175 protein-coding genes, 1 tRNA gene and 4 pseudogenes (1 of these 180 running past the window's edge) are annotated in these 204305 nt (G+C 61.8%); 84 read left to right on the top strand and 96 right to left on the bottom strand.

Features of this window, described 5'->3' with window-relative positions; translation table 11 throughout:
- From ligA to BFN10_RS21790, 4 genes are all read right to left on the bottom strand, one after another.
- On the bottom strand, positions 1-766 hold the 5' end (the start) of the coding sequence (gene ligA, locus BFN10_RS21775) for an NAD-dependent DNA ligase LigA (RefSeq protein WP_071491385.1). It extends 1592 nt beyond the left edge of the window; the window shows 766 of its 2358 coding nt (coding positions 1-766); its start codon is at positions 764-766; its stop codon lies beyond the left edge, outside the window.
- Positions 767-853: 87 nt separating this feature from the next.
- Positions 854-1717: a cell division protein ZipA gene (gene zipA, locus BFN10_RS21780; protein WP_071491386.1), complete on the bottom strand. Its 864-nt coding sequence runs from the start codon at positions 1715-1717 to the stop codon at positions 854-856.
- A gap of 259 nt (positions 1718-1976) precedes the next feature.
- Entirely contained in the window at positions 1977-5465 is a 3489-nt protein-coding gene (gene smc / locus BFN10_RS21785) for a chromosome segregation protein SMC (RefSeq protein ID WP_071491387.1), read from the bottom strand.
- Positions 5466-5467: 2 nt separating this feature from the next.
- The gene (locus BFN10_RS21790; protein ID WP_071491388.1) at positions 5468-6127 is read right to left on the bottom strand and encodes a GntR family transcriptional regulator; all 660 of its coding nucleotides are present in this window, start codon (positions 6125-6127) and stop codon (positions 5468-5470) included.
- A 280-nt stretch (positions 6128-6407) separates the two neighbouring features.
- Between BFN10_RS21790 and xdhA the strand changes: the two genes are divergently transcribed.
- The 4 genes from xdhA (at position 6408) to guaD (ending at position 12522) form a co-directional block, all read left to right on the top strand.
- Entirely contained in the window at positions 6408-7856 is a 1449-nt protein-coding gene (gene xdhA / locus BFN10_RS21795) for a xanthine dehydrogenase small subunit (protein ID WP_071491389.1), read from the top strand.
- Entirely contained in the window at positions 7849-10248 is a 2400-nt protein-coding gene (gene xdhB / locus BFN10_RS21800) for a xanthine dehydrogenase molybdopterin binding subunit (protein WP_071491390.1), read from the top strand. The genes xdhA and xdhB overlap by 8 nt, the downstream gene beginning before the upstream one ends.
- 117 nt (positions 10249-10365) lie before the next feature.
- Positions 10366-11205 (top strand): xanthine dehydrogenase accessory protein XdhC, encoded by an 840-nt coding sequence (gene xdhC / locus BFN10_RS21805; protein ID WP_071491391.1) that lies wholly within the window; start codon positions 10366-10368, stop codon positions 11203-11205.
- Between the two features lie 12 nt (positions 11206-11217).
- Entirely contained in the window at positions 11218-12522 is a 1305-nt protein-coding gene (gene guaD / locus BFN10_RS21810; RefSeq protein ID WP_071491392.1) for a guanine deaminase, read from the top strand.
- Positions 12523-12586: 64 nt separating this feature from the next.
- Here the strand turns inward: guaD and BFN10_RS21815 are convergent, their stop codons facing one another.
- Positions 12587-13351 (bottom strand): GntR family transcriptional regulator, encoded by a 765-nt coding sequence (locus BFN10_RS21815; protein WP_015885332.1) that lies wholly within the window; start codon positions 13349-13351, stop codon positions 12587-12589.
- A 214-nt stretch (positions 13352-13565) separates the two neighbouring features.
- Between BFN10_RS21815 and BFN10_RS21820 the strand changes: the two genes are divergently transcribed.
- Entirely contained in the window at positions 13566-14756 is a 1191-nt protein-coding gene (locus BFN10_RS21820) for a benzoate/H(+) symporter BenE family transporter (protein ID WP_058427362.1), read from the top strand.
- Between the two features lie 36 nt (positions 14757-14792).
- On the opposite strand, the gene BFN10_RS21825 is transcribed toward BFN10_RS21820, so the two are convergent.
- On the bottom strand, positions 14793-15137 hold the full coding sequence (locus BFN10_RS21825; RefSeq protein WP_010208515.1) for a YggL family protein: 345 nt from the start codon (positions 15135-15137) through the stop codon (positions 14793-14795).
- 238 nt (positions 15138-15375) lie between these two features.
- Between BFN10_RS21825 and dacB the strand changes: the two genes are divergently transcribed.
- Entirely contained in the window at positions 15376-16836 is a 1461-nt protein-coding gene (gene dacB / locus BFN10_RS21830; protein WP_071491393.1) for a D-alanyl-D-alanine carboxypeptidase/D-alanyl-D-alanine endopeptidase, read from the top strand.
- A gap of 64 nt (positions 16837-16900) precedes the next feature.
- Here the strand turns inward: dacB and BFN10_RS21835 are convergent, their stop codons facing one another.
- Both BFN10_RS21835 and rlmKL read right to left on the bottom strand, forming a co-directional pair.
- Complete coding sequence (locus BFN10_RS21835; protein WP_071491394.1) at positions 16901-19297, bottom strand: sensor domain-containing diguanylate cyclase; 2397 nt, start codon at positions 19295-19297, stop codon at positions 16901-16903.
- A 142-nt stretch (positions 19298-19439) separates the two neighbouring features.
- Entirely contained in the window at positions 19440-21704 is a 2265-nt protein-coding gene (gene rlmKL, locus BFN10_RS21840) for a bifunctional 23S rRNA (guanine(2069)-N(7))-methyltransferase RlmK/23S rRNA (guanine(2445)-N(2))-methyltransferase RlmL (RefSeq protein WP_071491395.1), read from the bottom strand.
- Positions 21705-22236: 532 nt separating this feature from the next.
- On the opposite strand from rlmKL, the gene rmf reads away from it, so the two are divergent.
- On the top strand, positions 22237-22452 hold the full coding sequence (gene rmf, locus BFN10_RS29005) for a ribosome modulation factor (protein ID WP_002553055.1): 216 nt from the start codon (positions 22237-22239) through the stop codon (positions 22450-22452).
- 123 nt (positions 22453-22575) lie between these two features.
- Here rmf and BFN10_RS21845 read toward each other — a convergent pair whose 3' ends face one another.
- The 5 genes from BFN10_RS21845 to sctC form a co-directional block, all read right to left on the bottom strand.
- Positions 22576-23601 carry a quinone-dependent dihydroorotate dehydrogenase gene (locus BFN10_RS21845; RefSeq protein WP_071491396.1) on the bottom strand — a complete coding sequence of 342 codons (1026 nt, stop codon included), beginning with the start codon at positions 23599-23601 and terminating at the stop codon, positions 22576-22578.
- Between the two features lie 86 nt (positions 23602-23687).
- Positions 23688-24149 (bottom strand): transglycosylase SLT domain-containing protein, encoded by a 462-nt coding sequence (locus tag BFN10_RS21850; protein WP_130898135.1) that lies wholly within the window; start codon positions 24147-24149, stop codon positions 23688-23690.
- Positions 24142-24546 (bottom strand): winged helix-turn-helix domain-containing protein, encoded by a 405-nt coding sequence (locus BFN10_RS21855; RefSeq protein ID WP_071491397.1) that lies wholly within the window; start codon positions 24544-24546, stop codon positions 24142-24144. Before BFN10_RS21855 ends, BFN10_RS21850 begins: the two co-directional genes overlap by 8 nt.
- 156 nt (positions 24547-24702) lie before the next feature.
- Positions 24703-24927, bottom strand: coding sequence for a FliM/FliN family flagellar motor switch protein (locus BFN10_RS21860; RefSeq protein WP_071491398.1), 225 nt, complete (start codon positions 24925-24927; stop codon positions 24703-24705).
- Positions 24928-24943: 16 nt separating this feature from the next.
- Positions 24944-26371: a type III secretion system outer membrane ring subunit SctC gene (gene sctC, locus BFN10_RS21865; protein WP_071491399.1), complete on the bottom strand. Its 1428-nt coding sequence runs from the start codon at positions 26369-26371 to the stop codon at positions 24944-24946.
- 273 nt (positions 26372-26644) lie between these two features.
- Between sctC and BFN10_RS21870 the strand changes: the two genes are divergently transcribed.
- The 5 genes from BFN10_RS21870 to cobA all read left to right on the top strand — a co-directional run bounded on the left by BFN10_RS21870 (position 26645) and on the right by cobA (position 32269).
- The gene (locus tag BFN10_RS21870; protein ID WP_071491400.1) at positions 26645-27871 is read left to right on the top strand and encodes a CmpA/NrtA family ABC transporter substrate-binding protein; all 1227 of its coding nucleotides are present in this window, start codon (positions 26645-26647) and stop codon (positions 27869-27871) included.
- A 13-nt stretch (positions 27872-27884) separates the two neighbouring features.
- Positions 27885-28460 (top strand): ANTAR domain-containing response regulator, encoded by a 576-nt coding sequence (locus BFN10_RS21875; protein WP_071491401.1) that lies wholly within the window; start codon positions 27885-27887, stop codon positions 28458-28460.
- 157 nt (positions 28461-28617) lie between these two features.
- Positions 28618-29829, top strand: coding sequence for a nitrate/nitrite transporter (locus BFN10_RS21880; protein ID WP_071491402.1), 1212 nt, complete (start codon positions 28618-28620; stop codon positions 29827-29829).
- Positions 29829-31499: a bifunctional protein-serine/threonine kinase/phosphatase gene (locus tag BFN10_RS21885; RefSeq protein ID WP_071491403.1), complete on the top strand. Its 1671-nt coding sequence runs from the start codon at positions 29829-29831 to the stop codon at positions 31497-31499. Before BFN10_RS21880 ends, BFN10_RS21885 begins: the two co-directional genes overlap by 1 nt.
- 26 nt (positions 31500-31525) lie before the next feature.
- Positions 31526-32269: a uroporphyrinogen-III C-methyltransferase gene (cobA, locus tag BFN10_RS21890; protein WP_071491404.1), complete on the top strand. Its 744-nt coding sequence runs from the start codon at positions 31526-31528 to the stop codon at positions 32267-32269.
- 60 nt (positions 32270-32329) lie between these two features.
- On the opposite strand, the gene BFN10_RS21895 is transcribed toward cobA, so the two are convergent.
- The 8 genes from BFN10_RS21895 to ppsA form a co-directional block, all read right to left on the bottom strand.
- On the bottom strand, positions 32330-33310 hold the full coding sequence (locus BFN10_RS21895) for an OmpA family protein (protein WP_071491405.1): 981 nt from the start codon (positions 33308-33310) through the stop codon (positions 32330-32332).
- A gap of 107 nt (positions 33311-33417) precedes the next feature.
- A complete protein-coding gene (gene sigX / locus BFN10_RS21900) occupies positions 33418-34008 on the bottom strand; it encodes an RNA polymerase sigma factor SigX (RefSeq protein ID WP_010208495.1) in 591 nt (196 codons plus the stop codon).
- An 87-nt stretch (positions 34009-34095) separates the two neighbouring features.
- The gene (locus BFN10_RS21905) at positions 34096-34920 is read right to left on the bottom strand and encodes a mechanosensitive ion channel family protein (protein WP_071491406.1); all 825 of its coding nucleotides are present in this window, start codon (positions 34918-34920) and stop codon (positions 34096-34098) included.
- Positions 34921-34922: 2 nt separating this feature from the next.
- Entirely contained in the window at positions 34923-35168 is a 246-nt protein-coding gene (locus tag BFN10_RS21910) for a hypothetical protein (RefSeq protein WP_003230316.1), read from the bottom strand.
- An 86-nt stretch (positions 35169-35254) separates the two neighbouring features.
- Positions 35255-36250, bottom strand: a complete 996-nt coding sequence (locus tag BFN10_RS21915) for a zinc transporter ZntB (protein ID WP_071491407.1) — start codon at positions 36248-36250, stop codon at positions 35255-35257.
- Between the two features lie 24 nt (positions 36251-36274).
- Positions 36275-36766, bottom strand: coding sequence for a ribonuclease E activity regulator RraA (gene rraA / locus BFN10_RS21920; RefSeq protein ID WP_058427377.1), 492 nt, complete (start codon positions 36764-36766; stop codon positions 36275-36277).
- 189 nt (positions 36767-36955) lie between these two features.
- A complete protein-coding gene (locus BFN10_RS21925) occupies positions 36956-37945 on the bottom strand; it encodes an alpha/beta fold hydrolase (RefSeq protein WP_071491408.1) in 990 nt (329 codons plus the stop codon).
- Positions 37946-38051: 106 nt separating this feature from the next.
- Entirely contained in the window at positions 38052-40427 is a 2376-nt protein-coding gene (gene ppsA / locus BFN10_RS21930; protein ID WP_071491409.1) for a phosphoenolpyruvate synthase, read from the bottom strand.
- A 178-nt stretch (positions 40428-40605) separates the two neighbouring features.
- Here ppsA and ppsR point away from each other — a divergent pair, with 178 nt between their 5' ends.
- Positions 40606-41424: a posphoenolpyruvate synthetase regulatory kinase/phosphorylase PpsR gene (gene ppsR / locus BFN10_RS21935; RefSeq protein ID WP_003193298.1), complete on the top strand. Its 819-nt coding sequence runs from the start codon at positions 40606-40608 to the stop codon at positions 41422-41424.
- Positions 41425-41477: 53 nt separating this feature from the next.
- On the opposite strand, the gene BFN10_RS21940 is transcribed toward ppsR, so the two are convergent.
- A complete protein-coding gene (locus BFN10_RS21940) occupies positions 41478-42902 on the bottom strand; it encodes an aminotransferase-like domain-containing protein (protein WP_071491410.1) in 1425 nt (474 codons plus the stop codon).
- Positions 42903-43062: 160 nt separating this feature from the next.
- On the opposite strand from BFN10_RS21940, the gene BFN10_RS21945 reads away from it, so the two are divergent.
- From BFN10_RS21945 to BFN10_RS21965, 5 genes are read left to right on the top strand one after another with little or no spacing between them, the layout of a single operon-like run.
- Complete coding sequence (locus BFN10_RS21945) at positions 43063-43956, top strand: DMT family transporter (RefSeq protein WP_162276406.1); 894 nt, start codon at positions 43063-43065, stop codon at positions 43954-43956.
- A 26-nt stretch (positions 43957-43982) separates the two neighbouring features.
- A complete protein-coding gene (moeB, locus tag BFN10_RS21950; RefSeq protein ID WP_071491412.1) occupies positions 43983-45845 on the top strand; it encodes a molybdopterin-synthase adenylyltransferase MoeB in 1863 nt (620 codons plus the stop codon).
- A 15-nt stretch (positions 45846-45860) separates the two neighbouring features.
- Positions 45861-46775, top strand: coding sequence for a PLP-dependent cysteine synthase family protein (locus BFN10_RS21955; protein ID WP_071491545.1), 915 nt, complete (start codon positions 45861-45863; stop codon positions 46773-46775).
- A 37-nt stretch (positions 46776-46812) separates the two neighbouring features.
- Positions 46813-47805, top strand: coding sequence for a serine O-acetyltransferase (locus tag BFN10_RS21960; RefSeq protein ID WP_071491413.1), 993 nt, complete (start codon positions 46813-46815; stop codon positions 47803-47805).
- Positions 47806-47807: 2 nt separating this feature from the next.
- A complete protein-coding gene (locus BFN10_RS21965) occupies positions 47808-48536 on the top strand; it encodes an alanyl-tRNA editing protein (protein WP_071491414.1) in 729 nt (242 codons plus the stop codon).
- Between the two features lie 68 nt (positions 48537-48604).
- Here BFN10_RS21965 and prpD read toward each other — a convergent pair whose 3' ends face one another.
- From prpD to BFN10_RS21995, 6 genes are all read right to left on the bottom strand, one after another.
- The gene (gene prpD / locus BFN10_RS21970; RefSeq protein WP_071491415.1) at positions 48605-50089 is read right to left on the bottom strand and encodes a 2-methylcitrate dehydratase; all 1485 of its coding nucleotides are present in this window, start codon (positions 50087-50089) and stop codon (positions 48605-48607) included.
- A gap of 141 nt (positions 50090-50230) precedes the next feature.
- On the bottom strand, positions 50231-51421 hold the full coding sequence (gene prpF / locus BFN10_RS21975; RefSeq protein WP_071491416.1) for a 2-methylaconitate cis-trans isomerase PrpF: 1191 nt from the start codon (positions 51419-51421) through the stop codon (positions 50231-50233).
- Between the two features lie 9 nt (positions 51422-51430).
- Entirely contained in the window at positions 51431-54025 is a 2595-nt protein-coding gene (acnD, locus tag BFN10_RS21980; protein WP_071491417.1) for a Fe/S-dependent 2-methylisocitrate dehydratase AcnD, read from the bottom strand.
- 198 nt (positions 54026-54223) lie between these two features.
- Entirely contained in the window at positions 54224-55351 is a 1128-nt protein-coding gene (gene prpC / locus BFN10_RS21985) for a bifunctional 2-methylcitrate synthase/citrate synthase (RefSeq protein ID WP_071491418.1), read from the bottom strand.
- Between the two features lie 41 nt (positions 55352-55392).
- Positions 55393-56286 (bottom strand): methylisocitrate lyase, encoded by an 894-nt coding sequence (prpB, locus tag BFN10_RS21990; RefSeq protein ID WP_021491517.1) that lies wholly within the window; start codon positions 56284-56286, stop codon positions 55393-55395.
- Positions 56286-56996, bottom strand: coding sequence for a GntR family transcriptional regulator (locus BFN10_RS21995; RefSeq protein ID WP_058427390.1), 711 nt, complete (start codon positions 56994-56996; stop codon positions 56286-56288). The genes prpB and BFN10_RS21995 overlap by 1 nt, the downstream gene beginning before the upstream one ends.
- 270 nt (positions 56997-57266) lie before the next feature.
- Here BFN10_RS21995 and rloA point away from each other — a divergent pair, with 270 nt between their 5' ends.
- The 4 genes from rloA (at position 57267) to pabB (ending at position 61770) form a co-directional block, all read left to right on the top strand.
- Positions 57267-57803, top strand: a complete 537-nt coding sequence (gene rloA / locus BFN10_RS22000) for a retropepsin-like aspartic peptidase RloA (RefSeq protein WP_058427391.1) — start codon at positions 57267-57269, stop codon at positions 57801-57803.
- Between the two features lie 5 nt (positions 57804-57808).
- Positions 57809-59341, top strand: a complete 1533-nt coding sequence (rloB, locus tag BFN10_RS22005) for an osmotic stress tolerance membrane protein RloB (RefSeq protein ID WP_071491419.1) — start codon at positions 57809-57811, stop codon at positions 59339-59341.
- Positions 59341-60327 carry an alpha-L-glutamate ligase-like protein gene (locus tag BFN10_RS22010; RefSeq protein WP_071491420.1) on the top strand — a complete coding sequence of 329 codons (987 nt, stop codon included), beginning with the start codon at positions 59341-59343 and terminating at the stop codon, positions 60325-60327. Before rloB ends, BFN10_RS22010 begins: the two co-directional genes overlap by 1 nt.
- Positions 60328-60426: 99 nt before the next feature.
- Positions 60427-61770 (top strand): aminodeoxychorismate synthase component I, encoded by a 1344-nt coding sequence (gene pabB / locus BFN10_RS22015; RefSeq protein WP_071491421.1) that lies wholly within the window; start codon positions 60427-60429, stop codon positions 61768-61770.
- A gap of 123 nt (positions 61771-61893) precedes the next feature.
- On the opposite strand, the gene thrH is transcribed toward pabB, so the two are convergent.
- Positions 61894-62511 (bottom strand): bifunctional phosphoserine phosphatase/homoserine phosphotransferase ThrH, encoded by a 618-nt coding sequence (thrH, locus tag BFN10_RS22020; protein ID WP_071491422.1) that lies wholly within the window; start codon positions 62509-62511, stop codon positions 61894-61896.
- 152 nt (positions 62512-62663) lie between these two features.
- On the opposite strand from thrH, the gene BFN10_RS22025 reads away from it, so the two are divergent.
- The 3 genes from BFN10_RS22025 to BFN10_RS22035 all read left to right on the top strand — a co-directional run bounded on the left by BFN10_RS22025 (position 62664) and on the right by BFN10_RS22035 (position 66122).
- On the top strand, positions 62664-63398 hold the full coding sequence (locus BFN10_RS22025) for a phosphoadenylyl-sulfate reductase (protein ID WP_071491423.1): 735 nt from the start codon (positions 62664-62666) through the stop codon (positions 63396-63398).
- Positions 63399-63865: 467 nt separating this feature from the next.
- Positions 63866-65392, top strand: a complete 1527-nt coding sequence (locus tag BFN10_RS22030; RefSeq protein WP_071491424.1) for an NCS1 family nucleobase:cation symporter-1 — start codon at positions 63866-63868, stop codon at positions 65390-65392.
- A 13-nt stretch (positions 65393-65405) separates the two neighbouring features.
- Positions 65406-66122, top strand: a complete 717-nt coding sequence (locus BFN10_RS22035; RefSeq protein ID WP_071491425.1) for an aspartate/glutamate racemase family protein — start codon at positions 65406-65408, stop codon at positions 66120-66122.
- Here the strand turns inward: BFN10_RS22035 and BFN10_RS22040 are convergent.
- Positions 66103-67032 (bottom strand): LysR family transcriptional regulator, encoded by a 930-nt coding sequence (locus BFN10_RS22040; RefSeq protein WP_071491426.1) that lies wholly within the window; start codon positions 67030-67032, stop codon positions 66103-66105. The two genes, BFN10_RS22035 and BFN10_RS22040, sit on opposite strands and share 20 nt — an antisense overlap.
- 125 nt (positions 67033-67157) lie before the next feature.
- Between BFN10_RS22040 and BFN10_RS22045 the strand changes: the two genes are divergently transcribed.
- Positions 67158-67904, top strand: a complete 747-nt coding sequence (locus tag BFN10_RS22045) for a 3-oxoacyl-ACP reductase family protein (RefSeq protein ID WP_071491546.1) — start codon at positions 67158-67160, stop codon at positions 67902-67904.
- Between the two features lie 85 nt (positions 67905-67989).
- Here the strand turns inward: BFN10_RS22045 and BFN10_RS22050 are convergent, their stop codons facing one another.
- Positions 67990-68679, bottom strand: a complete 690-nt coding sequence (locus tag BFN10_RS22050) for an HAD-IA family hydrolase (protein ID WP_071491427.1) — start codon at positions 68677-68679, stop codon at positions 67990-67992.
- Between the two features lie 257 nt (positions 68680-68936).
- Between BFN10_RS22050 and BFN10_RS29010 the strand changes: the two are divergent.
- Both BFN10_RS29010 and BFN10_RS22055 read left to right on the top strand, forming a co-directional pair.
- A pseudogene (locus tag BFN10_RS29010) lies at positions 68937-69188 on the top strand (type II toxin-antitoxin system RelE family toxin); the annotation flags it as partial.
- Positions 69142-69498, top strand: coding sequence for a helix-turn-helix domain-containing protein (locus tag BFN10_RS22055; protein ID WP_071491428.1), 357 nt, complete (start codon positions 69142-69144; stop codon positions 69496-69498). The pseudogene BFN10_RS29010 and the gene BFN10_RS22055, both read left to right, overlap by 47 nt.
- A 125-nt stretch (positions 69499-69623) precedes the next feature.
- On the opposite strand, the gene BFN10_RS22060 is transcribed toward BFN10_RS22055, so the two are convergent.
- Positions 69624-70592, bottom strand: a complete 969-nt coding sequence (locus BFN10_RS22060) for an NAD(P)H-binding protein (RefSeq protein WP_071491429.1) — start codon at positions 70590-70592, stop codon at positions 69624-69626.
- A gap of 93 nt (positions 70593-70685) precedes the next feature.
- Here BFN10_RS22060 and BFN10_RS22065 point away from each other — a divergent pair, with 93 nt between their 5' ends.
- The 3 genes from BFN10_RS22065 to BFN10_RS22075 all read left to right on the top strand — a co-directional run bounded on the left by BFN10_RS22065 (position 70686) and on the right by BFN10_RS22075 (position 73845).
- Positions 70686-71570, top strand: coding sequence for a LysR family transcriptional regulator (locus BFN10_RS22065; RefSeq protein WP_071491430.1), 885 nt, complete (start codon positions 70686-70688; stop codon positions 71568-71570).
- Positions 71571-71624: 54 nt separating this feature from the next.
- Complete coding sequence (locus BFN10_RS22070; RefSeq protein ID WP_071491431.1) at positions 71625-72203, top strand: DUF4337 domain-containing protein; 579 nt, start codon at positions 71625-71627, stop codon at positions 72201-72203.
- A 145-nt stretch (positions 72204-72348) separates the two neighbouring features.
- Positions 72349-73845: a trypsin-like serine peptidase gene (locus tag BFN10_RS22075; RefSeq protein WP_071491432.1), complete on the top strand. Its 1497-nt coding sequence runs from the start codon at positions 72349-72351 to the stop codon at positions 73843-73845.
- Between the two features lie 162 nt (positions 73846-74007).
- Here the strand turns inward: BFN10_RS22075 and BFN10_RS22080 are convergent.
- Positions 74008-74097: transfer RNA gene (locus BFN10_RS22080), tRNA-Ser, on the bottom strand.
- A 320-nt stretch (positions 74098-74417) separates the two neighbouring features.
- Here BFN10_RS22080 and BFN10_RS22085 point away from each other — a divergent pair.
- The 3 genes from BFN10_RS22085 to BFN10_RS22095 all read left to right on the top strand — a co-directional run bounded on the left by BFN10_RS22085 (position 74418) and on the right by BFN10_RS22095 (position 77149).
- Positions 74418-75110 (top strand): crotonase/enoyl-CoA hydratase family protein, encoded by a 693-nt coding sequence (locus tag BFN10_RS22085; protein WP_071491433.1) that lies wholly within the window; start codon positions 74418-74420, stop codon positions 75108-75110.
- A gap of 212 nt (positions 75111-75322) precedes the next feature.
- Positions 75323-76045: a lysophospholipid acyltransferase family protein gene (locus tag BFN10_RS22090; RefSeq protein WP_071491434.1), complete on the top strand. Its 723-nt coding sequence runs from the start codon at positions 75323-75325 to the stop codon at positions 76043-76045.
- 132 nt (positions 76046-76177) lie between these two features.
- Positions 76178-77149, top strand: coding sequence for a magnesium and cobalt transport protein CorA (locus BFN10_RS22095; protein ID WP_071491435.1), 972 nt, complete (start codon positions 76178-76180; stop codon positions 77147-77149).
- On the opposite strand, the gene BFN10_RS22100 is transcribed toward BFN10_RS22095, so the two are convergent.
- The 3 genes from BFN10_RS22100 to BFN10_RS22110 all read right to left on the bottom strand — a co-directional run bounded on the left by BFN10_RS22100 (position 77146) and on the right by BFN10_RS22110 (position 81312).
- Complete coding sequence (locus BFN10_RS22100; RefSeq protein WP_071491436.1) at positions 77146-77859, bottom strand: amidotransferase; 714 nt, start codon at positions 77857-77859, stop codon at positions 77146-77148. The genes BFN10_RS22095 and BFN10_RS22100 overlap by 4 nt on opposite strands.
- An 84-nt stretch (positions 77860-77943) precedes the next feature.
- Complete coding sequence (locus BFN10_RS22105; protein ID WP_071491437.1) at positions 77944-80091, bottom strand: 3-hydroxyacyl-CoA dehydrogenase NAD-binding domain-containing protein; 2148 nt, start codon at positions 80089-80091, stop codon at positions 77944-77946.
- Between the two features lie 15 nt (positions 80092-80106).
- Positions 80107-81312 (bottom strand): acetyl-CoA C-acetyltransferase, encoded by a 1206-nt coding sequence (locus tag BFN10_RS22110; RefSeq protein ID WP_071491438.1) that lies wholly within the window; start codon positions 81310-81312, stop codon positions 80107-80109.
- A 645-nt stretch (positions 81313-81957) separates the two neighbouring features.
- Between BFN10_RS22110 and BFN10_RS22115 the strand changes: the two genes are divergently transcribed.
- A complete protein-coding gene (locus BFN10_RS22115) occupies positions 81958-82764 on the top strand; it encodes a c-type cytochrome (protein WP_071491439.1) in 807 nt (268 codons plus the stop codon).
- Positions 82765-82809: 45 nt separating this feature from the next.
- Here the strand turns inward: BFN10_RS22115 and BFN10_RS22120 are convergent, their stop codons facing one another.
- From BFN10_RS22120 to BFN10_RS22185, 14 genes are all read right to left on the bottom strand, one after another.
- Positions 82810-83613, bottom strand: a complete 804-nt coding sequence (locus BFN10_RS22120; RefSeq protein WP_071491440.1) for a transglutaminase family protein — start codon at positions 83611-83613, stop codon at positions 82810-82812.
- Entirely contained in the window at positions 83610-84560 is a 951-nt protein-coding gene (locus BFN10_RS22125) for an alpha-E domain-containing protein (protein WP_071491441.1), read from the bottom strand. The genes BFN10_RS22120 and BFN10_RS22125 overlap by 4 nt, the downstream gene beginning before the upstream one ends.
- 4 nt (positions 84561-84564) lie before the next feature.
- The gene (locus BFN10_RS22130; RefSeq protein ID WP_071491442.1) at positions 84565-85974 is read right to left on the bottom strand and encodes a circularly permuted type 2 ATP-grasp protein; all 1410 of its coding nucleotides are present in this window, start codon (positions 85972-85974) and stop codon (positions 84565-84567) included.
- Positions 85975-86377: 403 nt separating this feature from the next.
- Positions 86378-86719, bottom strand: coding sequence for a ribonuclease E inhibitor RraB (locus tag BFN10_RS22135; protein ID WP_058427416.1), 342 nt, complete (start codon positions 86717-86719; stop codon positions 86378-86380).
- Between the two features lie 212 nt (positions 86720-86931).
- Complete coding sequence (locus BFN10_RS22140; protein WP_071491443.1) at positions 86932-87168, bottom strand: hypothetical protein; 237 nt, start codon at positions 87166-87168, stop codon at positions 86932-86934.
- A 103-nt stretch (positions 87169-87271) separates the two neighbouring features.
- Positions 87272-87877: an START domain-containing protein gene (locus BFN10_RS22145; RefSeq protein WP_071491444.1), complete on the bottom strand. Its 606-nt coding sequence runs from the start codon at positions 87875-87877 to the stop codon at positions 87272-87274.
- 41 nt (positions 87878-87918) lie between these two features.
- The gene (locus BFN10_RS22150) at positions 87919-88173 is read right to left on the bottom strand and encodes a YkgJ family cysteine cluster protein (RefSeq protein ID WP_071491547.1); all 255 of its coding nucleotides are present in this window, start codon (positions 88171-88173) and stop codon (positions 87919-87921) included.
- A 162-nt stretch (positions 88174-88335) separates the two neighbouring features.
- Positions 88336-88821 carry a hypothetical protein gene (locus BFN10_RS22155; protein WP_058427420.1) on the bottom strand — a complete coding sequence of 162 codons (486 nt, stop codon included), beginning with the start codon at positions 88819-88821 and terminating at the stop codon, positions 88336-88338.
- A gap of 104 nt (positions 88822-88925) precedes the next feature.
- Entirely contained in the window at positions 88926-90365 is a 1440-nt protein-coding gene (locus tag BFN10_RS22160; protein WP_071491445.1) for an aminotransferase-like domain-containing protein, read from the bottom strand.
- A 189-nt stretch (positions 90366-90554) separates the two neighbouring features.
- Positions 90555-91370: an OmpA family protein gene (locus tag BFN10_RS22165; RefSeq protein WP_071491446.1), complete on the bottom strand. Its 816-nt coding sequence runs from the start codon at positions 91368-91370 to the stop codon at positions 90555-90557.
- A complete protein-coding gene (locus BFN10_RS22170) occupies positions 91367-91729 on the bottom strand; it encodes a DUF4398 domain-containing protein (RefSeq protein ID WP_058427423.1) in 363 nt (120 codons plus the stop codon). The genes BFN10_RS22165 and BFN10_RS22170 overlap by 4 nt, the downstream gene beginning before the upstream one ends.
- 9 nt (positions 91730-91738) lie before the next feature.
- Positions 91739-92554 carry a substrate-binding periplasmic protein gene (locus BFN10_RS22175; protein ID WP_071491447.1) on the bottom strand — a complete coding sequence of 272 codons (816 nt, stop codon included), beginning with the start codon at positions 92552-92554 and terminating at the stop codon, positions 91739-91741.
- A 73-nt stretch (positions 92555-92627) separates the two neighbouring features.
- Entirely contained in the window at positions 92628-93557 is a 930-nt protein-coding gene (locus tag BFN10_RS22180) for an electron transfer flavoprotein subunit alpha/FixB family protein (protein WP_071491448.1), read from the bottom strand.
- A 2-nt stretch (positions 93558-93559) separates the two neighbouring features.
- Positions 93560-94309 (bottom strand): electron transfer flavoprotein subunit beta/FixA family protein, encoded by a 750-nt coding sequence (locus BFN10_RS22185; protein WP_071491449.1) that lies wholly within the window; start codon positions 94307-94309, stop codon positions 93560-93562.
- 505 nt (positions 94310-94814) lie between these two features.
- Here BFN10_RS22185 and BFN10_RS22190 point away from each other — a divergent pair.
- Positions 94815-96479, top strand: a complete 1665-nt coding sequence (locus BFN10_RS22190) for an electron transfer flavoprotein-ubiquinone oxidoreductase (protein WP_071491450.1) — start codon at positions 94815-94817, stop codon at positions 96477-96479.
- A 42-nt stretch (positions 96480-96521) separates the two neighbouring features.
- Here the strand turns inward: BFN10_RS22190 and BFN10_RS22195 are convergent, their stop codons facing one another.
- Positions 96522-97415, bottom strand: coding sequence for an AraC family transcriptional regulator (locus tag BFN10_RS22195; RefSeq protein ID WP_071491451.1), 894 nt, complete (start codon positions 97413-97415; stop codon positions 96522-96524).
- A gap of 181 nt (positions 97416-97596) precedes the next feature.
- On the opposite strand from BFN10_RS22195, the gene BFN10_RS22200 reads away from it, so the two are divergent.
- On the top strand, positions 97597-98649 hold the full coding sequence (locus BFN10_RS22200; RefSeq protein ID WP_071491452.1) for an NAD(P)-dependent alcohol dehydrogenase: 1053 nt from the start codon (positions 97597-97599) through the stop codon (positions 98647-98649).
- Here the strand turns inward: BFN10_RS22200 and BFN10_RS22205 are convergent, their stop codons facing one another.
- The 8 genes from BFN10_RS22205 to BFN10_RS22240 form a co-directional block, all read right to left on the bottom strand.
- Entirely contained in the window at positions 98650-99453 is an 804-nt protein-coding gene (locus tag BFN10_RS22205) for an IclR family transcriptional regulator (protein WP_071491453.1), read from the bottom strand. It abuts the gene before it with no gap.
- A 183-nt stretch (positions 99454-99636) separates the two neighbouring features.
- Positions 99637-100602: an L-arabinose ABC transporter permease AraH gene (gene araH / locus BFN10_RS22210; protein WP_028617559.1), complete on the bottom strand. Its 966-nt coding sequence runs from the start codon at positions 100600-100602 to the stop codon at positions 99637-99639.
- A 17-nt stretch (positions 100603-100619) separates the two neighbouring features.
- A complete protein-coding gene (gene araG, locus BFN10_RS22215) occupies positions 100620-102119 on the bottom strand; it encodes an L-arabinose ABC transporter ATP-binding protein AraG (RefSeq protein ID WP_071491454.1) in 1500 nt (499 codons plus the stop codon).
- Positions 102116-103117 (bottom strand): substrate-binding domain-containing protein, encoded by a 1002-nt coding sequence (locus tag BFN10_RS22220; protein WP_071491455.1) that lies wholly within the window; start codon positions 103115-103117, stop codon positions 102116-102118. The genes araG and BFN10_RS22220 overlap by 4 nt, the downstream gene beginning before the upstream one ends.
- Positions 103118-103153: 36 nt before the next feature.
- Positions 103154-104017: an SMP-30/gluconolactonase/LRE family protein gene (locus BFN10_RS22225; RefSeq protein ID WP_071491456.1), complete on the bottom strand. Its 864-nt coding sequence runs from the start codon at positions 104015-104017 to the stop codon at positions 103154-103156.
- 36 nt (positions 104018-104053) lie between these two features.
- A complete protein-coding gene (locus BFN10_RS22230) occupies positions 104054-105634 on the bottom strand; it encodes an aldehyde dehydrogenase (NADP(+)) (RefSeq protein ID WP_071491457.1) in 1581 nt (526 codons plus the stop codon).
- An 11-nt stretch (positions 105635-105645) separates the two neighbouring features.
- Positions 105646-106635, bottom strand: a complete 990-nt coding sequence (araD1, locus tag BFN10_RS22235) for an AraD1 family protein (protein ID WP_071491458.1) — start codon at positions 106633-106635, stop codon at positions 105646-105648.
- Between the two features lie 15 nt (positions 106636-106650).
- On the bottom strand, positions 106651-107973 hold the full coding sequence (locus tag BFN10_RS22240; protein WP_071491459.1) for an MFS transporter: 1323 nt from the start codon (positions 107971-107973) through the stop codon (positions 106651-106653).
- Positions 107974-108166: 193 nt separating this feature from the next.
- On the opposite strand from BFN10_RS22240, the gene BFN10_RS22245 reads away from it, so the two are divergent.
- Both BFN10_RS22245 and BFN10_RS22250 read left to right on the top strand, forming a co-directional pair.
- Positions 108167-109903, top strand: coding sequence for an IlvD/Edd family dehydratase (locus BFN10_RS22245; RefSeq protein ID WP_071491460.1), 1737 nt, complete (start codon positions 108167-108169; stop codon positions 109901-109903).
- A gap of 48 nt (positions 109904-109951) precedes the next feature.
- The gene (locus BFN10_RS22250; protein ID WP_071491461.1) at positions 109952-110674 is read left to right on the top strand and encodes a FadR/GntR family transcriptional regulator; all 723 of its coding nucleotides are present in this window, start codon (positions 109952-109954) and stop codon (positions 110672-110674) included.
- Positions 110675-110744: 70 nt separating this feature from the next.
- Here the strand turns inward: BFN10_RS22250 and BFN10_RS22255 are convergent, their stop codons facing one another.
- Positions 110745-112862, bottom strand: coding sequence for a TonB-dependent siderophore receptor (locus tag BFN10_RS22255; protein ID WP_071491462.1), 2118 nt, complete (start codon positions 112860-112862; stop codon positions 110745-110747).
- Positions 112863-113053: 191 nt separating this feature from the next.
- On the bottom strand, positions 113054-114145 hold the full coding sequence (locus BFN10_RS22260; RefSeq protein WP_071491463.1) for an NADH:flavin oxidoreductase/NADH oxidase: 1092 nt from the start codon (positions 114143-114145) through the stop codon (positions 113054-113056).
- 92 nt (positions 114146-114237) lie between these two features.
- Between BFN10_RS22260 and BFN10_RS22265 the strand changes: the two genes are divergently transcribed.
- Positions 114238-114537, top strand: coding sequence for an ArsR/SmtB family transcription factor (locus tag BFN10_RS22265; RefSeq protein ID WP_071491548.1), 300 nt, complete (start codon positions 114238-114240; stop codon positions 114535-114537).
- A 16-nt stretch (positions 114538-114553) separates the two neighbouring features.
- On the opposite strand, the gene BFN10_RS22270 is transcribed toward BFN10_RS22265, so the two are convergent.
- Complete coding sequence (locus BFN10_RS22270; RefSeq protein ID WP_071491464.1) at positions 114554-115579, bottom strand: GGDEF domain-containing protein; 1026 nt, start codon at positions 115577-115579, stop codon at positions 114554-114556.
- Positions 115580-115605: 26 nt separating this feature from the next.
- On the bottom strand, positions 115606-116469 hold the full coding sequence (locus tag BFN10_RS22275; protein WP_071491465.1) for a hypothetical protein: 864 nt from the start codon (positions 116467-116469) through the stop codon (positions 115606-115608).
- Between the two features lie 448 nt (positions 116470-116917).
- On the opposite strand from BFN10_RS22275, the gene BFN10_RS22280 reads away from it, so the two are divergent.
- The 3 genes and pseudogenes from BFN10_RS22280 to BFN10_RS30210 form a co-directional block, all read left to right on the top strand.
- Complete coding sequence (locus BFN10_RS22280) at positions 116918-117808, top strand: bestrophin family protein (RefSeq protein ID WP_071491466.1); 891 nt, start codon at positions 116918-116920, stop codon at positions 117806-117808.
- Positions 117809-117952: 144 nt separating this feature from the next.
- A pseudogene (locus tag BFN10_RS30205) lies at positions 117953-119032 on the top strand (HAMP domain-containing protein); the annotation flags it as partial.
- Between the two features lie 321 nt (positions 119033-119353).
- A pseudogene (locus BFN10_RS30210) lies at positions 119354-119896 on the top strand (methyl-accepting chemotaxis protein); the annotation flags it as partial.
- 43 nt (positions 119897-119939) lie between these two features.
- Here BFN10_RS30210 and BFN10_RS22290 read toward each other — a convergent pair.
- Positions 119940-121310, bottom strand: coding sequence for an APC family permease (locus tag BFN10_RS22290; RefSeq protein WP_071491468.1), 1371 nt, complete (start codon positions 121308-121310; stop codon positions 119940-119942).
- Between the two features lie 139 nt (positions 121311-121449).
- Here BFN10_RS22290 and BFN10_RS22295 point away from each other — a divergent pair, with 139 nt between their 5' ends.
- Together BFN10_RS22295 and BFN10_RS22300 are read left to right on the top strand one after the other, a co-directional pair.
- Positions 121450-122208 carry a helix-turn-helix transcriptional regulator gene (locus BFN10_RS22295; RefSeq protein ID WP_071491469.1) on the top strand — a complete coding sequence of 253 codons (759 nt, stop codon included), beginning with the start codon at positions 121450-121452 and terminating at the stop codon, positions 122206-122208.
- An 80-nt stretch (positions 122209-122288) separates the two neighbouring features.
- A complete protein-coding gene (locus BFN10_RS22300; RefSeq protein WP_071491470.1) occupies positions 122289-123179 on the top strand; it encodes a proline iminopeptidase-family hydrolase in 891 nt (296 codons plus the stop codon).
- A 37-nt stretch (positions 123180-123216) separates the two neighbouring features.
- On the opposite strand, the gene BFN10_RS22305 is transcribed toward BFN10_RS22300, so the two are convergent.
- Positions 123217-124437, bottom strand: a complete 1221-nt coding sequence (locus BFN10_RS22305; RefSeq protein WP_083351571.1) for an MFS transporter — start codon at positions 124435-124437, stop codon at positions 123217-123219.
- Complete coding sequence (locus BFN10_RS22310; protein ID WP_071491471.1) at positions 124434-125108, bottom strand: RraA family protein; 675 nt, start codon at positions 125106-125108, stop codon at positions 124434-124436. The genes BFN10_RS22305 and BFN10_RS22310 overlap by 4 nt, the downstream gene beginning before the upstream one ends.
- A 275-nt stretch (positions 125109-125383) precedes the next feature.
- Here BFN10_RS22310 and BFN10_RS22315 point away from each other — a divergent pair, with 275 nt between their 5' ends.
- From BFN10_RS22315 to BFN10_RS22335, 5 genes are all read left to right on the top strand, one after another.
- Positions 125384-126352 carry a hydroxyacid dehydrogenase gene (locus tag BFN10_RS22315; protein ID WP_071491472.1) on the top strand — a complete coding sequence of 323 codons (969 nt, stop codon included), beginning with the start codon at positions 125384-125386 and terminating at the stop codon, positions 126350-126352.
- A gap of 65 nt (positions 126353-126417) precedes the next feature.
- Positions 126418-127746: an MFS transporter gene (locus BFN10_RS22320; RefSeq protein ID WP_071491473.1), complete on the top strand. Its 1329-nt coding sequence runs from the start codon at positions 126418-126420 to the stop codon at positions 127744-127746.
- A gap of 116 nt (positions 127747-127862) precedes the next feature.
- Positions 127863-128603, top strand: a complete 741-nt coding sequence (locus tag BFN10_RS22325) for an IclR family transcriptional regulator (protein ID WP_071491474.1) — start codon at positions 127863-127865, stop codon at positions 128601-128603.
- Between the two features lie 166 nt (positions 128604-128769).
- The gene (locus BFN10_RS22330; RefSeq protein WP_071491475.1) at positions 128770-131178 is read left to right on the top strand and encodes a glucose/quinate/shikimate family membrane-bound PQQ-dependent dehydrogenase; all 2409 of its coding nucleotides are present in this window, start codon (positions 128770-128772) and stop codon (positions 131176-131178) included.
- Positions 131179-131235: 57 nt separating this feature from the next.
- Entirely contained in the window at positions 131236-132501 is a 1266-nt protein-coding gene (locus BFN10_RS22335) for a carbohydrate porin (RefSeq protein ID WP_071491476.1), read from the top strand.
- Positions 132502-132507: 6 nt separating this feature from the next.
- Here BFN10_RS22335 and rpiB read toward each other — a convergent pair whose 3' ends face one another.
- Positions 132508-132990: a ribose 5-phosphate isomerase B gene (gene rpiB, locus BFN10_RS22340; RefSeq protein WP_071491477.1), complete on the bottom strand. Its 483-nt coding sequence runs from the start codon at positions 132988-132990 to the stop codon at positions 132508-132510.
- A gap of 256 nt (positions 132991-133246) precedes the next feature.
- Between rpiB and BFN10_RS22345 the strand changes: the two genes are divergently transcribed.
- Genes BFN10_RS22345 through dhaL form a run of 5 tightly spaced genes read left to right on the top strand, consistent with a single transcriptional unit; the run spans position 133247 to position 138170 of the window.
- Positions 133247-134734, top strand: coding sequence for a sugar ABC transporter ATP-binding protein (locus BFN10_RS22345; protein WP_071491478.1), 1488 nt, complete (start codon positions 133247-133249; stop codon positions 134732-134734).
- Positions 134731-135708: an ABC transporter permease gene (locus BFN10_RS22350; RefSeq protein WP_071491479.1), complete on the top strand. Its 978-nt coding sequence runs from the start codon at positions 134731-134733 to the stop codon at positions 135706-135708. The genes BFN10_RS22345 and BFN10_RS22350 overlap by 4 nt, the downstream gene beginning before the upstream one ends.
- 14 nt (positions 135709-135722) lie before the next feature.
- Positions 135723-136481 carry an SDR family oxidoreductase gene (locus BFN10_RS22355; RefSeq protein WP_071491480.1) on the top strand — a complete coding sequence of 253 codons (759 nt, stop codon included), beginning with the start codon at positions 135723-135725 and terminating at the stop codon, positions 136479-136481.
- A gap of 36 nt (positions 136482-136517) precedes the next feature.
- Positions 136518-137519, top strand: a complete 1002-nt coding sequence (locus tag BFN10_RS22360; RefSeq protein WP_071491481.1) for a dihydroxyacetone kinase subunit DhaK — start codon at positions 136518-136520, stop codon at positions 137517-137519.
- Between the two features lie 3 nt (positions 137520-137522).
- A complete protein-coding gene (gene dhaL / locus BFN10_RS22365; RefSeq protein WP_071491482.1) occupies positions 137523-138170 on the top strand; it encodes a dihydroxyacetone kinase subunit DhaL in 648 nt (215 codons plus the stop codon).
- A 121-nt stretch (positions 138171-138291) separates the two neighbouring features.
- On the opposite strand, the gene BFN10_RS22370 is transcribed toward dhaL, so the two are convergent.
- Together BFN10_RS22370 and BFN10_RS22375 are read right to left on the bottom strand one after the other, a co-directional pair.
- A complete protein-coding gene (locus BFN10_RS22370; RefSeq protein ID WP_071491483.1) occupies positions 138292-139269 on the bottom strand; it encodes a sugar-binding transcriptional regulator in 978 nt (325 codons plus the stop codon).
- A gap of 88 nt (positions 139270-139357) precedes the next feature.
- A complete protein-coding gene (locus BFN10_RS22375; RefSeq protein WP_071491484.1) occupies positions 139358-140530 on the bottom strand; it encodes a XylR family transcriptional regulator in 1173 nt (390 codons plus the stop codon).
- A gap of 139 nt (positions 140531-140669) precedes the next feature.
- Here BFN10_RS22375 and xylA point away from each other — a divergent pair, with 139 nt between their 5' ends.
- From xylA to BFN10_RS22395, 4 genes are all read left to right on the top strand, one after another.
- Positions 140670-141986 carry a xylose isomerase gene (gene xylA / locus BFN10_RS22380; protein ID WP_071491485.1) on the top strand — a complete coding sequence of 439 codons (1317 nt, stop codon included), beginning with the start codon at positions 140670-140672 and terminating at the stop codon, positions 141984-141986.
- Positions 141987-142243: 257 nt separating this feature from the next.
- On the top strand, positions 142244-143236 hold the full coding sequence (xylF, locus tag BFN10_RS22385; protein ID WP_071491486.1) for a D-xylose ABC transporter substrate-binding protein: 993 nt from the start codon (positions 142244-142246) through the stop codon (positions 143234-143236).
- A 5-nt stretch (positions 143237-143241) separates the two neighbouring features.
- Positions 143242-144789 (top strand): D-xylose ABC transporter ATP-binding protein, encoded by a 1548-nt coding sequence (xylG, locus tag BFN10_RS22390; protein WP_071491487.1) that lies wholly within the window; start codon positions 143242-143244, stop codon positions 144787-144789.
- Entirely contained in the window at positions 144790-145926 is a 1137-nt protein-coding gene (locus BFN10_RS22395) for a sugar ABC transporter permease (RefSeq protein WP_071491488.1), read from the top strand.
- Positions 145927-146021: 95 nt separating this feature from the next.
- Here the strand turns inward: BFN10_RS22395 and BFN10_RS22400 are convergent, their stop codons facing one another.
- The 6 genes from BFN10_RS22400 to BFN10_RS22420 all read right to left on the bottom strand — a co-directional run bounded on the left by BFN10_RS22400 (position 146022) and on the right by BFN10_RS22420 (position 152266).
- Positions 146022-146615, bottom strand: a complete 594-nt coding sequence (locus BFN10_RS22400; protein ID WP_071491489.1) for a LysE family translocator — start codon at positions 146613-146615, stop codon at positions 146022-146024.
- Positions 146616-146783, bottom strand: a complete 168-nt coding sequence (locus BFN10_RS30215) for a rubredoxin (protein ID WP_081049337.1) — start codon at positions 146781-146783, stop codon at positions 146616-146618.
- A gap of 18 nt (positions 146784-146801) precedes the next feature.
- The gene (locus BFN10_RS22405; RefSeq protein WP_231999492.1) at positions 146802-147563 is read right to left on the bottom strand and encodes an iron-containing redox enzyme family protein; all 762 of its coding nucleotides are present in this window, start codon (positions 147561-147563) and stop codon (positions 146802-146804) included.
- 519 nt (positions 147564-148082) lie between these two features.
- A complete protein-coding gene (locus BFN10_RS22410) occupies positions 148083-149333 on the bottom strand; it encodes a glycoside hydrolase family 68 protein (protein ID WP_071491491.1) in 1251 nt (416 codons plus the stop codon).
- Between the two features lie 251 nt (positions 149334-149584).
- Positions 149585-150523 (bottom strand): pectate lyase family protein, encoded by a 939-nt coding sequence (locus tag BFN10_RS22415; protein ID WP_071491492.1) that lies wholly within the window; start codon positions 150521-150523, stop codon positions 149585-149587.
- A gap of 243 nt (positions 150524-150766) precedes the next feature.
- Positions 150767-152266 (bottom strand): CoA-acylating methylmalonate-semialdehyde dehydrogenase, encoded by a 1500-nt coding sequence (locus BFN10_RS22420; RefSeq protein ID WP_071491493.1) that lies wholly within the window; start codon positions 152264-152266, stop codon positions 150767-150769.
- 109 nt (positions 152267-152375) lie between these two features.
- On the opposite strand from BFN10_RS22420, the gene BFN10_RS22425 reads away from it, so the two are divergent.
- From BFN10_RS22425 to BFN10_RS22440, 4 genes are all read left to right on the top strand, one after another.
- Positions 152376-153314, top strand: coding sequence for a LysR family transcriptional regulator (locus BFN10_RS22425; RefSeq protein ID WP_071491494.1), 939 nt, complete (start codon positions 152376-152378; stop codon positions 153312-153314).
- Between the two features lie 68 nt (positions 153315-153382).
- On the top strand, positions 153383-154327 hold the full coding sequence (locus BFN10_RS22430; RefSeq protein WP_071491495.1) for an ornithine cyclodeaminase family protein: 945 nt from the start codon (positions 153383-153385) through the stop codon (positions 154325-154327).
- Complete coding sequence (locus BFN10_RS22435; RefSeq protein ID WP_071491496.1) at positions 154324-155457, top strand: NAD(P)/FAD-dependent oxidoreductase; 1134 nt, start codon at positions 154324-154326, stop codon at positions 155455-155457. Before BFN10_RS22430 ends, BFN10_RS22435 begins: the two co-directional genes overlap by 4 nt.
- Positions 155457-156083, top strand: a complete 627-nt coding sequence (locus BFN10_RS22440; RefSeq protein ID WP_071491497.1) for a helix-turn-helix transcriptional regulator — start codon at positions 155457-155459, stop codon at positions 156081-156083. The genes BFN10_RS22435 and BFN10_RS22440 overlap by 1 nt, the downstream gene beginning before the upstream one ends.
- A 115-nt stretch (positions 156084-156198) precedes the next feature.
- Here the strand turns inward: BFN10_RS22440 and BFN10_RS22445 are convergent, their stop codons facing one another.
- The gene (locus tag BFN10_RS22445) at positions 156199-156975 is read right to left on the bottom strand and encodes an ABC transporter substrate-binding protein (protein ID WP_071491498.1); all 777 of its coding nucleotides are present in this window, start codon (positions 156973-156975) and stop codon (positions 156199-156201) included.
- Between the two features lie 262 nt (positions 156976-157237).
- Here BFN10_RS22445 and BFN10_RS22450 point away from each other — a divergent pair, with 262 nt between their 5' ends.
- Complete coding sequence (locus BFN10_RS22450; RefSeq protein ID WP_071491499.1) at positions 157238-158938, top strand: AMP-binding protein; 1701 nt, start codon at positions 157238-157240, stop codon at positions 158936-158938.
- 132 nt (positions 158939-159070) lie between these two features.
- On the opposite strand, the gene BFN10_RS22455 is transcribed toward BFN10_RS22450, so the two are convergent.
- The gene (locus BFN10_RS22455) at positions 159071-161236 is read right to left on the bottom strand and encodes a TonB-dependent receptor (protein WP_071491500.1); all 2166 of its coding nucleotides are present in this window, start codon (positions 161234-161236) and stop codon (positions 159071-159073) included.
- 108 nt (positions 161237-161344) lie between these two features.
- Here BFN10_RS22455 and BFN10_RS22460 point away from each other — a divergent pair, with 108 nt between their 5' ends.
- The 10 genes from BFN10_RS22460 to BFN10_RS22505 all read left to right on the top strand — a co-directional run bounded on the left by BFN10_RS22460 (position 161345) and on the right by BFN10_RS22505 (position 173887).
- A complete protein-coding gene (locus BFN10_RS22460) occupies positions 161345-162517 on the top strand; it encodes an MFS transporter (protein WP_071491501.1) in 1173 nt (390 codons plus the stop codon).
- A 36-nt stretch (positions 162518-162553) separates the two neighbouring features.
- Positions 162554-163069 (top strand): sigma-70 family RNA polymerase sigma factor, encoded by a 516-nt coding sequence (locus BFN10_RS22465; protein WP_071491502.1) that lies wholly within the window; start codon positions 162554-162556, stop codon positions 163067-163069.
- Positions 163070-164038 (top strand): FecR domain-containing protein, encoded by a 969-nt coding sequence (locus BFN10_RS22470; RefSeq protein ID WP_071491503.1) that lies wholly within the window; start codon positions 163070-163072, stop codon positions 164036-164038.
- Positions 164039-164139: 101 nt separating this feature from the next.
- Complete coding sequence (locus BFN10_RS22475) at positions 164140-166494, top strand: TonB-dependent receptor (protein ID WP_071491504.1); 2355 nt, start codon at positions 164140-164142, stop codon at positions 166492-166494.
- Between the two features lie 20 nt (positions 166495-166514).
- On the top strand, positions 166515-167648 hold the full coding sequence (locus tag BFN10_RS22480; protein ID WP_071491505.1) for an ABC transporter substrate-binding protein: 1134 nt from the start codon (positions 166515-166517) through the stop codon (positions 167646-167648).
- Positions 167645-168673: a FecCD family ABC transporter permease gene (locus BFN10_RS22485; protein ID WP_071491506.1), complete on the top strand. Its 1029-nt coding sequence runs from the start codon at positions 167645-167647 to the stop codon at positions 168671-168673. The genes BFN10_RS22480 and BFN10_RS22485 overlap by 4 nt, the downstream gene beginning before the upstream one ends.
- Positions 168667-169440, top strand: coding sequence for an ABC transporter ATP-binding protein (locus tag BFN10_RS22490; protein WP_071491507.1), 774 nt, complete (start codon positions 168667-168669; stop codon positions 169438-169440). The genes BFN10_RS22485 and BFN10_RS22490 overlap by 7 nt, the downstream gene beginning before the upstream one ends.
- Positions 169441-169852: 412 nt before the next feature.
- Positions 169853-170308, top strand: a complete 456-nt coding sequence (locus BFN10_RS22495; RefSeq protein WP_071491508.1) for a (2Fe-2S)-binding protein — start codon at positions 169853-169855, stop codon at positions 170306-170308.
- A complete protein-coding gene (locus tag BFN10_RS22500) occupies positions 170308-172527 on the top strand; it encodes a xanthine dehydrogenase family protein molybdopterin-binding subunit (protein ID WP_071491509.1) in 2220 nt (739 codons plus the stop codon). The genes BFN10_RS22495 and BFN10_RS22500 overlap by 1 nt, the downstream gene beginning before the upstream one ends.
- A gap of 16 nt (positions 172528-172543) precedes the next feature.
- Entirely contained in the window at positions 172544-173887 is a 1344-nt protein-coding gene (locus BFN10_RS22505; protein WP_071491510.1) for a c-type cytochrome, read from the top strand.
- 2 nt (positions 173888-173889) lie between these two features.
- Here the strand turns inward: BFN10_RS22505 and gbdR are convergent, their stop codons facing one another.
- Together gbdR and gabP are read right to left on the bottom strand one after the other, a co-directional pair.
- Complete coding sequence (gene gbdR, locus BFN10_RS22510; protein ID WP_071491511.1) at positions 173890-174966, bottom strand: choline metabolism transcriptional regulator GbdR; 1077 nt, start codon at positions 174964-174966, stop codon at positions 173890-173892.
- Positions 174963-176372: a GABA permease gene (gabP, locus tag BFN10_RS22515; RefSeq protein ID WP_071491512.1), complete on the bottom strand. Its 1410-nt coding sequence runs from the start codon at positions 176370-176372 to the stop codon at positions 174963-174965. Before gabP ends, gbdR begins: the two co-directional genes overlap by 4 nt.
- A 459-nt stretch (positions 176373-176831) precedes the next feature.
- Here gabP and BFN10_RS22520 point away from each other — a divergent pair, with 459 nt between their 5' ends.
- The 7 genes from BFN10_RS22520 (at position 176832) to BFN10_RS22550 (ending at position 184065) form a co-directional block, all read left to right on the top strand.
- Complete coding sequence (locus BFN10_RS22520; RefSeq protein ID WP_071491513.1) at positions 176832-177275, top strand: GNAT family N-acetyltransferase; 444 nt, start codon at positions 176832-176834, stop codon at positions 177273-177275.
- A gap of 110 nt (positions 177276-177385) precedes the next feature.
- Positions 177386-178489 (top strand): serine hydrolase domain-containing protein, encoded by a 1104-nt coding sequence (locus BFN10_RS22525; protein WP_071491514.1) that lies wholly within the window; start codon positions 177386-177388, stop codon positions 178487-178489.
- Between the two features lie 126 nt (positions 178490-178615).
- The gene (gene flgG / locus BFN10_RS22530) at positions 178616-179401 is read left to right on the top strand and encodes a flagellar basal-body rod protein FlgG (protein ID WP_071491515.1); all 786 of its coding nucleotides are present in this window, start codon (positions 178616-178618) and stop codon (positions 179399-179401) included.
- A 63-nt stretch (positions 179402-179464) separates the two neighbouring features.
- Positions 179465-180214, top strand: a complete 750-nt coding sequence (locus tag BFN10_RS22535) for a response regulator (protein ID WP_071491516.1) — start codon at positions 179465-179467, stop codon at positions 180212-180214.
- Positions 180211-181272, top strand: coding sequence for an ATP-binding protein (locus tag BFN10_RS22540; RefSeq protein WP_071491517.1), 1062 nt, complete (start codon positions 180211-180213; stop codon positions 181270-181272). Before BFN10_RS22535 ends, BFN10_RS22540 begins: the two co-directional genes overlap by 4 nt.
- Before the next feature lie 221 nt (positions 181273-181493).
- Complete coding sequence (locus BFN10_RS22545) at positions 181494-181796, top strand: hypothetical protein (RefSeq protein ID WP_071491518.1); 303 nt, start codon at positions 181494-181496, stop codon at positions 181794-181796.
- A 232-nt stretch (positions 181797-182028) separates the two neighbouring features.
- Positions 182029-184065: an NADH:flavin oxidoreductase gene (locus BFN10_RS22550; protein ID WP_071491519.1), complete on the top strand. Its 2037-nt coding sequence runs from the start codon at positions 182029-182031 to the stop codon at positions 184063-184065.
- On the opposite strand, the gene BFN10_RS22555 is transcribed toward BFN10_RS22550, so the two are convergent.
- Positions 184062-184733: a TetR/AcrR family transcriptional regulator gene (locus tag BFN10_RS22555; protein ID WP_071491520.1), complete on the bottom strand. Its 672-nt coding sequence runs from the start codon at positions 184731-184733 to the stop codon at positions 184062-184064. The genes BFN10_RS22550 and BFN10_RS22555 overlap by 4 nt on opposite strands.
- Before the next feature lie 139 nt (positions 184734-184872).
- Here BFN10_RS22555 and BFN10_RS22560 point away from each other — a divergent pair, with 139 nt between their 5' ends.
- Positions 184873-185649 carry a hypothetical protein gene (locus BFN10_RS22560; protein WP_173668604.1) on the top strand — a complete coding sequence of 259 codons (777 nt, stop codon included), beginning with the start codon at positions 184873-184875 and terminating at the stop codon, positions 185647-185649.
- Between the two features lie 68 nt (positions 185650-185717).
- Here BFN10_RS22560 and BFN10_RS22565 read toward each other — a convergent pair whose 3' ends face one another.
- From BFN10_RS22565 to BFN10_RS22580, 4 genes are read right to left on the bottom strand one after another with little or no spacing between them, the layout of a single operon-like run.
- The gene (locus BFN10_RS22565; protein ID WP_071491522.1) at positions 185718-186566 is read right to left on the bottom strand and encodes an alpha/beta fold hydrolase; all 849 of its coding nucleotides are present in this window, start codon (positions 186564-186566) and stop codon (positions 185718-185720) included.
- 12 nt (positions 186567-186578) lie between these two features.
- Entirely contained in the window at positions 186579-187871 is a 1293-nt protein-coding gene (locus tag BFN10_RS22570) for an NAD(P)/FAD-dependent oxidoreductase (protein WP_071491523.1), read from the bottom strand.
- Between the two features lie 43 nt (positions 187872-187914).
- The gene (locus BFN10_RS22575; protein ID WP_071491524.1) at positions 187915-188337 is read right to left on the bottom strand and encodes a RidA family protein; all 423 of its coding nucleotides are present in this window, start codon (positions 188335-188337) and stop codon (positions 187915-187917) included.
- 34 nt (positions 188338-188371) lie between these two features.
- Positions 188372-189511, bottom strand: coding sequence for an ornithine cyclodeaminase family protein (locus tag BFN10_RS22580; protein ID WP_071491525.1), 1140 nt, complete (start codon positions 189509-189511; stop codon positions 188372-188374).
- 187 nt (positions 189512-189698) lie between these two features.
- Here BFN10_RS22580 and BFN10_RS22585 point away from each other — a divergent pair, with 187 nt between their 5' ends.
- Positions 189699-190514: a helix-turn-helix domain-containing protein gene (locus BFN10_RS22585; protein ID WP_071491526.1), complete on the top strand. Its 816-nt coding sequence runs from the start codon at positions 189699-189701 to the stop codon at positions 190512-190514.
- Between the two features lie 11 nt (positions 190515-190525).
- Here BFN10_RS22585 and BFN10_RS22590 read toward each other — a convergent pair whose 3' ends face one another.
- The 9 genes from BFN10_RS22590 to BFN10_RS22630 form a co-directional block, all read right to left on the bottom strand.
- Positions 190526-191467, bottom strand: coding sequence for a helix-turn-helix domain-containing protein (locus tag BFN10_RS22590; protein ID WP_071491527.1), 942 nt, complete (start codon positions 191465-191467; stop codon positions 190526-190528).
- Between the two features lie 74 nt (positions 191468-191541).
- The gene (locus tag BFN10_RS22595; protein WP_071491528.1) at positions 191542-192321 is read right to left on the bottom strand and encodes a 2-keto-4-pentenoate hydratase; all 780 of its coding nucleotides are present in this window, start codon (positions 192319-192321) and stop codon (positions 191542-191544) included.
- Positions 192318-193925, bottom strand: a complete 1608-nt coding sequence (locus BFN10_RS22600; RefSeq protein ID WP_071491529.1) for a bifunctional 3-(3-hydroxy-phenyl)propionate/3-hydroxycinnamic acid hydroxylase — start codon at positions 193923-193925, stop codon at positions 192318-192320. The genes BFN10_RS22595 and BFN10_RS22600 overlap by 4 nt, the downstream gene beginning before the upstream one ends.
- A 62-nt stretch (positions 193926-193987) precedes the next feature.
- Positions 193988-194590 carry an amino acid synthesis family protein gene (locus BFN10_RS22605; protein ID WP_071491530.1) on the bottom strand — a complete coding sequence of 201 codons (603 nt, stop codon included), beginning with the start codon at positions 194588-194590 and terminating at the stop codon, positions 193988-193990.
- Between the two features lie 10 nt (positions 194591-194600).
- Entirely contained in the window at positions 194601-195059 is a 459-nt protein-coding gene (locus BFN10_RS22610) for a VOC family protein (protein ID WP_071491531.1), read from the bottom strand.
- Between the two features lie 11 nt (positions 195060-195070).
- Positions 195071-196111, bottom strand: a complete 1041-nt coding sequence (locus tag BFN10_RS22615; protein ID WP_071491532.1) for a beta propeller repeat protein — start codon at positions 196109-196111, stop codon at positions 195071-195073.
- 12 nt (positions 196112-196123) lie between these two features.
- Positions 196124-196918, bottom strand: a complete 795-nt coding sequence (locus BFN10_RS22620) for an SDR family NAD(P)-dependent oxidoreductase (RefSeq protein WP_071491533.1) — start codon at positions 196916-196918, stop codon at positions 196124-196126.
- A gap of 27 nt (positions 196919-196945) precedes the next feature.
- A complete protein-coding gene (locus BFN10_RS22625; protein ID WP_071491534.1) occupies positions 196946-198436 on the bottom strand; it encodes an aldehyde dehydrogenase family protein in 1491 nt (496 codons plus the stop codon).
- An 11-nt stretch (positions 198437-198447) separates the two neighbouring features.
- Positions 198448-199989, bottom strand: coding sequence for an acetolactate synthase large subunit (locus BFN10_RS22630; protein ID WP_071491535.1), 1542 nt, complete (start codon positions 199987-199989; stop codon positions 198448-198450).
- Positions 199990-200201: 212 nt separating this feature from the next.
- On the opposite strand from BFN10_RS22630, the gene BFN10_RS22635 reads away from it, so the two are divergent.
- Positions 200202-200960 (top strand): IclR family transcriptional regulator, encoded by a 759-nt coding sequence (locus BFN10_RS22635; protein WP_071491536.1) that lies wholly within the window; start codon positions 200202-200204, stop codon positions 200958-200960.
- Positions 200961-200987: 27 nt separating this feature from the next.
- Here BFN10_RS22635 and BFN10_RS22640 read toward each other — a convergent pair whose 3' ends face one another.
- The 3 genes and pseudogenes from BFN10_RS22640 to BFN10_RS22650 form a co-directional block, all read right to left on the bottom strand.
- Complete coding sequence (locus BFN10_RS22640; protein ID WP_173668603.1) at positions 200988-202301, bottom strand: alginate export family protein; 1314 nt, start codon at positions 202299-202301, stop codon at positions 200988-200990.
- A 3-nt stretch (positions 202302-202304) separates the two neighbouring features.
- Positions 202305-203729, bottom strand: coding sequence for an aldehyde dehydrogenase family protein (locus tag BFN10_RS22645; protein ID WP_071491537.1), 1425 nt, complete (start codon positions 203727-203729; stop codon positions 202305-202307).
- A 78-nt stretch (positions 203730-203807) separates the two neighbouring features.
- A pseudogene (locus BFN10_RS22650) lies at positions 203808-204305 on the bottom strand (amino acid permease); the annotation flags it as partial.

The following is a 204305-nucleotide window of genomic DNA, read 5'->3' on the forward strand; positions in this document are numbered from 1 at the left end:
GCATGCCCCACTTCTTCAACTGTTGCAGGTTGCCGATGTGGGTATCACTGATGTCGGTGGTCACGCCGTAGCAGCAGAACTCCAGCGGGCGGCTGGCGGTGATCTTCGAGTCCAACTGACGCAGGCTGCCGGCGGCGGCGTTGCGCGGGTTGGCGAAGGTCTTGCCGCCGACTTCCAGTTGCGCGGCGTTGAGTCGCTCGAAACCGGCCTTGGACATGAACACTTCACCGCGCACTTCCAGGGTTGCCGGCCAGCCGCTGCCGTGCAGTTTCAGCGGGATATTGCGCACGGTGCGCACGTTGACGCTGATGTCCTCGCCGGTGGTGCCGTCGCCCCGGGTGGCGCCGCGAACCAGCTCGCCATCCTGGTACAGCAGGCTGACCGCCAAGCCGTCCAGCTTCGGTTCGCAGCTGTATTCCACCGCTGCGCCACTGCCGAGCAGGTCGCCCACCGGCAGGTCGAGGCCTTCGGTGACCCGGCGATCAAACTCGAGCATGGTGGTTTCATCGAACGCGTTGCCCAGGCTGAGCATCGGGATCTCATGCTTGACCTGGGTGAACGCCGACAGCGCCGCACTGCCGACTCGCTGCGTCGGTGAATCCCGCGTGACCAGTTCCGGGTGCTCGGCCTCCAGGGCCTTGAGCTCGTGGAACAAGCGGTCGTACTCGGCGTCCGGAATGCTCGGCTCGTCGAGGACATGGTAGCGGTAGTTGTGCTGATCCAGTTCAGCGCGCAGTTCGAGGATGCGGGTGTGGGCGGCGGTCATGGGTGTTCTCTCATAAAGCAAAAGAGCAGCCGAAGCTGCTCAATATGTTAGTGCACGGATTCTACAGGCAACGCTTAAGATCGGACCTCAGCGCTTCTGTGTCAGGGCGCGACGCTCGAACTCGACGATGCGCTGGCGGTAGTGCTCGATGGTCTGGGCGGTCAGCACGCTGCGCTGGTCGTCCTTGAGCTCGCCATTGAGTTCCTGGGACAGCTTGCGGGCCGCGGCCACCATCACGTCGAACGCCTGTTTCGGGTGACGCGGGCCTGGCAGGCCGAGGAAGAAGCTCACGGCCGGGGTGCTGAACAGGTCGATATCGTCCAGGTCGAAGGTGCCCGGCTTGACCGCATTGGCCATGGAGAACAGCACTTCGCCGTTGCCGGCCATGCTTTCGTGACGGTGGAAGATATCCATCTCGCCAAACCGCAGGCCGCTTTCGAGGATGTTCTGCAACAGGGCCGGGCCTTTGAAGCCAGCAGCGTCGCGGCAGATCACGCTGATCACCAGCACTTCTTCGGCGGCCGGCTGGTCGTTCACGGATTGGCGCGGCGCGTTCTTGCCGGCGTTCTCGTCTGGGAAATCATCATCGCGGCTGCTGAAGCTCGGGCCGTCATTGACGTCCAGGTCCAGGTCGGCCTGGCGCGGTTCCGCGACCACCGGAGCGGTGCGCTTGCCACGCTTGGGCGACGGCTCGCGGGCTTCACGCACCGGCGCGCTCATCGACGGCAAGTCGTGCTCGTCCAATTGCGGTTCTTTATGGGTGTCCAGCACACGGGGCGGCCCCAGCAGCTCGGCGCTGCCGTCGTCGTCAGGCAAGTTGGACAGGTTGCGGTCCAGACGGAATTTGAGCTTGCCCTTGCCACCGCGCATCCGGCGCCAGCCATCAAAAAGAATACCGGCAATGACAATAATGCCGATGACGATCAGCCACTCGCGCAGACCGATTTCCATGTAATCCCGTGCCTCTAATAAAAAATGCTGAAAAATAAGGGGTTTAGCAACGTGCAAACCGCTTTAAAACGTGGCGCCAACTCTATGTTCTGACTGACGTTTTGCCCACGCATACGAAAATTTGACATTAAACTAGCACGACCAAAGATAACTTTACACCGTCTGTCAAAATGCCTTGAACAAATATGTCCATTTGCCACTTTCGCCAGGCCGTTAAAGCCTCTTACCGCACGCTACAAAAATTCTTTGCCGGCATGGGTCAAGACTCCACCATTGCCATCGCTTCTTCGACATCCACCGCCACCAAACGCGAACAGCCCGGTTCGTGCATCGTGACCCCCATCAACTGATCCGCCATTTCCATGGCGATCTTGTTGTGGGTGATATAGATGAACTGCACGGTCTGGGACATCTCTTTCACCAACCGCGCGTAGCGTCCAACGTTAGCGTCATCCAGCGGCGCGTCAACTTCGTCGAGCATGCAGAACGGCGCCGGGTTCAACTTGAAGATGGCAAATACCAGGGCCAATGCGGTCAGGGCTTTCTCGCCGCCGGACAACAAATGGATGGTGCTGTTCTTCTTGCCCGGAGGCCGCGCCATGATCGTCACCCCTGTATCGAGTAGATCTTCGCCCGTCAGTTCCAAGTAAGCGCTGCCACCGCCGAAAACTTTTGGGAATAACGCCTGTAAACCGCCATTAATCTGATCAAAGGTATCCTTGAAACGGTTACGGGTTTCCTTGTCGATCTTGCGAATCACGTTTTCCAGGGTGTCCAGGGCTTCCACCAGATCGGCGTCCTGGGCATCCAGATAACGTTTACGTTCGGATTGCTGCTGGTACTCGTCGATGGCCGCCAGGTTGATCGCGCCCAGGCGCTGGATACGTGCGGCAATGCGCTCCAGTTCTTCTTCGGCTTCTTTCTCGTTGGCCTGGGCGGTCAGGGTGTTGAGTACGCCGTGCAGGTCGTAGCCGTCCTCCAGCAATTGGTCTTGCAGGGTCTTGCGGCGCACGGTCAGGGCTTGCCACTCCATGCGCTGCTGTTCGAGCTGGCCACGGATCAGTTGGGATTGCTGCTCGGCCTGGGTCCGGCGCTTTTCGGCGTCGCGCAGTTCGCGGTCGGCGTCTTCGAGGGCGATCTGCGCGGTCTTGAGCTCTTCGTCGACGGTCATGCGCTTGTCGAGCAACTCTTCGAGCTTCAGGCGCAGCTCTTCCAGTGGGGCTTCGCCCTCCTCCAGGTTGAGGCTCAGTTGCTCGCGCTTTTCCGTCAGGCGTTCGGACTGCATCTCCAGGCGCTCAAGGGCCTGGGCGGTGGACGCGTGCTGGGCCTTGAGCGACCCCAGGCGCACGGCCAACTGGTGGGCGTGGTCCTTGTGCTGGCGCGCCTCCTGGCGCACACGGTCGAGGCGTTCGCGCAGGCTGTCGCGCTGGGCCAGCAACAGTTCGCGCTGCTCGGTGTCGAGGGCCATGCTGTCGAGGGCTTCCTGCAACTGCAGGCGCGCTTCGCCGATCTGTTCGTGTTCCAGGGCGCGCTGCTCGCCCATTTCCGCGACTTCTTCGTCGAGGCGGGTGCGGCGCAGGGTCAGTTGCTCGACCTTGGCCTTGCTCGCGGAGAGCTGGGCCTTGAGTTCGCCTTGCTGGCGCGCTTCGTCCTGCAACAGGCGGCGCAGGTGCTCGCGGCCGGTCTCCTGCTGGCGCTGGGTGGCACGCAGGGTTTGCAGTTCGGTTTCCAGGCTTTCCAGGGTGGCTTCGCGCTCTTCGCGCTCGGCGATCAGGTTGACGATTTCCTGGCCACGGGCCAACACGCCGCTTTCCGCTTCACTGGCGCGGCGCACGCGCAGGAAGTGGCGGCCGACCCAATAGCCGTCACGGCTGATCAGGCTTTCGCCGGCGCCCAACTGACCGCGCTGGGCCAGGGCCTGCTCCAGGGAATCCACCGGCTTGACCTGGCCCAGCCACGGCGACAGATCAATCGCCGCTTCAACTTTATCCAGCAAACTGCCCGGCACCCGCGTGCCATCGGCGGCAGGGCTGAGCAAACGCAGGTCGCCCTGGGCAAAACCGGCCAGGTCGAAGCCGCCAAAGTCATCCACCAACACCGCTTGCAGGTCGGCACCCAGGACGGTTTCCACCGCCAGTTCCCAACCGGCTTCTACCTTCAAACCTTCGGCCAAGCGCGGGCGTTCGGCCAGATGTTGATCACGCAGCCACTCGGCGGTGCCGGTGCCCGGGTCCAATGCAGCCTGCTGCAACGCTTCAAGGGAGGCGAGCCGGCCATTGAGCCGCTGCAAATCACCCTGGGCCTGTTGCTGTGCCTGGGTCGCCTGCTGCAACTGCTGACGCAATTGCTCCAGGCGCTCCACTTGTTGTTCTTCGCTGGCTTCCAGCTCTTCCAGCGTCATTTCGCTTTCGGCCAGTTGCTCGCTCAGTTCCATGATCGCCGCGTCTTCCGGGTCGGCGGACAGCAACGCGCGCTCTTCCTGCATGCGGCGCTGGCGCTCGGCCAGGCGCTCCATGCTGGTTTCCAGTTGCTGGATGCGTGACTGCTGCACTTCGGCCTGACGCCGGGGTTCGGCAGACTTCAGGTTGAAGGTGTCCCACTGCTCCTGCCAGCCGTGCATGGTGGCTTCGGCTTCTTCCAGGGCGGCGGCGGCTTCTTCGGCGGCGGCGCTGGTGACTTCCTGCTCGGGGGTGAGCATGTCCAGCTCTTCGCCCAGGGTCAGCAGCAAGGTACGGTCGTGGCCCAGGTGGGATTCGGTCTCCAGGCGCGCGCGCTCGGCTTCCTTGAGGTCATCCTGCAACTGGCGCAGGCGCTGCTGGCCGTGCTGGATGCTCTGCTCGACGCGGGCGATATCGCCACCGACCGAATAGAAGCGGCCCTGCACCAGATTGAAGCGCTCGGACAGGTCATGGTGACCGTCACGCAGGCGTTCGATACTGGCGTCGGCATTGCGCTGCTCGGCCACCAGGGCTTCAAAGCTGATTTCCTGGGTGCCGATGATCGCTTCGCGCTGGCCCACCTGGTCGTTCAGCGCCTGCCAGCGCAGGGCCGACAGTTGTGCCTTGAGCTGGCGCTCCTCGCCCTTGTATTCCTGATACTTCTCGGCGGCCTGGGCCTGGCGGTGCAGGCGCTCCAACTGGCGCTCCAGCTCTTCGCGCAGGTCGGTCAGGCGGGCGAGGTTCTCGTGGGTGCGGCGGATACGGTTTTCGGTCTCGCGGCGGCGCTCTTTGTACTTGGAAATGCCAGCCGCTTCTTCGATGAAGTTACGCAGGTCTTCGGGCTTGGCTTCGATCAGCTTGGAGATCATGCCCTGCTCGATGATCGAGTAGCTGCGTGGGCCCAGGCCGGTGCCGAGGAAAATATCGGTGATGTCGCGACGGCGACACTTGGTACCGTTGAGGAAGTAGCTGTTCTGGCTGTCGCGGGTCACTTTGCGGCGAATGGAGATCTCCGCGTAGGCTGCGTACTCGCCGATCAGGGTGCCGTCGGAGTTGTCGAACACCAGTTCGATGCTGGCCTGACTCACCGGCTTGCGGCTGGTGGAGCCGTTGAAGATGACGTCGGTCATCGACTCGCCGCGCAGATTCTTGGCCGAGCTCTCGCCCATCACCCAGCGGACGGCGTCGATGATGTTCGACTTGCCGCAACCATTGGGCCCGACCACCGCCGCCATGTTACTGGGGAAGTTCACCGTGGTCGGGTCGACGAAGGATTTGAACCCCGCCAGTTTGATGCACTTGAGCCGCACGTTTAGGCGTCCACCAACGCAGCAATGACCAGCGAGCAACTGCGCTCGCCGTAGGCCGAGAGCACTTGGCGGATCTGCGGCAAGTCACGGGCAAGTACGGCGGCGAGCAGTTGCTCGAACAACGCCAGGTATTCGCTCATGGACGCCTTGCGCTGATCCAGGGCCAGGTAATAGGCGCGGTTCATCGCCGGCTGCAGGTTCTCGACGGTTTCCTGCAAGTACGGGTTATTGGCGAAGGGGTACGCGGCGCGCATCACGTTGAAGCTTTCTTCAACGAAAGCGCGGATGTCCTCGCGCTCGTAACTGGTCACCAGGCGCTGCTGGATCTGCAGGAACGGCGCCATGTCGGCCTGCACCTGCCAGCCCTGGGCGACCGCATTGCCGAGCAGGATGTACAGCTCGCCCATCAAGGTGCACAGGCTCTGCACCTTGTGCGCGGTCAACTCGGTGACATGGGCGCCACGGCGCGGCAGGATCGCGATCAGGTGGCGGCGTTCGAGGATCAGCAAGGCTTCGCGCACGGAACCACGGCTGACATTGAGCGCCAGCGTGACCTTCTGTTCCTGGATCCGCTCCCCAGGCTTGAGATCGCCGCGAATGATGCGTTCGGCGAGGTGGTGAGCAATTTGCTCGGCGAGACTGTCCGGCGCCTTGAACGTCATGTTTTCCCTTCAAAATCTTCTATCGGTACAAGCGCGGCAGTGTAGCGCATTGGCTGGCTGATGGCGCTACGCCCACCGTGGCGAATTTGGCACGGAATAAGCAACGATGAATAGCCATAAGCCCCCAAAAACGCCGGTTTCAGAAGACTGAACCATAATTGAAAGTGTTGCGATCGCAATTTCTTGACCTTCTGGTCAGAAAATCGTTGACCGAAAAGTCAGAGATGACTAGATTCGGCGCAAAGCGGTTAACAACAATAATGAGTCTGCGAGGCCTTCCGTGATCCAGTTTTTACTTAACCAGGAACTCCGTAGCGAGCACGCCCTGGACCCCAACCTGACCGTGCTCAACTATTTACGCGAGCATTTGGGCAAATCCGGTACCAAGGAAGGCTGCGCCAGCGGCGATTGCGGCGCGTGCACGGTGGTGGTCGGCGAGTTGCACACCGACGATCAAGGCGCCGAGCGGATCCGTTATCGCAGCCTCAACTCCTGCCTGACCTTTGTCTCGTCGCTGCACGGCAAGCAACTGATCAGCGTCGAAGACCTCAAGCACCAGGGCCAACTGCACAGCGTGCAACAGGCGATGGTCGAGTGCCACGGTTCGCAATGCGGCTTTTGCACCCCCGGTTTCGTGATGTCGCTGTTCGCCCTGCAAAAGAACAGTGATGCGCCCGACAGCCAGAAAGCCCATGAAGCCCTGGCCGGCAACCTGTGCCGCTGCACCGGCTACCGCCCGATCCTCGCCGCAGCCGAACAGGCCTGCTGCAACAAGCCCCAGGATCAGTTCGACAGCCGTGAGGCGCAGACCATCGCCCGCCTCAAAGCCATTGCGCCGACCCAGACCGGTGAACTCAACAGCGGCGACAAACGCTGCCTGGTGCCGCTCACCGTCGCCGACCTGGCCGACCTCTACGACGCCTACCCGCAGGCCCGCCTGCTGGCCGGTGGCACCGACCTGGCGCTGGAAGTGACCCAGTTCCATCGCACCTTGCCGGTGATGATCTACGTCGGCAACATTGAAGAAATGAAGCGCATCGACGACTTCGACGACCGTCTGGAAATCGGCGCTGCCACCGCCCTCTCCGACTGCTACACCGCGCTGCACCACGAATACCCGGACTTCGGCGACCTGCTGCACCGCTTCGCCTCCCTGCAGATCCGCAACCAGGGCACCCTCGGCGGCAATATCGGCAATGCGTCGCCGATCGGTGATTCGCCGCCACTGCTGATCGCCCTCGGCGCGCAGATTGTGCTGTGCAAAGGCGCGACACGCCGCACCCTGGCACTCGAGGACTACTTCATCGATTACCGCGTCACTGCCCGCCAGGACAGCGAGTTCATCGAGAAGATCATCGTGCCCAAGGGCCACACGCTGTTCCGCGCCTACAAGGTCTCCAAGCGCCTGGACGACGATATTTCCGCCGTCTGCGCCGCGTTCAACCTCAAGCTCGACAACGGCGTGATCCGCGAGGCCCGCGTGGCGTTCGGCGGCATGGCCGCCACGCCCAAGCGCGCCAAAAGCTGCGAGGCCGTATTGGTCGGCGCCACCTGGAACGGCGCTACCGTGGAGAAAGCCTGCGCCGCCCTGGCCCAGGACTTCACCCCGCTGTCGGACTTCCGCGCCAGCAAGGAATACCGCCTGCTCAGCGCACAGAACCTGCTGCGCAAGTACTTCATTGAGCTGCAAACACCGCACATCGAGACTCGGGTGACCGCTTATGTCTAACCATCACGCCGTCGTTAAAACCCAGGCCGAACTCGCCGAACTGTTTGCCCAGGACCTTACTTCCGGGGTCGGCCGCAGCGTCAAGCATGACAGCGCCGCCAAGCACGTATCCGGCGAAGCGCAGTACATCGATGACCGCCTGGAATTCCCCAACCAGTTGCACCTGTATGCGCGCATGTCCGACCGCGCCCACGCCCGCATCATCAGCATCGATACGGCCCCCTGTTACGCCATTGACGGCGTGCGCATTGTCATCACCCATGAGGACGTGCCGGGCCTTAAAGACATCGGCCCATTGATGCCCGGCGACCCCTTGCTGGCGATCGATACGGTGCAGTTCGTCGGCCAAGTGGTGCTGGCCGTTGCTGCACGTGACCTGGAAACCGCACGCAAGGCCGCCATGGCGGCGGTAATCGAGTACGAAGACCTTGAACCGGTGCTGGATGTGGTCGAGGCGTTCCGTAAAAAACATTTCGTACTCGACAGTCACACCCACCAGCGCGGCGATTCGACCGGCGCACTGGCCACTGCGAAAAACCGCATCCAGGGCACCCTGCACATCGGCGGCCAGGAACACTTTTACCTGGAAACCCAGATCTCTTCGGTGATGCCCACCGAAGACGGCGGCATGATCGTCTACTGCTCCACGCAGAACCCCACCGAAGTGCAGAAACTGGTGGCCGAAGTGCTGGACGTGTCGATGAACAAGATCGTGGTGGACATGCGCCGCATGGGCGGTGGTTTCGGCGGCAAGGAAACCCAGGCGGCGAGCCCGGCGTGCCTGTGCGCGGTGGTCGCACGCCTGACCGGCCAGCCGACCAAGATGCGCCTGCCGCGTGTCGAAGACATGCTGATGACCGGCAAGCGCCACCCCTTCTATATCGAATACGACGTCGGCTTCGACGACAGCGGTCGCCTGCACGGGATCAACCTGGAACTGGCGGGCAACTGCGGCTGTTCGCCGGACCTGTCCAACTCGATTGTCGACCGCGCCATGTTCCACGCCGACAACGCGTATTACCTGGGCGACGCCACCGTCAACGGGCACCGCTGCAAGACCAATACCGCGTCCAACACCGCGTATCGCGGCTTCGGCGGCCCGCAAGGCATGGTGGCCATCGAGGAAGTGATGGACGCCATCGCTCGCCACCTGGCGCTGGACCCTCTGGCGGTGCGCAAGGCCAATTACTACGGCAAGACCGAGCGCAACGTCACCCACTACTACCAGACCGTCGAGCACAACATGCTCGACGAGATGACCGCCGAACTGGAAGCCAGCAGCCAATACGCCGAGCGCCGCGAAGCGATTCGCCTGTACAACGCCCACAGCCCGATCCTGAAAAAAGGCCTGGCGCTGACCCCGGTGAAATTCGGTATCTCGTTTACCGCGAGTTTCCTCAACCAGGCCGGTGCGCTGATCCATATCTACACCGACGGCAGCATCCACCTGAACCACGGCGGCACCGAAATGGGCCAGGGCTTGAACACCAAGGTCGCACAGGTGGTGGCCGAGGTGTTCCAGGTGGACATCGACCGCGTACAGATCACCGCCACCAACACCGACAAGGTGCCCAACACCTCACCGACCGCCGCCTCCAGTGGTGCCGACCTGAATGGCAAGGCCGCACAGAACGCCGCCGAAACCATCAAGCAGCGCTTGGTGGAATTCGCCGCACGCAAGTACGACGTGAGCGAAGCGGACGTGGAGTTCCACAACGGCCATGTGCGCGTGCGCGAGCAGATCCTGACGTTTGAGGCGTTGATCCAGCAGGCGTATTTCGCCCAGGTGTCGCTGTCGAGCACGGGCTTCTACAAGACCCCGAAAATCTTCTACGACCGCAGCCAGTCACGGGGTCGGCCGTTCTACTACTACGCGTTCGGCGCCGCGTGCTGCGAAGTGATCGTCGACACCCTGACCGGCGAATACAAGATGCTACGCACCGACATCCTCCATGACGTGGGCGCCTCGCTGAACCCGGCCATCGACATCGGTCAGGTCGAGGGCGGCTTCATCCAAGGCATGGGCTGGCTGACCATGGAAGAGCTGGTGTGGAACGACAAGGGCAAGCTGATGACCAATGGCCCGGCCAGCTACAAGATCCCGGCCGTGGCCGACATGCCGCTGGACCTGCGGGTGAAGCTGGTGGAAAACCGCAAGAACCCCGAAGACACGGTGTTCCACTCCAAGGCCGTGGGCGAGCCGCCGTTCATGCTCGGGATTGCTTCGTGGTGCGCGATCAAGGATGCCGTGGCGAGCCTGGCTGACTATCGCCATCAGCCCAGGATCGATGCACCGGCCACGCCGGAGCGGGTGTTGTGGGGGTGTGAGCAGATGCGGCAGTTGACTGCGGCGAAGGTGGTTGAGGCGGATACCGAGATGGCTTCGCTTTAGACCGAGGCGCTGCCATCGGGGGCAAGCCCCCTCCCACACTTTGATCTGTGAATACCTTCAAATGTGGGAGGGGGCTTGCCCCCGATAGCGGCCTGACAGACACCACAAGAGGTGACCATGAATAACTGGATCAGCGCCCTCGCCGACCTGCAAAACCAAGGTGAACCCTGCGTGCTGGTGACCATCATCGAAGAGCTCGGCTCCACGCCGCGCAATGCCGGTTCGAAGATGGTCATCAGCGCCGCCCAGACCTTCGACACCATCGGTGGCGGGCACTTGGAATTCAAGGCGATGCAGATCGCCCGCGACATGCTCGTGCGCGGCCAGCAGAACACCCATCTGGAACGCTTCAGCCTCGGCGCGAGCCTGGGCCAGTGCTGCGGCGGCGTGACCGTATTGCTGTTTGAGCCCATGGGCCAGGTGCAGGCGCAGATTGCGGTGTTTGGCGCCGGCCATGTCGGCCGGGCGCTGGTGCCGTTGCTGGCCAGCCTGCCGTGTCGGGTGCGCTGGATCGATTCCCGTGACCAGGAGTTTCCAGCACATATCCCCCAGGGCGTGCGTAAAATCGTCAGCGAAGAGCCGGTCGACGAAATTGCCGATCTGCCGGTGGGCAGTTATTGCATCGTCATGACCCACAACCACGCGCTGGACCTGGAACTCACCGCCGCCCTGCTCAAGCGCAACGACTTTGCCTACTTCGGCCTGATCGGCTCGAAGACCAAGCGCGTCAAGTTCGAACATCGCCTGCGGGATCGCGGCTTCGACGCCGCGCAACTGCAACGCATGCGCTGCCCCATGGGCCTCACCGAGGTGAAGGGCAAGTTGCCGGTGGAGATCGCCATCTCCATCGCCGGCGAAATCATCGCCACCTATAACGCCAATTTCGGCCAGCACACCGCCAGCGCCGAACCCATTGCCAAACTGCTGCCGGCCTCGCGTCGCAGCCAAGCCATTTGAAATGAGATCACCATGCCTTTGACTCGCAAAGCCTACCGTGCCGCCCTGCTGCACAGCCTCGCCGACCCCGCTGAAGTGGGCATCGACGCCTCCTACGAGTACTTCGAAGACGGCCTGCTGGTGATCGAAAACGGTCAAATCAGCGCCATCGGCCATGCCAGCGATTTACTGCCGACCTTGCCCGCCGACATCGACATCACCCATTACCAGGACGCGTTGATCACCCCGGGCCTGATCGACACCCACATCCACCTGCCGCAGACCGGCATGGTCGGCGCCTATGGCGAGCAGTTGCTCGACTGGCTCAACACCTACACTTTCCCGTGCGAAAGCCAGTTCGCCGATAAGGCTCACGCCGAGGAAGTCGCGGACATCTTCATCAAGGAACTGCTGCGCAACGGCACCACCACCGCGCTGGTGTTCGGCAGTGTGCATCCGCAATCGGTGAATGCATTCTTTGAAGCGGCAGAAAAACTCGACCTGCGCATGATCGCCGGCAAGGTGATGATGGACCGCAACGCGCCGGACTACCTGACCGACACCGCCGAATCCGGCTACCAGGAAAGCAAGGCGCTGATCGAGCGCTGGCACGGCAAGGGCCGCCTGCATTATGCGGTGACGCCACGCTTTGCCCCGACCAGTACGCCGGAGCAACTGGCACTGGCCGGGCAACTGCTGGGGGAATACCCGGACCTGTACATGCAGACCCACATCAGCGAGAACAAGCAGGAAGTCGAGTGGGTGAAGGAGCTGTTCCCGGAGCGCAGTGGCTATCTGGATGTCTACGACCACTACAAGTTGCTGGGCGAGCGCTCGGTGTTTGCCCATGGCGTGCACCTGTGTGATGACGAGTGCGCGCGGCTGGCAGAGGCCGGTTCAGCAGTCGCATTTTGCCCGACCTCGAACTTCTTCCTCGGCAGCGGTTTGTTCAACCTGCCGATGGCCGAGAAGCACAAGCTGAATGTGGGCCTGGGCACCGATGTGGGGGGCGGCACCAGTTTCTCGCTGCTGCAAACCCTGAACGAAGCCTACAAAGTCATGCAGTTGCAGGGCGCACGCTTGAGCCCGTTCAAGTCGCTGTACCTGGCGACCCTGGGCGGTGCGCGGGCGCTGCGGCTGGAAGACAAGATCGGCACGCTGCAACCGGGCACCGATGCGGACTTCCTGGTGCTGGACTACAACGCCACGCCACTGCTGAGCTATCGCCTGAAGCAGGCGAAGAACATTGCCGAGACGTTGTTTGTATTGATGACACTGGGGGATGATCGGACGGTGTTGCAGACTTATGCGGCGGGGCAATTGGTGCACCAGCGCTAATCCCATAAACACCCCAAAACAAATGTGGGAGGGGGCTTGCCCACTCCCACATTGTTGGTCGTATTTACAACTTTATGGACGAACGCCCCGGCTTCTTGGTCTGCAATAAATGCGAAAACACCGCATGCAGATCATCCGACGCGCTCTCTTCATCGAGGTTGAGCTTGCTGTCGATGTGATCCATGTGATGCATCATCAAGTTCACTGCCAACGCCGCATCCCGTGCCTCGATTGCGTCGATCAGCTGGGTGTGTTCATCGTAGGAACAGTGCGAGCGGTTGCCGCTTTCGTACTGCGCGATGATCAATGAAGTCTGGGACACCAGGCTGCGCTGGAAGCTGATCAGCGGCGCGTTCTTCGCCGCTTCGGCCAGCTTGAGGTGGAACTCGCCGGAGAGACGGATACCGGCGCCGCGATCGCCACGGGAGAAGCTGTCGCGTTCGTCATTGACCATCTGGCGCAGTTCGGCCAGTTGCTCGGCCGTGGCGTGTTGCACCGCCAACTCAGTGATCGCCCGCTCCACCAGACGCCGCGCGAGGAACACCTGGCGTGCCTCCTCGACGCTTGGGCTGGCCACTACCGCACCGCGATTGGGCCGCAGCAGCACCACGCCTTCATGGGCCAGGCGCGACAACGCGCGGCGAATGATGGTGCGGCTGACGCCGAAGATTTCGCCCAGTGCCTCTTCGCTCAACTTGGTACCGGGTGCCAGGCGTTGTTCGAGGATCGCCTCGAAGATATGCGCGTAGACGATATCGTCCTGGGTTCCGCTGCGACCGGCCTTGCCGGCACGCGGTTGTTTCTTGAGAGGTTGCAACTGTTCGTTCATGGGCACTCGGGTTTGGAGAACGGCGGCGAATTAACGGTAATACGGCAACAGCGTGTCGCTGGCAAGTATCACCTAAAAACAGGGCACATTGTACACAACCCAATGCGCCAACACACTGTACGGCTGTTTGCGGCGTCGGCTGTATTGCAATGGGTCGCTGCGTTTGAGTTTAGGCTTGAATCCGCAACTTCCCTGGTAAAAGGAACACCTGTCCATGACCGATGCCGCCCAAGCGCCTCTGCGCCCGCTGGCCGACACTTCACCCTCGGCCGTCGTCGCCGGCTTCATCGCCATGATGACCGGCTACACCAGCTCCCTGGTCCTGATGTTCCAGGCCGGGCAAGCCGCCGGTTTGACCACGGCGCAGATTTCTTCATGGATCTGGGCGATCTCCATCGGCATGGCAGTGTGCAGCATCGGCCTGTCCCTGCGCTATCGCACCCCCATCACCATTGCCTGGTCGACGCCAGGTGCCGCGCTGCTGATCACCAGCCTGGGCGGTGTGAGCTACGGCGAAGCCATCGGCGCGTACATCACCTGCGCGGTGCTGGTGACGATCTGCGGCTTGACCGGCAGCTTTGAAAAACTGGTCAAGCGTATCCCGGCGTCATTGGCGGCGGCCCTGCTGGCGGGCATCCTGTTCAAGATCGGCAGCGAGATCTTCGTCGCCGCGCAGCATCGCACCGGGCTGGTGCTGGGAATGTTCTTCACCTACCTGGTGATCAAGCGCCTGTCGCCGCGTTATGCGGTGCTGGCCGCGCTGCTGATCGGCACCGCGCTGTCGGGGTTGATGGGGCTGCTGGACTTCAGCGGTTTCCACCTGGAAGTGGCGACGCCGGTATGGACCACGCCGCACTTTTCGCTGGCGGCGACCATCAGCATCGGCATCCCATTGTTCGTGGTGGCGATGACCTCGCAGAACATGCCCGGCATCGCCGTGCTGCGGGCCGACGGCTACAACGTGCCGGCCTCGCCGCTGATCACCGCCACCGGGCTGGCATCTCTGGTGTTGTCGCCGTTCGGCTCCCACGGCATCAACCTGGCCGCCATCAGCGCAGCGATCTGCACCGGGCCCCATGCCCATGAAGACCGCAACAAGCGCTATACCGCAGCCGTGTGGTGCGGGGTGTTCTACGGGATTGCCGGGGTATTCGGCGCGACCTTGGCGGCGCTGTTCGCAGCCTTGCCCAAGGAACTGGTGCTGTCGATCGCGGCGCTGGCGCTGTTTGGCTCGATCATCAATGGCCTGAGCATCGCCATGAATGAGCCGAAGGAACGTGAAGCGGCGCTGATCACCTTCATGGTCACGGCGTCTGGCCTGACGCTGTTTTCCATCGGGTCGGCGTTCTGGGGGATTGTGGCGGGGGTGTTGACGCTGCTGATTCTGAATTGGCGCAAGGCATAAAAAAACGGCGACCCTGGGGTCGCCGTTTTTTCAGTATCACTTAGCCGCGTTGATCGGCTTTTCCGGATACCACACGTCCAGCAGCGGGCTGACTTCAGCCTTGGTCAGCTCGGAACGGGTTTTCAGCCAGGCTTCAACGGCAGCACGTTGCTCTTCGGAGACCGAGCCACGCTTCTGCAGGCAAACCAGACCGTAGTCGTCGCCGCCGACGTAGCCCAGACCATTGGCTTCCATGGCTTCTTTGATGAATGCTTCGAGGAAAGCGTCGATAGCTTCTTCACTCAGGCCTTCTTTGAAGTCCAGGTTCAGTTCGAAACCCAGCTCTTGAAATTCATCAACGCACAGTTTTTTGCGCAGACGCTGGGAACGGTTAGTCGCCATTGGAACAATCCTCATAAGTAATAACGGGCGGCACTTTAGCAGTTTAAGGCGGCGATTGCCCGACTCTCTGGGACAGGCGGCACAATGCCTGTAAAAAAAACGCCTAATACCAGCTATGGTTCAGCTACAAGTGGCTCCACCTTGGGGCATAATGCCGACACTTTCATGACCATTGAGGGATTTTTCTTACTTACCCCTCGCCTTTTTCACCCTCCTCAGCAGTAGGGTTTTACTTCTTATGATCAAATCGTTGCGTTCCGTTCTGTTTGCCGGTTTTATTCTGCCACTGGCCTTTTCCGTCTCCGCTGCCCCCGTCAACAATACCCTGCCGCCCAATGTTCAACAGGCGTTGGCCAAAGCCAAACTGCAAAACACTGCGCTGTCGTTGGTGATGATCCCACTGAACGGCCCGGGCACGCCCACCGTGTTCAACGCCGACGTGTCGGTGAACCCGGCCTCCACCATGAAGCTGGTCACCACTTACGCGGCCCTGGAAATGCTCGGCCCCAACCACCAGTGGAAAACCGAGTTCTACACCGATGGCACCCTCAGCGGTGGCGTGTTGCACGGCAACCTGTACCTCAAGGGCGGCGGCGACCCCAAGCTGAACATGGAAAAACTCTGGCTGCTGATGCGCGACCTGCGCGCCAACGGCGTGCAGCAAGTCACTGGGGACCTGGTGCTGGACCGCAGCTTCTTCAACCAGCCGCTGTTGCCGGAATTCAACGACGACGGCAACGACGAGAACAAGCCCTTCCTGGTCAAGCCGGACGCGCTGCTGGTCAACCTCAAGGCCCTGCGCTTCGTGACCCGCAATGATTCGGGCCGGGTACTGGTATCGGTCGAGCCGCCGATTGCCAGCATCCGTATCGACAACCAGGTCAAGGTGTCCAACGCCAAGCAGTGCACCGGCGACGTACGCTATAACCCGGTCACCGCCGCCGACGGCAGCGTGACGGTAACGGTCAGCGGCCAATTGGCCGATGGCTGCAGCTCGCAGACCTACCTGTCGCTGCTGGACCACGCCACCTACACCGCCGGCGCCGTCCGGGCGATCTGGAAGGAACTGGGCGGCACCATCCAGGGCCGTGACATCCAGGCGCCGGTGCCCAAGGATGCCAAGGTATTGGCCCGGGCCTTTTCGCCGGACCTGGCGGAAATCATCCGCGACATCAACAAATACAGTAACAACACCATGGCCCAGCAGTTGTTCCTGAGCCTGGGCGCGCAGTTCCGCAACGACGCCGATGGCGACGATGCCAAGGCTGCGCAACGCGTGGTGCGCCAGTGGCTGGCGAAGAAAGGCATCACCGCGCCGCACCTGGTGATGGAGAACGGCTCAGGCCTGTCCCGCGCCGAACGGGTCAGCGCCCGCGAGATGGCGGCCATGCTGCAAGCCGCGTGGAAAAGCCCCTACGCTGCCGAGTACATCAGTTCGATGCCGATTGCCGGCACCGACGGCACCATGCGCAAACGCCTGAAGACCACCGCCATGCGCGGCGAAGCCCACGTCAAGACCGGCACCCTGAACACCGTGCGCGCCATCGCCGGGTTCAGCCGCGACAACAACGGCAATACCTGGGCTGTGGTGGCTATCCTCAACGACCCGAAGCCATGGGGTGCTTCGTCGGTGTTGGATCAGGTGTTGCTCGACCTGTACCGTCAGCCGAAGGTGGCTGCGGCAGCACCGGCCCTCTGAAACATACTGGGGTGAACAGGCTTGTCCGCTCACCCCAGAAGCCCGCTCACCACGACAGGGCCAGTCAGCAAACCGACTGCGCTTCCACCCGATCCCTGCCTGCCTGCTTGGCCACGTACACGGCCGAGTCAGCGCGCAGCAGCAGCCCATCGATACCTTCGTCCACCCGCCAACTGGCCACGCCGAAGCTCGCGGTGACAATACCGACCGGCTCCATCGGCACGCTGCGCAACGACGCCCACAACTCCATCGCCAGGCTGTAGGCCTGAGCACCATCGGTGTGCGGGCACAGCACCATGAACTCCTCGCCACCCAGGCGGCAGAACACATCGGTGCGGCGCAGGCGCTGGCTGATGCGTTTGCACAACTCCTGCAATACCCCATCGCCGACGGCATGCCCATGCTGGTCGTTGATGCGCTTGAAGTGATCGATATCGAGCATGATCACCGACAAGGCCCCCGAGGTGCGGTTGAGCCTGACCATCTCGGCCTTGAGGCGGTCCTGGAAATAGCGGCGGTTGTGGATCCCGGTCAGGGAGTCGGTGATGGAGAGTGCACGCAGCTCTTCTTCCACCCGCTTCAGATCGGAAATATCCGACACGTAGCCATGCCACAGCGTCCCTCCTCCGGGTAACTCTTCCGGCGTCGCTTCGCCGCGAATCCAGCGCAGTCCGCGTTGCGGCAACAGCACCCGGTACTCCTCCCGCCAATGGCTCAACTGCAACGCCGACAAGCGGATCGATGCGCGTACCCGCTCCGCATCCAGCGGGTGGATGCGCTCGAAGACCTTCTTCGCATCCTGCTGCAGCACGCCGGTCTCGATTTCATAGATATCGCGCATGCCGTCGCTGGCGTAGATGAATTTCCAGTTGTCTTGAGGCTCCAGGGTGAACTGGAAGATGCCGCCGGGCACATGGGCGCTGAGTTTCTTGAGCAGCCGATCCCTGGCCGCCAATGCCTCGTAGGCGCGCTTTTGTTCGGTAATGTCCAGGTAAATCGCCAGGTGACCGATCCACAAACCATGGTCGTCCAGCAACACGGTGGCCAGCATGTTCACCGTCAGTTGGCTGCGATCCTCACGAACCAGGGTCCACTCGCGGGCTTGGTGCAGGTTGTCGGGACTTTCCACCAGCATCGCCTGGCTTGCCGGGATGCGTTTGCCCAAGGCTACACTGAGGCTGGCGGAACGCGCTTCCAGTTCCGACGCCAGGTGCAGGCTTTCCAGGGTGTGCGTGCCCACCACCTGCTCGGCCTTGAACCCCAGCATCTGCTCGGCACCGGCATTGAAGGTATTGATGACACCGCGCAGGTCGGTGGCAATGATCGCGACCTGCGTCGCAGCATTCAGCACACTGCGCAATTGGCCGTGGGCGCCGCGTAATTCCTGCTCGCGCAGACGCAACTGCGCCGTGCGCTGCTCCACCAGTTTCAACGCGCGCTGGCGTTGGCTGACCAGCACATAGAGCAACGCGCTGAGCAACAGGCTGAGCAGGCCGCCCATGGTCAGGATCGTGCTCAGCGAGGAGTGGTTGGCCTGGTCGAACACCTGGCTCGGACGCAGTGTGAGGGCATACACATGGTCACCCAGCGTGAGGCGGCGCGCCCCGACCAGATCACTGCTGGCCACGGCATTGCCGGACTCGAAAAGCACGCGCTTTTGCACGTCGGAGGTGTCGACGATCTGCATCACCAGGTTGTCGCGGTCCGGCTTGGGCAAACCGTCGGCCACCAGTTGGCGCATGCTGATCACCGCCATGACATAGCCGTAGGGCTCATTCTGGGATTGGTCGGAGGTGGGCAAATGACTGACCGGCGCGACCAATAAAACCCCGGTGGCATAGTCCGGTTCCACACCCACCAGTTGCATGGGCTGGGACACCGCCAGCTTGCCGGTGTTTTGCGCACGCTCAAGCACCGAACGCCTCAGGGGCTGGGCCAGCAGGTCAAAGCCGAGGGGTGCCCCCAACAGGCTTTGAGTCTGGCTGTACAGTACCGGTACGTATTCATCGCGCTCGGGCGCAGGGGCCAACTCACCCGTGGAATTCAACTCACAGATCACGAAAGGTGTGCCGCGCTGCGCGGACACGGCTTTTTCAAACTGACCGCGCTGTTCGCGATACACCCGGGGCGCCCAGGAGTAAGCGCGCGCGCGCAGCAACAAGGGCTGGGCAAAACCGTCAAACTCTTCGCGGGACACGTCATCGGAGTTGACGAAGAAACGCCGCAAGCTGTTCAGGCGTTGTTCCTGGTCGTCGAAGCGTTCCTGCAGGCGGCTGTAGCGTTCGTTGACCAACAACTGAAAGCGTTGGCGCACCTGCTGCTGATAGAGGTCGGCGGCCGCCCAGGCCACAACAGCCGTCAAGGCAAACCCTGCCAGCAACACCACCAATGCCACCAGCCAAGCCGACGCCTGCTCACTGATAAAGCCTAGGATTTTCGGGCGTACGGCTTGCAACGGCATAGGCAACACTCACAGCGCCAGCGTGCGGGGGGTGTCACTTTGGCTTGGCCTTAAGTTATAGCCACCGGCCTTGAATTTGACCAGCGTAAAAAAGCCGCAAACCCGGAATAATCCAGGCTTACGGCCTGATTGACAGCCGTGTTCAGCGCGCGGTGATTTTCCACGCCCGGTGGATCTTCGCATTGCGTGCGAAATCCGGGTCGATGGTCTTGTCGCTGATTTCCTCGACCGCGTAGCGTTCGCTCAGGTTGTCCTCCAGTGCGAACTTGCGGAAGTTGTTCGAGAAGTACAGCACGCCGCCCGGCGCCAGGCGCGCCATGGCCAGGTCGAGCAACTGCACGTGGTCGCGCTGCACGTCGAAGATACCTTCCATGCGCTTGGAGTTGGAGAAGGTCGGCGGGTCAATGAAGATCAGGTCGAACTCATCGCGGCTGGCCTCCAGCCAGGCCATCACGTCACCCTGCTCCAGACGGTTCTTGTCGGAGAAGCCGTTGAGGGACAAGTTGCGGCGTGCCCAGTCCAGGTAGGTCTTGGACAGGTCGACGCTGGTGGTGCTGCGCGCGCCGCCCTTGGCCGCATGCACACTGGCGGTGGCGGTGTAGCAATACAGATTGAGGAAACGCTTGCCGGCCGCCTCTTTCTGGATGCGCAGGCGCATCGGGCGGTGGTCGAGGAACAGGCCGGTGTCCAGGTAGTCGGTGAGGTTGACCAGCAGCTTTACGCCGCCTTCGCTGACTTCGGTGAACTTGCCCTGGGCGCTCTGGCGCTCGTACTGCTTGGTACCGCTCTGACGCTCACGGCGCTTGACCACCACGCGGCTCTTGTCGATGTTCAGCGCCTGGGGAATGGCCGCCAGCGCATCGAACATACGCGCGGAGGCTTTTTCCGGGTCAATGGACTTGGGCGCCGCGTATTCCTGTACATGCACCCAATCGTGATACAGGTCGATGGCCATGGAGTATTCCGGCATGTCGGCATCGTACACGCGGTAGCAATCCACGCCTTCGCGTTTGGCCCACTTGCCTAGCAGCTTGAGGTTCTTTTGCAGGCGGTTGGCAAACATCTGCCCGCCTTCGCTCAGGCGCGCCTGCTCGACCACCGGGGCCGGAGCAGGTTTGATCGGGTTGCCGTTCTTGTTGTACTGGCGCTCTTGCGGCTCGGCCGGGGCCTGATCGTAGGCAGCTTGCTCACGCTCGGCCTGGCGCTGTTCCGGGGTACGACGCTCGCCGGTGACGAACTGGTCCGGGTTGACCTTGATCAGCAGCAACTTGCACGGCAACGCGCCGTTCCAGAACGAATACTGCTTGTGGCTACGGATGCCCATGCGCTTGCCCAGGTCCGGCGCGCCGGTGAACACTGCGGCTTCCCAGCCCATGCACGCCTGGCGCAGACGCTCGCCGAGGTTCTGGTAGAGGTACAACAGGCTGGCTTCGTCACCCAGGCGCTCGCCGTACGGCGGGTTGCAGATGACCAGGCCTTTCTGGTTCTGGTCCGGGCGCGGTTCGAAGGTGCCGACTTCGCCCTGGTACACCTTGATCCAGTGGCTCAGGCCGGCCCGCTCGATGTTATTGCGCGCAGGCTGGATCAAGCGCGGATCGGCTTCGTAGCCACGGATCCACAGCGGCGGCTTGTTCATGCCGATGGCGGCGCGTTCAGCGGCTTCGGCGTGCAGCTTCTTCCACAGCGCCGGGACATGACCGAGCCAGGTGGTGAAACCCCACAGCTCGCGGTTCAGGTTGGGGGCCATGTCGGCAGCGATCATTGCGCCTTCCACCAGGAAGGTGCCCACGCCGCACATCGGGTCACTCAGCGCGCCGCCTTCAGCGGCGATGCGCGGCCAGCCGGCACGGATCAGGATCGCGGCCGCCAGGTTTTCCTTCAACGGTGCCGCCCCCTGCTGCAAGCGATAACCGCGCTGGTGCAGGCTGTGGCCGGACAGGTCGAGGGACAGGATCGCTTCGCCACGGTCCAGGCGCAGGTGGATGCGCAGGTCCGGGTTGATCTTGTCGATGGACGGGCGCTCGCCAGTCGGGGTGCGCAGCTTGTCGACAATCGCATCCTTGACCTTCAGCGCGCCGAAGTGGGTGTTGTCGATGCCCGAACCGTGGCCGCTGAATTCAACCGCCAGGCTGCCATCCGGCACCATGTGGTCGGCCCACTCGATATCCAGCACGCCGTGGTAGAGGTCTTCGGCGTCCTTCATCGGGAAGCGCTTGAGCACCAGCAGCACGCGGTTGGCCAGGCGCGACCAGAGGCACAGGCGGTAGGCGGTTTCCATATCGGCCATGCCGCGCACAGCCGAGGTGTGCTCGCGGGCGTCCTCAAGGCCAAGCCCGACGGCTTCCTCGATCAGCAGGCCTTCGAGGCCCTTGGGGCAGGTGAGGAAGAGTTCAAAACGGTCCGACATGGGGCATTCCAGGCTTTTCAGCAATAAATGAACGGGCGACGCATCGCCGGTTCGGTTTTCAATCAAGCACTTTTCTTGAAGAGTGCTCGCGTGGCACGAATGTGCCGTCCCACCCCGGCTGCCGGGCCTTTGGGCCTGTAATGACGGGGCAGAGAAACAATTGGCTGTAACAAAAAGAAATATTCCGACCCTTCGTCGAATAATAACTGACTGCAACGGGCGGACATTCTCACTAAAGGATTAAACCCATCCTCTATGCAGGGTGCATCATAGCTGGCTTTGCCCGATAAAAGGGGCGAAAAACCATCCCAGCTTATCGCTATAGCATCGTTATCGTTACGTGCTTATGACAAAACGATCATTGAATCCATGTGACCTATTGGTTAGAACTCAACACAGGTTGGCGCCGTAACGACGCCGACACATCGGCTCGCCACGCCGGCAGCGAGCCCACCAACGGCAGAAAAACTCTGCCCGGTCTCGGACGAGGCCGAAGGATATCAAGACAGTCAACAAGTGAGGGAAACACCCTATGAGAAGACTTAAGCGTGATCCGTTGGAAAGAGCATTTTTACGCGGATATCAATACGGCGTTCATGGCAAATCCCGTGAGCTTTGCCCATTTACTCTACCGTCGGTACGCCAAGCCTGGATCAACGGCTGGCGAGAAGGACGCGGCGACAACTGGGACGGTATGACTGGCACTGCGGGAATCCACAGACTCAACGAACTTCACGCCGTCGGCTAATCAAGGGCAATTAATTCCGACACCACCTCTGGATTTATAACGACTTACCATGCACGCCCCATCCGGGCGGCGGGCTTCGGCCCAGGGGGCTCCTTTTCAGGAGCCCTTTTTAATGGATGGCTTTCAGGCTTTTGGCAATGCCGCGATGGCATCTACCGACTGGCGAATCAGCGCCGGGCCTTTGTAGATGAAGCCGGAATACAACTGCACCAGGCTTGCGCCCGCGGCAATCTTCTCGGCCGCATGCTTGCCTTCGGTAATACCGCCGACGGCGATGATCGGCAAGCGCCCGGCCAACTCCGCAGCCAGCACCTTGACGATATGGGTGCTCTTGTCACGCACCGGCGCCCCCGACAGGCCGCCCGCTTCGTCGCCATGTGCCAGGCCTTCGACGCCTACGCGGCTGAGGGTGGTGTTGGTCGCGATGACTGCGTCCATCCCCGAGTCCACCAGGGCCTGGGCCACCAGCACGGTTTCTTCGTCGCTCATGTCCGGCGCGATCTTGATCGCCAGCGGCACGCGCTTGCCATGACGCACGGCCAGGTCTTCCTGGCGCTGGCGCAAGGCTTCGAGCAGTTGCTTGAGGGAGTCGCCGAACTGCAGGCTGCGCAGGCCCGGGGTATTGGGCGAGCTGACGTTGACCGTGACATAGCTGGCGTGGGCGTAGACCTTGTCCAGGCAGATCAGGTAATCATCCACCGCACGCTCGACCGGCGTATCGAAGTTCTTGCCGATATTGATGCCCAGGATGCCCTTGTACTTCGCCGCCTGAACCCGCGACAGCAGGTGATCAACGCCCAGGTTGTTGAAACCCATGCGATTGATGATCGCCTCGGCTTCCGGCAGGCGGAAGATACGTGGCTTGGGGTTACCCGGCTGTGGACGTGGCGTCACGGTGCCGATTTCAACGAAACCGAAACCCAGCTGTGCAAAACCATCGATGGCCGCACCGTTCTTATCCAGGCCAGCCGCCAGGCCGACCGGGTTGGGGAAGTCGAGCCCCATCACCGAGACCGGCATTTTTGCCGGTGCCTTGCATACCAGGCCATTGAGCCCCAGGCGGCCACCGGCACCGATCAGGTCCAGGGACAGATCGTGGGAGGTTTCCGGGGAGAGTTTGAACAACAGCTGGCGGGCCAGGGTATACATGGGCGGGCTAGACTCGGATGGCGGCGAAAGGTGGCGGCGATTATAGCCGGGGTCACGGGTTGCGCGCGAGGCGCGAACCTCAATCGTCAGTAGCGGTGCGCTACCAACTGCTCGTAATACGCCCAGATTTTCTGGGCATATTGCATGCGCAACGCCTCACGCGCAGGCCCGGAACCCGGGCCTGCGTTGTAGGAGCCTACCGCCGTCCAGTTGTAGCCAAAGCGCTGGATGAACTCGGCGAGAATCGAAGCCCCTACCTCCACCGACAGGCAAGGCTCATTGAGCAACCGCTCCTCGGTAATACCTCGCTCGAGCAGGCGCGGCAAATGGCTGCTGTTGATCTGCATCAGGCCGATGTCCCGAGTGCCATTACGGTTCGTATCGTTTATCGCGTGCGCACGAAAGCCCGACTCCACCGCAGCGATCGCCTGCAGCAATTCGGGCTCGATGTCGTAGCGGCTGGCCGCCTCCTCCCAGCAATAGGCCAGCGCCTGATTGCCGGTCATCATGACACCCAACACCAAGCCCTTGCTCCAGAACCTAGCCACGGCCTGCCACTCCATTGCGGGTATGGCCGCATGCCGAGCACACATGGTCCATACGGCCAGACGCGGGGCCCTTGATCGTCACCGGGCAAATGAAACGGTACCCCCGACCGTAAATCGTCTTGATAAACCCCTTGTCGGTGCCAAGGTACTTGCGCAGTGAATAAATGCAGCGTGTCAGCGACTCTTCGGCAACTTCCCCCTGCGGCCAGGCCAGCTCCAGCAAGCGATCCTTGGTCATCAACACGCCACCGGACATCAGCAACAACCGCAACACCAGCCCTTCCTTGGGCGGCAACTGAAGATCTGCGTCCTCACCGGTCAGGCGACCATCTTCGTGCAGGGTCCAACGCGCAAAAACCAGGGAAGTCGTCGTCCCTCCATCATCCATGACAGCCATGATTACCTCGGCATCCGACTACTGACATTGAAGTCCTCATTTGCATTACGGGTTCAAGTGCCCCTGCCACGACTATAAAAACCTGCCTCAAGGCTCACGTTAGGAAAAAGCGCAGACATCGCGCATTATTTTGGAACCACGCTGTAAGACGTTTCGCTACCCATCACCTTCAGGTAGCCACGCGTGGTAAACCTCGTGCAACTCAACCCCCAACCGGTCTTCCAACTGCACCAACTCACCCAAGGCCAGTAATTGCCCGTTAACCCGAACCTCCACGCAATGGATTATCTCTGGCATCAAAGGCAACACCTTCCCGGGCGCAAACTTTGCCAGGCGCCGGCGGCTGATCAGTTGTTCCTGAAGAAGAATTTCCAGATGCATCGGGCTGACACCTTGCTCACGGTGAGACATCGCGCTCAGGCCGTACAAACGCACGTTGAACACGCTCGTATTGCGCTGCCGTCAAAGGCGGCGGCCCTGCCCCCCCACCCGACCCCAGCGTCTCAAGGCCCACGGCCCTGGCCTGAATCACAAACAGACGCACTTGATCCGGGCGAGTAGTCGCCCGCCGCTCTGCCTCTCGTTGAAACGCGCCCAGCCACAGACGCCTGCCCTGGGGCACACGCACCACACTGTTGACCCCCACCTGCCCCACCGCGGTATTTTTTTCACGCCGCCCCTTCTCACTTATCTGGCGCCCCTCCTCAATCTCAAGGCGCATTTCGATCTGGTTAGCTTCTGAAAAACGCGGCAGTACGCTGACCTGAGTGCCATAGCGCACAGGTTTCCAGTCAGTTCGGTCGTTTCCGGAGGGCGGTAGATAAAACGTATGGCTATCCTGAAACACCGCCGGGACGTTCTCCTGAGTGAGAATCACGGGCAGTGCCACCACCTTCGCCCGTCGACGACGCTCCAATGCACCGATCCTGGCCATCACGCGATTGTCATCCTGAGGCGCAAGGATTCGCGTGGTCGACATCCGGGCGTCTTCATCCCTGCCCAGGCCCAGTTTTTCCAGCTCGTCACGCTCAACATCCACCAGCCATAACGACACTTCGATCGATCGCTTGGGTATGTCGAGTTCCGCCACCAGTTTCTGGATGAAGGTCACCTGGGCCGGCTTGCCCTTGATCAGCAGGCTGTTGCTGTCCGGGTAGGCGATCACACCAAGGCTCTTGTCGGCCAGCAACCCCTTGTGCCCGCTGGCCAGCAGGGTCTCGATCATCGACGCCATTCCCGGCACGGTAACCGGGTTGTCGCGCGCGCCGTACTGACGGTCCGCCACATCGGTGTTAAGCACCTGAACCACACCAAAGGCCTGCGCGCCCACACGCAAGTCGGCTCTTTGCCGATCCATCAATTGGGCCAGGCGCATCACCTGGTCGACGTAGTTAGGTGGGCCGGACACATAAAATGTGCGTGCCCCACTTTCACGCAGGGGATGGCGTGACTCATCAAGGCCCGAGCGGCGCATGAGGCCACGCAACTTGTCGACCGTAATATGCCGCAAGGTCACCGCAGAGCTCTTTGCCTCGTCAGCATCGTAGATATGCAGCGCTTGCCCGTCGCTGTACCAGATCAACCCCTGCTCTTGCGCAAGCGCCTCCAACGCCTGTTGCGGCGCATCGAAATCCAGTGCGGTGCTGAGACGTTTGCGCGCCACCGCCTGGCTGACAACGATGGGCACCCCCAGCGGCTCAGACAGCGCAGTGAACACGGTATACAGGCTTTCATCCCGAACCTGGTGAAGCTCGGCCCAAGCCAGCGCACTTCCCAACCACAGGCCGGCAAACCACAGCCAACGGTAAAACCGGAGACGGAGCATCGTTACAAGGGATTCGGCGTGCACCGTGAGGGTTCCTGGGCAGTCTGGCGGTGAGAGAGCGGCCATACTGAAAGCCCGTCCGGTTTCAATCTTGATGGAAAGCTGACGGCCAGCCGCGCCTCACTGCCCGTGGCATGTGCCTTGCTATGAACTCTGCATGAGAGCACGCGCCAACGGCGGAGCGCGCTACGGACAAAGGCGTCGTTACCCGCATTGGCTTACATCGCCATCTGAGGGAACGACGCTTTTTTTTGAAAGAAAAGGTAGGTGTTGATGAACGATTCGGTCGGCAACAGCCCGATGAACGACCCGCTGGCCTGGGTCAACGGCAGTGATGCCCCGGAAAAGAGCAGCCTTGACCTGGGTTTCATGGCCCTGAGCGACTGCGCCTCGATGGTCGTAGCGGCCACCCAGGGCTTCGCTCAACCCTACGGCCTGACCCTGAACCTCAAGCGCCAATCGTCCTGGGCCAACCTGCGCGACAAACTGGTCAGCGGCGAACTGGACGCCGCTCACAGCCTGTACGGGCTGATCTATGCCGTGCACCTGGGCATCGGCGGAGTCGCGCCCACCGACATGGCCGTGCTGATGGGGCTCAACCAGAACGGCCAGAGCATCAACCTGTCCCACGGCTTGCAGCAACAAGGGGTGATCACTCCTGAGGCGCTTGACCGCCACGTGCACCAAAGCCGAACAAAACTGACCTTCGCGCAGACCTTTCCCACAGGTACTCACGCCATGTGGCTGTATTACTGGCTGGCGAGCCAAGGTATTCACCCCTTGCAGGATGTGGACAGCGTGTTGGTCCCGCCACCGCAAATGGTTGCCCACCTGCAAGCCGGACGCATCGACGGGTTTTGTGTCGGCGAGCCCTGGTGCGCCAGCGCAGTCAAGCAAAACCAGGGGTTTACCTTGGCGACAAGCCAAGCGATCTGGCCGGATCACCCGGAAAAGGTCCTCGGTTGCACCCGGACGTTCGTCGACCAGTACCCCAATACTGCGCGCGTGCTGGTGATGGCGATCCTGGAGGCCAGCCGGTTTATCGAAGAAAGCACCGAAAACCGCCGTTCCACCGCGCAATTGCTCAGTGGTCGCGAGTACCTCGACACCCCGCTCGACTGCATCGAACCGCGCCTGCTGGGCGCCTATGACGATGGCCTGGGCAACCAGTGGCAGGATCCCCACGCCCTGCGTTTCTTCGCCGGTGGCGAGGTGAACCTGCCTTACCTCTCCGACGGCATGTGGTTCATGACCCAGTTCCGGCGTTGGGGCCTGTTGCGCGAGGACCCCGACTACCTGGGCGTTGCCCGCCAGGTGCAGCAACTGGCGTTGTATCGCCAGGCGGCAGGTGCGCTGGGGATCCCGGTAAAGGCCCAGGACATGCGCAGCAGCCAACTGATCGACGGCAAAATCTGGGACGGTTCCAACCCAACCGAATACGCCCGCAGCTTCCGCCTGCATGCCCTGGCCAATGATTCCAACCGCCAGGCCTGGCGCTGACAGGAGAATCTCCATGCTGCGAATCCTGTTGATCAATGACACCCCGCGTAAGGTCGGCCGCCTCAGGTCGGCGCTGATCGAGGCCGGTTTTGATGTCATCGATGAGTCCGGCCTGACCATCGACCTGCCCGCACGCGTCGAAACGGTGCGCCCGGACGTGATCCTGATCGATACCGAGTCACCGGGTCGTGATGTGATGGAGCAGGTGGTATTGGTCAGCCGAGACCAACCCCGGCCCATCGTGATGTTTACCGACGAACATGACCCGAACGTAATGCGCCAGGCGATCAAGTCCGGCGTCAGCGCCTACATCGTCGAAGGCATCCAGGCCCAGCGCCTGCAGCCGATCCTCGATGTGGCCATGGCGCGCTTCGAAAGCGACCAGGCCTTGCGCGCCCAGCTCCAGGCGCGCGACCAGCAATTGGCCGAGCGCAAGCGCATCGAGCTGGCCAAGGGCATGCTGATGAAAATGAAGGCCTGCAACGAAGAAGAGGCCTACACCCTGATGCGTCGCCAGGCCATGAGCCGCCAGCAGAAACTGATCCAGGTGGCGGAGCAGATTATCGCCATGAGCGAGCTGCTCGGCTGATTTGGCTCAGCTCTTGCTAAGTATTCCGCACAGGTAGCCAACGGCGGTTGCCCCTCCACGACAAAGACGTCGCACACCCGGTTTGCCCTCGCGAACCCGGTGGCGGCGTTTTTTCGTTTTGGCCTTCTTACAAGACTCCCAACCGTTGAGGTGCGTGATGAAATCAAGCTTCTGGAAATCCGGGCACACCCCGACCCTGTTTGCCGCGTTCCTGTATTTCGACCTGAGCTTCATGGTCTGGTACCTGCTAGGCCCACTGGCGGTACAGATTGCCGCCGACCTGCACCTGACCACCCAACAACGCGGGCTGGTGGTGGCGACACCGATCCTGGCGGGCGCGGTGCTGCGCTTCCTGATGGGCATGCTGGCGGACAAGCTGTCGCCCAAGACCGCCGGGCTGATCGGCCAGGTGATTGTGATCTGTGCCCTGTTCGGCGCCTGGAAACTGGGCATCCATAGCTACGAACAAGCGCTGCTGCTGGGACTGTTCCTCGGTATGGCCGGTGCATCCTTTGCTGTCGCGTTGCCGCTGGCCTCCCAATGGTACCCGGCCGAACACCAGGGCAAGGCCATGGGCATCGCCGGTGCGGGCAATTCAGGCACGGTGTTCGCCGCGTTGCTGGCGCCTGTGTTGGCGGCCGCGTTTGGCTGGAGCAACGTGTTCGGCTTCGCTCTGATTCCGCTGGTGCTGACGCTGATCGTGTTTGCCTGGCTGGCGCGCAATGCCCCTGAACGGCCAAAAGCCAAATCCATGGCCGACTACTTAAAGGCCCTGGGCGACCGTGACAGCTGGTGGTTCATGTTTTTCTACAGCGTGACCTTCGGCGGCTTTATCGGCCTGGCGAGCGCCCTGCCCGGTTACTTCAACGACCAGTACGGCCTGAGCCCGGTGACCGCGGGGTACTACACCGCCGCCTGCGTGTTCGGCGGCAGCCTGATGCGCCCACTGGGCGGTGCGCTGGCGGACCGCTTCGGCGGGATTCGTACGTTGCTGGGCATGTACAGCGTGGCAGCAATCTGCATCGCGGCGGTGGGTTTCAACCTGCCAAGCTCTTATGCGGCGCTGGCCCTGTTCGTCTGCACCATGCTTGGCCTGGGCGCCGGTAACGGTGCGGTGTTCCAACTGGTGCCGCAGCGTTTCCGCCGTGAGATCGGCGTGATGACCGGCCTGATCGGCATGGCCGGCGGCATTGGCGGTTTCGCCCTGGCAGCTGGCATGGGCGCGATCAAGCAAAGCACCGGCAGCTATCAGATGGCGCTGTGGCTGTTCGCGAGCCTGGGCGTATTGGCCTGGTTCGGCCTGCATGGCGTTAAACGTCGCTGGAGAACCACCTGGGGCTCGGCCGCCGTGACGGCTGCACGGGTCTGATGAGCCTGCAACTGAGCATCGCTCAGGCCAGTACCATCGGCCCTCGGGCGCAAAACCAGGACGCACTGCGGGTGGTGACACCCGTGGCCGAACTGGCGGCGAGCAAAGGCTACTTGTGCGCCATCGCCGATGGAGTGAGTCAGTGCGCCGACGGCGGCCTGGCCGCGCGCTCGACCTTGCAGGCGCTGGCCCTGGATTACTACGCCACGCCGCAGACCTGGAGCGTGGCCCAGGCCCTGGAACGCTTGCTGTCGGCCCAGAATCGCTGGCTGCAGGCCAATGGCGGTGGCCAGCCGTTGCTGACCACCCTGAGCGCCCTGGTGTTTCGCGGCCAGCGCTTCACCCTCGCGCATGTCGGCGATTGCCGGGCGTATCGCTGGTTGGATGGCGAATTGCAGCGCCTCAGTGAGGATCACGTATGGGAGCAGCCGGGCATGCAGCATGTGCTCAAGCGTGCCCTCGGCCTGGATCAACACCTGGTAGTGGATTTTCTCGACGGCCAGTTGCGCGAAGGCGAATGTTTCCTGCTGCTCAGTGACGGCGTGTGGGCAACCCTGGGTGATCACAGCATCCGTTCGATTCTGCGCGAGCAAACCGACCTGGATCTGGCGGTCAACACCCTGGTGAACGCCGCGCACCTGGCGGGTAGCCAGGACAATGCCAGCGCCCTGCTCGTGCGTATCGACACCCTCGGCGCGGCGACCCTCGGCGACGCCCTGGTGCAGTTGCAGCAATGGCCGCTGCCACCGCCGTTGAAAGCCGGGCAACACTTTGAAGGCTGGCAGGTGCAAAGCGTATTGGCGCAGAGCCGACAGTCGTTACTGTACCGGGTGCGGGATGCCCAGCAGCAACCCTGGCTTCTGAAAACCCTGCCGCTGAGCCGCGATGATGACAGCGATGCCGGCCAGGCCTTGCTCGCGGAAGAATGGTTTCTACGACGCGTCGCCGGCCGGGCGTTTCCTGAAGTCCATGCCGCCAGCGGACGCCAGCATCTGTACTACGTGATGCGGGACTACCCCGGCCAGACCCTGGCCGAACTGTTCCAGCAGCACGGCCCATTGCCCCTGGCGCAATGGCAGTCGATCGCCGAGCGCTTGCTGCGGGCGGTGGGCATGTTGCACCGGCGGCAGATCCTGCACCGCGATATCAAGCCGGAAAACCTGCTGCTGGGGGATGACGGCGAACTGCGTGTATTGGATTTCGGCCTGGCGTACTGCCCGGGCCTGTCGGAAGACCGCGTCCATGCATTGCCTGGCACACCAAGCTTTATCGCGCCCGAGGCGTTCAACGGCGACCGGCCTACGGCCCAACAGGATTTATACAGTGTCGGTGTCAGCCTGTATTACCTGCTGACCGGGCACTACCCCTACGGTGAAATCGAAGCCTTCCAACGGCCCCGGTTCAACCAGCCCTTCAGCGCCAGCCGCTACCGCCCCGATCTGCCGGATTGGCTACCCCTCAGCCTGGACCGGGCAGTGGCGGCCCAACCTGCGCATCGTTACGAAACCGCCGAAGAATGGTTGCGTGTGCTGGAACAGGCGGACCGGCAGGAACTGAGCATTCGCCCCAAGCCTTTGCTGGAGCGTGAACCCTTGAAGGTCTGGCGCACTCTGGGACTGCTGTCGATGTTGATCAATCTAGTGCTGTTGTACTCACTCTTTCACCGCTGACGTCATCCCTGGACGAGGAAAAATCCATGAACGCAAAAGTCTGGTTGGTGGGCGCGGGTCCCGGTGACCCGGAACTGTTGACCCTCAAGGCCGTACGCGCCCTGCGTGAGGCGCATGTGGTGCTGATCGATGACCTGGTCAACCCGGCGGTACTGGAACACTGCGTTGAAGCACGGGTGATCACCGTGGGTAAACGCGGTGGCTGTCGCTCGACACCGCAGGACTTTATCCATCGCCTGATGCTGCGCTATGCGCGCCAGGGCAAATGCGTGGTGCGGCTCAAGGGCGGCGACCCGTGCATTTTCGGGCGTGGCGGTGAGGAAGCCATGTGGCTGCGTGAACGGGGCGTCGAGGTGGAGTTGGTCAACGGGATCACGGCGGGCCTGGCGGGCGCGACAAATTGCGCGGTTCCGCTGACGCTGCGCGGGGTGAGCCGTGGCGTGACCCTGGTGACGGCGCATACCCAGGACGACAGCCGCCTGAATTGGCGGGCCCTGGCCGAGGGCGGGACGACCTTGGTGGTGTACATGGGCGTGGCAAAGCTTGAGGAGATTCGCCAGCAATTGCTGGACGGCGGGATGGCGGCGGATATGCCGGTGGCGATGATCGAAAACGCATCGCTGCCCCAGCAACGGGAATGCCGCAGTGAGTTGTCACGCATGTATGCAGATGCGCAGGCATTTGCCTTGAAGAGCCCGGCCATCCTGGTGATTGGCCATGTGGCAGCCCCTGGGCAAGTCGCTTGCCTTACACAAGCCGCCAGCGCCTGAAGCAAATTCCAGGCGAAAAAAAGCCCGGCCTGAGCCGGGCTTTTTTCTACCACTCAGTAATTACTGAGCTGTAGCTTCTACCGACGCTTCTACACGACGGTTGATGGCACGACCAGCTTCAGTTGCGTTGTCAGCAACTGGGCGGGATTCACCGTAACCTACTGCGGTGATACGGCTAGGAGCAACGCCGTCTTTAACCAGGACTTGCTTAACAGCGTCAGCACGACGCTGGGACAGCTTCTGGTTGTAAGCGTCTGGACCTACGGAGTCAGTGTGACCAGCAACTTCTACGTTGGTAGCTGGGTACTGAGCCATGAAGTCGGCCAGGTTTTTCACGTCGCCGTAGCTGTTAGGCTTAACAACCGACTTGTCGAAGTCGAACTTGACGTCCAGCTCAACACGAACAACCTGAGCAACTGGAGCTTCTGGCTCTGGAGTTGGCTCTGGAGCTGGTGCTGGGGTAGGAGCTGGAGCAACTGCGCCAGCGTTACCGCCGAAGTTTACGCCCAGGCCGACCAGTGCGGAGTAGTCCCACTTGCCGTTGTCCAGACCGTAGTCAGCTTCAACACCGGCACGTGCGTACAGGTTGTTGGTGAAGTAGTACTTCACGCCAGTACCAACGGTAGCGAAAGTAGTCTGGTCGCGACCGCTGTGGCCGTCAGCCTGAACGTTGGTACGGCTCTGGTGACCGAAACCGCCTTCTACGTATGGACGCAGGCTGTCTACGCCAGCTTGACCGAAGTGATACTGGGCAACCAGGCTGCCGGTATCGCCTTTGATCTTCTGGTTACCAGTACCGTCGTTCGAACGGGTGTGGTTGGTCTTGTCGTAGGACAGGTTCAAGGACAGGTCGTCGGTCAGGAAGTAACCGATGCGAGCGCCAGGATTGAAGCCGTCTTCGATGTGCTTGACGCTATCGTTGTACTGCTTCTTGTAGAACAGCTCGCCTTCAACTGCGCCTTGGCCTTGTGCCAGAACGCCGAAAGAAGTAGCGGCAATAAGAGAACCAATGGCCAAGCCCAAGGTGTTTTTCAGTTTCATCCGTTAAATCCCCATCTGGTGATTGTAAAGCAGTCCCACAAACCGGGGGACAACTCGGCGACAAGTCTAACAGAACTTGCCTACACGTAAGAGATATTTGCCACGCACTAAGTTTCAGTCTCGCCCGCAAATTTCTCACGTAATTTATCAAGAGCACGCTTGTAACGCATTTTTGTAGCACTCAAACCCATGTGCATGATGTCAGCGATTTCCTGAAACTCCAGCTCTGCGACAAATCGTAGCACCAGAATTTCCCGGTCAATCGGGTTCACATACACCAACCAGCGATCAAGTCCGCCCTTCTCCTCGGGTGCCGGCGCCTTCTCTTCAGACGCCTCCTCAAGGGGGTCAAGACTCAAGGCGTCCATCAAGCGACGCTTTCGCCGTTCCTTCCGATACTGCGTGATGCACTCGTTGTACGTGATGCTGTACAGCCATGTCTTGAACTTCGATTTGCCTTCGAAGTTCTTCAGGCCGTACAACACCTTGAGCATCACTTCCTGACAGACATCATCCGCATCTCTATCGTTCCCCAAATACCTTGAACAAACGTTGAACAAAGTGCGTTGATATCTGCGCATCAATTCTTCGTACGCGCGAGTGACGTGAAACAGCTCCGTGTGCGAACGCGCGACCAGCTCCTCATCAGAGAGCTCACGGGGGTCATAGCGCGTGGACAGCGTTTGGGCTTTATTCAAAACAAGTCGTGCCGACAGTCAGGTCAATGTCCGCCACAGCCCGATCACCCAGGCTCGCGGCGGCGTACATTAGCAGGGTTTGCCGGGTTAGCGGCTATTGACCTGCTGCTCCAGGAGAATCCGGTTGGACAGCGACACCAGGTCGCCGTCATCGGTCAGCACCGTCGTCTTGACCGTGCCGATCTCCTCGATTTGCCCTTCAACCTCGCCCACACGCACCTGTTGGCCCACCTGGTACAACTCACGCACATAGATTCCCGCAAGAATCTGACCGGCAATTTCCCGGCTTCCCAAGCCCATGGCCAGCGCAACGGCCAGACCAACGGTAATCAAAACGATCACAATCACGTGGTTGAGCAGGTCAGTCTTGACCTCCAACTGGCTGATCGCGACCGAAATACTGATGATAATCACCAAGCCCTGGGCAATCCGCCCCAGGCCAGCAGCATAGTCCAAACCCACGCCTTCGGCGGCGCCGCGCACCAGCCCATTGGCCAGTTGCGCCAGCAAAACACCTACCAGCAGCACCAGCGCGCCGCCGAAAACCTTCGGCAAGTACAGCGCCAGCATGTCGAGCGTAGCTGAAACTCGCTCAAGTCCAAGGGATTGAGCCGCAGAAACCAGGAAAATCAGCAAAACAAACCAATAAACGATCTTGCCGATCAATGTCGAGATCGGTACCTGCAGCCCGGCACGCCCCAACAGTTTGGTCAGACCGGTGCCTGCCATCAGGCGGTCGAGGCCCAGTTTCGCGAGCAGTTTGGACAGCAGGGTGTCGAGCAGCTTGGCCACGACAAAGCCCAGCAACACCAGCACCAGGGCACCAAACAGGTTGGGAATGAAATTCGCCACCTTGGTCCACAATGCGGTCATCGCGGTGACTAGGCTCTGGGTCCAGAGATCAAGTTCCATATTCAATCAGCCTTATCAGCAGTGCGAGCAAGAGGTTTACCACGGGAAACCGGTGAGACATGGGCCGAACCGTTGTTCAGGGCCATCATCAACGCCGGCACCCAGCGCCCGAGCAGACCGAACAGATCACCCGCGCCCACCTGACGGTTGGCGGTTTTCAGCACGCGGCCCAGGCAGGCATCGTCGTCGCGGTTGGACGGCGAGGCATTGAGCATGTCACGCAAAGACTGTTCGAACGGATCGTGCATAAGGACCTCTCGCAAGTGATTTAAAAGACGAGGGTAAATTTCTTGGGGTCACATAGGACCCTTCCTACGTTCAGGTCATATTCAGGTCAAACCCAGCGCAATCGTCGAAAAAGCCACCATTGTCCAAGCGCCACCGAGACCATCAACAGGCACGCAATCATGAATCCATAGGGGCTGGCAGAGAACGGAATCCCACCCACATTGATACCCAGCAGGCCGGTGAGAAAACTCATCGGCAGGAAGATTCCGGTGATGATCCCGAAGCGGTACATGGTGCGGTTCATGCGCACGCTCAAACGCCGGTCTTCGGCCTCCAGCACAAGCCCCACGCGCTCTCGGGTCAATTCAAGCTCTTCCAGATAACGGGTGAGGCTGTTGTTCAATTCGTTCCAATAGTCGGCATCGTCGTCACAGAACCACGGCAGTTTGATGCGCGTGAGCTGGGCGAAAATATCCCGCTGCGGCGCGAGGAATCGCTTCAGCCCGGCTGCCCGTCGACGGATCTGCAGGACGCTGCCATGTTCCGGGGTATACCGTTCGTCGGTATCGAGTTTTTCTTCCTCTACGTCGACGATTTCAGACAGGTCACTGACCAGATCCTGCACTTTATTAGTCAGGTACTGAGCCATATAAAGGATGAGTTCAGAGGCCGTCTTCGGTCCCTTGCCATCCGCCAGCTGCACCAGCAACTCATCCGTGGCGCGCAACGGACGCAACCGCAGGGAAATCACACGGTTGGCCGCGGCGAAAATCCGCACCGAAACCATGTCCTCCGGTTCGGCACCGGGGTTGAGGTTGACCCCACGCAAGAACAGCAGCAATTGCGAGTCCGGCAACGGCAACAGGCGCGGGCGGGTGTTCTCCTCCAGCAAGAGGTCACAGGCGAACTCGCTCAAGCCACTGGATTTGCGCAGCCAGGTCTGGGTCTGTGGATGACTGCGATCCCAATGCAGCCACAGGCTTTCCTGGGACTGCAGTTGCAAGTCGTCGAGCTCTGTCCGGGCAATCGAACGCGCACCGCCTTTACCGTCCAGCACCAGGGCATGCACCAGCCCCCATTGCGCGTTTTCTTCCTCGAACATCCTCACCCCGTCGCTTACAGCAGTTTATTCAGGCATTTTCAGTGGGCTGGGCGACACAATCACGCCGTTATTGTCGGCGTAGATGTACTCACCCGGGCGGAACGTCACGCCTGCAAAGGTGACCACCACGTTCAGATCGCCAATACCACGCTTGTCGGTCTTCATCGGGTGACTGGCCAGGGCCTGCACGCCAAGGTCGGTCTGGGCGATGACATCCACATCACGAATGCAGCCGTAGATCACCAGCCCTTCCCAGCCGTTTTTGGCAGCCTTTTCGGCGATCATGTCGCCCAGCAGCGCACGGCGCAGGGATCCTCCACCGTCGACCACCAGCACCTTGCCAGCACCAGGCTGGTCGGCTTGTTCCTTGACCAGGGAGTTATCTTCGAAGCATTTGATGGTGACAATCTCACCGCCGAAGGAGTCTCGGCCGCCGAAGTTGCTGAACATCGGTTCGAGCACCTGCACCAGCTCCGGGTAGGCGTCGCACAGGTCAGGGGTCACATAATGGTTCATTGAACAATTCCTTTCCGTCAAAGAGGTGTCTTTCGAAAGAAGCGCCAGCCCAAGCAGGTGCGAAACATCCCATCCACTTCGTCGCAACGCAATAGCCACTGCGCGACTGAATATGACCAGAAGCGTTTAATGCGTCATATCTTAGCCGCAACCACACACGAGTGAAACGCCCTTGGCAGAGCCCTGCCCTCAAACAGTGGCCAACACCTCGGGCTGCACGCCGAACAATGGGGCGAGCGGGTCCTTCAGCCATTGCGCCACCAGTGGCCACACTTCAGCCTGTGCGGCTTTGCTGACGAGCATTTCAACGTGCCCGAAATCCTCGGTAAACCCTTGCTGACGGCCGAGGCACAAGTATTGACGGTGCTCGGAACCGACCTGCTCGAACAGCTTGCGACAGGCCCAGTCGGGGTCCTGACGATCGCCGGCAGCACTGACCGACAGTAACGGCACATCGACCTCCGCCAGGCCTTTCCACCAGTCGTTCTTGCCTTCGCCAAAGCGGCCAAACAGGCCATTCCAGCGCATGGCTTCGATCATCACGCCTGCCGGCTCGTCCTCCGGGCCACGCTTGAGGCGCGAGCCGGAGACTTCGCCGAAGCGTTTCAAGAGCAAGCGCCCCGTCCATTCCACCGGTGGCAGCTTCAACGGCCAGTGGGTGCGGCTGACCTGGCAGCCAAACAATGCCACCGAAGCCACGGCTGGCGCGCCAAGGTGCCGCCCGCCAAGCGCCGCCGCCAGACTGGTGCCACCCAGGGAATGACCGATCCAGTGAGGAACCTGCCCGCTTTGCTCGCGCACGAACGCGCCAATGGCCGGCAAGTCGTAGCGCGCATAGTCAGCGACGCGGTTGCGTGCGTAGTCATGATTGCGCTTGGACAAACCATGACCACGCATTTCCGGGATCCACACATCAAATCCCTGGCGTGCCAGGTAAGCGCCCAGGCCGATGCCTTTGGGCGAATACCAGAAGCGGCGATTGGAAAAACTGCCATGCAATAAAATAACCGCAATGCCCCGGTTTTCCGGGACATCGGCCAGGCCCAAACGGGTAACTGCCAGCTCGACGGTGCCGTCGGGGCTGTTACCGGGCTTGAGGCGGTATACGTCTTCACTCAGGTCGCCACGACGCTCAGCGCTGATCAGGGCGACGGGAAACAGGTTGCTGCTGCTTTGCATAATGCTCTTGCACAAAAAAGGGCGGCGTCCGGAAGGAGTTCCGCCCTGCACAGATAAGAATGCCGGTCACCCTCATCGGGTGACCGGCACTTTTGACATGACGATCTTAGGCGGACGCCTGGCCTTCCGCCAGGAAGAACCAGGTTTCCAACACGGAATCGGGGTTCAACGAGACGCTTTCGATGCCCTGTTCCATCAGCCATTTGGCCAGGTCAGGGTGGTCGGAAGGACCTTGGCCGCAGATGCCGATGTACTTGCCAGCCTTGTTACAGGCCTGGATGGCGTTGGCCAGCAGCTTCTTGACCGCAGGATTTCGCTCGTCGAACAGATGGGCGATGATTCCGGAGTCGCGGTCCAGGCCCAGGGTCAGCTGGGTCAGGTCGTTGGAACCGATGGAGAAACCGTCGAAGAACTCGAGGAACTCTTCGGCCAGGATGGCGTTGGACGGCAATTCGCACATCATGATCACGCGCAGGCCGTTTTCGCCACGGGACAGGCCGTTTTCTGCCAGCAGGTCGACCACTTGGCTCGCTTCGCCCAAGGTGCGCACGAACGGCACCATGATCTCGACGTTGGTCAGGCCCATTTCGTTGCGCACGCGCTTGAGGGCGCGGCATTCGAGCTCGAAGCAGTCACGGAACGCTTCGCTGATATAACGCGAGGCGCCACGGAAGCCCAGCATCGGGTTTTCTTCTTCCGGTTCGTAGAGCTTGCCGCCGATCAGGTTGGCGTATTCGTTGGACTTGAAGTCCGACAGGCGCACGATGACCTTTTTCGGGTAGAACGCCGCCGCCAGGGTGCTGATGCCTTCCACCAGCTTCTCGACGTAGAAGCCCACAGGGTCGTTGTAGCCGGCGATGCGCTTGTCGACGCTTTCCTTGATCTCCAGCGGCAGGCCGTCGTAGTTCAACAGGGCCTTGGGGTGCACGCCGATCATACGGTTGATGATGAACTCCAGGCGGGCCAGGCCCACACCGGCGTTCGGCAACTGTGCGAAGTCGAAGGCACGGTCCGGGTTGCCGACGTTCATCATGATCTTGAACGGCAGGTCGGGCATGGCGTCGATGGAGTTCTGCTTGATGTCGAAGCCCAGTTCACCTTCGAAGATGAAGCCGGTATCGCCTTCGGCGCAGGACACGGTCACGCCCTGGCCGTCTTTGAGCAGCTGGGTGGCGTTGCCACAACCGACTACCGCAGGAATCCCCAGCTCACGGGCGATGATCGCCGCGTGGCAGGTACGCCCGCCACGGTTGGTGACGATGGCGCTGGCGCGCTTCATTACCGGTTCCCAGTCCGGGTCGGTCATGTCGGAGACCAGTACATCGCCTGGCTGGACTTTGTCCATTTCGGACACGTCCTTGATGATCCGCACCTTGCCGGCGCCGATGCGTTGGCCGATGGCACGGCCTTCCACCAGCACGGTGCCGGTTTCTTTGAGCAGGTAGCGTTCCATGACATTGGCCGAGGTGCGGCTTTTCACGGTTTCCGGACGGGCCTGCACGATGTACAGCTTGCCGTCGTCACCGTCCTTGGCCCACTCGATGTCCATCGGGCACTTGTAGTGCTTTTCGATGATCATCGCTTGTTTGGCCAGCTCGCTGACTTCAGCGTCGGTCAGGCAGAAACGCGCCCGTTCGGCCTTGTCGACTTCAACGGTTTTCACGGAACGACCGGCCTTGGCCTCGTCGCCGTAGATCATCTTGATGGCCTTGCTGCCCAGGTTACGGCGCAGGATGGCCGGGCGACCCGCTTCGAGGGTGCCCTTGTGTACGTAGAATTCGTCGGGGTTGACCGCGCCCTGTACGACGGTTTCACCCAGGCCGTAGGCGCCGGTGATGAACACCACATCACGGAAGCCCGATTCGGTATCGAGGGTGAACATTACGCCGGCGGTGCCGGTTTCCGAACGCACCATGCGCTGTACACCGGCAGACAAGGCCACCAGCTTGTGGTCGAAACCCTGGTGAACACGGTAGGAAATGGCGCGATCGTTGAACAGCGAGGCGAACACTTCCTTGGCGGCGCGGATGACGTTTTCCACGCCGCGGATGTTCAGGAAGGTCTCTTGCTGGCCGGCGAAGGAAGCGTCTGGCAAGTCTTCGGCGGTAGCCGAGGAACGCACGGCGACAGCCATGTCCGGGTTGCCGGCTGAGAGGGTGGCGAAGGCGGTACGGATCTCTTCGTTGAGCTTCTCGGGGAACTCGGCTTCCATGATCCATTGGCGGATCTGGGCACCGGTCTTGGCCAGGGCGTTGACGTCATCGACATCCAGGGCGTCCAGCGCGGCGTGGATCTGAGCGTTGAGGCCGCTCAGTTCGAGGAAATCGCGGTAAGCCTGGGCCGTGGTGGCGAAACCACCGGGCACCGACACGCCAGCGCCTGCAAGATTACTGATCATCTCGCCGAGGGATGCGTTCTTGCCCCCTACGTGCTCTACATCATGGACGCCGAGCTTATCGAGGGAAACTACGTACTCTACCAAGGTGATCTCTCCACTTTCTGTGTTGGAAAAGCTCAGGACGCCGGCTGCTCAATAGGAGCTGTCGCCCGCGCTTGTGGCCTGGACCTGGAAAATAAGTGAGAATGCGGCCCACCGCGGGACGGCAAAATCGCGCCTATCATATCCAAGATTCGCCATCAGCTTAAGGCCCAGGGCTCAAATGAAACGATCTGCTTTCTTTATCTCCGACGGCACCGGCATCACAGCCGAAACACTGGGCCAGAGCCTGCTCGCGCAGTTCGAAAACATTACCTTCGCCAAATTCACGCGGCCGTACATCGACAGCGTGGATAAAGCGCGGGCCATGGTACAACAAATCAATCTGGCGGCTGAAAAAGACGGTTTTCGGCCGATCATTTTCGACACCATCGTCAATCAAGACATCCGTGAGATTCTCGCAACGTCGAATGGTTTCATGATCGATATTTTCTCGACCTTCCTGGCGCCATTGGAGCAGGAGTTGAGCGAACACTCCTCGTATTCGGTCGGAAAGTCCCATTCCATTGGGCATAACTCCAACTACATGGAGCGTATCGAGGCGGTGAACTTCGCCCTCGACAACGACGACGGCGCCCGTACCCATTACTACGACAAGGCTGACCTGATCCTGGTGGGCGTGTCGCGCTGCGGCAAAACGCCCACCTGTCTGTACATGGCCATGCAATTCGGCATCCGTGCGGCCAACTACCCGCTGACTGAAGACGACATGGAGCACCTGACGCTCCCGGCGGCCCTGCGCGCGCATTCGCACAAGCTGTTCGGGCTGACCATCGACCCGGACCGGCTGACGGCGATCCGCAATGAGCGCAAGCCCAACAGTCGCTATTCGAGCTATGCCCAGTGTGAGTTCGAAGTGCGCGAGGTAGAAAATCTGTTCCGTCGCGAGAATATTGCGCACATCAATTCCACGCATTTCTCGGTGGAAGAGATTTCGGCGAAGATTCTGGTGGAGAAAGGCGTGGAGCGGCGCTTCAAATAACGCCTTGAGACGCTGTTGCACCGTGGCGAGCGGGCTCGCCACAACAAACCCTGCTACAACTGGAAGCGTCCCCCGCCCTGCCCCAGCGCCGTGGCCAGCGCATCAAACCCCGCCCGCAATAACTGATCATCCCCAGACGTATTGCAGATACTCGCCCGGATAAACTGCGGCACCGCCGTCTGCCCTACGGCAAACGCCTCGGCGGTGGCGATCAGGTAATTGTTCTGCTTGAGCTCGGCCTCGATCTCCGACGCCCGCCACGGCTCCGGCACTTCTATCCAGAAGTGCGGACTGTTGAGGTGAGTGCGGTACTCCAGGCCCGTCAGCAGGTCGCGGACCAGGGCCTTGCGGCGGCTGATCTCGTTGATCTGCTGGCGCAGCAGGTATTCCGCCGTGCCGTTCTCGATCCACTGGGTCGCCAGCTCGAGGGTGACGGGGGTAGCCATCCAGCAGGTCGAACGCAGGGCCGCCGAAATACGGCTGACCAGCGCGGGCGGCGCATGCACATAGCCCACACGCAGCCCGGCGGATACCGCCTTGCTCAGGCTGCTGATCAGAATCGTACGCTCAGGGGCGAAATGGCTGAGGGGCGGCGGCCGATCCTCCACCAGTACGCCGTGGGCTTCGTCCTCAAGAATCAGCAGATTGTGTTCGCGACAGACTTTGACCAACGCTTCGCGACGCGCCACCGAGAGCACAGCGGTGGTGGGGTTCTGGATGGTCGGCGTGCAGTACAGCGCTGAAATCCGGTGATTACGACAGACTTCGTCCAGCGCGCTCGGCAGCACACCTTCCTCGTCCATCTCCAGCCCGATCAAGCGAATACCGAGCATGCGGGCGGCAGTGATCAGGCCGGGGTATGTGAGTTGCTCAGTCACGACGGTATCGCCGGCCCGTAACAGCGCCATCATCGAGCAGAGCAAGCCATGCTGGCCGCCGTTGACGCAGATCACCTGCTCGGGGATCGGATGAAAATCGCGCTGCACCAGCCATTGCGCCCCCGCTTCACGGTAGCGCGGCAAGCCGGCATCCGGTGTGTAGGCACTGATGTCCTGGAGGAACTTGGCGTTGGTCGACAGGGTTTGGAAGCTCTGGGCCAGGAAGACTGTCTCCTGCCCCGGGATATGCATATTCCGGCTCATGTCGAAGTATTGGCGCGGTTCTTCACTGAAGTTGCGAAAGCCTTCATCGCGCTGGCGCTCCATCCCACGCTTGCGCACGAACGTGCCGTCACCGACCCGCGCCACCACCAGCCCCAGGCGTTCCAGTTCGCCATAGGCGCGGCTGATGGTGCCGATCGTGACGCCAAGATTGTCGGAAAGCACCCGGTGGGGCGGCAGTTTTCTTCCTGGCTCAATCAAGCCTTCAAGGATGCCCCGTTCCATGACATCGGACAGGCGCTTGTACTTCACGCCCTGACCGTTGGACAACCCCTCACGCATAATTGACACCATGTCAATATTTGTTTTGACAGCCATCTTTCGCCCTAATAGTGTGCTTTTACGGGTTCAATCGCCGAATTTTACAACTCATTACAAGCTCAATATAGAGTTCAATTCCGGCTCAGGGAAGCAATAAACGATGCCAATGTCCGCCGTTCTCGAAAACACCGCCAAGACCAAAACCCAAAAACAGTGGCTGGCCGGGCTGATCACCAGTGTGATGTTCCTGATCGTATGCCTGAGCTGGGGCACCACCTGGCTGGGCATCAAGATTGCCGTGGAGAGCGTGCCGCCGCTCACCTCCGCCGGCCTGCGCTTCCTCATCGCCTTCCCGCTGTTCCTGTGCTTTGCCATGGTGCGCCGCGAGCCGGTCCTGTTTCCCCGCGAGAGCCGCTGGTTCTTCGTGTTCGTGACCCTGTCCTACTTCAGCGTGCCCTACTACCTGCTCAACTACGGCGAGATGCATGTTTCGTCCGGCCTTACCGCACTGCTGTTCAGTTGCATGCCGGTGTTCATCCTGATTTTCTCCGCGCTGTTCCTGCGCGAACGCATCTACTTTTCCCAGGTGGTCGGCATCGGTATCGGCTTCGGCAGCCTCTACATGATCATCAAGAGCCAGGGCCTGCACCTGGACCACGCCGAGTTCTTCGGGGTGCTGGCGATTCTGACCGCCGCGATCATGCATGCCTTGTGCTACGTCATCACCAAGCAGAAAGGCAGCGCCATCAGCGTAATCACCTACAACACGCTGCCCATCGGTATTGCCGGGCTGATGCTGTTCGTCGCCGGGCTGTGGTTTGAAGCGCCGACCTTCGAAGCCATCACCCTGCGGTCATGGGGTGCGCTGTTCTACCTGGGACTGGTGGCCTCGGTGGGTGGGTTCATCGTGTACTTCATGCTGCTCAAGCGCTTGAGCCCGATCATCCTGTCGTTCGTGTTCATCATCTTCCCGGTGTTCGCGGTGATCATCGGCGCCTGGTACGAAGGCGTGTCGATTTCCCGCGACCTGATGCTGTACTCGGCCATCCTGCTGGCCGGCTTTGCGATCACCAAGCTGCCGGTTGAAAAACTCCTGGCCAAGAAAAATTGACCCTCCTACCACCATGCGAGAGAAACATGGACGTCCTCCGCCCCGAAGCCCTGGAACAGATCTACGCCCACGCCAGCCGCAGCTACCCCGAGGAGTGCTGTGGTTTTGTCTTCGCCGACGGCAGCGTGTACCTGGGCAGCAATATCCAGAACGAGTTGCACAGCAAGAACCCCGAGATGTACCCGCGCAGCGCCGCCAATGGCTACACCTTCTCGGTGGCCGACACCCTGCTGCTGAGCAAGGCGTTTCGCAGCAACAACCCAGTGGTGGTGATCTACCACTCCCACCCGGATGTCGGCGCCTATTTCAGCGACGAAGACGAGGACAAGGCGCTGTTCATGGGCGAACCGATCTACCCCGTCAGCTACCTGGTGGTGGACGTTCGCCAGGGCCAGTCCCTGGGTTCCAAGCTGTTTGCCTGGGATGGCAAACATTTCGCCCTTCAACCTTTCAACGACCTGCACACGGAGTTGTCCATGAACGCTGTCTCTTTCCCCGACATTCTGGTTCGCGTGGCCAAGCTGCCGGAATCGACCCTCGAGGGCGCCGGAACGACATTGCGCGAAGTCATTGAAAACCTCTGCACCAGCCACCCGCAGTTGCGTGCGCACCTGTTCCACGAGAAGAACAACCAGCTCAAGGAACACTTTCTGTTTACCGCCGAGGAAGAACTGGTCGGCGCCGACGATCCGCTTCCGGAAAAAGCCCGGATCGAAGTACTGCTCGCCACCTCGGGTGGTATGGATGTCGATGCCCTTAGCAATGAAGAAGTGCAACGCTACGTGCGCCATATCACCCTGCCCGGCGTCGGCCGCGAAGGCCAGTTGAACCTCAAGAAAGCCAAGGTGCTGATCATCGGCACCGGTGGCCTTGGCTCACCGATCAGCCTGTACCTGGCAGCAGCCGGCGTCGGCACCCTGGGGCTGGTGGACTTCGATGTGGTGGAAAGCAGCAACCTGCAACGCCAGATCGTGCATGGCAACAGCACCCTCGGCATGCCCAAGGTCGAGTCCGCCAAGCAACGTCTGCAAGACCTCAACCGCCATATCCAGATCAACGCCCACGACACCGCCCTGAACGCCGATAACGCCCTGGAACTGGTGGGCGCCTATGACCTGGTGATCGACGGCACCGACAATTTCGACACCCGCTACCTGGTCAACGACGCCTGCGTGCAGTTGGGCAAGCCTTTGGTATACGGCGCCATCTACCGTTTCGACGGGCAGATCAGCGTACTCAACTATAAAGGTGGCCCCTGCTACCGCTGCCTGTTCCCCAGCGCGCCGCCCGCCGAACTGGCGCCCAATTGCAGCGCCGGTGGCGTGATCGGCGTGTTGCCCGGTGTGGTCGGGATGATCCAGGCCACCGAGGCCATCAAGCTGTTGATCGGCATCGGTGAACCGCTGTCCGGCCGCTTGCTGCGCTTCGATGCGCTGGCAATGAAGTTCAGCGAGATCCGCTTCAAGCGGCGGGCCGACTGCCCGTGCTGCTCCGAACTGCGCCATAGCGAAAGCGTGGCGCCGGCTGTCTGTGCGGACGCTGTGCCCAGCCAGCCGTCCCTGGCCGAAGAGCGCTACATAAAGCCCCGTGTACTCAAGCAATTGCTCGAACACCCGCGCAGCGTCGATGTGTTGCTGGACGTGCGTGATGCCAGCGAACTGGAGGTGTGCAAATTGCCAGGTGTGGTGCATATCCCCCTGGCCGAACTGGACAATCAGCTCGACCGCCTCAGTCGGGACAATACCCACTACCTGATCTGCTACGCCGGCACCCGCGCCGAGCAAGCCGCCAGCACCTTGCTGGCGGCGGGTTTCGCCAATACCAAAGTCCTTCAGGGCGGCATGAAGCATTGGGTTCGCGACGTCGAACCTGACATGCCCTTGTATTGAGCCGAGGACTGAATGATGTTGCACAACTCCATTCTCGAGGTCATCGGCCAAACGCCGATCGTGCGCCTGGCGCAGTTCTCTGAAGACCTCGGCATCGAGGTCTATGCCAAGCTCGAATCCCTCAACCCGGGCGGCAGCCACAAGGCGCGCATCGCCCTGGGCATGATCCTCGACGCCGAACGCCGGGGCGTGCTGATCCGTGACTCCGGGCAAACCATCATCGAGCCCAGCGGCGGCAATACCGGTATCGGCCTGGTCATGGCCGGCAATGTGCTGGGCTACAAGGTCGTGCTGGTGATCCCCGACAACTACAGCCCCGAAAAACAGAAGCTGCTGCGCCTGTACGGGGCCAAGGTGGTGCTGTCGGACAGCCGCCTGGGCAACAACTCCCATGGCGAAAAGTGCATGGAGCTGCAGTTGGAAAACCCCAGCTACGTGATGCTCAATCAGCAGCGCAACGGCGCCAACCCGCAGACCCATCGCGACACCACCGCACCGGAAATCCTGCGTGCGTTCGGCGAGCGTCGCGCTGACTACTTTGTCAGCGGGATCGGCACAGGCGGGCATATCACAGGCATCGGCGAAACCCTCAAAGCCGCCTGGCCGGGGCTGCGTGTCATGGGGGTGGAACCGGAAGAATGCGACCTGCTGAAAAACCAGCATGCGCCGCACCATATCCAGGGCCTGTCGATCGGCCTGATCCCGAGCATCCTCAACCTGGACGTGATCGACGGCATGCTCAAGGTCTCGCGCCAGGACTGCATCGACATGATGAAACGCATCATGCGCACCGACGCCATCAGCCTGGGCTTGTCCTCGGCCGCCAACATGGTGGCTGTCGCCCAACTCGCCCCGGAACTGCCACCCGAAACGGTGGTGCTGACCATGGTCTACGACAATGCCGACAGCTACCTGCCCAGTTTCGAATAAGCGCTCTTCCAACCAATCAGACTAAGGGGGTGCCTCAATGGGTGGCTTTATCGACATGCAACAGTTGCACGATGAGTTGCTGACTCACCTCATCAAGACCCTCACGCCGGCGCAGATGAAACAGCTGGAGCCGCATCTGGCGCCGCTGGTCCAGAATGCCGCCCAGGCGGTGGCCGAGGATTTGATCGCCTACGCCTACCGCGACCCGGCATCACGCGGGCGCGGTGAGCTGATCCTGGAGTCCTACGCGTCGTTCAAGGCGGTGCTGTATTACCGACTGGCGCACCTGGTGTGGCATTTCCCCGACCAGACCAACGGCGTCTTCTCCCGTATCGCCCTCAAGCTGAGCAACCAGGGCAAGGTGCTTTCCGGCGCCGAGATCCACCCGGCGGCGCGTATCGGTCGGCGCTTCGTACTGGACCACGGCTACGGCACCGTGATCGGTGAAACCTGCGAGATCGGCAACGACTGCTACATCCTCTGCGGCGTGACCCTGGGCGCCCGCGGCATCGCCAACAACCCCGACGGCAAGCGCCATCCACGCCTGGGTAATAACGTCGAGGTCGGTTCCGGCGCCCGCGTGCTCGGCTATGTGTTGATCGGCGACAACGTGTTTATCAGCCCCTCCTGCGTGATCACCCAGGACGTGCCCGCCGGCACCAAGGTGAAGGTGGTGAACCAGATCCAACTGCAAAAAAACGACGAGTCGGACCACAGTAATTACCTCGGCGCCTTCGCCCTGGATGAGCGTCTGCACGTGGTCGGCGAGATCAATACCAGCCACAAGGTCACAGTGCTGGACGCCGACTTCCATCCCTTGCCCGGGCTGATGCTGGAGCCTACGGTGAAGGAACGTCACCACCTGCAATTTCGCCTGCATCGCATCGAATCGGGCAACCACCTGCCACGCCTGCCGCTGAACCTGAAGGTCTGCGGCCCGGAATTTGAAATCACCCTGCTTTCCCCGCCTGGCTTGAGTGCGATGGTGCGCTCCCTGTTGCAAGCCAGCCCATTGATCGTCGGAGGTTGAACATGTCCGTGCACACCATGGAAACCCTGGCGCTGTTCGACAGCGCACCCTACCAGAACGCCTTCAGCGCCCGAGTGATTGCCGTCAGCGAACACGGCGTCGCCCTGGAGCACACGTTGTTCTACCCCACCGGGGGCGGGCAGCCAGGCGACACGGGGCACCTCACCCTGGCGGACGGTACGCGGGTCGAAGTGACCGGCACAGTGCGCGACCCGGTGCAGCGCTCGATCATCTGGCACCAGGTGGAACACTGCCCCGAACAATTGACCGCCGGGGTGCAGGTGGACGCTGGCCTCGACTGGGACCGGCGCTACCAGCACATGAAGATGCACACCTGCCTGCACCTGTTGTGCTCGATCATCGACGCGCCGGTCACAGGATGCAGCATCAGTGCAGACAAAGGCCGCCTGGACTTCGACCTGCCGGAAATGACCCTCGACAAAGACAGCATCACCCGCGACCTCAACGCGCTGATCGAGCAGGCCCACCCGGTGAAAACCCTGTCGATGCCAGCCACCGAGTACGCCACCCTGCTGCAGATCACCCGCACCCAGGCGGTGGCGCCACCGGTGGTCCAGGGGGCGGTGCGGGTGATTGAAATCGCCGGTATCGATATCCAACCGTGCGGCGGCACCCATGTGCTCAACACCGAAGAAATCGGCCGGGTGTTCTGCGAGAAGATCGAGAAAAAGAGCAAACACAACCGCAGAGTCATACTGCGATTCGAGTGAACACGGTCAACTGTGGGAGGCCCCCTCCCACATTCATTGGATTTGCACCGGTGAATACGCGGTGTCTGCTAGATCACGAACAGATCCACAAACCGGTTTACCGGTGTCGCCTCTAGCCGCGCCTGATCCTTGCACAGCGCAAAAATCTCGGCACTGCGCTGCGCGGTAAACCGTGTGGCAAGGTTGGCCTTGAATTTGTCCTCCAGCAACGGGATGCCCTCCACCCGGCGCCGGCGATGGCCGATCGGGTACTCCACCGCCACCTGCTCGGTGCTGCTGCCGTCCTTGAAGAACACCTGCACCGCGTTGGCGATGGAACGCTTGTCCGCCTCCAGGTATTCGCGGCTATAGCGCGGATCCTCGACGATGACCATTTTATCCCGCAGCTCATCGATGATCGGATGGGCGGCGTGGAATTCGTCTTCGTACTGCTCAGCCAGCAGATTGCCGAACGCCAGCGGCACGGCGGTCATGTATTGCAGGCAGTGGTCACGGTCAGCGGCGTTGGCCAGTTGCCCGACCTTGGAGATGATGCGAATCGCCGACTCATGGGTGGTGATCACGATACGCTCGATTTCCTGCAGGCGATCCTTGACCAACGGATGCAAGGTCACCGCCGCTTCGCAGGCCGTTTGCGCATGGAACTCGGCGGGGAAGCTGATCTTGAACAGCACGTTTTCCATCACATAGGTGCCGTAGGGCTGGGACAGGCTGAACCCGCGCTTGTCCTGCGGCTTGAGCGCCAGGTCCTTGTTGGTGTGGCTGAACAGTACGTCATAGAACCCCCACTGCGGCGCGCTCAACACGCCAGGGATGCCCATCTCGCCGCGCATCGCGATATCCGCCAGACGCACGCCCCGGCTGGAGGCATCTCCCGCCGCCCAGGATTTGCGCGAACCGGCATTCGGTGCATGCCGATACGTGCGCAATGCCTGCCCATCGACAAACGCGTGGGACAGGGCCGCCAGCAGCTGTTCACGGTTGGCCCCCATCAGTTTGGCCGTCACCGCCGTTGAAGCGACTTTCACCAACAGCACATGGTCGAGGCCGACGCGGTTGAACGAGTTTTCCAGGGCAATCACGCCCTGGATTTCGTGGGCCATGATCATTGCTTCCAGCACCGCGCGCAGGGTCAGCGGTGCCTCACCGTTGGCGATGCGCTTTTGCGACAAGTGGTCGGCCACAGCGAGGATGCCGCCGAGGTTATCCGAGGGGTGCCCCCACTCGGCGGCGAGCCAGGTGTCGTTGTAGTCGAGCCAACGTACGATGCAGCCGATGTCCCACGCCGCCTTGACCGGATCCAGCCGGAACGAAGTGCCCGGTACACGAGCGCCAAACGGCACCACCGTGCCCTCGACCATCGGCCCCAGGTGCTTGGTGCACTCCGGGAAACGCAGGGCCAGCAGGCCGCAACCCAAGGTGTCCATCAGGCAGTTGCGGGCGGTGTCCAATGCATCCTGAGAGTCGATCCGGTAAGTGAGGACATAATCGGCGATGTCCTGCAGGACCTGGTCGTAGTCGGGACGGTTGTTCTGGTCGACGTTGGCGCTCATGGCAGTACTCCTAAAAGGTTGGGTTAGTCCTCAGGATCACGGTTGATCGCTCCATCGCAGGTCTGGCCGCCTGCTTGGGGGTATGAAGATCCAATGTGGGAGGGGGCTTGCCCCCTCCCACATTGGGGACAGTGTGGGTTGTTAGAAAGCGTCGCCGGGCACGCGTACGAAACCTTCCATCAGCACTCGGGCGCTGCGGCTCATGATGGCTTTCTTCACCACCCACTCGCCGTTCACCTGGGTGGCCTCTGCGCCGACGCGCAAGGTGCCGGACGGGTGCCCGAAGCGCACGGCATTGCGCTCCACACCACCGGCCGCGAGGTTGACCAGGGTGCCAGAAATCGCCGCCGCCGTGCCGATCGCCACCGCCGCCGTGCCCATCATCGCGTGGTGCAATTTGCCCATGGACAGCGCACGCACCAGCAGGTCCACATCACCCGCCTTGATCGCCTTGCCACTGGACGCCACGTAGTCGGCCGGCTTGGCCACAAACGCCACCTTCGGCGTGTGTTGGCGTTGGGCGGCTTCGTCCAGGTGCTGGATCAGGCCCATGCGCAACGCGCCATAAGCCCGCACGGTCTCGAACATTGCCAGGGCTTTCGGGTCGCTGTTGATCGCGCCTTGCAGCTCGGTGCCGGTGTAGCCGAGGTCTTGGGCGTTGATGAAGATGGTCGGGATACCGGCGTTGATCAGCGTCGCCTTGAAGGTGCCGACGCCAGGCACTTCCAGGTCGTCCACCAGGTTGCCGGTGGGGAACATCGAACCACCGCCGCCCTCTTCTTCCGCCGCCGGGTCCATGAACTCCAACTGCACTTCGGCGGCCGGAAAGGTCACGCCATCCAGTTCGAAGTCACCAGTTTCCTGCACCGCGCCGTCAGTGATCGGCACGTGGGCAATGATGGTCTTGCCGATGTTGGCTTGCCAGATACGCACCACAGCCACGCCGTTGTGGGGCAGGCGTGCCGGATCGACCAGGCCGGCGCTGATGGCAAAGGAACCGACCGCCGCCGACAGGTTGCCGCAGTTGCCGCTCCAATCAACGAAGGGTTTGTCGATGGAGACCTGGCCGAACAGGTAATCCACGTCGTGATCGGCGCGGGTGCTTTTGGCCAGGATCACGGTCTTGCTGGTGCTCGAGGTGGCGCCGCCCATGCCGTCGATTTGCTTGTCGTAGGGGTCGGGGCTGCCGATCACCCGCAATAGCAAGGCATCGCGTGCGGCGCCCGGCACCTGCGCCGATTCGGGCAGGTCTGTGAGGCTGAAAAACACGCCCTTGCTGGTGCCGCCACGCATGTAGGTGGCGGGGATCTTGATTTGCGCTACGTGTGCCATGGTGTCCCCTCAGGCCGTCGCCGCCGATTCCAGGAAGTCCTGGGCAAAGCGTTGCAACACGCCGCCCGCCTCGTAGATCGACACTTCTTCGGCGGTGTCGAGGCGGCAGGTCACCGGCACCTCGACACGTTCGCCATTCTTGCGGTTGATCACCAGGGTCAACTGCGCCCGCGGAGTACGCGCGCCGACCACATCATAGGTCTCGCTGCCATCGATCTTCAGGGTGTGGCGGTCGGTGCCCGGCAGGAACTCCAGCGGCAACACGCCCATGCCCACCAGGTTGGTGCGGTGGATGCGCTCGAAACCTTCGGCGGCAATCGCCTCCACACCGGCCAGCCGCACGCCCTTGGCCGCCCAGTCGCGAGACGAGCCCTGGCCGTAGTCCGCGCCGGCAATGATGATCAGCGGTTGCTTGCGCTCCATGTACGTTTCGATGGCCTCCCACATCCGCGTGACCTGGCCTTCCGGCTCGATGCGCGCCAGGGAACCCTGCTTGACCTTGCCGTTTTCCACCACCATTTCGTTGAACAGTTTCGGGTTGGCGAAGGTGGCGCGCTGCGCGGTCAAGTGATCGCCCCGGTGCGTCGCGTAGGAGTTGAAGTCGACTTCCGGCAGGCCCATTTTCGCCAGGTATTCGCCGGCGGCGCTGTCGAGCATGATCGCGTTGGAGGGCGACAAGTGGTCGGTGGTGATGTTGTCCGGCAGCACCGCCAGCGGGCGCATGCCCTTGAGCGGACGGGCACCGGCCAGCGCGCCTTCCCAGTAAGGTGGGCGGCGGATATAGGTGCTTTGCGGACGCCATTCGTACAGCGGCGCGACTTTCGGGCCAGTGTCCTCGTGGATGGCGAACATCGGGATGTAGACCTGGCGGAACTGCTCCGGCTTGACCGAGGCCTTGACCACTGCGTCGATCTCTTCGTCGCTCGGCCAAATATCTTGCAGGCGGATTTCCTTGCCATTCGCGTCGAGGCCAAGCACGTCTTTCTCGATGTCGAAGCGGATGGTGCCGGCAATCGCATACGCGACCACCAGCGGCGGCGACGCGAGAAACGCTTGCTTGGCGTAGGGGTGAATACGCCCGTCGAAGTTACGGTTGCCCGAGAGCACGGCGGTGGCGTACAGGTCGCGGTCGATGATTTCCTGCTGGATCACCGGATCGAGTGCGCCGGACATGCCGTTGCAGGTGGTGCAGGCAAACGCCACCACACCGAAGCCGAGTTTTTCCAGCTCATGGCCCAGGCCGGCTTCTTCCAGGTACATCGCCACGGTTTTCGAGCCGGGTGCCAGGGACGATTTGACCCACGGCTTGCGGGTCAGCCCAAGCTTGTTGGCGTTGCGCGCCAGCAGGCCGGCGGCGATCACGTTGCGCGGGTTGCTGGTGTTGGTGCAACTGGTGATGGCGGCGATGATCACTGCGCCGTCAGGCATTTGGCCTGGCACTTCGTCCCACTGGCCGGAAATACCCTTGGACGCCAGATCGCTGGTGGCAACGCGAGCATGGGGGTTGCTCGGGCCGGCCATGTTGCGCACGACGCTGGACAGATCGAAGGTCAGCCCTCGCTCGTACTGCGCGCCCTTGAGGTCATCGGCCCACAGGCCGGTGTGGCGAGCGTACTGCTCCACCAGCGTGACTTGTTCGTCTTCGCGGCCGGTGAGCTTCAGGTAGGCGATGGTCTGTTGGTCGATGTAGAACATCGCCGCAGTCGCGCCGTATTCCGGGGCCATGTTGGAGATGGTTGCACGGTCGCCAAGCGTGAGTGCCGAAGCACCTTCGCCGAAGAACTCCAGCCAGGCGCCAACCACTTTCTGTTTACGCAGGAACTCGGTCAGCGCCAGCACCATGTCGGTGGCGGTGATGCCCGGTTGCAGCTTGCCGGTCAATTCGACGCCGACGCTTTCCGGCAGGCGCATCCACGAGGCGCGACCGAGCATCACGCTCTCGGCTTCCAGGCCGCCGACACCGATGGCGATCACGCCCAGGGCATCCACGTGCGGGGTGTGGCTGTCGGTGCCGACGCAGGTATCGGGGAAGGCCACGCCGTCGCGCACCTGGATCACCGGGGACATTTTCTCCAGGTTGATCTGGTGCATGATGCCGTTGCCGGGCGGGATTACATCGACGTTCTTGAAGGCCTTCTTGGTCCACTCGATGAAGTGGAAACGGTCTTCGTTGCGACGGTCTTCGATGGCGCGGTTTTTTTCGAACGCGTCCGGGTCAAAACCACCGGCTTCGACGGCCAGGGAGTGGTCGACGATCAGTTGGGTCGGCACTACCGGGTTGACCTGGGCCGGGTCACCGCCTTGCAGGGCGATGGCGTCACGCAGGCCGGCGAGGTCGACCAGAGCGGTCTGGCCGAGGATGTCGTGGCACACCACGCGCGCCGGGAACCATGGGAAGTCGAGGTCGCGCTTGCGTTCGATCAGTTGGCTCAAGGAAGCATTGAGGGTGGCTGGGTCGCAGCGGCGCACCAGGTTTTCCGCAAGGACGCGGGAGGTGTAAGGCAAGGTGGCGTAGGCGCCAGGGGTGATTGCCTCGACAGCCGCACGGGCGTCGAAGAAATCCAGGCGGCTGCCGGGAAGCGGTTTGCGGAATTCAGTGTTCATCGTCAGGACTCGGTCACGGTGATAACAAAGGGAGGACCTGCACCGATCCAGAATTGAAATGCGGTCACAATGTGGGAGGGGGCTTGCCCCGATAGCGGTGGGTCAGTGCCCGCTGCATCAACTGACAGACAGCAATCGGGGGCAAGCCCCCTCCCACATTTGATCCGCTTAACAATTCGGGATCGTCGGCATTCCCATTCAGCGACGTTCGATTGGCACGAACTTGCGCTGCTCGACGCCGGTGTATTCGGCGCTTGGACGGATGATGCGGTTGTTGGCGCGCTGTTCGAACACATGCGCCGCCCAGCCCGTCAGGCGCGAGCACACGAAGATCGGGGTGAACAGCTTGGTCGGGATGCCCATGAAGTGGTACGCCGAGGCATGGTAGAAGTCAGCGTTGGGGAACAGCTTCTTCTGTTCCCACATGGTCTTGTCGATGGCTTCGGAGACCGGGAACAGCACCTTGTCGCCCACCTCGTCCGCAAGTTTTTTCGACCAGCCCTTGATCACTTCATTACGCGGGTCGCTGTCTTTGTAGATCGCGTGGCCAAAGCCCATGATCTTGTCCTTGCGCGCCAGCATGCAGAGGGTGCCTTCGACCGCCTCTTCAGCGGACGAGAAACGCTCGATCATTTCCATCGCCGCTTCGTTGGCGCCGCCGTGCAGCGGGCCGCGCAGCGAGCCGATGGCGGCGGTGACGCAGGAATACAGGTCGGACAGGGTCGAGGCACACACCCGGGCGGTGAACGTCGAGGCGTTGAATTCGTGTTCCGCGTAGAGGATCAGCGACACGTTCATCACCTTGACGTACAACTCGCTGGGCTTCTTGCCGTGCAGCAGGTGCAGGAAGTGGCCGCCGATGCTCGGCTCGTCGGTCACGCAGTCGATGCGCTTGCCGTCGTGGCTGAAGCGATACCAGTAGCACATGATTGCCGGGAACGCGGCGAGCAGGCGGTCGGTAACGTCGCGCTGCACGCTGAAGTCTTTTTCCGGCTCGATATTGCCCAGGAACGAGCAACCGGTGCGCATCACGTCCATCGGGTGTGCGTCGGCGGGGATACGCTCCAACACTTCCTTCAGCGCTTGCGGCAGGTCGCGCAGCTTGCCCAGCCTGGCGCTGTAGGCGGCCAGCTCGGTCTTGGTCGGCAACTCGCCGTACAGCAGCAGGTAGGCGACTTCTTCAAATTGCGCATCGGCGGCCAGTTCGCGCACGTCGTAGCCGCGATAGGTCAGGCCGGCACCCGCCTGGCCCACGGTGGACAGTGCGGTCTGCCCAGCCACCTGGCCACGCAGGCCGGCACCACTCAATACTTTTGCTTCAGCCATGTCTGTTCTCCAATCTTGAATTTATTTGGGAGTGCGCCGGGTTATTTTTTCGCGGCAAACAGCGCGTCGAGCTTCTGCTCGAAGGTGTGGTAGTCGATGCGATCGTAAAGCTCCATGCGGGTCTGCATGGTGTCGATCACGTTCTGTTGGGTACCGTCGCGACGGATCGCGGTGTAGACATTCTCGGCGGCCTTGTTCATGGCGCGGAAGGCCGAGAGCGGGTACAGCACGATGGAAACATCGGCAGATTTCAACTGTTCGGTGGTGTACAGCGGCGTGGCGCCGAACTCGGTGATGTTGGCCAGGATCGGCGCTTTCACGCGGGAGGCGAACAGTTTGTACATCTCCAGCTCGGTGATGGCTTCCGGGAACACCATGTCGGCGCCGGCCTCGATGCAGGCGGCGGCACGTTCCAGCGCGGACTCCAGGCCTTCGACCGCCAGCGCATCGGTACGCGCCATGATCACGAAGCTGTCATCGGTGCGCGCATCCACGGCGGCCTTGATACGGTCGACCATTTCCTGCTGGGACACGATTTCCTTGTTCGGGCGATGACCGCAACGCTTGGCGCCGACCTGATCTTCGATATGGATGGCGGCCGCGCCGAACTTGATCATCGACTTGACGGTGCGCGCCACATTGAATGCCGAGGAGCCGAAGCCGGTGTCCACGTCCACCAGCAGCGGCAGGTCGCACACGTCGGTGATGCGGCGTACGTCGGTCAGCACATCATCCAGGCCGGTGATGCCCAGGTCCGGCACACCGAGGGAGCCAGCCGCCACCCCGCCACCCGACAGGTAGATCGCCTTGAACCCGGCGCGCTTGGCCAGCAGTGCGTGGTTGGCGTTGATCGCACCGACCACCTGCAGCGGGTGTTCACTGGCGACCGCGTCACGGAAACGCTGGCCGGGAGTCGTCTTGTTATTGGAACTCATCATTCACCTCGTGATGGGGGAGTGCCGTCCGGGAAGTGACGGGCAATGTTGCGTTTGGATGCGCCGATATGCCGGCGCATCAACAGTTCGGCCAGTTCACCGTCGCGATCGGCAATCGCGTCGAGAATGCGGTGGTGCTCGGCAAAGGCCTGGCGCGGACGATTGGGGGTGGCGGAAAACTGGATGCGGTACATACGCACCAATTGGTACAGCTCGCCGCAGAGCATCTGGGTCAGGGTGCGGTTGCCGGCGCCCTGGATGATCCGGTAATGGAAGTCGAAGTCGCCCTCCTGCTGGTAATAGCCCAGGCCGGCCTGGAAGGCTTCGTCGCGCTCGTGGGTGTGCAGCACTTGGCGCAATTCTTCGATTTCCGCGTCGGTCATGCGCTCGGCGGCCAGGCGACAAGCCATGCCTTCGAGGGATTCGCGGATTTCATAGAGTTCGATCAGTTCGTCGTGGCTCAACGACACCACCCGCGCGCCGACGTGAGGCACGCGCACCAGCAGGCGCTGGCCTTCCAGACGGTGGATCGCCTCACGCAGCGGGCCACGGCTGATGCCGTAGGTGCGCGCCAGCTCCGGCTCGGAGATCTTGCTGCCCGGGGCGATCTCGCCCTTGACGATGGCGGCCTGGATACGCCGGAAGACGTTCTCGGACATGGTCTGTGAATCGTCTTGCGCCACCACTGGGGATTCCAGCTGATCCAGCATATTGTCGACACCTTTTAAAGCTATGCCGCAAAAACTAGCCAATCAGCCCAGGATAGTCAAAGAATAAATACACATTGTCGACAATCGTCTAATAACCAGGGTTGCACCCTATCAGGGCATGGCCGCCTGCCAGCGCTGGCGCCAAAAAAGCATCATGTTAGAATGCCCGGCACTTTTGCCTGACATCATTGGATGAAACGGCGTACGAGGGAGTTTGCGCAGCAATGCCAGTCGCCTTGAATTGAACATCGCACTGCCGCCTCGGGATCTATGAGACTCAAACCCTTCCTTCTATTGATGTGCCTGTTGACCGCACCCAGCCTCGGCGCTGCCGCCGAGAAGACCGTGTATGGCCTCAACGAATACGCCCAGTTGGCCGGTATCGACCTGGAAGTCGCCGCCAAACTGGATACCGGTGCCAAGACCGCCTCGCTCAGTGCCCGTGATATCAAGCGCTTCAAGCGCAACGGCGAATCCTGGGTGCGCTTCTACCTGGCCATCGACACCGCCCATTCCCATCCCATCGAGCGTCCCCTGGCCCGCGTCAGCAAGATCAAGCGCCGCGCCGGTGACTACGACCCCGATGAGGACAAGAACTACACCGCCCGTCCGGTGATTGCCCTGGATATCTGCATGGGCACTGCTTTACGCAGCATCGAAGTGAACTTGACTGACCGCAGCGCATTCCAATACCCGCTGCTGATCGGCTCCGAAGCGCTGAAACGCTTTGATGCGCTGGTCGACCCCAGTCTTAAATACGCAGCAGGCAAACCCGCCTGCGCCGCCGACGCTCATACCGCCGAGTAAACCGAATGCGCTCTCTGACCCTGCACCTGAAGATCCTGATCACCATCCTGGTGGTTTTGGGTATTTCGGTCACCGCTTATCAGATCTTCGTGCTGGGGATCCCCGTCACCGAGGACGCCACCGACGACTTGTGGAACATCGACGCCAAGGTCGAGTTCGTCGCCAACCCGAAAGACCCGGTGAAGATCCAGATGTTCGTGCCGCCCCTGAGCCGCGACTTCGTCAGCCTCAACGAAAGCTTCATCTCGAATAACTACGGGGTGAGCGTCAACCGCATCGACGGCAACCGCAAGGTCACCTGGTCGGCGCGCCGCGCCAAGGGTAACCAGACCCTGTACTACCGCCTGGTGCTGACCAAGCGCTACAGCGGCGAGAAGGTCAAGGTCAAAGGCCCCACCTTCCGCGACAGCATCGCCGTGGAAGGCCCGGAAAAGATTGCCGCCGAAGCCCTGCTGGCGCCTATCCGCCAGCACTCGGCCGACGTCGAGACGTTTATCACCGAAGCGATCAAACGCACCAACAACCTCAACGACGACAATGTGAAACTGCTGCTGGCGGGCGACCCTTCGACGCCACACAAGGCCAAGATCGTCGAGCTGCTGCTGTCCATCGCCCACGTGCCGGTGGAAAAGGTCCACACCATCCGCCTGGTCGCCGACCAGCCGCAAACCCCGGAACTGTGGTTGCGCAGCTTCAACGGCAATGACTGGTTGTACTTCAACCCGGAAACCGGCGAACAGGGCCTGCCCGCCGACCGCCTGCTGTGGTGGACCGGTGATGAAAACCTGATCACCGTCGAGGGCGGCAAGAAGGCCATGGTGACCTTCAGTCTGAACAACAGCGAGATGAACGCGATTCGCCTGGCCAAGCTGACCGACGAGAACACCGACGCCAACTTCCTCGAATACTCGCTGTACGGCCTGCCGCTGCAAACCCAGCAGACCTTCATGATCATGGTGATGATCCCGATTGGCGTGCTGGTGATCCTTATCCTGCGCAACCTGATCGGCCTGCAGACACTCGGCACGTTCACCCCGGTGCTGATCGCCCTGGCGTTCCGCGAGACGCAGCTGGGCTTCGGGATTGTGCTGTTTACGATTATCACGGCGCTGGGGCTGTCCCTCAGGTCGTACCTGGAACACCTGAAATTGCAGATGCTGCCAAGGTTGTCGGTGGTGCTGACCTTCGTAGTAGTGCTGATTGCGGCCATCAGCCTGTTCAGCCATAAGCTGGGGCTGGAGCGCGGGTTGTCGGTGGCGCTGTTCCCCATGGTGATCCTGACCATGACCATCGAACGCCTGTCCATCACCTGGGAGGAACGCGGCGCCAACCATGCGCTGAAAGTGGCGATTGGTACGCTGTTCGCGGCGTCCCTGGCGCACCTGATCATGAGCGTGCCGGAGCTGATCTACTTCGTGTTCACCTTCCCGGCGATCCTGCTGATCCTGGTGGGGTTCATGCTGGCTATGGGGCGTTATCGCGGTTACCGCCTGACCGAGCTGGTGCGTTTCAAGGCGTTCTTGAAGGCTGACCGGTAATGTTCGGTTTCTGGAAGACCTGGAAAGCCCTGGAAGCGCGCGGGATCATGGGCATCAACCGGCGTAACGCCGACTACGTGCTCAAGTACAACAAGCGCAGCCTGTACCCGATCGTGGATGACAAGATCATCACCAAGGAGCGCGCGCTGGCGGCCGGCATCCATGTACCGGAAATGTACGGGGTGATCAGCACCGAGAAAGAAATCGACAAGCTCGACGAGATCATCGGCGGGCGCAGCGACTTCGTGATCAAGCCGGCCCAGGGCGCCGGCGGGGACGGCATCCTGGTGGTCGCCGACCGCTTTGAAGGGCGCTATCGCACGGTGTCGGGCAAGATCATCAGCCATGAAGAGATCGAGCATCAGATTTCCAGCATCCTCACTGGCCTGTATTCCCTGGGCGGCCACCGTGATCGTGCGTTGATCGAATACCGTGTGGTGCCCGACCAGATCTTCAAGAGCATCAGCTATGAAGGCGTGCCGGACATTCGCATCATCGTGCTGATGGGCTACCCGGTGATGGCGATGCTGCGCTTGCCGACCCGCCAGTCGGGCGGCAAGGCCAACCTGCACCAGGGTGCAATTGGCGTCGGCGTGGACCTCGCCACCGGCCTGACCCTGCGCGGCACCTGGCTGAACAACATCATTACCAAACACCCCGACACCACCAATGCGGTGGATGGCGTGCAGCTGCCCAACTGGGACGGTTTCATGAAGCTCGCCGCCGGCTGCTATGAGCTGTGCGGGCTGGGCTATATCGGCGTGGACATGGTGCTGGACCAGGAAAAAGGCCCGTTGATCCTGGAACTGAATGCGCGGCCTGGGCTGAATATCCAGATTGCCAATGACTGCGGCCTGACCCTGCGCACCCATGCGGTGGAAGCACGGTTGGAAGCGCTGAACGCCGCTGGCGTGACAGAAACCCCGGAAGAACGGGTGAAGTTCGTGCAGGAAATGTTTGGACATATTCCCCCCGTCGAAGGCTGATCAGGTCTTCAATCTGTCTATCCCCGACATCCCCCCTAGGAGCAAATCCTACGGGGGACTACAATCCCCTCCCCCGCGCCAATGGCTGATCCACCCCGCATGTTGACCTGCTCCGTACACCCGCTGCCCTACCGGGCCAACCCCGCCGAGTATTTCGCGGCGATTCGCCATGCGCCTGGCGCAGTGCTGCTGGACAGCGGCCGACCGGCAGCCGAGCGCGGACGGTATGACCTGTTGAGCGCGTGGCCACAAACGACATTGACGGTATCGCACGACGAAAGCGGCAGTGATTTCCTGCAACGCTTGCGTGCAAATCTTACGCAGTTGGGCGAGGCGGATCTGCCTGCTGGTTATGAGCTGCCGTTTGCCGGTGGGTTGATCGGTTACCTGAGCTATGACTTTGGCCGACACCTGGAGCACATGCCGCACCTCGCCGTGGATGACCTGCACCTGCCGGATGCGCGCTTCGGGCTGTATGCCTGGGCATTGATCAGTGATCATCAGGCGCAGACCAGCCAGCTCGTGTTTCATCCGACACTGGCCGATAGCGAGCAGCAACGCTTGATCGCTCTGTTCGGCCAGCCGGTCGCCGACAGCGCGGCAATCTTCAAGTTGAACGGTCCCATGGCGCCGGACCTCACCGCCGAGGCCTACCGCCAGGCTATCGTGCGCATCCAAGATTACATCCAGGCCGGCGACTGCTACCAAGTGAACTTTGCCCAGCGTTTCCGGGCCCCGTGCATCGGCGATCCATGGGTCGCTTACTGCGCCCTGCGCGAAGCCTGCCCGACGCCGTTCTCCGGGTTCCAGAGCCTGCCGGACGACGGCGCGGTGCTGAGCCTGTCGCCAGAGCGTTTCGTGCACATCAGCAAACGCCAGGTCGAAACCCGCCCCATCAAAGGCACCCGCCCACGCGGCCTGACGCCTGAGGAAGACGCCGCCAACGCCGCCGAACTGCTGGCCAGCCCCAAGGACCGCGCCGAAAACCTGATGATTGTCGACCTGCTGCGCAACGACCTGGGGCGCACCTGCCGCACCGGCTCGGTCAGCGTGCCGGAGCTGTTCAGCCTGGAAAGCTACCCCAACGTGCACCACCTGGTGAGCAGCGTCATCGGCGAGCTGGCCGACGGCAAGGACGCGCTCGACCTGATCGCCGGCAGCTTCCCCGGCGGCTCCATCACCGGCGCGCCGAAGATCCGTGCGATGCAGATCATCGACGAGCTGGAGCCGACTCGCCGTGGGTTGTACTGCGGCTCGCTGGTGTACCTGGATGTGCGCGGCGAGATGGACAGTTCCATCGCCATTCGCAGTTTGCTGGTGAAGGATGGCCAGGTTTGTTGCTGGGGCGGCGGCGGGATTGTCGCGGACTCGGAATGGGAGGCGGAGTACCAGGAGTCGCTGACGAAGGTGCGGGTGTTGTTGGAGACACTGGACGGTTTGTAGTGACTGGGCTGGCCTCTTCGCGGGCAAGCCCGCTCCCACATTTGACTGCATTCTCATGATGGAACTCGGTCAAGTGTGGGAGCTGGCTTGCCTGCGAAGAGGCCATCAGCCGCGCTGAAAGCCTTACAGGCTCAACGACCGATTCGAGGCCTTGATGAATTCCTTCTTCAAATCCTCAAAGGTATGCACCGCCGAGAATTGCGGGAATTCGCGAATCACGTTTTCCGGCGCGTGAAACAGAATCCCACGGTCGGCTTCGCCCAGCATGGTGGTGTCGTTGTAGGAGTCGCCGGCGGCGATCACGCGGTAGTAGAGGGTCTTGAAGGCCAATACCGACTGGCGCTTCGGATCTTTCTGGCGCAGTTGGTAACCGACCACGCGATCGCTCTCGTCGGTGATCAGGCGGTGGCACAGCAGGGTCGGGAAACCCAGCTGACGCATCAGCGGCTGGGAGAATTCGTAGAAGGTGTCGGACAGGATCACCACCTGGAAGCGCTCGCGCAGCCAGTTGACGAACTCGACGGCGCCATCCAGCGGTTTGAGGGTGGCGATCACTGCCTGGATGTCGGCGAGCTTGAGCCCGTGCTCGTCGAGGATGCGCAGGCGCTGCTTCATCAGAACGTCGTAGTCGGGAATGTCCCGGGTGGTGGCGCGCAGGGATTCAATACCGGTTTTTTCGGCGAAGGCGATCCAGATTTCCGGAACCAGTACCCCTTCCAGGTCGAGACAGGCAATTTCCACAAGACACTCCCTTATAGATGTTGTTGGTTGAGCGAGCAAAAGGACTGCCGAACTCTAGCGATTCATGCTCGCCGCCGCAACGCAGGGCGGATTTTGATACCATCGCTCCCCTATAGAGCGCTCAGCGCCACTGACCTGTAGGAACCGTCCTGATGAACCAAGCCTTCGACGTCGCTGAACTCGCCGCGACTTATGCCAACAAATCCGCCCAGGACATTCTCAAGCTGGCCTTCAACCAGTTCGGTGATGACCTGTGGATTTCCTTCAGCGGCGCCGAGGACGTGGTGCTGGTAGACATGGCCTGGAAGCTGAACAAGAACGTCAAGGTGTTCAGCCTCGACACCGGGCGCTTGCACCCGGAGACCTATCGGTTCATTGAGCAGGTGCGCGAGTTCTACAAGATCGATATCGAGTTGATCTCGCCGGACCAGAGCAAGCTGGAACCCTTCGTCAAAGAGAAAGGCCTGTTCAGCTTCTATAAGGACGGCCACGGCGAATGCTGCGGCGTACGCAAGATCGAACCGCTGCGCCGTAAACTCGCCGGCGTCACTGCCTGGGCCACCGGCCAGCGCCGCGACCAGAGCCCCGGCACCCGCAGCCAGGTAGCGGCGCTGGAAATCGACACGGCCTTCTCTACCCCGGAACGCACCCTGTACAAGTTCAACCCGCTGGCGCAGATGACCAGTGAGGAAGTCTGGGGTTACATCCGCATGCTGGAGCTGCCTTACAACAGCCTGCATGAGCGCGGCTTTATCAGCATCGGCTGCGAGCCCTGCACCCGCCCGGTGTTGCCGAACCAGCATGAGCGCGAAGGTCGCTGGTGGTGGGAGGAAGCCACGCAGAAGGAATGCGGGTTGCATGCGGGCAATATCATCAGCAAGGCCTGAAGTTGCGCTGTAAAAAATGTGGAAGGGGGCTTGCCCCCGATAGCGGTGGGTCAGCCAGGTCAATAGTGACTGACACTCCGCAATCGGGGGCAAGCCCCCTCCCACATTTGAGTTATGTTAGCCACTGAACGTGTACACACATATGTAACCATCGGTGCCATTTATGTGTGCAATCCATCTTGTTTCGCACCATTACGTAACACCTCTCCCCTCCTGCCTTTTGTCTTTACAAATAGCCCGGTTCCTACCAAAAAATAAATAACTGTTCAAACGGTCAATTTATATCGCTTTAAATTCAGCTAGTTATTCAATAAACCTATAAAAACGAAATTACCCCAGGTTTTCATAGATCAAAAACTGGCACGCAAGTGGCTTAAGGCAAAACAAGCTTTGTATACAATAAATACAAAACCTACATACACTTTGCCATCTGCGGCCTGGCTGCCGATGTGCTGGAGCCTGCCGGAATGCGTACAAGCCTCTCGAATAATATCGCACTGGATCTGCCCTCCTCCCTGAAGCCCGAAGCCATCGAGCCCGGCCCTCTGGTGCTGAGCCCACGCCTGCACAACAAGGACCTGGCGCCCACCAAGGTTGAAGGCCGGCGCTGGGGTCGCTATAGCATCTTTGCGCTGTGGACCAATGACGTACACAACATCGCCAACTACTCGTTTGCCATTGGCTTGTATGCACTGGGCCTGGGCGGCTGGCAGATTCTGTTGTCTCTCGGCATCGGTGCCGCGCTGGTGTACTTCTTCATGAACTTGTCGGGCTATATGGGGCAAAAGACCGGTGTGCCGTTTCCAGTGATCAGCCGTATCAGCTTCGGCATTCATGGCGCGCAGATTCCGGCGTTGATCCGCGCGGTGATTGCGATTGCCTGGTTCGGTATCCAGACCTACCTGGCCTCGGTGGTTTTCCGCGTGTTGCTGACGGCGATTCATCCAGGCTTTGCCGAATACGACCACAATTCGATCCTGGGCCTGTCGTCCCTCGGCTGGGTGTGTTTCGTGGCAATCTGGCTGGTGCAATTGGTGATCCTGGCCTACGGCATGGAAATGGTACGCCGCTACGAAGGCTTCGCCGGGCCGGTGATTTTACTCACCGTGGCGTCGTTGGCCGGTTGGATGTATTTCCAGACCGGCGGGATCATCGCCTGGTCGATCCGCGAGCCGCTGAGCGGCGGCGAGATGTGGCGCAATATCTTTGCCGGCGGCGCGCTGTGGCTGGCTATCTACGGCACGCTGATCCTCAATTTCTGTGACTTCGCCCGCTCCTCGCCGTGCCGCAAGACCATTCAGGTGGGTAATTTCTGGGGCCTGCCAGTGAATATCCTGGTGTTTGCCGCGATCACCGTGCTGCTGTGCGGCGGGCAATTCCAGCTCAATGGCCGAGTGATCGAAAGCCCGACCGAGATCATCGCGGCCATCCCGAATACCTTCTTCCTGGTGCTGGGCTGCCTGGCGTTCCTGATCGTCACCGTGGCGGTGAACATCATGGCCAACTTTGTCGCGCCGGCCTTTGTGCTGAGCAACCTGGCGCCCAAGTACCTGAACTTCCGCCGCGCCGGGTTGATCAGCGCCACCGTGGCGGTGCTGATCCTGCCGTGGAACCTCTACAACAGCCCCCTGGTGATCGTGTACTTCCTGTCCGGCCTGGGCGCGCTGTTGGGGCCACTGTATGGGGTGATCATGGTCGATTACTGGTTGATCCGTAAAAGCCAGGTGGACGTGCCGCAGTTGTACAGCGAAGACCCGCGCGGCGTTTATTACTACAGCCGTGGAGTCAATTTGCGTGCGGTGGCAGCGTTTATTCCTGCGGCGGTGATCGCCATTCTCCTGGCCTTGTTACCGGGTTTTGCCAACGTGTCACCGTTTTCCTGGATGTTTGGCGCCGGTATTGCAGGGCTGTTGTACTTGCTGATCGCCAAGCGCCAGCCGTTCTACGCCGATGTCAGCGGCGAAAGCATTGCCGTCGATAACGTCAGTCATTAATCAAGGACCTTCCATGCGTATCCTCGTGGTCAACGTCAACACCACCGAATCCATCACTGAAACCATCGCCCAGCAGGCGCGCGCCGTGGCTGCGCCGGGCACCGAGATTGTCGGGCTCACGCCGTACTTCGGCGCCGAATCGGTGGAGGGCAACTTTGAAAGCTATCTGGCGGCCATCGCGGTGATGGACCGGGTGATGGCCTATGACCAGCCGTTTGATGCAGTGATCCAGGCCGGGTACGGCGAGCATGGTCGTGAAGGTTTGCAGGAATTGCTCAACGTGCCGGTGGTGGACATCACCGAAGCCGCCGCCAGCACGGCGATGTTCCTGGGTCACGCCTACTCGGTAGTGACGACCCTGGACCGCACGGTGCCGCTGATCGAAGACCGCCTGAAACTGGCCGGCCTGTACCAGCGCTGCGCCTCGGTGCGCGCCAGTGGCATGGCGGTGCTGGAGTTGGAAGAAAACCCGCTGGCAGCGATGGAGGCCATCGTGCGCCAGGCGGAACTGGCCATCAGCGAAGACAAGGCCGAGGTGATCTGCCTGGGCTGTGGCGGCATGGCCGGGCTGGATGAGCAGATTCGCCAGCGCACCGGTGTGCCGGTGGTGGATGGGGTGACAGCGGCGGTGACCATTGCCGAGTCGCTGGTGCGGCTGGGGTTGTCGACGTCGAAGATCAGGACTTACGCAACGCCAAGGGCGAAAAAAGTCATCGGTTGGCCGCGCTGAAGCGTTGGTTCAACTGCTGCTCGGCGAATTGCTCGATGATGAAATCCACAAACGCGCGGGTCTTGCCGGGCAGCAGTTTGTGTTCGGCGTAGTAGATGGAGATGTTGCCGTCGTCGACGTACCAGTCGGGCAGCACCCGCACCACCGCACCGCTGTCCAGGAATGGCACGGCCATAGGCATGCTCACCAAGGCGACGCCCAGGCCTTGGGCGCTGGCGCAGCAGGCGGCTTCGGAATCGCTCATGGTCATGCTCGGTCTAAGCACCAGCGGGCGGTGTTCACGCTCGGTACTGGTCAATTGCCAGGAGCGCACGCGTCCGGTCTGCGGTGAACGGATGAGAATCCCGTGGCAATGCGCCAGGTCTTCGGGCGCCCGCACCGGGGGACGCTGCGCCAGGTAGTCCGGTGACGCCACCAGCACGCGATGGGCCGGGGTCAACTTGCGCGCCACCACCCCCTGGGGCAGCTCGAAGCCACCACCGATGGCAGCATCGAAACCCTGGCCGATCAAGTCGACCTGGCGGTTATCGAAATGCCAGTCCGGGCTGATGTCCGGGAAGCGGCGCATGAACACGCCCAATAGCGGCACCACGTAGCGATTGCCAAACACCGTACCCATGCTCACTTTCAACGTGCCCACCGGCCGCCCTTCAGCGCTGGCCAGGTTGGCCACGGCGTTCTGGATGGTGGTAAGGCTGCCGCTGACCTCTTCGAGGAACAGCTTGCCGGCTTCAGTGAGGGTGAGGCGCCGAGTGCTGCGCTGGAACAGGCGTACGCCCAAACGCGCTTCGAGCTTGGCGACACTTTTGCCCACCGCCGCCGGTGTCAGGCTCAGGTGCCGCGCCGCTTCGGCAAAGCTGCCACCTTCGGCGCTGCGCACGAAACATTCGATACTGCCAAAGCTTTCCATATCGACCACTCTAAACTTTTTGTTTACACAGACTATAGCAATCCTGGTCTACCGGGAGGGGCTGGCGAGGTCGATACTCGGTTCCAACAACAAGGCATCCCGCCTTGAACAGCTTGGAGATCGACATGACCACACAAAACCTCAGCGGCAAAGTCGCCTTGATTCAAGGCGGTTCTCGCGGCATCGGCGCCGCCATCGTCAAACGTCTTGCCGCACAGGGCGCAGCCGTTGCCTTTACCTACGTCAGCTCGGCCGCCAAGGCCGAAGAACTGCAGAACAGCGTGATCAGCGAAGGCGGCAAAGCCCTGGCGATCCATGCCGACAGCGCCAGTGCCGATGCGATACGCAATGCGGTCAACGCCACCGTCGAAGCCTTTGGGCGCCTGGATATCCTGGTGAACAACGCCGGCGTACTGGCCATCGCGCCGCTGGAGGATTTCAAGCTGGAAGACTTTGACCAGACCCTGGCGATCAACGTGCGCAGCGTGTTTATCGCAACCCAGGAAGCGGCCAGGCATATGGGTGAAGGCGGCCGCGTGATCAATATCGGCAGTACCAACGCCGAACGCATGCCGTTTGGTGGCGGTGGCCCATATGCGATGAGCAAGGCAGCGCTGGTGGGCTTGACCAAGGGCCTGGCGCGGGATCTGGGGCCACGGGGGATCACCATCAACAACGTACAACCTGGGCCGGTGGACACCGATATGAACCCGGCTAACAGTGATTTTGCCGAGAGTTTGATTGGGTTGATGGCGGTGGGGCGGTATGGGCATGTGGAGGAGATTGCCAGTTTTGTGGCTTACCTCGCAGGACCGGAAGCGGGCTATATCACCGGTGCAAGCTTGACCATCGATGGAGGCTTCAGCGCCTAGGGCTTCCTGAACACTGCCAATCAAATGTGGGAGGGGGCAAGTCGAATCGTCGCACCGCCCCTCCCACATTTTCAACCGCGATCAATCAGGTTCGAGGTGGCAGGCCGTAGGCCGCCAGGTCAAAGTCCGCGAGCTTGCGGATGATCTGGTCGGCGTGGTGGTACTTGCTGTCGGCCATGGCTTCATCCGGCACAGCGATGGCGGTCATATGGGCAGCTTTGGCAGCAGTGACGCCGAAGGGTGAGTCTTCGAACACCAGGCAATCCTCGGGCGCAACGCCCAGGCGGCGGGCGGCGGTGAGGAAGATGTCTGGCGCGGGTTTGGCGGCGCCCACTTCCGGGTCGTCAGCGGTGACGATGGTGTCGAACAGGCCAAACCATTCGCGGTGCAGGGTGGTCTTGTGACCAAACGAATTGCGCGACGAACTGGTGCCCACGGCAATCGGGATATTGTGCGCCTTCAAGTGCCGCACCAAGGCTTCGGCGCCGGGCATGCCCAAGGCCTTGGGGAAACGCTCGCTCATCAGCGGTTCGCGGATCTCCAGGAATTGAGCCGGTGTGATCGGCAGGTCCAGCGCCTTCACCACGTAGTCCGCCAGGTCCTGGGCACCACGCCCGATGATGTGCTGCTTGATGCCCCAATCGTAGATGCGACCGTAGCGTTCGGCGATGATTTGCGTGACTTCTGTGTAGATGCCTTCCGTGTCCAGCAACAACCCGTCCATATCGAAAATCACGGCCTTGATCGGACCGACTGCGGTACGCGGTGCATTCATCACGACAACCCAAGGGAAAGACTAAAAGGATTCAGCACAATAGCGGTGCGGGTCCCATGCAGGCAACCGCCATGACTTTGTATCGATTCGATTCCCGAGTTGATGGCCCTTCATATCAGTGCCTCATAACTGGCAACAGCTATACCGGTCGGTGTGTGCGGCGACCGTCTACGGTTTGTGAGGGCAGCGCGAACCGCCACTGGCCGGCGTCTGAAAATATCGCTTGATAACCTTATAAAAGACTTATTAATCTTCCAATGAACTCCATCCACTGGACTAGAAAATCCGTAAAGCAACTGCTTCGGTTGCATACGTATCATCAGCAACAGGTACGCGATGCGGTGTCAGCGCTTGAGCGCATGCCCGAGGCAGCCAACGTCAAGGCATTGGTCAATTACCCCCATGGTTATCGCTTGCGCGTGGGTAATTACCGAGTCCTTTTCGATTGGGATCGCGATATCCATGTGGTCAGCATTGAAGAGGTCAAGAAGCGTGACGAGCGAACCTACTGCCGTACAGATCATCCACAATACGGAGGGCAAGCCAGCCTTTGTGGTGATTCCCTATGAACATTATCTGGCCCGGCAGAACGATCCAAATCTGATTCCCCATGCGGTGGTAAGCCGCCTGGTGGATGGGGCAACCCCTATCCGTGCATGGCGCGAACACCTGAACCTGACCCAGGAAGAGGTTGCCAAACGCCTGGGCATTTCCCAATCCGCATTTGCCCAACAAGAGTCGGTGAACAAACCTCGCCGTGCAACGCGGGAAAAAATTGCCAAGGCCTTCGGCATCAACGCCAGTCAACTGGAGCTATAAAGCGTAACTCTGGAAAATCCGCGCCCTCAGCCCACCCATTGCAGCCCTTGCTCAAGGCTTCCACCTGGATCCGCGCATGGGCCAGTGCCGTAGAGGGCGTGCCACAGGCCACTTTGAGCCAAACTTCACACTGCCCGACGCAGGCAACCCATGCCGGCCAGGGTCGTCTCCACCGCTTCATCCAGCGGCGTGCAAGGTTCAGCGCCCAGTACCGCAACCAGCTGCGTGTTATCGAGCAGTACAGGGGTTTGCCACAGGTAACGCATCTCCAGCATTTCACGGAAGGTGGCGACAAAGGGCGAAGCTATTTTCAGCAGCCACCAGGGGAACATCCTGACGACCGGCTGTTGCCCCGTCCTACGCAGCACCACGCGCTGGATCGCCCGGCTCAGCTGTGTGCCATCCGTGTCCACCTGCCCCGCCATATGAAAACGCGCGAACGCCTGCAGGGTTTCACGGCGCTCCAGCAGTTCAACCATCGTACGCGCCACATCGGGCAGGTACGCCCATTGATGGGCAACACCTGGCGCCCCCGGATAATTGATGCTGCGCACAATGTTGCCAGGTTTGACCAAGCCCTGGGAAAACCAGCTGTTGGCCGCCTGCGCGCCGAAAAAGTCACCGGCGCGCACGATCAGCACCCTCGCCCCGTTGCCTGAAGCTTCGTATAAACGCTGCTCCAGTTGCACACGGATCGCGCCCTTGCGGGTTTGCGGGTGTTGAGGGGAGTCTTCGTGCAGTACGGGAAACGCGTCCGGCCCAAAGTTGTAGACGGTACCGGGCAACACAATGGTGGCGCCTTCCGCAACGGCCGCCGCGATGGTGTTGTCGATCATCGGCAGCACCCGCTCGGCCCAGTGCCGATAGCCCGGCGGGTTGACCGCGTGCACGATCACTTCACAGCCTCGGGCTGCAGCAAGTACGTCATCGCGGTTGAGTGCATCACCCTCAAGCCAGTCAAATGCGGCGTTCTGGCCACGGGCCTTGTCGGCATCACGGGTCAACGCGCGCACCTGCCAACCCGCCGCCAGCAGCTGCCGTGCAACTTCGCCACCAATGCCACCGGTTGCACCCAACACCAATACTTTGTTCATCACACTCTCCCACAGGGGTTGATGGGGACATTTTCTGCGTGCCGGCGCTATAGAGGAATTGTCGAAGATCGCCAAGGCGCTATACATTTATGCATGGCAACGAATATTGGTTGGGAGCTTTACCGGTCGTTCCTCGGCGTATTCCGAGAAGGATCGTTGTCGGGAGCCGCACGGCAACTCGGCATTACACAGCCCACGGTCGGCCGGCACATTGCCGCGCTGGAAACGGCGCTGGGCGTGGTGCTGTTTACCCGTTCACCGAGCGGCTTGTTGCCCACGGCGGTAGCCCGGACCCTGCGCGCCCACGCCGAAACCATGGAACGCACAGCGGCGGCACTTGAGCGTGCAGCGTCTGCCCAGGGTGATGAAGTGCGCGGCGTGGTGCGCGTGTCCGCCAGCGAAGTGATCGGCGTGGAAGTGCTGCCGCCGATCCTCACGCAAGTGCGCCAGGCACACCCGCACCTCAAGGTCGAACTGGTGCTGACCAACCGCCTGAGCGACCTGTTGCAACTGGAAGCCGACATCGCCGTGCGCATGGTCCGCCCCAGCCAGGAGCAACTGCTGGCGCGACGCATCGGCTTGATCGAAGTCGGCCTGCATGCCCGCGACGATTACCTGCAGCAACACGGCACGCCCCTGTTGATGCAGGACCTGGCCGGCCACTCAGTGATCGGTTTCGACCAGGAAAACGCATTTATCCGCAGCCTGGCCATCAAGGGCTTCGAGCGTAGCGCCTTCGCCCTCAGCAGCGACAGCGACCTGGCACAGTTGGCACTGATCCGCGCCGGTGCCGGTATCGGCGGCTGCCAGGTCCAACTGGCCAAGCGCGATCCCTGCCTGCGCCGGGTCCTGCCAGAAGGCTTTGCACTCAAGCTGGACACCTGGGTGACCATGCACGAAGACCTGCGCAACAGCCCGCGCTGCCGCGTGATGTTCGACGCCCTGGTGGAAGGTTTGCAGCGTTACGTACAGGATTGAGACAGCTTCACTGGTGAAGAATCAGACTCCCTCAGTCCCTTCACAGACGCCCCCATGTCCGAAGCCTTCGAAGTCCCCAGCCCCCACGAAAAACACATCGAACACACCACCGAACATGCCCACGGCCGTGGTGACACCTTCGCCAGCCGCATCGCCGTGATGACCGCCCTCATGGCCACCCTCGGCGCCATGCTCAGCTACCAGGCCGGCTCCACCGAAAGCGAAGCGGCAATGGACAAGAACAACGCCGCCATCTTCAAGACCGAAGCCGCCAACCAGTGGAACTACTACCAGGCCAAATCCAGCCGGCAAAACCTGGCAGAACTGGCCACCCACATTCCCGGCGTGGACGCGGTGCATTACAAGGAAGAGATAGAGCGCTACAGAAGCCAGAAGGAAGACGTGCGCAAACAGGCCGAAAAGCTTGAGGCCACGTCAAAGCAATGGGATGAAAAGTCGGAACAGGCGCTGCACCAGCACCATCGCTGGGCCCAGGCGATGACCGCGATTCAGATCGCGATTTCATTGGCGGCGATCACCTTGCTGACCAGGCGGGAATGGTTGAAGCGCCTGTCGTATACAGCGGCGGGTGTCGCGGTGGTGCTGGGCAGCCTGGCGTGGCTGCATATCTGAGACGATGCAGTCAAAAGGTGGTGACGCCATGATCACTGGGATCAGCACCTTCTCTCAAGGGCTCACGCAATAGTCCTGTATGGCGTTTGCCATGGCCTGATTGGGTAGTTTCAGCCAATCAATGACTTCCTTGTCGGGCCCCCTTATGTCACGTACTCACAGCGCTTGCGTTTTCCTGTATCTCCTGTTGCTCAGCATCGTCTGGCCCAGCCACGCCAGAGACCTGGCCGAAGGACTTACCGAACAGTCACCGTCCATGGCACTTGAGAATAAACACCACCGTTACCCGCAATGGACCGGCATCGGTTCACTGAAAAACGCCTTAGGCCAGACCTGCAATGCCGTTCTGCTTGACACTCATGATCGCCGGGGCAAGGCCACCGGCCCGGCTTATGTGCTGACCAGCGGGCACTGCGTGTTCTTCAGCTACGGTACGGCGCTCCTGCGCCGGGCGTTCACCGCCGATGTCACCTTCAATTACTTTCATGACACACCTGAACGGCATGTCACCTACGCCGTCAAAACAGCACATTGGAGCAGCATGGCGGGCACCGATTTAGCCGTGCTCGAACTGGATACGTCACTGGCCGCGCTGGTGGCCAGCGGGATCATGCCACTCAGGCTGGCATCTCAACGTCACACGTCGGATCGAGAAGTGATCAATGTGGGTGCGCCGACCGGGTTCCTGAAAAAGGGACTACGCATGAGCGCCTGCGTGGAGTCGACGATCAACAGTTTTGCCGAACAACCCGGTGTGTTCCCCAACGCCTTGCGCAACCGCTGCAACGGTCTGCGCCCAGGCAGCTCCGGCAGTCCGATGCTGGACCGGAATACCAATGAAATCACCAGTATCATCAGCAAGGTCGCGTCCGCCATTCAGAAGGACATTCTCAATAGCTGTCAGAACAACTCGGTGTGTGAAGCCGCCAAATTCAACTACAGCTATCCTGCCAACCACTTGTACTACTGCTTTGTAGACGGTGTGTTCCGTAATGACACCCCGACCTGCCAGCTCAAGGCCGTTGAAATCACGCTGGACGAACCATGGAACCTGAAGCCGTATGTGCATTTACAACGTGATGCCGCCGGCCAAATAATCCGTCCAACCTGGAACCTGAGATTCTCGATGCAGGAACCGTTCTACCGATTCAAGGCCGTAAATGACATCAACGATTGCGCACGCACCCACGGCTACCAAGTCGCCGCCGCCTCTGACGAGGCGTACATCAACCAGTCCATCGGCCCAGTGCTGGGGCCGCATGTGCTGTGCATACTCGGTGTGCAAAAGGCCGAGCAACCGCTGACCGAAGCACTCCTGCGCAATGTATTCACCCATTCGGTCTTCCTGACCAACCCCGCACCGGCACCGCAGATCAAGCACCGCTATCACATCGCCTGGGAAAACCAGCACAGCGGTTTTAGCCAGCATTACTACTACAGCGTGCATTCGGCGAGCAGGACCACCTGTGGCGATATTGACGATGAACGCTACACCCTGGCCATGGATGGCATTTTCCTGGAAATAGCAGAGCTGCCGGTCACCTTATGCAGCTATGCACGCAACAGTGTTGGGCAACCGTCAGCCATTCGCACAGACGTGATCGAAAGCGCAACGGTTCGTTCGCAGCGTCATGCCAGGTGAGGCAGCAAGCCCTTTTCAGCAACTTTTGATGAAATTCGGGTATGAGAATAGGCAATGCCCAAAAGGCACCACTCGACCGGGGCACAGATGGGGGTAGGCTGCGAAATCGCGGGCAAAAAAAATCCCGCTGAGCGTCTAACTCGCGGGATTTCTTCAAGAATGTGGCGGTGAAGGAGAGATTCGAACTCTCGATACAATTTCTTGTATACACACTTTCCAGGCGTGCTCCTTAAGCCACTCGGACACTTCACCGTATCTCGTCAAACCAGTTCAGTCTGTCGAGGCGCGCTAATGTAGTCGAAAGCCTTTCTGATGGCAAAGGTTTTTTTCAGAATATTCATGCGCTTAGCCGGTTATGCCGCTCACCGCCCGGCAAGGGGCGTTGATTGTGCCATTCTCAGGCATTGGCGGTAGGTGTCTGGGGTGGCGATTGTGCCCTGCCCCAGGCATTCCAATGCGCTGTGCAGGGGAAAACCCTGACTGGCCAGTCAGTCACAGCGCTTTACCGGGGCGGGCGTGGTGGGTAACGTCTGCTGCATTCTTCTATAACAAGTCCTACAAGGAACCGCGTCATGAGTGAGTTGATTGCCTACCACCTCGAAGACGGTATCGCGACCCTGACCTTGAGCAACGGCAAGGTGAATGCCATTTCTCCGGCGGTGGTCAGTGCGTTTAATGAAGCGCTGGACCAGGCGGAGAAGGACCGGGCGGTGGTGGTGATCACCGGTACGCCGGGGATTTTGTCGGGTGGTTATGATTTGAAGGTGATGACCGCCGGCCCTAAAGAGGCGATCAGCCTGGTGACGTCCGGTTCGACGTTGGCGCGTCGCCTGTTGTCGCACCCGTTCCCGGTGATTGTGGCGTGCCCTGGCCATGCGGTGGCCAAGGGTGCCTTCCTGCTGTTGTCGGCGGATTATCGGATTGGCGTGGAAGGCCCGTTCAGCATTGGCCTGAACGAGGTGGCGATTGGCATGACCATGCACCACGCCGGTATCGAGTTGGCGCGGGATCGCCTGCGCAAGTCGGCGTTCCATCGTTCGGTGATCAATGCCGAGATGTTTGACCCGCAGGGCGCGTTGCAAGCGGGCTTCCTCGACAAGGTGGTGGCACCGGAAGAGCTGCACGCGGCGGCGCTGGAAGCGGCGCGTCAGTTGAAGAAGCTCAACATGAACGCCCACAAGCACACCAAGTTGAAAGTCCGTAAAGAACTGTTGGAAGCCTTGGACGACGCCATCATCCAGGACCAGGGGCATATCCTGAGTTAATCCCTACGCCTGATACACCGAAGCCCGACCTTGCGTCGGGCTTTTTCTTACAACCAATTCCGAATCATCTTCAGCCGCTCTAGCTTGCCTGTATCGACAGATGTTGAAACATGCGCTTAAACATCGGCTATCTCCTACCTCTACCGGGATAATTGCCGAATACAGTGCACAACCGTACACTGCGCCAACTTTTGTCCCGGTAGGCCGTGTCGATGCTTTTCCTGTTGCGTATGTTGTTGATGAGCCTGCACTTTATGCTTGCCGGCGTGCTCGGCGTGCTGGTTGGTGTGTGCCGGCCGTTCAACCCGGACAACAGTCGCCTGTGCGCACGCCTGTACGCGGTGCCGGCCATGTGGATCCTGCGGCTCAACGTGAAGGCCGATGTGGACTCACTGCGCAACAAGCCCGGCACCTGCGTGATCATCGCCAACCACCAGTCCAACTATGACCTGTTTGTGTTCGGCACCGTGGTGCCCCACCGCACGGTGTGCATCGCCAAGAAAAGCTTGAAGTGGGTGCCGCTGTTCGGCCAGTTGTTCTGGCTGGCGGGCAATGTGTTGATTGACCGGGGCAATGCGCACAAGGCACGCCGCGCGATGCTCACCACCACCCACACGTTGCAGCATGAAGACACCTCGATCTGGGTGTTCCCGGAAGGCACGCGCAACCTGGGCAAAGGATTGCTGCCGTTCAAGAAAGGTGCGTTCCATATGGCGATTGCGGCGGGTGTGCCGATTGTGCAGGTGTGTGTCAGCAATTACGTCACGCAGATGCAGCTCAATCGCTGGAACAGTGGGGATGTGCTCATACGGTCGCTGCCGCCAATTCCTACCGTTGGCCTGACCTCGGATGACATCCCGGCGTTGATGCAGGCGTGTCATGCGCAGATGCAAGCCTGTATTGACGAGATGGACCGCGAGTTGCGGGCAGCCTGAACACCGCTTGGAGGCGCTTCGCCCCCCAGCGCGAGCAAGCTCGCACACTACAAAAAGCTCGACGCAACGACGGAACGCCATTCAGGCTAAGCTGCCCAACACTTGTCCTCCCAATAAGAAGCGATCAGCACCATGGGTAGAGTTGTTGCGGCCGCCGTCTACAGCGCCGGTAAGAAAGTCACGGATATCACTCTCGATGAAGGCGCGGCCTGGGCCGCCAAACCCGATCACTTTGTATGGATAGGCCTGGAAGAACCCGACGCCCAGGAGTTGGCCAACCTGCAACGCCAGTTCAACCTGCATGAACTGGCCATCGAAGACGCCCTGGAAAAACACAGCCGCCCCAAGCTGGAAACCTTTGGCGATGCGCTGTTTATCGTCACCTACTCGCCGGTGCGCGAGAACGGCAAGCTGGAGTTTATCGAGACGCATATCTTTGCCGGCAACGGCTACATCATCACCGCGCGCAATGGGCACTCGGCGTCCTACGGCTTTGTGCGCCAGCGTTGTGAGGCGCGGCCGCTTTTGCTGGAGCATGGGGAAGATTTCGTACTGTATGCGCTGCTGGATTTCGTCACCGAAAACTACCAGCCGGTGAGCGAAGCGATCCATGCCGAGATCGATGAGCTGGAGCGCAACGTGTTGTGCAGTTCGCTGAGCGAGCGGGATATCCAGAAGATCCACGGCCTGCGCCGCGACGTGTTGCGACTCAAGCGTTATGTGGCGCCGATGGTGGAGATCAGCCAGGAGCTGCAGAAGCTCAGCTTCCCGTTCATCGACAAGAACATGCGCCCGTATTTCCGTGACGTGCAGATTCACGTGACGCGGCAGATGGAAGACCTGACCACCCTGCGCGATATCGCCAGCCAGACAATCGAAATCGGTGTGTTATTGGAGGCTTCGCGCCAGAGCGTGGTGCAGCGCAAGTTTGCCGCATGGGCGGCGATCCTGGCGTTCCCCACCGCAGTGGCGGGGATTTACGGGATGAACTTCCAGAACATGCCCGAGCTGCAATGGCACTACGGCTACTTTGCGGTACTCGGGTTTATTGCGACGGGTTGCACGGCATTGTGGGCCAGTTTCAAACGGTCGGGTTGGCTTTAGGATTTGTGCGCCACAAACCGCATCATCCATTCCGCCACGGTTGCACCGTGGTGGTCGCGCTCGAGGCTGGCCACGCCGTTCGTATAGACTTTTTCGCCCAGGGTTGTCTGGAGAATCTCCAGCAACTCGCGAGAATAATCATGGACAAATTCCGGGTGGCCCTGGAAACACAGCACCTGGTCACCGATGTGGTACGCCGCGAACGGGCAAAAAGCGCTGGAGGCGATGACCGTGGCATTCTCCGGCAACGTGGTGACCTGGTCCTGATGGCTGATCAATAGGGTCAATTCCGGTACTTCAGGGCTCATCCACGGGGCCTTGGCATCCAGTTGGTAGTCGTGAATGCCCATGCCCCAGCCCTGGCCGGCGCGCTCGGTCTTGCCGCCCAGCAACAGTGCCAGCAACTGATGACCGAAGCAGATGCCGAGCAGCTTGTCGCCACGCTCGTAACGGTCGAGCAGGTAGGTCTTGAGGGTCTGGATCCATGGGTCAGTGCCGAAGGAGTCGGCCTTGCTGCCGGTGACCAGGTACGCGTCGAAGACTTCGTCGTCCGAGGGGTATTCACCGTTCACCACGTTGTACACCACGAACTCGGCGGGAATCGGCTGCTTGGCGAACAGGCGCTTGAACATCTGCCCGTACCCTTGGTATTGATCGATCAAGCCTGGACGCAGGATATCGGTTTCCAGGATACAGACGCGTAGCGACATAAAAAATACCTGACACGGTGATGGGAATATTGCACACCCCCAGAGCCTGCCTTGAAATACCCCTTCAAGGCAAGCCCCCCAGCTTCACCGGAACACTTCACCCTGCGCCGCTTTCTCCAGCAACAGCGCCGGCGGCGTGAAACGTTCGCCATACTGCTGCGCCAGATAGCGGGCGCGGGCAACAAAGTCGTTCAAGCCGTATTGGTTGATGAACTGCAGCGCGCCACCGCTCCAGGCCGCGAAACCAATGCCGAAAACAGACCCCACGTTCGCGTCCGCCGTGGACATCAACACCCCCTCCTCCACACAGCGCACCGTCTCGATGGCCTGGATAAACAGCAGGCGGTCGCGTACATCCTGCGCAGAGATGCGTTGGTCGGGTCGCTCAAAGCGGCTTTTCAACTCTGGCCACAGGTACTTTTGCCCGCCGCTGGGGTACTCATAGAAACCGCCTCCCGCCGCCTTGCCCAGCCGCTTGTATTCATTGACCAACAGATCGATCACCGCCGTCGCCGGGTGCGCAGGCAGCGCCTTGCCCTCCGCCTGCAAGTCCTTGGCCGTCTGCTGCCGGATATGGCTCATCAGGCTGAGGGACACTTCGTCAGACACCGCCAACGGCCCCACCGGCATGCCGGCCTTGCGCGCTTCGGTCTCGATCATCGGCGCGGCCACGCCCTCACCGAGCATGGCAATGCCTTCGTTAGTAAAGGTGCCGAACACCCGTGAAGTGAAGAAGCCACGGCTGTCATTGACCACGATCGGGGTTTTCTTGATTTGCAGGACGAAATCGAAACCCCGGGCCAGGGTTTCGTCGCTGGTGCGTGCGCCCTTGATGATTTCCACCAGCGGCATCTTGTCCACCGGGCTGAAGAAGTGCAGGCCAATGAACCTGGCCTGATCCGGCACCGCCGTGGCCAGGCCGCTGATGGGCAAGGTGGAGGTGTTGGAGGCGATTACGGCCTCGGCGCCGACCACGCTTTGCGCAGCGGCCGAGACCCTGGCCTTGAGTTCGCGGTCTTCGAACACCGCCTCGATGATCAGGTCACAGCCTGCCAGGTCAGTATCAGAGGCCGTAGGAAGAATCCGCGCCAAAATGGTTTCCCGCTGCTCGGCGGTCAATTGCCCACGGCTGACCTTCTTGTCCAGCAGCACCGCCGAATGCACCTTGCCCTTCTCGGCGGCCGCCAGGTTGATGTCCTTGAGCACCACCTCGATGCCTGCACTGGCGCTGACATAGGCAATACCCGCCCCCATCATCCCCGCACCGAGCACGCCGACTTTACGCGTGATATACGCCGCAAACCCTTGCGGCCTCGAGCTGCCGGCGTTGATCTCGTTAAGCTGGAACCAGAAGGTGCCGATCATGTTTTTTGCCACCTGCCCCGTCACCAACTCGGTGAAGTAACGGGTTTCGATCAGGTGCGCGGTGTCGAAGTCTACCTGGGCGCCCTCGACGGCCGCACAGAGAATTTTCTCCGGGGCGGGGAAACAGCCGTTGGTTTTACTGCGCAAAATCGACGGCGCTATTGCCAGCATCTGTGCAACTTTTGGGTTCGAAGGGGTGCCGCCTGGAATCTGGTAGGCCTTGTTGTCCCACGGTTGCCTGGCGTCCGGATTGGCCAGAATCCAGGCGCGGGACTTGGCCAGCAACTCATCGCCATCCGCCGCCAGTTCGTTGATCAAGCCGGCTTGCAGCGCCTGTTGCGGCCGCACTTTCTTGCCTTCGAGCAAATACGGCAAGGCCTTTTCCAGCCCCAGCGTACGCACCATGCGCACCACCCCGCCGCCCCCCGGCAGCAGGCCCAGGGTGACTTCCGGCAAGCCCAACTGCACCGACTTGTCGTCCAGCGCGACGCGGTAATGGCATGCCAGGCAAATCTCCCAGCCGCCCCCGAGTGCCGCACCGTTGATGGCGGCCACCACGGGCTTACCGAGGGTTTCCAGGCGCCGCAGTTGCGCTTTCAACACCCGCACACCGTCATAGAAATCCTTGGCGTGGGCCTTGTCGACCTTGATCAGTTCATTGAGATCGCCACCGGCAAAAAACGTTTTCTTCGCCGAGGTGATGACGACGCCGGCGATGCTGTCCCTTTCCGTCTCCAGGCGTTCGACCGTGGCCGCCATGGCCGCGCGGTATACGCCGTTCATGGTGTTGGCGCTTTGGCCGGGCATGTCGAGGGTCAGCACCACGATGCCGTCCTGGCCTTTTTCGTAACGAATGGCTTGGGTCATGACAAATTCCTTGGCTCAGAGGCGTTCGATAATGGTGGCGATGCCCATGCCACCGCCAACACACAGGGTGGCCAGGCCATAGCGCTGCTGGCGTACTTCGAGTTCGTCGAGCAGGGTGCCGAGGATCGCGCAGCCGGTCGCTCCCAACGGGTGCCCCATGGCAATCGAGCCGCCGTTGACGTTCACACGTGCGGCGTCGATGCCCATGTCCTTGATGAACTTGAGCACCACCGAGGCAAACGCTTCGTTGACCTCGAACAGGTCGATGTCTTCGACGCGCAGGCCGGCCTTGGCCAGGGCCTTGCGCGTGGCGGGCGCAGGACCGGTGAGCATGATGGTCGGATCGGTACTGGTGACCGCCGTGGCAACGATACGTGCCCTGGGTTGCAGGCCCAGTTCACGCCCCTTGGCTTCGGAGCCGATCAACATCAGCGCCGCCCCGTCGACGATGCCGGAACTGTTGCCGGGGGTGTGTACGTGATGGATGCGCTCTACATGGCTGTAGACCCGCAACGCGGTGGCATCGAAGCCCATCTGCCCCATCATTTCGAAACTCGGCTTGAGCTTGCCGAGGCCTTCAAGGGTGGAGTCGCCGCGAATGAATTCGTCATGGTCCAGCAGCACGATGCCGTTCTGGTCCTGAACCGCGATCAGCGACTTGTTGAAGGCACCGTCTGCACGCGCCCTCGCCGCTTTCTGCTGCGAATGCAGGGCAAAGGCGTCGACGTCCTCGCGGGTGAAACCTTCCAGGGTGGCGATCAGGTCCGCGCCAATGCCCTGTGGGGTGAAGTGACTGTGCATATTGGTCTGCGGGTCGAGCACCCAGGCGCCGCCGTCACTGCCCATGGGCACGCGGGACATGGACTCGACACCGCCGACCACCACCAGGTCCTCGAAGCCGGAGCGGACTTTCATCGCCCCCAGGTTCACCGCCTCCAGGCCCGACGCGCAGAAGCGGTTGACCTGCACGCCGGCGACGCTGATGTCCCAGTCCGCCACCAGCGCCGCGGTCTTGGCGATGTCGGCGCCCTGGTCGCCTACCGGGGTCACGCAGCCGAGCACGATGTCGTCCACTTGATGAGTGTCGAGGTCACTGCGTCGGGCCAGCGCGGTGAGCAGGCCGGCCACCAGGTTCACCGGCTTGACGCTGTGCAAGGCACCGTCCGGCTTGCCTTTGCCACGTGGGGTGCGTATTGCATCAAAGATCAACGCTTGGGTCATGACGTCCTCGAACCAGTGTGCATGTGTGCCCTACCTTAGGCCCGATTGACACGGTTTCAATGACGGATGCGCTCATTGCTTTTGACCCCCTCGCTCGGACGAACGGTAGGTACCTAAGGTAATCCCCTGATTAATCGTTTTAGCTGTCTAGCCAAGGCATTGGCGCCAAGATGGCGATATGCCTCATGCCTTTTTAAGCAGAAATGCTGATTAGCTGATACGAAATGAGTCTAAGCCGCGAAGAACAAGGCCTCTAAGGTTGAATCAGTAGGAAGTTGCTGCCGGGTTTTGCTGGAGCAACTGTAAGAAAAGCGACACGTCATCTCGCCATACTGAAATAAAACCGGCACGCATTTGACGCTCAGGAATAACAACAAAAGGCAGTCAGCCATGTTCAAACATTCGAAAGTACGTCAGGCGGGACTCATTCTGTTCGCCACCACACTGATTCTGATCTTGCCCAATTTAACCAAGGTTATTGGGTGACACCTCCACGCCCACATGCCGTGCATTCACAGCACCGGGTCTGCAGTTTTTGGCAGCGCCTGCAAGGACATTGCGCATAGCGGTCCTGCAGGGGCTGTCTTTTTGCGTGCAGATTTGCGGTATCGTGAGCAGCATCGCCACTCGACACCGGGCCCTTTCTTGAAAGCCATCCTTGCCCTCCTCGCCTTGCTCATCAGCCTCCCCACTGCGGCGGCCCAATTGACCATCGAACTCGACCACTCCCGCAAGACCTGGCAGACCGCCGACTTGCTCAAGCACCCGCAAGCGCAGACGGTGCAGATCGCCGATGACGTCTCCTACAAGCGCAGCATGAGTTATCGCGCAGTGCCGCTGGCCGTACTCCTACCTGGCTTGAAACCCGAGAGCCACGTGCAAGCGGTGGCCCTGGATGGGTTCGCCGCCGAACTCACCGCCGCGCCGTTGCTGGAACACCAGGGTGCACGCGCCTGGCTGGCGGTGGAGGATCCTGCTCAACCATGGCCGGCGCTGGCAGATGGCAAACCCGGTGCAGGGCCGTTCTACTTGGTGTGGACCAACCCGCAAGCCGGGGCTATCAGCCCTGAGCAGTGGCCATTCCAGATTTCCGCGATCAAGCAGTTGACGACAGTGGCGGAGCGTTTTCCGGCGTTGTTGCCGGATCCGAAGCTGGCGGCCTACGACCCGATCAACCAGGGTTTTGCCCTGTTCCAGAAAAATTGCCTGGCATGCCACCGCCTCAATGGCGCCGGAGACGCCCAGGTGGGACCGGACCTGAATATCCCCTACAACCCCACCGAGTATTTTGGCGGTGATTTCCTCAAGCGCTATATCCGCGACCCACAGAGTTTGCGGCATTGGCCGCAGGCGAAGATGCCGGCGTTCGCGGCCAGCGTGTTGCCGGACGGTGAGCTGGATCTGTTGGTGGGGTATTTGAAGCATATGGCCGGACGTAAACAGCAACCTTAAACATCCGGTTGTGAACGCCACGACACCCCGCTCGCCGCGACCCTATCATTGCTGCTGGACGGAAATCACCGGCGTCGGCGCCACGAACACCTTGGCATGCATCTGCTCATGCCCACCGCCCCGGCGCATGCCGCGCACCGGGCAAGCATCGAGGTAATCCAGCCCCACCGCCAGCTTCAAATGCCGCTCCGGGCGGGCCAGTTGGTTGGTCACGTCAAAACTGTACCAGGCGTCATCCAGCCAGGCTTCGGCCCAGGCGTGGCTGGCCAGGTGCGTGCTGTCCTCGGTGTATAAATACCCCGACACATACCGCGCAGGAATGCCCAGGCTACGCGCACAGGCCAGGAACGCGTGGGTGTGGTCCTGGCACACGCCCGCCCGGCTGGCGAAGGCCTGGGCGGCGCAGGTGTCGACTTCGGTCGCGCCAGGTGTGTAGGCCATCGCCTGGTTCAGCGCGTGCATCAAGTCGATCAACGCCGTGCGGTCGCGCCGTTGATGGCAGTGCTGTTCGGCAAAACCACGCAAGGCGTCATCAGGTTCGGTCAGGCGGGTGCACCGCAGGAACGGGAACGCCGATTGGCTCTCGTGCTCGGCCTCACGCAGCTCGTCAATATCCACCTGGCCACGCGCGCCAATGATGATGGCGTCGTGGGGCTCATCCAGGGTCAACACATGCAGGATGTTGCCGAACGGGTCCACCTGGGCACGCACCGGGCGCGGCAGGTCGAGTTGCCAACTGAGCACGTGCTGGCGCTCGCTGTCATGGGGCGTGAGGCGAAGGTACTGGATGCTGGCGCGCACCTGGTCTTCATAATGGTAGGTGGTTTCGTGGCTGATGGAGAGTCTCATGCCGCCTCCAGGTAGGAACTGTAGATGGCGTCGCCCAACTGGCGGACCAAAGGGATAAAGTCGGTCAGCCAGGCGTGCAGGCCTTCCTCAAGGATTTCATCGATGGCGGTAAAGCGCAGGCGCGCATCCATCTCGGCAGCCAGGCGCTGGGCCGGGCGGCCGTTGATGCCGGGCAGGCTGGCGAGGATCTGGTCGATCTCTTCACTGCAGGCACGCAACGAGCGTGGCACATCGGCGCGCAACAGCAGCAACTCGGCGACTTGCCGCGCGCCAGGCGCATCGCGATAAATCTCGGTGTAGGCCTCGAACGACGACAAGGCGCGCAGCAAGGCACTCCATTGATAGTAGGCGTGGGCCGTGCCATCGGTGACAGGCTCGGCGCGGTCACCGGCCATTTCATAGCGGGCGTCCAACAGGCGCAGCGTGTTGTCGGCGCGCTCGATAAAAGTGCCCAGGCGGATAAACCGGAAGGCGTCGTTGCGCATGATGGTGCCGTAGGTGGCGCCACGGAACAGATGGGAGCGTTCCTTGACCCACTCACAGAACCGGCTCATGCCATAACGGCTGAGGCCCTGCTGGGCGATATCGCGAATATCCAGCCAGGTGGCGTTGATGTTTTCCCACATATCCGCGGTAATTCGCCCACGCACGGCATGGGCGCTGGCCCGCGCTGCACCGAGACAACTGTAGATGCTGGCCGGGTTGGCCGCGTCCAGCGCAAAAAAGTGCAACAGGCGTTCGGCGTGCAACTGGCCGTGACGCTCGTGGTAATCCTCCAGGGTGCCGGTAATCAACAACGGCATGGCCAGTTCATGCAGGCCATCGCCGCGCCCATCCTGGGGCATGAGTGACAGCGAGTAGCTGACGTCGAGCATGCGTGCGAGGTTTTCGGCACGCTCCAGGTAGCGCGACATCCAGTACAGATCCGAGGCAGTTCTACTCAACATGGCATCATTCCTCGACCACCCAAGTGTCTTTAGTGCCGCCGCCCTGGGACGAGTTGACCACCAGCGAGCCTTCGCGCAAGGCCACGCGGGTCAGGCCACCGGGGACTACACGGGTCTCCTTGCCGGACAACACAAATGGGCGCAGGTCGATATGGCGCGGCGCAATGCCGTTTTCGACAAAGGTCGGGCAGGTGGATAAACACAGGGTCGGCTGGGCGATATAGGCGTGGGGCTTGGCCTTGATACGCGCACGGAAGGCTTCGATTTCCGCTGCCGTGGACGCCGGGCCTACCAGCATGCCGTAGCCGCCGGAGCCCTGGGTTTCCTTCACCACCAGGTCCGGCAGGTTGGCGAGCACGTGGGACAGTTCGTCGGGCTTACGGCACTGGAAGGTCGGAACATTCTTCAGGATCGGTTCTTCATCCAGGTAAAAACGGATCATCTCGGTGACGAAGGGGTACACCGACTTGTCATCCGCCACCCCGGTGCCGATGGCATTGGCCAGCACCACATTCCCGCAGCGATAAGCCGCGAGCAGGCCGGGCACGCCGAGCATGGAGTCCGGGTTGAAGGCCAGGGGGTCGAGAAACGCATCGTCGAGGCGACGGTAGATCACATCCACGGCCTTTGGCCCATCGGTCGTGCGCATGAAGACGCGATCATCACGCACGAACAGGTCGGCGCCTTCCACCAGTTCCACCCCCATCTCACGGGCGAGAAAGGCATGCTCAAAGAACGCGCTGTTAAAGCGACCCGGCGTCAATACCACCACGCTGGGGTTATCCAGGGGGCTTGAGCTTTTCAGGGTGTCGAGCAACAGGTTGGGGTAGTGATCGATAGGCGCGATGCGCTGGGCAGCGAACAGTTCGGGGAACAGGCGCATCATCATCTTGCGGTCTTCGAGCATATAGCTGACGCCGCTGGGCGTACGCAGGTTGTCTTCGAGCACGTAGTACGTACCGTCTCCATCGCGTACGAGGTCGACGCCGGAAATGTGGGAATACAGGTCGCGGTGCAGGTCCAGGCCCTGCATTGCCAGCTGGTATTGCTCGTTGGCCAGCACCTGTTCGGCAGGAATGATCCCGGCCTTGATGATGCGTTGCTCGTGATACAGGTCGGCGAGAAACATGTTCAGCGCCTTGACCCGCTGGATGCAGCCGCGCTCTACAATCCGCCATTCGCTGGCGGGAATGCTGCGCGGGATGGTGTCGAAGGGAATCAGGCGCTCGGTGCCCTGCTCGTCCCCGTAGAGGGTGAAGGTGATCCCGGCGCGGTGAAACAGCAAATCGGCTTCGCGCCGGCGCTGGGCCAGCAGTTCAGGCGGGGTTTCGGCCAGCCAGCGGGCGAACTCGCGGTAATGCGGTCGGACCTGGCCTGCCCCATCGTACATTTCATCGTAATAAGTGCGGATCATGCCGAACTCCTTGTCACCCGGGCGAAAGAACCGTCGCAAGGCCCGTGCCAGCGGCATAAACACTTAGAAATCAGTGAGTTGAATTAACCACGCAATCTGCTCGCACCGTCCTGGTGCGCAGAATGCCCGGTGCACTGCCCGACGCTTCATCGCAATGCGGGCTTTGACTATCAACAGCATAGTCAGAGTTGATTTCACTGCCCGGCGCAGGCTGCGGATAATCGGCCCCATCTGCTGAACTGCCTTCAGCGCTCCGCTCTTCCCTTTAAGCCACCCTCATGGGTGGCCTTTTTTTTGGTGCATAAAAATAGCGCGCAAGTTCCGAGTAATTTTCCCACCTCACAAACAAAATCGGCCGACCCAAAGGTCAGCCGATACGCTGCGTTTCTCATACTTCAAGCCGCTACATGGGTAACCCACGCACCTCCTGCTTCACGCCCCATCCTTCGATGATCCCACCCAGCGGCTCGACCACCGCCCCGAAGTCTTGCTCGAAGTCTCCTATGCCGTCGTAGGTCGCAAACATGACTTTGCTCAGTTCCAGGTACCAGGCGCCATCGTCGCGCGCACTCACCTGGGCATTCAGGGATTCCCCGCGAAACTCACCCGCAGCCCTGCGCGCCCGTTCCTCATCCGGGAAAATGGCGTAGAACTCGATGGGGTGAAAACGCGAAAAGTCGAAGCCGCCTTCTTTCATGCGGCGCAGAACGTTGGTGCTGATGTCTTCTTGATAGGCTGTGCTCATGAAAAGTGCTCCTCGAATTGATGGATAGACTTTCCGTGCTTCCCGAAGCCCACGCCGCAATGGCGTGGGGACTACGGCAACAACATCACCGCTGGAAAACAAGCATGTAGCTGACAAGACCAGAACTAGCGATTCATTCGCTGATCTCGTTTGCAGAGTAGCGCGAAGCTATCACCTCCACCAGAGGCGCTTGGATGGCTTACAGGGAATGTTCAGGCGGCGGGAGAGATGTCGAGGATCTGGATACTGTTCTGGTCTTTGAGGATCTTGACCGTCGGCTCGGGCTTGCGGCCCTCCAGGTCATTGAGGTCCAGTTCGGCGGCGACGGGCACCAGCTTGTTGCGAATCATGCGCGCAGCGTCTTCGAGGCTGGGCTTGTGTTCGCAGGTGAACTGCTCCACGGACTGCACGCCGTGATCATCAACGAAGGTAATTTGCCACGTTTGCATCGGTGCCTCCTCGATAAAACCCATGTGTGGGCTTACACGTATCTGGACCTTGAGCGCTGGACAAACGTTCCACTCAAGGCCGGAGGCACCGGATCAACTGCAGTTATTTTTCTGCGTGTTGTTTCAAGGCTTTCAAGGTGTTGAACGGGGCGTCCACCACAAACTTGTTGGCCAACCACGAGGGCACGCTGCCGCCAGGCTCGGTGTGCACCTGGTAGGTGACTTCGGTCAGGTTGTCGCCTTTGGGCACCAGTTTCCAGAAGCCGTCGACCTGGGCGACGCGCACGTAGCCTTTTTCTTCAGGCTTGTAGGTGGGGACACCTTCAAGTTTACGAGTCAACGTGCCATCGGCGGCCTTGGTCGTGGTGATATGCAGGTAAGAGTCACGATCCGTCACAGGGAACGGCGCTTTGAATTGGGTGTAGGTCCAGCTCTCGTCGCCCTTCTTGTCGACCAGTTTCTGGGACTTGCATTCGTGGATCCAGGCGCACGCACCGGCAACGTCTTCCTGCAGCGCGACAATCTTGGCCACCGGCGCCTTGATCGTGGTGACCCCGCGATACGCCTTGTACTTGGAGCCGGCAATTTCGCTCAGGGACACCTTGATACCGTCTTCGTCCTTGGCGACTTGCCAATCCTCAGCCTGGGCAGTGGCAGCAAACAACACTGTAAAACCGCACAACACAGCCATTCGTTTCAGCGAACCCATTGTTGTATTCCTTATTGTTGAAGTTCCGATAGTAAAGCCCATCAAGCCGCCGTCATCTGCTCCCACCAGCCGATCAAGCGGATCGCATCAGCCTGGTCGGTGCCGCAGACCTCGAGATCTGCCTTGAAATCACTGCACACCGCCGGTCGCTCCGGCTGGCCGAACAGCAGGCATAGTTGTTCGACCGACAGGTGCAAGCAGCGTTCGCCGGCGGGCTTGCCTTGTGGCATGCCCGGTAATGGCGAACTGATGGAGGGGGCGATGCAGCAAGCGCCACAGCCTTCACGGCAATTCATGACCAGCAAGTCCTCGACGACTCAATGTGGATGGCGGGGCTAGAGTACGCCCTAAAACAGCCGTTTTAAAATGGGTTAACAGGGGTTTTTCGCAGAAAACAAAAGTGACTGACCAGTCTGCGACAGATGGTCGAGGGCACGCGTCACGTTTGCGGGAAAAGTTTACTGCTTGAACTCGAACTCCAGCGCGGCGCCTTCCACTTCGCGTCGTTCTTCGTTGCGCAGTTGCAGCTTCATTTCGTTGCTGAGCAGACGGCCGTTGATCTGGAAGGCGCTGTTGTCGGCGGGCTTCTCACCGAACATCGGCGGCAGCAAGGGCACACTTTTGGGTTTGGGCATGGTGCCGATAGGCTGCAAGTGCCTGACCATATCCGACGGCAAGGACAGGTCCAACTGTGCCGGTGGCAATTGTGTCTGCGTCACCTCGCGAGATGCCTTGGACTTGCTGGCTGCACGTTTTTTGGCGGCGGCGGTGGGTTTCTTCACCGCTGGCGCTTTTTTTACGGGAGCCGGTTTTTTCGCGGGGGTCTTCTGCTCGTTACTGGCGGCTGGCTTGGTTTCGCTCACAGGGGCTGCCGCCAGCACTGTGCCGACGTTGCACAGGCTTAACAGGCCAATTACCAGAACAGCGCGAAAAATACAGGTCATATCGCCTACAGCATTAACGGCAGAGGGCCATATGCTCGCTTGTTGTGCGCGGCATGACAAGCACGGTGATCAGCGCGCTATAGGATTTGTCCCCTTTCCGAGCGTCACAGTCCTGCTGCCGTTTCCTGGCATAACTGGCTGGCCAGCATCCCCAACGTCATCAGCGCCCGCTCTGCCTCGCGGTTCCACGGGGTGCCGCAGTTGAGGCGAATGCAGTGATTGAACTGCTCCGTATTACTGAAGATCAGCCCAGGCGCAATACTGATGCCCTGTTGCAGTGCGCGCACGTGCAGTTCCTGGGTATTGACCCTTCCAGGCAAACTGACCCACAGGATGAAGCCGCCCGTCGGACGGGTCATCTGAGTGCCTTCCGGGAAATACTGCTGCACGGCCAGTTGAAAGGCGCTGAGGTTCTTGCGGTACTCCTGGCGGATGTAACGCAGATGCCGGTCGTAGCCGCCATTTTCCAGGTAAGCCGCAACGCCCATCTGCGTGACACTGCACGCGGAGTGGGTGCTGAACATCTGCAGGCGCTGGATCTCCTGCTGATACTTGCCGGCGATCATCCAGCCAATGCGCACACCGGGGGACAGCGTCTTGGAAAAGCTCGAGCAATAGATGACCCGATCCAGGCGGTCATAGGCTTTCAGCGCCTTGGTGCGGCCCAGTTCGAACATCAGCTCGCCGTAGATATCGTCCTCGACAATCTGGATGTTGAAGTCCGAGGCCAGGCGCAGTAACTGTTTCTGCCGTTCCTCGGGCATCGTGCCGCCCAGCGGGTTGCTCAGGCGCGTGGTCAGCACCAGGGCCTTGATCGACCATTGGTTGGCCGCCAGCTGCAGGGCCTCCAGGCTCATGCCGGTGGACGGGTCGCTGGGAATCTCGATGACCTTGAGGCCCAACAGATCGGCCAGTTGCAGCAACCCGTAATAGGTCGGCGATTCAGCGGCTATCAGGTCGCCTGGCCGCGTCAGCACCCGCAGGGACATCTGCAACGCGTCGACACAACCGTGGGTGATCACCACTTCGGACGGGTCCACCACCACACCCGCATCGCGCATGCGGATCGCCACTTGGCGGCGCAGCGGTTCGAAACCGGGGCTGAACATGTAGCTGAACGCCCGTGGGCTCTGGAAGCGCGTGACCTTGGCCAGTTGCTGGTGCAGGGCGCGTACAGGCAGGTAGTCCACGCTCGGCACCGCGGCGCCCAACGGAAACACTCCCTCGCGACGCGACTCGCCCAATACCTGTTGAATGATGCTGCTGCGGGTGACCAACCCAGGGCGCTCGACCCGTGCAATATCCGGCGTCGGCGCCGTGAGTGCTGGCGTCTGGTGCACGTAATAGCCGGACTGTGGCCGCGCCCGGATCAGCCCCTGGTCTTCCAGGTTGGCATAGGCCTGCAACACCGTCGCGTGGCTGACGTTCAACTGCGAACTCATCTTGCGCACCGACGGCACGCGCTCGCCCGGTTGATAGACACCGCGCCGGATATCCTCAGCCAGCTGCTGGGCGATACGTTGGTAAAGCAACAGATTGGTCATGACGCAGCACTCGATTTCACGGGTATTTTATTTTTGTGTGAAACATACCGGCACAGTTTAGAAGTGTACGGGGACAGTTGCCACAATAGTCGAGCGCGCGTTGTAGTGACAGTAAAACTGTGAAGGTGCACACCAAAAAAATGTGGGAGGGGGCAAGCCCCTCCCACACTTTTGATTTGTGCCTGGCGCCTAACGGGCGGCGCCGAGTTGGCCTTTTTCGTCGGAGAAAACGATTTCAACGCGACGGTTCTGTGCCCTGCCCCGCTCGGAGGCATTGGCCTCCACCGGGTACTGGTCGCCATACCCTTCCACCTGGATGCGTTTTTCGTCGATGCCCAGGTCGACCAGCACATCAGCCACCGACTGCGCGCGGTCGCGGGACAGCTTGAGGTTTTCCTGCTCGCCGCCGGTGTTATCGGCGTAGCCCTCGATACGCACCACACGCTTGGGGTTCAGTTGCAAGAACTGCACGATCTTGAGCACTGTACGGTTGGCCGAGTTCTTCAGCTCGGCGTCACCGGTGTCGAACAGCACATCGCCCAGGGTCATCACCAGGCCACGATCGGTCTGGGTGGTGGTCAGGCTGGCGATCTGTTCTTCAAGCCATTTGCCCTGCTGCTGTACGCTGCTCAGCTTGCTTTCGCGCAAGGCCAGTTGCAGGCGCTGGCGCTCCAGTTCGAGCTTGGCGCCGCGCTCCTGGTTGAGCGCCTGTTCGGTGTGTTCGCGGGCAATGGCGCTATAGCGCTGGCTCAAATAGGCGTAATGCACCACGTCGGCACCGCTGCCCCAGTAGCTGGACAAGCGGTCGGCACGGGCCAGGGACTCACCGGCGCGGATCACGTCCTTGGGCGCAAAGCGCAACACATTGGCGTCTTCCTTGACCTTCTGGAAATCATTCCCGGCCTGTTGCAGGGCCTGTTCGCTGTCGGGATGGCTGGCACAACCGCCCAATACAGCAGTGCCCAACAGCAGCGCACAGCTCAAACCACGGATCATCGGACTCATTGGGCTTCCCCCAACTGCAGTTGCTTGCGCAGGCGAGTGATGCGGGTGTTGAGCACGTTCAACTGCTCCTGGCTCTTGCGGGTCAACACTTTGGCTTCTGCCAGCCGCGCGTCCAACTCGGCTTGCTCAAAGCGCATGCGTGCATTTTTGTAGGACTGGTCAGCCATGCTCGACTTGGCCCGGGCGAATTTCTCTTCGGCCAGTTTCAGTTCGGGCGATTCATCGGGGTTGGCGCCAACGGCGCTGGCTTGCTCCAGGGCTTGCTGGGTGAGGCGAATTTGTTCATTCGGCGCAGGATCAGCTGCACATCCCGCCAGAGCGACAACGGCGAGGGCCGCGAAAAGAGGTCGAAGAGTCACTGAAAATCCCTACTTTGTTGGGGTGCCGACGGGTTGTTGCAATTGCGCTTTCCAACGTTCCAGATTGCGCTGCAACGCGGCTTCCGTCACACCAGACCCGGGCAATTCTGTCATCTTTTTGGCGAGCTGTCCGCGCAACCACGGATCGTTGCAGGCCGAGTTGTGGGAAATCGCCAGGTACAGGCCCGGCTGATCGACGGGCACGTCGCGGGCGATCAGGTCGTTGCTCATGCCCAGGGTCTGCGCCATCGCCATGCCGGAATAGCGTCCCGCGAGGACATAGTCGACCTCTCCCAGCAGCAGCTTCTGGAACGCCGGTGTCAGGGACGCCAGGCGTTGCAGGCTCAATTGCTGGCCGGCGAAGGTCTCGAAGGCGGCACTCAAGCGCGCACGTTCCGACACCGCGCCTTTGTGCCCGTGCAGGTCGGCCGCCGTGGTGTAGACCAGCGCTGAATCCTTGCGTGTCCACACCAGATAGTCGAGCTGCACCAGGGCCGGGTGGATGTAGTCGAGGGTTTCCAGCTCGCCCAGGTTCAGCGGCGCATCGGCGAGGATATCCATGCGCCCGCTGCGCACCTCATCCAGGGCCAGCGAGCGTTTGCCGCCATAGAGCAGGTCGATTTTCAACCCGAGGTCCTTGCCCACCTGTTGCAGCACGTCGGCGGTGGCGCCGATCAGGTGCGTGGGGTCTTGCGGGTCACGCCAGAGCAAGGGCGGCGCGTCCGGGCTGCCGGTGATCACCAGGCGGTCGCATTTGCCGGCGGCCAGCGCCAGGCTCGGCAGCAGTGTGAGGCCCAGCAGTACAGCCCAGGGGCGCAATTCCATGGCGTGTGTCTCCAGCAAGTCAAAAAAAAGCCCGGTCACTAGGACCGGGCTCTTTATAAGTGAAGCGACTGGATTAGACCAGCTTCTCCAACTCAGGGACGGCTTCGAACAAGTCCGCCACCAGGCCGTAATCAGCCACTTGGAAGATCGGTGCTTCTTCGTCCTTGTTGATCGCAACGATCACTTTGGAGTCCTTCATACCGGCCAAGTGCTGGATCGCGCCAGAGATACCGACGGCGATGTACAGCTGTGGCGCAACGATCTTGCCGGTCTGGCCGACCTGCATGTCGTTGGGTACGAAACCTGCGTCGACGGCCGCCCGGGAAGCGCCGACCGAAGCGCCCAGCTTGTCGGCCAGGGCGTACAGGTGCTTGAAGTTGTCACCGTTCTGCATGCCACGGCCGCCGGAAACGACGATCTTGGCAGCGGTCAGCTCAGGACGGTCCGACTTGGCCAGCTCTTCGCCTACAAAGCTGGAGGTGCCAGCGTCGTGGGCAGCGGCGACGGCTTCAACGGCAGCCGAACCACCTTCAGCGGCAACCGGGTCGAAACCGGTGGCACGCACGGTGATGACTTTGACCGAAGCGTTGGACTGTACGGTAGCGATAGCGTTACCGGCATAGATCGGGCGCTTGAAGGTGTCTGCGCTTTCGACCGAGATGATCTCGGAGATCTGGTCAACGTCCAGTTGCGCGGCAACGCGTGGCAGGATGTTTTTGCCGTTGGAGGTGGCGGCAGCCAGGATGTGGCTGTAGCCAGCGCCAAGCTCTGCAACCAGAGGTGCAACGTTTTCCGGCAGTTGGTGAGCGTAGGCCGCGTTGTCGGCGACCAGTACTTTGCTCACGCCAGCGACTTTCGCAGCGGCTTCAGCCACCGCGCCAGCGCCCTGGCCTGCAACCAATACGTGGATGTCACCACCGATTTTCGCAGCGGCAGCCACGGTGTTCAGGGTGGCCGGGGCCAGCACTTTGTTGTCGTGTTCTGCGATTACCAAGATAGTCATGGTTAGATTACCTTCGCTTCGTTTTTCAGTTTCTCGACCAGTTCAGCCACCGACTTGACCTTGATGCCCGCGCTGCGTGCAGCCGGTGCTTCAACTTTGACGGTCTTGTTGGTGGAGGCGGTGGAAACGCCCAAAGCTTCCGGAGTCAGCGACTCAAGCGGCTTCTTCTTGGCTTTCATGATGTTTGGCAGGGACGCGTAGCGCGGCTCGTTCAAACGCAGGTCGGTGGTGACGATGGCCGGCAGTTTCAAAGAAACGGTCTGCGCGCCGCCGTCGATTTCACGGGTGACAGCCACGCTGTCGCCGCTTACTTCGACTTTGGAGGCGAAGGTGCCCTGGCCGTAACCGGTCAGCGCAGCCAGCATCTGGCCAGTCTGGTTGTTGTCGCTGTCGATGGCCTGTTTGCCGAGGATAACCAGCTGAGGCTGTTCCTTGTCGACAACGGCTTTGAGCAGCTTGGCCACGGCGAGGGAGGTCAGCTCTTCAGCGGACTCGACCAGGATGGCGCGGTCGGCGCCCAGCGCCAGGGCGGTACGCAGCTGCTCTTGAGCAGTGGCAGGACCGATGGAAACCACGACGATTTCAGTCGCCACGCCTTTCTCTTTCAGGCGTACGGCTTCTTCCACGGCGATTTCGCAGAACGGGTTCATCGACATCTTGACGTTAGCGAGGTCGACGCCGGAATTGTCCGCCTTGACGCGAACTTTCACGTTGTAATCGACAACGCGTTTGACAGCTACAAGAACCTTCATGGATTCCTCGTTACTCTCCGGTGAAAAGAAAGTCGCCTAGGCGAACCTGGCGGTTGATGCTCATCGGCACACAAGGGCACCTCCAAAAACGCAGGCGGCGACCTTGCTCACGGGAAATGATGACCGTTCGTCGGGGGTGACTGAGAGGTCATTCTTTATCGCAGCGTGTAAACTGCGCGCCAATGGTTGGCACGCGTCACCTGTCTTGCTTTTGGACGTGCTCTTGAAACCTGCTGTCTGCCTACGGTAAGCGCAAAACCGACCGTATATTGACCGGAACGCCTATTCTGGTCAATACGGCAAAATAGCCAGTCATAAGCCGCACCACTGTGATTTATCTGGCCTGCGGGCAATTCAAACAAACGTTTGTATTGGACGCTGCCAGTGGTGTAGATATAATGCGCCACCTAGAGAGAAAGGTGGGTCTTGCCGTTGCCGCAAGACAACACCGAACCTCGACCCATTAGAAAAAAAAGCCTGTTGAGCCTTGAGTAGGAGATAGCCTGTGGAACGCGAATACATGGAATTCGACGTGGTCATCGTCGGCGCTGGCCCGGCGGGACTGTCTGCCGCCTGCCGACTGAAGCAGAAGGCCGCCGAAGCCGGTAAGGAAATCAGCGTCTGCGTGGTCGAGAAAGGCTCCGAAGTCGGCGCGCATATCCTCTCCGGTGCCGTGTTCGAACCCCGCGCCCTGAACGAACTGTTCCCGGACTGGAAAGCACTCGGTGCGCCGCTCAACACTCCGGTGGTGCGCGATGACATCTATGTACTGCGCAGCCCCGAAGCCTCCACCAAGGTCCCTGACTTCTTTGTGCCCAAGACCATGCACAACGAAGGCAACTACATCATTTCCCTGGGCAACCTGTGCCGCTGGCTGGCCCAGCAGGCCGAGAACCTGGGCGTGGAAGTCTACCCAGGCTTCGCCGCCCAGGAAGCGCTGTTCGACGAAAACGGCGTGGTGCGCGGCATCATCACCGGTGACCTCGGCGTCGACCGCGAGGGCAACCCAAAGGAAGGCGTCTACACCCCAGGCATGGAGCTGCGTGGCAAGTACACGCTGTTCGCCGAAGGTTGCCGTGGCCACATCGGCAAACAACTGATCCAGCGCTTCAACCTGGACAGCGACGCCGACGCGCAGCACTACGGCATCGGCCTCAAGGAAATCTGGGAAATCGACCCGGCCAGGCACCAGCCTGGCCTGGTGGTGCACACCGCCGGCTGGCCGCTGGACATCATGAGCGCCGAGAACACCGGCGGCTCGTTCCTCTACCACCTGGAAAACAACCAGGTGGTGGTCGGCCTGATCGTCGACCTGTCCTACAGCAACACCTTCCTGTCGCCGTTCGATGAGTTTCAGCGCCTCAAGCACCACCCGGTGCTGGCCCAGTACCTCGAAGGCGGCAAGCGCATCAGCTACGGCGCCCGTGCCATCTGCAAAGGCGGCCTGAACTCGCTGCCGAAGATGGTCTTCAAGGGCGGCGCGCTGATCGGTTGCGACCTCGGCACCCTGAACTTCGCCAAGATCAAGGGCAGCCACACCGCGATGAAGTCCGGCATGCTTGCCGCCGACGCCGTGGCCGACCGCCTGTTTGCCGAATCCGAAGGCGGTGATGAATTGACCGCTTACGTCGACAGCTTCAAGTCCAGCTGGCTCTACGAAGAACTGTTCGCCAGCCGCAACTTCGGCCCGGCGATGCACAAGTTCGGCCCGATCATCGGTGCCGGTTTCAACTGGTTCGACCAGAACATCCTGGGCGGCAAGATGCCGTTCACCCTGCACGACACCAAGCCGGACTACGCCTGCCTCAAGCTGGCCAAGGACAGCAAGAAGATCGACTACCCGAAACCCGACGGCAAGCTGAGCTTCGACAAGCTGAGCTCGGTGTTCATCTCCGGTACCAACCATGAAGAAGAACAGCCGTGCCACTTGAAGCTGAAAGACGCGAGCATCCCGATCGGCACCAACCTGCCGCTCTACGATGAACCGGCGCAGCGCTACTGCCCGGCCGGCGTGTATGAAGTGATCACCCAGGAAGACGGCGAGAAGCGCTTCCAGATCAACGCCCAGAACTGCGTGCACTGCAAGACCTGTGACATCAAGGACCCTTCGCAGAACATCACCTGGGTTACGCCGGAAGGCGCGGGTGGGCCGACTTACCCGAATATGTAAGCTCGCGGCTCGAACAAAAAGGCTCCCAAATGGGAGCCTTTTTTATGCTGCGCGCTCTTCGCCGGGATTACGCAGGAAATAGCGTTTATATTCCCGACTGAACTGCGACGTACTCTGATACCCCACGCTATGCGCCGCCTGCGCCACGCCCATGCCGTCCACCAGCAGCAACTGCTGGGCCTTGAGCAGACGCAAACGCTTCAGGTACTGCACCGGCGACAACAACGTGCAGCGCTTGAAGTGCTCATGAAAGGTCGACGCACTCATGTGCGCATACCCCGCCAGCGTCTCGATATTCAGCGGCTCGGCGTAATGGGCATGCAGGTGATTCAACGACGTGGCGATGCGCGAAAACTGCCCCTGCTGTTCCACCAGCGCCCGCAACACATCCGCCTGCGGACCTCGTAAAGCGGTGAACAACACTTCCCGGACCCGCGCCGGCCCCATGATCCGGCTTTCCAGCGGATCGTGCAGACACTCCAATAGCCGTTCGACGGCACCGCGCATCGCATCATCGAGCATCACCGAACTCATCGACTCCAGCGTCTGCGCCGTGGGCGGCGGCCCGGCCTGAATGCCCATGGCCATCACCAATTCGCCCAAGACCACGCGGTCAATGCCCACCGTGACGCCATACAACGGCGCATCGGAACCCATGGCAAACGTCTCGCACTCAAAGGGCACCGGCATGGCCTGGATCAGGTAGTGCCCGGCGCCATACTCCAGCGTGCGCGGCCCCAGGTAGGCGACTTTGCTGCCTTGGGCCACGAACATCAGGCTTGGCTCATAAATCTGCGGCCCGCGTGCCACGTCACAACTGGCGCGCAGCACTTGCACACCGGGCAGGTGGGTCGGGGAGAAACCGTCGCAGGGCGTAAGCCCCTCAATCAAGGCAACCAAGGTGGCGTTGGCATCGAGATGGCGGGTCAACAACATGGCAAAAAACTTCGCGAATAAGGGATGAGAACATCATCGCAGGTCTGGCGGCCAACGGATCCAAACCAGGGGCACTCCCGGACGAATAGGCATGAGACTCGGAGCATTTGCCATGTTCGCTCCCAGGGTCGGCGCGCAGAATGCGCCACCTCTACAGTCCAGGCTTTTGCGAGGTTTCCCCATGTACACCGCCATCGGTTATGCCGCCCAGTCGGCCACCACTCCCCTCGCCCCCATGTCCTTCCAGCGCCGCAGCCCGCGCGCCGATGACGTGGCCATCGAGATCCTCTACTGCGGCGTCTGCCACTCCGACATCCACCAGGCTCGCAACGAATGGGGCATCGCCGTATACCCGCTGATGCCGGGCCACGAGATTGTCGGCAAGGTCACTGCCGTTGGTGCCAATGTCACCGCGCACCAAGTCGGCGACCTGGTCGGCGTCGGCTGCATGGTCGACTCGTGCCGTCACTGCGACGCCTGCAAATCGGACCTTGAGCAATACTGCCTCGAAGGCCCGACCATGACCTACGCCACCCCGGACCGCGTAGACGGCAGCAACACCATGGGTGGTTACTCGGACAGCATCGTGGTCAGCGAACACTTCGTGGTGAAGATCCCGGCCAAGCTCGACCTGGCCAGCGCGGCACCGATCCTGTGCGCCGGCATCACCACTTACTCGCCGCTCAAGCACTACGGCGTGAAGGCCGGCGATAAGGTCGGCGTGCTGGGCATGGGTGGCCTGGGCCATATGGGCATCAAATTCGCCAAGGCGATGGGCGCGGAAGTGACGTTGTTCACCCGCTCGGCAAGCAAGGCTGAGGAAGGTCGTCGCCAGGGTGCCGACCATGTGATCGTGTCCACCGATACCGAGCAGATGAACGCCGCCGCCGGCAGTTTCGACTTCCTGCTGGACACCATCCCGGTGCAGCACGACCTGAACCCCTACCTCGACGTGCTGCGCTTTGACGGCGTGCATATCCTGGTGGGCCTGATCGAACCGGTCGACCCGCCCGTCAACGCCGCCAAGCTGGTGCTGGGCCGTAAAGTGCTGGCCGGTTCCTTGATCGGTGGCATTGCCGAAACCCAGGAAGTCCTGGATTTCTGCGCCGAGCACAACATCACCTGTGATATCGAAATGCTCGACATCCGCCATATCAACGAAGCCTACGGCCGCATGATCGCCGGCGATGTGAAGTACCGCTTTGTCATCGACATGGCGACCTTGAAGGCCTGATCAGGCCTTCGCGCCCAACTCCGCCGACAGCCGGGCTGCGACCTGTTTGACCACGGGGATCAGCTCGGCCATCTTCTCCAGCGGCATGTAGGGCACGGTACTGGCGATGCTGATGCCGGCGACGATGCGCCGGCTGGCATCGCGCACCGGTGCTGCTACGCAGCGGATCGACGGTTCGTTGTCTTCCAGGTCGAACGCATACCCACCCACCACGTATTCACGCATGCGCTGCTCGAACTGCGCCCAGGATTGTTCCGGGTGCTGCGGCCATTGCAGGCTTTTCCCACCCGCCGGCAGGCTGACGTCGTACAGGCGCTGCCACTCCTCCACCGTGTCATCCAGCAGCAATGCCTTGCCGATCCCGGTCCGCGCCAGCGGCATGCGGTGGCCGACCCGCGAGCGCATTTCCGGGCCATTGCGGCCGGGGTTTTTGTGCAGATAGAGCACATCGTCGTATTCACGGATGGCCAGGTGGATGGTGTCACCGGTCAGCGCCGACAGCTCATCCAGATACGGAATGGCCAGGGTCACCAGTGGCAGCTCTTCGCGCGCCTGGAACCCCAGTTCGATCAACTTCGGCCCCAACAGGTAACCCACTTGCGGCACCACGCGCAGGTAACGCTCCTCCACCAGGCAACTGGCCAGGCGGTGGGTGGTGCTGCGAGTGGTGCCGATGCGCTTGGCGATCTCTTTCAGATCCCGCGCACCCGCCGCCACGGCCTGCACCACGCCCAGGCCGCGCAGCAGGGTCTGGGTGCCAGTGGGGGCGGTATCTTTGACGGGGATGTGGGCGTTTTCCTGCATATCGGGCCTATTAGTGTGAAAGCGGGGGCATTATGGCAAATACCGACCCTCAATACAGTGGCGATCCAAATGTGGGAGGGGGCTTGCCCCCGATGGCGGCACATCAGAAAAACAGGTATCCACTGACCCACCGCTATCGGGGGCAAGCCCCCTCCCACATTCGAATCTTCATAGGGCTAGGGATCAGCGTTGCTTCATGCGGTCGATGATGACCGCCAGCAACAGGATCGAACCACGGATGACGTACTGGTAGAAGGTATCGATGTTCTTCAGGTTCATCGCATTCTCGATGATCGCCAAAATCAACACCCCGGCAATCACATGACGGATCATGCCGATGCCGCCACTCAACGACACCCCGCCCAATACACACGCCGAGATCACGGTCAGCTCGAACCCCTGCCCAATCATCGGCTGGCCCGAGGTCATGCGCGAGGCGAGAATCACCCCGGCCAGGGCGCCGATCAAGCCATGCACGGCAAAGATGATGATCTTGGTGCGATCGACGTTCACCCCGGCCAGCAACGCCGCTTCCTGGTTACCACCGATGGCCATGGTGTTGCGCCCGTAGGTGGTGTAGTTGAGCAGCCAGCCGAAAAACACAAAGCACAGCACGGTGATGATGATCGGCACCGGCACGCCCATCAACTGGCCGTTGCCGAACACGAAGAAACCCTCATCCATCACCCCCACCGCTTTGCCGTTGGAGAAGATATAGGCCAGGCCGCGTACGATCTGCATGGTCGCCAACGTCGCGATCAATGCATTGATGCGCAGCTTGGCGATGACGATGCCGTTGATCAGCCCCACCACCAGGCCCATGGCCAACGCTGCCGACACACCGAGCACCACGCTGTCAGTGTCGCGGATCACGATGCCCGCGACCACGCCGGCACACGCAATCACCGAGCCCACCGACAAGTCGAAATGCCCGGAGGCCAGGCAGAACAACATGGTGCACGCGGCAATGCCCACGGTGGAAATCGCCAGGCCCAGCCCGCGCATGTTCAGCGGTGAAAGGAAGTTATCGATAAACAACGCGCTGAGCACAAAGATGCTCAACGCGGCGAGTAGCATCACCCAGTCATCGAGGAATTTGCGCTGGTTGAAACCCGGCCAGAAGCCCTTTGCAGTTTTTACCTCGGACATCATTCACCTCGAATTCTTCAAGCCCGCGAACGCGGGAGAGCCAGTTGCAACAGCCGTGCTTCATCCGCCTGGTCGCGGGTGAGTTCGCCGGTCAGGGCGCCTTCGCTCATCACAAGGATACGGTCGGAAATCCCCATCACTTCCATCAGGTCGCTGGACACCACAATCACCGCAATGCCGCTGGCCGCCAGGTTATGGATAATCTGGTAGATCTCCGACTTGGCGCCGATATCGATGCCTCGCGTTGGCTCATCCAGCAGCAGCACTTTCATCGGCATCGACAGCCATCGGCCAAGAATGGCCTTCTGCTGATTGCCACCGGACAGGTACATGATTTTCTGTTCGGCGTTCGGCGTCTTGACCTTCATGCTTTTGATTTGCCGGTCGGCGTTGGCCTTTTCCCAACCGTCGCGCAGCAGCCAGCCGAACGCAGAGTGGGCGCCACGCGCACTGATATTGATGTTCTCGGCAACGCTGGACAGCGGGATGATGCCTTCCTTCTTGCGGTCCTCCGGGCACAGCAGCACGCCGGCGGCGATGGCATCGCGGGGTGAATGCAGCTGCAGTGGTTGCCCGCAGAGCTCCAGGCGTCCTGCGGCGCTGCGGGTCAAACCACTCAGCAGCCGAAACAGCTCCGTGCGCCCTGCCCCGACCAAGCCGAACAGGCCGAGAATCTCGCCCTTGTGTACCTGAAGGCTGACCGGCTCACGCAGGCCCGGGCCAAGCAAGCCCTCGACCTTCAGCGCCACCTCGCCCTGTTCACGCGGGCGGTAGTCGTAAATGTCCTGGATATCGCGACCCACCATGCACGTCACCAGTTGGTCGTGGGTCAGCGCGCTCATGTCCTCGAAGGTGCGCACGTAGCGGCCGTCCTTGAACACCGTGACGGCGTTGCAGATGCGGAACACTTCTTCCATGCGGTGGGACACATAGAGCACCACTTTGCCCTCATCGCGCAGGCGCGTGATGATCGCCATCAGGCGGTCGATCTCCCGCGCCGACAGGCTGCTGGTCGGTTCGTCAAAGGCAATCACATGGGCGCCACGGGACAGCGCCTTGGCGATTTCCACCAGTTGACGCTGGCCAAGGGACAAGCGCCCGAGTTTCTCGGCCGGGTCGATTTCATCCGCCAGCCCCTTGAGGCACGCGAGGGCCTGCTTGCGCAGGAGCCCCCGGTTGACCACGCCGAAACGCGACGGCAAGTGGCCAAGGAACAGGTTCTCGGCCACCGTCATTTCCGGCACCAGATGCAGTTCCTGGTGGATCACCGCCACGCCGCTGGCAATGCTGTCGGCGGCGCATTTGAAGGCCATGGTCTGCGCGCCGATGTGCAGCGAGCCGCTGTTGGGAATGTAGGCGCCGCCGAGGATCTTCAACAGCGTCGACTTGCCCGCACCGTTCTCGCCCATCAGGGCGTGCACCTGCCCGGGGTGGGCGGTAAAGCTGATGCCATCCAGCGCCTTGACCCCGGGAAAGGTCTTGCCGATGCCGTCAAAGCGCAGGGCCGCAGCGGTCATTGCCACAACCCGATCTTGGTCAGCTCTTCCTTGAAGTTGGCGCGGGTGATCAGCGTCACTTCGTCCATCGCCGTGTATTTCGCAGGCTCGGTGCCTTTAGTGACCCAATCGAACATCATCTTCGCAGTGTTGTAGCCCTCGATATGCGGGCTGGGCAGCATGGAGCCAAAGAAGCCGCTTTCAGGCTTTTTCAGTTCGCCAATGGCGTCGGTGCCATTGATGCCGATACCGATCACATTGGCGGCCTTGAAGCCGGCGCTTTCGGTGGCGCGTACGCCGCCCAGCACGGTGTTGTCGTTCATGCCGCCGATGATCAGGTTTTTCGCGCCGCTGGGCAGCTTGACCAGCGCCGAGTTGGTGGCGTCCATGCTGCCGGGTACGTCGAGAGTCTTGGCGGCGGTGAACAGGATGTGGTCCTTGGGCATGCCGGCTTCTTCCAGGGATTTGACCGAGCCGTCGGTGCGTTTCTTGCCGGTGTCGAGTTCGTTGAAGGTGTTGATCACCGCGTAGGTGTCCTTCCAGTCCCAGCCGCGTTTTTTCGCTTCGGCCGCCATCGCGGCGCCCTGCTTCTGGCCCACTTCAAAGGCCGCCATGCCCAGGTAAGGCACGTCCTCCATGAAGTTGCCCTTGGCGTCGACAAAGCGGTCATCCACGGCAATGACTTTCAAACCGTTGGCCTTGGCCTTGGCCACGATGGCCGGGCCGAGGGACACGTCCGGCGGGCAGATCACAAAGCCCTTGGCACCATTGGCGGCCAGGCTGTCGATGGCCGACAGGGTCTTCTCGCCATCGGGCACGGCGATCTTGATCACGGTGAAGCCATGCTCCTTGCCGGCTTTCTCGGCGAAGGCCCATTCGGTCTGGAACCACGGCTCCTCGGCCTGCTTGACCAGGAAGCCGATCTTCACTTCTTCAGCGGCCAGCAACAGCCCGCTCAAGCTCATGGCCGAGACCGCCACAGCGGCGCAGCACAGGGAACGCAAACCACGACGATTCATACGGGTGACTCCTTGTTGTTGTTTTTAAAGGGGGACTTATCCGGCAAAGCGATGACAGGGTTTTCCAGGCACATCGACCTCGATGGCCAATACCGCGCCATCCAAGGGGTGTTCCAACGGGCTGGCCGCGCTGGTGATGTACAGGGTGGTGAGGTTCGGGCCACCGAACACGCAACTGGTGGGGCGGCTGACGGGCAGCTCGATGATGCGGTCGACGGTGCCGTCGGGCGTGAGGCGCAGCAGGCAACTGCCATCCCAGCGGGCGTTCCAGATGTAGCCTTGTACATCCATGGCCGAACCGTCCGGCCCGCCACGTTCGTGGGGACCGAACCACGCCTGCGCGGATTCGAGTTGGCCGTCTGGCTGGATAGCGTGGCAGTACAGCGTGCCGTCCAGGCTGTCGCCGAAATGCACCTGCCGACCGTCATCACTCCACAGCAAGGTGTTGGGAATGCCCAGGCCGCTGAGCAACGGTGTGACCTGCGCATCGGCATCGATACGAAACAGGCCGCCGGAGCGTCGCGTGATGGGCAGGTCTTCACCCTGCTCGCCAATATTGTTCTGCATGGTGCCCAGCCACAGCCGGCCCTGGGCATCGCAGCGTGCTTCATTGCCACGGTTGCCGGGTTGCGGGTCGGCCACGCACAGCAGGGTCAGGGCCTCGGTGGCCAGGTCGAGGCGGTACACGCCGCTGCTCAGGGTCACCAGGGCATCGCCGCCCTCACACGGGATGAACGCCGAGACATGCTCGGGCAACTGCCACACCCGCAACTGCCCGCCCATCAGGCGCAGTGCCTGTTTGCCGGCAATATTCACCCAGTACAGTGCCTGGGTGGGCGCGTCCCAGAACGGTCCCTCGCCCAATTGCGCACGGTGCGGGGTAACGGCGATACACGACATGATGCCTCCTGGATTGTTGTTGTTCTCAGGTGTGCGTTACAGCGGTTCGCGAGATGGTGTGCCATCCACCAGCCGCTGGATGCGCAACGGATTGGCGTTTTTCAACGCGTCGGGCAGCAGGCTATCAGGGTAATTCTGGAAGCACACGGGGCGCAGGAAACGCTCGATGGCCAAGGTGCCGACCGAGGTGCCACGGGCATCCGAGGTGGCCGGGTACGGTCCGCCATGCACCATCGAATCGCAGACTTCCACGCCGGTCGGGTAGCCGTTGAGCAGGATGCGCCCGACTTTCTGCTCCAGCAGCGGCGTGAGTTCGGCGAACTGTTGCAGGTCGGCGGGCTCGCCAATGATCGTCGCCGTAAGTTGACCGTGCAGACCGTGCAAGGCGGCGTTGAGTTGGGCCTGGTCGGCGACTTCGACGAACACGGTGGTGGGGCCGAAGACTTCTTCCTGCAGCACTTCATCGCCGTCGACCAACAGGCTCGCATCGGCCTTGAACAGCTGTGGTTGCGCCTGATTGCCGGCCTGCTGGTTGCCCGCCAGGTGCTGGATGCCCGGGTGCGCCAGGAGTTTTTCCAGGCCTTTGCCGTAGCTGCCCAGGGTGCCGGCGTTGAGCATGGTCTGGGCCGGTTGCTCGCCGATCAGTTGCGCGACTTGCTGGGTGAACGCGGTGAATGCAGGCGACGCGACACCGATGACCAGGCCAGGGTTGGTACAGAACTGGCCGCAGCCTTGTACCACCGAGGCGGTCAGGTCACGCGCGACGCTGTCGGCGCGCACGGTCAGGGCCTGGGGCAATACGATCACCGGGTTGATGCTCGACATCTCGGCAAACACCGGGATCGGCTGCGGGCGCGCCGCCGCCATGTCGCACAAGGCACGCCCGCCCTTGAGCGAGCCGGTAAAGCCCACCGCCTGGATCGCCGGGTGCTTGACCAGCGCCTCACCCACGCCACCGCCGAAGATCATGTTGAACACACCGGCCGGCATCTCGGTGGCCTCGGCCGCGCGGATGATCGCATCGGCCACGCGTTCGGCGGTCGCCATATGCCCGCTGTGGGCCTTGAACACTACTGGGCAGCCTGCCGCCAAAGCAGCCGCTGTATCACCGCCCGCCGTAGAAAATGCGAGGGGGAAGTTGCTCGCGCCAAACACCGCGACCGGCCCCAGGCCGATGCGGTATTGACGCAGGTCCGGGCGTGGCAGCGGTTGGCGGTCGGGCAGTGCCTTGTCGATGCGCGCACCGTAGAAATCGCCGCGACGCAGCACCGTGGCGAACAGGCGCATCTGGCCGCTGGTACGCCCGCGCTCGCCCTTGATGCGTGCAGCCGGCAGCGCGGTTTCGCGACAGACCAGTTCGACAAAATCATCCCCCAACGCGTCCAGCTCATCGGCCACCGCATCCAGGAACTGTGCACGGCGCGATGCGCTCAAGGCGCGGTACGCAGGGTAGGCCTGCGCGGCAGCCTTGGCGGCGGCGTCGACTTCCTGCGGCGTGGCCTGGAAAAAGGCCTGGGGCAAGGCTTCGCCGGTGGTGGCATCGACGCTGTGCAAGGTCACGCTGCCGTTGGCGCTGCGCTGGCCGCCGATGTAGTTGTGGCCGAGAAACTGAGTCATGGGGTTCTCCATTAAAGGGTGATGACATTGCCGGGTTCGAACGCCGCAGCGCTGCTGCCGACACGGTTGACCAGCGGCGCACCGAACTCGGCCTGGCTGATCTCGAATACATCGCCGACCTGGGTCCGTATACCGTCGGCGAATGACAGCGTGGCGGTGCCGAAGAAGTGGATGTGCACATCGCCGGGCTTGAGGAACTGTTGGTATTTGAAGTGGTGGTACTCAAGGTTCTCCAGGCTGTGGCACATATTGGCCTCGCCGCTGAGGAACTCGTTCTGCCAGATCACTTCGCCGTTGCGCAGAATGCGGCTGGTGCCCGCCAGGTGCTGGGGCAACTCGCCCACGCGCAACTCCGGGCCGTAGCTGCAACTGCGCAGTTTGGAATGGGCCAGGTACAGGTAGTTCTTGCGCTCCATGATGTGGTCGGAGAATTCGTTGCCCACCGCAAAACCGACGCGATAGGGCTTGCTGTCCGGGCCGATCACATACAGACCACCGATCTCCGGCTCTTCACCGGCATCCTCGGCAAACGGTGGCACCGGGAAGGCTGCGCCGGGGCGCACCACGATGCTGCCGTCGCCCTTGTAGAACCACTCGGGTTGCACACCCGCCTGGCCAGCCGGTGGACGGCCGCCCTCCACGCCCCATTTGAAGATGCGCATGGTGTCGGTCAATGCGCTGTCGTCGCCGGCCTGGTGCATCTTGTCCCGCGCCGAGGCACTGCCCAGGTGAGTCAGGCCGGTGCCGCTGATCAGCATATGGGCCGGGTCCGGGTGGTCCAGCGGCGGCAGAATTTTCAAGTCGGCCAGCAGCGCGGCGTAGTCATAGCTGTCGCCCAGGCCCAGGCTGTCCACGTGTTGCGCCAGGCCTACGCCGGCGTCGATGGCAGCCAGGGCCAATTCGCGCACGCTGCGGGCTGTCTGTACTTCGCGCACCTTGGTGGCGTCGACCACGCCGACACGGCGGTCTCCGTTACGCAACTCGAACTGAACTAAACGCATGACTGTTCTCCTGGATTAAGGTCGGGTGGCGCCACGGGCACTGGCGGCAAATTGGTCGGCAGGCAGGACGTGCCTGCGCTCGAGCAGGCGGTAGACCACAACGGTCAGGACCAGCCCGAACAGCATCACCCCGGACAAGAAGTACAGGCCCGAAGCGAGGTTGCCGGTGTATTCCTTGAGCGCGCCGATCACGAACGGGCCGATATAGCCGCCGAGGTTGCCCACCGAGTTGATCAACGCAATGCCCGCCGCCGCACTGGCGCCCGCGAAGAAGCGCCCGGGCAAGGTCCAGAACACTGCCGTGCAGGAGAACATCGCGAATGCCGCCAGGCACAGCGCCGCCATTTGCAGCACCGGCACACTGAGCGCGGCACTGAAGAACAGGCCAATGGCGCCCAGCACGTAGAGCACCGCAAGGTGGCCGTAGCGGTCGTTCAAACGGTCGGAACTGCGCGGGATGATCAGCAGGCCGATGATGCCGAAGAGATACGGCACCGCAGAGATAAAGCCGGTGACCAGATCAGTGCCGCCGAACTGCTTGATCAGGGTCGGCAGCCACAGGCCCAGGCCGTAGATGCTCAGGGTCACCGGCAGGTAGAACAGCGCCAGCAGCAACACGCGTTGGTCTTTCAAGGCATGCAGCGGGTTGCCGTGACGGGTCTGGCCGTAGGTTTGCAGGTCTTTGGCGAGTTCGCCGGTGAGCCAGGCCTTTTCGTCGTCGCTCATCCAACTGACCTGTTCAGGGCCATCTGGCAGGAAGCGCAGCACCGGCCAGGTCAGCAGGATCGCCGGGGTGCCAATCACGATGAACAGCCATTGCCAGCCGTGCAGGCCAAGGATGCCGTCCATGCCCAGCAAACCGCCGGACACCGGACCGGTGATCATCATCGCGATGGGTTGCGACAGGATGAACAGCCCGAGGATCTTGCCGCGATGGCGCACCGGGAACCACTGGGTAATGTAGTAGAGAACGCCGGGAAAGAACCCCGCCTCCGCCGCGCCGAGCAGAAAGCGCATCACATAGAAGCTGTGCGGGCCCTGCACAAAGGCCATGCCGATGGTGATGGCGCCCCAGGTGATCATGATCCGCGCAAACCAGCGGCGTGCGCCAAAGCGGTCGAGCATCAGGTTGCTGGGGATCTCGAACAGGAAGTAGCCAATGAAGAACAACCCCGCACCCAGGCCATAGGCAGCATCGCCAATGCCGACGTCGGCGCCCATGTGCAACTTGGCGAAGCCCACGGCGGAACGGTCCACGTAGGCGATCAGGTACAGCAGGATCAGGAAGGGAATCAGTTTCAGCGTGATGCGCCGAATAAGCCGCAGTTCCTGGCTCATGGGGGTCGATCTCCGATTGTTGTTTTTATAGAAGCTCGGGGGACGCCTCTCGCGAAAATCCGCCAGGGTCATACCTCAGTTGAGATCGACTATATAGTAGGACTATTTACAAAACAACTCTTCCAAAGCAGCGTTTTTGCGCTTATGTTTAAGCACGCATAGAACATATAGTCATACAATAAGAGAATCGATCATGCCTGATAAAAAGCCCGGCCTCCGCTCCGCCCAGTGGTTCGGTACCGCCGACAAGAACGGCTTCATGTACCGCAGCTGGATGAAGAACCAGGGCATTGCCGACCATCAGTTCCATGGCAAGCCGATCATCGGCATCTGCAACACCTGGTCGGAGCTGACCCCGTGCAATGCACATTTCCGTCAGATCGCCGAGCACGTCAAACGCGGCGTGATCGAGGCCGGTGGCTTCCCGGTGGAGTTCCCGGTGTTCTCCAATGGCGAGTCGAACCTGCGTCCCACCGCCATGCTCACCCGCAACCTGGCGAGCATGGACGTGGAAGAGGCGATTCGCGGCAACCCGATTGACGGCGTGGTGTTGCTGACCGGCTGCGACAAGACCACCCCGGCCCTGCTGATGGGCGCCGCCAGTTGCGACGTGCCGGCCATCGTGGTCACCGGCGGGCCGATGCTCAACGGTAAGCACAAAGGCCAGGACATTGGCTCGGGCACCGTGGTGTGGCAGCTCAGCGAACAAGTGAAAGCCGGCACCATCACCCTGGATGATTTCCTTGCAGCCGAAGGCGGCATGTCGCGCTCGGCGGGCACCTGCAACACCATGGGCACCGCGTCGACCATGGCCTGCATGGCCGAGGCACTCGGCACTTCCCTGCCCCATAACGCGGCGATTCCGGCGGTGGATGCGCGGCGTTATGTGCTGGCGCATATGTCGGGCATGCGTGCCGTGGAGATGGTGCGCGAAGACTTGAAGCTGTCGAAGATCCTCACCAAAGAGGCGTTTGAAAACGCGATCCGTGTGAACGCGGCCATCGGCGGCTCGACCAATGCGGTGATCCACCTCAAGGCCATCGCCGGGCGCATCGGCGTAGAACTCGACCTGGACGACTGGACCCGCATGGGCCGTGGCATGCCGACCATCGTCGACCTGCAACCTTCGGGGCGCTTCCTGATGGAAGAGTTCTACTACGCCGGCGGCCTGCCCGCCGTGCTGCGCCGCCTGGGTGAAGCCAACCTGATCCCGCACCCGAATGCCCTGACCGTCAACGGCAAGTCCCTGGGCGAGAACACCAAGGACTCGCCGATCTACGGCCAGGACGAGGTGATCCGCACCCTCGACAACCCGATCCGCGCCGACGGCGGCATCTGCGTGCTGCGCGGCAACCTGGCGCCGCTGGGCGCGGTGCTCAAGCCCTCCGCCGCCAGCCCGGAACTGATGCAGCACCGTGGCCGTGCGGTGGTGTTCGAAAACTTCGACATGTACAAGGCGCGCATCAATGACCCGGAGCTGGACGTGGACGCCAACTCGATCCTGGTCATGAAAAACTGCGGCCCCAAGGGCTACCCGGGCATGGCCGAGGTCGGCAACATGGGCCTGCCGGCCAAGCTGCTGGCCCAGGGCGTGACCGATATGGTGCGAATTTCCGATGCACGCATGAGCGGCACGGCGTACGGCACAGTGGTGTTGCACGTGGCGCCGGAAGCCGCTGCCGGCGGACCATTGGCCACGGTCAAGGAAGGCGACTGGATCGAACTGGACTGCGCCAACGGCCGCCTGCACCTGGACATCCCCGACGCAGAGCTGGCGGCACGCATGGCAGACCTGGCGCCTCCGCAGAACCTCATCGTCGGCGGCTACCGCCAGCTGTACATCGACCATGTGCTGCAGGCCGACCAGGGCTGCGACTTTGACTTCCTGGTGGGTTGCCGTGGGGCGGAAGTCCCACGGCATTCCCACTAATTGGGATGCTATGATGCCGCGTCTTTAAGCCAGAGCCTCCCCGTCGTCATGGATCACCAGCCGCCCAAGCCGCGCAAGAGCCAGCATGCCCAGATCGTTCAGGACTTGGGCATGCACATCGTTTCCGGCCGCTTCAAGCCCGAAGAACGGCTGCCCATGGAGGCCACGCTCTGCGAGGAGTACCAGGTCAGCCGCTCGGTGTTGCGCGAAGCCACGCGGGTGCTCAGCGCCAAGGGCCTGGTGTATTCCAAGCCACGGGTGGGCGCGGTGGTGCGGCCGCGATTGAAGTGGCACCTGCTCGACCCGGACGTGTTGTCCTGGTTGATGCAGTCCACGCCCCACAGTGAGTTCTTCAACACCCTGGCCGGTGTGCGACGCATCCTCGAGCCGGAGATCGCCGCCATGGCCGCGACCACGGCTACCGATGAAGACATCGCCACCATCGAAAAAGCCTACCTGGGCATGGAAACCGCGCAGACCCACGAACAGCTATTGCAGGCCGACCTGGACTTCCACCGCGCCATCGCCGATGCCACCCGCAACGACCTGCTCGCCTACATGTGCAACATGCTGTCGCTGCCGTTGCGCGAGTCGATCAACATCACCAACCGCCGCCCGGACATCCAGGGCCTGAGCCTGCCCCGGCACAAGGCGATCCTCACCGCGATCCAGAACCGCGACGCCCTTGGCGCCCGGCATGCATCGCTGGTGCAGCTGGATGACACGCGGGTGGCTTTGGATACGGTGATGAACCTGCTTACGCCGCTCTGACTTCAAGGGGTACACAGAACCAAATGTGGGAGGGGGCTTGCCCTCTCCCACATTGAAACTGTGCTAGGCATTAGAGGGTGTAGGCGATGCCCACCTGCACCGTGCGTGGCGCGCCTGGGTAGGCGTAGAAGTTGCCGAACGCGCCCTCCTCGAAATCACGGTTGAACAGGTTCTTCACATCCAGGTTCAGGCGCACCTTGTCGTTGACCTTGTAGTAGCCCAGCAGGTCGACCACGGTGTAGGCGTCCATCGAGAAGGCGGTGTTGGAGGTCTGGCCGGCACGTTCATCGACGTATTTGGCGCCCGCGCCCAGCCCGAGCCCCTTGAGGCGGCCGTCCTGGAACTCGTAGACATTGAGCAGGCTGAAGCTGTTGCGCGGGATGTTGGCCAGGGGTGAGCCGACGCGGATGGTGTTGTCTTTGGTGACTTCGGCGTCGACGTAGGCGTAGCCGCCGATCACGCGCCATTCAGGGGTGAGGTTGCCGGCGACGTTGAGGTCGAAGCCGCGGCTGCGCACCTGGCCAGCGGCGACCTTGTAGTTGGCGTCTTCAGGGTCGGTGGTCAACACGTTCTTCTTGTCGATCTGGTAGATCGCTGCGTCCACACTCAACTGACGGTCCAGCCCTTCCCACTTGATCCCCATTTCATAGGACTTGCCCTTTTCCGGCTCGAAACCGGCACCGTCACGACTGGCGCCGGTGTTCGGCTTGAAGGACCGCGCGGCGTCGGCGTAGACCGCCAGGGTGTCGGTCAGGTCATAGGTCACACCGACACGGGGCGTGACCGCGTTGTCGCTGGCCTCCCAGCTTTGCCCGCCCTTCACATAGGTCTCGTACTGGTGCTCGAAGCGTTCGAAGCGCGCACCCGCCAGCACCTTCAAGCGTTCGGTGAGGGCCACCTGGTCCTGAACGAACGCGGCATAGGTCTTGAGGTTTTCCTTGTCATGGGTCGGCGTGCTGGTGAGCGCAGGGCGCGGCTTGCCGTAGACCGGGTTGAAGATATCGCTGGTGTAGGCGGCGGACGAACGCTGGATGATCGACTTGTAGTCGTAATCCTCAAACTCGACGCCGGTCAGCAACGTGTGATCAAAACCACCCGTGGAAAAATGCCCGGTGAGGTTGAGCTGGGTGTCTTTGTCGGTCCATTCCAGCTTGCGGTAGTTGAAGTTGCGGTTGAGCGTGTGGCCATCGGCAGCCAGGCTGTTGGCCTCGATGGCGTTGCCCTGCAAGGTGCCGTCCAACCATTGGAAACCACCGCCCAGGGTCCAGTTGTCATTGAGCAGGTGCTCGAAACGCAACTGGGCCATGCTGTTGTCGTTGTGCAACTTGCCGACGTCTTTATCGCCCCAGAAGGTGTCGCGCGAAGGCGTGCCTTTCTGATTGGCAAAGCGTGTCAGCCCGCGGTCCAGCGGGTGGTTGTTGCGCATGAAGTCGCCTTCGAAGATCACCTTGGTGTCGTCGCTGGCCTGCCAGGTGAGCACCGGGGTGACGCCGTAGCGCTCGGTCTCCACATGGTCGCGGAAGGTGTCGCCGCCCTCGCCCACCACGTTCAGGCGATAGGCCAGGCGGCCCTCCTCGTCCAACGGGCCGGAGGCATCCAGGGTGCCGCGCTTCATGCCCTGGTCATTCAATTGGCTGCCGAGAGTGACCGTGCGTTCGGCCAACGGTTGCTTGGTCACCACGTTGAAGGTGCCGCCGGGATCGCCACGGCCATAGAGCATGGTCGCCGGGCCGCGCAGCACTTCCAGGCGTTCGATGGTATTGGCGTCCGGCATGTTCGGGTAGCCACGGTTGATCGGGAAACCGTTGCGGTAGAACTCGCCGGTGGTAAAGCCGCGCACGGTGAAGGTGGTGAGGCCCTGCCCGCCGAAGTTGTTGGCGCGGCCGACACCGCCAGCGTAATCCAGGGCGTCTTGCAGGCGGGTGGCGCCGATGTCTTCGACCACCGCCCTGGACACCACGCTGATGGACTGCGGGGTTTCATGGATCGAGGTGTCGGTGCGCGTCGCACTGGCTGAACGTGTGGCGTGGTAGCCCTGCACCGGCCCTTGGGCGGTCTCGTAGTCCGCCTCGCCGGTGACATTGGTCGCTTGCAACTCAAGGCTGGCTTTCTCGGTAGCAGCAACCTCTGCCCAGGTGAACGGGGAAAACGCCTGAAGCACGCAGAGGGAAATCAGGGTACGACGCATGGGTGTGGAACCTAGTGAATGAGCCAGATGGGACGGCAAACCTGCCAAGAATTCGCGAGGGATGGTATATCAAGTCATTCGCGTTTGACATCTATTCTCATTCGCTATTTTTTGCGCATCGACTGTGTATCAGCGCTGACACAGGCGAAAAAAAGCCACTCAATCGAGTGGCTCATCGTTGACGCGTGACCTCAGCGATAACGTTCCAACCAATGCGCGTAAGGCGCAGGCAAGGTCCACGAGGACTTCTCGACCCCCAGTTCCTTGGCCGCGAAGTACGCCCAATGCGGGTCGGCCAGATGCGCACGCCCTACCGACACCAGGTCCAGGTGCCCGGCCTGCAACGCGCCTTCGGCCAGTTGCGGGGTGCCGAAGCCCCAGGCCGAAGTCACCGGGATACCGGCTTCGCGACGCACGCGCTCGGCGATCGGCCCCATGAACGCAGGCCCCCACGGGATGTGGGTGTCGGGGATGGTGAAACCGACGCTGACGCTCAGCAGGTCCAGGCCACCGGCCTTGAAACGGCGGGCCAGTTCGATGGACTCGGTGAGGGTCTGCTCGTCGCGACCGTCGTACTCGATCACACCGAAACGTGCGGTGAGCGGCAGGTTTTCCGGCCAGACTTCGCGCACGGCAGCCAGGGTTTCCAGGAGGAAACGGCTGCGGTTGTCGAAGCTGCCGCCGTAGGCGTCGGTGCGCTGGTTGGAGTGCTCGGAGAAGAAGCTCTGGCCCAGGTAGCCGTGGGCGAAATGCAGCTCGATCCATTCAAAACCGGCGTCGCGGGCACGGCGGGCGGCGTCGACGAAGTCCTGGCGCACCCGGGCGATGTCGTCCAGGGTCATGGCGCGAGGCACCTGTGGCAGGTTGGCACCGAAGGCGATGGCCGAGGGTGCGATGGTTTCCCAACGGCGGGCGTCGGAGGCGGCGATATGGTCGTCCCCTTCCCACGGACGGTTGGCGCTGGCCTTGCGGCCGGCGTGGCCAATCTGGATGCCCGGCACGGAACCGGCGGCCTTGATCGCCTGGACCATCGGCACGAACGCCTCGGCATGCGCATCACTCCAAAGCCCCGCGCAGCCTGGGGTGATACGACCTTCCGGCGCGACGGCAGTGGCTTCGACCACCACCAGGCCGGCACCGCCACGGGCCATGCTGGCCAGGTGCACGAGGTGCCAATCGTTGACGATGCCATCATCGGCCATGTACTGGCACATCGGCGGGATAGCGATGCGATTGCGCAGGGTGACATCTTTTAGTTGGAACGGTTCGAACAATGCGGCCATGGGGCAACTCCAGTGAGCAGGTGGTTGATTCGATAGTTCGATGGTAATCGAACTATGGTATTCAACGATAGCCCCCTGTTATGATTCATTTCATGCGAGCCTTCAAACACCCTCCCCTGCAAGACCTCACCCTTGAGCGCGTGCTATACGCCCTGAGTGATCCGGTGCGCCTGGAAATCGTGCGCTGCCTGGCCGGCGTGCCAGAGGCTACCTGCGGCGAACTGGACGGTGGGCGACCGAAGTCGAGCATGTCCCATCACTTTCGGGTGTTGCGCGATGCCGGGTTGGTGCAGACCCGCAGCGTGGGCACCACTCATCTGAATGCGTTGCGTGCGGACGATCTTGAAGGCCGCTTTCCCGGCTTGCTTGCGAGCATTCTGGCCCAGCACTAAGGCCCATCTGTCCGTTTCATCTGGAAGCGGTCACTGGCTCGCCATCCAGATACACGCAGTCCTTGCCATTGTGCTTGGCGGCATACAGGTTGCGGTCGGCGCATTTGAGTACCACTGACATATCGGCACCCACCGAGAAATGCGTCATACCCGCGCTGCACGTGTAGTGATGGGGCGGCGGGACACTGCCACGGATCGCTTGCAGCAGCCGCACGGCAAAATCAGTGGCCGCCCCAGGGTCATCTCCCACCAGCAACACGCCGAACTCCTCTCCCCCGATCCTGCCGAAGCTGTCGCTGCCCGGCGTGGCTTTCAGGCAGTGCGCCATCGCACAGAGAATCTTGTCACCGACATCATGGCCAAACTGGTCATTTTTCAACTTGAAGCTATCAATATCCAACATCATGAAATAGCCGCACTGCCCCTCGGCGATCACCTTGGCGAAACGTTCGATAAAGGCCCTGCGGTTAAGGATGGAGGTCAAGTAATCCGTTTCTGCCAGCTCCCGGAACTCACTCTCGACCAGCAACACAGAGCGCAGGTTCTTCACGTAGGAATAATTCAGGATAAAGCCGATCGACACCGACGCCAGGCAGAACATCACCAGGTAAACCTCAACCCCGACGTAGATCGACATATGAACAGCTGGCCACAGCATCGACCAGATCAATGCAGCGCCTATCAAGAAATCCTGGACTGCGATAAAGAGCAAGGCACTGCTCAGCACCAGAATCACCGCCAGCGGTAGAGCAAATACCTGCAACGCCTGATCGGTCTGCATCACCAACGCAAAGCCGCCGGCCAACACCGCCATATAGACCACACCGAACGCCCGCCAGGCCAGGAAATTGGTCAACCGCCGGTGAAATCGACACAAAGCTGTCAAACACACGGTAATGAGCACGGTGTACCACCCGAACTCCAGCACCGGATCCACCAAGAGCACCCACCACCAGGCAATCAGGCCTATCCATTCCGCCTGGGCAACAGCGGGCGACAATAACCTCTGCATCCTTGGCCTGAGCTTTAAGTCAGCCGGCATCTCAACACTCCCTGCGCATAAGTTGCCTATATTTTGCTGGCTTGGCCCAATTCGATACTTTGCAGGGTGATTGCAAATGAATACGCCATGAAACGGCGCACCAACTTTACAAAGGGCGGCAATACTTCCAACTGCGTCTTGGAATGCACTTTAAAGCAACCTTTTTCAACACCCTCCTGAACCAGACGAATCACATGGGTCTTGGACACTGAAAGTCGCGTCGCCAGTGAAAGATAAGAAGACGTCCTGAAACTTGCGCCCTGACAGTCCAAGGAACAGGCATCGTTATAAATCGCCAACATCAGCATATGTCCGGCATCGCGGTTAACCAGCCAGTCACATTCCGGCAGCAATACATCGATGGTCAGCTTATTTGAAAGAAGGGTGGCAAAACCTTTGAAATAAAGTGCCAGGAAGGCTCGGTCGTCCAACTCACTCATCCGCTGGACCTGCGCTTCACTGGGGCACATTGGTCCCAGCGGCTGCACCACGGAATTGAGCATCGACCTGACTTCATGGCAGGCCTGGGCCGATGGGCTGAACACTCGGAAACGGCTGTCGTCAGGGTGGCCGGCGACCTTCATGAACCCCAGTGCCCGGAACAGCAGGAAGATCGACTCCAGGCTGTTCCTGGAACAGAAGCCGCGAGCCACGCAGAACGCTTTCACGTCGGACAACAATGGCGCGGGCTTGGAGAAATATTCACTCAGCAGCGTGAAAGACACCATCAAACGGTTGAACTTCAGCGCTGTCTTGTAGAAAAACGGTCGTTTTGAATAGGGACCCAGCAGAATGGCGTAGTGCGCGCGAATACTGCATTCAAATTCCCCGTGACGTTCCAACACCTGCGCGGAATGATCCAACGCCCACTTCAACGAACTGACGCACATGAGAAAGAGCCCTGATCAACCTACTGGAATTCACTGATCGATGGCGCAGCACTTCTGCAACCAGGTCTCACAACAACTCACGTCGTAAACACCACCAGTGATGGCGTTTTGCCTCGAGCGCAATGTATCGCGATTAACCCGACAGACATCATCGCTACCAAAATTGTTCCAAAACGTATTGGCGTCCCTAAAACAACCCACTCATACACACCCATGACAGCTGCGGTGCTTCGCTGCCTTTAAATATATCCAAGCGTTGTGATGAAACTGTTCAATCGACCTGTTCGCCGATGCCATTGAATCCTGGCGGCACTGGAAGAACTGCGACGACTCTCACGGGAACCGGTGAGCGCCACTTAAACGATTCAGGCCCTGGGGCGAACCTTTCACCGCGACCCGCGTCCGAGCTAAGGCACCGTTGCCTGCCACTCACCGCGAGGTCCCCCGTTTGAAAGCCGCCATCCTCAAAAAGTACCGCCTGATCATCAAGACCATGGGCTACGTTGGCTGGGCGCTGTTCTGGCTGCTGCTGTGGGACGTCGCCGTCACCGTGGACTTCATGTTGTTTCTCACCTACAAGATCAATCTGCCGCTGATGCCCCTGACCCTGCTGGGTTCGGCGCTGGTGGTGCTGATCAGTTTCCGTAACAGCAGCGCCTACAACCGCTGGTGGGAAGCCCGCACACTGTGGGGCGCGATGGTCAACAACTCGCGCAGTTTTGCGCGCCAGGTGCTGACCCTGCTGGACGACCCCGACGACGAAGTGAACCCGGTCAAGGCCACCCTGCTGCGTCGTCATGTGGCCTATGTGAATTGCCTGGCCGCGCACCTCAAGGGCCAGCCTTGCCCCGAAGAAGTCCGCGCGTTTATCCCTGGTGACGAGTTTGCGCGCAACGGCGCCACCAACAACTTTGCCAACGATATCCTCACCGGCTCGGCGGCGTTGCTGGCCCGCGAGTACAAGGCCGGTCACCTCGACAGCATCCGTCTGGCGCGGCTGGAGTCGACCCTGGTGGACCTGTCCAACGCCCAGGGCGGCATGGAGCGGATCGCCAACACCCCGCTGCCCTACCCTTACGTGTATTTCCCGCGGCTGTTTATCTCGCTGTTCTGCCTGATCGTGCCGGTGGGCCTGGTGGAGTCCCTGGGTTGGTTCACCCCGCTGGCCTCGACGGTGGTGGGGTTCATGCTGCTGGCCATCGAGCGCATCGGCACCGACCTGCAAAGCCCGTTCAACTCCAGCGAACACCAGATCCAGATGGACACCATCTGCGAAACCATCGAAAAAAACCTGCAGTCGATGCAGCGTGATGCGCTGGGTGGCGAGCGCATCGGTTAAACCCTCCCTCAGCCCTCAAGTGCGTGCCCGCGCAGTCGATATACAGAGGGTACGCATGGGCCACACCCCTTAAAAACAACACATGCGACGCTCGACGCTACTGTTTTCTCCTTGCCAAAATTATAAATACCCGCGGGTGAAGTCATGAATATCAAGCAAAAGCTGACCTGGGCGTTTGCCGCCATCGCGTGCGTCCCGGTTATTTTGGTCGCTGTATTGGTTGTACTGAATCTGCGCGAGGGGGCCCAGGCCAATTTCCTCGACAGCAGCGGCCGCGAGATCCGCCAGATCGACAATGGCATGAAGCAGTTCTTCGACGGCATCAGCCAGAACGTCGAGTATGTGGCCAAGGACCCGCGCGTTGTCGCGGCCAAGGACCTCAAGAGCTACGCCGGCGCCGATGCCGCGCAAATCCCCCTCACTCCCACCAACACAGCGCTGCTGGAGATTTTCGACCAGTTCGCCAAGAGCCATCCGAGCACCGCCTACCTGTCCCTGGGCCTCGCCGACGGCGGTTACGCCAGCTGGCCCGACGACACCAAGCTGAACAACTACGACCCGCGCGTACGCCCCTGGTACCAGGCCGCCATCGCCGCGCCGGGTAAAACCGTGCGCACCGGGGCCTACTATTGGGCGCCGGACGACGTGACGCTGATCGGCACCGTGCACACCGTCACCGACGCCGCCGGTAAGATCCTCGGCGTGGTTGGCCTGGACGTGTCGCTCAAGCAGCTCACCGAGTTGGTGCGCAACATCAAGCTCGGCGACAGCGGCTACCTGATGCTAGTGGAAGGCAACGGCAACGTGCTGGTAGACCCCAGCGACGCCAAGCACAATTTCAAGCCCCTGGCCGATCTGGGCCCCAACTACGCCGAGCTGGCCAAGCGCGGCGACGGTGTGAGCCAGATCGATATCGATGGCGTGGCCTACATGGCCAACATGGTCAGCTCCAAAGACCTGGGCTGGCGCTTTATCGGCCTGATCAAACGCGACGAAGTAATGGCCGGCGCGACCCGCCTCACCTGGTTGATCGCGGCGATTGCCGCCGCGCTGGCCGTGGTCTTCGCGATTGTCGGCGCCAGTTTCGCCAGCGTGATCGTACGTCCGATTCGCGGCGTGGCCGACGGCCTGCAAGAGATCGCCGAAGGTGAAGGCGACCTGACCCGCCAGCTCAAGGTGCAGGGCAAGGACGAAACCGCCAGCCTGGCTGGCTGGTTCAACCAGTTCCTGAGCATGATCGCCCAGTTGGTACAGCGCATCGGCAACGCCTCGTCCGACCTGCAAACCGCCGCCGCCGACACCAGCGAAGTCGCGCACAACATGAACCAGGCCGCCGGTCGCCAGCGTGAAGCGGTGGAACTGGTCAGCACCGCGTTCAACGAGATGGTGGCCACCGCCAACGAAGTCGCGCGCTCCTGCAGTGCCGCCGCCACCAGTGCCGACGAAGGCTACCGCGATGTGCACGACGGCCAGCAGCACATCGGCGAAGCCACCGGCAGCGTGCTTCAGCTCAGCGAAGACCTGCAACGCTCGACCCAGACCATGCAGCAGTTGGAGCAGGACAGCAAAAACATCAACACCATCCTCGACACCATCCGCTCGATTGCCGAACAGACCAACCTGCTGGCGCTCAACGCGGCCATCGAGGCCGCCCGTGCCGGTGACCAGGGCCGTGGCTTTGCGGTGGTCGCCGACGAAGTCCGCGCCCTCGCCCGTCGCACCGCCGACTCCACCGGCGAGATCGACAGCCTGCTCGGCAACCTCGCCCGTCGCACCCAGGAAGTGACCCAGCAGATGCAAGGCAGCCTGCTGGTGTCCCACACCAGCGTGGAGCGCATCCAGCAGGCCCGCGACAGCTTCGACAAGATCCGTGGCTCGGTGGACTCGATCCGCGACCAGAACACCCAGATCGCCACCGCCGCCGAAGAACAGCACCAGGTGGCCGAAGAGATCAACCGGCACATCGCGCAGATCCATGCCGATGCGCAACTGGTCGAGGGGTTTGCCCATTCGGCGCAGACCGGGTCGGGTCGGCTGACGGATATTTCGGGGCAGCTCAAAGGGTTGGTGGGACGCTTCAAGTTCTGATTTATCCTCCGCAGGGGCCGGCTTGCCGGCTCCACAGGATCGGTCACCCCACCTGAAGCTCCGTGGAGCGCCCGGTGGCCTTGAAGAACACCAACACGACAATCCCCAGCGCAAGCCAGCACGTGCCGCCGACCTTGGCATAGATATCAGAATTGACCAGCACATAGCTGATGATCACAAAGCCGATCAATGGCACCAGCCCATGCACCAACCGACGACCGGCGCCGCGGTAGTGCCAGGCCACGGCGACATGAAGCAGCAGGAACGCACTCAGCGCACCAAAGTTGCACATCGACGCCAGCAGGTTGATCTGCCCCACGAAGAACAAGCCCAGCACCAGGCTCAAGCCCGCGACCAACAAGGTGGCGCGCTGCGGCACGCCGGTGACCGGGTGCACCTGGCTGAGAAACTGCGGCAGTTGGCGATCGCGGGCCATGGCAAACAGCAGGCGCGAGGTGGCGGCCTGGGCCACCAGGGAATTGGCGATGGCGGCGCCGATGGCCACGGCCAGGGCGATCACCACTTGCAACCACGGGCCTGCCACCAGGCGGCCGATTTCGTAGAACGCGTTGTTCGACGCATCGGCATCCGGGTACTGCACCAGGTTGGGCTGCAACAGCGCGGCCAACCAGGTTTGCACCATGAACAATGCCGCTACCAGGGTCAGTGCCCACAAGGTCGCACGCCCCACCGCCCGGCTACCGCCACGGGTCTCCTCCGACAGCGTGGAGATCGCATCGAAGCCCAGGAACGACAGGACCGCCACCGACAATGCGCTGAAGATCAGCGGCAGGGAAAACTCAGCCGGGTTGTACAGTGGCTTCAGGGTCCAACTGGCACCATTCACGCCGTTGCTGATCGCGATACTGGCCAGCACCACAAACACCACCAGCACCACCAGCTGCCCATAAAGGAACAAGCGATTGGCGCGCGCAGTGGTCTGGATACCGCGCAGGTTCACCAGAGTGTTCAGTACCACGAAAAACACGATCCACAATGGCTGAGGCACCGAGGGGATCACATTGGCCATGGCATTGGCACCGATCACATACAGCAACGTCGGCACCAGCAGATAATCGAGCAGGATCGCCCAGCCCGCAAGAAACCCCAGCTGGCTGTTCAGCCCACGCCCCACATAGGCATACACCGAACCGGCGACCGGAAACGCATGGGACATCTGCTGGTAGCTGATCGCGGTGAACAGCATGGCGACGAAGCCGATCAGGTATGTCAGCGGCACCATGCCGTGGCTGGCGTCGAACACCCCGCCAAAGATGGAGAATGGCGCCAGCGGCACCATGAACACCATGCCGTAGATCAGCAGGTCGCCCAGGCTCAGCTGGCGCTTGAGTTGTTGGGTATATCCGAAACGCGCAAGCTCCGCGCTGTCACCGGGGGTGGAAGGATCGATCATGATGACGCTCCGCAAGGGTTGGACAGAAGCTTCACTCTAGGGCGTTACAGGCCGGCAGCTGTATCCTGAAAAATACTAGGTTTTGGCCTTGGCAGATTGTTTGCTTGGAAAACCGCGCAACCCAACGCCCGGAGGCGCCATGCACACCGACCTGATGCGATTCAGCGAGCAACTCGCCCACACCACGACGCTGGACGCGTGCCTGGCCGAGGTTCAGGCCGCCACCGACCAACTGGGTTTCAAGACGCTGATCTACGATTACGCCCCCGTGCCGGTGAGCCACGAGGGGGCGCTGATCACACCGTCGGTGTTCAAGACCCTGAATGCCCCGACCGACATGCACACGTTGTGGTGTGAGCGCGGCTATTACCAGATCGACCCGGTGCAGCAATGCGCAGCCCGCCGGACCACGCCATTTGTCTGGTCATTCAGCGCGGACACGCACTGGAACGGCGCCCTCACCGACGCCCATCGCCCGGTGGCTCACTACATTCGCGACTATGGCTTGAGCACCGGACTGACCGTGCCGCTGCACTTGCCCGATGGCGGCTTTGCCACACTGACCGCCATTGTCGACGGCACGCCCGACGGCGCCGAACGACAAGCCCAGCACAACCTGGGCGAGATGCTGGTACTGGCCCATGCCTTCCAGTCCAGAGCCAGCGAGTTGCTGGCGCCGGCCGAACGCTGCTGCACCCACATCCACCTCACCCGCCGCGAACGCGAGTGCCTGCAACATTCGGCCAAGGGGCTTACGGCCAAGGGCATCGCCGCCACCCTCAACCGGTCCCAGGCCACGGTCAACCTGCACCTGGTGGGTGCCGCGCGCAAACTGGGCGCGCGCAACCGCGTGGAAGCGGTGGTCCGTGGCCTGCATTACCGGCTGGTGGAGATCTGAGAACCTATAACTTTTGCCAGTGCCCCTGACGGCACGCTTTGACTAGCCTGTACCTCATTGATCCCCAGGAGGTACACAGCATGCAGGTTCGCGAAGGTTATGCCGAGTTCCGTGGGCACCGGACATGGTTCCGGGTCACGGGCGATCCGGACTCGGGGCGCCTGCCCCTGATCGTTGCCCACGGCGGCCCCGGTTGCACCCACGACTACGTCGACAGTTTCAAGGACCTGGCCGCCACCGGTCGGGCGGTGGTGCACTACGACCAGATCGGCAATGGCCGCTCGACCCATCTGCCGGATGCGCCCCGCGAATACTGGGTGGTGGACCTGTTTCTCGCCGAACTGAACAACCTGATCGCTCATCTGGGTATCCGTGATTACGCGCTGCTCGGCCAATCCTGGGGCGGCATTCTGGGGGCCGAGCATGCGGTACGCCAGCCGGTCGGCCTCAAGGCACTGATCATCGCCAACTCGCCGGCGTCCATGGCGCTGTGGTCCGAGGCCGCGAATGAGCTACGCCAGGCACTCCCTGCGGATGTGCAGGCAACGCTGCAACGCCACGAAGCAGCAGGCACCACCTCCAGCGCCGAGTACCGCGCAGCATCGGACGTGTTCTATGCGCGCCATGTATGCCGCATCCAGCCGATGCCCGCCGAAGTGGCGCGCACCTTCGCTGCCATCGATGCGGACCCCACGGTCTACCACGCCATGAACGGCCCCACCGAATTCCACGTGATCGGCAGCATGCGCGATTGGACGATCATTGATCGCTTGCCTCGCATCCAGGTGCCGACGCTGTTGATTTCCGGTCGCTACGATGAAGCCACCCCCGCAACGGTGCAGCCATTCGCCGACGGAATCGCCAACGTGCAGTGGCAGATATTCGAGGCGTCCAGTCATATGCCCCACGTGGAAGAACGAGAAGCGTGCATGGCCTGTGTGGCGGCATTTCTGGAACGGCAACCGAGCTAGCATGCCGGGTCAAGCCGTGGGCCGTGTGGGGGTGTTCTCACCCGCGCGCGCGGCTGATCCGCCAACTCGCCAACTGATAAAGCCCCAGTAAACCGCCCGCCAGCAGCAGTGTCCATTGCACACTCAGCGCCGCCGCCAACAAGCCTGCAAGTAACCCGCCGATGGCTTCAAAGCCGAAGCGCATGGCGATATAGAACGCGATCACCCTGCCCCGCAACGCTTCGGGCGCGGCGCTTTGTAGAGTCATGTTGCTGCTGACATTGCTCGCCGTGATGCCAAAGCCCAACCCCGCCAGCGCAACCAGCGTGAGCCACAGCGGTGGGTCGGCCGCCACCGCGCATAACGAAACCGCACAGACCACCGCGCCCATGGCGATGATGCGGCCCAATCGCGAGGTGCTGCCAGCGAAAGCGAGAAAGATCGTGGCCACAAAAGCCCCCGCGCCCGCAGCGCCCCATAGCCAGCCCAGAGTCTGCGCGTCGCCGCTGAACGTGTGCTTGGCCAGAATCGGCAGCAGCACCGTGTAGCAGGAGGCGAGCAGATTCACCATCACCACACTGATCAGCAAGCGCCGGATGGACAGTGTGCCCCACAGGTAGCGCAGGCCTTCGCGGAAAATCTCCCCGGTCGACCCCTTTGCCCGCACGGGCGCACGACTCTGCACCTTGCCCAGCCCGATCAGCAACATACCGAAGGCGATAGCGGTGAGAAGGAAGCAACCGGCCTCACCGCTCCAGTTGATCAGCAAACCGGCCAGCGGTGGGCCGATAAAGCGCGCGGCGTTGATCAGCATTGCATTGAGCACGAGGGCATTGGGCAGGTCGTTGGGGTCATCGACGAAGCTGGCGATCAAGGCCTGGCGCAGAGGCGTTTCCAGGGCGTTGAGCAAACCCAGCAGAAGCGCCATGGCGATGATCACCTCACGGCCCATCCACTGCTGCCAGGTCAGCACGGCCAGGGCCAGCGATTGCAGGGCCAGGGCGGCCTGCACCGCCATCAACAGGCGACGCTTGTCGTGGCGGTCGGACCAGGCGCCCGCCAGCGGCCCGACCAACAGCTGCGGCAACAGCGTCAAAAACGCAATGGCCCCCAGCAGTACGGCCGAGCCCGTCAGGTGGTAGGCCAGCCATGACAGCGCGACCTGTTGCACCCACTTGCCCAGGGTCGAGAGACCCTGACCGACAAAGTAGATCTGGAAATTGCGATGGCGCAGCGCGCGGATGGGCGTGGGCCATCGGGAGGTAGACGCAGGATTCAAATAAACTCACAGCCCTTTTGTTTCAGGGATTCAAGGACCCAGGAGCGGTCGTTTTCGCCCAGTGCAATCTGTTCCAACTGCTTCTGTTCGGCGGCATGTTTGGCACTGGCGCGATCATACACCTCACCGACCTGCTCAAACGGCACGCAGAGCAATCCATCTTCATCACCGATCACCAGATCGCCGGGTTCGATCACCATACCGGCCAGGGCAATCGGCACATTCACCTCGCCAGGTCCGTCCTTGTAAGGGCCGCGATGGGTGATACCGGCGGCGAACACCGGGAAATCCCCGGTGCCGATGCTGGCTGCGTCGCGAATCGCGCCGTTGATCACAATACCCGCCACACCTTTCTTGATCGCGTACGCCACCATCATCTCGCCAATCAGCGCATTACTCAGGTCACCGCCGGCATCCACCACGATCACGTCGCCGGGCTCGGCGATGTCCAGCGCGTGATGCAGCATCAGGTTATCCCCCGGCCGCGCCTTTACGGTGAGCGCCGGCCCGACCAATACGCCCGTGCGATGCATCGGTTGCAGGCTTGCGCCGCCGGCGGTAAGGCGGTGCATGGAGTCGCTGATATTGGCGACAGGCACGCTCCGGTAACGCTCGACCCACTCAACGGCGACCTTGCGTTGCTGCTTGAGCACTCTGAATCCGATGGACATGGGGTATTCCTCTGATGATTTTTGTTTATTTTGAAACACCATTTCGAAATTAACACCACAAATTCAAATCAACAAGACTCAAGCCCAATCCAGGCATCAAATGACCAGCGGTACAACTCCTGAAAAACCAGCACAAAACCCTATCTGGCAAGGTTGGGTACTGTATTTGGCCGACTTTGAAGCGACGATAAAAAAATTATTTATTGCAACGCCGTTTCATTATGATAATTTCCAGTCACTACCGCACACCGACAAAAACACCAAGGTGCACAGAAATGACCCGAACCCTCCTGCTGACCGGCCCGGAATTGACCGCCGACGCCATGACCCACGCCGCCTCCCACGGCGTGCGCGTCATCCCTACCACCCCCTACGCACCGGCCGATGAACTCATCGCGATCATTGCCCGCGAACAACCGGACGCAATCATCGTGCGCCAGGGCCAACTGACCCGGGAGATGATCAACGCATCGGCCGCACTGAAGATCATCGCCAAGCACGGCGTCGGCTACGACAGCATCGACATCGCCGCCGCCGCCGAACGCCAGATCCCGGTAACTATCGCCCTGGGCGCCAACGCGCAATCGGTGGCCGAACACGCCTTGGCATTGATGTTCAGCGTGGCGCGCCAGACCGCCCTGCTCGACGCACGGATGCGTGACGGGCATTGGGACAAAGCCACTTCAGTGGGCATCGAACTGTCCGGCAAGACCCTGGGCCTGGTGGGCCTGGGAAGCATCGGACGAATCCTGATGGAACTGGTGGCGCCGCTGCGCATGACCATCAAGGTGTTCGACCCGTACTTGCCGGAACTGCCGAATGTGGAGCGCGTCGACGACATTGATGACCTGCTGACAAGCTGCGATATCATCAGCCTGCATTGCCCACTGACCGAACATAACCGCAACCTGTTTGGCGCGGCGCAGTTCAAGCGCATGCGCCCCGGCAGCCTCCTGATCAATACGGCGCGCGGTGAACTGATCGACACCGAAGCCTTGGTCCACGCCCTGAGCACCGGGCAGATTGCCGGCGCCGGACTCGACACGTTCAACCCCGAACCCCCTCCCGCCGATTCGGCGCTATGGGGCCTGCCTACCCTGGTAGCCACACCGCATGTGGGGGCCAATACCGCCGAAGCGCGGGACCGAGTGGGCCTGCTGGCCCTGCAACAAATCATCGATTTCTGGGACGGCATCGCGCCGCCGCCGCGTGCTGTGGTCAACCGCCACCTCTACGCACACTGACATCTCCCGCCGGTTACATGCGGGCTCATCACGCATCTCCAAAAAAAACAATACGGGAGAGAGTCATGCCTATCAGTTCTACCGACATCAGCGCCATCGAGCGCTCAACCATGCGCAAGGTGGCGTGGCGACTGCTGCCGTTCCTGATCCTTTGCTACCTGCTGGCGATCATCGACCGCGGCAACATCGGCATGGCCTCGCTGCAAATGAACCAGGACCTGGGGCTGACCCCGGCGATCTTCGGCTTTGCCAGCAGCCTGTTCTTTGTCTCGTACTTCCTGATGGAAGTGCCGAGCAACCTGGCCTTGCAGCGCTTCGGCGCACGGGTGTGGATTGCGCGGATCATGGTTACCTGGGGCCTGATTTCCGCCGGCACAGCGTTTGTTACCGGCGCCAACTCGCTGTATGTGATGCGCTTCCTGCTGGGCGCGGCCGAGGCAGGATTCTTCCCGGGCGTGCTGCTGTACCTCACTTACTGGCTGCCAGCGGCATACCGTGGGCGCATGGTCGCGATTTTCATGGTGGCGATTCCCGGCGCCAACTTCATCGGCTCACCACTGTCCGGCTTGTTGTTGAGCCTGGACGGCTGGTTCGGCATGCGTGGCTGGCACTGGCTGTTCATCATCGAAGGCATTCCCGCTGTACTGCTGGGCATCGCCTGCCTGTTCGTGCTGACTGATCGCCCGGAACAAGCCAAATGGCTGAACCACGAGCAGCGCCACTGGCTCACTGGCCGCCTCGACGAAGAGCGCAACCGCAAGACCGCCATCGGGCATATCTCCCTGTGGAAACTGCTGCGCCACAAGCACATCTGGGTGCTGGCACTGATCTATTCCGGCGCATCGGCGGCCGGCAGCACAATGAGTGTATGGGCGCCGCAACTGCTCAAGACGTTTGGCCTGGACAACCTGGAAATCGGCATGGTCAACGCCATCCCCTACGGGCTCGCGTCCATTCTGATGATTGTGTGGGGCCGCAGCTCCGACAAGACCGGTGAACGCCGCTGGCATACCGCACTCACCCTGTTGCTGATCACCGGCGGGTTGCTGCTGGCGCTGGTGACCTCTTCGCTGGTCGCCACGGTGTTCATGCTGTCAATGGTGCTGATCGGTGCGTACTCCATGAAAGGACCGTTCTGGGCGCTGGTCTCGACCTGGCTTTCATCCTCCACCGCAGCCGCTGGCTTGGCCGCCGTAGGCGCGATGGCCAACCTGATAGGCGGCGGCATCATGGTCAACGTGTATGGAACCATTCATCACGCTACAGGCAGCTACGCCCTTGCATTGCTGCCGCTGGCGGCGCTGTGTGCCGCTGGTGCGATCATGGTGTTGCTGATGGGGCGCAAGCAGATGAGCGAAACGGCGCAACTCAATAAACCTGCCAACGCGACCTGAAAAAGCGGGAGGGGCAGCACGATGATTCGACTGCCCTTCTCCCCACCGCTTTGACCGCGCCGACCAATGGCAGTATTTTGCAGCCTACCCGCCCACCCCCTCACAAGGAGCAACCCATGGTAAAAACCCGCCCACGCCCCGCAGTCACTGGGGTGGCCTCGGCTGATCGGGTGCTCACCGTGCTGACTGCCTTCCGCATGGGGGATACCGCCCTGGAACTGGCCGAACTCGCCGCACGCACCGGACTGATCAAAAGCACCATCATGCGTTTGATGGTTTCGCTTGAGAATCACGGCCTGATCACCCGCCTGGCCGATGGTCGCTATCAGCTGGCCACCGAAATCATGCGCTTGAACACAGTGTACCAGGACGGCCTCGATCTTGAACGCCACATCACTCCGCTGCTGCACCGCCTGACTCAGGAAACCGGCGAAACCGCTTCCTTCTACGTACGCCACGGCGCTTATCGGATGTGCCTGTACCGCGTGAACTCCCCTCACCATCTGCGCCTGCACCTGCAACCCGGGGACACTCGCCCCATGGACGGCGCCGCCGGAGCCGAGGCGTTGCGTACACCCTATGCGCTGGCCGCGAAAATGATCAAACCGATTTTCTCCCATGGCGCCACCGACCCCCATGCCTCGTCCATGGCCCTGCCCATCTTCGGTCCAGGGGAAAACCTGATCGGCGCACTGGTACTGTCCGGCCCCGCCAGCCGCCTGACCGCCGAACAGGCGCAGACGCTGCACCCGCTGTTCCAGCAAGCGGCGGTCGAACTGACCCGCAGCCTGGGCGGCGACGCACTTGCCAGCACCGAGGCCCCGCAAAAAAAGCTGCGCGGCAAGAAATCCGACTAAAACGCCGGCCTGCCAGGTGCGAGCCGCATCGCACCTCAAGCGACATTCGACCACATGCCATCATCGCAGCACCTGTAATAGTCTATTGCAGGACTCTAATGTACTAACCAGTTACTTATCTTGCTAAAATCGCGTCTTTGCCCTCTCACATTCGAGTCCTGTCGACATGAAACGAGCATCGCGCGCCACTGGCGTCTCTAGAATCCTACTGCTGGGCCTGGGCGTTATCATCGCCCTGCTCGGCCTCGCGCTGGCCATCGGCGGCGGCAAACTGGTGAGCCTGGGAGGCTCCTGGTACTTCTTGATCGGCGGTGCGGCCATGGCCGTGTCCGGCTTGCTGATTGCCCGACGCAAGCCGGCGGGCGCGTGGCTGTTCGCGGCCTTCCTGGTCGGCACGGCTCTCTGGGCGGTGGCGGATGTGGGGCTGGTGTTCTGGCCGTTGTTCTCCCGCCTGTTCATGTTTACGGTGATCGGCCTGGTGGTAGCGCTGGTGTACCCGCTGCTGGTCAACCGGCCTGCACGTGGCGCCTATGGCGTGGCGGCGGTATTGGCGGTGGGCGTGGCCGTGGCGGCGGGCAACATGTTTGTCGCCCACCCGAGCGTGGCACCCACCGGCACTGGCCCAGGCATCACGCCGGTGGCCGCAGCCGACGCACAGAAAGACTGGGCGCACTACGGCAACACCGAAGGCGGCAGCCGCTTCGCCGCGCTGGACCAAATCAATCGCGACAATATCAATAAGCTCAAAGTGGCCTGGACCTACCACACCGGTGACGTCGCTCTCAGCGACGGCAACGGTGCCGAAGACCAGCTCACCCCGCTGCAGATCGGCAACAAAGTGTTCATCTGCACGCCGCACAACAACCTGATCGCCCTCGACGCCGACACCGGCAAAGAGCTGTGGAAGAACGAGATCAACGCCAAATCGGCGGTGTGGCAGCGTTGCCGTGGCATGGCCTACTTCGACGCCACTGCGCCGATTACCCAGCCGACCCAACCGAACAGCTCACCGATCATCGCCGCCAGCGTGCCCGCCGGTGCGCAGTGCCAGCGCCGCTTGCTGACCAACACCATCGATGCACGCCTGATCGCCGTGGACGCCGACACCGGCCAGTTCTGCGAAGACTTCGGCACCCACGGCCAGGTGGATTTGAAAGCCGGCCTGGGCAACGTGCCGGACAGCTACTACCAACTGTCCTCGGCACCGCTGATCGCCGGCACTACCGTGGTGGTCGGCGGCCGCGTGGCCGACAACGTGCAGACCGACATGCCCGGCGGCGTGATCCGTGGCTTCGACGTAATCACCGGCCAGATGCGCTGGGCGTTCGACCCGGGCAACCCGGAAGACAAAAAAGCCCCGGCCGACGGTAGCACCTACGTGCGCAGCACGCCGAACAGCTGGGCGCCAATGTCCTATGACCCGCTGATGAACACCGTATTCTTGCCGATGGGCAGCTCGTCCACCGACATCTACGGTGTGGAACGCACCCAGCTCAACCACAAATACGGCGCGTCGGTACTGGCACTGGACGCCTCCACCGGCGCGGAAAAATGGGTGTACCAGACCGTCCACAATGACCTGTGGGACTTCGACCTGCCGATGCAGCCGAGCCTGATCGACTTCACCCCGCCGGGCAGCGACAAGGCTGTGCCTGCGCTGGTGATCGGCACCAAGGCCGGGCAGATCTACGTGCTCGACCGTGCCACCGGCAAGCCGCTGACCGAGGTGAAGGAAGTGCCGGTCAAGGCCGCAAACATCCCTGACGAACCCTACTCGCCCACCCAGCCAAAATCGGTCGGCATGCCACAGATCGGCGCGCAGACCCTGACCGAATCGGACATGTGGGGCGCCACACCGTTTGACCAGTTGCTGTGCCGCATCGACTTCAAGGGCATGCGCTACGACGGCCTGTACACCGCGCCGGGCACCGATAAATCCCTGAGTTTCCCGGGCTCGCTGGGTGGCATGAACTGGGGCAGCATCTCCACCGACCCGGTGCACGGTTTTATCTTCGTCAACGACATGCGCCTGGGCCTGTGGATCCAGATGATACCCTCGCAGAACAAGGCCCAGGCCGCGTCGGGTGGCGAAGCGCTGAATACCGGCATGGGCGCCGTGCCACTCAAGGGCACGCCGTATGCGGTGAACAAAAACCGCTTCCTGTCGGTGGCCGGTATTCCGTGCCAGGCGCCGCCGTTCGGCACCCTGACTGCGATCAACATGAAGACCCAGAAAGTCGCCTGGCAAGTACCGGTCGGCACCGTCGAGGACACCGGCCCCCTGGGCATCCGCATGCACCTGCCGATCAAGATCGGCCTGCCGACCCTCGGCGGCACCCTGTCGACCCAGGGCGGCCTGATCTTTATCGCCGGCACCCAGGACTTCTACCTGCGCGCCTTCAACAGCGGCAATGGCGAGGAAATCTGGAAGGCCCGCCTGCCCGTCGGCAGCCAGGGCGGCCCGATGACCTACGTATCGCCGAAAACCGGCAAACAGTACATCGTCATCACCGCCGGTGGCGCACGCCAGTCCACTGACCGTGGCGACTACGTGATCGCCTACGCCCTGCCTTAACCCCCCTGTTCGCGCGGCGCCTCCCCGGCGCCGCGCCTTGTGCCTGGAAAAACCCGCATGACCCCCACTTCTCATATTGCCCTTGGGCGCCTGTTGCTGGGCCTCGCCCTGGGTGCCGCCCTGCCCGTACAAGCCGATGACACCACCCTGACCGGCGACTGGGGCGGCCTGCGCCGTGAACTCGACGCACAGGGCATCCGCTTCACCGGCGACTACAGCGGCGAGACCGCCTACAACGCCCACGGCGGCCAGCACCGCTCGGCGCGCTACTCGCAGAACCTCAAGCTCGGCGTGCAGTTCGACCTGGGCAAGCTCTACGGCTTGAACAATGGCGACCGCATCCAGCTCACGATCAATGACCGGCGCGGCAACAGTGCGTCCGAGGACCTGGTGGGCAACCGCCTGCCGATCCAGGAAAACTATGGCGGTCTCTACACCCGCCTCACCGAGTTGAGCTACGAACGCACGCTGTTCACCCCGGCGCTGAACGTCAAGCTCGGCTACATGGCCATGGGCAATGACCTCGGCGGCCTCGACAGCGGGATCTTGTGCAACTTCATGAACGCCGGGTTCTGCGGGCACCCGCTGAACATGTCCGGCGGCAGCGGCTGGACCAACTACCCGAATGCACGACTGGGTGCGCGGGTGAAATATGACTTCTCGCCGGCCTGGCAATTGCGCGTTGCCGCCTTCAACGTCGACCCGCAAAGCAACGGCAACTCCAGCCGCGCCTGGCGCCTGGACCCCAAGCACACCACTGGCACCGTGGTGCCCATCGAATTGATCTACAAACACGCCGGCAGCCTGCCGGGCGAATACAAGCTGGGCTATTACTACGACAGCTCCGACGTGAAACGCATCGGCAGCACCAGGGAGGTCAGCGGCCGCGGTGGTCACTACCTGCTGATCGACCAGGCAGTGTGGGCCTCGGACTCATCCGCCGGCCGTGTGCTGCACGCCTTCGGCCAGTATTCCGCCGCCAGCGAAGCGGCCTCGCCGTTCAGCAAGTGGTACGGCGCAGGCGTGGTGCTGTACAAGCCGTTCGAAGGCCGGCCGCGTGACACCCTGGCCCTGGGTTATGGTCGCGCCGTGCCGAACCCGCGCAGCCGCGAGGTACAGGAACTGGCCGCCTTCAAAGCCGGGACCGACTATCCCGACCTGAACAATGCCGAACAACTGATCGAACTCAGCTACGGCTACCAGGCCACCCCCTGGCTGACCCTGCGCCCGGATGTGCAATACATCATCGAGCCGGGTGCGTTTTCCGGTGACAACATCGATAACGCCCTGGTGCTGGGCCTGCAGGTCAAGGCGGTGTTCTGAGGCGACTCAGTCGTCTGATGGCAACGCCCTGTTCGCCCGTTCGAGCGCAGTGATGCGCTCGACTTTCCTCCCGGAGCGCTCTGCTTCGAACTCCGATTCCAGGAACACTTTGACGATGCTCTTGGCCAGCTCGGGCCCGATCACCCGCGCACCGATGGACAGGATCTGCGCATCGTTGCTCTTGCGTGCGCGCTCGGCCGAATAGGTATCGTGGGCCTGGGCGGCCCGCACACCCTTGATCTTGTTGGCGGAAATCGCCATGCCGATGCCGGTGCCGCAGATCAACACACCCAGGCGCTGCTCACCCGCGCCCACCGCCGTGGCTACGGCTGCTGCGATGTCCGGGTACAGCACCGGGCTGGACGAATGGCAGCCAAAGTCCTCGACCTCATACCCCAGGCTTTCGATAAAACGCTTGAGCATTTCCTTGAGCTCAAAGCCTGCCTCGTCGCATCCGATGGCCACCGAAAACATCGTTTGTGCACCCATTACTGCCTCTCTATCAGACCGATCAAATGATCACTAACTGAAATTATGCACAATCATTAGCGGACGATCAGCCCACCGCTGTCAAGGCTTATTTCAAGGCGAAGTGCCGCTAAAACGATAAAAGCATGTGCGAACACTGCGCCAAACCATTGACAAAGCCGGCCCGAGCAGTTTAAACATATGATCACTATCCGATCATATGATCAGGCTGTTGGCTAAGCCTACCTAATAAGAAAATCAGCAAGAGGACACACCGATGGCCCCGCCATTACTGCTTCACGCTGAACAAGTTTCCAAGGCCTACGCCGGGGTCCCTGCCCTGCGCGACGGGCGCCTCTCCCTGCGGGCCGGCAGCGTGCACGCACTGTGCGGCGGCAATGGCGCCGGCAAATCCACCTTCCTCAGCATCTTGATGGGCATCACCCAGCGTGACGCCGGCAGCATCCTGCTCAACGGCCAGCCGGTGCAGTTCGACCGCCCCAGCGCAGCCCTCGCCGCCGGGGTGGCGATGATCACCCAGGAGCTGGAACCCATCCCCTACATGACCGTCGCCGAAAATATCTGGCTGGGCCGCGAGCCACGCCGCGCCGGCTGTATCGTCGACAGCAAGGAACTGAACCGACGCACCCGCGAACTGCTGCAAAGCCTGGAGTTCGACGTGGACGCCACCAGCCCCATGCATCGCCTGAGCGTGGCGCAGATCCAACTGGTGGAGATCGCCAAGGCGTTCAGCCATGACTGCCAGGTGATGATCATGGACGAACCCACCTCGGCCATCGGCGAACACGAAGCGCAAACCCTGTTCAAGGCGATCCGCCGCCTGACCGCCCGTGGCGCCGGGATCATCTATGTGTCGCACCGCCTGAGTGAACTGGCGCAGATTGCCGATGACTACAGCATCTTCCGCGACGGCGCCTTTGTGGAAAGCGGGCGCATGGCCGATATCGACCGCGCCCACCTGGTGCGCGGCATCGTCGGCCAGGAGTTGCAGCGCATCGACCATAAAGTCGGCCGCGAATGCGCCGCCGCCACGTGCCTGGATGTCAATGGCCTGAGCCGTGACGGCGAGTTCCAGGACATCAGCCTGCAACTGCGCCAGGGTGAAATCCTCGGCATCTATGGGCTGATGGGTTCGGGCCGCAGCGAATTCCTCAACTGCCTGTATGGCCTGACCCTGCCGGACGCCGGCAGCGCCACCCTGCAAGGCCAGCCCCTGCCCACCGGCACCCCGGCGGCGACCATCCGCGCCGGCATGTCCCTGGTCACCGAAGACCGCAAGGACAGCGGCCTGGTGCTCAGCGCCAGCATCCTCGCCAACATCGCGCTGTCGGCCTACAAGCAATTGTCGAGCTGGTCGGTGATCAATGCGCGCAAGGAACAGGCCCTGGCGCAGAGCATGGTCAAGCGCCTGCAGATCAAGATCTCCTCCCTGGACCTGCCGGTGGAATCCATGAGCGGCGGCAACCAGCAGAAAGTGGTGCTCGCCAAATGCCTGTCGACCCAGCCGATCTGCCTGCTGTGCGACGAACCCACGCGCGGCATCGACGAAGGCGCCAAGCAGGAGATCTATCACCTGCTCGACGAATTCGTGCGCGCCGGCGGTGCTGCCATCGTGGTCTCGTCCGAGGCGCCGGAACTGCTGCACCTGAGTGACCGCATCGCAGTGTTCAAGGGCGGCCGCCTGGTGACCGTCAGCAGCGACACCGCCCTTTCCCAGGAAGCCTTGTTGAGTCTTGCCTCATGAACAGTAAAGTCCTCGCCGCACCCGTCACTGCCGCGCCGCGCAACCGCCTGCGCTTGTCCCTCGACCGCTTCGGCCTGCCGCTGGTGTTTATCCTGCTGTGCCTGGTGATGGCGTTTTCCAGCGAATACTTCATGACCTGGCGCAACTGGATGGACATCCTGCGCCAGACCTCCATTAACGGCATCCTGGCCGTGGGCATGACCTACGTGATCCTCACCAAGGGCATCGACCTGTCGGTGGGCTCGATCCTGGCCTTCGCCGGCTTGTGCAGCGCGCTGGTCGCCACCCAGGGTTATGGCCTGCTGGCGGCGGTGAGTGCGGGGATGTTTGCCGGGGCCATGCTCGGCATGGTCAACGGTTTCATGGTAGCCAACCTGAGCATCCCGCCCTTTGTCGCCACCCTCGGCATGCTCAGCGTGGCGCGGGGCATGACCTTTATTCTCAACGACGGCAGCCCGGTCACCGACCTGCCGGACAGCTTCCTCGCCATGGGCATCGGCAAGCTAGGCCCTATTGGCGTGCCGATCATTATCTTTGCGGTGGTCGCGCTGATCTTCTGGATGGTGCTGCGCTACACCACCTACGGGCGCTACGTGTACGCCGTGGGCGGCAACGAAAAAAGCGCGCGCACCTCCGGCATCGGCGTGCGCAAGGTCACGTTCTCGGTGTATGTGATTTCCGGCCTGCTGGCGGGGTTGGCCGGGGTGGTGCTGGCGGCGCGCACCACCTCGGCCCTGCCCCAGGCGGGCGTGTCTTATGAGCTGGATGCGATTGCGGCGGTGGTGATCGGCGGCACCAGCCTGTCGGGTGGCACCGGCAGCATTGTCGGCACGTTGTTTGGCGCGCTGCTGATCGGTGTGATCAACAACGGTTTGAACCTGCTCGGGGTGTCGTCGTATTACCAACAAGTGGCCAAGGGATTGATCATCGTGCTTGCGGTGTTGATTGATGTCTGGCGCAAGAAAAAACGCTAAGTGGAGTGTGTGCAATGTCCAATTTCTGGAACCAGGCGTTCGACCTCACCGGCCGTTGCGCCGTGATCACCGGGGGCGCCGCCGGTATCGGCCTGGCCTGTGCCCAGTTGCTGGTGGAGCGCGGCGCCCGGGTGGCGTTGCTGGACCGTGACCCCGCGGTGGTCGAAGTGGCTGCCAGCCTCGGCGCGGGTCATGTGGGGCTGGTGGCTGACCTGCGCCAGCTCGATTCGCTGCAGGCCGCCGTCGACCAGGCCGCTGCCGGGCTCGGGCGCATCGATTACCTGGTCAACAGCGCGGGGGTCGCGCTGCTCGACAAAGCCCTGGACGTGAATGAAAACGCCTGGGACACCACCCTGGACATCAACCTCAAGGCCAGTTTCTTCGTGGCGCAGGCCTGTGCCCGCTACATGATCGAACAAGGCGGCGGGCGTATCGTCAACCTTGCCTCCCAGGCCGCCGTCATCGGCCTGGACCGTCATGTGGCCTACTGCGCGAGCAAGGCCGCCGTGGTCGGCATGACCAAGGTGCTGGCGATGGAATGGGCGCCCCACGGCATCAACGTCAACGCCGTGTCTCCGACCATCGTCGAGACCGCCCTGGGCAAGAAAGCCTGGGCGGGCGAACTGGGCGAACGGGCCAAATTGCAGATCCCGGTGGGGCGCTTCGCCCAGCCGGAAGAAATCGCCGGCCTCGTGCTCTACCTGGTCAGCGACGCGGCCAGGATGATCACCGGGGAAAACGTAGTGATCGACGGTGGCTACAGCATTCAGTAAGCCGATTCCAGACGAATAAGAACAAGGAAACACCCTATGAATCGAGTCATCAATGATGCGGACCTGGTGGTCGAGGACATGCTCGCGGGCATCCTCCTGGCGCACCCGGAACTGGTGCAGTACGAGAGCAACCCACGGGTCATCCGCAAACGCACGTCCTCACCGGCCGGCCAGGTAGGTATTGTCACCGGCGGCGGTTCGGGGCACGAGCCGGCGTTTCTCGGCTATGTCGGCCCAGGGCTGGTGGATGCGGTGGCGGTGGGCGAGATTTTCTCTTCGCCCACCGCCAAGAGCTTCTTCGACGCGTTCCGTGCCGCCGACCAGGGCGCGGGCGTGGCGTGCCTGTATGGCAACTATGCCGGCGACAACATGAACGTGAAGCTGGCGATGAAAATGGCCGCCAGCAAAGCCATGAACATCCGCACCGTGGTGGCCAACGACGACGTGGCCTCCGCCCCGCCCGCCGAAATCGCCAAGCGGCGTGGCGTGGCCGGCGAGATCTTCATGTGGAAGATCGGCGGTGCCGCCGCCGCCCAGGGCTACGACCTTGACGGCGTGATCCGCGTGGCGCAGAAGGCCGTGGACCATTGCCGCTCCATCGGCGTGGGGCTCACGCCCTGCACCATTCCGGCGGTAGGCAAACCCAACTTCCAGATTGCCGACGGCCTGATGGAACTGGGCATCGGCCACCATGGCGAACCCGGTATCGAAGTGGTGCCAGTGGAGTCCGCCGCCGCCATGGCCGAGCGCATGCTTGCGCCGATCCTGGCCGACCGCGACTTCACCCAGGACCAGAGCGTGGTGGTGCTGGTCTCGGGCCTGGGCGCCACGCCGGTGATGGAGCTGTATATTTTCTACGCCGAGGTCGAGCGCCAACTGCGCGCCAAGGGCCTGCGCACACACCGCTGTTACGTGGGCAACTACTTCACGTCCCTGGAAATGATGGGCGTGACCCTGACCCTGCTTGGCCTCGACGCCGAGCTGAGCCGTTTGATCGACCAACCTTGCCGCTCCATCGGCATGACCCAGTCGGAGTGAAGCATGAGCGAACATTTCCCGAGCAACACCGGCAGCGCCATCGTCACCAACCTGGTGTCGATCATCGTCGCCAACCGCGAATACCTCAGTGAAGTGGACGGCGCCATCGGCGACGGCGACCACGGCATCAACATGGCCAAGGGATTCTCGCGCTGCGGCAAGACCCTGGAGGGCCGCGAACTGTCCCTGGCCGAGGCGCTGGACGAACTGACCCTGGCGTTGATGGAAGGCATCGGCGGCTCCATGGGCCCGCTGTATGGCAGCCTGTTTATCGGCATGGCCGACGAAGTGCGCGGCCGCGATAGCATCGATGGGGCGACCTTCGCCAGGCTGCTGCGTGGCGGCCTGACCTCACTGCAAGACATCAGCGACGCCGGCGTGGGTGACAAGTGCCTGATGGATACGTTGATTCCAGCGGTCGAGGCGTTCGAACAGGCCCAGGCCAGCGGCGCGACGTTCCGCGAAGCGTTGCACCGGATGAAAAGCGCCGCGTCCCAGGGCCGTGATTCCACCCGCGACCTGGTGGCCAAGATCGGCCGTGCCAGCCGCCTGGGGGAGCGCTCCCTGGGAGTACTGGATGCGGGCGCAGTGTCGTGCTGCCTGATCCTGACCAACCTTGCCGAATCGGTTGAGGCGCGGTTGGTGGCCTAGGTGTGGGAGCGGGTTTGCCCTACACAGCCTCTTTGGTGGACGGGGCTTTCTGTGGCGAGCGGGCTCGCCACAACAAGCCCGCTCACCACAACAAGCGGGCTCACCACATACAAGATGTCACCTAGCGGCGCGTTGCATCATCCAGGGCAAGGATCGTGTAGGCATTCGACACGGTCGTCGCCAGGGTGTTGATCACCCCGGAGCGCAACGCACCGAGGGTGGCCGCCGCCTTGGTGTTTTCGCTGGCAATCGCTACCACGTCGGGAATGCGCACCAGCTCCTGTACCGACAGGCCGATCACCCGGCCCTGCATGGCGTTGACCGCTGGCTGGCCGTGGATGTCGATGAAGTCGTAGCCCATCATGTCACCGACCGTACCGGACACCCGGGCCTGGGCGATTTCCTGGGGCGAGAACCAGCCCATGCGCACCATGTTGCTGTTCTCGCTCATGTCGCCGATGCCGATCAAGGCGATATCGGCGCGGCGCGCACGGTCGAGGGTGGAGCGCACGGTGTCGTTGTTGATCAGCACGCTGCGCAGTTCCGGGTTGGCCACCAGGGCCGGGGCGTACAGGGTTTCGCTCTCGGCGCCGAAACGCAGGGCCAGGCGCCGGCAGATATGGTCGGGGTTCATGTATTCGCCGGCCTTGAGCGAGCCGCCGATGGCACAAACGAAGGTGCAGTTGCGCGTCACCGGCAGGAACACGTTCTCGGCCACGGCGCCCACGTTGCGGCCCATGCCGACGGCGACGATCATGCCGTCGCTGAGGGTCTTGTTCAGGTAGTTGGCCACCAGGCTGGCCACGGCCGAGCGCTGGGTGTCGGGGTCGCCGTGGTCAACCGCGATCAAGGCGCGGTCCAACTGGAAACGCTCGACCAGCGCCTGCTCCAACTCCGTGTTCAGGGCCGGATGCTGCAACACCCGCACCTCCACCACCCCTTCATCACGGGCGCGCTTGAGCAAGCGGCTGACCTTGACCCGCGACAGGTCGAAGCGCTTGGCAATGGCTTCCTGGGTGATGTTGTCGAGGTAATAAAGCATGGCCACTTCGGTCATCAGGTCGATGTCGCTGGCGGCACGCTGGGCACTGTCGGTCATGGGAGCTTCCATTTACGCCACAAAAAACCATTCTCCCTAGTCTGTACGGTGCAAGTCCAGCAGCGAATGGGCGATGCCTGCAAAGTTTCTAATGGCTGTGCTGGTATTCCCGTGGCGTGCAGCCGAACTCGCGGCGGAACACGGTGTGCAGGTACTGCGCCGACTTGAAGCCGCACTGCTGGGCGATGTCGGCAATCGCCAGGTGGTTGCCCTGCAAGCCCTTGGCGGCGCTGGCGAGTTTGAAGCGCAGGATCTCGTCGTGCACGCTGCACCCGCGCGCCTTGCGAAAGTGCGATTCCAGCGATGAACGCGACACGCCGACATAGGCCGCCACCTGCGCCGTCTTGATGCCCTGGCAGGCGTATTGGCGGATAAACAGCAACGCCTGCATCACATAAGAGTTGCCCAAGGGTTGGTGCAGGCTCGACGCCTGCACGTTGATCGCATCCGGCGGCACCAGCACCTGCGTGCCGGTGCAGGGCTTGCCATGCAGCATCTGGTGCAACAGCGCGGCGGCGGTGCGGCCCATGGTTTCGGTGCCCTGGATCACCGAACTCAACGGCACGCGCGTGAGGGTGCGGGTCAGTGGGTCGTTGTCGATACCGATCAGCGCCACTTCTTCCGGCACCGCGATGCCGGCGGTGAGACAGGCTTGCAGCAGTTGCCGGGCGCGGGCGTCGGTGACCGCAATGATCCCGATGGGCTTGGGCAGGCTTTGCAGCCAGGCGATCTGCTGCTCCACCGCGCTGTCCCACAGCGGCGCACTGGTGCCCAGGCCGCGATAGATCTGCACTGGCAAGCCATCGCGTTGCAGCAAGCGCTTGAAGGCCTTTTCGCGCTCCTGGGCCCAGCGATTGGCCTGGGCTTCGGGCAGGCTGAAACAGGCGAACCGCGTCACACCGGCCTCGATCAAATGTTCATAGGCCAGCTTCATCAAGGCCGCATTGTCGGTGGCCACATAGGGAATGCCCTTGGGGTAGGCGCGCGCATCCTCATAAGAACCGCCCACTGCCACCACCGGCACCTTGCTGCCGGCCAGCGCCTCGCCGATCAGCGGGTCGTCGAAGTCGGCGATGATGCCGTCGCCCTGCCAGCGCTCTATGCCTTTGAGGCGGCACAGGAAGTCCTCTTCAAGGAACAAGTCCCAGGACGCGCGGGTACTGCTCAGGTAATTGCCGATGCCGGCGATGATGCCACGGTCGTAGATTTTGCTGCCGTTGAACAGCAAGGCGATGCGGTGCACGGGCGGTAGGGTTTTCATTGTTGTTGTCCTGGGGCCGGTCGCAACAGCCTAGACCCTGCCACTCAAAATCGCACCCTCCCTTGGTGATTTTCATAATCGGCAGCCCATTGGCCGTTGCTAGTATCGGGGCACCGCCAAGAACAATAAGGAAAACGCCATGCCGTACTTCCCCGGTGTCGAGAAGGTTCGCTTCGAAGGCCCCAGCAGCGACTCTGCCCTCGCCTTTCGCCATTACGACGCCAATAAAATCATCCTCGGCAAACCCATGCGCGAACACCTGCGCATGGCCGCCTGTTATTGGCACACCTTCGTCTGGCCAGGGGCGGATATGTTTGGCGTGGGCACCTTCAAACGGCCATGGCAACGCAGTGGCGAGCCGATGGATCTGGCCATCGGCAAGGCGGATGCGGCCTTCGAGTTTTTCACCAAGCTGGGCATCGACTACTACAGCTTTCACGACACGGACGTCGCCCCCGAAGGCAGCTCGCTCAAGGAATACCGCAATCACTTTGCGCAGATGGTCGACCACCTGGAACGCCATCAGGAACAAACCGGCATCAAACTGCTGTGGGGCACCGCCAACTGCTTCAGCAACCCACGCTTTGCCGCCGGCGCCGCGAGCAACCCGGACCCGGAGGTGTTTGCCTACGCCGCCGCCCAGGTGTTCAGCGCGATGAACGCGACGCTGCGGCTCAAAGGCGCCAACTATGTACTGTGGGGCGGCCGTGAAGGCTATGAAACCCTGCTCAACACCGACCTCAAGCGCGAACGCGAACAGCTCGGGCGCTTTATGCGCATGGTGGTAGAGCACAAGCACAAGATCGGCTTCAAGGGCGACCTGCTGATCGAGCCCAAGCCCCAGGAGCCGACCAAGCACCAATACGATTACGACAGCGCCACGGTGTTCGGCTTCCTGCATGAGTTCGGCCTGGAGCATGAGATCAAGGTCAACATTGAGGCCAACCACGCGACCCTGGCCGGGCACAGCTTTCATCATGAGATCGCCACCGCCGTGTCCCTCGGGATTTTCGGCAGCATCGACGCCAACCGTGGCGACCCGCAGAACGGCTGGGACACCGACCAGTTCCCCAACAGCGTCGAGGAAATGACCCTGGCCACTTATGAAATCCTCAAGGCCGGGGGTTTCAAGAATGGCGGCTACAATTTCGATTCCAAGGTACGCCGCCAGAGCCTCGATGAGGTAGACCTGTTCCACGGGCATGTGGCGGCCATGGATGTGTTGGCGCTGGCGCTGGAGCGGGCGGCGGCCATGGTCGAGAACGACCGGTTGCAGCAGTTCAAGGACCAGCGTTACGCCGGCTGGCAGCAGCCGCTGGGCCAGGCGGTGCTGGCGGGGGAATTCAGCCTGGAATCCCTGGCCGAGCATGCCTTTGCCCATGAGCTGAACCCGCAGGCGGTGAGTGGTCGGCAAGAGATGCTGGAAGGTATTGTGAATCGCTTTATCTACCGCTGACTGTGTGACATGCGGGCTTTTTTTGTGGCGAGCTGGCTTGTTGTGGCGAGCGGGCTTGCCCCGCGTTGGGCTGCGAAGCAGCCCCAGAACCAGGCGCCTAGGTGTGTCAGGTGAAAACATGTCGCNGGGGCCGCTTCGCGCCCCAACGCGGGGCAAGCCCGCTCGCCACAACAGCTCACTTGCCACAACACGCTTCATCGCCACAAGTACGGTGTTTGCCTAGAGTCTTTCCAACAACAATAAAAGGACGCATAACCATGAAACGCACCCTCATCGCCACTGCCCTGGCCCTGTTCGCCCTGCCGGTGCTGGCCGACTCGGCCCACCCGAAGATCGGCTTCTCCATCGATGACTTGCGCCTGGAACGCTGGTCCCGCGACCGCGACTACTTCGTCGCCGCCGCAGAGAAACTCGACGCCAAAGTCTTCGTGCAATCCGCCGATGCCAACGAGCAAAAACAGATCTCCCAGATCGAAAACCTGATTTCCCGCGGCGTCGATGTGATCGTCATCGTACCGTTCAACGCCACCGTGCTCACCAACGCCGTCGCCGAAGCCAAGAAAGCCGGGATCAAGGTGGTGTCCTATGACCGCCTGATCCTGAATGCGGACATCGACGCCTACATCTCCTTCGATAACGAAAAGGTCGGCGAAATGCAGGCCAGCGGCGTGCTGCAAGCGGCGCCCAAGGGCAACTACTTCCTGCTCGGCGGCGCGCCCACCGACAACAACGCCAAGGTGCTGCGCGAAGGCCAGATGAAAGTGCTGCAACCGGCCATCGACAAGGGCGATATCAAGGTGGTCGGCCAGCAGTGGGTCAAGGAATGGAACCCCACCGAAGCCCTGAGCATCGTCGAAAACGCCCTGACCCGGAACAACAACAAGATCGACGCCATCGTCGCCTCCAACGACGCCACCGCCGGCGGTGCGATCCAGGCCCTGGCCGCGCAGAAACTGGCGGGCAAGGTGCCGATCTCCGGCCAGGATGCCGACCTGGCGGCGGTCAAGCGCGTGATCGACGGCACCCAGACCATGACCGTGTACAAGCCGCTCAAGCTGATCGCCAGCGAAGCCGCCAAACTTTCGGTGCAACTGGCGCGCAATGAGCAACCCACCTACAGCTCGCAGTACGACAACGGCAGCAAAAAGGTCGACACCATCCTGCTCACCCCGACCCCGCTGACCAAGGCGAACATCGACCTGCTGGAGAAAGACGGGTTCTACACCAAAGAGCAGATGGCCGGGCAGTAAGCGCCATGGTCGACTACCTGCTGCAAATGAACGGCATCGTCAAACGCTTTGGCGGGGTCAACGCGCTGAACGGCATCGATATCAAGGTGCGGCCGGGGGAATGCGTCGGCCTGTGCGGCGAGAACGGCGCCGGTAAATCCACCTTGATGAAGGTGCTGTCGGCGGTGTATCCCCACGGCACCTGGGACGGCGAAATTCTCTGGGACGGGCAGCCGCTCAAGGCCCAGTCGATCAGCGAAACCGAAGCGGCCGGTATCGTGATCATCCACCAGGAACTGACCCTGGTGCCCGACCTGTCGGTGGCCGAAAACATCTTCATGGGTCATGAACTGACCCTGCCGGGCGGGCGCATGAACTACCCGGCGATGTTCCACCGCGCCGAAGCCTTGATGCGCGAGCTCAAGGTGCCGGACATGAACGTGGCGCTGCCGGTGTCGCAGTACGGCGGCGGCCACCAGCAACTGGTGGAAATCGCCAAGGCCCTGAACAAACAGGCGCGGCTGCTGATTCTCGACGAGCCCTCCTCGGCCCTGACCCGCTCGGAAATCGAGGTGCTGCTGGACATCATCCGCGGCCTCAAGGCCAAGGGCGTGGCCTGCGTGTACATCTCCCACAAGCTCGATGAGGTGGCGGCGGTGTGCGACACCGTTGCGGTGATCCGCGACGGCAAGCACATCGCGACCACCGCCATGGCCGACATGGACATCGCACAAATCATCACCCAGATGGTCGGCCGCGAGATGAGCAACCTCTACCCCACCGCACCCCATGCGGTGGGCGAGGTGATTTTCGAGGCACGCAACGTCACCTGCCATGACGTCGACAACCCCAGGCGCAAGCGCGTGGACGATGTGTCCTTTGTGCTCAAGCGCGGGGAAATCCTCGGCATTGCCGGGCTGGTCGGTGCCGGGCGCACGGAGCTGGTGTCGGCACTGTTCGGTGCCTACCCCGGTCGCTACAGCGCCGAGGTGTGGCTGGACGGCCAGGTGATCGACACGCGCACGCCGCTCAAATCGATCCGCGCCGGGCTGTGCATGGTGCCCGAGGACCGCAAGCGTCAGGGCATCATTCCCGACTTCGGCGTGGGCCAGAACATCACCCTGGCGGTACTCGACACCTACGCGCACCTGACGCGCATCGACGCCGAAGCCGAACTGGGCAGCATCGACCAGCAGATTGCACGCCTGCACCTCAAGACCGCCAGCCCGTTCCTGCCGATCACCAGCCTGTCCGGTGGCAACCAGCAAAAGGCCGTGCTGGCGAAAATGCTGATGGCCAAGCCTCGCGTGCTGATCCTCGATGAGCCCACACGCGGGGTGGACGTGGGCGCCAAGTATGAGATCTACAAATTGATGGGTGCGCTGGCGGCCGAGGGAGTGTCGATCATCATGGTCTCCTCGGAGCTGGCCGAAGTACTCGGCGTATCCGACCGCGTGTTGGTGATCGGCGACGGCCAGTTGCGCGGCGACTTCATCAACGACGGGCTCACCCAGGAACAGGTGCTCGCCGCGGCGCTCAGCCAACACAATAATAATGATCGGAAGACCGCGTAGATGAATCAGCTCAAACAGCTGTTTACCCGCTACAAAATGCTTGCCCTAGCGATCGCCGTGGCGGTGATCTGGCTGTTTTTCAGTTGGCAGACCGAGGGGGGCTTCCTTACACCGCGCAACCTGTCCAACCTGCTGCGGCAGATGTCGATCACCGGGATCCTGGCGTGCGGCATGGTGCTGGTGATCATCAGCGGCGAGATCGATTTGTCGGTGGGCTCGTTGCTCGGCTTGCTGGGCGGGTTGGCGGCGATCCTGGACGTGGTGTATCACGTGCCGCTGTTGGCGAACCTGAGCCTGGTTGCCCTGTGCGGCTTGATGATCGGGTTGGCCAACGGCTACATGACCGCCTACCTGCGTATCCCGTCGTTTATCGTTGGCCTGGGGGGGATGTTGGCGTTTCGCGGGATTCTCCTGGGGATCACGGGCGGTACCACCATTGCGCCGGTGTCGCCTTCCTTGGTGTATGTGGGCCAAGGGTATTTGCCCCATTCGGTCGGGATCGGCCTCGGTGTCTTACTGTTTGCCCTGACCCTGTTCCTCACCTGGAAACAACGGCGCAACCGCGCACTGCATGGCCTGGCTGCACATTCATTGGTGCGTGATGTGCTGCGCGTGGTGGTGATCGGCGCGGTGCTGGCCGGGTTCGTCACCACCCTCAACAGCTACGACGGCATCCCCGTGCCGGTGCTGCTGTTGCTGGTACTGCTCGGTGTATTCAGCTACGTCACCAGCCAGACCGTGTTCGGCCGCCGGGTGTATGCGGTGGGCAGCAATATGGAAGCCACGCGCCTGTCGGGCATCAACGTGCAGGCAGTGAAACTGTGGATCTTCGGCATCATGGGCGTGATGTGCGCGCTCGCCGGGTTGGTCAACACCGCTCGCCTGGCTGCCGGCTCGCCGTCGGCGGGTAACATGGGTGAGCTGGATGCCATCGCCGCGTGTTTTATCGGCGGCACATCGATGCGCGGCGGCTCGGGCACGGTGTATGGCGCGTTGCTCGGGGCGTTGGTGATTACCAGCCTGGATAACGGCATGTCGATGCTGGATGTGGACAGTTACTGGCAGATGATCGTGAAGGGCAGCATTCTGGTGCTGGCGGTTTGGGTGGATGTGAGTACCCGCACAGGTCGGCGCTAGGAACGCAGGATTAATGTGGGAGGTGGCTCGCCCCGATGGCGGTGGATGAGTCAGCTTACCTCTAGCTGACTCATCCACCGCCATCGGGGGCAAGCCTATAGCGATAGAGCACAAGCCATCTGCCAGCCCGCAAATCCAATCAGACACACCCCGCTCGCTCGATTGAGCACACCAAAACCTGAACGTTCAGCAAACAGCTTCTTCATCCCCCCACCCCCTGCTGCATACAACATTTGCCCGAGAAACGAGCCCACTAGAACACCCAGCAAATTCCAGTAGATTCCCTGCCCCTGAAGCTGGGCGCCGCTGGCGATGGCATAGGAAGAAATCGCCGCAATGGTGAACGGGCTAGTCAACGTCAGTAAAAAGACCGGTACAAATCCTGCGGTGCACGTTATCTGCATCGTGCCAGCAGCGTTCTTGAATGTGGTAACACCAAGATAAAGGAGGTAGGCAATCGCTCCCCACGTCAATAGCTGATGATTGGCGACCCAAAATGCTTCGACCACCTTCAAGCCTGTAAACGCGACAGCTGCAAATACCGCGTCGGCAACTGCCGCCCCCAGGGCTGCGGGCAATGCACTGCGAAAGCCAAAGACGATGGACTGCCTTAGAATGATCAAGGCTATCGGTCCAACGCTTATTGAAAGCAGTGTCGAAAATAGCATTGCACTCAGAAAGTCGTGCATTTACCTCACAATCTCTCTGAACATTTTTTTCTTTGCCCGACAGTGCGGACACTGAAAATTGTCGTCTAGCTCGCCCCACCTTGTTCCTGCCTCAACGTCGACTAGAAGCTCACCCAATGCCTCGGAATAAACGTAGTGACAGATCTGACACTCATAAGACTTATACATGTAGACAATCTCCAGAATTCAAAGACTCTGCGGGTCGGCAAGGCGACGATTAAGTGCCGAAAACATATGTTCAAAACCGTCCATGAATGCCATCGCACCGCGCATGGCTTGTGGAGCGATACCTGGGTTTTTCTCCAAGTATGAAATTACGATCTCCCGCCCGGTCGCTACGTGCATGGGTTCGACTTCGCAGTGGATAGCGAAGAACGCCAAGACCGGGTCTTCCTCATCCACCAAGCCATACTCACGGGCGTATTTTTTAAACCCTTCAAGAAAGTACTGAAACTCTCTGGACGAGGTCATTTCCGAAGCCAAATGAAAACCCAACGCTTCGCCCAAAAACTCGGAGCGGTACATCCTATGCGTGTTATTCCCCATCGCAGTACCCTCTGGGAGTACGTTAGACGGATTAAACAGATCAGCATCGGAAAGCCCCAGATGAATCGTCAGTTGTTTAAACATCTGATGATGGGTAGGCAGCATATGTTTACTATGCTGGTGCAGACCATACTCATCAACCGAAGCATAAAGAATATGCGCAGCCTTGGCTGTGCCATTCCACATATCCTCCTTGATCCATTCATCCGTAACACGTGCAGCCAACGCAACGATTCCCGCAGGCACGTCTTTAAAAAAAGCCCAAAGGGTGCCAAAAAACAAGGCCATACCCTGATGCGTCAGAGGACGAGCAGAGATAATCTCGCCGAATTTTTCAAGTTCCCTAAGCGCGGCATGCCGGACAATTGCATTAGCCACCTCGTTGTAACCGGCCTCGCACACTCTATAAATCTCATTCTTAGAGAGCCTTTCATTTCATTTGATCTGTTTTTTACTGAATTTTGAGCATCCATCATTTTCATCCTTGTTTTTATAAAAAAATGATTTCACACCTTTTAAAGCAAGCGATTAAATTATTTATCCGCACATAAATTTGTCAAGCCAAAACACCTCATGATTTTGTATCACACATCTTAAACGCTCACTGTAGAGCGTTCCTGCACGATAAAAAAAACCGCCAGCAAACCAGCAACTAAGTCCTACCGATAATACTGTAGGCTGCGTTTGTAAGACGAATACCATCCGAAGGAAATTCCCATCACCAATTAAACCATCCATTAGTTTATTTATTCATCAATTAAACATGCTCGCACTGACACACCCTGCTCTACACCGCCAGCTTGCTCGACAGTGCTTCGGCCACCGAACTGGATTGCGGTTAAAAAAGTGGGAGGAGGCAAGCCCCCTCCCACTTTTGCATCGGTTTACACCAGATGAATCAGGCTGACGATTGCACGGCAGTCACTGGCTCAACACCACATCGCGCATCGCCGGGATGTAGCCATAGTCATACGCTTCCTGCACAAACGAACGATCGCCCTTCAACACAATCCTGACCGTCGGCGCTTCGGTGCCGCCGATACGGTAGTCATCGCCGGTGGTGGGCACACTGTCGATAAACGATGTCACCAGGCCGTTGGGCATTACACAGTGGGAGTATGTCTGGAAGGGCTGCGAAGGCGGATTGCCGAGCACCAGGCCGGAGGCGTTCATCGGTGTGTAAGGGCCGAACAGCCGGTCGCTGACGAAACCATACACGCCATCCGGGCCCGTCACGCCGTCCGCGTAGGTGAACTTGTGACTGATGGTGAACAGGTAGTACTTGTTGTCCTGGAACACATAGTGCGGCCGTTCGGTCTGGTCGTTCACACCAACGGCGGTCACCAGCGGTGGCAAAATCTCCCACTCGTCACCGTTGAGGTCTTTGGCCACCGCAATGCCGATGCAGCCGACCTGATAACGCGCACCGCCGACATCTTCATGCCCGGGCGGCACCAGGCCTATTTCATTCGGGCCTACTTCGTGTGTCCCGCGCTCGCCGGCAACATTGCCTTCGAACACCATGTACAACCTGCCATCTTTTGGATCGATAAAGGGGCTGGGATCGCGAAAGTTCCAAGTCGAATTTTGCGCTTCGGTTTGGTAATAGATACCGTCGGCATCAAACAACGATTTGACCTGATCAAAGCCCCGCAGGGTCACGCCGGTATCCGAGGTGACCACCTGGCCCCTGACTTTGGCAATGGTGGCGCCCGGTGTGACGCAGGTGTAATACAGGTCGATATCGCCGTTGTTATTCAGCAGGATCGGTGTACCTGCCCATTCCCGCGTGGTCGGCGAAACCCCTTCGGCCATGACACGACCGCCGAAGATCCAGTCCTTGCCGGTGCGCGAATACCAGTAGCAGATACGCGCATGGCCATGGCGGTCTTCCCAGTCGCGCTTGATGTCGTAACGGCCATCGGCGTTGATGAATTGTGGATCATGGGGGCGACGATCAGCCGTCAGGGTGAAGATCACTGACCAGCCATTGACCGATACCACCGTACCATCCAGTTCACGCAAGGGCATGGTGTCCCAGATAAAGACCGTGTCACTCATGACAGGAAAGTCAGGACTCACTAACGGCTGTGTCGTCGTCGGGTCATTCTCATTAACTTTCAGCGCATCGGCCCGTGTCCAGCGAGTGGGTGTGTGATTCGCATGTTTCATGATGATGTCCTTTTGCTGACGCTTAAGTGACAAGCGAAGATTAAATAGCACATGACAGCCAACAACTTGATAGTGGCTGAAAGAGCAAGGGATAGTTGGCTCTGCAAGTGCGAAACAAGGTTTAACATGGAAGCCTGCCTGTCGCAACATGAAGAATTATTTAGATTATAAAGGCCATCACTGTATTTATATCCTTGATATAAATACAGTGGCACTCGCGTTAATTGATCACTAAGTAGAAAGCTAGCTAATCAACTACCAAAGACCAGTGCAACCGACTGGGCGCCGGCATTCTTCTGGGTAAAATCCTTGGCTTGTGCGGCGGTCTTCAAGGTATAGCCATAGTTGGATGACGCCGTCCACTGCGCCTTGGGCGACTTCTGATTAGTGATTGGCGGCACGCTGTTGATGTCGGTGAAGGTCCCGTTGCCCTTGTCATCCAACATGCCTTTATTTTGGCTGCCTTCGCCAAAGTAGTTACTTTCAAAAAGGATGTTGGCATTTTGTGCCAGGGTAAAACCGAGGTGGAAGTTATTGATGTAGTTGTTGTACACATGAAAATAACCGTAACGCATCAAGCCAGGCGCACGCACTTCCATGTTATCGAAGCGGTTATGGCACAGTGTCAGGCGTGGGTAACCATTGAACGCGGCATTATTATCATCCGCCGGGTGACCGAAGATCAGACCATACTTATGACTGCCAAAGAAGCAGTGACTGATGGTGGCATAATCGGCCTTTTCCCCGATATACAGCAGTTTATCTTCGCTGCCGTCAGTGGTGGACCAGCTGTGCCCGACGAAAGAGCAATGGTCGATCCAATACTTGCTGCCGTAGTTCAAGTAGACCTGGATATCGTCATTGGCCTTGATACTTGCCGAGTGCTTGAAGATAAGATTCTGCAGAATGATGTTCTGCGACTGCGCCGTTGCACGCAGGTGAATATTCTCCAGGGTGCGGTCCTGGAACGAGCCAATCAGGGTCTTGTTGGCACCCATGTTGACTTTGGTCAGGCTCGACGCCGAGATATTACTGTTGATCACCAGTACCCGTGGGGTGGTGTCGCCGATATTGGCCTTGAGTTGATCGAGCGTGGTGATACTGACCACAGGGCCGGACCAGCCACCTGTCACTTTTGCCGCTTGGGCGAAACCGATCAGACCGGTGAGTCTGCTTTCTGGGTAGGACATGAGTTCCCTCTCTATCAATAAAAATGGCTCGGTAAGACGAGCCTGTGCATCAAGTTAATCCGTTAACTTGCACACAGTGTCTGGCAGGACTGAGGTTGCCGGTGTTGGTCGATCAGCGCTTAAACACTGTGTTTATATACAGTATTGTGCATTCGCCCGACCGTCAACCCTGAAGTGGAAAACAATCGAAAGTGGGAGGGGGCAAGCCCCTCCCACATTTGCCCTGCTGTGTTCTTTTGGCCGTTATTTGGACACCGGCATCGCAAACTCCGCGCCCTGCTCGATGCTTTCCGACCAGCGCTGCATGATCGACTTTTGCTTGGTATAGAAGCGCACGCCCTCGGTGCCATAGGCGTGCATGTCGCCGAACAAACTCTTTTTCCAACCACCAAAGCCATGCCAGGCCATCGGCACCGGGATCGGCACATTGATGCCGACCATGCCCACTTCAATGCGCCGTGCAAATTCGCGGGCGATGTTGCCGTCGCGGGTAAAGCAGCTGACGCCGTTGCCGAATTCGTGGTCGTTGACCAGCTTGATCGCCTCGGCAAAGTCATTCACGCGCACGCACGCCAGTACCGGGCCGAAGATTTCTTCGCGGTAGATGCTCATTTCCTGGGTGACGTGGTCGAACAGGGTCGCGCCGAGCCAGAAGCCATTTTCCAGGCCGGCTTCGGTCGGCACATAGTCGCGCCCATCGAGCAGCAACTGCGCGCCCGCCTGCACGCCTTGTTCGATGTAGCCGCTGATGCGCTCCAGGGCGGCGCGGGACACAATCGGGCCCATCTCGGCCTTGAGGTCGCGGCCGTCGGTGATGCGCAGGTGCCTGGCGCGCTCGGTCAGCGCCGCGATGACTTTGTCGCCCACATCGCCCACCAGCACCGCCACGGAGATGGCCATGCAGCGCTCGCCGGCACTGCCGTAGGCGGCGCCCATCAAGGCGTCGACGGTTTTGTCGAGATCGGCGTCGGGCATTACCACCATGTGGTTTTTTGCGCCGCCCAGGCCTTGCACGCGCTTGCCGTTGCGCGCACCGGTCTCGTAGATGTACTGGGCAATCGGCGTGGAGCCGACAAAGCTCACGGCCTTGACGTCCGGGTGCTCGATCAGCGCATCCACCGATTCCTTGTCGCCCTGCACCACGTTGAACACGCCTTTGGGCAGGCCGGCTTCGCGCAGCAGTTCGGCCATGAACAACGAGGCGCTCGGGTCGGTGGGGCTTGGCTTGAGGATGAAGGTGTTGCCCGCCGCGATGGCGATCGGGTACATCCACATCGGCACCATCACCGGGAAGTTGAACGGCGTCACACCCGCCACCACGCCCAGCGGTTGGCGCATCGTCCAGTTGTCCATGCCGCGGGAAACCTGGTCGGAATGCTCGCCCTTGAGCAGGTTGGGGATGCCGCAGGCAAACTCCAGGATATCGATGCCACGATCCACTTCGCCCTGGGCGTCGGTGAAGACCTTGCCGTGTTCGGCGACGATGATGCGCGCCAGGTCGTCCTTGCGCTCACGCAGCAGGTGCAGGTATTCGAACAGCACGCGGGCACGGCGGATCGGCGGGGTGTCGGCCCAACCGGCGAACGCGGCCTGGGCGGCGGCGACGGCTTCGGACACGGTCTGGCGGCTGGCCAGGGCGACGCGGCCGGTCTTTTCGCCGGTGGCCGGGTTGTAGACGTCCTGATAGCGATCGTCGCGGGACACGCGCTGGTCGTTGATGTAGTGCTCGATGGTGGTGGTCATGGCAGTAGATCCCAGGTGGATAGCGTTGGGGACCACGATAGGCTTTCGATTTGTTCCAAACCAGAGCAGAATCCAGAACTTATTGTCCAGCACAGCGAACAATCCACCCATGGAAAAATCCGAGATCGAAGGGCTGTGGACCCATATCCACTGGCTGTCGGTGCTGGAGGAACAAGGCACCTACACCGCCGCTGCCGCACGCCTGGGCGTGAGCAAGTCGGCGGTGAGCCAGCGTATTTCCGACCTGGAAAAAGCCACCGGCACGCGGCTGGTCACCCGCACCACGCGCAGCGTCAGGCTGACCGATGCGGGGCTGTCGTTGACCCGTGAAGTGCGCAGCGCCTATGAGCAGATCGCCCGCAGCTTTTCCTCGGTACGCGACTCGGTTGGCGAGATTCGCGGGCTGGTACGGCTGACCGCGCCGGTGGCGTTCGCCCGTCAGCAATTGGTGCCGTACTTGTCGGAATTCCTGCAACAGTACCCGCAGGTGCGCATTCAACTGGACGTGTCCGACGCCCTGAGTTCACTGGCCGCCGAAGGCTACGACCTGGCCGTGCGCCACGGCTTCCAGGTGCCGGAAACCCATGTGGCCTGGAAGCTGTGCGACACCGGCTCGGTGCTGGTCGCCACCCGGGAATACCTGCAGCGCCACGGCGAACCGCGTGAACCCGGTGATCTGTGCGCACATAACTGCCTGTTCTACCCTCGCGGCGCCGACCAGCCGGCCTGGACCTTCGAGCGTGGCACTAAAAACGTCGAACGCCTCACCGTGCCCATCGCCGGCAGCTTCGCCACCAACAACAGCGAAGCCCTGCGCGATGCGGCCCTCAATCACCTGGGCATCGCCCTGCTCCCCGACTTCAGCGCCCACGCCGCCCTGGCCGGCGGCAAGCTGGTGCAGGTGCTCAAGGGCTGGACGCTCAAGGGCGCGTTTGCCGACGAGATCTATTTGATACGACCGTATTCGCCCCATGTGCCTAAGGCGGTGAGTGCGTTGGTGGGGTTTCTGAAAACTGAATTGTCGGGTGGGTTTCGCTTTACGAGGTGATCTTTTACGCTTGCCCAACGAAACTAAAAGTCCATAATAGACAAATTAGTTTACTTGCGGAGAACCCCATGTCCAGCACACCCCATGTGATCCACCAGGCCCAGGCCCGCGAATTGCTCGGAAAAGTCGATGTGCCGCAGATCCTGCGCAAGCTGTTCCAGGACCTGGCGGCCGGGCAAGCCGTGCAGCCAGCGCAGCAACTGGTGGAGTTCCCGCACGCCGCCGGCGACTTTATCAACTACCTGGGTGTGCTGGCCGAGGATGGGGTGTACGGGGTCAAGACCTCGCCCTATATTGTGGGTGAGCAAGGGCCACTGGTGACCGCGTGGACCTTGTTGATGTCGATGCAGACCGGCCAACCCCTGCTGCTGTGCGATGCGGCCGAACTGACCACGGCCCGCACTGCGGCCACCACAGCGCTGGCGGTGGAAGCATTGGCGCCTTTACCAGCAAGGCGCCTGGCGATCATTGGCAGCGGCAAGGTGGCGCAGGCGCATTTGCACTACGTCAAGCAACTGCGTGACTGGCAGCACATCAGCCTGTTTTCCCCCAGTCTGGGCAACGCCAGCGCCGAGGCTATCGCCCACCTCAAAAACCTGGACCCACGGGTGGTCATCGCCGACAGCTGCGAGGCGGCCGTGGACGACGCCGATGTGATCCTGCTGTGCACCTCGTCGGCCGGGCCGGTACTCGACCCTGCCCGCTTGAGCAAACCGGCGCTGATTACCTCGATCAGCACCAATGCGCCCCGCGCCCACGAAGTGCCGCCCCACAGCCTGAACGCGATGCAGGTGTTCTGCGACTATCGCCAGACCACCCCGGGCGCGGCGGGTGACATGCTGATCGCCGCCGAGCAACACGGGTGGGACCCGCGTGCCATCGTGGGGGACTTGCCCGAACTGCTCAGCGAATGGGTGCAACCTCCGACCTACGACCGTCATGTATTCTTCCGCTCCATCGGCCTGGGCCTGGAAGACATCGCCCTGGCCAATGCCCTCTGGAGACAGCTATGAACCACGCAGATTTCATCATCATCGGCGGCGGTATTGCCGGCGCTTCCACGGGGTTCTGGTTGTCGCAGCACGGCAAGGTGCGGGTGCTTGAGCGCGAAAGCCACCCGGCCTATCACTCCACCGGACGTTCGGCGGCACTGTTTACCGCCGCCTACGGCACCCCGCAGGTGCGGGCGCTGACCCTGGCCAGCCGGGCGTTTTTCGACAACCCGCCGCCCGGTTTCTGCGAACACCCGTTGCTCACGCCCCGGGGCGAAATGACCGTGGACTTCATCGGCGATGCGGCCGAGTTGAACACCCAGTATCAGAGCGCCAAGGCCACCGTGGCCGAGGTCGAACTGCTCAGCGCCGACGAGGCCTGTGCGAAGTTGCCGATCCTGCGCCGGGAAAAAGTCCACGGCGCGCTGTATGACCCCACCGCCAGCGACATCGACACCGACGCCCTGCACCAGGGCTACCTGCGCGGTATCCGCCGCAACGGTGGCCAGGTGCATACCGATAGCCAAGTACTCGGCTTGAGCCGCGACAGCGACGGCGTCTGGCAGGTGCAAACCCAGGACACAAACTACACCGCGCCGGTCATCATCAACGCCGCCGGCGCCTGGGCCGACCACATCGGCGGTCTCGCCGGGGCCGCGTCCATCGGTTTGCAGCCCAAGCGGCGTTCGGCGTTCATCTTCGCCGGCCCCGACGGCGTCGACAGCCACCGCTGGCCGATGCTGGTGGCGCTGGACGAATCCTTCTACATGAAACCCGACGCCGGCATGTTCCTCGGTTCCCCGGCCAACGCCGACCCGGTGGCGCCTCAGGATATTCAGCCCGAAGAGCTGGACATCGCCATGGGCATCTACCAGATCGAAGAAGCCACCACCCTGACCATCCGCCGCCCGACCCGCACCTGGGCCGGCCTGCGCAGCTTCGTGCACGACGGTGATCTGCTCGCGGGTTTTGATCCGGTGGTACCGGGGCTGTTCTGGGTCGCGGCACAGGGCGGTTATGGCATCCAGACCTCACCGGCCATGGGCCAGGCCAGTGCCGCACTGGTGCGCGGCGCAGCGCTGCCGGAGGCGCTGACACGCTTCGGCCTCGACGCTGGTATGCTTTCCCTTGCCCGCCTGGAGCCCCATTGATGAACACCGCTGAACAAGACACCGTCATGCAGAACTTCCGCGCGATGGCCGACGCCATCGCCACGCTGTTCTTCCCCCACGCCGAAGCGGTGCTGCATGACCTGCGCTCGCAAAAAGTCGATTACATCGCCAATAACCTGTCCAAGCGCAGCATCGGCGATGACTCGGCGCTGGAGGACATGCTCGACGCCGACGTCAGCGAGGTCAATATCGGCCCGTACGAAAAGCTCAACTGGGATGGCCAGAAAATCCGCAGCCTGAGCACCGTGCTGCACGACCACAAGGGCCGACGCCTGGCGGTGCTGTGCATCAACCTGAATATTTCACTGTTTGAAAACGCCAAGGCGGCACTGGACCTGTTCCTGTCGCCGAGCAAGCTGATCCCGCAGCCGGACTCGTTGTTTCGCGATGACTGGCAGGAGCGCATCAACACGTTTTTGCATGCCTGGATGCGCGAGCGGCAGTTGAGCCTGAATGTGCTGACCCGCGATCACAAGCGTGAGCTGGTGCTGGCCCTGCACGCCGAGGGGGCGTTCAAGGGCAAGAGCGCGTCGAACTATGTGGCCAATGTGCTGGGCATGGGGCGGGCGACGGTCTACAAGCATCTGAAGGAACTGAAGGGCTGAGGTGCGCACGACGCATTTTGTGGCGAGCGGGCTTGCCACAGCAAGCCCGCTCGCCACAACAAGTCCGTTGGCCTCAGGGGTTCTAATTGGCCGCGCGACAGCGCGCGTGTACCTCTCAATCGCCGTAGATATCGGCCTTGAAGTACTGCTGCGAAATCTTCTGGTACTCGCCACTGGCGCGAATGCCGTCAATGGCCGCATTCAACTGGCTGACCAATTCAGTATTGCCCTTGCGTACCGCGATGCCCGCGCCCTCGCCCACGTATTTCGGGTCCTTGAGTTCCGGGCCGACAAAGGCATAGCCCTTGCCACGGGGCATCTGCAGGAAATCATTCAAGGGGATGGTGTCGGCAAAGATCGCATCCAGTCGCCCGGCAGCCAGGTCCATGTAGATCTCTTCGTTATTGCCATAGCGCTTGACGTTGATGCCCTTGGGCTCGAACACCTCGGTGGCGTAGCGATCCGTGGTGGTCGCACGCTGCACCCCCACCGTCTTGCCCTTGAGGCTGGCGTACTGGTCATCCACCACCGCCCCCTCCTTCATCACCAGGCGCGATGAAGTGAAGTAGTACTTGTGGGTGAAATCCACCGACTTCTTGCGGTCTTCGTTGATGGTCATGGACGACAGCGCCATGTCGATTTTCTTGACCTTGAGGGACGGAATCAGACCGTCGAACTCACCTTCGACCCACACGCACTTGACCTTCATCTGCGTGCACAGCGCATTGCCGATGTCGTAGTCGAACCCGACGATCTTGCCTTCCTGGGTCTTGGAGGCGAACGGTGGGTAAGCCGCCTCGATACCGATGCGCAGGGTTTTCTCGGCGGCGGCCAAGGGGCCGGATGCAAGCAGGCTCAAGGCCAGGGCGGTAATGAGGGAGCGTTTCTGCATGATCGTGGTCTCGCAAGTTGTTGTTGGTTTGGCAAGAGTGAGAAAGAGATGAATCGCGCACTTTTGTACTTATAATTCCATCTTGGACTTTTACGTCTCAATCGTCAATCTCACTGCTGCCTGGCGCGACACCCATGACTTTTTTGCACAACGCACCGGTGTTTTTGGGCGTTCTGCTCTGATTTATGCGTGCCTATACTCGGTCCAGCCTCTCGGCTAAACCGAGGGTCAGTCCCCACAACAATAATTAAGGACAGCCACCATGACCCAGCCCTTCCTGGCCGCTCGGGATTTTCTGCTCGCTCACCGCACCGACTACGCCACTGCCGTCCGGGACTTCCGTTGGCCGCAACTGGATGCATTCAACTGGGCCTTGGACTATTTCGACACGATGGCCGAGGGCAATGCGGCGCATGCGCTGTGGATCGTCGAGGAAGACGGCAGTGAGCAACGCTACAGCTTCCAGCAACTGGCCACGCGCTCCAACCAGGTGGCCAATCACTTGCGCGCGCTCGGTGTACGTCGCGGTGACCGGGTGCTGTTGATGCTCGGCAACGATGTGGCGCTGTGGGACACCATGCTCGCCGCGTTCAAGCTCGGTGCCGTGGTCATTCCTGCCACCGCCCTGCTGAACCCCGACGACCTGCGCGACCGCATCGAGCGCGGGCAGGTGCGCCATCTGGTGGTCGGCGAGGCTCACGTGCCTAAATTCGACGGGCTGGCAGACGGTTGCAACCGCATCTGCGTGGGCGCGGCACCGCAGGGTTGGGTCACCCACAACGCCGCCTTTGAATACCCCGAACAGTTCGAGGCCGAAGGCCGCACCCTGGCCACCGACCCGATGCTGCTCTATTTCACCTCCGGCACCACGTCCAAACCGAAGATGGTGCTGCACAGCCACCAGAGTTACCCGGTGGGCCACCTGTCGACCATGTACTGGATCGGCCTGCAGCCGGGCGATCTGCACCTGAATATCTCCTCGCCCGGTTGGGCCAAGCATGCCTGGAGTTGCCTGTTCGCCCCCTGGAATGCCGGTGCGTGCATCTTTATCCATAACGTCGCGCGGTTCAGCGCGCCGGCCCTGCTCAGTGCCTTGGAACGCTACGGCGTGACTAGCCTGTGTGCGCCGCCCACGGTATGGCGCATGCTGATCCAGGAGGATCTTGCCAGCTATAAATCGCGCCTGAGCCTGCGCGAATTGGTAGGCGCCGGTGAGCCGCTGAACCCGGAAATCATCGAGCAGATCCAGCACGCCTGGGGCCTGCCGTTGCGCGACGGTTTCGGCCAATCGGAAACCACCGCGCTGGTGGGCAATACCCCAGGCCAGGTGCTCAAGCCCGGTTCCATGGGCCGCCCGCTGCCGGGCTACCAGGTGGCCTTGCTCGACCCGGATGGAATTCCCGGCAGCGAAGGCGAAGTCGCCCTGCCCCTTGACGTGCGCCCTCTCGGCCTGATGCTCTGCTACGAAGACAGCCCGGAGAAAACCGCCGAGGTCATGCGTGACGGCTACTACCGCACCGGCGACACCGCGCAGGTCGACGCCGACGGCTACATCACCTTCGTCGGTCGCGCCGACGATGTGTTCAAGGCCTCCGACTACCGCATCAGCCCGTTCGAGCTGGAAAGCGCCTTGATCGAACACCCGGCGGTCATGGAAGTGGCCGTGGTGCCGAGCCCAGACCCGCTGCGCCTGGCGGTGCCCAAGGCGTTCCTGATCCTGGCCCACGATGCTGCGGGCGACGCCGAACTGGCCCGGCACATCCTGGCTTTTGCCCGCGAGCACCTGGCGCCGTACAAACGGGTGCGGCGTATCGAGTTCGTCAGCGAGCTGCCCAAGACCATCTCCGGCAAGATCCGCCGCGTGGAGCTGCGGCAGATGGAGGTGGTGCGGCGCCAAAGTGACACACGGGGTGAACAGGAGTATTTCGAAGAAGACTTTGTGGTGAATACGCCCACGGTTTAAATGACTGTTACGGTAAAAATGTGGGAGGGGGCTTGCCCCCGATGATGGCTTGTCAGCCACAAATGTGCTGACTGATACACCGCCATCGGGGTAAGCCCCCTCCCACATTGTAAGTGCCTCTGAGTTATCGGGTCAGAAGTCCACTGTCGCCGACAGCTGCAAGGTACGCGGATAACCCGGCGAAAATGCACCGTACGACGCCACGCCCGACCAGTACTCACGGTCAAACACGTTCTGCACCGTAGCCCGGAAGGTAGTGGGCCGGCCTTCGATCTTGGTCGCATACCGCGCCCCCGCATCGATGCGCGTCCATGAATCCAGTGCCTGGGTGTTGGCCTGGTTGACGTATTGGCTGTCGGTGTAGATCGCACCTCCCGTGAGGGTAAAGCCTTCCAGCCACGGCGTGTCCCACTCGGCCCAGAGGTTGGCCTGGATATCCGGCACGCCCACGGGTTTGTTGCCCCGGTTGGCGGCAGTGGCGGACTTGGTCAGTTCGCCATCGAGGAACGTCACGCCGCCCATCAAGCGGGTGCCGGGCGCCACTTCGCCGAACATGCTCAGTTCGAGGCCGCGGTTACGCTGTTCGGCCTGCACCGAATACACGCCGTTGGCGCCCAGTTCGCCGCTGGGCTTTTCGATCTGGAACAGTGCAACGGTGGTCATGAAGGTGCCGTGTTCATACTTCACGCCCACTTCGTGTTGCTTGGATTCATACGGGGCGAAGGTTTCGCCGGCATTGCTCGCCGTGCCCGGTGCCGCATCACCTTTGCTGAGGCCCTCGACGTAGTTGTAGTAGAGCGACACGTCTTCCCACGGTTTGATGACCACCCCCAGCAGCGGCGTATTGGCGCTGGCGTCATAGCGCGAGCTGACCCCGCCGGTGCTGTTGTAGTTGCGCGATTCGATCGACTGGTGGCGCATGCCCAGGGTCAATTGCAGGCGATCATCCAGAAAGCCCAAGGTGTCACTGAGCGCAACGCCGGACAATTCGGTCTCGGAAATACGCAGTACCTTCGGCGCATTGATGTATTGCTTGGGCGTGTCCACCGGGTGGTAGATGTTCGAACGGATCTCCTTGCCGTTGGTGATGCCCCGCGACAGTTCATCCTGGTAACGGGTCGCCATCAGCGTGGTGATGTGGGTCACCGGGCCGGTGGCGAACAGCCCGCGCAGGCCCACATCGGCGGTCGAGCGGTCGACGTTGAATTTGTAGTAGCCGGGAATATTGCTGGTGTCGCCGGCGTCATTGAGGATGCGTGGCACCTGGTCGGACATGCGTTTCACATCCGACCTGCCGCCACCGGCGTGGACGAACACGCTCAGGTTGTCGTTGAGGTCGTATTCACCGCCGAGCAACAGCGACTGTTCCTTGGTATCGGACCAACCCCATTTCTGCGGCAGGCTGGTGCGACCATTGGGCGCCGACGGCACCTCGACGCCCGGCGCAATCGTGAACGGCCGCGAGGCGCCCTCCCAGCTTTCCTTCTGGCTGATGTAATCGAGGTTCAGGCGCAGCCGCTCGCCATGGTAATCCAGGGCAATCGCGCCGATGCCGACATCGCGGTTCTGATTGTCCACGACGGTGTCGCCGCCCTGCAGGCTGCCGTTGAAGCGCACGCCAAACTGGTTTTCATCGCCGAAGCGGCGGCTGATGTCCAGGTGGCCGCCCACCTGCGTGTCCGCCGCATAGCTGCCGGTGAAGCGGGTCAGGTCCTGGTCCAGCGGGCGCTTGGGCACGATATTGATCACTCCGCCCACACCGCTGTTGGGGGAGATCCCGTACATCAGCGCCCCAGGCCCCTTGAGTACTTCGACACGTTCGGCGTACTCGGTGAACGCCCGGTAGTTGGGTGCCACGCCGTACACACCGTCGTAGGCCAGTTCACCCAGGTTGCCCTCGCCAATCGCAAACCCTCGGATGAAGAACGAGTCGACGATGCCACCGGCCTGCCCGGTGGAGCGCACCGAAGGGTCGCGCTCCAGGGCATCGGCCACGGTCACGGTTTGCAGGTCGGCCAGGGTCTTGGCGGTGTAGCTGGTGACGCTGAACGGTGTGTCCATCACGTCCTTGTTGCCCATCATGCCCAAGCGCGCGCCACGAGCGACCTGGCCACCGGCGAGCACCCCCGGCAGATCGGTGGGGCCGCTGTAGCGGGCGTTGACGTTCGTCGCATCAAGCGTCAGGCTCTGCGCGCTGTCGTCGCTCGCGTCCACAGTGGCGGCCCAGGCGGGCGTGCTGGCGGCGACCAGGATCAGGGCGGAACGAACAGCAAGGGTTAACCGGCTGGCAACGGGCATGACATCAGGGTCCTTTCATCGTGAGAAAATGAGAATTACTCCTGATGCCAGCCGACGCGGGAAAAAGTATCAGCGTCCCGCGCGTTTTTTTCATACCGAGGCCGTTTCATGCCACCGACCCGTGTCCTGATTTACCTGCTGTTCACGATCCAGCTTGTGTCGATGGGCGCCATGGAGATGAGCGGGCCGTTCTGGCCCATTCATCTGCGCGGCTTGACCGACTCCGACACGCTGTTCAGCTTCGCCAGCATCGCGGTGTACGTGGGGCCGATGCTCGGCATCCTGCTGACCAGCGCGTTCTGGGGCCGCATCGGTGACCGTTACGGCCACAAGTGGATGATGATCCGCGCACTGGTCGGGCTGACGTTGACCCAACTGGGCCTGGCGCTGTTCAGCGACCTGTGGGCGATCCTGGTCCTGCGGTTCCTGCAGGGCGCCTGCGCCGGTTACATCGCCCCGGCCCAGGCCTATGGGGTGAGCATCGAGGCGCCTTCACGGCGGGCACGGCTGTTTGCGCTGCTGCAGATTTCCACCAATGTCGGCTCGTTGCTCGGAGCGGTGCTGGGCGGCCTGATCCTCGACCATGCCACGTTTTTCTGGATCAACCTCAGCGCCGCCGCACTCTGCGCGGTGTGCACGCTGGTGGCGGCGGTGACCCTGCCGGATGTTGCGCCGGTCAAGAAAACCGCATCCACTACCAAGGGCGGTGTGTGGCAAGGGTCTGCACTGCTGCCGCTGCTCAGTGTGATGGGCCTCCTGCTGCTGGCGCGGATGCTGCCGCAGACTTCGTTCTCGCTGTATGTGAGCACCACGTTCAACGTCAGCAATGCGCTGGTGGGCCTGTGCTACGGTTTGCTGGCGCTGGGGTTCATCCTGTCGGCCACCGCGTGGTCGCGGCATTTCGAGGGGCGCACACAAGCCGACACACTGCGGCGCATCGGCTACGTGGTGGTCGGCTGCATCGCCCTCACCGGGCTGGCCGGGGTCACCCACAACCCTGGGGTGTTTGTCGGCAGCTACTTCGTGTGGGGCGTGCTGCTGGGCGCGACCACGCCGGTGCTGATGGCGCTGATTTCGAAAACCGCCGACAGCGCCCGGCAAGGCCATGTGCTGGGCATTGCCCAGGGCACCGCGCAGTTCGCCTCGATTGCCGGTATCGCCCTCGGCGGGTTGCTCAGCCAGGTGTATGGCCTGGCGTATACCTACCTGTTCGTATGTCTCGCGTATGCGGTGACGTTCCTTGCGATTCTCGCATTGCGCTACCGCAGGGTTGTCCCTTAGCATTGGGAATACTTCTCAATTGCACGGATCCGCGCCATGAGCGAAATCCTCACCGCCGACAAGCACCAGCACCTGCGCGCGATCGAGGCCCTGTACTGCGGCCATCACGGCTGGCTGTACGCCACGCTCAAGCGCAAGCTCGGCAACGCCATGGATGCGGCCGACCTGGCCCAGGACACTTTCACGCGTATCCTCGCCTCCCAGGTCACGGTGATCGACCAGCCAAGGGCTTACCTGAGCTGCGTGGCCAAGGGCATCCTGGTCAACTGGTATCAGCGCAAGGCGTTGGAACGCGCTTACCTGGAAGCGCTCGCCAGCGTGCCAATCCAGGAAGTGCCTTCGCCGGAAGCGCATTTCGTGGTGCTGGAAACCCTGCACGAGATCGACGCGATGCTCGACGCCCTCCCCTCGCTGGTCAAGCGCACGTTCCTGCTGTCGCAGATCAACGGCCTCAAGTACCAGGACATCGCCGAGCAATTGGGCGTGTCGCTGATCACCGTCAAACGCTACATGAAACAGGCCTTTGTGCAGTGCCTGATGCTGGTGGAATAAGTGCTCAGCCTGCGCAAGGAACCCCCGTTGGCCCCTGAAGTCCTCGAAGAAGCCGCCGAATGGCTGATGCGCCTGAGCGAAAACGACCTCAGCGACCACGAGCGCGCCGAATGGGAGCGCTGGAAAATCAGCAGCCCCGAACGTGATCGCGCCTGGGCCCGTGCGCAATTGCTGCAAAGCAAGCTGGGCGGCCTGCCGCCGTCCCTGGCGATGTCGGCCCTCGACCGCCCGAGCCACCCGGAACGCCGCGCCGCCCTGGGCAAGCTGGCCCTGCTGCTGGCGGTGATGCCGGTGGGCTGGGGCAGTTGGAAACTGGCGCAGACCCAGCAGTGGACCGCCGACTACCGCACTCGCGTCGGCGAGCGCCGCGAACTGACCCTGGCCGATGGCTCGCGCATCACCCTCAACACCGACTCCGCCATCGACGTGCGCTACGACCGCCAGCAACGCCTGGTGCACCTGCGCGAAGGTGAAATCCTGGTGCAGACCGCGCAGGATCCGTCCCGCCCGTTCCTGGTCAGTACGCGCCAGGGCCGCATGCAAGCCTTGGGCACGCGCTTTACCGTGCGCGAACTGAGCGGGCGCACCCACCTGGCCGTGCTCGAAGGCGCCGTCAAAGTGATGCTGGCCGAGAACACTCAGACCGCGCCGCTGATCGTCAACGCCGGGCAACGCACGGACTTTTCCGCACAGACCTTTGGCACGCTCACCGCCACCGACCGCAACGTCGGCGCCTGGACCCGGGGTATGCTGATGGCCGACAAGATGCGCCTGGCGGATTTCGTCGCCGAACTGACCCGCTATCGCCGCGGCTTCGTGCGCTATGACCCGGCGATTGCCGACCTGCGCATTTCCGGCGCCTTCCCCATCAGCGACCCGCAGCGCACCCTGAACATGCTGGTGCAGACCTACCCGGTGCTCGTCAGCGGCCACCTGAACGGCTACTGGGTCACCCTGTCCCCCGCCTGAGTGGGCGTGAAAATAAAACGCCGGGCGGCTGATACTTTTTCCGATCTCGGCTGGCAAACACACGAATACCCTTTTTCCTCTCGTCCACAGGGCTCCCGTTCATGCTTGTGATTCGCAGCGCGCTGCTCAGCCTGGCCCTGGCTGGTGCCGCCATGGCCGCGCAGTTGGATGCGGTCGCGGTCCGTGCCTACCAGATCGCGCCAGGGCCGCTCGGCGCAACGCTGTCGAGCTTTGCCGTGGATGCGGGCATTGCCCTGTCGTTCGTCCCGGCCCTCACCGAAGGCCTGACCAGCCCCGGCCTGTCCGGCACTTACTCGACCCAGGAGGCGGTCACCCGCCTGCTGGCCGGCAGCGGCCTGGAGGTGCTGCTGCGCAGCGACGGCACCTACACCCTGGTGCAACGCCAAATCACCCTGTCGGACACCACGGTCAGTGGCGCCGAACAGCGCGCCGACAGTTTGCCGCCGGTGTATTCGGGCGGCCAGGTGGCCGTCGGCGGACGCCTGGGCATGCTGGGCAACAAGGACGTGATGGACGCGCCGTTCAGCGTCAGCACCTACACCGCCTCGTTGATCAAGGACCAGCAAGCCACCACCGTCGGTGATCTGCTGGAACGCGATTCTTCGGTGCGCTCCACCGGGCAGACCGGCGGCATCGTCGACTCGTTTTTCATTCGCGGGTTTCCGGTGGGCGAAGGCAACCTCGGCGAGTTGGCCTTCGACGGCGTGTATGGCGTGGCGTCCAATTACCGGGTGTTCACTGAATACGCCGAACGCGTCGAAGTGGTCAAAGGCCCCGGTGCCCTGCTCTACGGCATGTCGCCCAACAGCGCGGTGGGCGGGGTGATTAACGTGGTGCCCAAGCGCTCGCTGGACGAGGACCTGACCCGCTACACCGCCAGTTATACCCAGGCTGCACACCTCGGCAATCGCATCGATATCAGCCGGCGCTTTGGTGAAGAGCGCCGCTTCGGCATGCGCTTCAACGGCGGCGTGCAGCAGGGTGACACCGTGATCGACAAGCAATCGCGCGAAGTCGGCATCGGTGCGCTGTCCCTGGACTATCAGGGCGAGCGCCTGCGCACCAGCCTGGACCTGATTTCCCAGGAAGAGACCTTCGACGCCGCCTCCCGACCGTTCCTGATCGCCTCAGGCGTAAAGATTCCCGACGCCGCCAATGGCCGCACCAGCGTAAGCCAGGACTGGGGCTGGTCGCGCACACGGGATAAGTCCGCCCTGCTCGGCGGCGACTATGACCTCACTGACAACCTGAGCCTGTTCGCCCATGCCGGTGGCGGCAAGTCGGCAGTGGCGCGCCTGTCGGACCAGACGCCGACCATTGTCAACACGGCCGGCGACACCTCGTCGATCCCCGGCTACTACCGCTTCGAAGTGCAGCGCTATACGGTCGACGCCGGTGCACGCCTGCGCTTCGACACCGGCCCGATCAGCCACAGCAGCACCGTGCAGGTCACGCGCTACCGCGATGAACTGTCACGCGGGATTATCTCCGGCGCGCCCGTGCTGTCGAACATCTACCACCCGGTCGAGCGCCCCAAACCGTCGATCGCCAAGCCCGACGCGCCGAAAGTCTCCGCCACCGAATTATCCGGCGTGGCCATTGCCGACACCTTGTCGATACTTGATCAGCGCGTGCAGGTCACCGTCGGCCTGCGCAAACAGAACATCCAATCCCACAACTACAACACCGACGGTGCAGTGACCACGACCTATAACGAGGGCAAGACCACGCCGCTGTTTGGCGCGGTGCTCAAGCCCTGGGAGCACGTAGCGCTCTATTACAACTACCTCGAAGGCTTGAGCAAGGGCGAAGTGGCGCCGTCCAACGCCTCGAATGCCGGGGAGATCTTTGCGCCTTACGTTTCCAGGCAGCATGAAGTCGGGGTCAAGCTCGACTACGGCACGTTCATGTCCACCCTGGCGCTGTTCCAGATCCAGAAACCCAGCGGCGAGCTGGCTGCCGGCCGCTTCTCGGTGCAAGGCGAACAGCGCAATCGCGGCGTGGAAGTGAGCGTGTTTGGCGAAGTCGCCCCAGGCACGCGCCTGCTGGGTGGCGTGACCCTGCTGGATGCGCAGCTGACCAAAACCGGCGTCGCCGCCAACCAGGGCAATACCCCAGTGGGCGTGCCCAAGGTACAAGCCAACCTCTGGGCCGAATGGGACGCGCCGTGGGTCGAAGGGCTGACGTTGACCAGCGGCGCGATCTACACCGCCAGCCAGTACGTCAACCAGGCCAACACCCAACAGCTCGATGCCTGGACCCGCTTCGATATCGGCGCGCGCTACAGCACGCGGATCGCCGAGCGGCCGACCACCTTCCGCGCCACGGTGCAGAACCTGTTCGACCGCGAATACTGGTCCGGCGTGGCCTCCTACGGCGCGTTTTCCCAGGGTTCGCCACGCACCCTCCTCCTGTCGGCCACGGTCGACTTCTGATACCTGCAAGGGCTTACTTGATGCTTTCGATTGTTCGTTGCGGCCACCGCCTGGCGGCACTGGTGTTGACCGGGTTACTCGCGCTGCCTGCGTTGGCGGCGCCCACCACCGTCACCGATCTGCTCGGGCGCCAGGTCAAGGTCAACCTGCCGGTGCAGCGAGTGATCCTCGGCGAAGGCCGCCAGCTGTACCTGGTGGCCGCGCTGGATACGCAGAATCCCATCGAGCGCATCGTCGGCTGGCGCAAGGACCTGATCCAGTCCGACCCGGACACCTACAACGCGTACCTGCGCATATTCCCAGGCATTGCCAACATCCCCACCTTCGGCGGGTTTGAAGACGGCACCTTCGATATCGAGCAAGCGATTTCCCTGCGGCCCGATGTGATCATCCTCAATATCGAAGCGCAACACGCGACCGAAGACGCACGCTACATCGAGAAACTCGACGCCCTGGGCATTCCGGTGGTGTACGTGGATTTTCGCAACCAACCCATGGCCAATACCGAACCGACCATGCGCCTGTTCGGCCAGTTGTTCGGCAAGGAAGACCGGGCCGAGGCGTTCATCGCGTTTCGCAAGCAGCAGATCAGGCGGGTGACCGATGTGATCGCAGCTCAAAAACCGAAGCGCCCGGCGGTGTTCATCGAGCGTATCGGCGGCTACTCCGACGATTGCTGCCTGAGCTTCGGCAACGAAAACTTCGGGCTTTTCGTCGAAATGGCCGGCGGTAACAACATCGCCAAGACCATCATTCCCAGCACCTTCGGCCAGTTGAACCCCGAGCAGGTGATCGTGGCCAACCCGGACCAGGTAGTGGTCACCAGTGCCAACTGGGAGGCGTTCGCGCCGGGCGGTCATTGGGTCGGCGTCGGCCCCGGTGCCGACATGGGCCAGGCCCGGCACAAACTCGCGTGGTACACCCAGCGCCCGGCCTACGCCGGGATCAAGGCCCAGCAAAACCAGGCCTTTCATGCCATCTGGCATCAGTTCTACAACAGCCCCTATCAGTTCGTGGCGATCCAGCAATTGGCCAAGTGGTTCCACCCGTCGCTGTTTGCCGACCTCGACCCCGAAGCGACGCTACGTGAACTGCACGCACAGTTCCTGCCCGTGCCCTACGCACCCGGCTACTCAGTGAGCCTCAAGCCATGAGCGCTTACCGCCGACTGGTGCTGCGCAAGCGCCTGATCCTTTGCGTGCTGGCCCTGCTGTTGTTGTGCAGTGTGCTGCTCGACCTGGCCCTCGGCCCGGCACGCTACAGCCTCAGTGAAGTGCTCGGCGCACTGCTGTCGCCGGACAGCGCGGCGCCGCAGGTGCGCGTGGTGATGTGGGATATCCGCCTGCCCGTCGCCCTGATGGCCGTGGCGGTGGGCGCCGCGCTGTCCCTGGCCGGCGCGCAGATGCAGACCATCCTCAACAACCCGCTGGCCAGTCCGTTCACCCTGGGGCTTTCCGCCGCCGCCAGCTTTGGCGCGGCCATGGGCCTGGCGTTCGGCGTGGCGCTGTTTCCGTTGGCGGCGCAGTACATGGTGCCGGTCAACGCGTTCATCATGGCGATGCTCTGCGCGCTGCTGATCCACTTCCTGAGCCTGCGCCGTGGCGTCACCGCCGAAACCATCGTGCTGCTGGGTATTGCCCTGGTGTTCACCTTCAACGCGCTGTTGGCGCTGGTGCAGTTTTTCGCCACCGAGCAAGCCGTGGCGGCCGTGGTGTTCTGGACCATGGGCAGCCTGACCAAGGCCACCTGGCCCAAGCTCGGCGTGATCTGCCTGGTGATCCTGATCACGCTGCCGATCTTCGCCAGGCGCGCCTGGGCCCTGACCGCCCTGCGCCTGGGCGACGACAAGGCCGCCAGCTTCGGCATCAACGTGCGCAGCCTGCGCTTCCAGACGCTGATCATGGTCAGCCTGCTCGCCTCGTTCCCGGTGGCGTTTGTCGGCACCATCGGCTTTATCGGTTTGGTCGGCCCGCACATCGCCCGCATGCTTATTGGTGAGGACCAGCGCTTCTTCCTGCCCGCCTCGCTGCTCACCGGCGCGCTGATCCTGTCGGCCAGTTCGGTGGTCAGCAAAACCCTGATTCCGGGCGCAATTTTCCCGATCGGCGTGGTCACCTCGCTGATCGGCGTGCCGTTCTTTATCTCCCTGATCCTGAGCGGGAAAAAACACCCATGGTAAGCATTCAGTTGCAGGACCTCGGCGCCAGCTACGGCCAACGCAGCATCATCAGCGGCGTGTCCACGGCGCACTTTGTCGGCGGCCAGGTGGTGGCGGTAATCGGCCCCAACGCAGCGGGCAAGTCCACCTTGTTCAAGCGCATGGCCGGGCTGATCGAAGGGCCGGGCCAGGTGATCCTCCAAGGTTCGACAAAGGGCACCCAAGCCATCAGCTACATGCCCCAGGGCCTGAATGCGAGTGCGCGGTTGACCGTGTACGAATCGGTGTTGCTGGCACGCAAGCAGCTGTCCCCCGCCTGGGCCGTGCAGGACGACGAACTGGCACTGGTCGATGAAATGCTCGCCGCGCTGGGCATCACCGAATTGTCCTTTCGCAACCTCGGCGAACTCAGTGGCGGCCAGCAACAGCTGGTGTCCATCGCCCAGACCCTGGTGCGCGAACCCGACGTGCTGCTGATGGACGAGCCCACCAGTGCCCTCGACATGCATCGCCAGGTGCAGGTGCTGAACTTCATGCAGGCCCTGGCACGCAAGCGCCAGGTGATCGTGTTCATCGCCCTGCATGACCTGAACCAGGCGTTGCGCTTTGCCGACCAGGTGCTGGTCATCGCCGACGGCACCGCCCAGGGCAGCGGGCCGAGCCATGAGGTGATCAATGAGGTGATGCTGCGCGAGGTGTACAAGGTCGAGGCGCGGATCGAGCGCTGCAGTCGCGGGCAGCCCCATATTTTGATCGACGATATTGTGTGTGCACGAGCGAAGGCTTGAATCGGTGGCAAGCCCAAATGCCAGTCAGTTAAGGGCGAACACTGTACCTGTGGCGAGGGAGCTTGCTCCCGTTGGGTCGCGAAGCGGTCCCAAAATGGGACTACTGCGACGATTCGACAAGCCCGCTCACTACAAGTGGCTGCGTAGGCGAGGTTCATAGCACTGGAACACGAACCATCTGCCAAGCGGCAAAGTCGCCAATAGCCCAAGCACCTCGACGCCTGATGCAATACCGCCGTATAGCCTTGTCTACAGCGCTTTCACCCGATCCTGTTGAATGCTTGCCCGATCCTCCGATTTGTCGACCATTGGGTATCTCCCCCCTTGCACTCTGGTCTAGAGTTCGACAATAAGCGGCCACTGCGTTCACACCTAAAACAGGCCGCACCTACCGATGATCAGCAGGTGAGCCATGGAATTACGAATCAACCAAAAGGCCTATCAGGTCGATGCCGACGCGGACACGCCATTGCTGTGGGTGATCCGCGATGACCTGGGCCTGACCGGCACAAAGTACGGCTGCGGCCTGGCCCAGTGCGGCGCCTGTTCGGTGCTGGTGGACGGCAATGTGGTGCGCTCCTGCGTCACACCGGTGGCCGGGGTGGTCGGGCGTGAAATCACCACCATCGAGGCGATTGAAGAGGACGAGGTCGGCAAGCGTGTGGTCGCGACCTGGGTCGAGCAACAGGTGGCGCAATGCGGCTACTGCCAGTCCGGGCAGGTGATGGCGGCCACGGCGCTGCTCAAACACACCCGCGCACCGAGCAAGGCGCAGATCGACGCCGCCATGGTCAACCTGTGCCGCTGCGGCACGTACAACGCCATCCATGCGGCCGTCGACGCCCTGGCCAAGCAGGAGGGCGCGTGATGAACATCCTCGACGAACTGCTCGACGCACCGGTCAACCTGTCACGCCGCCGCTTTCTGGCGAGTACCGCCGTAGGTGCGCTGGTCATCGGTTTCGGCCTGCCATTGGGCTCGGGCCGGGTACAAGCCGCCACTACCGCTGAACGCGGCACCCAGGTGCCGGCGTTTCTGGAGATTCGCCCGGACGGCACGGTGCGCCTGCTCAGCCCGTTCATGGAAGGCGGGCAAGGCACCCATACCGCCATGGCGCAGATCGTCGGCGAAGAGCTGGATGCCGACCCCGCCACCTTCATCGTCGAGGCCGCCCCGCCTGGCGAAGCCTATGTGGTGATGGAAAACGGTATGCGCATCACCGGCGGCAGCATGTCGGTACGCATGAGCTACCCGACCATGCGCCGCCTCGGCGCCCTCGCCCGCGCCATGTTGCTGCAGGCCGGCGCCAAACAATTGGGCGTGCCGGTGGGCGAACTGACCACCCAACCTGGCCGAGTCGTGCACGCGGCATCCGGCCGTTCGCTGGGGTATGGCGAACTGGCCAGCAGCGCCCTCAACATGCCAGTGCCCGATCCTGCCAGCATCACCCTGCGCGACCCGAGCCAGTTCCGCTGGATCGGCAAGCCGGTCAAGCGCCTGGACGCCTACGACAAATCCACCGGCAAGGCGCTCTACAGCATCGACCTGAAAGTCGACAACATGCTCCACGCCGCCGTCCAGCATGCGCCACGCCTGGGCATGACCGTGGGCAGCCTGCGCAACCAGGCGCAGGTCGAAGGCATGAAGGGCGTGCATTCGGTACACGTGCTGCCGGGCGCGGTGGCGGTGGTGGCTGAACGCTGGTGGCACGCCAAGCGTGCGGTGGAAGCGGTCCAGGTCGACTGGCAGGAAGCGGCGGCCGACTCGACGCTACGCGTGATGCCGGCGGACTTCTCCAGCGACAAGCATTTCGAGTTCCTCGCCGCCCAGCAGGGCCCGGCCCGTGATGACGAAAACGAAGGCGACGTGGCCGCCGCGCTGAAAGGCGCCAAGACTCAGGTCGAAGCGACGTATCACAACCAGTACCTCAACCACGGCCAGTTGGAGCCGCCCTCCGCGCTGGCCCGCTTCAACCCGGATGGCACCCTGGATATCTGGCTGCCCAACCAGGCGCCGGACATGTTCCGCGCCGATGTCGCCAAGCGCACCGGCCTGGACCCTGCGCAGATCAACCTGCATTCACCGTTGCTCGGCGGTTTTTTCGGCCGGCATTTCCTGTATGACTCAGCCAACCCCTACCCGCAGGCCATCGCGCTCGCCAAGGCGGTGGGTCGTCCGGTCAAGCTGATCTGGAGCCGAGAAGAAGAGTTCCTGCGCGATGTATTGCGCCCGGTGGCCGTGGTCAAGTTCCGCGCCGCACTGGATGACAAAGGCCTGCCGGTGGCCATCGAAGCGGTAAGCGCCACCGAAGGCCCGACCGAAGCCCTCGCCGGCAAACAGGGCGACAAGATCGACCCTACGGCGCTGGAAGGATTGTCGGGCAAGTCCTACGCCATCCCTAACAAACGCATCGCGCAGATCTACGTCAAAGGCGCGCCCATGCTCGGTTACTGGCGTTCGGTGGGCAATTCGCTGAATGACTTTTTCTACGAGTCGTTCCTCGACGAACTGGCGGACAAGGGCAAACAGGACCCCTATGAACTGCGCCTGCACCTGCTGCGCGACAACCCACGGCTGACCACCTTGCTGCAAGCGGCGGTTGAACTGTCCGGCGGCTGGAAGCGCGGCCCCTTCACCGCCGAAGACGGCAGCCGGCGTGCACGCGGCGTGGCCATGGCCTCGCCGTTCGGTTCCCACACGGCGGCGATTGCCGAGGTGTCCATCGAGAATGGCAAGGTCAGGGTGCACGATATCTGGCAGGCCATCGACCCTGGCAGCATCGTCAACCCGGCGATTGTCGAGGCACAGGTGAATGGCGCGGTGGCGCTGGGCTTGTCCCAGACCTTGCTGGAAGAAGCAGTGTACGTGGATGGCAAGCCACGGGCGCGCAACTACGACCTGTACCCGATCCTGGCACCGGCGCAGATGGCGCGGGTGCATGTGCGGGTCGTCGAGAGTGGCGAAAAGATGGGTGGTATCGGCGAGCCGCCGTTGCCTGCCGTGGCACCGGCCGTGGCGAATGCGGTGGCGCAATTGACCGGCCAGCGTGTTCGCAGCCTGCCCTTGAGCCGACACACCTTCAGCTGACTTTCAGGAAATGCCCATGAACAACCGTCGATTCGCAAGAACCGCAGGCTGGCTGGCGCTGCCCTGCCTGGTCGCGGCAGGCCTGCTGGCCTGGTACGTCACCCGTGAGCCCGCCACACCGTTTGCACAAGCACCGGCCACCGCCACCTTCGAGCCGGCCCTGGTCAGCCGCGGTGAATATGTCGCGCGTCTCAGCGACTGCGTGGCCTGCCACAGTCTGCCGGGCAAGGCGCCGTTCGCCGGTGGCCTGGAAATGGCCACGCCGTTGGGGGCAATCCATGCCACCAACATCACGCCGGACAAAACCACCGGGATCGGCAGCTACAGCCTGGCCGACTTCGACCGTGCGGTACGCCACGGCGTGGCACCGGGGGGTCGACGGCTGTACCCGGCGATGCCCTACCCGTCCTACGTCAAGCTCAGCGACGATGACGTGAAAGCGCTGTACGCGTTCTTCATGCAGGGCGTGCAACCGGCCAACCAGGCGAATATCCCCAGTGATATTCCCTGGCCGCTGAATATGCGCTGGCCCATCGCGCTGTGGAACGGCGTGTTCGCGCCCACTGCAACTTATGCAGCCAAACCCAACCAGGACGCGCTGTGGAACCGCGGCGCCTACATCGTCCAAGGCCCCGGCCACTGCGGCAGTTGCCACACGCCACGCGGGCTGGCCTTCAACGAGAAGGCGCTGGACGAATCCGGTGCGCCGTTCCTCGCCGGTGCCCTGCTCGACGGCTGGTATGCACCGAGCCTGCGCCAGGACCCCAACACCGGGCTGGGCCGCTGGGATGAGGCGCAGATCGTGCAGTTCCTCAAGACCGGGCGCAATGCCCATGCGGTGGTCTACGGCTCGATGACCGAAGCGTTCAACAACTCTACGCAGTTCATGCAGGACGACGACCTGGCCGCCATCGCCCGCTACCTCAAGTCACTGCCCGGCGACCCGCAGCGCGACGGCACTCCCTGGCAGTATCAGGCGGCCGCCACCAACCCGGACGCCCCCGGCGCCCACACCTACGCCACCCGCTGCGCCTCCTGCCATGGCCTCGACGGCAAGGGCCAGCCCGACTGGATGCCGCCCCTGGCCGGCGCCACCTCGGCCCTGGCCAAGGAAAGCGCCTCGGCGATCAACATCACCCTCAACGGTTCGCAACGCGTGGTAGCCGCCGGCGTGCCGGACGCCTATCGCATGCCGGCGTTCCGCGAGCAACTGACCGACCAGCAAATCGCCGAGGTGCTCAGCTACGTGCGCGGCACCTGGGGTAACAACGGCGGTGCGGTGGATGTGAAGGCCGTGGGCAAGTTGCGCGGGCATACCGACCCGGCGAGCAGCAGTCCGATCATCTTGCATATGCGCTGAGTTCAGGACTTCAGGTTTTTCACACTGGCAAACGTTGCCTCGCCCCGCGCCTGCTCCAATACATTCATTGGCGCGGGCGCCGGCAATGTGTGCAACGCCGGCTTGAGCACGATGGACCGCTCGCTGTCCGTGACGGAACGCTCGTCACTGGGGGGCACGCCGAAGTACTCGCGATAGCACTTGGAGAAATGCGGCGTGGACACAAAGCCGCAGAGCACGGCCAACTCGACGATTGAAATGGGTGTCTGCTTGAGCAACTGCCGCGCGCGGATCAGCCGCAGCCGCAGGTAGTAGCGCGAGGGCGAACAGTGCAGGTACTTCTGGAACATGCGCTCAAGCTGGCGACGCGACAGCGCGACATACGCCGCCAGTTCATCCAGGTTGATCGGCTCTTCCAGGTTGGCCTCCATCAATGCCACGACTTCCTGCAGCGTGGGCTGCTGGGTGCCGAGCATGTGCTTGAGCGGTACGCGCTGGTGGTCCTGCTCGTTGCGGATGCGCTCGTAGACAAACATGTCCGAGATGGCCGCCGACAATTCGTGCCCGTGCTCACGGCCGATCAGGTGCAGCATCATGTCCAGGGGCGCCGTGCCGCCTGAACTGGTGAGCCGGTCGCGGTCGAGGGTGAACAGGCTGGAACTGACGGTCACCCGTGGAAACGCCTCCTGCATCGCCGCCAACCATTCCCAATGCACGCTGCATTCATACCCGTCGAGCAAGCCGGCCCGCGCCAACACAACGCTGCCGGTGCAAATCCCACCCAGTCGCTTGGCATAACGCGCCTGGCTGCGCAGCCACTTGACCAGTTCGCCGGTCACGGTGCCCTGGATGCCGATGCCGCCGCACACCATCACAATGTCGGCGGGCGGCACGCTGAGGATCGAACCGTCGGGCGTGATCGGCACACCGTCGCTGGCCCACACCGGGTTGCCGTCCGGGCTTGCCGTGTGCCACTTGTAAAGCTCCTGGCCCGACAACTGGTTGGCCATGCGCAACGGCTCCACCGCTGCCGCCAGCGACATCAGGGTGAACTGGTCCAGCAGCAGGAAAACAATACTGCCGACCGGGCGGCCACTCATGATTGCGAAACTGCGGCCACCGGTTTTTGCGTGGGTTCCGGGTGCCGGGCGGTGAGCAAGCCGATCAAGGAAATCATCAGGGCCAGGACGAGGGTCGAAGAGACTTCGAAACGGTGTTCGGGCGTGACCAGCATCACCGTCAAGGCCGCGCAGATGAACGCGATGACCAGCCAGGTCAACCACGGAAACAGCCACATCTGGAAGTTCAGTGTGACCTTGCGCTGGCGCAGGGTCTTGCGCATGCGCAACTGCGAAACCGCGATCACCAGGTACACCAGCAAGGCGATGGCCCCCGAACTGGCCAGCAGGAACTGGAACAGCCCGGCCGGCATGAAGTAGCTGAGCAGGGTCACGCCCGCGCCCAGGATGGTGCTGGCGATCACCGCCGCCCTCGGCACACTCGCCGCCGAGGTCTTTTTCATCAGCGCGGGTGCATCTCCTCGCTTGCCGAGGGAAAACAGCATGCGCGAGGCAATGTAGATCGAAGAGTTCATGCAACTGGCCACGGCGATCAGTACCACCCCATCCACCAGCAGCTTGGCGTGGGGAATGTTCATCAATTCCAGTGCACGCTGATAAGAGCCGACCGAGGCCAGCAACGGGTCATCCCATGGCACCACGGAGATCACCACGAAGATCGACAGCAGGTAGAACACCCCGATGCGCCACATCACCGAGCGCGTGGCCCGGGCGATGTTCTGCGCCGGGTTGCTGGACTCGGCCGCCGCAATGGTGACGGCCTCAGTGCCGATAAAACTGAACATGATGGTGATAAAGGCGCCGACCACCGCCGACAGCCCGTTGGGCGCAAACCCGCCATGGTCCTGCATCAACTGGCCAAGCCCACTGGCCTCGCGTTCCGGCACCCAGCCCATCAGCACCGCAAAGCCCACGCCGATAAAACCGATGATCGCGATCACCTTGGCCATGGCGAACCAGAACTCGAACTCGCCGTACTTGGACACGCTGAACAGGTTGGTGACCACCAACAAAAAGATCGACAACAAGGCAAACAGCCAAGCGTCGATCTGCGGGAACCACTGGTTGAGGATATGCCCGGCGGCCAGGGCCTCGATGGGGATCACCAGCACCCAGAACCACCAGTACAGCCAGCCGATGGTAAAGCCGGCCCAGCGGCCGATGGCTTGGTCGGCGTAGGTCGAGAATGAGCCGGTGTCCGGGTTGGCCACCGCCATCTCCCCCAGCATGCGCATCACCAGCACCACCAGCAGGCCGGAAAACAGATAGGCCAGCAGCACCGCCGGCCCCGCCGCCGCAATCGCATGCCCGGACCCGACAAACAACCCCGCGCCGATAATCCCCGCAATGGAAAGCATGGTGACATGGCGCGGCTTGAAGCCTTGCGCCAACTGGCCGTTCGAGTCGTTGGAATTGAGGCTATTCATTGTTTTTGTTGTTCTCGGTGACCGGCGTGAGGACTGACTGGAGGGTCAGGCGATCGTCATTTTTGAATGATGGGTCACCTTACGCGGGCTGACTGGCGCGAAAATAGCCTGAAAACGGCGGAGGTTGGTCTGATATCGACATAGTGTTTCGGAAATAGGTTATCCGGTACGTCAGGCCTTGCCGCTCTGCCGCTCGATCACGGGCGAATGATCTCTGCGGCAAGGGCACTTACCCTCCCAAATTCATCGTATCTGACGATAGAATCAGGCTACCCGATGGATCACTTGTTACATACAGAAATACCTTCTCAGTCTCAGCAGAATCATCCCTGGCTGATTAGTAGGGTTGTATCTATGACAGCAGGTTTGAACCATGAACGACGAATACGACTTCAGCTCCGGCAAGCGCGGTGCAGTCGCCAGCAACAAAGGCTAAACCCACTCCGCTGAGGTAATCACTTGCCTACACGCTCGATAAACATCCGCCAGGCCACGCCCGACGACGTGCACGCCCTGATCGAACTGGATGCTTACGCCACGGCCCATACCCACCGCCGCGTATTCATCCATGATGCGGTGGTTCGCCAACACTGCCTCGTCGCCGTCGATAGCGCTGGCCGGTGTGTGGGATACCTGGTGCTGACCCATGATTTTTTCGATCATGGCTTCGTGGCACTGGTGGTTGTGTCGCCGGTTTATCAGCACCAAGGTGTTGCGCTGCGGTTGCTGACGGCGGCACAAGCAGCGTGCAAGACGCCCAAGCTGTTTACTTCAACCAATGCGTCGAACACCGCCGCCCAGGCGCTGTTTGCAAAGGCCGGGTTCGTGCCTAGCGGGCACATCGAAAACCTTGACGATCACGACCCTGAGCGGGTGTATGTGAAATTCATCCAACCCCTGTGAGTGCTGGCCTCATCAGCTCCACGCCGCCTCCATCGAACCTCCCGCAAACATCCACCCCCCTCGCGCACACTGGCACCTCCTGAAACCGCAAAAACGCTTCAGAGGTGCCCATGTTCCGAACCCTTGCGGCGAGTGTCCTGCTGATGTCCGCGCCCCTGGCGATATCCACCCCGCTCACGGACGAACAACGCTCGGCCATCGACCGCTATGTCAACGCAGAAATAACCCGTCAGCAGTTGCCGGGCCTGGCCCTCGGGATCTTCCGAAACGGCCAGGCCGTGCTCGCCGAGGGCTATGGCCTGGCGAATGTGGAACTCAACGTGCCCATGAGCGCCGACAGCGTGTTGCAGTCTGGCTCGGTGGGTAAATCCTTTACCGCAACGGCCGTCATGATGCTGGTGGAGCAAGGCAAGGTCGGCCTGGACGACAGCATCCGCCAGTACTTCCCCGAGGCGCCGGCAAGTTGGGCGCCGATCACGGTCGCCCATCTGTTGTCCCACACGTCCGGCTTGTCGGCCTACGACACGCCAGCGCTGCAAAAGCCTGGTGGCCCATTGGATATACGCCGCGACTTCACCGAAGCGCAGCTGGCCAAGGCGATTGCCAAGCTGCCGCTGGACTTCAAGGCCGGGCAGAACTGGGCCTACGAAAACACCAATTTCGTGCTGCTCGGCATCCTGATCCAGCGTGTCAGCGGGATACCTTATGGCGAGTTTCTCCAGCAGCGTATCTTCACACCGCTGGGCATGCGCTCGACACGGGTCATCTCGGACCTCGCGATTGTGCCCAACCGGGCGTCGGGCTACGAAAGGGTCGACGGTGAGCTGAGGAACCAGGAATGGGTGTCGCCGACCTTCAATGCCACGGCCGACGGCACGCTCTATTTCAGCGTCCGCGACCTGGAGCGCTGGGACCGCGCCCTCTACGATGAAACCCTGCTGACACAAGCCTCGCTGCAACGGATGTGGACGCCCTACCCCTACGCCGGCAAACAGCGGGCGCAAGGCTACGGGTTCGGCTGGGAAATCCGCACAGTCAACGGCCACCCCGTGATCGAGCACGGCGGCTCCTGGCAAGGCTTTACCTCGTCCATCTCGCGCTACCTCGACGACCGGTTGACGGTGGTGGTGCTGACCAACCTGGATGCCGAACACAGCTACCCGGAAGTCATCGGACGTGGCGTAGCCGGCCTGATCGAACCCGGATTGAAGTGATCAGGGCCAACAAAAAATGCCGCTCTCCATCATTCCTCCACAAAACCTCCCCTGAATGCGCACGTTCGTTGCGCACAATGGCTTTCATCAGAGTGCCCGGTCGACCGGGTTCACACGGAGAACGGCATGATTCCAGCCCTGTACGTCGCAAAAACCGGCTTGTCGGCCCAGGACACGCAGCTGACGACAATTTCCAACAACCTGGCGAACGTCTCGACCACCGGTTTCAAACGTGATCGCGCCGAGTTCCAGGACTTGCTCTACCAGATCAAGCGCCAGCCGGGCGCGCAGTCGACACAGGACAGTGCGTTGCCGTCGGGGTTGCAACTGGGCACCGGCGTACAGATCGTCGGCACCCAGAAAAACTTCAGCGCCGGCAGCCTGCAAACCACCGGGCAACCGCTGGACCTGGCGGTGAACGGGCGCGGTTTTTTCCAGGTGTTGCAGCCGGACGGCACCACCGGCTATACCCGCGACGGCACCTTTCACCTGAACGCCAATGGCCAGGTGGTGACGGCCAGCGGCTTTGCACTGGAACCGGCCATCGTGGTGCCGGATAACGCCAAGACCTTTACCGTGGGCCAGGATGGCGTGGTGTCGATCACCGTGGCCGGCAACCCCGCTGCGCAAGTGATCGGCAACCTGCAAACCGCCGACTTCATCAACCCCGCCGGCTTGCAGGCAATCGGCAACAACCTGTTCCTGGAGACCGCCTCCAGCGGCGCGCCCCAGGTCGGCACGCCGGGGCTCAACGGGTTTGGCACCACCCTGCAACGGTCTCTGGAGACCTCCAACGTGAGCACCGTTGAAGAGATGGTCAATATGATCACCACACAACGGGCCTATGAAATGAACTCCAAAGTGATTTCCACCGCCAACCAGATGTTGGGCGCCCTCACCCAGAAGCTATGATCAACACTTGCAAGCGTGGCCAGGGAGCGGCAAACACGACAAGGCTTATTCACCGAGCAGACTATGAACGATTTTCCCGTTGCATCCTCGCCCCTTCCGAACAGCGTCCGAGACACCCAGGCGCTGATCCTGATCGCCGAAGACGAGCCCGAGATCGCCGACATCCTGATTGCCTATCTCAAGCGCAGCGGCTTTCGTACCGCTCACGCCCTCGACGGCCGGCGCGCCCTGGAATTGCACCAGGCCCTCAAGCCCGATCTGATGCTGCTGGATGTACTGATGCCCCAGGTCGATGGCTGGAAGGTCCTGGCCGAGGTGCGTCATCGCGGCAATACGCCGGTGATCATGCTGACCGCCCAGGACCAGGACATGGACAAGCTGATGGGCCTGCGCATCGGTGCCGACGACTACATCGTCAAGCCATTCAACCCGGCCGAGGTGGTGGCGCGTACCCAGGCCGTGCTGCGACGCTCCATCGCCTACACATATGCCGCCGGCGCCAATGTGTTGCGGGTCGATGGTTTTGAAATCGACATCGAAAGCCATCAGGTCACGGTGAATATCGAAGGCAAGGTCCTGCCGCTGCTACTGACCGTCACCGAATTCAAACTGCTCGCGCAATTGGCCCGGGCACCGAAACGCGTGTTCAGCCGCGCGGAATTGCTGGCGCTGTGCTCACCGGAAAGCGACAGCCTGGAACGCACGGTCGACAGCCATATCAGCAAGTTGCGCCGCAAGATCGAAGACCTGGGGCTGCAAGGCGTGCCGGCGAGCATTCGCGGCGTGGGCTATCGGTTCGGGAGTGGCGTGTGAAGAAGCTCAATGGCTTGAGCCGCCAGATCATTGCCGCCATGTCGGCGGTGGTGCTCTGCGTGATCGCCCTGGCCGTGATCGGCTCCTACGTGTTTTATGCGCTGTTATGGACCTATTGGCCGCTCTCGGACGAGCAGGCCGATGCCTGGCTGCCGGCCAATGTCGAGTGGGCGTGGATGGCCTTGACCACCTGCGTCAGCCTGGCGGTGGGTGCCTTCGTGGCCACGCGGCTGTCGCGGCGGATCCTGATGCCGCTGAACTCGGTGGCCGAGAACCTGCGCAAACTGGCGGATGGCGACCTCGATGTGCAAGCCGTCGCCGGTGACCAGTCCATCGGCGAAGCGGCGATCCTGGTGGATGATTTCAACAGCATGGCCCAGCGCTTGAAGCGCATGGCACAGGAGCAGGCATTCTGGAATGCGGCGATTGCCCATGAACTGCGCACGCCGCTGACCATCCTGCGCGGCCGCCTGCAAGGCTTGGCCGAGGGTGTATTCGAACCGGACACGGCGCAGTTCTACAGCCTGCTCGGTCAGGTCGAAGGGCTGGCGCGGATGATCGAGGACCTGCGGGTAGTCGGCCTGGGCGACAGCGGCTACCTCGAACTCAATGTGCAGGACGCCGACCTGGCCGCCGGCATTGAAGAGGATGTGCGGCTGTTCGAACCGAGCCTGGTCGCCGCCGGTTTTACCCTGCAACTGGACCTGCAACGCCGGACCCTGCGCTGCGACCCCGCCCGGATACGCCAGGCCCTGCTGGCCCTGCTCGACAACGTGCGTCGGCACGCCACGCCCGGCAACGTCAACGTGCACCTGAGCACCCGCGATGGCATGCATTACCTGAGGGTACGCGACGACGGCCCCGGCATCGATGAGAACCTGGCCACGCACCTGTTCGATGCCTTCCAGCGCGGCGAAAACTCACGTTCCCGCGCCCAGGGCGGCAGCGGCCTGGGCCTGGCGGTGGTGCGCGCGATTGCCCTCGCCCACGGCGGTGCGGTGACGTGCCGGAAAATGGAAAACGGCGGAACGCTGTTTGAACTCAGTTGGAATCTTTGAGTAACCCAGGCCCCACCATGCGCATCTTTTCCATGATGTTCAGAACAACCCGGCGCTATCGATGCTTTGTCTTATTGGACGCCGAGGGTACGTGCGTTGCATTCAAAAGCTGTGCAGCACTGCCCGGAAACGGGCACTGGATCGAAGTTGAATGCATCAACTTGTCGTGGCTGGGCAACCCCTTTCCCAGTCACGCCCGGATAGCTCAGCGAGCGTGAGAAATGAATTCGTCCTTATCACCCCTTGAAGAGTCGTTGAAACTGCACACTGCCCGGCTGAAACGGCTGCAGCGTTACTGGGTGCCGTTGCAACAGCGCGCGCCCAAATGGGTATTGGCGCTGTGGATCATCGGCGTAGCCGTGTCGCTGGCGACTCAATGCTGGTGCCATTGGTTCGTGACCGCGCCGCTGATCTGCGCGCTGATCATCGCGGAAATCGTGATCGACGAGGCGCAGATGACCCTGCTGTTGCGCACCGATGCCGTGCGCGATTTATTGAATACAGCCCGTGGTCGCTGCTTCTGAGCCTGCTCACGACAGCACGTCCACTCAGCACCACAAGCCCGCTCACTACAACCTGAACATTCCCTCAAACCGCGTGTTGTCCACCGTGCTCCCGCGCGCCTGCATCATTTGGAGAGCATCGGCAGGTCGAAATTAAAATGTACATGCGTGTCGAGATTTATTGACGCACATGTACATTTATCCTAATTTCAAATCGCCAAGCCTGATGATGGCCACGACGGAGCACACTCTGATGTCCAACGATCCCCTGCTGCAGCCCTATAAGATCAAGCACCTGACCCTGCGCAATCGGATCATGACCACGGCCCACGAACCGGCCTACCCGGTGGACGGCATGCCGCAGGCGCTGTACCGCGCCTACCACGTCGAACGCGCCAAGGCTGGTGTGGCCTTGACCATGACCGCAGGCTCCGCCGCGGTGTCGCGGGACAGCCCGCCGGTGTTCAACAATGTGCTGGCGTACAAGGATGAAGTGGTCGGCTGGCTGAAGGATTTGACCGACGAGTGCCACGAACATGGCGCGGCGGTGATGATCCAGTTGACGCACCTGGGCCGTCGCACACGCTGGGACAAGGCCGACTGGCTGCCGGTGGTGTCGCCTTCGCACCGGCGCGAGGCCTCGCACCGCTCCTTCCCGAAGAAGCTGGAAGACTGGGACATCGAGCGAATCATCAAAGACTACGTCGACGCGGCCGAGCGCATGCAGGCCGCCGGGCTGGATGGCCTGGAGCTGCAAGCCTACGGGCATTTGATGGACCAGTTCTGGTCGCCGCTCACCAACGAGCTGGATGGCCCGTACGGCGGCCCGCTGGAAAACCGCATGCGCTTTACCTTCGATGTCCTGCGCGGCATTCGCCAGCGGGTCGGTGAAGACTTCCTGCTGGGCGTGCGCTACACCGGCGACGAGGCGCTGCCGGGCGGGTTCAATGCCAGCGAAGGTTTGCAGGTGTCGCACCTGCTCAAGGACAGCGGCCTGGTGGACTTCCTCAACGTGGTGCGCGGGCATATCGATACGGATGCGGGCCTCACCGATGTGATCCCGATCCAGGGCATGCGCAACTCGCCGCACCTGGAGTTTGCCGGTGAGATCCGTGCGTCTACCGGGTTCCCCACCTTCCATGCGGCAAAAATCCCCGATGTCGCCACGGCGCGCTACGCCATCGCATCAGGCAAGGTGGACATGGTCGGCATGACCCGCGCCCACATGACCGACCCGCATATCGTGCGCAAGATCATCGAGCGGCGTGAAGAAGACATTCGGCCCTGCGTCGGCGCCAATTACTGCCTGGACCGCATCTACCAGGGCGGTGCGGCGTACTGCATCCACAACCCCGCCACCGGTCGCGAAACCAGCATGCCCCATGACATTCCCAAGGCAGCGGTGCCGCGCAAAGTGCTGATTGTCGGCACGGGACCTGCCGGGCTGGAAGCGGCGCGGGTCGCCGGTGAGCGCGGGCATGATGTAACGGTGCTGGAAGCGGCGGACCGGCCCGGTGGGCAGATCCGCCTGACCGCCCTGAGCGAGCGGCGCCGCGAAATGATCGGCATCATCGACTGGCGCATGAGCCAGTGCGAACGCCTGGGTGTCAAGTTCCACTTCAACACCTGGGCCGAGGCCGAGGCCGTGCTGGCGCTGGAGCCGGATGTGGTGATCGTGGCGACCGGCGGCCTGCCGCATACCGAGGTGCTGGCCCAAGGCAATGAGTTGGTGGTGTCGACCTGGGACATCATTTCCGGCGACGTCAAGCCGGGGCGCCATGTGCTGATCTTCGACGACGCCGGAGACCACGCCGCCCTGCAAGCGGCCGAGGTGATTGCACAAAGTGGTGCCAGAGTGGAAATCGTCACGCCGGACCGCTCGTTCGCGCCGGAAGTCATGGCCATGAACCTGGTGCCCTACATGCGCAGCCTGCAGGACCTGGACGTGACCTTTACCGTGACCTATCGGGTCGAAACGGTGGAGAAACGCGACGGTCGGCTGCTGGTCACTTTCGGCAGTGACTACGGCGCGGTGCACAAGCAGCGGGTGGTGGACCAGGTGGTGGTCAACCACGGCACCCTGCCCCTGGATGACCTGTACTTCGACCTGCGAGGGCATTCCAGCAACGGCGGCGCGGTCGAGCAGCACGACTTGATCGCCGGCAACGCGCAGCACCTGGTGAGCAACCCCGAGGGCCGCTTCCAACTGTTCCGCATCGGCGATGCAGTGGCCGCACGCAATACCCATGCGGCGATCTACGACGCGCTGCGGTTGGTCAAGGATCTCTAAAGCGGCTCAAACACCCCCGGTGCGGTCTCGGCGTAGCCAAACGCCCCAAAGAAGCGGTCCAGTTCGCGCCGCTTCAAGGCCTTACCGGTGAACACGCTGACGTACTGGGGAATGCGCCGGAAGCGCACCACCACGTCCTCGCTGGTGTTCATCGAGATGTAGCCGATCTGCGTCAGGTAGATGGTCCGCGCGCGCACATCGGCGGCCTCGTCATCGTAGCCAAAGCGCCGGAACATGCCGGTCAGGGCGTTGATACGGGTGTCATCGGCCAGGGCGATTTCCGCGCTGACTTCTGCCGACTGCATGGCCCAACTGCGCACGGCAAATTCGAACTGCGAGTCGAACAGTTCCGGGTTCAGCCAGCATTCAAAGACGTTGAGAATCGCCTCGGAAATGCTTTCGGCGTAACGCTCGCACTGGAACACCAGGTTGCCGGTGTTCTTGTCGCGCCAGCGCGCCAGCAAGGCGGCGAGCAGTTGCTCGCGGTCCTCGAAAAACCAATAGAAACTGGTACGCGACAAGCCCAGCTGCTTGGCCAGCGGCAGCACGCGCACGGCGTCGATGCCGGACTCTTTCAACGCCGCGTAGGCGGCGTCCAGCCACACATCGACCGAGCCTCGCCAGCCCGTGTCCTGGTTCTTGCCTCGCGGTTTTGCCGATGGAGCCATCCGGGGGTCACCTTTGCCTGGGAAATGCCGGTCACTTTACACGCCCCCTTCCCTGCGTGCAGTTCGTCGGTAAAACCGCACAAAGAAAAAATCCAGACTACTGTACATGCATACAGCAACGTAGTTGAGGATGAGCATCATGAATGACGATTTGAAGCAGGCAGGTTCTACCACCACCGCACAGCCGACCACCTCATTCGAGCAGGCTAAGACCGGTCGAGCACTGGATTTCACCTGGGCGCCTGACGCCAACACGACGAACACCATCGTCTCGGCGGATTGTGTCGACTATCGGGTCGATACCTCCCGGGGCAGCCCCACCGGTGACAGCCACTCCATTGCACGGCTGACCTACGTCCAGGGGAATGGGGGTGGCCAGATCGGCACGCTGTTTCTCGAAGAGGTGCGTGCCGGCGTAGGCGCCAATACCCAGATAGGGCTGATGGTAGGACGCAAATGGGCAATGGACGCCGACACAGCGAATACCGGCAGCATCGGCACCTACGTCGTGGAACAGTTCGATGACATGCGTGCCAGCGTCAACTACGTCGGGGCCTTCGCCCGTGTCTTCGCCGACCCCAGGATGGTCAGTTATCACGCCGGGGGCCATGTACACACCAATATCTCGATCACCGGCAGCAGGGCCCTGAGCATGGCGGATTCAGGCAAGTCGATTCTGGTCCTGAGCAACACGGACGTGACCCTGACGCTGGGTGATGATGTGACGGAAGGGTTCAGGGCCACGTTGATCCAGGCGGCGGCAGGCAAGATCAACATCGTCGCATCGGGCAACCACACGCTCTACAGTAATGCGGGAAGCCGTACACGCACGCTGAGCCCCCTGGATGAGCTGGAACTCAGCACGTTTCCAGGCGGCCCGGTGTTCCTGGCCTTCCGGGTGAGGCCGGCAGCCTGAGGTAGCAGGCCAGGCCCCGGGGATTCGGCAGCAAGCAGCCTTGAAGATCAACGCGGCCAACGAGTTCCCTAGAAACACTCAGGCGCAAGTTCCCTGAGGAATGCCCAAACCAATGCGTTGAACACCTCGCCCTGGTCGTCATGCACATAGTGACTCGCGTCGGCCACCTCCACGGTCCGAATATGCGGGTTGCTCGCGGTCATTGCTTCCAACGTTGCTGCCGGCAGGAAGTCCGAGCGACCGCCGCGAATAAACAGGGTCGGGCAATCCAATGCACGCACCGCCGGCCACAAATCCGTCGGCTCGATGCTCAGGCGCGCCTGGGCAATCCCCTGCTGATCATGGCGCCAGGTGATCCCTGCGTCGTTTTCCTTCATCGAATGCGCCAGCCTGGAGTTCAGGCCCTGCTCCGACAGACCGGGGCGTGACGCCTGCCAGAAGGCACGGGCCAGCTCCCAGTTCTCGAACTGCAACGGTGTCTGGCTCATCTCGCGACGGATACGCGCAGCGCCATCGCCCTGGCTTGAAGAACCGGGGCCGATGTCTTCAATCATCAGCCCCATCAGCCGACCAGGGTGCTGCCGCGCATATTCAAGGGCGTTGGCGCCGCCCAATGAATGCCCCAGCAAGACAAACCGCTGCAAGCCCACATGGGCGACGAAGTCAGCGAGGTCTTCGACATACGACTGCGTGTGGTAGGTGTCGGGCGCGGCCCAATCACTCAGGCCCCGCCCGCGTTGGTCCAGGGCATAGATGCAATAGCCTGCGCCCAGGGACTGCACCAGCGAATCCCAGGTTTGCGCATAAGCGCGCAAACCATGCAGCAGCACCAGCGGCACGCCACCCGGCTTGCCCCAGCGCAAAAAATGCAGGCGCAGGCCGCAACGGTTGGTGAAGAAACAACTGTCAGCAAGCATCGGTGTGTTCCTCTAGAAACGATCGAAGCGATAAGGGCTTGGGTCGATGATCGGTGTATGCCCGCTGACCAGGTCTGCCGCGAGATGACCCGCTGCAGGGGACGTACCAAAGCCATGCCCGGAGAAACCCGTGGCCACGGTCAGCCCGGGGATCTGCGCAACCGGCCCGATCACCGGGTTCGAATCCGGCGTGACATCAATCGTACCGGCCCAAGCCTGGGCGATGCGCGCCTGCTCGAACACCGGCCAGGCGGCGATGAGGTTGTTCATCGCATCGCCGTTCAGCCGTGGGTTGGCCGGAGGGTCCTGCACCCGGACGCGCTCGAACGGGCTCACACTGCTGGAGTGCCAACGCCGTGCAAGCTTCAGGTCGTGCAGGAACGGCTTGCCCAGCGATACATCGAGCACATGGCGCTGCGCCCGGAACTGCGGCATGTACTGCTTGGCGAGCAACAGGTGATCAAGGGTCAGGAAGGCGTCCAGCTTGCCGCGCTGGGTGATGATGAAACCGCCGTCCTTGTGCTTGCGGAACGAAAAGTCCGGCGCGCCGACGGCAATCTGCGTCGGCCCTTCCATGGGGTGGGTGCGCAGTACCGAGCAGGTCAACGGCAGGGTCGGCAACGACACCCCCAGGTTACCCAGGAAGCGCCGCGACCACATGCCACCCGCCAGCAATACGTGGTCGCAGCGGATTTCACCTCGCTCGGTGACCACGCCACTCACGGCCCCGGCAGACATTTGCAACGTACGCACCGCACACTGCTCGACAATCACCACGCCCAGCGCCATGGCCGCCTTGGCGATGGCGCTGCTGGCCAGGGTCGGTTCGGCACGTGCGTCAGACGGCGTGAAGATGCCACCCGCCCAATCGCCCACGCCGCCGGGCACCAACCCATCGATCTCACGCTTGCTGAGCAGCCGTGAATCCAGGGACAGATGCTCCACGGACTTGAGCCAGCCTTCATGCATCGCCATCTGCGCCGGGGTGCGGCCGACAAACATAATGCCTTCCTGGCGATAGCCGACATCCGCGCCAACCCGCTCGGGCATCTTGGCCCATAACCGGTCGGCCGCGAGGGCCAGGGGAATATCGGCGGCGTGGCGGCTGGTCTTGCGTACCCAGCCCAGGTTGCGCGACGACTGCTCGGCGGCGATGCGGCCTTTTTCCAGCACCACCACCGCGATGTTGCGTTCGGCCAGGGTCAATGCCGCCGTCAAGCCAATAATCCCGCCACCAATGATGACAACGCTGGTGGCGGCAGGAAACGCGGCGGATGTGTTCACGGGCGCAATAGTCGGTGCCATGATCAAGACTCGCTGATGGGCAAATAGGAGCAACCGCTGGCGGTCACTGCGACAGACGAATGACTTCGACCTGCGCCTTGGATGCGTTGCGATAGGCCGTCACTTCCAGCTCCACCTTGTAGACCGTCGACCCCAGTGGCGGGCACGTGACGGTGCTGGCCGGGTCGACGCCGCGAAACTTCTCGCCGATCAGGCCCATCACCGCCGGCACGTCCTTGGGGTCCTGGATGAACACCCGCGAACACACCACATCGGCCAGGCTTGCATCCACCGCCGCCAGGGCGGTTTCGATGTTGGCGAAGACCTGGCGGGCCTGCTCCAGGACGTCTTCCGGGATCAGTTTGGTCTGTGGGTTGCGACCTGCGGTGTTGGACACGTAGATCCAGTTGTCGACGACCACCAGGCGCGAATAGCTGGCCTGGTCTTCGAACGGCGAGCCGGTCTTGAGCTTGATGATGTTTGTCATGTCGAATGCCTCGTCAGAATAGGGGTTGAGTGACTTAACGCAGTACCGGGGTTTCCCACAGGTTCAGGCTGACGCCGATGCCTCGCCTGATCGCATTGCGGTACACCACCGTGCCCCAGGCCACGTCCTCCACGGGCATGCCGCCGACCGACATGATGATGATTTCCTCATCGGTCCTGCGGCCAGGGGCGGCGCCGGCGATGATCTTGCCGATGTCCTCGACGTCTTCCAGGCGCAAGGTGCCTTCGGCAATCATGTCCATGAAGCGCACGCCAATCACCGGCACGCAGTGATGCGCAGGCTTGGGCAACTCTTCAAACCAGGCCTGGTAAAGACCGGTGTTATCCAGCACCTTGCGCACGTCCGCCTGCTCCATGCCTTCATCGAGCGAGCAGGCCGCCGGCATCGCCAGAAATGCGCCCGGTTTGACCCATTCACGCCGCACAATTGGGTAGTTCGAGGGGTCGCCCGTTTCGCCGGAGCTACAATAAGTAACAAGGTCCGAATCGCGGACCACCTCTTCCAGGGTGTCCACCACCTTTATCGTGGTGATTTGCGGATAGGTCGCTTCAACCCACGCAATAAAATCGGTCAGGCTCTTCTGGCCACGGCCTTTGATTTTCAGCGTATCGATGTGCGGACAGACCGCGATGAACGCCGCCAAGGTGGTCTTGCCCATCACGCCCGGCCCCAGCAGGCCCACGACTTTCGAGCCCTTGCGCGCCAGGTGGCGTGCGCCCACACCGGGAATGGCCCCGGTGCGATACGCCGACAGCAGGTTGGCCGACATGTGTGCCAACGGCGCACCGGTGTCGGGATCATTCAGGGTGAACATCAGGATCGAGCGCGGCAGACCCTTTTCGCGGTTGGCGATATTGGAGCCGTACCACTTCACGCCAGCGGTGCAGAAGCTGCCGCCCAGGTAGGCCGGCATGGCCATCATGCGCCGGTCGGCCGTGGGCTTGGGCATGTTCGGGAACGGCGAATCCTTGGGGAAAATCACCATCGCACCATGGGAATCATTGTTCGGCCCGGCCATGCGGTAGTCGCCGGCGTACAGCAGGCTGAACATCTCTTCCATGGTATTCACGCACGCCAGCATGTCGGTCACGCCCGCGCGGATCATGTCCGGCTCGGAGAGGTAGATAAAGTCGATTTTTGTAGTCGTAGACATAGTTATTCTCGGGTCGAAGGTGATACCGCTGCGGTAGGCGCAGCGCCACGCTGTCGAGGTCGAGTATCGAGGGCACGGGGCCGGGTCGTATTGTAGTTTTCGGACACGCCAGGCCTTGTGTTACCGCCAGAGTTGGCGCGAATCCTGCGTGAAAAATCGCGCCTCTGAGCCTCTCGACAGTGCACCTATGATCTCGACTCCACGGCACCACACGGCAAACGAACAACCCTGGTTCGTTCTCAATTCTTCACGGTATTCGGTCATGCCCTCCGACCACCCGGCGATCTCGCATTTCTATGCGTTCGATGCGGCTCAATCGACTCAGGTACTGGCCGTTCCGGATGGGTGCGTGGACATCGTCTTCGACTGTGATGCCGTGCGTCCGAGCGCCAAGATCTGCGGGACGCCGCTCGCCGCCAAGGCGGTCGAATTGAACCCGAACCACCATTACTTCGGCGTGCGTTTTTCACCCGGCGTCATTCCCGGTTTCATCAATGTGCTGGCGGAGGAATTGACCGAGCGGGAGCTCGACTTGCTGGAGGTTTCGACGTTTGCCCGGCGCATCTTCGACAACATCGTGCAGGCGCCGCAGTTGAGCGAGCAAATGCGCCTGTTCAATGACTATCTTGCACCCCGCCTGATGGGCAAGGCATCACCGCTGACCGCCCTGGTCATTCAACAAGCCATGCGGCATCGCGGGTCTATTCGCATCCACCAGCTTGAAGACCTCAGCGGTTACACCAGCCGCACGCTGCACCGCCAGTTCAGCCAGGACACCGGCATGTCGCCCAAGGCCTTTTGCCGGATCATCCGCTGCCAGGCCGCCCTGGACACCCTCAATACCTGCCGGGACGTGTCGTTCTCGGCGTTGGCGCTCGACCTGGGTTTTGCCGACCAGTCGCACTTCCTGCGCGACTTCAAGCAACTGGTCAGCACCACGCCCTGCGACTACCAGCGCAAAATGCTGCAGAACGCCTACGCCGAGCGGATCAGCTACGCCTGAGAATGGGCGCCCTAGCGGGTCGCCCTGAGGGTTTCGGAGGGTGACTCGCCAAACAGTTCCCGGTAATGCCCGGCAAAATGGCTCAGATGAAAAAAGCCCATCGCCACGGCAATTTCGCCAACGTTCTGGGAGCAGGCAGAGGTGCTGTTCAAGCGGCGGCGCACGGCATTCAGGCGCAGGTTGCGCAAGTATTCGACCGGGCGCATACCGGTCACGGCCTGGAAACTGTTCTGCAGGGTGCGCCGGCTGACCCGCAGGTGTTCGCACAGATCAAGAATGCTCAGGGGCGTGTCGCCACTGGCGTCGATCAACTCCTGGCAACGCTTGACCAGGTAAGCACTGACAGTGACATTGCCACGCCGGCAACGCACCTCATCGGTGGCGTTGCTGAACAGATCGAGGAAGGCGTTGAGCAATTCGTCTTCAAGCATTTTTTCAGCCGCTGGGCTGACCGCCTCGGACTGTTCCACCAGGTGACAGAACAGGGGATGGATACGCTGGCGAATGCGCAAGAGTAACGCATCGTCCACGCTCAACTGAGAAGTGGTCTTCAGCCGCTTGAGCTGCTCGTTGGACAATTCGAAGGCCGCCAGTTTGGCGAAGCGCACCGCGTCGATATTGAACGCAAAAAAGTGCGTGCCCTCGGGCGCATGCAACACAAACTCCTCGCCATCGCGCAACAGCACCACGCTGTGGGTGCCCACCTGTTGGCCTTGCACCACCGGCGCGGGGCCCAGCGACATGGCTGCGCACAGCCGCCCTTTCGGGGCGTAACCGCGCTGGACCACGCGTTTGTCCAACACCTCCTGGAACACCTGGAAGCGATCGGCGGACAATTGCCGCAGCTCACTCGTCAGGCAACCACGGCCAAGCTGGTCATACACTTGGCGCCAGCCGTGGATAGACCCGGCGTGTTGTTGAGGGTCATTGAAGGTTCGCGCTTCAGCGAGCATGGTTGTCGTTCCTCGGTGGCCTGGTGTCTTCATCGACCTGAAAGGGACGCTGTCATCCTTGACCGCACGTGGGTTTACACCGGCACGGTGTCAGCGGTGAAAACCAAAGCCAGTTCCGTGCCAAACATCTGCAGGCGATAGGTGGTCGGCTGGATGCTCAGGGGCGCCAGCAACGCCCCGGACAGCACGACCTGTCCCGCCTCCACCGGTTGACCGTCGGCCAGCAGGCGCCGGATCAGCCAGCACAGGTTGGCCAGCGGTGTGTCTTCGCGCTCCAGGGTATTGCCGTCGCCGTACAGCGCACCAGCGCACTCCAGGCGGTAGGTTGCATTGAGGTGCAGGGCTGGATCAAACGGCGTCCGTGGCCCGATGCAATAAAGCCCCGCCGCGGCGTTGTCGGCCAGGAACGCGCCGGCGCCGAAGGTCCAGGCTTGCCAGCGGCAGTCGGCGACTTCGAAGGCGGGCGCGACGTCACGGATGGCCGCCAGGATGTCCTCGTCGCTGTAGTCACCGGGCGCCAGGGTGCGCCCGATGACCACCGCCACTTCAATCTCCAGCTTGGGCTGGATCAACCGTGACAGGGCCACCGCCGTGCCCGGCTTGACGCTCATGTTCTCGGTCAACGCGCCGTACACCGGCTGATCGAGGCCAAAACGCTGTTGCGCGGCGCTGCCGGCGAAGGCGATCTTCCACCCGCTCAGGCGCTCGCCGGCCGCCAGGCGGGCGTCCAGCCCCAGGCGTTGCAGCGCGTACCCGGAATATGGGTCCAGCGTCTCGGCGGGCAGCGGCGGCAGGGCCTGCCGGGTCAGGGTGGCCTGGTGCAAGCGGTTGAGCAGTTCGTTGTTGTGGCTCATGACAGTTGCTCCGCCAGTTTGCGCAGTACCCCATCCAGTCGCTCGGGCGTGGTGATCGCGGCGACAAAACGGTCCGGCCGCACCACTACGATGCAATCGCGCACCTTGGAGAACCACTCGCCCAGGCGGTTATCCACGTCTTCCACGCTGATGGCGTCCGTGGCGGTCAAGGGCTGCCCACGGCCGACACCACTGCGCGAACGATTGACCTGGATGAAACGCGCATCCCAGCGTGCCCAATAGCCGGCCATTTCCTCGCTGAGGTGCCCGCGCGGGTTCACGCGATACCCCAGCACCGCGTAGCCGTTGCCCAATACATCGTCCAGGCGGCGGCGCTGGCCCTGGGCATCTTCGATATAGGGTTGCACGAACAATTGCCCGACCAGGTCATCCTCGCGCAACTCGGCCCGCTCATGATGGACCAGGCCTTTGGTGATGGTCGCCTTGGGTTTGAACTTGAACTCCAACAGGTGCGAGCGCAGGTTGTCGACGCTGTTCACCGCCTGGAACAACCAGTCGCGTACGCCGGCCATCAAGGGGTTGGTCAAGCCCAATACCGCGCCCATGTTGTCGGCCAGCGCCACCAGCTCGGTGGCGTGCCCGCGACGCTCCTGGTCGTAGCTCACAAGAATCCCATGGGCGGCACGCCCCTGGATGATCGCCGCGAGTTTCCAGGCCACGTTGGCCACGTCGCGCAGTCCGGAGTTGAGCCCTTGCCCGGCCCAGGGCGGCGAGATGTGCGCCGCGTCGCCCACCAGCGCCACGCGGCCCTGGACAAAGCGCGCCGCTACCCGTGAATGGTGGGTGTAGGCGCGGATACGGATGATGTCCAACTGGTCGACCGCATCGCCGATATGCCCACGGATCAGGTCGCGGATGGTGCTTTCGTCGCACATCTTCGCCTCGTCCTCGCCCTCCATCAGCATGAACTCCCAACGCCGCTGCTGGTAAGGCAAATAGATGCACACGAACGGTCGCTGCGGGTCGGCATGCAAGGCAGTGTAAGGCGCGTCCAGCGTGTCATTGGCGGTGTCGACCACCACCCACTTGCGCGCATGGGTCAGCCCCAGCAACTCGACCCCGAGTTTTTTACGCACGGTGGAGCGGCCGCCGTCGGCACCGATCACATAATCGGCGCGCAATTCATAGACCTCGCCCCGGGCATCGCGCACCTGCAAGGTCACGCCCTCGCCGTCCTGCTCCAATTCGAGCATTTCGTGGCCTTGGCGCAACTCGACACCGGCATGCCGGCCGAGGGTTTCGCGCAGCGTGCCTTCGAGCAACTGCTGCATGAAGATGTTGCGCATCGGCCAGCCGTAGTGGGCGGTGCTCGGCTTGACCTCGGCGAAACACACGCCACGTGCGTTGTAATAGCGCAACGGCACGTCGCAGATCATGTCCCGCGCGGCCAGTTCGGCAATACCGATGCCCTGCAACACCCGCAGCGCTTCATCGTCCATGCCCACCGCACGCGGGTAAGGCAGGATGCAATCAGCCAGTTCAAGGACGACGCAGTCGACACCGTACATCCCCATATAGTGTGCGGCCGTGATCCCGTTGGGACCGCCGCCGACAATGACAACTTGGGTCTTCTCCTGCTTCATCGCTCATCACCGCTTTCTTGTTGTGGTTGTAATCCGGTACAGCTCAAGGCGCACGCCTGCTGTCAGTGCAGCCCATCCAGGCCTTTGACGTCTTTAGCCTGCAGGCCGCCCAGGCGCGCATGCAAGCGTCCACGCGTAGCGAAGGCCCAGATGATCACGACCTCGTCGGGCGCCGGCCCGTCGCCAAACATCAGCGATATGCTGTCGTAGTGGGAACGGACGTACAGGGCATCCTTGTGCGCCAGCGGTACGTCGATGGTCGACCCCGGCCCGCCACGCTTGCCGGTGGACGGTACCCAGGATTTGCCGCCGCCCAGCGCGACGCGGATCGGGTCGGCTGCTGGGTTGGTCAGGAATGCATTACCGTGCTCGTACTCGCCCTCGCTGCCCACCAGGATCGCCTTGCCATAGCTGACAATCTCACGGGCGCCGGCCAGTGCCTGGATGCGCCGGCCAAACTCTTCGCCCAGCAGCGGCGAAGGGTCGACCAGTTCGGCGAGCGACTCGCTGTAGCGACCGGCATAAGGGTTGGCGATCACGGCGGCAATCGCATATTTGAACAGTGGCTCGCCATCGGCCAGTTGGCCGGTTTCGTTGGCCAGGGTTTCTTCGACAAAGCTGTACCATTTGCGGATGTGATAGCTAGCAAAATTCGCGGTTTTCATCGGGGTTGCCTCAAAGTGGGTCCAGTGGGTCCAGGTTGAAATGTCGGCTCGGTGCGCCAGCGGCCTTGAACCGGGCCTTGCCGCGCGCATCGTCATGCTCGGTCTCGAGGAAGAATTCCATGCGGTTGCCGTCGGGGTCGTTGAAGTACACGCCATGGCCGATTTCGTGGTCGGTGATCTTGACCACCTCGACACCCTTGCCCAGCAACATGCCGTAGAGCTGGCGCAGGGTGGTCATGTCTCCGTCGATTTCCAGGCCGTAGTGTTGCAACCCCAGCCCACCCTGATGGGCGCCAGGGTCGGCGCGGATCAAGGCGATGTCGTGGTGCTTGCCGCCAAACGCCATCATGACCCAGCTCTCGCCCCGGGCACTTTCGTGCATGCCCAGGATGTCGGCGTACCAGCGCGCCGACACGTCCGGGTCACTGACCCAGAGCGATAAGTGAGTACGCAGGATCTCGACTTTCATGGCGATATACCTCAGTGCTTCTTGACGATGGATTGATGCCCGGCCTTGATCTGCGCCACGGCCGGCGTCCACAGCACATCGGCGATCTCGCTGAAGTCGCGCCACTGTTTCTGCCAGCCGTCACCGCCGTTGTCGGAGGTGAACAGATGCCCGTACTTGGTGCCCGCCACGATCTGCCGGGGGTTGGCCGGGTTGAAGGCAATCGCCCACACGCAGGAATTGGGCTGCTGGGAAAGCGGCAGCACTTCCCAGCTGAGCGCCGCATCGCGGGACACCAGGATCTTGCTGGTGGTGCCCGGCGTGCCATCGGAAATGCTCAGGTACAGGTCGCTTTGCGAACCCAACGGCGCGTTCATGGCGCGGATGTAATACAGGCCGAAGGCTTCGCGGCCGATGATGCCAGTCCAGGTCAGCCCTTCGTCCAGGCTGCGGTAGACCGCGTTGACGCAGACCACCACGATGACTTTCTGGCCATGGTTGGGCAGTACCAGGATGTTGTGCACGTCCGAGTTGAACTCCCACAACAGGCGGTCATCGACGCGGGTCCAACTGTCGCCGCCGTCGCGGGAGTGGAACAACCCACCCTCTTCAAGGCCGAACCACAGCTGGTCGGGGTCGGTCGGGTCGTAGGCAAACGCCAGCAGGCGTGGGCGACTGACGCCGTCGCAAAACTCCGGAATTTCCACCGGTGCCCGATCCCAGCTCAGCCCACCGTCCAGGGTGCGCCACAACACAGCGCGGGAAGGTGCACCGGTGCCGACGAAAATCCGTTGTGCGTTCCGTGGGTCCACCGCGACTTTCCACACCGTCTGCCCGTTGAACGGCGAATCGACGCGCTGCCAATGGCCGCCGGTGTCACGGCTGACGCACAAGCCCACGTCGGTGCCGGCATAAATCACCTCGGGCGCGTCGGGGTGCAGGCTCAGTGAGCGAGTGATCGCATCGAATTCCAGGTCCTGCCCCAGGCCCAGGCGATGCCAGGTACGGCCATCGTCGGCACTGCGGATCACCGCTTGCCCGACGGTGGCCACCAAAAGGGTTCCGTTACTCATCACAGATGCTCCTCAGATATAGATACCACGGGTCAAACCGCCGTCGATGCCGATGGACTCGCCGGTCACCGCGCCAGCCTTGGGCGACGCCAGGAAACCAATCAGCCAGCCCATTTCAATCGGTGCGAGGGTGCGGCGAATCGGCGTCGCGTCGATATAAGCCTGCTCGACCTGCTCCGCGGTCTTGCCTTGCTTGACCGCTTCGCGGTCATACAGCTCCTGGATATGCGGGGTATCCACAACGCCTGGGTGAATCAGGTTGACCGTGATGCCCGAGGGGCCAAGCTGGTCGGACAGAGTCTTGGTCATGTGGGCGATGGCCAGGTTGCGCATGCCCGACAGCACCTTGCTGCTGCGTCCGGTGAGGCCACCGATGTTGATGATGCGACCGAAGCCAGCGGCCTTCATGTGCGGGGTCACGGCCTTGGCGCAACGGAAGTAGCCGATCACTTTGGTGTTGAGGTCCGACAGCAGTTCATCGTCGCCGGCGTGTTCGATGTCATTGCGCACTACGCCAGACGGCGCAGCGGCACCGTTGACCAGGATGTCGATGCGGCCGAAGTGCTTGTAGGCGGCTTCGACCATTTCCGACACGGCGGACATCTCATTGGTGTCGCAGAACAGCGGCAGCACTTCGTTGCCGGTCTGGGCGCTGATCTCTTCGGCGGCCAGTTGCAGGAACGCCATGCGGCGCGCGCAGATCACCACCTTGCAGCCTTCTTCGGAGAGAAAACGTGCGACTTCCTTGCCGATGCCCATGCCGCCACCGGTAACGATGGCCACGCGGCCTTTCAATTCCAGATCCATAACAATTACCTCGTGTGATTATTCAGTTCAGGCCAGATCGACAAACACGCTTTTGGTCTCGGTGTAGGCATCGATCACGTTCTTACCCATTTCCCGGCCCCAGCCGGATTGCTTGTAGCCGCCGAATGGCGAGGCCGCATCGACCACGTTCCAGCAGTTGACCCACACCGAGCCCGCCTTGAGTTGCGCCGCCACGCGGTGCGCCGAGCGCAGGTCGCGGGTCCACAGGCCGGCCGCAAGGCCATAGGGCGAATCGTTGGCGCGCAGCACCAGGTCATCGATTTCGGTCCAGCTCATTACCGTCAGCACCGGGCCGAAGATTTCTTCGCGGGCGACGCAGGCCGCCTCGGCGCGATCCAGGAACACACTGGGCGCAATGAAGTGGCCACGCTCCAGGTGGGCCGGACGCCCGCCACCGCAGATCAGTTCGGCGCCCTCTTCCTGGCCGCGTTGCAGGTAGCCCTTGACCGTCGCCAGCTGGCGCCCGGAAACCAGCGGGCCCATGCTGCTGGCCGGGTCCAGGCCATTGCCGAGGACATGGGCGGCGGCGTGCCGTTCGAGTTCTTCGAGGACCCGGTCCAGCACACTGGCGTGCACGTACAACCGCGAAGCGGCGGTGCACACCTGGCCCTGGTTATAGAAAATGCCATCGGCAGCGCCTTTGGCGGCGCGCACGATATCGGCGTCGGGCAGGATGATGTTCGGCGACTTGCCGCCCAGTTCCAGCGAGACCTTTTTCATGTTGCGCGTGGCCGCTTGCGCGATCAGCCGGCCGACCTGGGTCGAGCCGGTAAAGGCGATCTTGTCCACATCGGGATGCTCCGCCAGCGGCGCACCGGTTTCGGCGCCAAGGCCGGTGACCAGGTTGACCACGCCGGCCGGGAACCCCGCCGCCTCGATCAACTGCACCAGGCGGATCGCAACCAGCGGCGTTTGTTCGGCAGGCTTGAGCACCGCGACGCAACCGGTGGCCAGCGCCGGGCCGAGCTTCCACACGCACATGTTCAGCGGGAAGTTCCACGGCACGATCAGGGCGCAGACCCCCACCGGTTCACGCAGGGTGTAGTTGAGCATCGGCGCGCCGCTGGCCGGTGAAACGGGCAAGGTGCTGCCTTCGATTTTGGTCGGCCAGCCGGCGAAGTAGCGCAGGATGGTGGCGGCGCTGGCCGCTTCACCGCGCGCTGCAGCAATCGGCTTGCCGTTTTCCAGGGTGATCAGCTGCGCCAGTTCTTCGCGGTGCTGGTCCAACAGGTCCGCCAGGCGGAACAGCAGCAGGCCGCGCTGGGCCGGTGACTGCAACGACCAGGCGCCGTTGAACGCCGAACGCGCGGCGGCAACGGCGGCGTCCACGTCCCGTGCACCGCCCTGGGCCACTTCGGTCAGGGTGTCTTCGGTGGCCGGGTTTTCCACCGCAAAACGGCGGCCATCGGCAGCATCCTGCCAAGTGCCACCGATAAACAGGCGACCCGGCTGGGACAGAAAAGCCTGGACGGCGGGTAGTACTTCAAACAGCTTCATGGTCGACTCCTTCACAGCGCCATTTCGATCAGGCAAGGCCCGCCGTCGGCATTTGCATTGGCCAGCGCCCGTTGCAGTTCGGCATTGGTGTGCACCGTGCTGGCTGGCACGCCGTAGCCTTTGGCCAGGGCTTTCCAGTCAATGCGCGGGCTGTCGAGCACCGTCAGCTTCAGGGCTTCAGGTCCCAGTTCGGTCATGCCGAAACGACGCAACTCGTTCTGCAGAATCGCGTAGCGGTGGTTGGCGGCAATCAGGATCACCACTGGCAGTTGCTCGCGGGCAATGCTCCACAGGGTTTGAATGGTGTACTGGGCACTGCCGTCCGATTGCAGGCAGTACACGCGGTTGCCGCGCTCGGCCAGGGCGGCGCCGAAGCCCACCGGGATACCCTGGCCGATCGCGCCACCGGTGTTGGTCAGTACCCGGTGCCGAGCGGCGCGGGCCGAAGCGGTGAAGAACGGATAGCCGCAGGTGCCGCCTTCCACGGAGACAATGCTGTCGTCCGGCAGGGCGGCAGCCAGCAACTGGCCCACCGACTGTGGGGTCAGCTCGGCGTGACCGGGCGGCAGTTCGATGCCCTGGGGCGTTGGCACATACGCGGGTGCATCCAGGGCGTCGGCCAATGCCGTCAGCGCGCCGGCCACATCGTCACCGACATCGGCCAACGCCAGCAGGCGCTCACGTTCGGCCAGGCGCGACGGGATGCCTTCGTAGCCGAAGTAGCTGATGGGCTCCGGCACGCCGGCGCACACCACCCGGTCGTATTGTTCGAGGATTTCAATCGCCACTTCCGGGAAGTACGGCAGGCGGTCCAGGTCCGGCAGGCCACCGCCACGGTAGCTCAGGCGTGGAAAGGTCTCGGCGAACAGACGCACGCCCGGCAGTTGCGCCAGGCGCCCCGCCGCTTCCAGGCCGGCAACCGACAAGCCTTCGTCGCCGACGATAAACACCAGGCGCAGGCCGTCACGCAGGGCCTTGGCCACGCTCTCGATGCGGTCGCCGGCAAAGCGCCGGACCGGCGGGCGGATCGGGGCGAATACACCGCTGTGGGTCACGGCATGGGCTTGCAGGTCCATGGGCAGGATCAAACTGGCGATCTGCCCCTTGGCCTGCCAGGCCGCGCGCATGGCTTCCTGCAGATCCTCGCCCACCCCCGACGCCGTGCGCGAGGTGCGCACCCAGCCGGAGACCGCGCCTGCCAGGGCCTGGATGTCACTGGCCAGCGGCGGGTCGTAGTTGACGTGCCACGAGGCGTGATCGCCGATCACGTTGACGATGGGAGTGTTGGCGCGACGTGCGTTGTGCAGGTTGGCGATGCCGTTGGCGAACCCGGGCCCCAGATGGGTCAGAGTCATGGCCGGTTTGCCGGCAATCCGGCCATAGCCGTCCGCCGCGCCGGTGCAGACCCCTTCAAACAACGACAACACCGGCTTGAGTGCAGGTGCGCTGGCCATCGCCGCCACCAATGGAATTTCGGTGGTTCCGGGATTGGCGAAGCAGTACTCGATACCGCTTGCCGCAGCCGCATTCACTATCAGTTGCGCACCATTCATTTTCAGCCCTCTTGCTTGAGCGTTTGCAGTGATGAGATTTATCACACACAAAAATTCAATCAACAAGCACTTTATTTTGATTTGTCTCACTTAGTGAGATTTATGTGATTTTTTGACGACCTAAAAAGCACAAAAGATTGCGTTTTTCTTTTACTGCGGTAGTGTTGCGCCAGCGGAACGCAGCACGTGCCCCTCCCCTTTTTAGGAACGAAATGAGCAGCCTGAGCAAATTGCTGAGCGTCCTGGACCTGTTCGGCCCACAGACATTGAAGATCGACCCCGACACCATCGCCGAGCGCATGGGCCTGTCACGGGCCACCGTGTACCGCTACGTCAAGGACTTGTGCGATGCCGGCCTGCTGACCCGCGTGGATGCCGGCAGCTATGGCCTGGGCCCACGGGTGATCGAGCTGGACTGGAAGATGCGTCAGTACGACCCGATCCTGCTCGCCGGGCGCGAGCTGATGCACGAGTTGTCCGCGCAAACGGGCCTGGCGGTGTTTGCCAGCGTGTTTTATGACGGGCGCATCATCAACACCTACATCGCCGAGCCCACCGACACCTATCACTTTGCGTTCGGGCGTGGGCAACCGTTGCCGTTCTTTCGCGGCGCGCAGTCGAAGGTGTTGATCGCCTACCAGAAAGGCCGTCGCCTGCAACGCCTGTTCGACGAGCACCTGGCCAACGACCCCGCCAGCCCCTACGACTGGGCGGGGTTCAACAAGGCCGCGAAAAAGATCCGCAAGGACGGCTACTGCCTGACCCACGATGAGCTCAACCTGGGCCTGACCGGTATCGCCGCGCCCATCATCCAGACCGACCTGGACGAAGTGGTCGGCAGCCTGTCGGCCGTCGGCAGCACGCAAAGCTTCAAGCTGCTGCGCCAGGAAACCGTGATCGAGATGGTCATGGACACCACGCGACGGATCGCCGACAACATGCGCAACCCGCCTACCACCAGAACGGCATAGGTATCCCAACGCCGTACCCAGCCATGCTCAGAACGGTACGGCCACGGTCACCTGGCTGTACACATTGGTGCCATTGCCCCCCACCTGATTACCGCCCGTGGTCGCGTCCTTCTCGGGCTTGTACAGGCCGACCAGCGGGGTGACGATCAGGTGCGGGTTGACCGCCCATTCGGCATACAGGTCCAGTTCCCGGGCATTGAGGTTGATTGCATCGCGCTTGCGCACGGTGTCGAAATCGAAGAACAGCGCACCCAGGGTCAGGGTTTCCAGCGGGGTCGCCTTCAACCCGACATGCTGGACCCGTGTATTGCTGTTGAACGGCCCCGAGTAGTTGCTGGCGACTTCGCCTTGCAGCCAGGTGCCGTACCCCAGGCTCTGGCCGGTGAACAACGAGTCCCACTTCTGTGAGTAGCGCGCATAACGGTACGTGAGTTTGGGCGACCAGGCGCTATCGGCAAAGGTATAGCCTGCCTCGCCGTACCAGGCGTTTTGCGGGCCGGCGTCCTTGTCCTGCCAGGCGTACTCGAATGCCAGGCTGACGTTCTTGACGCCCGCATCGCCCTCACCGCGCACGCTGTAGACATTCATGCCCTTGCGCTGGCGCTGGAAGTCACTGGCCCATTGATCGTTCACGTTGATGCCGTGGATCCAGGTCAGCCCGATCGTCCCCGGCTGGGCGGTGTAGTCCAGCGTACCGGCGGCCAGTTCGGTTTCAGCCTGGGCACGGTTGTCGGACTTCAACCACAGCAGGCTGCCATGCAGGCCGTCCTGCCCACCCAGGCGCACATACGCGGTCTGGTCGAACGCATGCCGCGCCGCCAGGTAGAACGCCCCCCCGCGGTTCAGCTTACCATCGGCGGGGCCCTTGCCCAGGTTCGGCCCGTCATCGTTGATCAGGAACCCACGACCCAGCTTGACCACCTGGCGCCCAGCGGAAATATCCACGCCGTTCTTGCCCAGCGCCGGGAACAGATCGTCGGACCGCCAGCCGAGGTACGCGTCTTCAATCTTGGTGGTGCGCTCGGTGCCCAGGGTGTTGCCTGCCGGGTCGCCATCGCCCCAGGTAGCGGAACTGAGCAGTGCAAAGGCACCGTACGCGGTGCCGTTGCCGGCGAGGGCCTGGTCGCCACTCAAGCCATACTTGATAAAACCCTCGCGCCAGGTAGAACCGCCGGGCGTGCCGTCGTAGTTCTTGCGGCTGTTGAATTGCCCGAACACCGCGGTCATGTCGGCGTTGAGGTGACGACTGTCATCGCTGTACAGCTCATAGGCATGCGCGGACGGGAAGGCGCAAAGCACCAGGGTGCACGCCAGCGCGGAGCCGATAAGTGGAGGGTGCATGGCTCAGGCTCCTTGTGGTGGCTTGCGAACAAACAGCAATTGCTGACCGGTGAACTCCAGCAGGCCTTCCAGGCCGAACTCGACGCCAAAGCCGGACATCTTGCTGCCGCCAAACGGCGTGTTCGGCTGGATCTGCGCATGGCAGTTGACCCACGCCACCCCACTCTCCAGGCGGCTGGCCAGGAGCTGGGCCTGTTCGACATCCGGCCCCCACACCGAGCCACCCAGGCCCATGTCACCGGCATTGGCGCGCCGCAGCACGTCTTCCACGTCGCGGTAGGCGATCAGCGGTAGCACGGGGCCGAACTGTTCTTCATCGACCAGGCGCTGACCGTCGGTGACGTCGGCCACCAGAGTGGGCGGGTAGAAAAAACCGGGGTGATCCAGGCGTGCGCCGCCGCACAGCACCCGCCCGCCGTTGGCCCGTGCGTCGTCGACCAGGGCTTCCACCAGCGCCAGCTGTTCCAGGTTCTGCACCGGACCGAAGGTTACCCCCGCCTCCAGGCCATCCCCCACCACCTGGCGCGCCGCGATCTGCGTCAGCGCCTCGGCGAAGGCCTGGTATTGCGACTCGTGGATATACAGGCGCTTGAGGGCGGCGCAGGTCTGCCCCATGTTGAGAAACGCCGCCTGGAAGATCGCCTCGGCCACCTCTTGCACCGGCGTGCCCGGCAGGATGATGGCCGCGTCGTTGCCGCCCAGCTCCAGGGTCAGGCGCTTGAGGTTACTGGCAGCGCCGCGCATCACGCTTTGCCCGGTGGCGGTGGAGCCGGTGAAGACAATCTTCTGGATGCCTGGATGCGCCGTGATCGCACTGCCGAAGCCTTGCTCGCCCGTCACGCAATTGATCACGCCGTGGGGCACATGGCGGGCGATGATATCGACCAGGCCCAGGGTGCTCAGCGGCGTCAGGCTCGACGGTTTGCTGATCACGCAATTACCGGCCCGCAATGCCGGCATGATGTGCCACACGGCGATCATGAACGGCCAGTTCCACGGCGTGATCGAGGCCACTACGCCCAAGGGTTTGCGGTGCAACTCGATGCGTTGGGTGGGGGTGTCTTCCACCAGCTCCACGGCAATGTCTTGCCCCGCCGCGTAGCGGGTCCAGGCGGCCGCTCCCATGACTTCGGAAAACGCCAGTTCCAGCGGTTTGCCTTGTTCCTGCACGATCAGCCGGGCCAGTGCATCGGCCTCCCGTTCGATATCCGCCGCAATCGCCAGCAGGCGTGCGCTGCGGTCGGCGTGGCTGCTGTGGCGCCAGCTTTTGAACGCCGCCTGCGCGGCCTCCACCGCCTGGTCGAGTTGCCCCAAAGAACCTGCCGGGCAGTGGGCGAACACCGCCCCGGTGGCCGGGTTGACCACTTCGAACCGCCCCTGCTCACCGGCCACCAGGGCCCCGTTGATAAGCATCTTGTAGTTGTGCATTTGCAACCTTCCTTTCACACGCTGGCGGGCCTGGCCGAAGGACGGCAGGCCGGTTTTATCTGGATGATCGGGTGTGGCTCAGAGCTTGTGGCTGCCCAACGCGTGGAAGCGCTGCGGCGAGAGTTTGCGCAAGCGTGCGGCGAGGTAAACCCCGATGATCAGGGCTACGGGGATGATCGCGCACAGGCCATAGGACAGGAGCTTGCTGGCCCCGGTCAGCACGTCGAAGTGCACCACCGCCAGCACCAGCACCGACACCAGGGCCAGGCTGGAGAAAACGGGGAGGATACGCCCACGCCAGAGCCCGACGTCCAGTTCGGGATGACGCTGGAAGTACACGCACACCGCCACCGACGTCAGCGCCATCAGCAGGATGACGCACAGGGTCGCCAGGTTGGACAGCCAGGCGAACAGTTGCAGGATCGGATCGGCATCCATGGCGGCGAAAATCAGCACCACCACTGCCGCGATCAGGCTCTGCAAGGCCGAGCCCATGTGCGGGCTCTGGTGCACGCGATGGGTGGTGCCCAGCAGGCTGTGCAGCAACCCATCGCGGCCAATCGCATAGAAGTAACG

This window comes from Pseudomonas extremorientalis (assembly GCF_001870465.1).
In the GTDB taxonomy this organism is placed as follows: domain Bacteria; phylum Pseudomonadota; class Gammaproteobacteria; order Pseudomonadales; family Pseudomonadaceae; genus Aquipseudomonas; species Aquipseudomonas extremorientalis.

Coding starts and splice junctions, on each gene's coding strand:
- zipA (WP_071491386.1), bottom strand. CDS start 1,717: ATGGAAATCGGTCTGCGCGAGTGGCTGATCGTCATCGGCATTATTGTC.
- BFN10_RS21790 (WP_071491388.1), bottom strand. CDS start 6,127: ATGACGTTCAAGGCGCCGGACAGTCTCGCCGAGCAAATTGCTCACCAC.
- xdhB (WP_071491390.1), top strand. CDS start 7,849: ATGTCTAACCATCACGCCGTCGTTAAAACCCAGGCCGAACTCGCCGAA.
- xdhC (WP_071491391.1), top strand. CDS start 10,366: ATGAATAACTGGATCAGCGCCCTCGCCGACCTGCAAAACCAAGGTGAA.
- guaD (WP_071491392.1), top strand. CDS start 11,218: ATGCCTTTGACTCGCAAAGCCTACCGTGCCGCCCTGCTGCACAGCCTC.
- BFN10_RS21815 (WP_015885332.1), bottom strand. CDS start 13,351: ATGAACGAACAGTTGCAACCTCTCAAGAAACAACCGCGTGCCGGCAAG.
- BFN10_RS21820 (WP_058427362.1), top strand. CDS start 13,566: ATGACCGATGCCGCCCAAGCGCCTCTGCGCCCGCTGGCCGACACTTCA.
- BFN10_RS21825 (WP_010208515.1), bottom strand. CDS start 15,137: ATGGCGACTAACCGTTCCCAGCGTCTGCGCAAAAAACTGTGCGTTGAT.
- dacB (WP_071491393.1), top strand. CDS start 15,376: ATGATCAAATCGTTGCGTTCCGTTCTGTTTGCCGGTTTTATTCTGCCA.
- BFN10_RS21835 (WP_071491394.1), bottom strand. CDS start 19,297: ATGCCGTTGCAAGCCGTACGCCCGAAAATCCTAGGCTTTATCAGTGAG.
- rlmKL (WP_071491395.1), bottom strand. CDS start 21,704: ATGTCGGACCGTTTTGAACTCTTCCTCACCTGCCCCAAGGGCCTCGAA.
- rmf (WP_002553055.1), top strand. CDS start 22,237: ATGAGAAGACTTAAGCGTGATCCGTTGGAAAGAGCATTTTTACGCGGA.
- BFN10_RS21845 (WP_071491396.1), bottom strand. CDS start 23,601: ATGTATACCCTGGCCCGCCAGCTGTTGTTCAAACTCTCCCCGGAAACC.
- BFN10_RS21855 (WP_071491397.1), bottom strand. CDS start 24,546: ATGGCTGTCATGGATGATGGAGGGACGACGACTTCCCTGGTTTTTGCG.
- BFN10_RS21860 (WP_071491398.1), bottom strand. CDS start 24,927: ATGCATCTGGAAATTCTTCTTCAGGAACAACTGATCAGCCGCCGGCGC.
- sctC (WP_071491399.1), bottom strand. CDS start 26,371: ATGCTCCGTCTCCGGTTTTACCGTTGGCTGTGGTTTGCCGGCCTGTGG.
- BFN10_RS21870 (WP_071491400.1), top strand. CDS start 26,645: ATGAACGATTCGGTCGGCAACAGCCCGATGAACGACCCGCTGGCCTGG.
- BFN10_RS21875 (WP_071491401.1), top strand. CDS start 27,885: ATGCTGCGAATCCTGTTGATCAATGACACCCCGCGTAAGGTCGGCCGC.
- BFN10_RS21880 (WP_071491402.1), top strand. CDS start 28,618: ATGAAATCAAGCTTCTGGAAATCCGGGCACACCCCGACCCTGTTTGCC.
- BFN10_RS21885 (WP_071491403.1), top strand. CDS start 29,829: ATGAGCCTGCAACTGAGCATCGCTCAGGCCAGTACCATCGGCCCTCGG.
- cobA (WP_071491404.1), top strand. CDS start 31,526: ATGAACGCAAAAGTCTGGTTGGTGGGCGCGGGTCCCGGTGACCCGGAA.
- BFN10_RS21895 (WP_071491405.1), bottom strand. CDS start 33,310: ATGAAACTGAAAAACACCTTGGGCTTGGCCATTGGTTCTCTTATTGCC.
- BFN10_RS21905 (WP_071491406.1), bottom strand. CDS start 34,920: ATGGAACTTGATCTCTGGACCCAGAGCCTAGTCACCGCGATGACCGCA.
- BFN10_RS21910 (WP_003230316.1), bottom strand. CDS start 35,168: ATGCACGATCCGTTCGAACAGTCTTTGCGTGACATGCTCAATGCCTCG.
- BFN10_RS21915 (WP_071491407.1), bottom strand. CDS start 36,250: ATGTTCGAGGAAGAAAACGCGCAATGGGGGCTGGTGCATGCCCTGGTG.
- rraA (WP_058427377.1), bottom strand. CDS start 36,766: ATGAACCATTATGTGACCCCTGACCTGTGCGACGCCTACCCGGAGCTG.
- BFN10_RS21925 (WP_071491408.1), bottom strand. CDS start 37,945: ATGCAAAGCAGCAGCAACCTGTTTCCCGTCGCCCTGATCAGCGCTGAG.
- ppsR (WP_003193298.1), top strand. CDS start 40,606: ATGAAACGATCTGCTTTCTTTATCTCCGACGGCACCGGCATCACAGCC.
- BFN10_RS21940 (WP_071491410.1), bottom strand. CDS start 42,902: ATGGCTGTCAAAACAAATATTGACATGGTGTCAATTATGCGTGAGGGG.
- moeB (WP_071491412.1), top strand. CDS start 43,983: ATGGACGTCCTCCGCCCCGAAGCCCTGGAACAGATCTACGCCCACGCC.
- BFN10_RS21955 (WP_071491545.1), top strand. CDS start 45,861: ATGTTGCACAACTCCATTCTCGAGGTCATCGGCCAAACGCCGATCGTG.
- BFN10_RS21960 (WP_071491413.1), top strand. CDS start 46,813: ATGGGTGGCTTTATCGACATGCAACAGTTGCACGATGAGTTGCTGACT.
- BFN10_RS21965 (WP_071491414.1), top strand. CDS start 47,808: ATGTCCGTGCACACCATGGAAACCCTGGCGCTGTTCGACAGCGCACCC.
- prpD (WP_071491415.1), bottom strand. CDS start 50,089: ATGAGCGCCAACGTCGACCAGAACAACCGTCCCGACTACGACCAGGTC.
- prpF (WP_071491416.1), bottom strand. CDS start 51,421: ATGGCACACGTAGCGCAAATCAAGATCCCCGCCACCTACATGCGTGGC.
- acnD (WP_071491417.1), bottom strand. CDS start 54,025: ATGAACACTGAATTCCGCAAACCGCTTCCCGGCAGCCGCCTGGATTTC.
- prpC (WP_071491418.1), bottom strand. CDS start 55,351: ATGGCTGAAGCAAAAGTATTGAGTGGTGCCGGCCTGCGTGGCCAGGTG.
- prpB (WP_021491517.1), bottom strand. CDS start 56,286: ATGAGTTCCAATAACAAGACGACTCCCGGCCAGCGTTTCCGTGACGCG.
- BFN10_RS21995 (WP_058427390.1), bottom strand. CDS start 56,996: ATGCTGGATCAGCTGGAATCCCCAGTGGTGGCGCAAGACGATTCACAG.
- rloA (WP_058427391.1), top strand. CDS start 57,267: ATGAGACTCAAACCCTTCCTTCTATTGATGTGCCTGTTGACCGCACCC.
- rloB (WP_071491419.1), top strand. CDS start 57,809: ATGCGCTCTCTGACCCTGCACCTGAAGATCCTGATCACCATCCTGGTG.
- BFN10_RS22010 (WP_071491420.1), top strand. CDS start 59,341: ATGTTCGGTTTCTGGAAGACCTGGAAAGCCCTGGAAGCGCGCGGGATC.
- pabB (WP_071491421.1), top strand. CDS start 60,427: ATGTTGACCTGCTCCGTACACCCGCTGCCCTACCGGGCCAACCCCGCC.
- BFN10_RS22025 (WP_071491423.1), top strand. CDS start 62,664: ATGAACCAAGCCTTCGACGTCGCTGAACTCGCCGCGACTTATGCCAAC.
- BFN10_RS22030 (WP_071491424.1), top strand. CDS start 63,866: ATGCGTACAAGCCTCTCGAATAATATCGCACTGGATCTGCCCTCCTCC.
- BFN10_RS22035 (WP_071491425.1), top strand. CDS start 65,406: ATGCGTATCCTCGTGGTCAACGTCAACACCACCGAATCCATCACTGAA.
- BFN10_RS22040 (WP_071491426.1), bottom strand. CDS start 67,032: ATGGAAAGCTTTGGCAGTATCGAATGTTTCGTGCGCAGCGCCGAAGGT.
- BFN10_RS22045 (WP_071491546.1), top strand. CDS start 67,158: ATGACCACACAAAACCTCAGCGGCAAAGTCGCCTTGATTCAAGGCGGT.
- BFN10_RS22050 (WP_071491427.1), bottom strand. CDS start 68,679: ATGAATGCACCGCGTACCGCAGTCGGTCCGATCAAGGCCGTGATTTTC.
- BFN10_RS22055 (WP_071491428.1), top strand. CDS start 69,142: ATGTGGTCAGCATTGAAGAGGTCAAGAAGCGTGACGAGCGAACCTACT.
- BFN10_RS22060 (WP_071491429.1), bottom strand. CDS start 70,592: ATGAACAAAGTATTGGTGTTGGGTGCAACCGGTGGCATTGGTGGCGAA.
- BFN10_RS22065 (WP_071491430.1), top strand. CDS start 70,686: ATGGCAACGAATATTGGTTGGGAGCTTTACCGGTCGTTCCTCGGCGTA.
- BFN10_RS22070 (WP_071491431.1), top strand. CDS start 71,625: ATGTCCGAAGCCTTCGAAGTCCCCAGCCCCCACGAAAAACACATCGAA.
- BFN10_RS22075 (WP_071491432.1), top strand. CDS start 72,349: ATGTCACGTACTCACAGCGCTTGCGTTTTCCTGTATCTCCTGTTGCTC.
- BFN10_RS22085 (WP_071491433.1), top strand. CDS start 74,418: ATGAGTGAGTTGATTGCCTACCACCTCGAAGACGGTATCGCGACCCTG.
- BFN10_RS22090 (WP_071491434.1), top strand. CDS start 75,323: ATGCTTTTCCTGTTGCGTATGTTGTTGATGAGCCTGCACTTTATGCTT.
- BFN10_RS22095 (WP_071491435.1), top strand. CDS start 76,178: ATGGGTAGAGTTGTTGCGGCCGCCGTCTACAGCGCCGGTAAGAAAGTC.
- BFN10_RS22100 (WP_071491436.1), bottom strand. CDS start 77,859: ATGTCGCTACGCGTCTGTATCCTGGAAACCGATATCCTGCGTCCAGGC.
- BFN10_RS22105 (WP_071491437.1), bottom strand. CDS start 80,091: ATGACCCAAGCCATTCGTTACGAAAAAGGCCAGGACGGCATCGTGGTG.
- BFN10_RS22110 (WP_071491438.1), bottom strand. CDS start 81,312: ATGACCCAAGCGTTGATCTTTGATGCAATACGCACCCCACGTGGCAAA.
- BFN10_RS22120 (WP_071491440.1), bottom strand. CDS start 83,613: ATGAGACTCTCCATCAGCCACGAAACCACCTACCATTATGAAGACCAG.
- BFN10_RS22125 (WP_071491441.1), bottom strand. CDS start 84,560: ATGTTGAGTAGAACTGCCTCGGATCTGTACTGGATGTCGCGCTACCTG.
- BFN10_RS22130 (WP_071491442.1), bottom strand. CDS start 85,974: ATGATCCGCACTTATTACGATGAAATGTACGATGGGGCAGGCCAGGTC.
- BFN10_RS22135 (WP_058427416.1), bottom strand. CDS start 86,719: ATGAGCACAGCCTATCAAGAAGACATCAGCACCAACGTTCTGCGCCGC.
- BFN10_RS22140 (WP_071491443.1), bottom strand. CDS start 87,168: ATGCAAACGTGGCAAATTACCTTCGTTGATGATCACGGCGTGCAGTCC.
- BFN10_RS22145 (WP_071491444.1), bottom strand. CDS start 87,877: ATGGGTTCGCTGAAACGAATGGCTGTGTTGTGCGGTTTTACAGTGTTG.
- BFN10_RS22150 (WP_071491547.1), bottom strand. CDS start 88,173: ATGAATTGCCGTGAAGGCTGTGGCGCTTGCTGCATCGCCCCCTCCATC.
- BFN10_RS22155 (WP_058427420.1), bottom strand. CDS start 88,821: ATGACCTGTATTTTTCGCGCTGTTCTGGTAATTGGCCTGTTAAGCCTG.
- BFN10_RS22160 (WP_071491445.1), bottom strand. CDS start 90,365: ATGACCAATCTGTTGCTTTACCAACGTATCGCCCAGCAGCTGGCTGAG.
- BFN10_RS22165 (WP_071491446.1), bottom strand. CDS start 91,370: ATGAGTCCGATGATCCGTGGTTTGAGCTGTGCGCTGCTGTTGGGCACT.
- BFN10_RS22175 (WP_071491447.1), bottom strand. CDS start 92,554: ATGGAATTGCGCCCCTGGGCTGTACTGCTGGGCCTCACACTGCTGCCG.
- BFN10_RS22180 (WP_071491448.1), bottom strand. CDS start 93,557: ATGACTATCTTGGTAATCGCAGAACACGACAACAAAGTGCTGGCCCCG.
- BFN10_RS22185 (WP_071491449.1), bottom strand. CDS start 94,309: ATGAAGGTTCTTGTAGCTGTCAAACGCGTTGTCGATTACAACGTGAAA.
- BFN10_RS22195 (WP_071491451.1), bottom strand. CDS start 97,415: ATGTTGTTGACCCGCCATCTCGATGCCAACGCCACCTTGGTTGCCTTG.
- BFN10_RS22200 (WP_071491452.1), top strand. CDS start 97,597: ATGTACACCGCCATCGGTTATGCCGCCCAGTCGGCCACCACTCCCCTC.
- BFN10_RS22205 (WP_071491453.1), bottom strand. CDS start 99,453: ATGCAGGAAAACGCCCACATCCCCGTCAAAGATACCGCCCCCACTGGC.
- araH (WP_028617559.1), bottom strand. CDS start 100,602: ATGTCCGAGGTAAAAACTGCAAAGGGCTTCTGGCCGGGTTTCAACCAG.
- araG (WP_071491454.1), bottom strand. CDS start 102,119: ATGACCGCTGCGGCCCTGCGCTTTGACGGCATCGGCAAGACCTTTCCC.
- BFN10_RS22220 (WP_071491455.1), bottom strand. CDS start 103,117: ATGAATCGTCGTGGTTTGCGTTCCCTGTGCTGCGCCGCTGTGGCGGTC.
- BFN10_RS22225 (WP_071491456.1), bottom strand. CDS start 104,017: ATGTCGTGTATCGCCGTTACCCCGCACCGTGCGCAATTGGGCGAGGGA.
- BFN10_RS22230 (WP_071491457.1), bottom strand. CDS start 105,634: ATGACTCAGTTTCTCGGCCACAACTACATCGGCGGCCAGCGCAGCGCC.
- araD1 (WP_071491458.1), bottom strand. CDS start 106,635: ATGCGTTTAGTTCAGTTCGAGTTGCGTAACGGAGACCGCCGTGTCGGC.
- BFN10_RS22240 (WP_071491459.1), bottom strand. CDS start 107,973: ATGAGCCAGGAACTGCGGCTTATTCGGCGCATCACGCTGAAACTGATT.
- BFN10_RS22245 (WP_071491460.1), top strand. CDS start 108,167: ATGCCTGATAAAAAGCCCGGCCTCCGCTCCGCCCAGTGGTTCGGTACC.
- BFN10_RS22250 (WP_071491461.1), top strand. CDS start 109,952: ATGGATCACCAGCCGCCCAAGCCGCGCAAGAGCCAGCATGCCCAGATC.
- BFN10_RS22255 (WP_071491462.1), bottom strand. CDS start 112,862: ATGCGTCGTACCCTGATTTCCCTCTGCGTGCTTCAGGCGTTTTCCCCG.
- BFN10_RS22260 (WP_071491463.1), bottom strand. CDS start 114,145: ATGGCCGCATTGTTCGAACCGTTCCAACTAAAAGATGTCACCCTGCGC.
- BFN10_RS22265 (WP_071491548.1), top strand. CDS start 114,238: ATGCGAGCCTTCAAACACCCTCCCCTGCAAGACCTCACCCTTGAGCGC.
- BFN10_RS22270 (WP_071491464.1), bottom strand. CDS start 115,579: ATGCCGGCTGACTTAAAGCTCAGGCCAAGGATGCAGAGGTTATTGTCG.
- BFN10_RS22275 (WP_071491465.1), bottom strand. CDS start 116,469: ATGTGCGTCAGTTCGTTGAAGTGGGCGTTGGATCATTCCGCGCAGGTG.
- BFN10_RS22290 (WP_071491468.1), bottom strand. CDS start 121,310: ATGATCGATCCTTCCACCCCCGGTGACAGCGCGGAGCTTGCGCGTTTC.
- BFN10_RS22295 (WP_071491469.1), top strand. CDS start 121,450: ATGCACACCGACCTGATGCGATTCAGCGAGCAACTCGCCCACACCACG.
- BFN10_RS22300 (WP_071491470.1), top strand. CDS start 122,289: ATGCAGGTTCGCGAAGGTTATGCCGAGTTCCGTGGGCACCGGACATGG.
- BFN10_RS22310 (WP_071491471.1), bottom strand. CDS start 125,108: ATGTCCATCGGATTCAGAGTGCTCAAGCAGCAACGCAAGGTCGCCGTT.
- BFN10_RS22315 (WP_071491472.1), top strand. CDS start 125,384: ATGACCCGAACCCTCCTGCTGACCGGCCCGGAATTGACCGCCGACGCC.
- BFN10_RS22320 (WP_071491473.1), top strand. CDS start 126,418: ATGCCTATCAGTTCTACCGACATCAGCGCCATCGAGCGCTCAACCATG.
- BFN10_RS22325 (WP_071491474.1), top strand. CDS start 127,863: ATGGTAAAAACCCGCCCACGCCCCGCAGTCACTGGGGTGGCCTCGGCT.
- BFN10_RS22330 (WP_071491475.1), top strand. CDS start 128,770: ATGAAACGAGCATCGCGCGCCACTGGCGTCTCTAGAATCCTACTGCTG.
- BFN10_RS22335 (WP_071491476.1), top strand. CDS start 131,236: ATGACCCCCACTTCTCATATTGCCCTTGGGCGCCTGTTGCTGGGCCTC.
- rpiB (WP_071491477.1), bottom strand. CDS start 132,990: ATGGGTGCACAAACGATGTTTTCGGTGGCCATCGGATGCGACGAGGCA.
- BFN10_RS22345 (WP_071491478.1), top strand. CDS start 133,247: ATGGCCCCGCCATTACTGCTTCACGCTGAACAAGTTTCCAAGGCCTAC.
- BFN10_RS22350 (WP_071491479.1), top strand. CDS start 134,731: ATGAACAGTAAAGTCCTCGCCGCACCCGTCACTGCCGCGCCGCGCAAC.
- BFN10_RS22355 (WP_071491480.1), top strand. CDS start 135,723: ATGTCCAATTTCTGGAACCAGGCGTTCGACCTCACCGGCCGTTGCGCC.
- BFN10_RS22360 (WP_071491481.1), top strand. CDS start 136,518: ATGAATCGAGTCATCAATGATGCGGACCTGGTGGTCGAGGACATGCTC.
- dhaL (WP_071491482.1), top strand. CDS start 137,523: ATGAGCGAACATTTCCCGAGCAACACCGGCAGCGCCATCGTCACCAAC.
- BFN10_RS22370 (WP_071491483.1), bottom strand. CDS start 139,269: ATGACCGACAGTGCCCAGCGTGCCGCCAGCGACATCGACCTGATGACC.
- BFN10_RS22375 (WP_071491484.1), bottom strand. CDS start 140,530: ATGAAAACCCTACCGCCCGTGCACCGCATCGCCTTGCTGTTCAACGGC.
- xylA (WP_071491485.1), top strand. CDS start 140,670: ATGCCGTACTTCCCCGGTGTCGAGAAGGTTCGCTTCGAAGGCCCCAGC.
- xylF (WP_071491486.1), top strand. CDS start 142,244: ATGAAACGCACCCTCATCGCCACTGCCCTGGCCCTGTTCGCCCTGCCG.
- xylG (WP_071491487.1), top strand. CDS start 143,242: ATGGTCGACTACCTGCTGCAAATGAACGGCATCGTCAAACGCTTTGGC.
- BFN10_RS22395 (WP_071491488.1), top strand. CDS start 144,790: ATGAATCAGCTCAAACAGCTGTTTACCCGCTACAAAATGCTTGCCCTA.
- BFN10_RS22400 (WP_071491489.1), bottom strand. CDS start 146,615: ATGCACGACTTTCTGAGTGCAATGCTATTTTCGACACTGCTTTCAATA.
- BFN10_RS30215 (WP_081049337.1), bottom strand. CDS start 146,783: ATGTATAAGTCTTATGAGTGTCAGATCTGTCACTACGTTTATTCCGAG.
- BFN10_RS22410 (WP_071491491.1), bottom strand. CDS start 149,333: ATGAAACATGCGAATCACACACCCACTCGCTGGACACGGGCCGATGCG.
- BFN10_RS22415 (WP_071491492.1), bottom strand. CDS start 150,523: ATGTCCTACCCAGAAAGCAGACTCACCGGTCTGATCGGTTTCGCCCAA.
- BFN10_RS22420 (WP_071491493.1), bottom strand. CDS start 152,266: ATGACCACCACCATCGAGCACTACATCAACGACCAGCGCGTGTCCCGC.
- BFN10_RS22425 (WP_071491494.1), top strand. CDS start 152,376: ATGGAAAAATCCGAGATCGAAGGGCTGTGGACCCATATCCACTGGCTG.
- BFN10_RS22430 (WP_071491495.1), top strand. CDS start 153,383: ATGTCCAGCACACCCCATGTGATCCACCAGGCCCAGGCCCGCGAATTG.
- BFN10_RS22435 (WP_071491496.1), top strand. CDS start 154,324: ATGAACCACGCAGATTTCATCATCATCGGCGGCGGTATTGCCGGCGCT.
- BFN10_RS22440 (WP_071491497.1), top strand. CDS start 155,457: ATGAACACCGCTGAACAAGACACCGTCATGCAGAACTTCCGCGCGATG.
- BFN10_RS22445 (WP_071491498.1), bottom strand. CDS start 156,975: ATGCAGAAACGCTCCCTCATTACCGCCCTGGCCTTGAGCCTGCTTGCA.
- BFN10_RS22450 (WP_071491499.1), top strand. CDS start 157,238: ATGACCCAGCCCTTCCTGGCCGCTCGGGATTTTCTGCTCGCTCACCGC.
- BFN10_RS22455 (WP_071491500.1), bottom strand. CDS start 161,236: ATGCCCGTTGCCAGCCGGTTAACCCTTGCTGTTCGTTCCGCCCTGATC.
- BFN10_RS22460 (WP_071491501.1), top strand. CDS start 161,345: ATGCCACCGACCCGTGTCCTGATTTACCTGCTGTTCACGATCCAGCTT.
- BFN10_RS22465 (WP_071491502.1), top strand. CDS start 162,554: ATGAGCGAAATCCTCACCGCCGACAAGCACCAGCACCTGCGCGCGATC.
- BFN10_RS22475 (WP_071491504.1), top strand. CDS start 164,140: ATGCTTGTGATTCGCAGCGCGCTGCTCAGCCTGGCCCTGGCTGGTGCC.
- BFN10_RS22480 (WP_071491505.1), top strand. CDS start 166,515: ATGCTTTCGATTGTTCGTTGCGGCCACCGCCTGGCGGCACTGGTGTTG.
- BFN10_RS22485 (WP_071491506.1), top strand. CDS start 167,645: ATGAGCGCTTACCGCCGACTGGTGCTGCGCAAGCGCCTGATCCTTTGC.
- BFN10_RS22490 (WP_071491507.1), top strand. CDS start 168,667: ATGGTAAGCATTCAGTTGCAGGACCTCGGCGCCAGCTACGGCCAACGC.
- BFN10_RS22495 (WP_071491508.1), top strand. CDS start 169,853: ATGGAATTACGAATCAACCAAAAGGCCTATCAGGTCGATGCCGACGCG.
- BFN10_RS22500 (WP_071491509.1), top strand. CDS start 170,308: ATGAACATCCTCGACGAACTGCTCGACGCACCGGTCAACCTGTCACGC.
- BFN10_RS22505 (WP_071491510.1), top strand. CDS start 172,544: ATGAACAACCGTCGATTCGCAAGAACCGCAGGCTGGCTGGCGCTGCCC.
- gbdR (WP_071491511.1), bottom strand. CDS start 174,966: ATGAGTGGCCGCCCGGTCGGCAGTATTGTTTTCCTGCTGCTGGACCAG.
- gabP (WP_071491512.1), bottom strand. CDS start 176,372: ATGAATAGCCTCAATTCCAACGACTCGAACGGCCAGTTGGCGCAAGGC.
- BFN10_RS22525 (WP_071491514.1), top strand. CDS start 177,386: ATGTTCCGAACCCTTGCGGCGAGTGTCCTGCTGATGTCCGCGCCCCTG.
- flgG (WP_071491515.1), top strand. CDS start 178,616: ATGATTCCAGCCCTGTACGTCGCAAAAACCGGCTTGTCGGCCCAGGAC.
- BFN10_RS22535 (WP_071491516.1), top strand. CDS start 179,465: ATGAACGATTTTCCCGTTGCATCCTCGCCCCTTCCGAACAGCGTCCGA.
- BFN10_RS22545 (WP_071491518.1), top strand. CDS start 181,494: ATGAATTCGTCCTTATCACCCCTTGAAGAGTCGTTGAAACTGCACACT.
- BFN10_RS22550 (WP_071491519.1), top strand. CDS start 182,029: ATGTCCAACGATCCCCTGCTGCAGCCCTATAAGATCAAGCACCTGACC.
- BFN10_RS22555 (WP_071491520.1), bottom strand. CDS start 184,733: ATGGCTCCATCGGCAAAACCGCGAGGCAAGAACCAGGACACGGGCTGG.
- BFN10_RS22560 (WP_173668604.1), top strand. CDS start 184,873: ATGAATGACGATTTGAAGCAGGCAGGTTCTACCACCACCGCACAGCCG.
- BFN10_RS22565 (WP_071491522.1), bottom strand. CDS start 186,566: ATGCTTGCTGACAGTTGTTTCTTCACCAACCGTTGCGGCCTGCGCCTG.
- BFN10_RS22570 (WP_071491523.1), bottom strand. CDS start 187,871: ATGGCACCGACTATTGCGCCCGTGAACACATCCGCCGCGTTTCCTGCC.
- BFN10_RS22575 (WP_071491524.1), bottom strand. CDS start 188,337: ATGACAAACATCATCAAGCTCAAGACCGGCTCGCCGTTCGAAGACCAG.
- BFN10_RS22580 (WP_071491525.1), bottom strand. CDS start 189,511: ATGTCTACGACTACAAAAATCGACTTTATCTACCTCTCCGAGCCGGAC.
- BFN10_RS22585 (WP_071491526.1), top strand. CDS start 189,699: ATGATCTCGACTCCACGGCACCACACGGCAAACGAACAACCCTGGTTC.
- BFN10_RS22590 (WP_071491527.1), bottom strand. CDS start 191,467: ATGCTCGCTGAAGCGCGAACCTTCAATGACCCTCAACAACACGCCGGG.
- BFN10_RS22595 (WP_071491528.1), bottom strand. CDS start 192,321: ATGAGCCACAACAACGAACTGCTCAACCGCTTGCACCAGGCCACCCTG.
- BFN10_RS22600 (WP_071491529.1), bottom strand. CDS start 193,925: ATGAAGCAGGAGAAGACCCAAGTTGTCATTGTCGGCGGCGGTCCCAAC.
- BFN10_RS22605 (WP_071491530.1), bottom strand. CDS start 194,590: ATGAAAACCGCGAATTTTGCTAGCTATCACATCCGCAAATGGTACAGC.
- BFN10_RS22610 (WP_071491531.1), bottom strand. CDS start 195,059: ATGAAAGTCGAGATCCTGCGTACTCACTTATCGCTCTGGGTCAGTGAC.
- BFN10_RS22615 (WP_071491532.1), bottom strand. CDS start 196,111: ATGAGTAACGGAACCCTTTTGGTGGCCACCGTCGGGCAAGCGGTGATC.
- BFN10_RS22620 (WP_071491533.1), bottom strand. CDS start 196,918: ATGGATCTGGAATTGAAAGGCCGCGTGGCCATCGTTACCGGTGGCGGC.
- BFN10_RS22625 (WP_071491534.1), bottom strand. CDS start 198,436: ATGAAGCTGTTTGAAGTACTACCCGCCGTCCAGGCTTTTCTGTCCCAG.
- BFN10_RS22630 (WP_071491535.1), bottom strand. CDS start 199,989: ATGAATGGTGCGCAACTGATAGTGAATGCGGCTGCGGCAAGCGGTATC.
- BFN10_RS22635 (WP_071491536.1), top strand. CDS start 200,202: ATGAGCAGCCTGAGCAAATTGCTGAGCGTCCTGGACCTGTTCGGCCCA.
- BFN10_RS22640 (WP_173668603.1), bottom strand. CDS start 202,301: ATGCACCCTCCACTTATCGGCTCCGCGCTGGCGTGCACCCTGGTGCTT.
- BFN10_RS22645 (WP_071491537.1), bottom strand. CDS start 203,729: ATGCACAACTACAAGATGCTTATCAACGGGGCCCTGGTGGCCGGTGAG.